The organism is Shewanella algae (genome assembly GCF_009183365.2).
In the GTDB taxonomy this organism is placed as follows: Bacteria; Pseudomonadota; Gammaproteobacteria; order Enterobacterales; family Shewanellaceae; genus Shewanella; species Shewanella algae.
In genome coordinates this window covers 3,334,040-3,564,725 of record NZ_CP068230.1, presented here as the reverse complement: position 1 = coordinate 3,564,725, position 230,686 = coordinate 3,334,040, and the positions used below count along the sequence as shown (strand labels likewise).

The 230,686-nt window shown below is 52.9% G+C and carries 196 protein-coding genes, 3 pseudogenes and 2 other annotated features (2 of these 201 cut by a window edge); of the genes and pseudogenes, 119 read left to right on the top strand and 80 right to left on the bottom strand.

Annotation, left to right across the window (positions count from 1 at the left end; genetic code table 11):
- The 4 genes from E1N14_RS15965 to gltB all read right to left on the bottom strand — a co-directional run.
- Positions 1 to 793, bottom strand: partial view of a cobalamin biosynthesis protein CobD/CbiB gene (locus E1N14_RS15965; protein ID WP_025010536.1) — the 5' portion only. The gene continues 197 nt to the left of window position 1, outside the view; the window shows 793 of its 990 coding nt (coding positions 1-793); it begins with the start codon at positions 791 to 793; its stop codon lies beyond the left edge, outside the window.
- Positions 794 to 812: 19 nt separating this feature from the next.
- Positions 813 to 1,505: a 5'-methylthioadenosine/adenosylhomocysteine nucleosidase gene (locus E1N14_RS15960; RefSeq protein WP_025010537.1), complete on the bottom strand. Its 693-nt coding sequence runs from the start codon at positions 1,503 to 1,505 to the stop codon at positions 813 to 815.
- Positions 1,506 to 1,723: 218 nt separating this feature from the next.
- A complete protein-coding gene (locus tag E1N14_RS15955) occupies positions 1,724 to 3,130 on the bottom strand; it encodes an FAD-dependent oxidoreductase (RefSeq protein ID WP_025010538.1) in 1,407 nt (468 codons plus the stop codon).
- A gap of 6 nt (positions 3,131 to 3,136) precedes the next feature.
- The gene (gene gltB, locus E1N14_RS15950; RefSeq protein ID WP_062793822.1) at positions 3,137 to 7,585 is read right to left on the bottom strand and encodes a glutamate synthase large subunit; all 4,449 of its coding nucleotides are present in this window, start codon (positions 7,583 to 7,585) and stop codon (positions 3,137 to 3,139) included.
- Positions 7,586 to 8,085: 500 nt separating this feature from the next.
- On the opposite strand from gltB, the gene mnmL reads away from it, so the two are divergent.
- From mnmL to oxyR, 3 genes are all read left to right on the top strand, one after another.
- Complete coding sequence (gene mnmL / locus E1N14_RS15945) at positions 8,086 to 9,006, top strand: tRNA modification radical SAM protein MnmL/YtqA (RefSeq protein ID WP_025887834.1); 921 nt, start codon at positions 8,086 to 8,088, stop codon at positions 9,004 to 9,006.
- A gap of 148 nt (positions 9,007 to 9,154) precedes the next feature.
- Positions 9,155 to 9,520 (top strand): Hpt domain-containing protein, encoded by a 366-nt coding sequence (locus E1N14_RS15940; protein ID WP_025010539.1) that lies wholly within the window; start codon positions 9,155 to 9,157, stop codon positions 9,518 to 9,520.
- A gap of 257 nt (positions 9,521 to 9,777) precedes the next feature.
- Positions 9,778 to 10,686: a hydrogen peroxide-inducible genes transcriptional activator OxyR gene (gene oxyR, locus E1N14_RS15935; RefSeq protein ID WP_028779775.1), complete on the top strand. Its 909-nt coding sequence runs from the start codon at positions 9,778 to 9,780 to the stop codon at positions 10,684 to 10,686.
- Positions 10,687 to 10,737: 51 nt separating this feature from the next.
- Here oxyR and E1N14_RS15930 read toward each other — a convergent pair whose 3' ends face one another.
- Entirely contained in the window at positions 10,738 to 11,820 is a 1,083-nt protein-coding gene (locus E1N14_RS15930) for an adenylate/guanylate cyclase domain-containing protein (protein WP_025010540.1), read from the bottom strand.
- A 123-nt stretch (positions 11,821 to 11,943) separates the two neighbouring features.
- Positions 11,944 to 12,618, bottom strand: coding sequence for a DNA mismatch repair endonuclease MutH (mutH, locus tag E1N14_RS15925; protein WP_025010541.1), 675 nt, complete (start codon positions 12,616 to 12,618; stop codon positions 11,944 to 11,946).
- Positions 12,619 to 13,315: 697 nt separating this feature from the next.
- On the opposite strand from mutH, the gene rppH reads away from it, so the two are divergent.
- From rppH to E1N14_RS15875, 10 genes are all read left to right on the top strand, one after another.
- Positions 13,316 to 13,840 (top strand): RNA pyrophosphohydrolase, encoded by a 525-nt coding sequence (gene rppH / locus E1N14_RS15920; RefSeq protein WP_025010542.1) that lies wholly within the window; start codon positions 13,316 to 13,318, stop codon positions 13,838 to 13,840.
- 25 nt (positions 13,841 to 13,865) lie between these two features.
- Positions 13,866 to 16,100, top strand: coding sequence for a phosphoenolpyruvate--protein phosphotransferase (gene ptsP, locus E1N14_RS15915; protein ID WP_025010543.1), 2,235 nt, complete (start codon positions 13,866 to 13,868; stop codon positions 16,098 to 16,100).
- A gap of 49 nt (positions 16,101 to 16,149) precedes the next feature.
- A complete protein-coding gene (locus tag E1N14_RS15910; protein ID WP_062793821.1) occupies positions 16,150 to 16,950 on the top strand; it encodes a sulfite exporter TauE/SafE family protein in 801 nt (266 codons plus the stop codon).
- Between the two features lie 37 nt (positions 16,951 to 16,987).
- Positions 16,988 to 17,815, top strand: coding sequence for a prolipoprotein diacylglyceryl transferase (lgt, locus tag E1N14_RS15905; RefSeq protein ID WP_025010545.1), 828 nt, complete (start codon positions 16,988 to 16,990; stop codon positions 17,813 to 17,815).
- A complete protein-coding gene (gene thyA / locus E1N14_RS15900; protein WP_025010546.1) occupies positions 17,815 to 18,609 on the top strand; it encodes a thymidylate synthase in 795 nt (264 codons plus the stop codon). Before lgt ends, thyA begins: the two co-directional genes overlap by 1 nt.
- Before the next feature lie 116 nt (positions 18,610 to 18,725).
- Positions 18,726 to 19,901: a Na+/H+ antiporter NhaA gene (gene nhaA / locus E1N14_RS15895; protein ID WP_025010547.1), complete on the top strand. Its 1,176-nt coding sequence runs from the start codon at positions 18,726 to 18,728 to the stop codon at positions 19,899 to 19,901.
- Positions 19,898 to 20,281, top strand: coding sequence for a hypothetical protein (locus E1N14_RS15890; protein WP_062793820.1), 384 nt, complete (start codon positions 19,898 to 19,900; stop codon positions 20,279 to 20,281). The genes nhaA and E1N14_RS15890 overlap by 4 nt, the downstream gene beginning before the upstream one ends.
- A gap of 16 nt (positions 20,282 to 20,297) precedes the next feature.
- Entirely contained in the window at positions 20,298 to 21,206 is a 909-nt protein-coding gene (gene nhaR / locus E1N14_RS15885) for a transcriptional activator NhaR (protein WP_025010548.1), read from the top strand.
- A gap of 98 nt (positions 21,207 to 21,304) precedes the next feature.
- Positions 21,305 to 21,544 (top strand): FAD assembly factor SdhE, encoded by a 240-nt coding sequence (locus E1N14_RS15880; RefSeq protein ID WP_062793819.1) that lies wholly within the window; start codon positions 21,305 to 21,307, stop codon positions 21,542 to 21,544.
- On the top strand, positions 21,525 to 21,947 hold the full coding sequence (locus E1N14_RS15875) for a protein YgfX (RefSeq protein WP_025010549.1): 423 nt from the start codon (positions 21,525 to 21,527) through the stop codon (positions 21,945 to 21,947). Before E1N14_RS15880 ends, E1N14_RS15875 begins: the two co-directional genes overlap by 20 nt.
- 17 nt (positions 21,948 to 21,964) lie before the next feature.
- Here E1N14_RS15875 and nadB read toward each other — a convergent pair whose 3' ends face one another.
- Positions 21,965 to 23,575 (bottom strand): L-aspartate oxidase, encoded by a 1,611-nt coding sequence (nadB, locus tag E1N14_RS15870; protein ID WP_025010550.1) that lies wholly within the window; start codon positions 23,573 to 23,575, stop codon positions 21,965 to 21,967.
- 198 nt (positions 23,576 to 23,773) lie between these two features.
- On the opposite strand from nadB, the gene rpoE reads away from it, so the two are divergent.
- The 12 genes from rpoE (at position 23,774) to E1N14_RS15810 (ending at position 34,137) form a co-directional block, all read left to right on the top strand.
- A complete protein-coding gene (gene rpoE, locus E1N14_RS15865) occupies positions 23,774 to 24,352 on the top strand; it encodes an RNA polymerase sigma factor RpoE (RefSeq protein WP_025010551.1) in 579 nt (192 codons plus the stop codon).
- Positions 24,353 to 24,376: 24 nt separating this feature from the next.
- Positions 24,377 to 24,997, top strand: a complete 621-nt coding sequence (locus E1N14_RS15860; RefSeq protein ID WP_025010552.1) for a sigma-E factor negative regulatory protein — start codon at positions 24,377 to 24,379, stop codon at positions 24,995 to 24,997.
- A 9-nt stretch (positions 24,998 to 25,006) separates the two neighbouring features.
- Entirely contained in the window at positions 25,007 to 25,939 is a 933-nt protein-coding gene (locus tag E1N14_RS15855; RefSeq protein WP_025010553.1) for a MucB/RseB C-terminal domain-containing protein, read from the top strand.
- Between the two features lie 10 nt (positions 25,940 to 25,949).
- Positions 25,950 to 26,429: a SoxR reducing system RseC family protein gene (locus E1N14_RS15850; protein ID WP_025010554.1), complete on the top strand. Its 480-nt coding sequence runs from the start codon at positions 25,950 to 25,952 to the stop codon at positions 26,427 to 26,429.
- A 117-nt stretch (positions 26,430 to 26,546) separates the two neighbouring features.
- The gene (gene lepA / locus E1N14_RS15845; RefSeq protein WP_025010555.1) at positions 26,547 to 28,337 is read left to right on the top strand and encodes a translation elongation factor 4; all 1,791 of its coding nucleotides are present in this window, start codon (positions 26,547 to 26,549) and stop codon (positions 28,335 to 28,337) included.
- A 436-nt stretch (positions 28,338 to 28,773) separates the two neighbouring features.
- The gene (lepB, locus tag E1N14_RS15840; RefSeq protein WP_025887849.1) at positions 28,774 to 29,688 is read left to right on the top strand and encodes a signal peptidase I; all 915 of its coding nucleotides are present in this window, start codon (positions 28,774 to 28,776) and stop codon (positions 29,686 to 29,688) included.
- Positions 29,685 to 30,368, top strand: a complete 684-nt coding sequence (gene rnc, locus E1N14_RS15835; RefSeq protein WP_025010556.1) for a ribonuclease III — start codon at positions 29,685 to 29,687, stop codon at positions 30,366 to 30,368. The genes lepB and rnc overlap by 4 nt, the downstream gene beginning before the upstream one ends.
- On the top strand, positions 30,365 to 31,354 hold the full coding sequence (gene era, locus E1N14_RS15830; protein ID WP_025010557.1) for a GTPase Era: 990 nt from the start codon (positions 30,365 to 30,367) through the stop codon (positions 31,352 to 31,354). The genes rnc and era overlap by 4 nt, the downstream gene beginning before the upstream one ends.
- An 8-nt stretch (positions 31,355 to 31,362) precedes the next feature.
- Positions 31,363 to 32,088 (top strand): DNA repair protein RecO, encoded by a 726-nt coding sequence (gene recO, locus E1N14_RS15825; protein ID WP_025010558.1) that lies wholly within the window; start codon positions 31,363 to 31,365, stop codon positions 32,086 to 32,088.
- A 112-nt stretch (positions 32,089 to 32,200) separates the two neighbouring features.
- The gene (gene pdxJ / locus E1N14_RS15820) at positions 32,201 to 32,938 is read left to right on the top strand and encodes a pyridoxine 5'-phosphate synthase (RefSeq protein WP_025010559.1); all 738 of its coding nucleotides are present in this window, start codon (positions 32,201 to 32,203) and stop codon (positions 32,936 to 32,938) included.
- The gene (gene acpS, locus E1N14_RS15815; protein WP_025010560.1) at positions 32,938 to 33,318 is read left to right on the top strand and encodes a holo-ACP synthase; all 381 of its coding nucleotides are present in this window, start codon (positions 32,938 to 32,940) and stop codon (positions 33,316 to 33,318) included. The genes pdxJ and acpS overlap by 1 nt, the downstream gene beginning before the upstream one ends.
- 279 nt (positions 33,319 to 33,597) lie before the next feature.
- Positions 33,598 to 34,137: an Mpo1 family 2-hydroxy fatty acid dioxygenase gene (locus E1N14_RS15810; protein WP_025010561.1), complete on the top strand. Its 540-nt coding sequence runs from the start codon at positions 33,598 to 33,600 to the stop codon at positions 34,135 to 34,137.
- A gap of 23 nt (positions 34,138 to 34,160) precedes the next feature.
- Here E1N14_RS15810 and E1N14_RS15805 read toward each other — a convergent pair whose 3' ends face one another.
- Complete coding sequence (locus E1N14_RS15805) at positions 34,161 to 35,429, bottom strand: HlyC/CorC family transporter (protein WP_025010562.1); 1,269 nt, start codon at positions 35,427 to 35,429, stop codon at positions 34,161 to 34,163.
- Positions 35,430 to 35,529: 100 nt separating this feature from the next.
- Positions 35,530 to 36,318, bottom strand: a complete 789-nt coding sequence (locus tag E1N14_RS15800) for a cytochrome C assembly family protein (protein ID WP_025010563.1) — start codon at positions 36,316 to 36,318, stop codon at positions 35,530 to 35,532.
- A gap of 305 nt (positions 36,319 to 36,623) precedes the next feature.
- Between E1N14_RS15800 and ffh the strand changes: the two genes are divergently transcribed.
- The 11 genes from ffh to E1N14_RS15745 all read left to right on the top strand — a co-directional run bounded on the left by ffh (position 36,624) and on the right by E1N14_RS15745 (position 47,536).
- Entirely contained in the window at positions 36,624 to 37,997 is a 1,374-nt protein-coding gene (gene ffh / locus E1N14_RS15795; protein WP_025887855.1) for a signal recognition particle protein, read from the top strand.
- Between the two features lie 215 nt (positions 37,998 to 38,212).
- Complete coding sequence (gene rpsP, locus E1N14_RS15790) at positions 38,213 to 38,464, top strand: 30S ribosomal protein S16 (RefSeq protein ID WP_025010564.1); 252 nt, start codon at positions 38,213 to 38,215, stop codon at positions 38,462 to 38,464.
- Between the two features lie 21 nt (positions 38,465 to 38,485).
- Positions 38,486 to 39,016: a ribosome maturation factor RimM gene (gene rimM, locus E1N14_RS15785; protein ID WP_025010565.1), complete on the top strand. Its 531-nt coding sequence runs from the start codon at positions 38,486 to 38,488 to the stop codon at positions 39,014 to 39,016.
- Positions 39,017 to 39,032: 16 nt separating this feature from the next.
- Positions 39,033 to 39,776, top strand: coding sequence for a tRNA (guanosine(37)-N1)-methyltransferase TrmD (gene trmD / locus E1N14_RS15780; protein WP_025010566.1), 744 nt, complete (start codon positions 39,033 to 39,035; stop codon positions 39,774 to 39,776).
- Between the two features lie 34 nt (positions 39,777 to 39,810).
- Complete coding sequence (gene rplS, locus E1N14_RS15775; RefSeq protein WP_025010567.1) at positions 39,811 to 40,164, top strand: 50S ribosomal protein L19; 354 nt, start codon at positions 39,811 to 39,813, stop codon at positions 40,162 to 40,164.
- Between the two features lie 287 nt (positions 40,165 to 40,451).
- A complete protein-coding gene (locus E1N14_RS15770; protein WP_025010568.1) occupies positions 40,452 to 41,543 on the top strand; it encodes a 3-deoxy-7-phosphoheptulonate synthase in 1,092 nt (363 codons plus the stop codon).
- A gap of 13 nt (positions 41,544 to 41,556) precedes the next feature.
- Positions 41,557 to 42,696 (top strand): bifunctional chorismate mutase/prephenate dehydrogenase, encoded by a 1,140-nt coding sequence (gene tyrA / locus E1N14_RS15765; RefSeq protein WP_025010569.1) that lies wholly within the window; start codon positions 41,557 to 41,559, stop codon positions 42,694 to 42,696.
- Between the two features lie 229 nt (positions 42,697 to 42,925).
- The gene (gene hcp, locus E1N14_RS15760) at positions 42,926 to 44,587 is read left to right on the top strand and encodes a hydroxylamine reductase (RefSeq protein WP_062793809.1); all 1,662 of its coding nucleotides are present in this window, start codon (positions 42,926 to 42,928) and stop codon (positions 44,585 to 44,587) included.
- 68 nt (positions 44,588 to 44,655) lie between these two features.
- Positions 44,656 to 45,753, top strand: a complete 1,098-nt coding sequence (locus E1N14_RS15755) for an FAD-binding oxidoreductase (protein ID WP_062793810.1) — start codon at positions 44,656 to 44,658, stop codon at positions 45,751 to 45,753.
- A gap of 99 nt (positions 45,754 to 45,852) precedes the next feature.
- The gene (locus E1N14_RS15750; protein WP_025010570.1) at positions 45,853 to 46,188 is read left to right on the top strand and encodes a hypothetical protein; all 336 of its coding nucleotides are present in this window, start codon (positions 45,853 to 45,855) and stop codon (positions 46,186 to 46,188) included.
- Between the two features lie 46 nt (positions 46,189 to 46,234).
- Entirely contained in the window at positions 46,235 to 47,536 is a 1,302-nt protein-coding gene (locus E1N14_RS15745; RefSeq protein WP_025010571.1) for a cation:proton antiporter, read from the top strand.
- On the opposite strand, the gene E1N14_RS15740 is transcribed toward E1N14_RS15745, so the two are convergent.
- Together E1N14_RS15740 and hpf are read right to left on the bottom strand one after the other, a co-directional pair.
- On the bottom strand, positions 47,524 to 49,479 hold the full coding sequence (locus tag E1N14_RS15740) for a chorismate mutase (protein ID WP_062793811.1): 1,956 nt from the start codon (positions 49,477 to 49,479) through the stop codon (positions 47,524 to 47,526). The genes E1N14_RS15745 and E1N14_RS15740 overlap by 13 nt on opposite strands.
- A 38-nt stretch (positions 49,480 to 49,517) precedes the next feature.
- Positions 49,518 to 49,637, bottom strand: a sequence feature (Phe leader region).
- Between the two features lie 108 nt (positions 49,638 to 49,745).
- The gene (gene hpf, locus E1N14_RS15735; protein WP_025010573.1) at positions 49,746 to 50,099 is read right to left on the bottom strand and encodes a ribosome hibernation-promoting factor, HPF/YfiA family; all 354 of its coding nucleotides are present in this window, start codon (positions 50,097 to 50,099) and stop codon (positions 49,746 to 49,748) included.
- Between the two features lie 312 nt (positions 50,100 to 50,411).
- On the opposite strand from hpf, the gene E1N14_RS15730 reads away from it, so the two are divergent.
- Positions 50,412 to 51,089: a cytochrome b/b6 domain-containing protein gene (locus E1N14_RS15730; protein ID WP_025010574.1), complete on the top strand. Its 678-nt coding sequence runs from the start codon at positions 50,412 to 50,414 to the stop codon at positions 51,087 to 51,089.
- 62 nt (positions 51,090 to 51,151) lie between these two features.
- Here the strand turns inward: E1N14_RS15730 and E1N14_RS15725 are convergent, their stop codons facing one another.
- On the bottom strand, positions 51,152 to 51,604 hold the full coding sequence (locus tag E1N14_RS15725; RefSeq protein WP_025010575.1) for a c-type cytochrome: 453 nt from the start codon (positions 51,602 to 51,604) through the stop codon (positions 51,152 to 51,154).
- Positions 51,605 to 51,801: 197 nt separating this feature from the next.
- On the opposite strand from E1N14_RS15725, the gene trpR reads away from it, so the two are divergent.
- Positions 51,802 to 52,077 carry a trp operon repressor gene (gene trpR / locus E1N14_RS15720; protein ID WP_025010576.1) on the top strand — a complete coding sequence of 92 codons (276 nt, stop codon included), beginning with the start codon at positions 51,802 to 51,804 and terminating at the stop codon, positions 52,075 to 52,077.
- Position 52,078: 1 nt separating this feature from the next.
- On the opposite strand, the gene E1N14_RS15715 is transcribed toward trpR, so the two are convergent.
- Both E1N14_RS15715 and slyD read right to left on the bottom strand, forming a co-directional pair.
- Entirely contained in the window at positions 52,079 to 52,459 is a 381-nt protein-coding gene (locus E1N14_RS15715) for a hypothetical protein (RefSeq protein ID WP_025010577.1), read from the bottom strand.
- A 147-nt stretch (positions 52,460 to 52,606) separates the two neighbouring features.
- Positions 52,607 to 53,218 (bottom strand): peptidylprolyl isomerase, encoded by a 612-nt coding sequence (gene slyD, locus E1N14_RS15710; protein WP_025010578.1) that lies wholly within the window; start codon positions 53,216 to 53,218, stop codon positions 52,607 to 52,609.
- A 505-nt stretch (positions 53,219 to 53,723) separates the two neighbouring features.
- Positions 53,724 to 53,844, top strand: a sequence feature (Thr leader region).
- Between the two features lie 34 nt (positions 53,845 to 53,878).
- Here slyD and thrA point away from each other — a divergent pair.
- Genes thrA through thrC form a run of 3 tightly spaced genes read left to right on the top strand, consistent with a single transcriptional unit; the run spans position 53,879 to position 58,622 of the window.
- Positions 53,879 to 56,344 (top strand): bifunctional aspartate kinase/homoserine dehydrogenase I, encoded by a 2,466-nt coding sequence (thrA, locus tag E1N14_RS15705; RefSeq protein WP_025010579.1) that lies wholly within the window; start codon positions 53,879 to 53,881, stop codon positions 56,342 to 56,344.
- On the top strand, positions 56,341 to 57,300 hold the full coding sequence (gene thrB / locus E1N14_RS15700) for a homoserine kinase (RefSeq protein WP_037437046.1): 960 nt from the start codon (positions 56,341 to 56,343) through the stop codon (positions 57,298 to 57,300). The genes thrA and thrB overlap by 4 nt, the downstream gene beginning before the upstream one ends.
- Before the next feature lie 38 nt (positions 57,301 to 57,338).
- Positions 57,339 to 58,622 carry a threonine synthase gene (gene thrC, locus E1N14_RS15695; protein ID WP_025010581.1) on the top strand — a complete coding sequence of 428 codons (1,284 nt, stop codon included), beginning with the start codon at positions 57,339 to 57,341 and terminating at the stop codon, positions 58,620 to 58,622.
- Positions 58,623 to 58,773: 151 nt separating this feature from the next.
- On the opposite strand, the gene nfo is transcribed toward thrC, so the two are convergent.
- Positions 58,774 to 59,628 carry a deoxyribonuclease IV gene (gene nfo / locus E1N14_RS15690; RefSeq protein ID WP_025010582.1) on the bottom strand — a complete coding sequence of 285 codons (855 nt, stop codon included), beginning with the start codon at positions 59,626 to 59,628 and terminating at the stop codon, positions 58,774 to 58,776.
- 99 nt (positions 59,629 to 59,727) lie between these two features.
- Here nfo and E1N14_RS15685 point away from each other — a divergent pair, with 99 nt between their 5' ends.
- The 3 genes from E1N14_RS15685 to E1N14_RS15675 all read left to right on the top strand — a co-directional run bounded on the left by E1N14_RS15685 (position 59,728) and on the right by E1N14_RS15675 (position 63,566).
- A complete protein-coding gene (locus tag E1N14_RS15685) occupies positions 59,728 to 61,737 on the top strand; it encodes an ATP-binding protein (RefSeq protein ID WP_062793812.1) in 2,010 nt (669 codons plus the stop codon).
- Positions 61,725 to 62,822, top strand: coding sequence for a response regulator transcription factor (locus tag E1N14_RS15680; protein ID WP_025010583.1), 1,098 nt, complete (start codon positions 61,725 to 61,727; stop codon positions 62,820 to 62,822). Before E1N14_RS15685 ends, E1N14_RS15680 begins: the two co-directional genes overlap by 13 nt.
- A gap of 201 nt (positions 62,823 to 63,023) precedes the next feature.
- The gene (locus E1N14_RS15675) at positions 63,024 to 63,566 is read left to right on the top strand and encodes a hemerythrin domain-containing protein (protein ID WP_025010584.1); all 543 of its coding nucleotides are present in this window, start codon (positions 63,024 to 63,026) and stop codon (positions 63,564 to 63,566) included.
- Between the two features lie 61 nt (positions 63,567 to 63,627).
- Here E1N14_RS15675 and E1N14_RS15670 read toward each other — a convergent pair whose 3' ends face one another.
- From E1N14_RS15670 to E1N14_RS15650, 5 genes are all read right to left on the bottom strand, one after another.
- Positions 63,628 to 63,810: a DUF3545 family protein gene (locus tag E1N14_RS15670; RefSeq protein WP_025010585.1), complete on the bottom strand. Its 183-nt coding sequence runs from the start codon at positions 63,808 to 63,810 to the stop codon at positions 63,628 to 63,630.
- A gap of 190 nt (positions 63,811 to 64,000) precedes the next feature.
- Entirely contained in the window at positions 64,001 to 65,638 is a 1,638-nt protein-coding gene (gene pgi / locus E1N14_RS15665) for a glucose-6-phosphate isomerase (RefSeq protein ID WP_025010586.1), read from the bottom strand.
- Positions 65,639 to 65,676: 38 nt separating this feature from the next.
- Positions 65,677 to 66,630: a transaldolase gene (gene tal, locus E1N14_RS15660; protein ID WP_025010587.1), complete on the bottom strand. Its 954-nt coding sequence runs from the start codon at positions 66,628 to 66,630 to the stop codon at positions 65,677 to 65,679.
- 242 nt (positions 66,631 to 66,872) lie between these two features.
- Positions 66,873 to 67,973, bottom strand: a complete 1,101-nt coding sequence (locus E1N14_RS15655; RefSeq protein WP_025010588.1) for an OmpA family protein — start codon at positions 67,971 to 67,973, stop codon at positions 66,873 to 66,875.
- Between the two features lie 288 nt (positions 67,974 to 68,261).
- Positions 68,262 to 70,628 carry a phosphoketolase family protein gene (locus E1N14_RS15650; protein ID WP_045283541.1) on the bottom strand — a complete coding sequence of 789 codons (2,367 nt, stop codon included), beginning with the start codon at positions 70,626 to 70,628 and terminating at the stop codon, positions 68,262 to 68,264.
- Between the two features lie 425 nt (positions 70,629 to 71,053).
- On the opposite strand from E1N14_RS15650, the gene E1N14_RS15645 reads away from it, so the two are divergent.
- From E1N14_RS15645 to yaaA, 3 genes are all read left to right on the top strand, one after another.
- Positions 71,054 to 72,553 (top strand): alanine/glycine:cation symporter family protein, encoded by a 1,500-nt coding sequence (locus E1N14_RS15645; protein WP_044734931.1) that lies wholly within the window; start codon positions 71,054 to 71,056, stop codon positions 72,551 to 72,553.
- A 181-nt stretch (positions 72,554 to 72,734) separates the two neighbouring features.
- A complete protein-coding gene (tnpA, locus tag E1N14_RS15640; RefSeq protein WP_025012174.1) occupies positions 72,735 to 73,181 on the top strand; it encodes an IS200/IS605 family transposase in 447 nt (148 codons plus the stop codon).
- A 110-nt stretch (positions 73,182 to 73,291) separates the two neighbouring features.
- Entirely contained in the window at positions 73,292 to 74,068 is a 777-nt protein-coding gene (gene yaaA / locus E1N14_RS15635; protein ID WP_062793897.1) for a peroxide stress protein YaaA, read from the top strand.
- Between the two features lie 75 nt (positions 74,069 to 74,143).
- Here the strand turns inward: yaaA and E1N14_RS15630 are convergent, their stop codons facing one another.
- Positions 74,144 to 75,547 (bottom strand): M28 family metallopeptidase, encoded by a 1,404-nt coding sequence (locus tag E1N14_RS15630; RefSeq protein ID WP_025011906.1) that lies wholly within the window; start codon positions 75,545 to 75,547, stop codon positions 74,144 to 74,146.
- A 135-nt stretch (positions 75,548 to 75,682) separates the two neighbouring features.
- Here E1N14_RS15630 and E1N14_RS15625 point away from each other — a divergent pair, with 135 nt between their 5' ends.
- Positions 75,683 to 75,979, top strand: coding sequence for an ArsR/SmtB family transcription factor (locus tag E1N14_RS15625; RefSeq protein WP_025011907.1), 297 nt, complete (start codon positions 75,683 to 75,685; stop codon positions 75,977 to 75,979).
- A gap of 63 nt (positions 75,980 to 76,042) precedes the next feature.
- Here the strand turns inward: E1N14_RS15625 and rpsT are convergent, their stop codons facing one another.
- Positions 76,043 to 76,309 (bottom strand): 30S ribosomal protein S20, encoded by a 267-nt coding sequence (gene rpsT / locus E1N14_RS15620; RefSeq protein ID WP_025011908.1) that lies wholly within the window; start codon positions 76,307 to 76,309, stop codon positions 76,043 to 76,045.
- 255 nt (positions 76,310 to 76,564) lie between these two features.
- Between rpsT and murJ the strand changes: the two genes are divergently transcribed.
- The 12 genes from murJ to E1N14_RS15560 all read left to right on the top strand — a co-directional run bounded on the left by murJ (position 76,565) and on the right by E1N14_RS15560 (position 90,423).
- Positions 76,565 to 78,124: a murein biosynthesis integral membrane protein MurJ gene (gene murJ, locus E1N14_RS15615; RefSeq protein ID WP_025011909.1), complete on the top strand. Its 1,560-nt coding sequence runs from the start codon at positions 76,565 to 76,567 to the stop codon at positions 78,122 to 78,124.
- A gap of 65 nt (positions 78,125 to 78,189) precedes the next feature.
- Positions 78,190 to 79,125, top strand: a complete 936-nt coding sequence (ribF, locus tag E1N14_RS15610; protein ID WP_025011910.1) for a bifunctional riboflavin kinase/FAD synthetase — start codon at positions 78,190 to 78,192, stop codon at positions 79,123 to 79,125.
- 32 nt (positions 79,126 to 79,157) lie between these two features.
- Positions 79,158 to 81,983: an isoleucine--tRNA ligase gene (ileS, locus tag E1N14_RS15605; RefSeq protein ID WP_062793896.1), complete on the top strand. Its 2,826-nt coding sequence runs from the start codon at positions 79,158 to 79,160 to the stop codon at positions 81,981 to 81,983.
- 11 nt (positions 81,984 to 81,994) lie between these two features.
- Positions 81,995 to 82,510: a signal peptidase II gene (gene lspA, locus E1N14_RS15600; protein ID WP_025011911.1), complete on the top strand. Its 516-nt coding sequence runs from the start codon at positions 81,995 to 81,997 to the stop codon at positions 82,508 to 82,510.
- A 5-nt stretch (positions 82,511 to 82,515) separates the two neighbouring features.
- Positions 82,516 to 82,938: an FKBP-type peptidyl-prolyl cis-trans isomerase gene (fkpB, locus tag E1N14_RS15595; RefSeq protein WP_025011912.1), complete on the top strand. Its 423-nt coding sequence runs from the start codon at positions 82,516 to 82,518 to the stop codon at positions 82,936 to 82,938.
- Position 82,939: 1 nt separating this feature from the next.
- On the top strand, positions 82,940 to 83,893 hold the full coding sequence (gene ispH, locus E1N14_RS15590; RefSeq protein ID WP_025011913.1) for a 4-hydroxy-3-methylbut-2-enyl diphosphate reductase: 954 nt from the start codon (positions 82,940 to 82,942) through the stop codon (positions 83,891 to 83,893).
- Positions 83,894 to 84,148: 255 nt separating this feature from the next.
- Positions 84,149 to 84,700 carry a type IV pilus modification protein PilV gene (gene pilV, locus E1N14_RS15585; protein WP_025011914.1) on the top strand — a complete coding sequence of 184 codons (552 nt, stop codon included), beginning with the start codon at positions 84,149 to 84,151 and terminating at the stop codon, positions 84,698 to 84,700.
- Between the two features lie 4 nt (positions 84,701 to 84,704).
- Entirely contained in the window at positions 84,705 to 85,664 is a 960-nt protein-coding gene (locus E1N14_RS15580; protein WP_025011915.1) for a PilW family protein, read from the top strand.
- Positions 85,665 to 85,674: 10 nt separating this feature from the next.
- Complete coding sequence (locus E1N14_RS15575; protein WP_025011916.1) at positions 85,675 to 86,133, top strand: PilX N-terminal domain-containing pilus assembly protein; 459 nt, start codon at positions 85,675 to 85,677, stop codon at positions 86,131 to 86,133.
- On the top strand, positions 86,130 to 89,723 hold the full coding sequence (locus E1N14_RS15570; RefSeq protein ID WP_062793895.1) for a pilus assembly protein: 3,594 nt from the start codon (positions 86,130 to 86,132) through the stop codon (positions 89,721 to 89,723). Before E1N14_RS15575 ends, E1N14_RS15570 begins: the two co-directional genes overlap by 4 nt.
- Before the next feature lie 8 nt (positions 89,724 to 89,731).
- Positions 89,732 to 90,127 (top strand): type IV pilin protein, encoded by a 396-nt coding sequence (locus E1N14_RS15565; RefSeq protein WP_028779812.1) that lies wholly within the window; start codon positions 89,732 to 89,734, stop codon positions 90,125 to 90,127.
- A complete protein-coding gene (locus E1N14_RS15560; RefSeq protein WP_044734924.1) occupies positions 90,124 to 90,423 on the top strand; it encodes a TapY2 family type IVa secretion system protein in 300 nt (99 codons plus the stop codon). The genes E1N14_RS15565 and E1N14_RS15560 overlap by 4 nt, the downstream gene beginning before the upstream one ends.
- Positions 90,424 to 90,460: 37 nt before the next feature.
- On the opposite strand, the gene E1N14_RS15555 is transcribed toward E1N14_RS15560, so the two are convergent.
- From E1N14_RS15555 to E1N14_RS15530, 6 genes are all read right to left on the bottom strand, one after another.
- Positions 90,461 to 90,868 carry a CBS domain-containing protein gene (locus tag E1N14_RS15555; protein WP_025011917.1) on the bottom strand — a complete coding sequence of 136 codons (408 nt, stop codon included), beginning with the start codon at positions 90,866 to 90,868 and terminating at the stop codon, positions 90,461 to 90,463.
- A gap of 51 nt (positions 90,869 to 90,919) precedes the next feature.
- Positions 90,920 to 92,668, bottom strand: coding sequence for a bifunctional ornithine lipid synthase OlsF (olsF, locus tag E1N14_RS15550; RefSeq protein WP_082813139.1), 1,749 nt, complete (start codon positions 92,666 to 92,668; stop codon positions 90,920 to 90,922).
- A gap of 15 nt (positions 92,669 to 92,683) precedes the next feature.
- A complete protein-coding gene (locus E1N14_RS15545) occupies positions 92,684 to 93,550 on the bottom strand; it encodes a UDP-2,3-diacylglucosamine diphosphatase (RefSeq protein ID WP_025011918.1) in 867 nt (288 codons plus the stop codon).
- A gap of 89 nt (positions 93,551 to 93,639) precedes the next feature.
- Complete coding sequence (locus E1N14_RS15540) at positions 93,640 to 97,290, bottom strand: two-component regulator propeller domain-containing protein (RefSeq protein WP_037437542.1); 3,651 nt, start codon at positions 97,288 to 97,290, stop codon at positions 93,640 to 93,642.
- 139 nt (positions 97,291 to 97,429) lie between these two features.
- Positions 97,430 to 98,707, bottom strand: coding sequence for a YjiH family protein (locus E1N14_RS15535; RefSeq protein ID WP_081782994.1), 1,278 nt, complete (start codon positions 98,705 to 98,707; stop codon positions 97,430 to 97,432).
- A 373-nt stretch (positions 98,708 to 99,080) separates the two neighbouring features.
- Positions 99,081 to 100,625, bottom strand: a complete 1,545-nt coding sequence (locus E1N14_RS15530; protein ID WP_062793894.1) for a methyl-accepting chemotaxis protein — start codon at positions 100,623 to 100,625, stop codon at positions 99,081 to 99,083.
- A gap of 516 nt (positions 100,626 to 101,141) precedes the next feature.
- Here E1N14_RS15530 and E1N14_RS15525 point away from each other — a divergent pair.
- On the top strand, positions 101,142 to 101,849 hold the full coding sequence (locus E1N14_RS15525; protein WP_045283546.1) for a DUF998 domain-containing protein: 708 nt from the start codon (positions 101,142 to 101,144) through the stop codon (positions 101,847 to 101,849).
- Positions 101,850 to 101,893: 44 nt separating this feature from the next.
- Here the strand turns inward: E1N14_RS15525 and E1N14_RS15520 are convergent, their stop codons facing one another.
- Positions 101,894 to 102,754, bottom strand: coding sequence for a U32 family peptidase (locus tag E1N14_RS15520; protein ID WP_028779817.1), 861 nt, complete (start codon positions 102,752 to 102,754; stop codon positions 101,894 to 101,896).
- Between the two features lie 10 nt (positions 102,755 to 102,764).
- A complete protein-coding gene (gene ubiU, locus E1N14_RS15515; RefSeq protein WP_044734919.1) occupies positions 102,765 to 103,766 on the bottom strand; it encodes a ubiquinone anaerobic biosynthesis protein UbiU in 1,002 nt (333 codons plus the stop codon).
- 140 nt (positions 103,767 to 103,906) lie between these two features.
- Here ubiU and ubiT point away from each other — a divergent pair, with 140 nt between their 5' ends.
- Together ubiT and E1N14_RS15505 are read left to right on the top strand one after the other, a co-directional pair.
- The gene (gene ubiT / locus E1N14_RS15510; RefSeq protein ID WP_025011922.1) at positions 103,907 to 104,425 is read left to right on the top strand and encodes a ubiquinone anaerobic biosynthesis accessory factor UbiT; all 519 of its coding nucleotides are present in this window, start codon (positions 103,907 to 103,909) and stop codon (positions 104,423 to 104,425) included.
- 917 nt (positions 104,426 to 105,342) lie between these two features.
- Positions 105,343 to 105,540, top strand: a complete 198-nt coding sequence (locus E1N14_RS15505; protein WP_025010954.1) for a hypothetical protein — start codon at positions 105,343 to 105,345, stop codon at positions 105,538 to 105,540.
- 322 nt (positions 105,541 to 105,862) lie between these two features.
- Here the strand turns inward: E1N14_RS15505 and E1N14_RS15500 are convergent, their stop codons facing one another.
- Positions 105,863 to 106,354 carry a glutathione peroxidase gene (locus E1N14_RS15500; protein WP_025010955.1) on the bottom strand — a complete coding sequence of 164 codons (492 nt, stop codon included), beginning with the start codon at positions 106,352 to 106,354 and terminating at the stop codon, positions 105,863 to 105,865.
- Positions 106,355 to 106,474: 120 nt separating this feature from the next.
- On the opposite strand from E1N14_RS15500, the gene E1N14_RS15495 reads away from it, so the two are divergent.
- The gene (locus tag E1N14_RS15495) at positions 106,475 to 107,845 is read left to right on the top strand and encodes a magnesium transporter (RefSeq protein ID WP_028779822.1); all 1,371 of its coding nucleotides are present in this window, start codon (positions 106,475 to 106,477) and stop codon (positions 107,843 to 107,845) included.
- A gap of 109 nt (positions 107,846 to 107,954) precedes the next feature.
- Here E1N14_RS15495 and E1N14_RS15490 read toward each other — a convergent pair whose 3' ends face one another.
- Positions 107,955 to 108,938 carry a DUF4382 domain-containing protein gene (locus E1N14_RS15490; protein WP_062794023.1) on the bottom strand — a complete coding sequence of 328 codons (984 nt, stop codon included), beginning with the start codon at positions 108,936 to 108,938 and terminating at the stop codon, positions 107,955 to 107,957.
- A gap of 499 nt (positions 108,939 to 109,437) precedes the next feature.
- Between E1N14_RS15490 and E1N14_RS15485 the strand changes: the two genes are divergently transcribed.
- Positions 109,438 to 109,953, top strand: a complete 516-nt coding sequence (locus E1N14_RS15485; RefSeq protein WP_025010956.1) for a GNAT family N-acetyltransferase — start codon at positions 109,438 to 109,440, stop codon at positions 109,951 to 109,953.
- Between the two features lie 228 nt (positions 109,954 to 110,181).
- Complete coding sequence (locus E1N14_RS15480; RefSeq protein WP_062794013.1) at positions 110,182 to 111,849, top strand: GGDEF domain-containing protein; 1,668 nt, start codon at positions 110,182 to 110,184, stop codon at positions 111,847 to 111,849.
- 105 nt (positions 111,850 to 111,954) lie between these two features.
- Here the strand turns inward: E1N14_RS15480 and E1N14_RS15475 are convergent, their stop codons facing one another.
- Positions 111,955 to 115,074 carry an NAD(P)-binding protein gene (locus E1N14_RS15475; RefSeq protein ID WP_025010957.1) on the bottom strand — a complete coding sequence of 1,040 codons (3,120 nt, stop codon included), beginning with the start codon at positions 115,072 to 115,074 and terminating at the stop codon, positions 111,955 to 111,957.
- 228 nt (positions 115,075 to 115,302) lie between these two features.
- On the opposite strand from E1N14_RS15475, the pseudogene E1N14_RS22230 reads away from it, so the two are divergent.
- Positions 115,303 to 115,560, top strand: a pseudogene (locus tag E1N14_RS22230) (AraC family ligand binding domain-containing protein); the annotation flags it as partial.
- Between the two features lie 18 nt (positions 115,561 to 115,578).
- A complete protein-coding gene (locus E1N14_RS22060) occupies positions 115,579 to 116,025 on the top strand; it encodes a helix-turn-helix domain-containing protein (RefSeq protein ID WP_051547062.1) in 447 nt (148 codons plus the stop codon).
- On the opposite strand, the gene E1N14_RS15465 is transcribed toward E1N14_RS22060, so the two are convergent.
- Positions 116,019 to 116,426, bottom strand: a complete 408-nt coding sequence (locus E1N14_RS15465; protein ID WP_025010959.1) for a hypothetical protein — start codon at positions 116,424 to 116,426, stop codon at positions 116,019 to 116,021. The two genes, E1N14_RS22060 and E1N14_RS15465, sit on opposite strands and share 7 nt — an antisense overlap.
- Positions 116,427 to 116,729: 303 nt before the next feature.
- On the opposite strand from E1N14_RS15465, the gene E1N14_RS15460 reads away from it, so the two are divergent.
- Complete coding sequence (locus E1N14_RS15460; RefSeq protein WP_037437176.1) at positions 116,730 to 117,176, top strand: GNAT family N-acetyltransferase; 447 nt, start codon at positions 116,730 to 116,732, stop codon at positions 117,174 to 117,176.
- A 418-nt stretch (positions 117,177 to 117,594) separates the two neighbouring features.
- On the opposite strand, the gene E1N14_RS15455 is transcribed toward E1N14_RS15460, so the two are convergent.
- From E1N14_RS15455 to E1N14_RS15430, 6 genes and pseudogenes are all read right to left on the bottom strand, one after another.
- Entirely contained in the window at positions 117,595 to 118,059 is a 465-nt protein-coding gene (locus E1N14_RS15455; RefSeq protein WP_025010961.1) for a GNAT family N-acetyltransferase, read from the bottom strand.
- A gap of 299 nt (positions 118,060 to 118,358) precedes the next feature.
- A pseudogene (locus tag E1N14_RS15450) lies at positions 118,359 to 119,789 on the bottom strand (PfaD family polyunsaturated fatty acid/polyketide biosynthesis protein); the annotation flags it as partial.
- Between the two features lie 226 nt (positions 119,790 to 120,015).
- Positions 120,016 to 125,928 carry a hotdog fold thioesterase gene (locus E1N14_RS15445; protein ID WP_255265332.1) on the bottom strand — a complete coding sequence of 1,971 codons (5,913 nt, stop codon included), beginning with the start codon at positions 125,926 to 125,928 and terminating at the stop codon, positions 120,016 to 120,018.
- 15 nt (positions 125,929 to 125,943) lie between these two features.
- Entirely contained in the window at positions 125,944 to 128,190 is a 2,247-nt protein-coding gene (locus tag E1N14_RS15440; RefSeq protein WP_062793905.1) for a PfaB family protein, read from the bottom strand.
- Positions 128,187 to 135,743, bottom strand: a complete 7,557-nt coding sequence (locus tag E1N14_RS15435; protein WP_062793904.1) for a type I polyketide synthase — start codon at positions 135,741 to 135,743, stop codon at positions 128,187 to 128,189. Before E1N14_RS15435 ends, E1N14_RS15440 begins: the two co-directional genes overlap by 4 nt.
- Positions 135,740 to 136,525, bottom strand: coding sequence for a helix-turn-helix domain-containing protein (locus tag E1N14_RS15430; protein WP_051472692.1), 786 nt, complete (start codon positions 136,523 to 136,525; stop codon positions 135,740 to 135,742). Before E1N14_RS15430 ends, E1N14_RS15435 begins: the two co-directional genes overlap by 4 nt.
- 392 nt (positions 136,526 to 136,917) lie before the next feature.
- Between E1N14_RS15430 and E1N14_RS15425 the strand changes: the two genes are divergently transcribed.
- Complete coding sequence (locus tag E1N14_RS15425) at positions 136,918 to 137,202, top strand: hypothetical protein (RefSeq protein WP_129978400.1); 285 nt, start codon at positions 136,918 to 136,920, stop codon at positions 137,200 to 137,202.
- Between the two features lie 75 nt (positions 137,203 to 137,277).
- Positions 137,278 to 138,018, top strand: a complete 741-nt coding sequence (locus tag E1N14_RS15420; RefSeq protein WP_152134818.1) for a 4'-phosphopantetheinyl transferase family protein — start codon at positions 137,278 to 137,280, stop codon at positions 138,016 to 138,018.
- 61 nt (positions 138,019 to 138,079) lie between these two features.
- Here the strand turns inward: E1N14_RS15420 and queF are convergent, their stop codons facing one another.
- The gene (gene queF, locus E1N14_RS15415) at positions 138,080 to 138,937 is read right to left on the bottom strand and encodes an NADPH-dependent 7-cyano-7-deazaguanine reductase QueF (RefSeq protein WP_062793906.1); all 858 of its coding nucleotides are present in this window, start codon (positions 138,935 to 138,937) and stop codon (positions 138,080 to 138,082) included.
- Between the two features lie 59 nt (positions 138,938 to 138,996).
- On the opposite strand from queF, the gene syd reads away from it, so the two are divergent.
- On the top strand, positions 138,997 to 139,638 hold the full coding sequence (syd, locus tag E1N14_RS15410) for a SecY-interacting protein (protein WP_025010966.1): 642 nt from the start codon (positions 138,997 to 138,999) through the stop codon (positions 139,636 to 139,638).
- 41 nt (positions 139,639 to 139,679) lie between these two features.
- Here syd and E1N14_RS15405 read toward each other — a convergent pair whose 3' ends face one another.
- Both E1N14_RS15405 and E1N14_RS15400 read right to left on the bottom strand, forming a co-directional pair.
- Positions 139,680 to 140,453, bottom strand: a complete 774-nt coding sequence (locus E1N14_RS15405; protein ID WP_025010967.1) for a Zn-ribbon-containing protein — start codon at positions 140,451 to 140,453, stop codon at positions 139,680 to 139,682.
- Complete coding sequence (locus tag E1N14_RS15400; RefSeq protein WP_025010968.1) at positions 140,453 to 140,791, bottom strand: hypothetical protein; 339 nt, start codon at positions 140,789 to 140,791, stop codon at positions 140,453 to 140,455. The genes E1N14_RS15405 and E1N14_RS15400 overlap by 1 nt, the downstream gene beginning before the upstream one ends.
- 166 nt (positions 140,792 to 140,957) lie before the next feature.
- Between E1N14_RS15400 and E1N14_RS15395 the strand changes: the two genes are divergently transcribed.
- Positions 140,958 to 141,323 carry a DUF3192 domain-containing protein gene (locus E1N14_RS15395; RefSeq protein ID WP_037466957.1) on the top strand — a complete coding sequence of 122 codons (366 nt, stop codon included), beginning with the start codon at positions 140,958 to 140,960 and terminating at the stop codon, positions 141,321 to 141,323.
- Positions 141,324 to 141,345: 22 nt separating this feature from the next.
- Here the strand turns inward: E1N14_RS15395 and E1N14_RS15390 are convergent, their stop codons facing one another.
- Positions 141,346 to 141,576: a DUF2789 domain-containing protein gene (locus tag E1N14_RS15390; RefSeq protein ID WP_025010969.1), complete on the bottom strand. Its 231-nt coding sequence runs from the start codon at positions 141,574 to 141,576 to the stop codon at positions 141,346 to 141,348.
- Between the two features lie 222 nt (positions 141,577 to 141,798).
- Between E1N14_RS15390 and E1N14_RS15385 the strand changes: the two genes are divergently transcribed.
- The 3 genes from E1N14_RS15385 (at position 141,799) to E1N14_RS15375 (ending at position 143,501) form a co-directional block, all read left to right on the top strand.
- A complete protein-coding gene (locus E1N14_RS15385; RefSeq protein ID WP_044734907.1) occupies positions 141,799 to 142,449 on the top strand; it encodes a GNAT family N-acetyltransferase in 651 nt (216 codons plus the stop codon).
- A gap of 12 nt (positions 142,450 to 142,461) precedes the next feature.
- Complete coding sequence (locus E1N14_RS15380) at positions 142,462 to 142,767, top strand: Mpo1-like protein (protein WP_025887243.1); 306 nt, start codon at positions 142,462 to 142,464, stop codon at positions 142,765 to 142,767.
- A 197-nt stretch (positions 142,768 to 142,964) separates the two neighbouring features.
- Positions 142,965 to 143,501, top strand: a complete 537-nt coding sequence (locus E1N14_RS15375) for a hypothetical protein (RefSeq protein ID WP_025010971.1) — start codon at positions 142,965 to 142,967, stop codon at positions 143,499 to 143,501.
- A 1,003-nt stretch (positions 143,502 to 144,504) separates the two neighbouring features.
- Here E1N14_RS15375 and E1N14_RS15370 read toward each other — a convergent pair.
- On the bottom strand, positions 144,505 to 144,894 hold the full coding sequence (locus E1N14_RS15370) for a DUF3301 domain-containing protein (RefSeq protein WP_025010973.1): 390 nt from the start codon (positions 144,892 to 144,894) through the stop codon (positions 144,505 to 144,507).
- Complete coding sequence (locus tag E1N14_RS15365; protein WP_062793902.1) at positions 144,891 to 145,904, bottom strand: DUF3549 family protein; 1,014 nt, start codon at positions 145,902 to 145,904, stop codon at positions 144,891 to 144,893. The genes E1N14_RS15370 and E1N14_RS15365 overlap by 4 nt, the downstream gene beginning before the upstream one ends.
- A 104-nt stretch (positions 145,905 to 146,008) precedes the next feature.
- On the opposite strand from E1N14_RS15365, the gene E1N14_RS15360 reads away from it, so the two are divergent.
- Positions 146,009 to 146,332, top strand: coding sequence for a YqcC family protein (locus E1N14_RS15360; protein WP_025010974.1), 324 nt, complete (start codon positions 146,009 to 146,011; stop codon positions 146,330 to 146,332).
- Positions 146,304 to 147,146 carry a tRNA pseudouridine(65) synthase TruC gene (truC, locus tag E1N14_RS15355; RefSeq protein WP_025010975.1) on the top strand — a complete coding sequence of 281 codons (843 nt, stop codon included), beginning with the start codon at positions 146,304 to 146,306 and terminating at the stop codon, positions 147,144 to 147,146. Before E1N14_RS15360 ends, truC begins: the two co-directional genes overlap by 29 nt.
- Before the next feature lie 264 nt (positions 147,147 to 147,410).
- Here the strand turns inward: truC and E1N14_RS15350 are convergent, their stop codons facing one another.
- The gene (locus E1N14_RS15350) at positions 147,411 to 147,587 is read right to left on the bottom strand and encodes a hypothetical protein (protein ID WP_099049524.1); all 177 of its coding nucleotides are present in this window, start codon (positions 147,585 to 147,587) and stop codon (positions 147,411 to 147,413) included.
- Positions 147,588 to 147,714: 127 nt separating this feature from the next.
- Between E1N14_RS15350 and E1N14_RS15345 the strand changes: the two genes are divergently transcribed.
- From E1N14_RS15345 to purU, 3 genes are all read left to right on the top strand, one after another.
- Positions 147,715 to 148,179, top strand: a complete 465-nt coding sequence (locus tag E1N14_RS15345) for a flavodoxin (protein ID WP_037437188.1) — start codon at positions 147,715 to 147,717, stop codon at positions 148,177 to 148,179.
- Positions 148,131 to 149,612 (top strand): PTS transporter subunit EIIC, encoded by a 1,482-nt coding sequence (locus E1N14_RS15340; RefSeq protein WP_025010976.1) that lies wholly within the window; start codon positions 148,131 to 148,133, stop codon positions 149,610 to 149,612. The genes E1N14_RS15345 and E1N14_RS15340 overlap by 49 nt, the downstream gene beginning before the upstream one ends.
- Before the next feature lie 86 nt (positions 149,613 to 149,698).
- On the top strand, positions 149,699 to 150,532 hold the full coding sequence (purU, locus tag E1N14_RS15335; RefSeq protein WP_044734902.1) for a formyltetrahydrofolate deformylase: 834 nt from the start codon (positions 149,699 to 149,701) through the stop codon (positions 150,530 to 150,532).
- A gap of 25 nt (positions 150,533 to 150,557) precedes the next feature.
- Here the strand turns inward: purU and E1N14_RS15330 are convergent, their stop codons facing one another.
- From E1N14_RS15330 to map, 4 genes are all read right to left on the bottom strand, one after another.
- Positions 150,558 to 150,923, bottom strand: coding sequence for a DUF3718 domain-containing protein (locus tag E1N14_RS15330; protein ID WP_025010977.1), 366 nt, complete (start codon positions 150,921 to 150,923; stop codon positions 150,558 to 150,560).
- Between the two features lie 257 nt (positions 150,924 to 151,180).
- Positions 151,181 to 152,005, bottom strand: a complete 825-nt coding sequence (gene dapD / locus E1N14_RS15325; RefSeq protein WP_062793846.1) for a 2,3,4,5-tetrahydropyridine-2,6-dicarboxylate N-succinyltransferase — start codon at positions 152,003 to 152,005, stop codon at positions 151,181 to 151,183.
- Between the two features lie 17 nt (positions 152,006 to 152,022).
- Positions 152,023 to 154,602: a bifunctional uridylyltransferase/uridylyl-removing protein GlnD gene (gene glnD / locus E1N14_RS15320; RefSeq protein WP_025010978.1), complete on the bottom strand. Its 2,580-nt coding sequence runs from the start codon at positions 154,600 to 154,602 to the stop codon at positions 152,023 to 152,025.
- Between the two features lie 20 nt (positions 154,603 to 154,622).
- Entirely contained in the window at positions 154,623 to 155,426 is an 804-nt protein-coding gene (gene map, locus E1N14_RS15315; RefSeq protein WP_028779850.1) for a type I methionyl aminopeptidase, read from the bottom strand.
- A gap of 417 nt (positions 155,427 to 155,843) precedes the next feature.
- Between map and rpsB the strand changes: the two genes are divergently transcribed.
- The 24 genes from rpsB to tilS all read left to right on the top strand — a co-directional run bounded on the left by rpsB (position 155,844) and on the right by tilS (position 185,843).
- Positions 155,844 to 156,572 carry a 30S ribosomal protein S2 gene (rpsB, locus tag E1N14_RS15310; protein WP_025010979.1) on the top strand — a complete coding sequence of 243 codons (729 nt, stop codon included), beginning with the start codon at positions 155,844 to 155,846 and terminating at the stop codon, positions 156,570 to 156,572.
- Between the two features lie 132 nt (positions 156,573 to 156,704).
- Positions 156,705 to 157,556, top strand: a complete 852-nt coding sequence (tsf, locus tag E1N14_RS15305; protein WP_044734899.1) for a translation elongation factor Ts — start codon at positions 156,705 to 156,707, stop codon at positions 157,554 to 157,556.
- A 69-nt stretch (positions 157,557 to 157,625) separates the two neighbouring features.
- Positions 157,626 to 158,357: a UMP kinase gene (gene pyrH / locus E1N14_RS15300; RefSeq protein WP_025010980.1), complete on the top strand. Its 732-nt coding sequence runs from the start codon at positions 157,626 to 157,628 to the stop codon at positions 158,355 to 158,357.
- Between the two features lie 28 nt (positions 158,358 to 158,385).
- Positions 158,386 to 158,943 carry a ribosome recycling factor gene (gene frr / locus E1N14_RS15295; protein WP_025010981.1) on the top strand — a complete coding sequence of 186 codons (558 nt, stop codon included), beginning with the start codon at positions 158,386 to 158,388 and terminating at the stop codon, positions 158,941 to 158,943.
- Between the two features lie 84 nt (positions 158,944 to 159,027).
- The gene (gene uppS, locus E1N14_RS15290; protein ID WP_028779852.1) at positions 159,028 to 159,855 is read left to right on the top strand and encodes a polyprenyl diphosphate synthase; all 828 of its coding nucleotides are present in this window, start codon (positions 159,028 to 159,030) and stop codon (positions 159,853 to 159,855) included.
- A 20-nt stretch (positions 159,856 to 159,875) separates the two neighbouring features.
- Positions 159,876 to 160,733 carry a phosphatidate cytidylyltransferase gene (locus E1N14_RS15285; RefSeq protein WP_025010982.1) on the top strand — a complete coding sequence of 286 codons (858 nt, stop codon included), beginning with the start codon at positions 159,876 to 159,878 and terminating at the stop codon, positions 160,731 to 160,733.
- A 4-nt stretch (positions 160,734 to 160,737) separates the two neighbouring features.
- Complete coding sequence (gene ispC, locus E1N14_RS15280) at positions 160,738 to 161,928, top strand: 1-deoxy-D-xylulose-5-phosphate reductoisomerase (RefSeq protein WP_025010983.1); 1,191 nt, start codon at positions 160,738 to 160,740, stop codon at positions 161,926 to 161,928.
- A gap of 15 nt (positions 161,929 to 161,943) precedes the next feature.
- Positions 161,944 to 163,326, top strand: coding sequence for a sigma E protease regulator RseP (gene rseP, locus E1N14_RS15275; protein WP_025010984.1), 1,383 nt, complete (start codon positions 161,944 to 161,946; stop codon positions 163,324 to 163,326).
- Positions 163,327 to 163,357: 31 nt separating this feature from the next.
- Positions 163,358 to 165,841: an outer membrane protein assembly factor BamA gene (gene bamA / locus E1N14_RS15270; RefSeq protein ID WP_025887252.1), complete on the top strand. Its 2,484-nt coding sequence runs from the start codon at positions 163,358 to 163,360 to the stop codon at positions 165,839 to 165,841.
- 58 nt (positions 165,842 to 165,899) lie between these two features.
- Entirely contained in the window at positions 165,900 to 166,397 is a 498-nt protein-coding gene (locus tag E1N14_RS15265; protein WP_037437190.1) for an OmpH/Skp family outer membrane protein, read from the top strand.
- 4 nt (positions 166,398 to 166,401) lie between these two features.
- Positions 166,402 to 167,427, top strand: a complete 1,026-nt coding sequence (gene lpxD, locus E1N14_RS15260; protein WP_025010986.1) for a UDP-3-O-(3-hydroxymyristoyl)glucosamine N-acyltransferase — start codon at positions 166,402 to 166,404, stop codon at positions 167,425 to 167,427.
- A gap of 37 nt (positions 167,428 to 167,464) precedes the next feature.
- The gene (gene fabZ, locus E1N14_RS15255) at positions 167,465 to 167,926 is read left to right on the top strand and encodes a 3-hydroxyacyl-ACP dehydratase FabZ (RefSeq protein ID WP_025010987.1); all 462 of its coding nucleotides are present in this window, start codon (positions 167,465 to 167,467) and stop codon (positions 167,924 to 167,926) included.
- The gene (gene lpxA / locus E1N14_RS15250) at positions 167,923 to 168,693 is read left to right on the top strand and encodes an acyl-ACP--UDP-N-acetylglucosamine O-acyltransferase (RefSeq protein ID WP_025010988.1); all 771 of its coding nucleotides are present in this window, start codon (positions 167,923 to 167,925) and stop codon (positions 168,691 to 168,693) included. The genes fabZ and lpxA overlap by 4 nt, the downstream gene beginning before the upstream one ends.
- A 14-nt stretch (positions 168,694 to 168,707) precedes the next feature.
- A complete protein-coding gene (gene lpxB, locus E1N14_RS15245; protein WP_025010989.1) occupies positions 168,708 to 169,868 on the top strand; it encodes a lipid-A-disaccharide synthase in 1,161 nt (386 codons plus the stop codon).
- The gene (gene rnhB / locus E1N14_RS15240) at positions 169,865 to 170,485 is read left to right on the top strand and encodes a ribonuclease HII (RefSeq protein WP_025010990.1); all 621 of its coding nucleotides are present in this window, start codon (positions 169,865 to 169,867) and stop codon (positions 170,483 to 170,485) included. The genes lpxB and rnhB overlap by 4 nt, the downstream gene beginning before the upstream one ends.
- A gap of 338 nt (positions 170,486 to 170,823) precedes the next feature.
- Positions 170,824 to 172,536 carry a GSCFA domain-containing protein gene (locus E1N14_RS15235; protein WP_025010991.1) on the top strand — a complete coding sequence of 571 codons (1,713 nt, stop codon included), beginning with the start codon at positions 170,824 to 170,826 and terminating at the stop codon, positions 172,534 to 172,536.
- 288 nt (positions 172,537 to 172,824) lie between these two features.
- Positions 172,825 to 172,914, top strand: coding sequence for a K(+)-transporting ATPase subunit F (gene kdpF, locus E1N14_RS15230; RefSeq protein WP_071238225.1), 90 nt, complete (start codon positions 172,825 to 172,827; stop codon positions 172,912 to 172,914).
- 2 nt (positions 172,915 to 172,916) lie between these two features.
- A complete protein-coding gene (kdpA, locus tag E1N14_RS15225) occupies positions 172,917 to 174,602 on the top strand; it encodes a potassium-transporting ATPase subunit KdpA (protein WP_152134817.1) in 1,686 nt (561 codons plus the stop codon).
- A gap of 19 nt (positions 174,603 to 174,621) precedes the next feature.
- Positions 174,622 to 176,727, top strand: coding sequence for a potassium-transporting ATPase subunit KdpB (gene kdpB, locus E1N14_RS15220; protein WP_082813133.1), 2,106 nt, complete (start codon positions 174,622 to 174,624; stop codon positions 176,725 to 176,727).
- Positions 176,728 to 176,739: 12 nt separating this feature from the next.
- Positions 176,740 to 177,297, top strand: a complete 558-nt coding sequence (gene kdpC / locus E1N14_RS15215) for a potassium-transporting ATPase subunit KdpC (protein WP_025010993.1) — start codon at positions 176,740 to 176,742, stop codon at positions 177,295 to 177,297.
- Positions 177,298 to 177,301: 4 nt separating this feature from the next.
- Entirely contained in the window at positions 177,302 to 179,959 is a 2,658-nt protein-coding gene (locus tag E1N14_RS15210; RefSeq protein ID WP_025010994.1) for an ATP-binding protein, read from the top strand.
- Positions 179,943 to 180,662 carry a response regulator gene (locus E1N14_RS15205; protein WP_045283565.1) on the top strand — a complete coding sequence of 240 codons (720 nt, stop codon included), beginning with the start codon at positions 179,943 to 179,945 and terminating at the stop codon, positions 180,660 to 180,662. Before E1N14_RS15210 ends, E1N14_RS15205 begins: the two co-directional genes overlap by 17 nt.
- Positions 180,663 to 180,837: 175 nt before the next feature.
- Positions 180,838 to 184,311, top strand: a complete 3,474-nt coding sequence (dnaE, locus tag E1N14_RS15200; protein WP_062793845.1) for a DNA polymerase III subunit alpha — start codon at positions 180,838 to 180,840, stop codon at positions 184,309 to 184,311.
- On the top strand, positions 184,311 to 185,843 hold the full coding sequence (tilS, locus tag E1N14_RS15195) for a tRNA lysidine(34) synthetase TilS (RefSeq protein ID WP_025010996.1): 1,533 nt from the start codon (positions 184,311 to 184,313) through the stop codon (positions 185,841 to 185,843). The genes dnaE and tilS overlap by 1 nt, the downstream gene beginning before the upstream one ends.
- Positions 185,844 to 186,324: 481 nt before the next feature.
- Here tilS and E1N14_RS15190 read toward each other — a convergent pair whose 3' ends face one another.
- The 7 genes from E1N14_RS15190 to dgcS all read right to left on the bottom strand — a co-directional run bounded on the left by E1N14_RS15190 (position 186,325) and on the right by dgcS (position 195,370).
- The gene (locus tag E1N14_RS15190) at positions 186,325 to 186,555 is read right to left on the bottom strand and encodes a diguanylate cyclase (RefSeq protein ID WP_062793844.1); all 231 of its coding nucleotides are present in this window, start codon (positions 186,553 to 186,555) and stop codon (positions 186,325 to 186,327) included.
- 1,168 nt (positions 186,556 to 187,723) lie between these two features.
- Positions 187,724 to 188,713: a transposase gene (locus E1N14_RS15185; protein WP_152134815.1), complete on the bottom strand. Its 990-nt coding sequence runs from the start codon at positions 188,711 to 188,713 to the stop codon at positions 187,724 to 187,726.
- A 132-nt stretch (positions 188,714 to 188,845) separates the two neighbouring features.
- Complete coding sequence (locus tag E1N14_RS15180; RefSeq protein ID WP_062794018.1) at positions 188,846 to 190,141, bottom strand: hypothetical protein; 1,296 nt, start codon at positions 190,139 to 190,141, stop codon at positions 188,846 to 188,848.
- On the bottom strand, positions 190,126 to 190,737 hold the full coding sequence (locus E1N14_RS15175; RefSeq protein WP_025012129.1) for a hypothetical protein: 612 nt from the start codon (positions 190,735 to 190,737) through the stop codon (positions 190,126 to 190,128). Before E1N14_RS15175 ends, E1N14_RS15180 begins: the two co-directional genes overlap by 16 nt.
- A 108-nt stretch (positions 190,738 to 190,845) precedes the next feature.
- Entirely contained in the window at positions 190,846 to 191,844 is a 999-nt protein-coding gene (locus E1N14_RS15170; protein ID WP_025012130.1) for a hypothetical protein, read from the bottom strand.
- 133 nt (positions 191,845 to 191,977) lie between these two features.
- Positions 191,978 to 192,304, bottom strand: a complete 327-nt coding sequence (locus E1N14_RS15165; RefSeq protein WP_025012131.1) for a hypothetical protein — start codon at positions 192,302 to 192,304, stop codon at positions 191,978 to 191,980.
- 2,178 nt (positions 192,305 to 194,482) lie between these two features.
- Entirely contained in the window at positions 194,483 to 195,370 is an 888-nt protein-coding gene (gene dgcS, locus E1N14_RS15160) for a diguanylate cyclase DgcS (protein WP_306440256.1), read from the bottom strand.
- Between the two features lie 188 nt (positions 195,371 to 195,558).
- On the opposite strand from dgcS, the gene E1N14_RS15155 reads away from it, so the two are divergent.
- Positions 195,559 to 197,505, top strand: a complete 1,947-nt coding sequence (locus E1N14_RS15155; protein ID WP_025012021.1) for a monovalent cation:proton antiporter family protein — start codon at positions 195,559 to 195,561, stop codon at positions 197,503 to 197,505.
- Positions 197,506 to 197,661: 156 nt separating this feature from the next.
- Positions 197,662 to 198,594, top strand: coding sequence for a hypothetical protein (locus E1N14_RS15150; RefSeq protein ID WP_062793960.1), 933 nt, complete (start codon positions 197,662 to 197,664; stop codon positions 198,592 to 198,594).
- Between the two features lie 7 nt (positions 198,595 to 198,601).
- On the opposite strand, the gene E1N14_RS15145 is transcribed toward E1N14_RS15150, so the two are convergent.
- The 4 genes from E1N14_RS15145 to xseB all read right to left on the bottom strand — a co-directional run bounded on the left by E1N14_RS15145 (position 198,602) and on the right by xseB (position 202,898).
- Complete coding sequence (locus E1N14_RS15145; protein ID WP_025012018.1) at positions 198,602 to 199,726, bottom strand: patatin-like phospholipase family protein; 1,125 nt, start codon at positions 199,724 to 199,726, stop codon at positions 198,602 to 198,604.
- A gap of 163 nt (positions 199,727 to 199,889) precedes the next feature.
- A complete protein-coding gene (dxs, locus tag E1N14_RS15140) occupies positions 199,890 to 201,755 on the bottom strand; it encodes a 1-deoxy-D-xylulose-5-phosphate synthase (RefSeq protein WP_062793959.1) in 1,866 nt (621 codons plus the stop codon).
- 21 nt (positions 201,756 to 201,776) lie between these two features.
- Positions 201,777 to 202,658, bottom strand: a complete 882-nt coding sequence (ispA, locus tag E1N14_RS15135; protein WP_025012017.1) for a (2E,6E)-farnesyl diphosphate synthase — start codon at positions 202,656 to 202,658, stop codon at positions 201,777 to 201,779.
- The gene (xseB, locus tag E1N14_RS15130; protein WP_025012016.1) at positions 202,659 to 202,898 is read right to left on the bottom strand and encodes an exodeoxyribonuclease VII small subunit; all 240 of its coding nucleotides are present in this window, start codon (positions 202,896 to 202,898) and stop codon (positions 202,659 to 202,661) included.
- Between the two features lie 394 nt (positions 202,899 to 203,292).
- Here xseB and pomA point away from each other — a divergent pair, with 394 nt between their 5' ends.
- The 3 genes from pomA to thiI all read left to right on the top strand — a co-directional run bounded on the left by pomA (position 203,293) and on the right by thiI (position 206,616).
- Entirely contained in the window at positions 203,293 to 204,060 is a 768-nt protein-coding gene (gene pomA / locus E1N14_RS15125) for a flagellar motor protein PomA (protein ID WP_025012015.1), read from the top strand.
- A gap of 4 nt (positions 204,061 to 204,064) precedes the next feature.
- Positions 204,065 to 205,000 (top strand): flagellar motor protein MotB, encoded by a 936-nt coding sequence (locus E1N14_RS15120; RefSeq protein ID WP_025012014.1) that lies wholly within the window; start codon positions 204,065 to 204,067, stop codon positions 204,998 to 205,000.
- Positions 205,001 to 205,161: 161 nt separating this feature from the next.
- Positions 205,162 to 206,616 carry a tRNA uracil 4-sulfurtransferase ThiI gene (gene thiI / locus E1N14_RS15115; protein WP_025012013.1) on the top strand — a complete coding sequence of 485 codons (1,455 nt, stop codon included), beginning with the start codon at positions 205,162 to 205,164 and terminating at the stop codon, positions 206,614 to 206,616.
- Positions 206,617 to 206,683: 67 nt separating this feature from the next.
- Here the strand turns inward: thiI and E1N14_RS15110 are convergent, their stop codons facing one another.
- Positions 206,684 to 206,962, bottom strand: a complete 279-nt coding sequence (locus E1N14_RS15110) for a hypothetical protein (RefSeq protein WP_025012012.1) — start codon at positions 206,960 to 206,962, stop codon at positions 206,684 to 206,686.
- 185 nt (positions 206,963 to 207,147) lie between these two features.
- On the opposite strand from E1N14_RS15110, the gene E1N14_RS15105 reads away from it, so the two are divergent.
- The 6 genes from E1N14_RS15105 (at position 207,148) to rlmM (ending at position 211,882) form a co-directional block, all read left to right on the top strand.
- Positions 207,148 to 208,059, top strand: coding sequence for a transcriptional regulator GcvA (locus E1N14_RS15105; protein ID WP_025012011.1), 912 nt, complete (start codon positions 207,148 to 207,150; stop codon positions 208,057 to 208,059).
- Positions 208,060 to 208,135: 76 nt separating this feature from the next.
- Positions 208,136 to 208,771: an imm11 family protein gene (locus E1N14_RS15100; RefSeq protein WP_025012010.1), complete on the top strand. Its 636-nt coding sequence runs from the start codon at positions 208,136 to 208,138 to the stop codon at positions 208,769 to 208,771.
- 6 nt (positions 208,772 to 208,777) lie between these two features.
- Entirely contained in the window at positions 208,778 to 209,269 is a 492-nt protein-coding gene (locus E1N14_RS15095) for a hypothetical protein (RefSeq protein ID WP_025012009.1), read from the top strand.
- Between the two features lie 124 nt (positions 209,270 to 209,393).
- Positions 209,394 to 210,038, top strand: a complete 645-nt coding sequence (locus tag E1N14_RS15090; protein WP_144191631.1) for an alpha/beta fold hydrolase — start codon at positions 209,394 to 209,396, stop codon at positions 210,036 to 210,038.
- A 2-nt stretch (positions 210,039 to 210,040) separates the two neighbouring features.
- Positions 210,041 to 210,430, top strand: coding sequence for a DUF423 domain-containing protein (locus E1N14_RS15085; protein WP_025012007.1), 390 nt, complete (start codon positions 210,041 to 210,043; stop codon positions 210,428 to 210,430).
- A 369-nt stretch (positions 210,431 to 210,799) separates the two neighbouring features.
- Entirely contained in the window at positions 210,800 to 211,882 is a 1,083-nt protein-coding gene (gene rlmM, locus E1N14_RS15080; RefSeq protein WP_062793958.1) for a 23S rRNA (cytidine(2498)-2'-O)-methyltransferase RlmM, read from the top strand.
- 37 nt (positions 211,883 to 211,919) lie between these two features.
- Here rlmM and E1N14_RS15075 read toward each other — a convergent pair whose 3' ends face one another.
- Positions 211,920 to 212,228, bottom strand: coding sequence for a hypothetical protein (locus tag E1N14_RS15075; protein WP_025012006.1), 309 nt, complete (start codon positions 212,226 to 212,228; stop codon positions 211,920 to 211,922).
- Between the two features lie 265 nt (positions 212,229 to 212,493).
- Between E1N14_RS15075 and E1N14_RS15070 the strand changes: the two genes are divergently transcribed.
- Positions 212,494 to 213,747: a valine--pyruvate transaminase gene (locus E1N14_RS15070; RefSeq protein ID WP_025012005.1), complete on the top strand. Its 1,254-nt coding sequence runs from the start codon at positions 212,494 to 212,496 to the stop codon at positions 213,745 to 213,747.
- A gap of 195 nt (positions 213,748 to 213,942) precedes the next feature.
- Here E1N14_RS15070 and E1N14_RS15065 read toward each other — a convergent pair.
- Together E1N14_RS15065 and E1N14_RS15060 are read right to left on the bottom strand one after the other, a co-directional pair.
- A pseudogene (locus E1N14_RS15065) lies at positions 213,943 to 214,134 on the bottom strand (transposase); the annotation flags it as partial.
- Between the two features lie 113 nt (positions 214,135 to 214,247).
- Complete coding sequence (locus E1N14_RS15060) at positions 214,248 to 215,015, bottom strand: hypothetical protein (RefSeq protein WP_025012003.1); 768 nt, start codon at positions 215,013 to 215,015, stop codon at positions 214,248 to 214,250.
- Between the two features lie 145 nt (positions 215,016 to 215,160).
- On the opposite strand from E1N14_RS15060, the gene E1N14_RS15055 reads away from it, so the two are divergent.
- On the top strand, positions 215,161 to 215,673 hold the full coding sequence (locus E1N14_RS15055; protein ID WP_152134814.1) for an IS110 family transposase: 513 nt from the start codon (positions 215,161 to 215,163) through the stop codon (positions 215,671 to 215,673).
- Between the two features lie 431 nt (positions 215,674 to 216,104).
- Here E1N14_RS15055 and E1N14_RS15050 read toward each other — a convergent pair whose 3' ends face one another.
- The 5 genes from E1N14_RS15050 to E1N14_RS15030 form a co-directional block, all read right to left on the bottom strand.
- Complete coding sequence (locus E1N14_RS15050; RefSeq protein ID WP_152134813.1) at positions 216,105 to 217,082, bottom strand: transposase; 978 nt, start codon at positions 217,080 to 217,082, stop codon at positions 216,105 to 216,107.
- 47 nt (positions 217,083 to 217,129) lie between these two features.
- Positions 217,130 to 217,495, bottom strand: a complete 366-nt coding sequence (locus E1N14_RS15045; protein ID WP_152134812.1) for a hypothetical protein — start codon at positions 217,493 to 217,495, stop codon at positions 217,130 to 217,132.
- A gap of 49 nt (positions 217,496 to 217,544) precedes the next feature.
- Positions 217,545 to 217,748: a hypothetical protein gene (locus E1N14_RS15040; RefSeq protein ID WP_114763564.1), complete on the bottom strand. Its 204-nt coding sequence runs from the start codon at positions 217,746 to 217,748 to the stop codon at positions 217,545 to 217,547.
- Between the two features lie 164 nt (positions 217,749 to 217,912).
- On the bottom strand, positions 217,913 to 218,335 hold the full coding sequence (locus E1N14_RS15035) for a GNAT family N-acetyltransferase (protein WP_021448836.1): 423 nt from the start codon (positions 218,333 to 218,335) through the stop codon (positions 217,913 to 217,915).
- A gap of 1,302 nt (positions 218,336 to 219,637) precedes the next feature.
- Complete coding sequence (locus E1N14_RS15030; protein WP_025011991.1) at positions 219,638 to 220,645, bottom strand: isocitrate dehydrogenase; 1,008 nt, start codon at positions 220,643 to 220,645, stop codon at positions 219,638 to 219,640.
- A gap of 255 nt (positions 220,646 to 220,900) precedes the next feature.
- Here E1N14_RS15030 and E1N14_RS15025 point away from each other — a divergent pair, with 255 nt between their 5' ends.
- Positions 220,901 to 223,753, top strand: coding sequence for a prolyl oligopeptidase family serine peptidase (locus E1N14_RS15025; protein WP_062793951.1), 2,853 nt, complete (start codon positions 220,901 to 220,903; stop codon positions 223,751 to 223,753).
- A gap of 491 nt (positions 223,754 to 224,244) precedes the next feature.
- Here E1N14_RS15025 and E1N14_RS15020 read toward each other — a convergent pair whose 3' ends face one another.
- The 9 genes from E1N14_RS15020 to E1N14_RS14980 form a co-directional block, all read right to left on the bottom strand.
- Positions 224,245 to 224,817: an imm11 family protein gene (locus E1N14_RS15020; protein WP_208155345.1), complete on the bottom strand. Its 573-nt coding sequence runs from the start codon at positions 224,815 to 224,817 to the stop codon at positions 224,245 to 224,247.
- A gap of 690 nt (positions 224,818 to 225,507) precedes the next feature.
- On the bottom strand, positions 225,508 to 225,927 hold the full coding sequence (locus tag E1N14_RS15015; RefSeq protein ID WP_025011993.1) for a DUF3192 domain-containing protein: 420 nt from the start codon (positions 225,925 to 225,927) through the stop codon (positions 225,508 to 225,510).
- Positions 225,928 to 226,108: 181 nt separating this feature from the next.
- The gene (locus E1N14_RS15010) at positions 226,109 to 226,384 is read right to left on the bottom strand and encodes a hypothetical protein (protein ID WP_208155343.1); all 276 of its coding nucleotides are present in this window, start codon (positions 226,382 to 226,384) and stop codon (positions 226,109 to 226,111) included.
- Positions 226,385 to 226,390: 6 nt separating this feature from the next.
- Positions 226,391 to 226,651 carry a hypothetical protein gene (locus E1N14_RS15005; protein ID WP_208155341.1) on the bottom strand — a complete coding sequence of 87 codons (261 nt, stop codon included), beginning with the start codon at positions 226,649 to 226,651 and terminating at the stop codon, positions 226,391 to 226,393.
- Between the two features lie 72 nt (positions 226,652 to 226,723).
- Entirely contained in the window at positions 226,724 to 227,263 is a 540-nt protein-coding gene (locus E1N14_RS15000) for a hypothetical protein (RefSeq protein WP_025011994.1), read from the bottom strand.
- 113 nt (positions 227,264 to 227,376) lie between these two features.
- Complete coding sequence (locus E1N14_RS14995) at positions 227,377 to 227,793, bottom strand: DUF3192 domain-containing protein (RefSeq protein WP_025011995.1); 417 nt, start codon at positions 227,791 to 227,793, stop codon at positions 227,377 to 227,379.
- Positions 227,794 to 227,813: 20 nt separating this feature from the next.
- Positions 227,814 to 228,596, bottom strand: a complete 783-nt coding sequence (xni, locus tag E1N14_RS14990; protein ID WP_025011996.1) for a flap endonuclease Xni — start codon at positions 228,594 to 228,596, stop codon at positions 227,814 to 227,816.
- Positions 228,593 to 229,948 (bottom strand): nucleotide 5'-monophosphate nucleosidase PpnN, encoded by a 1,356-nt coding sequence (gene ppnN / locus E1N14_RS14985; protein ID WP_025011997.1) that lies wholly within the window; start codon positions 229,946 to 229,948, stop codon positions 228,593 to 228,595. The genes xni and ppnN overlap by 4 nt, the downstream gene beginning before the upstream one ends.
- Before the next feature lie 35 nt (positions 229,949 to 229,983).
- On the bottom strand, positions 229,984 to 230,686 hold the final stretch of the coding sequence (locus E1N14_RS14980; RefSeq protein WP_025889111.1) for a GGDEF domain-containing protein. It continues 854 nt past the right edge of the window; the window shows 703 of its 1,557 coding nt (coding positions 855-1,557); its start codon lies beyond the right edge, outside the window; it ends in the stop codon at positions 229,984 to 229,986.

The window sequence follows — 230,686 nt, the reverse complement described above, 5'->3', positions numbered from 1 at the left end:
TCAATACATACGCCGCCATGGTTGCCACCTGGAAGTTAAAGCCGATGGGAAAGCGGCTATGAGGTGTTTGCCAAATCAGTTTCAGTGCCTGGGGGCCGCCCTGAATCGCCAGGGTAAAACGCCACAGCTGCGCCGGGATATACAGCAGCACCTGATTGACCAGAAACACGGGCCGACCGAAGAAACGGTATTGTGGATCCAGACACCACCAGCTTTGCTCCAGCTGTTTTAACATTCTCACCAGCAGCACCATGGGCGCGCCGGCGAGGCAGAAGAAAAACACCACAGTAACAGTGCCATGAATGGGAGTGGTCACCAGCTTTTCTATGGTAGCCTTGGCGATGCCAGTCTCGGATAGTTCGGCAGTGTCGCGGGCGACCCAGGGGGAGAGCAACTCTCTGGCGGCCGGTTTGTCTCCCCGCCTGAGGGCCTGGTATATCTCTTCGGCTTCCTGAATGAAACAGGCATCGTTGAGACACAGATAGAGGATCAAAAACTCAAAGAACCAGGGGAATGCCGCCAGTTCCAGCAGGAAGGTGATGATTAACCAAAATGGCAGCACCAGCAGCAAAATGGCCAGAGAGCCGGCAATCAGCTGCTGCCTTTCGTCTCTGTCGCCCCGTTTGACCTTGGCGGCCAGTGACTTGGCCAGATGGCTCAACCAGGCCAGAGGTTGAAAAGCCTGGGGCAGCGGCGCCAATCGCGCCAGCAACAAGGCAAAAAACAGCACCAGAAACCCCTGAATAAGGGGCCCGTCTAAGGCCAGCAACTGCTCGTAGAAGGGCAGGCTCATGGGCTCCGGTGCTCCTTAATTAAAGGTGATGCAGCATGCCTATGACCATCAGGGCCGAGTGGTGCCCCGCCTTGACCAGATAGGCATCAAAGTCGACCGGAGAGTCGTTGTTGGCATTATCGGACAGAGAGCGGATCACCACAAAGGGAACGCCGAACTGATGACACACCTGAGCAATGGCCGCGCCTTCCATTTCACAGGCGGCCATGGTGGGGAAATGCTTCAGCATGACGGCGGTGCGCTCGGGATCGCAAATAAAGCTGTCACCTGTGCAGATAAGGCCTTCAATGGCTTTGACCTCTCCTAAACCTGCGATAGCCTGTTTGGCCGCGAGCATCAGCTTGTGATCAGGGATAAAGGCTACGGGTTGCTGCGCCATCTGGCCCATCTCATAGCCAAAGGCGGTGACATCGACATCGTGGTAGCGGACTTCATCGGAAATCACTATGTCACCTATCTGCAGCGCATCGACAAATCCACCGGCTGAGCCGGTATTGATGACCGCATCCGGGGCGAACTTTTCAATCAACAGACTGGTCGCTATGCTGGCGGCAACCTTGCCTATGCCGGAGCGGGTAACTATGACTTCTTTGCCAACCAGAGTGCCGCTGACAAATTCAATGCCGGCAACCTTGCTGTGCTGTGGGTTTTCCAAAGAGGCAATCAGGTGAGCAACTTCCGGCTCCATGGCGCCGATAATACCGATTTTCATGGCTTAACCTTCTTTAAATGTCTTGAGTGAGCCTGAGGGCGGCTTAATATAGCACAAGCCAAGGATGGTGCGAATAAGTCAGCCGGTGACAGCCTGGTCGCTGAAGTCAGGCCGCATGTAATAAACGGCTTTGGCTGCGCTATTCCCGGAGTGTAGAACAGATGAAAAAAAGCGCACCCGGGAGGTGGGTTCCCGGATGCGCTCAAAGTGTTGAGTTGTCAGCTGAGGAAGTTGAGTATCCCAAGCGCCGCATCACGTCCTTCGGCGATGGCGGTGACCACCAGATCTGAACCCCTGACCATGTCACCACCGGCAAACACTTTAGGATTGCTGGTTTGGAACGGATTGGCCGCTTCTTTCTCGGCTTTTACCCGGCCCCATTGATCCAGGGCGATATCAAACTCGGCAAACCAGGGCGCCGGGCTGGGTTGGAAACCGAAGGCTACAATCACGGCGTCGGCGTCCAGCAGCTGGTCGCTGCCCGGGATGGGCTCAGGACGCCGACGACCACTGGCATCGGCGTTGCCTAGCGCGGTTTCAACAAATTCGACTCCCTTGACCTTGCCATCGTCTGTGGCAATCGCCACCGGCTGGCGGTTGAACAGGAACTCGACCCCTTCTTCGCGGGCATTTTGCACCTCACGGCGCGAACCCGGCATATTCTCCTCGTCGCGGCGATAGGCACAGATAACCGACTCGGCGCCTTGGCGCACCGCCGTGCGCACACAGTCCATGGCGGTATCACCGCCGCCGAGTACTACTACCTTCTTGCCCTTGAGGTCGATATAGGGCTGCGCCGGATCGGCTTGCCCCATTAACTCTCGGGTGTTGGCAATCAGGTAGGGCAGGGCCTGAATAACCCCTTCGGCCTCTTCACCGGGCAGGCCCGCCTGCATGGCGTTATAGGTACCCATGCCGAGGAACACGGCATCGAAGTTGGCCAGCAACTCGGCAAAGGGAATATCCTGGCCGACTGTGACGCCGAGGCGGAACTCTATCCCCATGTCTTCCATCACGCTGCGGCGGGTAGCCATCACTGACTTGTCGAGCTTAAAGGCGGGAATACCATAGGTCAGCAGGCCGCCTATCTGAGGGTACTTGTCAAAGACCACCGCCTTGACTCCGTTGCGGGCCAGGATATCGGCGCAGCCAAGACCGGCCGGCCCCGCGCCTATGATGGCGACCCGCTCGCTTCTGGGCGTCACCTGGCTCATGTCCGGGCGCCAGCCTTGGGCGATGGCGGTATCCGTGATGTATTTTTCCACATTGCCTATGGTGACGGCGCCGAAATCATCATTCAGGGTACAGGCGCCTTCACAGAGCCTGTCCTGCGGGCAGACTCGGCCGCAGACCTCCGGCAGGGTATTGGTTTCATGCACCAGGTCTGCCGCTTCCAGGATACGTCCCTGTTTGGCCAGCTTGAGCCAGTTGGGAATATAGTTGTGCAGTGGGCACTTCCACTCGCAGTAAGGGTTACCACAGTCCAGGCAGCGGTCGGCCTGCTGGTCGACCTGCGCCTGGGCAAAGGGTTGGTAAATCTCAATAAACTCTGTCTTGCGGCGTGAGATAGCCTGCTTGCTCGGGTCGATACGACCCACTTCGATAAACTGAAAATCGTTACTCATGCTCGCTTACCCCGCTTTTACGGCCAGTTCCGGGCTCGGTTGTTCCAGTTTGAGCAGATCCGAAACCTGAATATTCTTGGGCTTGACCAGGACAAAACAATCGAGCCAGTTTTCAAACTCACTGAGAATGGCACTGGCGTGTTCACTGCCGGTCTCGGCCACATGCTGCTCTATCAGCCCTTTGAGGTGTTGCTGATGAATCGGCGACTCCAGCTTGAGGGTGTCGACCAGTTCGGTATTGACCCTACGGTTGAAGCGGCCGAATTGGTCGAACACATAGGCGAAACCGCCGGTCATACCGGCGCCAAAGTTGACGCCCGTGGTACCCAGCACCACCACTATGCCGCCTGTCATATATTCACAGCCGTTGTCACCGACCCCTTCAACTACCGCCAGCGCCCCTGAATTTCTGACCGCGAAACGCTCACCGGCTCGTCCCGCCGCAAACAGCTTGCCGCCGGTGGCGCCATAGAGACAGGTATTACCGACAATGGCGCTGCGCTCGGATTGGAAGGCGCTGCCGAGCGGCGGATAGATGGCGATTTTGCCGCCGGACATACCTTTACCCACATAGTCGTTGGCGTCGCCGCACAGTGACAGCTCGAGTCCAGGGCTGTTCCAGACCCCGAAACTCTGACCGGCGCTGCCGTTGAAGCTGAGCCTTATTGGCTTGGGACAGCCTTTTACGCCCCAGGTTGCCGCAATATGGCCCGAAAGCGCGGCGCCTACCGAGCGGTCGGTATTATTGATGGGGAAGCAGACATCGAAACCTTCGCCCTTGGTGGCGCGCTCGGCGCACTTGGCCAGCAGTTCCTGGTTCAGGCTGCCGGGATCTGCCGGCGTATTGGTCTCTTTCCAGGTCAGACTGGTGCTTGGCAATACTTCGGGTTTGAACAGGATAGGGGTCAGATCCAGTCCCTGCTGCTTGGCGGTCTGGCCTTCGATGGCCTGCAGCCAATCGCTGCGTCCTACCAATTGTTCAAACTCACTGACCCCCAGCTTGGCCATCCATTCACGCACCTCTTCGGCGACAAACTCAAAGTAAGTCATCACTCGCTCGGGCAAGCCATGATAGTGCTTGTCTCTCAAGGTCTTGTCCTGAGTGGCGACCCCGGTGGCACAGTTGTTGAGGTGGCAGATACGCAGGTATTTGCAGCCGAGCGCTATCATGGGCACAGTGCCAAAGCCGAAGCTCTCGGCACCCAGTAAGGCCGCCTTGATAACATCTGTGCCAGTCTTGAGACCACCATCCACCTGCAGGCGTATTTTGTGTCGCAGACCATTGGCCACCAGAGACTGGTGAACTTCGGCAAGGCCCAGCTCCCAAGGACTACCGGCATACTTGACCGATGTCAGCGGGCTGGCGCCTGTGCCGCCATCGTAGCCGGAAACAGTAATCATATCGGCATAGGCCTTGGCAACCCCTGTGGCTATGGTGCCAACGCCCGGCTCAGAGACCAGCTTGACCGAGATAAGCGCCTTGGGGTTTATCTGCTTGAGGTCGAATATCAGCTGCGCCAAATCCTCGATGGAGTAAATATCGTGGTGCGGCGGCGGTGATATCAGCGTCACGCCCGGGCGGGCGTGCCTGAGGCCGGCGATTTCAACACTGACCTTATGACCGGGCAGCTGACCGCCTTCACCGGGCTTGGCACCCTGGGCGACCTTGATCTGCAACACTTCGGCGTTAATCAGATAATGGGCGGTTACCCCAAAGCGGCCAGAGGCTATCTGCTTGATGGCCGAATTGCGTTCGCTGTTGAATCGGCGGGCATCTTCGCCGCCTTCGCCCGAGTTTGAGCGACCGCCGAGACGGTTCATGGCGATGGCCAGCGCTTCGTGGGCTTCCGGGCTCAGGGCGCCGATACTCATGGCGGCGCTGTCGAATCTGGGGAAGAGTGTCTTGGCCCCTTCCACATCCTTGAGCGCTATGCTCTCGCGCTGCTGTTTGATGCTCAGCAGATCCCTCAAGGTGGCGACAGGTCTTTGGTCTACCAACTCGGCAAACCGTTTATAGAGCGGGTAATCCACCTCTTTCAGAGCTTGTTGCAGGGTGTTGACCACATCCGGGTTAAAGCAGTGGTATTCGCCGCCCTCAACGTACTTGAGCAAACCGCCCTGCGGCAGCGGTACATGGGGGCGGAAGGCCGCCTGACTCAGCAGTTGCTGATCGGCTTCTATACCATCGAAACCCACACCCTGAATACGGCTGACCACGCCGTTGAAGCATTGTTTAATTACCTCGTCGGCCAGGCCTATGGCCTCAAACTGCTGGCTGCAGCGATAGGAGGCGACTGTGCTGATCCCCATCTTGGACATGATCTTGCGCAGCCCCTTCTCAATGCCGTAGCGGAAGTTGAGCATCAGATTGACGATATCCTCGGCCTGATGGCGCTTGGCGAGTTCGGCAATGGACTCGTACACCAGGTAGGGGTAAATGGCCGTAGCGCCAAAGCCCAGCAGTACCGCGAAATGGTGCGGATCCCGGGCCGAGGCCGTCTCCACTATGATGTTGGTGTCACAGCGCAGGCTCTTGTTCACCAGCATCTGTTGTACTGAACCTACCGCCATGGCGGCCGGAATGACCAGGGTATCTTTGCTGACGGCGCGATCCGAGAGCACGATCAGGGTGGTGCCGGTGCGTGCCAGGCGTTCGGCTTCATCTGTGATCCGTTTGATTGCCTGACTCAGGCCTTCGGAGGCCGGGTAGTTAAGGTCAACCTTGTTGGCACGGTAATAGGTGCTGTCCAGACTCAGCAGTTGGTTGAAGTCACTGAACAGCAAGATAGGCGAATTGAACATCACCCGATAGGCGTGTCCTGTGGTTTCGTTAAACAGGTTCTGCTCGCGGCCGATACAGGTGGCCAGCGACATCACATGTTTCTCCCGCAGCGGGTCGATTGGCGGGTTGGTGACCTGGGCAAACTTTTGCCGGAAATAGTCATACAGCGAGCGCTGTTTCTTCGACAGCACTGCCATCGGAGTGTCATCGCCCATGGAGCCGGTGGCTTCTTCGCCTTTGCTGGCCAGTACCCAGATCACTTGCTCAAGCTCTTCACGGCTGTAGCCGAACAGCTTCTGGTACTGCAGCAAAGTGCCCTGGTTGAATTCACTGACGCCCTGATCCTGCGGCGACAGTTGCTCAGCCGGCACCAGAGTCTGACTATTCTTTGCCATCCACTCCTTATAGGGGTGACGACGTTTGAGGTCGTTATCGATTTCGAATGACTGATAAAGACGGCCGCTGAGGGTGTCGAGCACCAAAAGTTCACCCGGGCCGACCCGGCCTTTTTCAATCACTTCATCCGGGCCATAGTCCCAGATACCCACTTCCGAGGCCAGAGTGAGAATTCTGTCTTTGGTGATCACATAGCGTGATGGCCGCAGCCCGTTGCGATCAACCGCACAGGCGGCGTGGCGACCGTTGGTCATGACTATCCCTGCCGGGCCATCCCAAGGCTCCATGTGCATGGAGTTAAAGTCATAGAAGGCCTTGAGCTCTTCATCCATCTCGGGGTTACTCTGCCATGCAGGCGGGATAAGCAAACGCATGGCGCGGTAAAGGTCCATGCCGCCGGCCAGCAGCATCTCCAGCATATTGTCCAGTGACGATGAATCTGAGCCGGTTTCATTGACAAACGGGGCGGCCTGCTGCAAGTCAGGCAGCAGCGGTGAGTTGAACTTGTAAGCCCGCGCCCGAGCCCATTGGCGGTTACCCGTGATGGTATTGATCTCGCCATTGTGGGCCAGAAAACGGAACGGCTGTGCCAGTGGCCACTTGGGTGAGGTGTTGGTCGAGAAGCGCTGGTGGAACAGGCAGATAGAGCTTTGCAGCCTAATATCGGCCAGATCCGGATAAAAGGCCGGCAGATCGGCCGGCATCATCAAGCCTTTGTAGACAATGACCTGGCCGGAAAGGCTGGCTACATAGAAGTCTTTATCCTGGGTCAATTGCTGCTCGAGGCGGCGGCGAGCCATATAGAGGCGCCGCTCCAGATCTTTTTCACGCCAGCCAATGGGAGCATTGATGAGCACTTGCCAAATTTGCGGCAAACTGGACTTGCCTATCTCGCCGAGCACTTCCGGGTTAACCGGAACCGGACGCCAGCCGGCAATACTCAGGGTCTCTTTCTCCAGTTCCCGCTCAAGCAATATTCTGGCTTCGGCTGCCAGGGTTTCGTCCTGGTTTAAAAACAGCATGCCAACGGCGAACTTACGGCTGAGATGCCAGCCCTGCTCGGCCGCAATGGCCTCAAAGAATCCTGTGGGCATTTGCATCAGCAAACCGCAACCGTCGCCAGTGCGTCCGTCAGCTGCAATACCACCACGATGTTTCATGCGGTCGAGGCCATGGATTGCCGTGCGAACAATGCGATGGCTGGCTTCGCCATCCATCTGGGCTATCAATCCAAAACCACAGTTATCCCGCTCGAAACTGGGATGATACAAGCTCATACAAAACCTCCCTTAACATCACTATTACTACTCGGGAGAGAGTACCAAACTCTATAGATATGCACCCGAACCATCCAAATTATCCTGAGACTTGCTAAAGGTCAAACCTAAATATTGCATATATTTGATGATATTTGGGGTGTTTCATACAGAATCTTTAATTGCATTACGTTAACGTAAACTGAAAATTGAGCTGTATAACACTATGAATGAAAAGAAAATCTACTTTGGGGTGATTTGATGTTCACTTAATTTTAACAAATAGCCTCGAATTATCCTTGCAGAAGAAAAACTGATTTCCAGCCTGATTGTCTCTTGCGTTAAAAAATTGCCTGGAGTGACTAAATATTCATAAAAGTGTGAGCTGGATCGGGTTGCATCCAATCGAATTGGTCTTCGATCACCAGCAAAAGCAGCAGTCATTTGTGACATAAATTGACCTGGAGCAGAGCGGCCCTGAACAGGAGTCGTTAGACTGGCGACTTTTTTGAGAGAAGCAAATGGGACTGGACGACTTTGTCACTACCTTTGGTCAATACTGCCGGCAACAATTTGGTCAACGGTTACAAAAGCTGACTCTGGATGCGCGTTTTACCTGTCCTAATCGCGACGGAACTCTGGGACGCGGTGGTTGCACTTTCTGTAATGTCGCATCCTTCAGTCATGAACATGGAACCGACTTGTCGATTGCGGCTCAGCTCGAGGCCGGCAAACAGAAGATGCAGGCAAAGGCTTCGCGGTTTTTGGCTTACTTCCAGGCTTATACCAGTACCTATGAAGAGTATGCAGAGCTCAAGCGTAAATACGATGAGGCGCTGCAGAGCGAGCAGGTGGTGGGTTTGTGTGTCGGTACCCGCCCGGATTGCGTACCGGATAGAGTGCTTGATCTGCTGGCGCAATATCAACAAAACGGCAGTGAAGTCTGGTTGGAGCTGGGTTTACAGAGTGCTCACGATGCCACGCTCAAGCGGATTAACCGTGGCCATGACTTTGCCGTCTATCAGGACGCCGTCTTACGAGCCCGTAGTCGCGGACTCAAGGTGTGTACTCATCTGATCCTCGGACTCCCGGGAGAAGGTATGACGGAGCATCTACAAACTCTGGATGCGGTTTTGGACTCTGGAGTGGATGGTCTTAAACTGCACCCCCTGCATATAGTGGCCGGCAGTACCATGGCCAAGGCCTGGGAAGCGGGCAGGTTGCAGCCGCCGACACTGGAGGAGTATGTTATCAGTGCGGCGCAGTTGATCCGTCATACGCCAAAAGAGATAGTGTTTCATCGGGTGACCGCCTATGCCAGTCGTCCCGTGTTGCTGGCGCCGGATTGGTGCGCTCAGCGCTGGATAGGTTTGGTAGCACTGGTGGATGAGTTGGCGGCCAAGGGCGGGCAGGGCTCTGGGTTAATCAATTTAAATCAATAGCCTATAAACTTTTGTATGAGTTGTTCTCGCTTTTTGTATCACTAATGTTAAATGCAAGAAAGTTTTGACCCGTTTGACGCCTATAAGTTGCACCTGCAATTTTAGCGGGTATGATGTGGTAAATCTGACACATTCGAGGAGCGCCTTCATGGCCACAACTGAACTGGATACTATCTTAGATCTCAATACCCTGGAGCAGTACTGTAGTGCTATAGGTGCCGGCACCTTACTCAAGAGTGTGGTGTTATTTGAACAGTTGCTGCCAGAGTATGTCGCGAACCTGCAAAAGGCCGAGGCGGCCGGAGACAAGGATACCCTGTGTGCCGAGGCTCACAAGTTCAAAGGTGCTGCCGGCTCTGTAGGATTGAAACGGATCCAACAGACAGCACAGCAACTGCAACACGGTGAAGAAGCAGAATGGGAAGCCGGGCACAAAGAGTGGCTGACAATCATTGTTGAACATGCCGGTGAAGATCTGCAGCAACTTAAGTCTTTCCTCGAAGCCAAAGCATAAATTCCGGCCTTGGGTGCCGGAGAGAAACTCCGGCGCTGCCAAGGTACTCAGAAACTCCCGCCACTACCCCTTTTCTAATACCTGAACCTTAGCCGTCAAGGCATGGTTTTCTGCTATTTCCGCTTCAGCAATGGATTTCTTACCTGGATGATTTATCGCCTCGGTCACACTCCTGATCTGATACTGCTGCTCGGCAGACTTTTTGTGTTAGATTAGATAGAACTTTCTAATGCATTACTTAATTGGTAATCGACAAAATGAAACACTTACCCAGTTTGAAAAACCTCTATTATCTGGTGAATCTGCATCAGGAGCAGAACTTCAACCGGGCGGCCAAGGTGTGCCATGTGAGCCAATCGACACTCTCCAGCGGGATCCAGAATCTGGAAGAGCAGTTGGGCTATCAGCTGATCGAGCGGGACCACAAGTCCTTTATGTTTACTGCTATTGGTGAAGAAGTGGTGCAGCGTTCGCTGAAGATTCTGACCGATGTCGACGATTTGGTGGAGCTGGTGAAGAACCAGGGCGCACCCATGACAGGGGAGATTCGGCTTGGCTGTATTCCCACCATTGCTCCGTTCCTGCTGAGCCGTGTAGTTAAGCAGTGCCAGAAGTCCTATCCGGATCTGAGTCTGCTGCTGAAAGAGGACACCACAGAGCGTTTGTTGACTGCCTTGGGTAAGGGCGAGCTGGATCTGTTGTTGTTGGCTCTGCCGGCCGATACTTCCGGCTATCACAGCATGAAGGTGGGTATAGACCCTTTCAAGATGGTGGTGCACAAGGACTTGTCTGCCGACATTCATGAACCGGTGGACTATCAGGCGCTACCGGATGAGAGTATTTTTCTGTTGCAGAGTGAGCACTGCATTACCGGTCATGCCATCAGTGCCTGCCAGTTGGGTGACAGCGCCAAGGTCAATCCTTTTGCCGCCACCAGTTTGCATACCTTGGTACAGATGGTGAACAGTAAACTGGGCACGACTTTCCTGCCACAGATGGCGATAGATGCAGGGATATTGAAAGACACGGATCTTGCGGTGATGAGCCCTCCAGGGGAGGCACCATTTCGTGAGATAGGCTTGGTGTGGCGTCAGACAACCAGCCGGATCCTGACCTTCAGAACTTTGGGGTTGGAGATCCAGCAGCTGCTGCAGCAGCAGGTTTAGGCTTGGATTCAATCCAGAACAATAAAAAACGGCCCTTTGATGGGCCGTTTTTTATGACTGATTACCTTGTTTGGGCTTAACCCCGAAAACTTCAATGGAGTGTTGTTTTCCCTTGAGCTTGACCGGTCCCAGATTGGTGAGCTGATACTCACTGTCGTCGTTTTCCAGCCTCGCTACCAGCGCGCCGGAGAGCAGCATCCTTTGTCCTAAGGGATTACACTGATCCTGCAGTCTCGCCAGGGTATTGAGCACGTCGCTGAAGAAACTGATCTCCTGCTTTTGCACCCCGACCACGGCTGCAACCACTTGGCCGCAGTGGGCCGCCGCCTTGAATTTGGGGACAAAGCCGTAATGCTCTTCAAAATAGCGTCGCTGCCAATTGAGCTGCTGGCTGAATTCAAAGTAGATGTTCATGCATCTGTCGTTGATGATGCCGTCTTCCAATGGCCAGTGAATGAGCACGGCATCACCCATGTAACGATAGATCTCGGCATCATTGTTGGTGACTGTGTCGGAAAGTAAGCTGAAGCTGTCCTGGATCAGTCGACTGAAGCGGTAATCCCCCAGAGATTCGGCATGGGTGGTGGAAGCCACCATATCGAGATAGAGGAACAGTCGCTGCTCGTATCTGGGCTTATGATACTTACCCAGACCTATATTCAACAGGATCCTGGGCCCCACCAGCAGGGCCATCTGTTCGATAAAGGCGAGCCCGACCCGTACGACCACCAGATAGATGATTAGCGCCTGGAATGAGGGGCTATAGAGGATATGCACAGTCAGCATCTGCCTCAAGGTCGCCATATGGTTCTCTATGGCCCACATATTGAGGTACTGGGTCATATAAGCCAAAGTGGTGGCGCCCAAGAGTAGAAACAGCCCTTTGAAGATGACGGAGAAGACGTAGGGCAGGCGATTGATGGCACTGAAATCGGCTATCAGGTTCGACATCCAATGCAGACTGCCGAAAATTACTCCCATGTAAGCGGCCAGGGTCGCGAGATCCGCCGAGCCGACAGCCCACTGAGGCAGCTCAGTGGTTTGGGCATAGCGAAAAAATACAAAAGCTGCCATGGCTCCCGTCCATGCCATAATGGCAAACAGAAGCTTTTTGGCCTGGCGACGCGCTCTCACGAGGTGAAATCTATCCTAAACTTAAGGGGCCTTCTCAGGATGCGCTAGTTTATAGAATATACCCCTCTGATTTCCAGTGGTAATTGTGATCTTAATCAAGGCAAGTGCGGATTAGAGTCGATATCAACCAAAAAAGCGCTCAAGTAGTCCTTTGGTGAACTGAGTCTTGAGATAAAAGCCTCTTGGGTTTGTCATCTGAATACTGCCGTCTTCGGCAATACTTTCGGTCAACACTTTGCTGTTGGCCGCCTTGGGTCTGAGCTGCAATACCTCACCGTGCCTGGCGGTGATCTTGCTGACTTTGCCCATGCTGATAAGCTCCATGATCTCTTCCCAGTCCTGGCGCAATAGCCTGTCTTCCTCAGTGCTGGGTTCCCACAGCAGCGGTGAGCCGATACGTCGAACACCCGGAGAAAGTTCTCTGTCTCCCTGAACCGGGATCCACAGTACCCGCTGCAACTTGTGATACACCAGACTCTGTTCCCAGCGCAGCCCTGAGATATTGGTCAGCGGCGCGACACAAACATAGGTGGTTTCCAGCGGCATGCCGCGCTCATCTATCGGGATACTCTTAAGCTCTACCCCAAGATGCAGGAAGTCTTGCTCAGGTTTGGAGCCCGCTGTCGCCCCCAATGCCAGTTCCAGCAGTTGTCCGGTCCAACCTTTGTCGCGGCGAAAGTCTCTGGGCACGGCTACCCCTAAGGATTTTGCGAGCTGTCCCAGCGTCAGCCCGGCGATATCGTCAGCGCGCTGCAGTAGTTGTGCCAATGAGCTTGGCGGCATGATATTGGTTTTCATGGCGCTGATTTTACCTGAGCGGCACTGGATAACAAGGTTGTACAAAAACCGACCGCCACTGTGCAAACCAAGCCAATCCCCTGTGTGCAAGTTTGTATCTTAATGTTTTTATTGGCTAAAGTGTTTTTGGTTGACCGCCGAGTAATGGTTTTCCTGAGTTACTCGCCGATTTCCCCTGTGTTGCCAACAAACTTATCCACAGCATTTTGGGATAACTGAGTATTTTTGGCTTCAATAAAGCAAATAATGGTGAGTGTCAACCGGGTTTTGGCACCATTTTGGACCTTTAAGCCGAGTTTTTGTCCATGGGGTGTGAATAAAGTTTTGTGATATTGCCCGCAAGTCGGTTCTGATTACTCGTTGGTTAAAAAGTGATCTGTTGATATGATTGCTGTCGATCGCTTTCTTTTTTATATGTCTATCTTTTTGTATTTAAAATGATTTTGTTTTGATTCTTACTTTTGGGCTTAGACTGTAAGGGTTGCAAAAAACAGCGTTTCCAGAAGTTCAGTCGAGTTTCGAACAGAGATATCCACAGTTTTTGTGGATATCCACTCAAACATGGCAGAGCAGTTGTTGATAAAGTGGAAAACTCCATTTGCTTATCCAGAGAAAAAGCCGTAAATAGAGAATTGCTGCCGACGTGGGATTGTGAAACAATCGAATCATTGAAATTTATCGCTTTTTCGGAGTCCATGTGATTGACAGCGACGGTTTTCGCGCAAATGTGGGCATCATTATCTGTAACAGATTTGGCCAAGTAATGTGGGCCAGGCGTTTCGGTCAGCACTCCTGGCAGTTTCCCCAAGGGGGATTGGATGACGGTGAATCCGCTGAAGATGCCATGTATCGAGAGCTGTATGAAGAAGTAGGGCTCAGGCCGGAACATGTGCAGATACTGACATCCACCCGCTCCTGGTTGCGATACAGATTGCCAAAGCGTTTGGTGCGCCAGGACAGCAAGCCTGTCTGTATCGGCCAAAAGCAGAAATGGTTTTTGCTCCAGCTCAAGAGTCAGGACAGTGCCGTCAACTTGAATTCGTCCGGCCATCCTGAGTTCGATGACTGGCGCTGGGTAAGTTATTGGTACCCTGTGCGTCAGGTCGTATCTTTTAAACGTGACGTCTACCGTAAGGTTATGAAAGAGTTCGCCACCACGGCTCTGGCATTGCAGACACGGGAGCCTTCTCGCCGACGGGGACGACAAAGAGCAGCAGGCTGAGGTTTGATATCGAAAGGGGGAACAGGTGTTAAACACGCTCAGGGATATTACTCAGGCAGTTGCAGCCGCAAGGGATCTTGAGGCTGCCCTTGAGCTATTGGTCGGTCAAATAAAGGCCGCCATGAGCACTCAGTGTTGTTCTATCTATATTCTGGATAAAAATGAGTTGGTCCTCTCCGCCACAGATGGCTTGGAACCCAGTGCCGTCGGCCGGGTTCGCATGCCGTTGACCGAAGGTCTGGTAGGCCTGGTTGCCGAGCGTGAAGAAGCCATCAACCTTGCCGATGCCAGAGCCCATCCCAGATTCAAACTGTTTCCCGAAGTGGCCGAAGAGGAATATCGCGCCTTTCTCGCCGCGCCCATTATCTATCAGAAACAGTTGCTTGGTGTCATAGTGGTGCAGCAGCCCAGTGCCCGTCAGTTCAGTGAAGGGGAAGAAGCCTTTCTAATGACGCTGGCGGCGCAGTTGGCCATGGCCATTCGCGGCCTCAAACAAAAAGCCAGTGTCAAGGAAGATCAGCTGCAAATCCTGTTTCAGGGCACGCCGGCCTCCAATGGTATCGCCATTGCCCATGCTTTGGTGCTGGGCGGGCAGATATCACTGGAGCAGCCGGATCAAACCGCAGCAGATATCCCCAATGAGCTTGAGCGCCTCAAGACAGCAATCGAGCGTTGCCGTAACACCCTGAGCACCCTGGCACAGCGTTTTGACCGTGAGCAGGATGAAGAGGTGGTGTCTATCTTCTCGGCGCTGCAACTCTTGCTGGAAGAGGCCAGCCTTGGGGGCGAATATCGCGATGAGGTGCTTGCGGGTTGGTGCGCCGAGTCGGCGGTCAGTCGCGTGTCTTTGCGTTACATCACCCAGTTTATGGCGATGGAAGACCCCTATCTCAAGGAGCGGGCCAGCGATATCCGTGACTTGGGGCAGAAGGTGCTGCGCCAGTTGATTGAGCCGGAACGGTTGGAGCTCAATGCCGATAAGCCGGTTATTCTGGTGACCCGTGAGGCGGATACCACCTTGCTGGCCGAGTTTCCGCGGCAAAAGTTGGCCGGGATAGTGACAGAGCTTGGCGGGGTCAACTCCCATGCCGCTATTCTGGCCCGGGCGCTGGGTGTACCGGCCATCACAGGGGTCGACCAGGTCTTGGCTGCCGACATCGACAAGAAGCTTTTGGTGCTCAATGCCACCCGCGGTCAGCTGATGGTGTCGCCGTCTCCGGCCGTGGTCGGTGAGTACCGCAGTTTATTGTCTGCCGAGAGAGCGTTGCAGCGGCAATACGCCAGAGAGCTGAACCTGCCGGCCGAGACGGTCGACGGCAAACGTATTCATCTGTATATGAACGCAGGGTTACTCAGCGGTTTGGCCTCTGAAATTGCCGAAGGCGCCGATGGTATTGGGTTGTATCGCACCGAAATCCCCTTCATGTTACAGCAGCGCTTTCCCAGCGAGTCTGAGCAGGTAAAGGTGTATCGCCAGGTGCTGGAGGCGGCGTCCGGTCGGCCCGTGGTGATGCGCACCCTGGATGTGGGCGGAGACAAACCCTTGCCTTATTTCCCCATCAAGGAGGAAAACCCATTTTTGGGCTGGCGTGGCATTCGCTTGTCGCTGGACCATCCCGAGCTGTTTCTGGTGCAAATTCGCGCCATGCTCCAGGCCAGCGGCAGCGGCGAGCAGCTGCATATTTTGCTGCCCATGGTCAGTAATCTCGATGAGATAGATCAATCGCTGGAATATATCGAACAGGCTTATTCCGAGCTTAAGTCGGATGTGAACCCTGAGCTGAAAAGACCCAAGATCGGCATTATGCTGGAGGTGCCGGCGCTGCTGTTTCAACTGGATGAAGTCGCCAAGCGTGTTGATTTTGTTTCCGTCGGCAGCAACGACCTGACCCAATATCTGTTGGCGGTAGATCGCAACAACCCCAGGGTCAGCGCCCTGTTTGACAGCTATCATCCTGGAATATTGCGTTCACTGAAACAGGCGCGGGAGACCTGCCGTCAATATGGCCTAGGTGCCAGTGTCTGTGGCGAATTGGCCGGTGAACCCGGCGGCGCTTTGCTGCTTGTCGCCATGGGCTATAACCGCCTGAGTATGAACCAGGGGAGTTTGGCCAGAATAAATTATCTGCTGCGGCGAGTGCGCAGCAGTGAACTCGAGCAGTTGTTGGCCGAGGCGCTGACACTCAGGAGCGGCAGTGAAGTGCGGCAACTGGTGCACGATTATTTGGGGCAAAGAGAGCTGGCGGCCATTCTCAATTGAACCTGCCGTGGCGGGTGTATGGAATAACAACAAGAATTAAGGAACCTCTGTGGACACATTTCTCTGGGTATTCGGTGTTTGTCTGGCGTTGGGGGCTTTTGTCGGCTTTATGGCCGGCTTGTTGGGGATAGGAGGTGGTCTTATTGTGGTGCCGGCGCTGTTGTATATTTTACCCAAGGTGGGAGTTCCCGCCGCGCAGTTGCCCCATGTTGCCATTGCCACTTCGTTGGCGGCCATCATTTTGACCTCTTTTTCATCGGCCCGCGCCCATCACAGCCACGGCAATATTCCTTGGCCACTGTTTAAATCCATGTTGCCTGGTCTGGCGCTGGGGGCCTTGTGTTCGGGGTTTATCGCCGAATTGATCCCGGCCGATGATCTGCGCCGCGCCTTTGCCGTGTTTGTAATATTAATGGCCGTCCAGATGGCATTTCCTTTTCGTCCATCGGCGAAAGAGGGCTTGCCGCCATTTCCCGTTTTACTCATAGTCTCGGCGATTATTGCCATTATTGCCGCCTTGATGGGCATTGGTGGTGGGGTGCTTTTGGTGCCTTTCCTCACCTGGTGTGGGCTGCAGATGCGTCAGGCGGTGGGTTTTTCATCGGCTACCGGCCTTATCATCGCCCTTTGGGGGAGTTTAGGGTATGTTATCGCAGGCTGGAACGCCCCGGATATGCCGAGCGGCACTCTGGGATACATTTACCTGCCGGCTTTGGTGGGCATTATTGCCTCCTCAATGTTGGTGGCGCCTGTGGGTGTAAAAGCGGCCAGCACTTTGCCGACGCCGGTACTGAAGAAAATATTTGCACTTTTATTGGTTGTTGTGGGTCTTAAACTTATTCTGGCCTGATCTGCGCCGTAGTTAATTTAGGAATCGTCTTTCTGTTATGGCTTTAGAATTTCCCAATATTGATCCTGTGATCGTATCTTTTGGCCCCTTTGAGCTGTTCGGCCAGACTTTTGAACCGGCTTTGCGTTGGTATGGTTTCATGTACCTGCTGGGCTTTTTGGCCGCTATGATACTGCTCAACCGTATGGCTGACAGATCCAAGGGGTTATGGAGCCGCGAACAGGTATCGGATCTGCTGTTTTACGCTTTTCTCGGGGTGATCCTGGGAGGACGCATAGGTTATGTGCTCTTCTACCATCTGGATTACTTTATTGCCGACCCCTTGTACCTATTCAAGATCAGCGAAGGCGGCATGTCTTTCCACGGCGGCTTGATGGGGGTTATTCTGGCCATGCTCTACATCGCCTGGAAACAGAAGCGCAGCTTCTTCGCGGTGGCGGATATGGTGGCCCCCGTGGTGCCCATTGGCCTGGGCGCCGGGCGCCTGGGTAACTTTATCAATGGCGAGCTTTGGGGCCGAGTCACAGATGTACCTTGGGCCATGGTGTTTCCTTCAGGTGGCCCCGAGCCTCGTCACCCTTCGCAGCTGTATCAATTTGCCCTCGAAGGGGTAGCGCTGTTTATTTTGCTGCAATGGTTCAGCAGACGCAGTCCCAAGACAGGAGCCGTGTCCGGGATGTTTTTGCTTGGCTATGGTATCTTCCGCTGCATAGTGGAAACGGTCAGACAGCCGGATGCCCAACTCGGGCTTTATTTGGGCTTTTTAACCATGGGACAGATACTGTCAGTGCCCATGATCCTCTTTGGACTCTATCTGTTAATGCGTAATGCGCCGCAGACCGGCGTGGTGAAGGACAAGCAGTAATGCAGCAATATCTTGATTTAATGCAACATATTTTAGATTCCGGTACCGACAAGAGTGACCGTACCGGCACGGGAACCCGCTCTGTGTTTGGCTACCAGATGCGTTTTGACCTCAGTAAGGGGTTCCCCTTGGTGACCACCAAAAAGTGCCATCTGCGCTCCATCATCCATGAGCTGCTCTGGTTCCTGAAAGGGGACACCAATGTTGCCTATCTGCATGAAAACAAAGTGACGATTTGGGATGAGTGGGCCGATGAGTCCGGTAATCTGGGGCCGGTTTACGGCGCTCAGTGGCGCAGTTGGCCAACGCCCGATGGTGGTCATATCGATCAGATCACTCAGGTGATAGAGCAGATCAAGGCGCAACCTGACTCCAGACGTTTGATTGTCTCGGCCTGGAATGTCTCCGAGCTCGACAAGATGGCGCTGGCACCTTGTCATGCCTTCTTCCAGTTTTATGTAGCCGATGGCAAGTTGTCCTGTCAGCTGTATCAGCGCAGCTGTGATGTGTTCCTGGGACTGCCGTTCAATATCGCCAGCTACGCCTTGTTGACCATGATGGTAGCGCAGCAGTGTGATCTTGAATTGGGCGATTTTGTTTGGACCGGCGGTGATACCCACCTTTACTCCAATCATATGGAGCAAACGGCGCTGCAACTCAGCCGTGAGCCCAAGCCTTTGCCGCAAATGAAAATAACCCGTAAACCTGAATCAATTTTTGACTACCGATTCGAAGATTTCGAGTTGTCCGGTTACGAACCTCATCCTCATATTAAGGCGCCTGTCGCTATCTAAACCGGGTTTTTCGTGGAATACTTCGTATATCTCGAGGTATTCCTCAGAAACTTTCGATTATACTTACTTAAATCCATCTACTACACTCAAATCAATTATGTTTTTGGGAGTTTAGTATGGAAAAGGCACTTCGGAATTTCCTGAGCCAGGAATCTGCCGGCGGTATTTTGTTATTGATTGCTGTAGCTTTGGCTATGGTCCTGGCTAATTCACCGCTTTCCGGCCTCTATCAAGGTTTTCTGGATACCCCGATGCAGTTGCGTCTCGGGGCCCTGGATATCAACAAGCCCTTGCTGCTGTGGATCAACGATGGTCTGATGGCGCTGTTCTTTCTGTTGATTGGTCTGGAAGTCAAACGTGAGCTGCTGGAGGGGGCGCTGTCCAGTGTTTCCAAGGCATCTCTGCCAACCTTTGCCGCTATAGGTGGCATGGTTGTTCCGGCCGCTATCTATCTGCTGTTCAATGCCAATGATCCTGTGACTCAGGGGGGCTGGGCGATTCCGGCCGCGACTGATATCGCCTTTGCGCTGGGGATCATGGCACTTTTGGGCAACCGGGTTCCCGTGGCGCTCAAGGTGTTTTTGCTGGCGCTGGCAATCATAGATGACCTGGGTGTAATCGTTATTATTGCGCTGTTCTATAGCAGTGATCTATCCATGATCAGCCTCTTGATTGCCGCCGCTGCCGTCATAGGTTTGGTTACCTTGAACCGCCGTGGTGTGACTGCGCTTGGAGCCTATGGCGTACTGGGGGCCATTCTCTGGGTCGCCGTACTCAAGTCCGGGGTACATGCCACTTTGGCCGGGGTGATCATCGCCTTCTGTATTCCGCTGCGCGACAAGCAAGGTGGTTCACCGTCCGAGCACCTGGAGCATGCACTGCACCCCTGGAGCACCTTCCTGATCCTGCCGGTATTCGCTTTTGCCAACGCCGGGGTAGCCTTGGGGGGCATGTCGCTGGAAAGCCTGGTATCGCCTGTACCTCTGGGTATTGCATTGGGTCTGTTGCTCGGTAAGCCGATTGGTGTGGTGTTGTTCAGTTTTATTGCGGTTAAGTTGCGTCTGGCTGAGTTGCCTGAGGGCATTGCCTGGCGCCATATCATGCCTGTGGCTGTGATGTGCGGTATAGGATTTACCATGTCGATGTTTATTGCCTCTCTGGCATTTGAGCATGGTGGCGTTGTCTATAGCGATTTGGCCAGGTTGGGGATCCTGATCGGATCTATGTTGGCGGCAGTCGTGGGCTATTTCTGGCTGTCAAAAGTGTTACCTGAAAAAGGAGAAAAGGAATGAAAACAAGCATAATGGCCGGACTCATTCTGGCGGGCTTAGCCCCTTTGGCTCAGGCGTCACAGATAGAAGCCTGTATTGCAGACAAGGAAGCAGCCCTGTGTCAGAGTTACCTCGAAGGCGTTGTTGATGGTGCCCTCATGTATAAGCCACAAGCGGTAGGCGCTCGCCTGGACAGCAACGGCTATGAAGCCCGCGCCCTTAAGTATCGGGGAGGAAAGCGCTTTCAGGAAGCCAATCGCAAGTATTGCCTGGACAGGATCCCGGATCGGGATCAACTGGTACAGGGTATCAGCGAAGCCTTTGAAAGCGGCGAGGTCAAGGATATAGAGACGCTACAACTTGCCGTAAATAATTTGCTGGACTGTCAGCGTTTGAAGTAAGGAATCGGGGCAGCCTATGTCTCATTTGAACTACAACCACCTGTATTACTTTTGGATGGTGCATAAGCAAGGCTCAGTGACCAAGGCTGCCGAGACACTCTGTTTAACTCCCCAGACCATTACCGGCCAGATAAGGACGCTGGAAGAAAGGCTCAAGGGGAGTCTGTTCAAGCGGGTGGGGCGCAACCTGGCCCCTACTGAATTGGGCGAGCTGGTGTTTCGTTACGCCGACAAAATGTTCAGCCTCTCTTATGAGATGCTCGATGTGCTCAACTATCGCAAGGATGAATCCATCCTGTTTGAGGTGGGTATTGCCGATGCTCTCTCCAAGGCGTTGGCCAGTCGGGTGCTGATGTCGGTGATCCCGGCCAACAGTTCCATGCACCTGGCCTGTTATGAGGCAACCCACGAAAGCCTGATGGCCAGGCTCAGGGAGCATAAACTGGATATGATACTGTCGGACTGCGCCGGTGAGTCTCTCAAGTATCCGGAAATTCTCTCCAAGAAGTTGGGGGAGTGCGGTATTGCCTTTTTCTCGGCGCAGGAGTTTAAAAGTGGCTTTCCCGAGTGTCTGGAAGAGGGGCCCTTGCTGATCCCCAGTCGGCGTACTTCTCTGGGCCAGCAACTCTATCGCTGGTTTGATGAGAAACGCCTTAATGTCAAGATTCTCGGTGAGTTCGACGATGCGGCTATGATGAAGGCCTTTGGCTATTTCCGTAAGGGGATATTTGTCGCCCCCTCCATCTATCAGCAAGATATTCTCGAGCACAACATACGTCTGCTCGGTGAAACCATGGAGATCAAAGAGGAATATCATGTGATGTTCGCCGAACGGATGATCCAGCATCCGGCGGTGCAGCGCTTGCTGGAAACCGATTTTGGTGACTTGTTTGCCGGTCGTGACCTTCAGGTGCAGCAGTTCTGATACGGGTGGATGATTAAGGCGGATATTCGACAGCGCAGACGCCAGAATGTAAACTTGCGACAAAATTCTTGATTGGAGCATGATAGGTGTCTGACTTGATGAGTACCCCCAGGGTTAAGTGGGCATGTCGCCGTGGTATGCTGGAGCTTGATGTACTGTTTCAACCCTTTGTGGAACAGCATTACGAGACTCTGAGCCCTGAGGATAAGGCCTTGTTTGTTCGTCTGCTTGAGTGTGAAGATCCTGAGCTCTTTGCCTGGTTTATGGGGCATGAGCAATGTTCGGATCCGCAACTGGCACAGATGGTAGTGCGCGTTCGTGGCCGGGCAGCGCCATAGGTTTCAACTCAGTTCTTCCTTCAGCCAGTATCTGAGTCTGACGGTGCTGGCTGCTATTTGCCTGAGCAGCTTTCTTGCCTGGCCGGCGCTGGATTATCCTTTCTATTTATTGTTCAAATACCTATGTTTACTGCTAATGCTGGCAGGCTTTGGCCTTGCGCTGTGGCGTTTGCGCTGCTGGCAACTCTGTTTCTGGCTTAATGAATTGGGTGAAGGACAGTTCGAACCCGGTTCGAGTTTCGAACTTAGTGGCAGACCTTGGGTCAGCCCCTTTGTGGTGACTTTTACCTATCAGGGGGAGGATAACTACGGGCGTTGCTGGCTGTTTGCCGATATGTTTGACGACACAGACTATCGTCACCTGTGTCGTCTATTGTTGCAGCGCTCAAAGTCCGCTAACTGAACTCATTCCTGCCCAAGTTATTCAGGTTGCAGAATGGTCGGCTGCGGATTCTCCAGTTTCTGCGGATGATCGATATTACAGTGCAGGCCGCGGCTTTCCTTGCGGGCCATAGCGCAGCGGATGATCAACTCGGCCACTTGCACCAGGTTCCGCAATTCCAGCAGGTTGTTGCTGACGTGGAAGTTGCTGTAATACTCCTGGATCTCCTGTTGCAGCATGGCGCAGCGGCGCAGGGCACGCTCCAAACGCTTGTCTGAGCGCACAATGCCGACATAATCCCACATAAAGAGTCTCAGCTCATGCCAGTTGTGGGCAATAACCACTTCTTCATCCGAGTTACATACTTGGCTTTCATCCCAGGCCGGGATATTGCCGGGCATGGCAATTTTACCCAGTTGGCTTTGAATATCGGTCGAAGCGGCGCGGGCGAATACCAGGCACTCCAGCAAGGAGTTACTCGCCAGGCGGTTGGCACCATGCAGTCCGGTATAAGCCACTTCACCTATGGCATAGAGGCCATTGAGATCTGTCTGACCGTGAAAATCTGTCATTACCCCGCCGCAGGTATAGTGAGCGGCAGGCACCACAGGGATAGGTTCCTTGGTGATATCTATCCCTAAGTCCAGGCAGCGCTGGTAAATGGTAGGGAAATGCTTGATGACAAATTCCGGGTCCTTGTGGCTGATATCCAGATAGACGCAATCGGCACCGAGGCGCTTCATTTCATAGTCTATGGCCCTGGCCACTATGTCCCTGGGCGCCAGTTCGGCGCGTTCATCAAAGTCAGGCATAAAGCGACTGCCATCGGGACGGCGCAGATAGGCGCCTTCACCGCGCAAAGCTTCGGTCAGCAGGAAATTGCGGGCATCTGAATGATATAGACAGGTCGGGTGGAACTGATTGAATTCCATGTTGGCCACCCGGCAACCGGCACGCCAGGCCATGGCAATACCATCGCCACTGGCGATATCCGGGTTTGAGGTGTACTGGTAAACCTTGGAACTGCCGCCGGTCGCCAGGGCGACAAACTTGGCCTTGATGGTTTCAACCTGCTCAAGGTTACGGTTCCAGACATAGGCACCCAATACCCGGTTGCCCGGACGGCCCAGTTTACGGGTGGTGATCAAATCTATGGCGTTATAACGCTCAAGCACCAGAATATTGGGGTGGGCCTGGGCCATCTCCTGCAGTGTGGTCTGTACCTCTTTGCCGGTGGCATCAGCGGCGTGCAGAATACGCCTGTGGCTGTGGCCGCCTTCGCGGGTTAGATGGTAGGCGCTGTCATTGATGCTGCCATCGGGATTTTCTTCCTTATCGAAGGCAACACCGCATTCAATCAGCCATTGCATGGCGGCTCGGGCATTTTCGGCCGTGTAGGTTACCACTGCTTCATCACAGAGTCCGGCGCCGGCGACCAAGGTGTCGGCCACGTGGGATTCTATGGTATCCTCCTCGTCGAAAACCGAGGCTATGCCCCCTTGGGCATAATAGGTTGAGCCTTCGTTGAGAGGACCTTTGGAGAGTAAAATGACTTTGGTTTTTTCAGCCAGGTGAAGGGCGAGAGTCAAGCCCGCTGCACCACTGCCTATGACCAGGACGTCAGATTGGTGTTCAACTACTTGTTTCATCGGGTATCATGAGATGTGACTGGGGTTCGGTTATGGTAAACCAACTCGCGAGGGATGGATACAACCCAGCTCAGGATATTCACAGTACATTTTTTGCAAAACATCAGAACTTTTTCGAAGCACGCTAGTCTACATAAGTGAATATGATTCGAGCGACTGAGAAATCAGCATTATAAGATTTGGGAGAAGTCGGCTCGGATGAGTGGACAAACAAGTGATCAACAACTGGTTGAGCGCGTACAACGTGGCGATAAAAACGCTTTTAACCTGCTGGTGCAAAAGTACCAGAGTAAGGTCATCAACCTGATATCCCGTTATGTACGGAATCAGGCCGATGTAGCAGACGTGGCGCAAGAGGCTTTTATCAAGGCTTATCGGGCGTTACCTAATTTCCGCGGTGAGAGTGCCTTTTATACCTGGTTGTACCGAATAGCAGTAAATACGGCCAAGAATCATCTGGTGTCACAGGGGCGCAGAACACCTGCGAACGATGTGGATGCCGATGAAGCCGAATTTTACGATGGCAGTGATGCCCTGAAAGAGTTCGCCTCTCCTGAGCGGTTGATGCTTTCAGACGAGATAAAGAAGACTGTCTTCGACACTCTCGAGTCGCTGCCGGAAGAGTTAAAGATGGCTATCTCCTTGCGTGAGCTTGATGGTATGAGCTACGAGGATATTGCCAATGTGATGGATTGCCCTGTAGGTACTGTGAGATCCCGTATCTTTCGTGCCCGGGAAGCCATAGACAAGAAGCTCCAGCCTTTGCTGGAAAGATGACCCTTTAATAGAGACAGGTGAGTAATGGATAAATTAGGTCAGGAGTGGGTTTCTGCGGCAGTGGACGGCGAAACCGACGCTCAGACGCTGGCAGAACTGGCTGGTGACACTGCTTCTCACGACAAGTGGCGTAACTATCATTTTATCGGTGATGCCATGCGTGGCGAGTTGCCCTCAGCTATCCCCTTGGATCTGTCCGCCAGTATTGCGGCCGCTATCGACAAGGAGCCGGCGATTGTCGCACCTGTCACCTCAACCCCGGTATCTGTGGCCGATGAGCCTCAGCGTCAGGTTGCCAGCGGTGCTAGAGTGATCCCCATGTTCAAGCAGTTTGGCCAGTATGCGATTGCCGCCACCGTTGCCATGGTTGCGATTGTTGGTGTTCAGAACTACAACCAGACTCCCGAAAGCCAGGATCCTGCATCCCCTGTGCTTATTACCCGTCCTTTGGTGGGCAGCGCCTCACCCGTTAGCCTGCAAACCGGGCCGGTTCAGCAGCCACAGGGCTATACCAATGAGCAGTTGATTGAGCAACGCCGCAGGATCAACAGCTATATTCAGGATCATATGTTGCAACAGAGATTGAATGCCGGTGTGGTTATGGATAACAATAATGAGGTCGTTCCTGTTCCTATGAATCGTTAAGGAAATCTCTTGCGCCTTTTCCTCCTGGCCATTCTGGCCTTTGCAGTACCTGCCTTAGCGCAGGATGATATGTCCGCCAAAGCCTGGCTTGAAAAAATGAGTCAGGCTCTGCGCGAAAAAGAATACAAGATTTCTCTCATCCAACTTCAGGCCGATAATATTCGGCCTTTGGTATACCTGCACGGTAAAGTCAACGGCGAGGAAGTTGCCTTTCTCGAACACCTCAATGGTCCGCCAAAGAATGCCGTTCGTGTCGGCAATACAGTGACCTTTATCGAACACGAACAGCCCGCCTACAGCATCAAAGCCAAGCGTATTCAAGGGGTGATGCCGGCAGCCTTCTTCGGTGACAGTGGCGACCTCGAAGCCGGGTACCAACTGGTGCTGGGTGGCCGCAGCCGTATTGCCGGACGTCCCGGACAGATGGTTCGCATTTTACCCAATGATGAATATCGCTATGGTTTCCAGGTGTGGATGGATATGGAAACCTTCCTGCCGCTGCGCTATGACATGCTGAATCAGGACAAGCAGTTGTTGGAGCAGTTGTTGGTCATTGAATTGATAGAACTGCAGGAAACAGCACCTCTGCTGGTGGAGGCCTACAAGCAGGAATGGCCGGCGGTGATGAATCCATCAGAGCGGGAAGATGGCCAGAACTGGCAATTTGATTGGCTGCCGCCCGGTTTTCAGGTGGTGGTTCGCGATCATCATCGCCTGATAGGCAGTCATGAGCCGGTGGAATACATTGCCCTCACCGATGGCCTCAGCAATATCTCTGTCTACGTTGCCCGCGCCGGTGATGCGCCCATGCCGGAAGAATTGATGACCCGCAATGGCCTTTCCATGGCGGCTGACAGAGTCGGTAACCTGGAAGTGGTTGCTGTCGGTAAGGTGCCGACACAAACGCTTATCCGTATCGCTTCGGGTCTAAGGCTGGAGTGAGGACAGGGTTATGATGGAACAGGTGGCTAAGGTCATAGGTACAGACAGTGATGGTTGGGTCAAGGTGCAGGTGGAGTTGAAGAGCGCCTGCAATCACTGTTCCAGCAGCGAATCCTGCGGCACTTCGGCAGTTGCCAAGGCGTTTGGCAGTCGGTTGCAGGAGTTTTCCCTGCCCAGCACTGAAACTTATCCCGAAGGCACCTTGCTGCGTTTGGGCTTGCCGGAAAGCGTAGTGCTCAAGGCGGCTCTGTTGGTTTACATGCTGCCTTTGGCCGGGTTGTTTATGGGCGGGTTATTGGGGCGCTTTGTTGCCTCACTCGCCGGGTTCAGTACAGATGGCGGCGCCATATCCATGGCGATCGCCTTTGCCTTGCTGGCTTGGCAACTGGGCAAGTCTCAGGCACGCAGGATTGAAAACCGGGCTCAACCCGTCATTCTCGCCAATCTTGGCCAAGCCATGGAGAGCGCTTCAGAAACTCACTGCCACTAATCCTGTCCTTCCCACAAAGGCTCAAAGTGTGAATCTAATTGGTATTGGCCCAGCAATCGGGTACAATTTCGCACCTTTGAGCACAGTCTCCCATTAGAATTTAGTCATTGCAGCATAATGAAACATATTAGAAACTTTTCGATTATTGCCCATATCGACCATGGCAAATCTACCCTCTCAGATCGCCTGATCCAGGTTTGTGGCGGCTTAACCGACCGTGAAATGGCTGCTCAGGTGCTGGATTCAATGGATCTGGAGCGCGAACGCGGTATCACCATCAAGGCCCAGAGCGTTACACTCGACTATAAGGCAAAAGACGGTGAAACCTATCAGCTGAACTTCATCGATACCCCAGGACACGTTGACTTCTCCTATGAAGTTTCCCGCTCGCTGGCGGCTTGTGAAGGAGCCTTGTTGGTGGTTGATGCCGGTCAAGGGGTTGAGGCCCAGACACTGGCGAACTGTTATACCGCGCTGGAAATGGATCTGGACGTCGTTCCTGTACTCAACAAGATTGACCTGCCTCAGGCTGAGCCCGAGCGGGTTGCGGCCGAGATTGAAGACATAGTCGGCATTGAAGCCAAAGACGCTGTACGCTGCTCTGCCAAGACTGGTGTTGGCATAGACGAAGTGCTGGAAACCATAGTGGCACAAATTCCGCCACCGGAAGGTGATCCGGAAGGGCCGCTGCAGGCTCTGATCGTCGACTCCTGGTTCGACAGCTACCAAGGGGTTGTGTCTCTGGTGCGGATCAAGAACGGCGTGCTCAAGAAGGGCGATAAGTTCAAGGTCATGAGCACAGGCCAGACTTACAACGCCGACAAGGTGGGGATCTTCACACCCAAGCAGACAGAAAAAACTGAACTGAGAACCGGTGAAGTCGGCTTTATCATCGCCGGTATCAAGGAGATCCACGGTGCCCCTGTGGGGGATACCCTGACCCATGCCAAACACGGCGCAGACAAGCCTCTGCCTGGCTTCAAGAAAGTGAAGCCTCAGGTGTACGCTGGTGTGTTCCCCATCTCTACCGACGACTATGAAAGCTTCCGTGATGCGCTGAATAAGTTGAGCCTGAACGATGCTTCACTGCAGTTTGAGCCGGAAAACTCCACCGCCTTGGGCTTTGGTTTCCGTATCGGTTATCTGGGACTCCTGCACATGGAGATCATCCAGGAGCGATTAGAGCGGGAATACGACCTGGATCTGATCACCACGGCACCGACTGTGGAATATGAAGTTGAACTGACCAATGGCGATGTTGTCTATGTGGATAACCCATCCGAGTTGCCGGCGCTCAACTATATCGAAGAGATGCGTGAGCCTATCGTCGAAGCCAATATTCTGGTGCCCAAAGATTACCTGGGCAACGTGATCACTCTGTGTGTTGAAAAGCGCGGTGTGCAGAAGAATATGGTTTACCACGGCAACCAGGTAGCACTGACCTATCATATTCCGGCGGCCGAAGTCGTGATGGACTTCTTTGACAGGCTTAAGTCCACCAGTCGTGGCTATGCTTCGCTCGAGTACAATTTTGTCTACTTCCAGGCGGCCGACATGGTGCGTTTGGATGTGTTGATCAACGGCGACAGAGTCGATGCACTGGCGATGATCATCCACAGGGGCAACATACGCCACCGTGGTATCGCCCTGGTGGAGAAGATGAAAGAGCTGATCCCGCGGCAGATGTTTGATATTGCAATCCAAGCCGCAGTGGGCAGTCAGATTGTGGCCCGTTCGACCGTGAAAGCACTGCGTAAAGACGTAACCGCCAAGTGTTACGGTGGTGACGTTTCCCGGAAGAAAAAACTGCTGCAGAAGCAGAAAGAAGGTAAGAAACGGATGAAGCAGCTCGGTAACGTGGAAGTTCCACAGGAAGCCTTCCTGGCGGTATTGAAACTGAACGAGTGATCCTGTGGCGCCTCGGCGCCCTGGATAGCAACATCTCATTTGCGCCGCATTTTGCGGCGCTTTAGTTAGTTTAAGGGGAGACCTGTCCCTGGAACGGCAAATATGGGTAAACTAACTAAGGAAGGTGCGAACAAGTCCCATGTGTGCTCTGCGTCGGCTTACAAGCCTGGATGCAAGGCGTGGTTCGCAGCAAATGGCCCTAGTCCTTTGCAAGAAGCACAACACAGCAGGCAGGCTTGTAAGCCACGCCCTTCGGGGCTTGCACAGCACCGGCTCTCTGCGTTATCCGCCTTTGGCAGGCCCCGGCATGCCTTCAGTCAGATGCCTTGAACGCCAATTGCTGTGTAAGCCAGAGTGCCACGAGGACTTGTTCGCACCTTCCCTAAAGCTGACAAGACTTATTCCAATTTAATACAAGGCAGGAGTTAAATAACCAATGGCAGCCTATTTTTCCATTATTCTGGTGCTGGTGACCTTGGTCAGTGGCCTTATCTGGGCGCTAGATGCCTTTGTGCTGGCCCCCAAGCGTCAGGCTAAACTGGCACTGGCTCAAGCGCAAAATGGCACCTTGACCGATGAAGTCACTGAAAAAATTATCCAGGAGCCAGGTTATGTGGAAACCTCCAAGTCCATTTTCCCTGTGATAGCCTTTGTGCTAATCCTGAGATCTTTTTTGTACGAGCCGTTTCAGATCCCTTCCGGCTCCATGATGCCAACCTTGCTGGTGGGTGACTTCATTCTGGTGGAAAAATTCAGCTATGGCCTGAAAGATCCTGTATGGCGCAGCAAGCTGGTGGAAACCGGCGAGCCGGAGCGCGGCGATATCATAGTATTCAAATACCCTAAAGATGAGCGGGTCGATTACATCAAGCGGGTTATCGGTTTGCCAGGCGATAAGATCATCTATCGCAACAAGGAACTCTATATTCAGGAAGCCTGTAAAGAGCAACAACCTTGTCCAGGTCCTAAACTGGTATTGAGAGCACCGGTCAATAAAGGCGAATTCCAGGATGACGGCGTGGATCTGCTGCGTTTTCGCGAACAACTGGGTGAGGTGACTCACGATATTCTGATCAACCCGGCTCGCCCTGAGCCATCGGCCTTCTATTACCGTGAGCCAGGCTTTGCTCAAGGGGAGTTTGTCGTACCTGAAGGCCACTATTTTGCCATGGGTGATAACCGCGACAACAGTACCGACAGCCGTTTCTGGGGCTTTGTGCCTGAAGCCAACCTGGTGGGTAAGGCTGTGGCAATCTGGATAAGCTTTGAGTTTGAGCGCCAGCCTCAGGATTGGTTACCTACCTGGGTGCCAAGCGGTGTGCGTTTTGAGCGTGTAGGTGGTTTGAAGTGAGAGAACCTGTGAAGAATTTTGCCCGTCTGTGTCGTACTCTGGGGTATGAATTCAATAACATGACGCTGCTGGAGCAGGCCATGACTCACAGAAGTGCGGCCAACAAGCATAACGAGCGGTTGGAATTCCTCGGTGACTCTATCCTGTCGATAGTGATTTCCGATGCCCTGTATCATCAGTTCCCCAAGGCGACGGAAGGCGATCTCAGCCGGATGCGTGCCACCTTGGTGCGCGGTGATACCCTGGCACAAATCGCCAAGGAGTTTAAGCTGGGTGACTATCTGACCCTGGGCCCGGGCGAACTCAAGAGCGGCGGGTTTCGCCGCGAATCCATACTCGCCGATGCGGTGGAGGCCATCATAGGTGCCATCTACCTGGACTCAGATCTGGAAACCTGTCGACCACTGCTCTTGGGCTGGTACCAGCAGCGACTGAAGGCGATTCAACCCGGGGTCAGCCAGAAAGATGCCAAGACCCAGTTGCAGGAGTACCTGCAGGGCTATAAGAAACCTCTGCCTGAGTATAAAGTGGTGGCGGTTTCCGGCGAGGCGCACGATCAGACCTTTACCGTAGAATGTCGTATCGAAGAGCTGGCTCAAGCCGTATCCGGCACCGGCAGTTCACGCAGAAAAGCCGAGCAGCAAGCCGCTGCTGGGATATTGGAGTTACTGAAAAAATGAGTAAGACCCCAGAGGTACCGGCCCAGGAGCCGAGCCTGGATGAACTGCTGGCCAAGATGAACCAGCCGTCGCCGACACCCGCCTATGATGTTACCTACTGCGGTATGGTGGCTATAGTCGGTCGCCCCAATGTCGGCAAGTCCACCTTGCTCAACCGTTTGCTTGGCCAAAAGGTGAGTATCACCTCCCGTAAGCCGCAAACCACCCGCCACAGGATCATGGGGATCCACACCGAAGGCCCATCGCAGATAGTCTTTATCGACACCCCTGGATTGCACATAGAGGAAAAGCGCGCCATCAACCGTTTGATGAACCGCGCCGCTGCCAGCTCGCTGGCCGATGTCTGCATGGTGATCTTTGTGGTCGATGGTCTCAACTGGACCGCCGATGACGAAATGGTGCTCAATAAGCTGCGTCATGGCGGCAGTGAGCGCAAGACAGTGCTGGCGGTGAACAAGGTCGACTATATCAAGGATAAGGAGACACTGTTTCCGCACCTGGAAGCCCTGGGGCAGAAGTATGCCTTCGATGAAATTGTGCCCATCTCAGCCAAGTCGGGTACCAATGTCGGCCGCTTGATGTCGCTGGCGAAAGAGTCACTGCCCGAGAGCGTGCACTATTTCCCGGAAGATTATATTACCGACCGTTCACAACGCTTTATGGCCTCTGAAATCGTCCGTGAAAAACTGATGCGTTTTCTCGGTGATGAATTGCCTTATGATGCCACGGTGGAAATCGAGCAGTTCAAGATGATGGAGAATGGCGTCTATCAGATCAATGCGCTTATTCTGGTTGAACGCGACGGCCAGAAACGCATGGTGATCGGCAAGAAGGGCGAGCGGATCCGCACTATCGCCACAGAGGCCCGCAAGGACATGGAGCAGTTATTTGATAACAAAGTGTTCCTGGAAGTCTGGGTCAAGGTGAAGTCGGGCTGGGCCGATGATGAGCGTGCCCTTCGCAGCCTGGGTTATGGCGAAGACTGAGGCCGACTATGCTGCGAGGCTATGTGCTGCACGCCCGGCCCTATCGGGAATCCAGCATGTTGTTGAACCTGCTGGTGGATGGTCTTGGTCGGGTCGACGCCGTTGCCAGAGTCGGCAGTGGCAAGCGCTCGATAAAGAGCATAGTGCAACCGTTTCAGCCGCTGCTGTTCCAACTGAGTGGCCGCAGCGATCTCAGAACCCTGACTCAAATTGAGAGTGCGTCCCCGGCAGTGCCCCTGTCCGGGGACGCTTTATATGCGGCCATGTACCTCAATGAACTCTTGGTGCGGGTACTGGGCAACCACCAGAGTGGCGAAGCGCTGTTTTTCAGTTATCATCAGAGCCTGCTGGCGCTGGCCAAGGGCTTTGAGCAGACAACACTGCGTTATTTCGAGCTAAGACTCTTATCCGAGCTTGGTTGCATGCCCTCATTGGTGAAGGATGCCGATGGCGCCGATATCCAAGCCGATGGCTGCTACAGACTTATTCCCGAACAGGGGTTTATTCCCTTTATTGGTGATGCCAAGCGGCAAGAGGCGCTACCGGGAAGCACTCTATTGGCATTGGCAGAAAACCGCCTTCAGCAAGAGGATTGGCAAGCTGCCAAAGTCTTGACCCGGCAATTGCTCCGGCCACTGCTCGGTGATAAGCCACTGCTCAGCAGGCAGTTGTTTGCCCGCCGGGGGGAAAATTCGTCAAGGGTCCCACAGCCGCCCAGCCGAGGAGAGAAATGAGCTCTTCAGCCCGCTTTTTTCAAATGCTGCCGTTACAATGGGCAGAGAATAGAAACTGCTTTTATACCGCCGAACAGGCTGGTGCATTCCAGGAATTATCAAGGAGTTAAAGATGAATAGAATCTTGTTAGGGGTGAATATAGATCATATCGCCACCTTGCGGCAGGTGCGTGGCACCCATTACCCGGATCCTGTGCATGCAGCGGCCGTGGCCGAACACGCCGGCGCCGAGGGGATCACTATCCATCTTCGTGAAGACAGACGCCACATAGTGGATCGCGATGTCTATCTGCTGGCCAAGACGCTCAAGACCCGGATGAATCTGGAAATGGCGGTCACCGAAGAGATGCTGGATATCGCCTGTGAGGTTAAGCCTGCCTATGTTTGTCTGGTGCCGGAGAAACGTGAAGAGCTTACTACAGAGGGCGGCTTGGACGTTGCCGGTCAGCAGCCAAAAATCGCCGCGGCGGTTAAACGTCTGGCCGAGCAGGGCACTAAAGTATCACTCTTTATCGATGCCAACCGCGAGCAGATAGATGCCGCCGTAGCCGTGGGTGCGCCCGTGATAGAAATTCATACCGGCCGCTACGCCGACGCCCACAGCGCCGAAGAGGAGAGCGAGGAGTTGGCCCGTATCACGGAAATGGCGGCCTATGCTCATGGCAAGGGCCTGGTGGTCAACGCAGGGCACGGGTTGCACTATCACAATGTGAAGCCGATAGCGGCCATCCCCGAGCTGCATGAGCTGAATATCGGCCACGCCATCATAGCCAGGGCGGCGATAGACGGCCTGGACAAGGCGGTCAGAGATATGAAGCAACTCATGCTGGAAGGTCGCAGAGGCGAGTAATGGCTGTGCTGGGACTGGGAACCGACATAGTGGAAATCGCCCGCATTGAGGCTCAGTTGGCGCGGGGTGGCGATAGGCTGGCCAAACGGGTGCTGACCGAGGCCGAATATGTCCGCTTTCAGACGCTGAGCGAACCGGCGCGATTTCTGGCTAAGCGCTTTGCGGCCAAGGAAGCGGCTGCCAAGGCGCTGGGAACTGGAATAGGCCGTGGAGTCTCGTTTCAGCATATTCATATCAGCAATAATGCCGATGGTGCGCCCCAGCTTGAATTCAGTGATGGCGCGCACCAGCGCCTGGAAACACTGGGCGCCAAGCGGGCACTGCTGTCCATTGCCGATGAACGTCACTATGCGGTGGCGACTGTTATCTTAAGCGACTAGCACAACTAAGCCTTGCCTGGTACTGAGGGCCTTGTCCAAGTCGTCAGACTGGCTGTTTGTCAGGTTTGTCAAAGCATGAGAGGAGCCGAGAGGCTCCTTTTTTATGGCGTTGTCACTGGTTAATTGTTGCGGTACTCTCAAACCATCAGGTGTATTAATCGCATCTGAGTACAGGCACTTATCTGAAGCTCAAGTATATGGGCCTGCACCGGAATCAAATAGACACTCGAGGTCCCTGCTTGGCGGGAGGAGAATAATAACAAAACCAAGGAGAGCGTCATGAAGTCGGCTGTTGAACAGTTGTCCACTTATAAGAGTGTGCATCTGAACCCTACCAATATCAAAACTCATTTTATCGGTATCCCATTGATTATCTGGTCAGTATTTTTAATGCTGTCGTTGTGGCGCCTGCCTTTTTCAAGTGGCACTCTCAGCGTCGCCATGTTGCTGGCTGTTGGGGTGATGCTTTATTACATCAAGCTGCATTGGCGTTTGGCGCTGGGACTGGCACTGTTTATCCTGCCGGTGATTCTGACAACCGAATGGCTCTATACCCTGGGTTATGCCAGTATTTGGTTGGGCATAACGGTTTTTGTCATAGGTTGGATATTCCAGTTTATTGGCCACAAGTATGAAAAGGCCAAACCGGCCTTTATCGATGATCTTAACCAACTGCTTATTGGCCCCTTTTTCCTGATGGCCGAAGTGTTTTTTATGCTGGGGCTGGAAGGTGAGTTGGATAACACCATCACCGCGATAGCCCGGGACAAACGCCGGGCACTGGAAGCCGCCAGAAGGGCAGACAATACTGCCCAATGACTCAGCTCAAAGCGGGTTGAGTTTCAGGATGGGCGATAAAACTGCGGCATGATCCGCACTGTCTTGATCATGTTGTCGGCCACTTCCACCACTTCCATCGGGTAACCCGCGAGCCTCAGGCTGGTATTGGCCTGAGGTATCTCTTCCAGATATTCCAGGATCAAACCATTGAGGGTCTTGGGGCCGTCGGTGGGGAAGTCCCATTCCATCTCTTTGTTGAGATCGCGGATATTGATGGTGGCATCGATCAGGAAGCTGCCATCCTGCTGCGGGGTAATATCTTCGCTGGGAGTAGTGACCATGGAAGTGGTAAAGTCACCGACGATTTCCTCAAGAATATCTTCCAGCGTCACCAATCCTTGAATATCACCGTATTCATCCACCACCAGGCCTATGCGTTCCTTATTGTGCTGGAAGTTGGCCAATTGCACGTTGAGCGGTGTGCCCTCGGGAATAAAGTACAGCTCTTTCACGGCTCTAAGTAGCGAGGATTTACTGAACTGCTCCTTGGACTGCAGTCTCAAGGCATCACGCAGATGCACAAAACCCACGGCATCATCTATGTTGTCACGATACAAGAGTACCCGGGTATGCGGGCTCTGAATAACCTGCTTGTTGATACTCTTGAAGTCATCATTGATATTGATGGCATAGAGCTCGGAGCGGGGCACCATGATGTCTTCCACTGTGACCTTTTCCAGATCCAGAATCGACAACAGCATCTCCTGGTGGCGTCTTGGGATCAGGGCCCCGGCTTCATGTACTACTGTGCGCAGCTCTTCCTGGCTCAGGGCATCATCAGCACGAATGGAGCGTATTCCCATCAGCCTGAGAATAAAGGAGGTGATAATATTGACGCTCTTGACCAGAGGCGAAAACAGCCACAGCAACCACTTGAGTACCAGGCTGGAGGGGAAGGCGATACGTTCGGGGTGCAGCGCAGCCACAGTTTTGGGCGTCACTTCGGCAAATACCAATACCACAAGTGTCAGTACCCCGGTGGCTATGGCCAATCCCAAGTCGCCCCAGAGTCGAATCCCTAAAATTGTGGCGATTGAGGAGGCCAGGATATTGACCAGGTTGTTGCCTATGAGGATCAGGCCTATGAGCCTATCGGGGCGGTCCAGCAACTTAATGGCGCGTCTGGCGCCCTTGTGACCATTATTGGCCAGATGACGTAACCTGTAGCGGTTTAGGGTCATCATGGCGGTTTCCGAACCGGAAAAATACGCCGAAATCAGAATTAACAGCAGTAGAATTATCAGGAGTATGCCGGTCGATATATCGTCCAAAAAGGGGCCCCGTCAGGAATAGCGAAAGTTAGTAAATACTGGCAATTGGATGGAGTGTCAAGTCAGGCAAAGGTCTAGGCCTTGCCCGACTCGACTCAGATTAGCTCAGGATGAGCTCTTTGACGATGCGGGCGCCAAAGTAAGCCAGGGAGAGCAGGCTGGCGCCTGTCAGACTGTAGATCACCGCCGTGCGGATACGGCAACCCACGGTATATTGCTGCCACAACATGGCGATATAGACGAACCAAGCCAGAATGGAAAGTACCGCCTTGTGACCCTTGCCATCGGCAAACATATCATCAAGGAAGATAAAGCCGGTGGCGAGCGACAGACTCAGCAAAATCACCCCTATGATGATCAGGTGGTACAGCTGCTTTTCGACCGTCATCAGCGGCGGAATAGCCGGGCTCAACATCAGCTGCTTTTTCTTCAGCTTGTTCTGGATAACGGCCAGCTGGATGGCATAGAGTGCCGCTATCATCAAGGCACTGTAGGCCATCAGTGACAACACCACATGGACCAACACTTCGGGGTGCAGCTCAAAATGGGTAATGTATTTGGGCGGCAGCAGCCATAGCAGGGCTACGGATATCACAGAGCAGGCATACACAACAGGCACCAAGACTATGACCTTGATACGGGAAAGCACCAGAGTGAATGCCAAAGCGATGATCCAGTTCACCATGGATATCACATTGGTCAGGCTGAAGTTCTGGCCATCGGCGGTAAAGATCGCCTGGTACAGGGCTGCGGCGTGCAGTATCACACCCAAGGCGGCAAAACCGGCTACGGCGCGGCGGTTGGGCCCCTCGGCATGAAATAAGCGGCTTGTCACTAATATCAGCGCTATGCTGTAGAAAAACATCGCGGCAGCAGAGAGAATGACCATCTGGGATTAACCTATCCTTATGTGTAATTGGCCTCTGTGGGCGGCATCGGAAAAACTTGTTTGCGTTAGAATAACATGAGCCGTCGGTAATTGGGCAGTGACCCAGACGACAAAATTATGCAGTTCCCGACAGTTAGTGCATAAAATACGGCAATTGGTTCCCACCCGCATTAAGGCAAAATGTTTATTTGCACCTTGATAAGCGTCTATTTAACCCCATCTTGAGAACAGGGCTGCATTAATACCCCGGCATAGTTATAATACGCCCCATCATTTTACATTCATAAACGGTATAGAACTGGACGATGTTTGAGAATCTCACCGACAGATTGTCCCGCACCCTGAAAAATATCAGTGGTCGGGGTCGCTTGACTGAAGAGAACGTGAAGGACACCCTGCGCGAAGTTCGTATGGCATTGCTGGAGGCCGATGTGGCCCTGCCTGTGGTGCGGGAATTTGTCAGCAGCGTCAAAGAACGTGCCGTTGGCCAGGAAGTGGCCAAGAGCCTGACCCCGGGCCAGGTGTTTGTCAAAATTGTCCAGAGTGAACTGGAAAAAGCCATGGGCGAGGCCAATGAGGCCCTCAACCTGGCCGCCCAGCCACCTGCCGTATTGATGATGGCGGGCCTGCAGGGCGCGGGTAAAACCACCAGTGTCGCCAAGCTGGGTAAGTTCCTGCGCACCAGACAGAAGAAGTCTGTGCTTGTGGTCAGTGCCGACGTATACCGTCCGGCGGCGATCAAGCAGCTGGAAACCCTGGCCAATGAAGTTGAAGTCGAATTTTTCCCATCGGACGTCAGCCAGAAACCGGTGGATATCGCCAATGATGCCATAGCTTACGCCAAGCGTAAGTTTATCGATGTAGTGATTCTGGATACCGCCGGTCGTCTGCATGTGGACGAGGCGATGATGGATGAGATCAAGGCACTGCACGCTGCGGTCAAGCCGGTTGAAACCTTGTTTGTGGTCGACGCCATGACAGGTCAGGATGCGGCCAATACCGCCAAGGCCTTTAATGAAGCGCTGCCGCTGACCGGGGTGATCCTCACCAAGGTGGATGGTGATGCCAGAGGCGGTGCCGCCCTGTCCATTCGCCATATTACAGGTAAACCCATTAAGTTCCTTGGGGTCGGTGAGAAGACTGATGCCCTTGAGCCTTTCCATCCAGACCGGGTCGCTTCCCGTATTCTGGGGATGGGAGACGTGTTGTCGCTCATCGAAGAAGTTGAGCGCGGTGTCGATAAGGAAAAAGCTCTTAAGCTGGCCTCAAAAGTGAAGTCCGGCGGCAGTTTTGACCTGGAAGACTTCCGTGAGCAGCTGCAACAGATGAAGAATATGGGCGGCATGATGGGGATGCTGGAAAAACTACCCGGTGTCGGTCAACTGCCTCCCGATGCTTTGGCGCAGGTGCAAAACGGTAAGCTCACAGGTCAGATGGAGGCTATTATTAACTCCATGACGCCAGATGAGCGTAAGCGCCCGGATATGATCAAGGGCTCGCGTAAACGCCGCATCGCCGCCGGTTCCGGCACTCAAATTCAGGATGTAAACCGCTTGCTGAAGCAGTTTACCCAGATGCAGAAAATGATGAAGAAAATGTCCGCCAAGGGCGGCATGCATAAGATGATGCGTGGCCTGGGAGGCATGTTGCCTCCGGGAATGAAATTCCCCGGCCGCTGATACCAAAAGACCTTACCGGGAAGGTGCAAACCTTCCTTAGCTATTGTCCCGCTTGGGATAAGCTGTGAATGGGCGTTGTAAAATTAGCCGGGATCGGTTGCATTCGCCCGAAAGTCAGGTAAAATCTTCCGGCTTTCTATCTGGGACTCTTCGCGAACACGGGGTTCCAGTTTTTATTTTTGCTGAAAAGCAAATCATTAGAGGATAAAGAACGCATGGTTACCATTCGTTTAGCTCGTGGTGGCGCGAAAAAGCGTCCATTTTACAACATCGTTGTTGCTGATAGCCGCAATGCCCGTGACGGTCGTTTCATCGAACGTGTAGGTTTCTTCAACCCTCTGGCCAAAGGCCAGGAAGAAACTCTGCGCCTGGATCTGGACCGTGTTGAGCACTGGGTTTCAAACGGTGCTGCAACTACAGAACGCGTAGCAAAACTGATCAAAGACGCTCGTAAAGCAGCTGCTTAATAGCGTTTAAGGTATAGATTGATGAGCAGTAACCCACAGCCAATCGTGTTGGGCAAACTTGGTTCCAGCTATGGCATTAAAGGTTGGCTGAAAATCACCGCCTATACCGATTCTGTTGAAGGTATTTTTGACTATTCACCTTGGCTCATTAAAGAACAGGGCGAATGGCGTGAAGTGAAGGTCACCCAGTGGCGCTATCAGGGCAAGGCGGTTGTTGCCGCACTTGAAGGGGTAGAGACGCGGGAGCGGGCGCAGATGCTCACTAACTGTGAGATCGGCATACTGCCTGAGCAGATGAAAGACCTGCCGGAAGATGAATTCTACTGGCGTGATCTTATCGGCTGCGAAGTGATCAACACCAAGGGCTACAACATGGGCAAGGTCGATCAGATCGTGGAAACAGGATCCAACGACGTCTTGCTGGTGAAGGCCAACGCCAAAGATAGCTTTGGCAAAGCGGAACGTATGATCCCCTTTGTCACCGAACAGTTCATCAAAGAGGTGAACGTTTCGGCAAAACAGATTTTAGTGGATTGGGATCCGGACTTCTGAGTCGAGGAAACAGCTTATGTGGTTAGGGGTAATCACCCTGTTCCCGGAGATGTTTCGAGCAGTAACAGACTTTGGCGTGACGGGTCGGGCCGTGAAGAATGGCCTGCTGGAAGTACAGACGTGGAATCCCAGGGATTTCACCCATGACAGACACAACACTGTGGACGACAGACCTTATGGTGGTGGTCCCGGAATGTTGATGATGGTTCAGCCCCTTCGCGATGCCATTCATGCAGCCAAGGCTGCGGCAGGTGAGGGAGCCAAGGTGATATATCTGTCACCTCAGGGACGCAAGCTGACTCAGCAAGGCGTATCTGAGCTGGCACAATCATCCAAGCTGATCCTGGTGTGTGGTCGCTACGAAGGTATCGATGAGCGCATCATTCAGACGGAAGTGGATGAGGAGTGGTCGGTTGGTGATTACGTGCTCTCGGGCGGTGAATTGCCGGCAATGACCCTGATAGATTCGGTTTCGAGACTGGTTCCCGGCGTGCTGGGCAAACAGGCATCGGCAGAGCAGGATTCCTTCTCTGACGGATTATTGGATTGTCCTCACTATACCCGGCCTGAATGTCTCGATGGACTGGATGTTCCGGCGGTGTTGCTCAGCGGCAACCACGAACAAATTAGACGCTGGCGTCTACAGCAGAGTTTGATAAGAACACTGCAGCGACGACCAGAATTATTTGAAAATCTAGCTCTGACTGACGAACAGACGACTCTATTAGCGCAGTTCGTTGACGCAATGGACTCAGCCTAGTCGCAGCTCAGTTAATTCTAGAACGGAGTAAGTTATGAACAACATCATTAAAATGCTCAACGATGAGCAAATGAAAAAAGACGTACCTGAGTTCGGTGCCGGTGATACCGTAGTCGTTCAGGTTCGTGTTAAAGAAGGTGACAAAGAGCGTCTGCAGGCCTTTGAAGGCGTGGTTATCGCTAAGCGTAACCGCGGTCTGCACTCTGCATTTACCGTACGTAAGATCTCTAATGGTGAAGGTGTTGAGCGTGCTTTCCAAACGCACAGCCCACTGATTTCCAGCATCGAAGTTAAGCGTCGTGGTCGCGTTCGTCGCGCCAAGCTGTACTATCTGCGTGAGCGTTCAGGTAAGTCTGCACGTATCCGTGAGAAGCTGGCTACTAAGTAAGCCGCTACATAAAGACGCAAGTGTTCGCACAGAGACCCGCCTATATGGCGGGTTTTTGTTTTCTCTTTCGCTGCTCCACGAACTGGCGACAGCCAAGCTCACAATCCTGCACGCCTGCACAGACTAAGTGCCCAGCCTATTGCTCCCACCTTTGCGACGACATGAAAATTTTTCTGGTTTCGCCCTTGATCTCTTGGCTCAGTCTCGGCATAGTGTAATGCTGTAATGGTGTACCGCTACGATGATGCGATTAAGCAAGTCGCGCAAATTAATTTCAGGTGATCAGAATGCAGTCCAGTAATATAGAGAATGTGCACATCAGTGCCGAACAAGTCCTCATAACTCCCGAAGAACTCAAGCAGCAGTTGCCACTTTCTGATCACGGTTATCGCTATATTCTCAGTGCCCGCAAGACGGTTTCCGACATAGTTCACAAGCGTGACAACCGGGTGCTGGTCGTCACCGGCCCTTGCTCTATTCACGATATTGAGTCGGCCAAGGAATATGCCCTCAAACTGAAAAAGCTCCATGACGAGCTCAAGGATCAGTTTTTTATCCTGATGCGGGTCTACTTTGAAAAGCCCCGAACTACAGTGGGCTGGAAAGGGATGATCAATGATCCCGATATGGATGAGTCCTTCAATATTGAAAAAGGGTTGCGGATGGCGCGGGAGTTGATGCTGTTTCTGGCCGAACTCGAGTTGCCGGTTGCCACCGAGGCGCTGGATCCCATCAGTCCGCAATATATTTCCGAGCTGGTGACTTGGTCAGCCATAGGCGCCAGAACCACAGAATCACAAACCCACCGGGAGATGGCCTCCGGGCTTTCCATGCCGGTAGGGTTCAAGAATGGCACGGATGGCAATCTGGGGGTGGCCATTAACGCCCTCAAGTCGGCGGCCAGCAGTCACAGATTTATGGGGATCAATCAACAAGGGCAGGTTGCTTTGCTGCAAACCGCCGGTAACCCGGACGGGCATGTGATCCTGCGAGGTGGGGCGGGCCCCAACTATGACGCCGATTCGGTGGCCGAATGTGAACGGCAGCTGCATGGTGCCGGGCTCAATGCCAGACTGATTATCGACTGTAGTCATGGCAACTCCAACAAAGATCATCGGCGGCAACTGCCTGTGTGCCGGGATGTATTTGACCAGATAGCGGCGGGCAATCGTTCCATAATAGGTTTGATGCTGGAAAGCCATCTGTTTGCCGGTAGTCAGGCCTGTGATCAGCCGCTTGCCGAGCTTGACTATGGGGTTTCGGTCACAGATGCCTGCATAGATTGGCAGGACACGGAGCAACTGCTCAGGCAAGGAGCGGCGCAACTGAGTTCTATTTTACCCACTCGCTTTGATATGCTCAGGGTGGCAAATGGCTGACGGAAGATTTGAGATGAGTGAGAAAACCACGACAGAGCTGGAAAAGTTACGCGGACTGATTGACGGCGTCGACCAAGAGTTACTCAAGTTGCTGCGTCAGCGGCTGGATTTGGTGGCCCAGGTCGGCGCGGTCAAACACAACGCCGGCCTGCCCATCTATGCACCGCAGCGGGAGGCCGCCATGTTGGCCAAGCGCCGTGCAGAAGCCGAAAGTCTGGGGGTATCGCCGCAGTTGATAGAAGATGTGCTCCGGCGCTTGATGCGGGAATCCTATCTCAACGAGAAGGATGTGGGTTTCAAGCAGGTGAACCCGGATATCAACAAGGTGGTGATCATTGGCGGTCGTGGCCAGTTGGGCACTCTGTTTGCCCAGATGCTGACGCTCTCAGGCTATCCAGTACATCTGCTCGATAAAGATGATTGGGATAATGCCGATGCTATCCTCGACGGGGCCGGTCTGGTATTGGTCACTGTGCCGATTGCCATTACCTGTGAGCTTATTCGCTCCCGTTTACAAGGCTTGCCCAAGGATTGCATTCTTGCGGATCTGACCTCGATAAAGTCGGAGCCGCTGCAAGCCATGCTCGAGGCCCACAGCGGACCTGTGGTGGGGCTTCATCCCATGTTTGGCCCGGATGTGGGCAGCCTCGCCAAGCAGGTTGTCGTAGTGTGCCATGGCCGGCAGAGTGAGGCCTATGCCTGGCTGCTGGAGCAGATAGCTATCTGGGGAGCACGGCTGGTGGAAGCGGATGCCGGTAAGCATGATAAGGCGATGCAACTGGTGCAGGCGATGCGCCACTTCTCCAGCTTTGTCTATGGCCTCAACTTGTGCCGGGAGCAGGCCGATCTCGATAGTCTGCTGCAGTTCAGCTCGCCGATTTACCGGCTGGAGTTGGCCATGGTCGGTCGCTTGTTTGCTCAAAGCCCAGAGCTTTACGCCGATATCATCTTCGCCCAGCAGGAGAGTCTGGGTGCTATCTCCGACTATCTGGACAACTATGCCGGCGCTTTGGCTATGCTCAAGGCCGGTGACAGAGATGGCTTTGTGCGCCAGTTCCGTGAGGTGGCCGAATGGTTCGGTGACTTTGCACCACAGTTTCGCAGCGAGAGCCGCAGCATGCTGCAGTCGGTCAATGATATGAAGAGTCACTGATCTCAAGGCCGTTAACTCAGCCGACGGTGCAACGCGATTTATCCAAGGGAGCCTTCTAGGCTCCTTTTTCATTTGTATCAGCCAGATAGAAGTCAAAAAGCCATTTGTTCAGCAATCGCTTAAGGTGATCCCCTTCAAGCTTTGTGACTCACGTTCTTTCGTCTGAGCGATGAAAGAGTACACTGATTTAAAACATGCAAAAACAAAGCATGATTAAAGGAGATATGCCGTGTTTTGTATTCAGTGTGAGCAAACCATTCGAACCCCGGCCGGTAATGGCTGCAGCTATGCCCAGGGGATGTGCGGTAAATTGGCCGCGACCTCGGATCTGCAGGATCTGTTGATTTACATGTTGCAGGGGCTGTCGGCCTATGCTGTCAAACTCCGGGAGTTTGAGGTTATCGATCCGCAAGTCGATACCTTTGTGCCCAAGGCATTTTTCGCCACTCTGACCAATGTCAACTTCGACGATGAGCGGATTAGCGAATATGCAAAAGAGGCCGCTCGCTTGCGAGATCAGTTAAAGCAGCGCTATCTGGAGCTTTGCGAACAAAGGGGCGTGACACCCGAGCCTATGTCCGCCGCGGCGACTCTGCTGCTGGGGGCGTCCAAGGCCGAGCTATTACAACAGGCCAAAGTGGCTGCGCCCAACCGAGGTGATGACCTCAATGAAGATATTCTCGGTCTGCGGCTCCTGTGCCTCTACGGCCTGAAAGGGGCGGCTGCCTATATGGAACACGCCCGGGTTCTGGATCAGACCAGCAGCGAAGTGGCCGGTCGTTTCCACGAAATCATGGCCTTTCTGGCGACCGACAGCACAGATGCGGACAAGCTGTTTGCCACCGCGATGGAGATAGGTCAGCTCAACTATTCTGTGATGGCTATGCTAGACGCCGGTGAAACCGCGGCCTTTGGTCATCCAGAGCCGACTCAGGTCAACACCAAACCGGTGAAGGGCAAGGCAATCTTGGTCTCTGGCCACGATATGAAAGATCTCGAGCTCATCCTGCAACAGACAGAAGGCAAGGGTATCAATGTCTATACCCATGGTGAGATGTTGCCGGCGCTGGCCTATCCCGAGCTGAAGAAATACCCGCATCTGGTGGGGAACTACGGCAGCGCCTGGCAAAATCAACAGAAGGAATTTGCCAACTTCCCCGGCGCCGTGGTGATGACCTCCAACTGCATTATCGACCCTAATGTCGGTCAGTATGCCGACCGCATCTTTACCCGCAGTATCGTTGGTTGGCCGGGCGTGACTCACCTGACCGGCGACGATTTCAGTGCCGTTATCGACAGGGCACTGGCGCTTGAAGGCTTTGCCTATGATGAGATCCCCCATATGATCACCATAGGTTTCGCCCGCAACGCTTTGATGAACGCGGCGCCTGCCGTGGTTGAAAACGTCAAGAACGGCAATATCCGCCACTTCTTCCTGATTGGCGGCTGTGATGGTGACAAGGCCGAGCGCAGTTACTTCACCGACCTTGCCAAGGCGGCCCCAAAAGACAGCCTGATCCTGACCCTGGGCTGTGGCAAGTACAAGTTCAACAAGCTCGAATTCGGTGATATCAACGGTATCCCCAGACTGCTGGATATCGGCCAGTGTAACGACGCCTACTCGGCGATTCAGCTGGCGCTGGCACTGTCCGAGGTATTTGAGTGTGATATCAACGAATTGCCGCTGAGTCTGGTGCTGTCCTGGTTTGAGCAGAAGGCGATAGTGGTCCTGTTGACCTTGCTGTCACTGGGAGTGAAGAACATACGTACCGGCCCAACTCCGCCGGCCTTCCTGACCGCCAATTTGCTGAAGGTATTGGAAGATAAGTTCGGCCTGCGCAATGTCGGCACGGTTGAGGAAGACCTGGAGGCGATTCTCGGCGCCGCTTGATGCGTATCTCTTGAGGCCGGAATGCCAGCGGCATTCCGGCCATTTCTTTCTCTGTAGAGGGAGTTTCGATGACACTCAATCCATTACAAGTTTCGCCGGCAATCAGTCAATTTCAGGCTGGTCAATGGGTTCCCGGAGAGCTGCGGCTCATTTGTGTCGCCCGCTGGCAGGAAACCCCGGATGTGGTGAGTTTTCGTTTTAAAGCGGCCCAGCCGCTGTCTTTTCATTTCAAGCCCGGGCAGTTTTTGGCATTGCAATTGGAGATGGCCGGTGAGGAGTATCGCCGCTGTTATACCATCTCATCTTCGCCATCTCGGCCTAATTCTTTGATGCTGACCATCAAGAGGGTTGAGGGCGGCAAAATTTCCAACTACCTTATCGATAATCTTAAGCCGGGCCACAGCCTGATGGCTTCCGGGCCCTACGGCCAGTTCAACCTTATCGATATACCAGCCGAGCGCTACCTGTTTTTAAGCGCCGGTTGTGGCATCACGCCGATGTTTTCCATGAGTCGTTTTCTGACCGACAGTTATCTTGACAGCGATATCGCCTTTATTCACTGTGCCAGAAGCGAGCAGGATCTCATCTTCCGAGGCAGTTTGCGGGCCATGAACAGCCGTCACGATAATTTTAAGCTGGGCTATCTGCTGGAGCAGGGAAGTGAGACTGCCTCAGTCTCCGGGGACCTTGCCGAGTGCCCTATGTTACCGGGACGCCTGAGCTTGGCGGCACTGGAACAACTTGTGCCGGATTATCGCCAGCGCACCGTGTATGTCTGTGGCCCTGAGGCTTATATGACGGCCACAGAGCAGATGCTGGCGCAAGCAGATTTCGATATGACGCGTTTTCACAAGGAAAGCTTTGCTGAAAATACCTCGGCGCCCGCGGGTGACGGTTCGGCCAATTATCGCTTGAGTGTTGCCGGCCTTGAGCTCAGCATCAATGGCGATCAGACCCTGCTCGAAGCGCTGGAGTCTGAAGGTTTGCCCATTATTGCCGCCTGTCGCAGCGGCGTTTGTGGCTCCTGTAAGTGCCGGGTTGTCTCCGGTGAGGTGGAAAGCAGCAGCCAACAGACGCTCAACCAGGATGAGATTGACTCAGGTATGGTGCTGGCGTGCTCCAGCCGGGTGAAGAGTGATATTCAACTGGAAACCGGCCCCTTCTAATTCTGTTTCCGGCATTGCAGAAGTGGCGATCTCACAGTATGGTTAAAGCAGGGCAAGAGCTTTGGGCCCTGCATTCCAGATGTTGGCCGGAGACAGACTATGACCAGCTTACCCTCAGAAGCATTTGCCAGTGAAGATCGCAGCATGGGCCATTTTTTATATGCGCTTATGTGTGCCTTTCCGTTGTTTTTCCTGCCTGTGCTCCTGAGCCTGTTGATTAACTTAAGCCAAAGGCAGGTTGCACCTCTGTCGCTGCTGGGCTCTCACTTGCGCTGGCAAAGGCGCAGTATTATGGGTTTGGCACTGTTACTGGCTATGGGCTACTGGGTCAATCCGCTGTGGCTCAGCCTCAGCTTGTGCGCCCTGGGGGTTATCTGGTTCAGTTACCGGATCTTCAAGGGCTGGCTCAGCCTAACAGATGGACAAGCCATGTAGCTCTTGTCTGCTACCAGGGAAGCGGTCAGCCTGATCGCAAGGAAATATGACGGACTATCAACTCTTCTGTGTGCTGGCGGCGCTGGCACTGATTATCTCGCTGTTATCCAGTCGTTTTCACTCACTGCAAGAAACCATTGCCATCACAGGCTTGGCCATGCTCCTTAGCCTGATTATCCTGGTGGTGGGTAAGTGGTTTGAGCTGGATATCCATATCAAAACCATTTCAGTATTGCAGCGGCTCGACTTTCAGGCGCTGCTGCTGAACGGTATGTTGGGTTTTCTGCTCTTCGCCGGTGCGCTGCAGATAAGGCTCAAGGTGCTGGCAAGCCAGAAATGGGAAATTCTCTGTCTGGCTCTGCTTGGTACTGTGATTTCCACTCTGACGGTGGCGGCGCTTTGTTTCTATTTGATGCCGCTGCTGGGGCTGGCGCTACCCTGGAGTTATTGTTTGTTGTTCGGGGCCTTGATATCACCAACCGATCCGATAGCGGTTTTGGCCATCTTGAAAAAACTCGGCGCGCCTGAGGATATTGCCATTCAGGTTGAGGGTGAGTCGCTGTTCAATGATGGCATTGGCCTGGTGCTGTTTGTTGCTGTCTCGCAGCTGGCTTTTTCCGCCGAGGTTCTGAGCCTGGCCGATGTCGGCGCGCTGTTTTTCCATGAGGCCGTTGGTGGCATTGCCTATGGCCTGGCGCTGGCCTTTGCGCTGCATCAACTGATGAAACTCATGGATGAAGAAACCCAGAGACTCTTGATTACCTTGGTGGTGCCGACCGCAGGTTATGTGATGGCAGAAAAGCTCTCGGTGTCCGGCCCTCTGGCCATGGTGGCCGCAGGAATCGTGCTGGGGAATTTCACCGTGCCAAAATGCTTTGGGGTCACGGGGAGAATATTGCTGCAAAGGTTCTGGGGCCTGCTTGAACACTTCTTCAATTCGCTCTTGTTCCTGCTATTGGGACTCCTGTTACTGTTGACCCATCTGGATATGCAACTCTGGTGGTTTGTGCTGCTGAGTATCCCTGTGGTGTTGTTGGGAAGATGTGTCAGCGTGTACTTACCTTATCTGGGGTTCCGGCGTATGCGGCAATACAGCCAAGGCGCGGAGGGGATCCTGATCTGGGGCGGGCTCAAGGGCGGCCTGGCGCTGGCTATGGCCATGAGTATTCCGGCTGGGATAGTGCTGACCCCCGAGCTGGAGCTCAGGGATCTCTTGCTGGTAATGACCTATGCCGTGGTGGTCTTTTCTATCATGGTGCAGGGCTCAACGGTTTCCCGTTTGATCCGCCGCAGCCGTGAGGCGGCAGAGGCCGGTAAAGCCGCTGCCGAATCGACTCAGGCTGTCTGATACAGCTTGGCGATTAAGCCTGCATGTTGCTGTGGATGACGGACATCGGCTGCGATGATTAAACCATCTACGCCCAACGCCTTGATAGCCAAGGCCTGAGCCGTCAGTGTTTGCTCACTGCTGCTTGGGCTGAGGCACAGGCTTGGATTTACCAATAGCGGCAGGTGGCTCTGGGTTTTTAGTTCCACCAGGGCGGCGAGATCCAACACAAGTTGTTCTGGTTGATTCAATCCACTGACCCCTGCATCACAGAGGATTAACTGCTGATTCCCGCCGGCGAGCAGGGTATCTGCGCTGGCCAGCCAATCCTGTTGACTGGCCATGGGATTACGCTCCAATATTACCGGCAGGTTCTGTCCGCCAAGCGCATTGAGCAGTTCTGTGTTGTACATCTGTTTACCGCTGAGCAGCAGCATGTCGGCCGCAGTCTGGGCCAGAGCCAGATCTTCTGCATGCTCCAAGGCAACAATGCTCTGCAGCCCGGCTTGGTTTAACAGGCTCTGCAACTTGGGCAGTTGCTGTTTGGCATTGGGTTGGCGCGTCAGTGTGCTGAGAACCACCCCTTGAAATCCCGCTTCCCTGAGGGCCTTGGCGCTTGGGGCAAAGCTGGCTGCATCTATGGGGAGGTTCAGTTGCGCCAAGGCGGCGAACTGGCCTTGCCCCAGTTTGAGCTGGCCGCAACTAATTTCTGTGCTGGCCGGTTTATAGTGGCGGGAATGTCTCTGGGGTGACGGTTTGGCGCTGTCCTGCCTGGAACTCTCAGGTTCAATCAACAGTTGGCTGTGACTCAGCTGGGTTGGCTCGACCGTCTCACAAGGGTAACAGCCAAGTACCTTGATAAAGCGGGTGAGCCGCTCAAGCTCGGCAAGTGCTTGCTGCATAGCTATGGATGCCAGATTGGCATCGACATCCAGATAAAACATCTCTTCCCAAGGCGTGCCCGGGATAGGGCGTGACTCCAGCTTACTCATATTGAGGTTGTGATCTTTAAGGATCAGCAAGGCTTCCACCAAGGCGCCTGGCTTCTGACCGGTGGCCATAATCAGAGTAGTCTTGGCCGGCAGTTGCTCCGGCACTTCTATCGCCTTGCGGGCCACTACGATAAAGCGGCTCTGGTTGATTTTTTGATTGGCCAGTTCCTGCTCCAGAGGTTCCAACTGGTAGAGGGCGCCGCCTTCACTGGAGCCGATAGCGGCCACAGTGTTATCGCCCTGGAGAACTTTTTCCATTGCCTCGGCGCTGCTGGCGCAATATTCCAGACGAAAGTCGGGATGGCGGCTCAGGTAGCGGCTACATTGGCTGATGGGTTGGGGGTGGGCGTAGACGGTTTTAATATCCGCAAGCTTGCTTCCCGCTTTGGCCAGCAGACAGTGACCCACTTCTATAGTGGTTTCACCCACAATAGCCAGGCTGGTGTGCTGCAACACATCGTAGACTTCGTTGATTGAGCCGGATGAGGTGTTTTCTATCGGCAGAAAACCATAGTCGGCATGGCCGGACTCGACGGCCTGCACTATATCATCGAAGTTCTGACAACCCAGATCCTGCATCTCTACCTGACGGCGTTGACAGTAGCGGCTGGCGGCCAGGTAGGAATATGAACCTCTGGCGCCCAAATAGGCGATGCAGTATTGCTGTTTCTGGGTTTCGGGATTGGCTCTGCCCTGTAGGTAGGCTTGCTGGTTCAGTACAGAATCTTCAATAATGGCCTGGTACAGACTGATGACATAGTGGGCATCCAGCCCCTGTTCCCGCCCTTGGCGAACCAGCCTGGCCAAGAGTTCTTTTTCTCTCTGGGTATCACGGATAGGGCGAATGTCCACCTCTTTGCTGCGGGCGACTTCCAGGCTGAGTTGCCGGCGTTTGGCCAACAGTGCCAACAGATCCCTGTCCAGGGTAGTGATGTCATCCCTTATTCGCTCCAGCGATGGTACTTTGTTCATTCTGACCTCTAAACCAGTAATACTCAGTGCATGATACAGACAAAAAAGCCTCCCGGGTGGGAGGCTTGGCAATTTTCACTTTCGTTTTTACACGTCAGGGCCGCCTCCGGAAATGAGGTGTAAAAAAGAAAATAAAAAATGAGCGATTGAGGTATTTCATGGCGTTTAAGCTAAAACTATCCCCTTGGGCTGTCAATCAAAAAATCCTTGGGTTCAGCAATGAAAAGCGCACCCGGAGGTGCGCTGGTTAGTGGGAGATTGAAATATCAAGCTGCGTAATCCTCCTTATAATCATATTCGAACTCAGGTTCGGTGGCTTCGGTTTCCAAGGCACCACGCTGAGCTGCGGGTTTGTGGGTCAGGCGATTGAGCTGTTTTTCCAGCTTTTGTCCCATTGCATTTATGGCTGCGTAGAGATTTTCATGTTTCGCCTGGGCAAAAAGTTGTCCGTTGGCCAGTTTAATTGATGCTTCTATTTTAAAGAGTGGCCCTTCTGTGAGGATGATGACATGGGGATTAATCAACTGGGTATCGTAACGGTTCAGTTTGGCAAGGCGGCTCTCAACACGTTCACGGATAGCAGCTGTGACTTCAAATTGCTTGCTGGTGATCTTTAGCATATTGTCAAACCCTCTGTTGTTTCCTTGACTTCAGACTAACAATACCTGAGGTTAAAAATGTGATCCAGATCAATATTTATGGCGAGTCAGAGAGCGTTTGTCACTTATTTGATCACTTAGACAAGTTTGGATAATTTTGCCCTAAAAAGCCTTGAACCCTTGTCAATAAAGGGTCATATTCGATGAGATCACTGAGTATCAGTCCTTTCCGATTGCCTCCTTCCCTCGCTTTAAATATCATCATGTTTGTCATCTACAACTCTTTACCCTTATGCCGTTTGGGCCAAAACGGGTGATAACAGGAAGTACTTTATGAATAACAACGAAGTTAAAGTGAAGGTCTGGGATATACCTGTGCGGGTGTTTCATTGGGGTATGCTGCTGCTCCTGGCCGGGCTATGGTGGAGCGCCGATCAGGGGGAGATGAGTTATCACCAGTTGTTTGCCTATAGTCTGATGATCTTGCTGGTGGTGCGGCTTATTTGGGGCTTTATCGGCAGCGACACAGCCCGTTTCAGCCACTTTGTCCGTCATCCCCGCCAGGCATTGGATTATCTTGCCAAGATGCGGGCCAAGCAGGCTCCTCATTCTTTAGGGCATAACCCTCTTGGGGGTTATATGGTGGTGCTATTGCTGGTCATCATCAGTCTGCAATTGGTGTCGGGTTTGTTTGCCACAGATGAGATATTCACCGAAGGGCCCTTGGTCTCCTATGTCAGCGGTGAAACCGCCAGTTGGTTTACCTGGTTACACAAGAAGAATTTCGATCTTTTATTGATCCTTGCCGGTATTCATGTGGCCGCCGTCTTGTTGCACCGCTTCAAAGGTGAAAAGCTGGTGGGGGCCATGTTCAGTGGCTATAAGCGCTTACCTGCTGCAGAAGCACAGCAGCCCAGATTTGCGTCTCTGATGTTGGCACTGGTGCTTTTGTTGGTGGTTGCCGTGCCTGTGGTGCACTTCTTGATGATGCCCGTGATCGGCATGTTGTAAGCTTCCGAGCATTAAAAAAGCCTGCTTGATGCAGGCTTTTTTAATGGAATCGACGAAAGAGCTTAGTCTTTCTTGTAGACGTCGTGGCAGCCTTTGCAGCTCTTGCCAACGGCACCGAAGGCTTTTTTCAGCTCATTCTTGTCGCCACCTTTGGCCGCTATGGCCAGGGCATCGGCATTGGTTTGCAGTTCTTTGAACTTGGCTTCAAAGTCAGCCTTGTCAGCCCAAATCTTGGCCAGGGCTTCAGTATTACCCTTGTCTGAACCGTCGATAAAGCCTTCCAGTGGCAGTTTCGCCAGGGCGGCCACATTGGCTGCACGCATAGCTGCAACATCGGCGTCAAAGTCTTTCTTGCCTTTGAGCATGGCACCGATATCACCGAAGTTATAGGCCATCAGGCTGAAACCAGACTGACGGTACTGGATGGCATCATCGCTGCTTTCAAAGTTGTGGGCCTGAACAGCTGTAGCGCTAAGCGCCGCGGTGGCGGCTAACATCAGTAAGTATTTTTTCATTATCATTCTCACAAGTTTGTGCGTTAATGTGACATTGCTTGGCTATTGTACACATTTTGTGTGACAGAGGGAGTAGGCTTTTTCAGTTTACATGTAAAGTTTTGTCAGTAACTGGCTGCTAAAACACGACTTTTTTTCGCAGGAAAACGAGGCTATACTGTGTTCACGTACCATTACGTGAACACGAATGAGTTTATATGCGCCCAGATTGGATATCAGTACTGGATAAAGTGCTAGCCCATAACAATCCAGAAGATCTTAATTGCCTGTTTGAGCTGCTGCTGACCGATGATGAAAGACATGCCATCGCCGGCCGTTTGAAGGTGTTTCAGGTATTGCTTGAAGGGGAGATGAGTCAAAGACAGATAGCTGCCGAATATGAGGTGAGCATTGCGACAATCACCCGTTGCTCCAACTATTTGAAGCATATGCCCGCAGCGCTGAAAGAAAAGATCCGCGCCTTGATCCTTTGAGTTACATCAGAGGCTGTCGCGGCAATTTGTGGCGGCGGTAGAGGTGACGCTGACTCAGAATATAGCTTCCCCAGGCACAAATGAGCAGCCCCAGCAGTTGGTACACTTCCTTATCTGCAAATCTCAACAGCAGCATGCCCGACAGTAACCAGAGGAAAGGCAATCCTGCATACAGGGGTTCGGGCCAAATTCCTCCCCGTCGCAGGCGTTTGGGATCGCTGCGTCTGTGACTCGAACGCAAGTTGTAAATCCAGGCCGCGACCAATATAAGCAAAACGGAACCCAGGATCCCAAGTAGGGGATCGAGTAGATAGAGTGCCAGACTACCGGTAAAAAAATACAGATAGGGCAGACTCTCATAGACCATTCTGGACAAGATCACGGGGCATTCCTTCGCATCCAGGTTATCTACTGATTCTAGTCCAAAGCATGAGCCCCAGCCTTGTTTTCTAAAGTGGCACAAACAAAGAGTCCGGCGTTGGCCGGACTCTCGATTGATATCAGTAGTAGGCGTCGGTGTGACTGGCTATCAACCGCGGCAGCCGCAACCACCGTTACCGTCACAACCTTCTTTCTTGGCGCCTTCTTCGGCATCTGAGCTACAGCAACTGCCATGCTCGTGATCATGACCGCCACAGCATCCGCCGTGATCATGGCCGTGACCACCGCAACCACCATGGGCGTGGATATGGCCGTGGGCGACCTCTTCAGCCGTCGCTTCACGCACGTCCATCACTTCCACATTAAAGGTCAGTGATTGGCCAGCCAGAGGGTGGTTGCCATCAACGATAACACTGTTGTCCAGTACTTCGGTCACTTGTACCGGGCGCTGGCCCATTTCAGTTTCGGCGATAAAGCGCATGCCTGGTACTATGTCCTGGATATCGCCAAAGGCTTCCAGAGGAACTTCCTGGCGCAGACCATCGTGGTACGGGCCATAGGCTTCCTCGGCTTCTATGGTCACTTCCAGCGTATCGCCTTTGCCTTTGCCTTCCAGTGCCTTTTCAAGTCCCGGGATCAGGTTTTCCATACCGTGAAGGTAGACCATAGGATCTGCCTCAAAAGAGCTTTCTATCAACTGACCCTTGGCGTCAGTCAGGCGGTAGTGAATGGTAACCGCGCTGTGTTGGGTGATTTGCATATCGCCTCCCGTTCAGAATGTGGCCGCATGATAACGTGCTTTTTCCGCGCTGGCGATATCCGAGCGTTGCTTATGCCAACTGTTGCACAGAGTTTTGCCACCATGACGACATTTTGGGTTGGAAAGGCACTAAAAAAGCCATTATTTTTCAAACGTCTTTCCAAAAATCTTGACTTGAGCGTTTTTGAACCCTGTAGGCTTTCACCTTGGTGTGCTCGACGGTTCCTGCTTGGCTGATACTCAGCTTTTATCCAATACACTTTACGTCAAGGTTAATTGCAATGAGGAGATTTCGTTGATGCTTATCCAGTTAAAAACAGACTTTGGTGAGGCTTATTCAATAAGATTGCCATTTCATTAAAATTTTCATGAAAACGCCCCTTGACAAGGGCTACAAAAAAAAGCAATCCTGTTTGCATTGCTGTCATTCTCGGGCTCAACTCCTGAATGAACCGGCCTGAACACAAGAGAACGAAACGAGTATAGAAACCCAATGTATCAGCTAAGCTCAGTTGTAATTACCACCATTACAACCACCACCATTACCAGTGTGGGGGCGGGCTGACTATACCCTGAAGAATTGCAAACAAGAAGCCCGCTCCCACCAAGGAGCGGGCTTTTTTGTTTTCTGGGCGGGCGCGGTATTTAAAGGAGAGATAGATGAAAGTAATGAAGTTCGGCGGTACCTCGCTGGCAAACTGGCAAAGGTTTGAAATGGCAGCAGAAATAGTTCTGACCAGTGCCAGAGAAGAGCAAGTGGCCACAGTGCTGTCGGCTCCGGCAACCGTAACCAACAATCTATTGGCCATGGTTGATATGGTATTGGCAAAGGGGGATGTCGACGAGGCGCTTGCCAAGGTGGCTGAGGTATTTGAAGCCTTGTATGCCGATGCATCTGTATCTCTCGCAGAGGAAGCCAGACAGCAGCTGAAGAAGGTGTTGGCACAGCAACTGGCGAGTTGGCGGGCAAAATTGGCTGGGGTTCAGCTTCTGGGGGAGTGTCCTGACAGTGTGCGGGCCGAGATCCTGGTAGCCGGGGAGCGACTCTCGGCAGCCTTGATGGTTGAAGTGCTCAAGGCCAAGGGAGTCAGTGCAGGTTTACTCGACCCGAGAGAATTATTCCTGGGCGTCGGCACACCTCTTGAGTCTGTGGTGGATATCGCCGTCAGTAAGCCCAGATTTGCGTTGCTTAAACTCGATGAGCAGAGAGTGTGGGTCATGCCCGGGTTTACCGCCGCCGGTGCCGATGGCAAGGTGGTGACTCTGGGACGCAATGGTTCGGATTATTCGGCCGCAGTTTTGGCCGCTTGTCTGGATGCTGACAGCTGCGAAATTTGGACAGATGTCGATGGGGTCTACAATACCGACCCCCGGGTGGTTGCCGATGCCAAGCTGCTCTCCCAGCTCAGTTACCAGGAGGCGATGGAGCTCTCCTACTTTGGCGCCAAGGTACTGCACCCCAAGACCATTTCACCCATAGCCCAGTTCCAAATCCCTTGCTACATCAAAAACAGTTTCAACCCCCAGGCGCCGGGTACTCTGGTATCCAATCTGCCGGATCAGACCGGGCTGCAGGTCAAGGCGATTTCCAATCTGGATAACCAAACCATGTTCAACGTCTCAGGCCCGGGAATGAAAGGCATGGTGGGCATGGCGTCGCGTATTCTGGAGTCCATCGCCAGAGCCAAGGTTTCGGTATCGCTGATCACTCAAAGCTCCAGTGAGTACAGCATCAGTTTCTGTGTGGCCACTTTGGATGCCCCCAGAGTTAAGTGGGCGCTGGAGCAGGAGTTTGAACTTGAGCTCAAGAGTGAACTGTTGGAGCCGCTGGAGATGCGGGATCAACTGGCGATAGTGTCCCTGATAGGTGACGGTATGCGTACCCATAAGGGCGTGGCTGCGCGATTTTTCCAGGCTCTGGCCCAGGCTAGTGTCAATATCATCGCCATTGCCCAGGGCTCGTCCGAGCGCTCCATTTCGGCCGTGGTCGAGCAGCGCAAGACGCGTCATGCGGTGGCGGCCTGTCACCAGGGCTTTTTCGATGTGCAGCAGTATCTCGATGTCTTCCTGGTTGGCGCTGGTAATATAGGCGCAGGCTTGCTGGAGCAGATAAAACAGCAGGAAGCCATGCTCAAGGAGCAACATATCAGTATTCGGGTTTGCGCCATCGCCAACTCAGGCAAGATGTTGCTCGATGCCGCCGGTATCTCCCTGGCCGATTGGCAGTCAAGGCTCAACGATTCGCCCGTCGCCTTTGATCTGACAAAGATGTTGGCCTGGGCCAAGGAGCAGCAGTTGCTCAATCCCGTATTGCTGGATTGCACCTCTTCGGATGTCATTGCCGGCCGTTATCTGGATGTGATGAATGCCGGTTTGCACGTGGTGACACCCAACAAGAAGGCCAATACCCGTGAGTTAGCTTTTTACCGCGCGCTGCGGCAAACCGCGCTGGCCCAGCGGCGCCAGTTCCTTTATGAAACCAATGTCGGCGCCGGTTTGCCGGTTATCGATAACCTGAAAAAGCTGCTGTTTGCCGGTGATAAGCTGCTGCGTTTCCAGGGGATACTCTCGGGTTCGCTGTCGTTTATCTTCGGTATGCTGGATGAGGGGATGAGTCTGTCACAGGCCACGGCCATAGCCCGGGAAAAGTGCTTCACCGAGCCGGACCCCAGGGACGATCTCAATGGTATGGATGTAGCGCGCAAGGTGTTGATTTTGGCCCGGGAAGTGGGCTTGCCGCTGGAGCTTGATGATATTCAGGTGGAGTCTGTCTTGCCGGATGACTTCGATGCATCAGGCGATGTGGCCCAGTTTATGGCGGCTCTGCCACAGCTGGATGCCGCCGTTGCCGAGCGAGTCGCTGCCGCCCATGCCAAGGGTAAACGCCTGCGTTATGTCGGCCAGATAGATGAGTCAGGTTGCAGGGTGCGTATCGCCGAAGTGGCGGCTGATGATCCCCTGTTCAGCGTCAAAGGCGGTGAGAATGCGCTGGCTTTCTACAGCCGCTACTATCAGCCGATCCCCTTTGTGCTCAGAGGCTATGGCGCCGGTACTGAAGTCACTGCCGCCGGGGTGTTTGCCGACTTGCTCAGAACCCTCAACTGGACTCGGGAGGTCAGCGCATGAGACAGTTTATTCCCGCCAATGCACCTGTGACTGTCTATGCGCCCGCCTCTATGGGAAATGTCGGTGTCGGCTTTGATTTGCTGGGCGCCGCACTGGCCCCCATTGATGGCAGTTTGCTGGGGGATACAGTTACAGTGGGCCCAGCGCCTTGCGGCGTTTCTCTCACTCAACTTGGCCCCTGGGCTCATAAGCTGCCACAGGAGCCGCAGCAGAATATTGTCTATCGCTGCGCCGAGTTTTTCTTAGGTGAGGCCGGGATCAATCAAGGCGTTTCCTTGACCCTGTCCAAGAACCTGCCGGTTGGCAGTGGTCTTGGCTCCAGTGCCAGTTCAGTGGTGGCGGCGCTCTATGGTCTCAATGAGTATTTCGGCCGTCCCTATGATGAGCAGGCCTTGCTGGGGTTAATGGGGCGTTTTGAAGGGGAGATCAGTGGCTCGGTGCATTATGACAACGTGGCGCCTTGCTACTTGGGGGGATTGCAACTGATGCTGGATTTGCCCGGGCGTATCTGCGAGCCCTTGCCGGCCTTTGATTCCTGGTACTGGCTGGTGGCTTATCCTGGGATTTCATTATCGACGGCGGCCATGCGCGCCTTGATGCCGAACCTATACGACAAGGGAACCTGCATAGAATTTGGCCGCAATCTCAGTGCCTTTGTTCATGCCTGTTATCGCCAGGATGAGGCGCTGGCGCTGACTGTGTTGAAAGATGTGTTGGCCGAACCCTATCGGGCCGAGGCTATTCCCGGGTATCAGGCGGCGCGGCGCGGATTGTCTGAGCTGGGTATGTTGGCCACCGGGATTTCCGGCAGTGGCCCAACCCTGTTTTCCATCAGCGCCGATCTGGCCCGCGCCGAGCAGGCCAAACGCTACCTGGAACAACACTATTTAACCGAAGCGGGCGGCTTTGCTCACATCTGCCGCCTGGATATGCAAGGCACCCGGGTATTGTCCTGAAACGCATTTTCATCCAAAAAAGAATTTAAGGCATCAATATGGAACTCTATAACCTCAAGCACCCGGCACAGCGGGTAAGTTTTACTGAAGCGCTCAAGCTGGGTCTTGGCATGGATCGAGGGCTCTTTTTCCCGACCCGGATCCCGAAACTGGCAGATGTCGATGCCCTGTTGGCTCTGCCTTTTGTCGAGCGCAGCAAGCAGATACTCGGTGCCTGGCTCGCCGATGAACTGGGACAGGACTGTGTCGACAAGCTGGTGGAGAAGGCGTTTAATTTCCCTCTGCCGCTGGTGCAGGTGGATGCGCAGCGCAGTTGTCTGGAGCTGTTTCATGGGCCAACCTTGGCTTTTAAAGACTTCGGTGCCCGCTTTATGGCTCAGTGTCTCAACCAGCTTGGCGGCTCAGAGCCGCTGACCATTTTGACCGCGACCTCAGGGGATACGGGCGCGGCGGTGGCCGATGCCTTCTTTGGCCTGGATAAGGTGCGGGTGATGGTGCTCTATCCCAAAGGCAAGATCAGTGAGTTGCAGGAGAAGATGTTTGCCACTCTGGGCGGCAATATTCACACCGTCGCGGTCGAAGCCGACTTCGATGCCTGTCAGCATTTGGTCAAGCAGGCCTTTGAAGACAGTGATATTCGTGACGGTTTGCACCTGAACTCGGCCAACTCCATCAACATCAGCCGTTTGCTGGCGCAGATCTGTTATTACTTTGAAGCGGTCGCCCAGCATAGAAAGCAGCAGCAATCGGCGCCGGTTGTCAGTGTCCCCAGTGGTAACTTCGGTAACCTGACCGCGGGTCTGCTGGCCAAAGCCATGGGATTGCCCATCAAGCGTTTTGTGGCGGCCACCAACAGCAATGATACTGTACCGCGCTATTTGAGTTTTGGTGATTGGGCGCCGCGGCAAACTGTTGCGACCATGTCCAACGCCATGGATGTGTCCGAGCCGAGCAACTGGCCCAGAGTGGAAGCGATTTTTGCCGAGATGAAATGGCCGCTGTCTGACTTGTCCGGCTTGGCGCTTTCCGAGGGGCAAACCCGTCAGGCCATGTTAGCGCTTGAGCAGACAGGTTATCTGGCAGAGCCCCATGCAGCGGTGGCCGCCGAGGCACTGCGTTTGTCACTGCAGGATGAAGAGCAGGGGATTTTTCTGGCGACGGCACATCCGGCCAAATTCAAGGATGTGGTCGACCGCGAGTTGAACACCTGTCTGCCACTGCCTCAGGCATTGCAAAGGGTGGCTGATAAGCCGCTGCTTTCGGCTGTTCTGCCGGCCGATTTTGATAGCCTTAAACAGCACATGTTTGCGTTATTGAACTAAGGCTTTGGCTCGGCTCTTGGTTCAGCCCTTGAAGGTCGATAGGGCTGCCAAGGATTGAATTTAATGCAGCAATTATCCCAAAAGCCGCATCATTTGCGGCTTTTTACTGGGGCAGTCAGGAGATTGAATCGACGGAGAGCGAATGGATGGTTTAGCGGCTAAGGCTGTTCAGCCAGGCAATTTCTTCGGGCCAGATCTCCGGGCGTATGGTTTCTAATATCAAGGGTATCCCCTTGGTGGCTGGGTGGCCGAGAATATACTCGAAAGCGGTTTTGCCTATTTCGCCCATACCCAAGGAGTCGTGGCGGTCGACCCGGCTGCCGAGTCCCGTCTTGCTGTCGTTGAGGTGCATGCCCTTGAGGTATTGAAAGCCCACGATACGGCCAAAGGCGTTAAAGCTTTCCCGGCAGCTTTCCTGAGTGCGCATGTCGTAACCCGCGGCAAACATATGGGCGGTATCCAGGCAAACACCGACTCTGGATTTATCCTCAACCCAGTCAATGATCTGCGCCAGTTGTTCAAATCTGTGTCCCAGGTTGGAGCCTTGTCCCGCGGTATTTTCGATGACGGCACAGACGCCATCACAAGCTGCCAATGCCAGGTTGATTGAATCGCTGATGTTACGCAGACAGTGGTTTTCACTTATCTGTCGCAAGTGGCTGCCGGGATGAAAGTTCAGCAAGGTTAATCCTAACTGTTTGCAACGAAGCATCTCATCGACAAAGGCATCGCGGGATTTTTCCAGCAGCAAGGGATCCGGGTGTCCCAAGTTAATCAGATAGCTGTCGTGGGGCAGAATCGCCTCGGGTCTGAACCCCAACTGTTGGCAGTTTTCCTGAAAGGCGGCGATGGACTGCTCGGTTAAAGGTGCCGCCTGCCAGCGACGTTGATTCTTGGTAAACAGTGCAAAGGCACTGGCCCCTATCTTGTGGGCATTGAGCGGAGCATTTTCCACACCACCCTGGGCGCTGACATGGGCACCAACCCACCTTTCCTGACTCGTCACCCAGACTCCTCTATAGCGTTTGGCAAGCTGGATAAGTCGCTAATATTGCAAACTTGTCTATGCTTGAATGACTGAAAAACAACGGAAAGGGACTTTAACGTGTTTTCCTCTGAGGCTCAAACCGAATTCCCTGGCGACTGGTCCCGACTGCTGATTGAACTGGCTAAATTGCAACTGGGTTTGACCCAGGGACAGGACGTATTGCCGGCCCTGTGCCAGACCCTGGTACATGCCTCAGGGGCAGAGGCTTTGCTGATGGTGGAACGCTCAGAGTTGGGCGCCAACGATATGCCGGAATCAGTCACCTGCTGGTGTCGGGATCCGGTTATCTATTTGACGCTTTGGAGCAGTGTTAATCAATGGGCCAAAGAAGCGAGCCAACAAGAGCTTCATCAATGGCTGAAATTTACCGTCTGGCCAATCAAAGATTCAGATCTATTGCTGTTTTTCCACTCATCTACTCCCGGTTGGTTTGAGTCTTTGGCCTCATGCCAGGCCAGTATCGGCCCCTTGGTGGGGGCTATCTATCAATGTCAGCTCAGCCGCAGTTCGTCACAGTCGGCAGAGGATGAACTCTGCTTCAAGGCCGTTATAGATGGTGCCGACAGTTTATTACTGCTGTTTAGTCTCGAACCTGAGCGAGAACCCATCCTTTACGCCAACCCGGCAGCCACAGCAGTGACCTTATATGCCAACCGGGAATTGGTGGGCGCCAATTTAACCGGCCTGCTGTTTGAAGGCGAAGAAAGTGACTCCTTTAGGGAGCAGTTGCGCCGCAAGGGCAGTTATACCGGGGAACTTTGGTGTCATAAGGGCGATGGCGGCAGGGAGTTATTGCATCTCAATTGTTACTGTATTTCCCAAAGTCGGCGCATATACGCCGTTATAGGTCGCGATTACAGCGAGCAGCATCAGTTGCAGCAGGCCGTGGCCAGAACCCAGAAGATGCAGGCCATTGGGGAGTTGGTCGGTGGCATAGCCCACGACTTCAACAATATTCTCGGGGTATTGAAGGGTAACCTGGAGTTAATGCAGCTTAAAACCTCTGATCCCAAAGCTGAAAAATACCTCAATACCGCCTTTAAGGCCTGCCAACGGGGCACAGATCTGACCCGCAGACTATTGTCGTTTTCGCGCCAGGAACAGTTCAATGCCGAGCCTTGCCAGGTCAATGAGGTGATTGAAGGTTTGCAGGAGTTGTTTGCTAAGTCCTTGACCAGTCAAATAACATTGAGTATTGAGCTGGCACCGGATAACAAACCTGTGATGCTCGACAAAGGGGACCTGGAAGACGCCTTATTGAATCTGCTGCTCAATGGTCGCGATGCCATGGAGGGCAAGGGAGAACTCAAGATCCGTACCGGCAGTTGCTATTTGAGTGGTTATCTGCCCGGGATCGCCATAGGCAAGACCCAGGTAGAGCCCGGGCATTATGTATGGATCAGTGTGATTGATGGCGGCGTTGGTATTCCTGAAGCCTTTCAGGACAAGGTATTCGACCCGTTCTTCACCACCAAGGACAAGAGCAAGGGCACAGGTCTTGGACTGGCCATGGTGTACGGTTTTGTTAAACGTTCCAAGGGTTATATCGCCATCCTGAACACGGGAGTTGCCGGCACTGAATTCAGATTATGGTTCCCGCAGAGTCGTAAGTTGGCGACTGAGCCACAACTCAGTGCCCATACGGGGGAATTGCCCAGAGTCAGGCGTCCGATAAAGGCGATAGTGGTGGATGATGAGCCTGAGATGCTGGAAGTGATGGCCGACTATTGCGACCTGCTGGGGATAGAGGCTGAGCTGTTCCACGACCCCCTCACAGTGCTGCAACGCTACGAGCAGCAGCGTTGTGATGCCGAGCTTCTTATCACAGATGTGTTGATGCCTGGCGGTATCAACGGCTACGAACTTGCACAAAAACTCAATGTTAAACACTCACTGCTTGTGTTGCTGATCTCCGGCTTTATTCAGGACATAGGTATTTCCAGCGCCGATGAGATGCCGTTTCCGGTACTGCATAAACCCTTTGATCTGACAGGATTGATTCTGGCACTCAAGCAGGTGGGAATTAGGTTTGCTGATGACAGTAAGGGAGAGTTATGGACAATTTAACTGTCTGGGTAGTGGATGATGATGTTGATTATCTGGCTTTGATAGAGGAAGTCTTACAGGATGATTACTCCGTCAAAGTGTTTGATTCGGCGGCAGCTTATTTGGCGGCGTTGGGGTCGGCGACACCGGAAATTATCCTGATGGATATCAATCTGCCGGATTCCAGCGGTGTGGAGTTATGTGCTCACTTGCAATCACAGGGGCGAGAGGCGTCAGTGGTATTTGTTTCCGGTATGAATACCCTCAATGAGCGCCTCAAGGCCTATGAGGCCGGGGCGGTAGACTTTATCGCTAAACCCTTTGAGCTGAAAGAGCTGTTGGCCAAGGTACGCAGTGTGGCGCAATATCAACAGCGCAAACAGTCTCTGATGCAGGCCGAGTCCATGTCGAGAAATATGGCGTTTCAGTCCATGAGTGAATCGTCCCAATATGGCTGCGTGCTGCAATTCTTCCGCCAATGTTTTCTTTGTAACAACTACCGTGCCCTTGCCGATGCCTTTTTTGAGCTGATGACTCAGCTCAACCTCAATACCTGTCTGGAAATACGCACAGACAGCGCCGAATATTTTGTGCCGGACAATGCCCAGATAAGCCCAATAGAAGCCAATATCTTCGAGCTTTTGGACAAACAAGGACGCCTGTATGACTTTGGTAACCGAACCATGTGCAATGACAAGCATGTGTCATTCTTGATCAAGAATATGCCGGTCAAGGATGAGGTGCTTTACGGCCGCCTCAGGGATGTGATTGCTGTTGTGGTCGAAGGATTGGAGGCCAGGGTGTTGGACATAGAGCGCCAGCAGATGCTGCGACGGGTGATGGATAGGTTACACTTGCTGATGAAGCAGTTGGGTGATTCCATGCAGCAACAGGATCAGCGCTTCTGCGATACCTTATCGGGGATCACTACTGAAATTCGCAGCAGCTTTCATGTGCTGGACATGACAGAAGAGCAGGAGAGTTATTTTACCTCCATGGTTGAGCGACATCTGCGCGAAGCCAGCTCTGCCGGTGAAGCCTTCAATCGTATCCGTGGCTCTCTCAAAGAGATGCTGGTGATGATGGAGGAAAGCCAGGGGGGCTGAGGCGCCTGGCCCGCTTTTCGGGCAAGCAGCGTAAGGCCATTGAAGATTATACAAGGTGCTAATTTATGAATTATTGATTTAGAAGGTTATTTTCCTTGATCTTTATCATGTCCCCGGAAAACATCTATGGTTAGTATTGAGTAATATTTGGCCTGTTTACTACTATTACCTAGAAAGGCCCGACTCAAAATGGAGTGCCCTATGCTGCAAAGATTGATGAATGACCACAAGCATATTGCCATATTGCTGAAGTTGCTGAAGGGGAAATACCTGAAGCTGGCCGAAGGTGAGCACGTCAATTTTAATCTGGTACGGGATGTTGTCGAATATATGCAGGGCTATGCCGAGCACAGCCATCATCCACTCGAAGACATCATTTACGACTATTTCCTTATCAAGGAGAGCCGTACCGAGCCGACCCGGCGTCTTGAGGAAGAGCACCAAAAATTGATTGAAGCTTCATCGGCCTTGATGGCGACACTCAACCTGATCCTGAACGATGTGGTGGTGGCCAAGGAAAAACTGGTTGCTGAATTGAAGGGATATGTGGATTTGCAGGAAAAGCACATGCTGTACGAAGAGCGGGAGATCTTTCCTTTGCTTGCCAAGAGCCTGAAGGATGAAGACTGGCAGAAGATCCAAAGCATGTGTGAGTTGAAGTTGATAGAGGATCCTTTGTTCAGCAGCGATGATAACCAGCTATTCGACGAGCTGAGAAGCTATATTCAAACCGCAGACAGATAACCTTGTGGGAAGCAGACATTAAAAAAGAGCGCTTGGCGCTCTTTTTTAATGTCTCTCATATTCAGAGGAGGCTGTCGATATCATAGTCAAAACTGCTGTCTATCTCCTGTAGTTCCTTCAACAGACGATGTTTATCTTTCAGCGCTTCGATTTCACGCCATTTGCGCTTCTTGTTGGAGCTTCGAGAGCGGCTTGGTCTTTCAACGACTTCGTCTAGCGCACTACCATAATCCAAACGATCCATGGCAACCTCCTGTTGTTGTATGTTTTATCAACATTTAAATATCATACTTGGCAAACAGGGTGCAAGAAGAATGTTTCTATTTTGTTAAACTTGAGTGATGCTTTGATGAAGGCGTATAGACAAGATGGCGGGCAAAAAAATACCAGCCAGTGGAGCTGGCTGGTATCTGTTGATTTACAAGGTTAACGGGCTAGATTTTTCCTTGTCTGAAGAGATTGATCAGGGCATTGCTGGAAGCATCCAGATCCTGGCTGTTTTGCTCTGCGCCGATACGCGACAGCACTTCATTCCCCAGCGTTTTACCCAGCTCAACTCCCCATTGATCGAATGAGTTGATATCCCAGATAGCGCCCTGAACCAGGGTTCTGTGTTCGTAAAGAGCAATCAAGGCGCCCAGGGTTATTGGGGTCAGCTTGTCCATCAACAGGGTATTGCTCGGCTTGTTGCCTTCCATGACCTTATGTTTGGCAATAAGCTGTTTCTCAGCCTCTGAGAGTGGGCTGTCGGCCAGTTCGGCCAAGGCTTCATCGAAGGTTCGTCCTTGCATCAGCGCCTGGGTCTGACCAAAACAGTTGGATGCCAGCTGAGCGTGATGCTCACCGATAGGATTATGGCTTTGCAGCGGCAGGATAAAGTCCGCCGGGATCAAAGCTGTACCTTGGTGCAACAGCTGGTGGTAGGCGTGTTGGCCATTAGTGCCTTCTCCGCCCCAAATAACCGGCCCTGTGCTGTAATCCACTGAATTGCCGTCCAGAGTGGCGGACTTGCCGTTACTCTCCATATCCAGCTGCTGGAAATAGGCCGGAAGCCCTCTGAGGTAGTGATCATAGGTCAACACCACGTGGGACTGGGCATTGAAGAAATTGTTGTACCAAACAGAGAGCAGGCCCATGATCACTGGCATATTCTGCTCAAGAGGTCTGGATGCGAAATGTACATCCATTGCTCTGGCGCCGGCCAACAGCGCCTTGAAGTTATCCATGCCTATCAGGGCGGCTATGGGCAAACCTATGGCCGACCAGAGAGAATAGCGCCCGCCAACCCAATCCCACATGGGGAAGATGTTGTCTTCATCTATGCCAAACGCCGTTGCCTTGGCGACATTGGAGGTAATTGCCGCAAAGTGCTTGCCGATATCCTGCTGTGAACCGCCTTTGGCTAGGAACCACTCTTTGGCGCTGAGGGTGTTGGTCAGGGTTTCCTGAGTACCAAAGGACTTTGACGACATCAGGAACAGGGTGGTTTCAGGATCCAGCTTCTTCAGTTTTTCACTGATGGCCGTGCCGTCGACATTGGCGACGAAGTGACACTGTAGCTTACCGTTCCAATAGGGACGCAGGGCCTCGGAGATAATCTTGGGGCCGAGGAAGGAACCGCCAATTCCGATGGAGACAAGATCTGTGATCTTCTTGCCGGTATAGCCGCGCCATTGACCTGAATAGAGCGCCTCGACAAAAGCCTCCATTTGCGCCAGGGTTTGCTGAACTTCATGGACTACATTGACGCCATCTACGCGAATATCCGCATCGGCCGGTGCTCTCAGAGCTGTGTGCAACACGGCACGCTGCTCCGTGGTATTGATTGCTTCGCCGGCAAACATAGCCGCTATTTTTTGCTCAAGTCCGGCTTCACGGGCGAGTTTGAGCAGCTCCTGCAGCACGGCATCAGTAAGGCGGTTCTTGGAGTAATCCAACAGCAGTCCACAGTCTTTGAGCGACAGCTGTTCAAAGCGCTGCGCGTTTTCGGCAAAGAGTTCACGCATGTGAGGCAGGTCTGCACTCATCGCCTTGAGAGCCTGCCAGCTAGCGGATTGAGTCAAATGTGTCATGAGTTGTCCCTGATCTTCAATTTCAGCACAGACCTTGTTTAGCTCAGTTTAGCCTTGAGCATGGTCTCGAGTTTGCCCTGATCTATGGCGAAGTTACGGATACCTTCAGCCAGTTTTTCCACTGCCATGGGATCTTCGTTGAACTCCCAGCGGAACTCAGCCTCGGTCAACGGCTTGGGTGGTTCTTGGGTTTCAGTGGCAGGTTGCAGCTTGGTCACTATTTGGGTGTCTGAGTTGGCCAGTTCTTCCAGCAAAGATGGGCCTATAGTCAGGCGATCACAGCCGGCGAGCTCAATGATTTCACCTGTGTTACGGAAGCTGGCACCCATAACCACTGTCTGATAACCATGCTGTTTATAGTAGTTGTAGATCTGGGTTACTGAGACCACGCCTGGATCTTCACTGGCGCTATAGTCCTTGCCGGTGTTCTTCTTGTACCAGTCGAGAATACGGCCGACGAAGGGCGAGATCAGGTAAACTCCGGCTTCGGCGCAGGCTCTGGCCTGGGCGAAACTGAACAAGAGTGTCAGGTTGCAGTTGATACCGTTTTGCTCCAGCTCTTTGGCGGCACAGATGCCTTCCCAGGTGGAAGCCAGTTTGATCAGAATGCGTGACTTATCGATACCGGCTGCTTCATAGAGCTTAACCAGCTTATAGGCCTTGGCGATGGAGCCGGCTTTATCGAATGACAGGCGGGCATCTACTTCGGTTGAAATACGCCCTGGTACCAGCTTGAGAATTTCTACCCCTATGTTGACCGCCAGCTTGTCTGCGGCGTCTTCCAGTTGTTGCTGCGGATCCTGGCTCTGAGATTTGGCCCAGGAAATAGCATCATCGATCAGTGGGGCATACTCAGGGATCTGAGAGGCTTTAAGGATCAGTGATGGGTTGGTGGTGGCATCTTGCGGATGATAGAGCTTGATCGCCTCGATGTCGCCGGTATCAGCAACTATGGTTGTAACGGATTTGAGTTGCGTGAGTGTGTTTGCCATGAAAAACATCCTTCTCAGATTGCGGCCGTTTACGCGGGGATTGCATGACGCTATTAAAAGCGATTTTGCCCTCGTTTCCAACCAGGATTGAAAAAAAATTACAAAAATGGTGAGAAATTGTCAATGAGGGCCGTTTTCGGTTAAAGGAAGTGTACTCCCATAACCGGGGGAATTCTAATGACACAAAGGCTGAAAACAAAAAAGTCGCTGCAGGGCAGCGACTTTTCCAGAAGAAGTTCAGCTTACTTCAGCAGAGCTTCTTTTTCTTTAAAGCTCATGTGAGCTTCAATACGGCGGTTAACCTTGTTGGCTTCAGCAGAAGAACCCTGCATCAGCGGCTGGCTTTCACCGTAGCCCTTGGCGTTGATACGGCTGGCATCGATGCCATACTGGTCAACCAGTACTTTGGCAACTGCGTCGGCACGTTTCTGAGACAGCCACTGGTTGTAATCGGCTTTACCAGGCAGTGATGCGTGGCCGGCGATTTCCAGATCGGCTTTAGGGTACTTGTTCATGAAGTCAGCGACTTTCTGGATTTCAGCCATAGAGTCGGCTTTCAGTACAGATGAGTTGTTATCGAACTCAGCCTTAACTTCCAGCTTCTCCAGCTTCTCAACATAGATAGAGCAACCGTTGGCGTCTACCTTGTGGTTAGCTGGTGTGTTTGGACATTGGTCCATATCGTCGTTGACACCGTCGTTGTCGCTGTCAACTGGCTCTATGACCACTGGCGCTACTGGAGCAGGCTTTGAAGTGCTGCCGAAACGGTAGCTCAGTTCAAGACCCCAGTAGTTGCTTTCCATTGCCAGAGTGTTCCACTTTTCTTCGTCGAGGTTTTCATAACGACGATACTTGGCGGCCAGTTTCAGGTTCTCTGTGATGTTGTAACCGATACCAGCACCGAAGTAAGGTGCAACACCGCTGTCACTGTAGTACTCGCTACCCCATTGTCTGTTGTTGGAAATGTGGTAGTTCATGGCACCGGCTTCAGCTGACAGGCTCCACTTGTCAGCGAAAGGCCAGAAAGCCACCAGGCCCAGAGTGGCGCCCTTGGCACCTACGTCATTGAGCTTGTTGGCATAGTCGGTCCATTCGGCACGACCCAGGTCACGATAACCCAGTTCTACACCAAAGTAATCGTTGAACAGGTAACCTGCAAACACGTCCCATGCATATGGATCGTCTTCACCACAGGTTTTCATGGTTTTCTGATCGCAGTTAGGTTCGTAGTTATTTACACCGAGGCCCGCACCCACATACCATGGGCTGAGCTCGTCTGCTGCAGATGCTGCAAAAGGCATCATAGATGCGAGCAACAATACTTTAAATGTCTTATTCATCATGTTCTCCAAGTCCATTGCTATTCAATTACCCAGATGTCCCGTATAGGAAACATGACTAGCACTTAATGTGGGATTTCCTTTAGTGTTTTAGCTAGCTGGGTCAATTATCCATTGAAAAAAAGCAATTTTCCACTTATCGACCAATAAATTTATTGTTCAAGATTTGCTCTTGGGCTTTGCTTAACAATTTAAAATAAAGAAAAAGCGCCTGTTTGAAGGCGCTTTTTTTATTTTTGGCAAACAATTTTATAACTAAATTATTTGTCTATTGTTTAGCTAAGGTTCAGCTTAACGGGTCCAAATCCAGTTCTCGATATACTCAGGATCCACACCATTGGCCTTGATATAATTTCTATGATCAACCAAGCGTTGTAACATATCTGTGGTAATCGCAACGTGGCGGGTTTCATCGATAACACCTTGCTGGAATAGTTTGTAAGCCATGTCTATTACCAGGTGATAACGGGAAGTACCGTTACGAACACCCATATCAAATGGTGTGGTGGTTGAACCTTCCTCTTCATAACCTTTAATTCTGAATCTGTGACTACCTTTGTAATCGAAGATCAGTTTTTTGATGGTGTTTGGATAACCGTGATAGTTAAATACCACACCTTTATTTTCGGTGAATATCTCATCCATCAACCAAGGTTTTTCCTGGAACTTGAGGCTACCCAGACCACTGCTGTGTAATTCAGTGACGCTGACAAAGCGGATACGCACTCTTGGCAGGAGTTCACGAATTAATACCAATGCCGCCATACACTCCTGAGTGACATAGTCACCACAGCCAGCCAGGACGACATCAGGGTTTTCATCTGAGGCAAAGTCCCAGACCATTACACCGTCTTTGGCTTGTTTACGAGCTTCATCAAGGCTCAGCCATTGAGGCAGCTCTTTCTTACCGGCGACCAGAATGTTCAGTTTGTCGCGGTCGGCGAAAGCGCGTTCTGTGTAAACCAGAGTGGTGTTGGCATCAGCAGGCAGATAAGCCGAGATAATCTTCGGATGTTTCTCAAGCATGGCGCCCAGGAAAGAAGGGTTCTGGTGAGAGTAACCGTTGTGATCCTGACGTTCCAGCAGAGAGGAAAGAACCACGTTGCAAGCCGGCAGCGGCTTACGGAAGTGAACCCCTTGGCTGGCATAGACATACTTACAGTATTGGTCGGCCATGGAAGACACTACCTGAGAGAAAGACTCATAGGTAGGGAACATGGCGTGACGGCCGGTAACTGTGTAGCCGTGCATCATGCCGAACAGCAGGTTTTCAGACAACAGCTCCATGACCCGACCATCGCGGCTCATATCTTCATCCCAGCTTTCAATCGGCCATTGCCAGGCGCGATCTGTCGCTTCGAATACGGCTTGCAGCTGGTTGGAGTAAGTTTCGTCAGGGCTGAAGATCCGCAGGTTGCGCTGATCTTTATTGAGGCGGAAGGCTTCGCGCATCCACTGACCCATTTTCAGCATGGAATAACCACGATGACCTCTTGGGACTTCGGGGCCATAGGCCAGTTTTTCCAGATCAGGATTGCTGAGGGCGCGCACCACTTCACCACCATAGCTCATCTTTTGACGGCCACAGCAGAGTTCTGCAGGGGGCAGCAGTGACTGGATGTCTTTGTCGAAGACAATCTGGTTCTGCTCATTGATAGAGTAAAGTTCAGAGAACTTGTAGCTGTCGAGCCAGCCATCCAATGCGGCCAGATGACCTTTGTCAGTGGCACACTTATTGACAATTACCTGGTGAGACTCGCAGTTGCCTTCGAGTTTCTTACCATCGTATTCTGGAACGCCGGTCCAGCCTTTGGCGGTGCGCATCAGGATCACCGGCCAACGTGGCTTGACCACATCTTCGCCGTTGCGGGCACGTTTCTGGATGTCGTTGATCATCTCATAAGCCGTATCCATCGCTTTGGTCATCTGCAGGTAGACATCTTCTTCCTGCTCGCTGTCCACTATGATGGGGTGATAACCCAGGCCTCTGAATTCAAGTTCCAGCTCTTCGTGGCTCATGCGTCCCATACGGGTTGGGCCGGAAATCTTGTAACCATTAATATGCACTATTGGCAGTATGGCACCGTTGGTGGCAGGAGAAACCAGACGGTTGGCATACCAGGAGGCAGCCAGTGGACCGGTTTCAGATTCACCGTCACCAACGAGTACAGCGGCAATCAAGTCAGGATTATCCAGAACAGCGCCCCAAGCGACAGACAAGGAGTAGCCCAGCTCACCCCCTTCAAGGATTTGTCCGGGAGCTTCGGGGTTGGCATGCGAAGGATAGCCGTAAGCCGCGGAGAACTTGCGACAGATATCTTCAATACCGGTTTCGTTGTACGGAATGGTTTCTGGATAGAAATGGCTGAGAGAGCCTTCGAGGAAGAGGTTAGCCTGTACAGCTGGGAAACCGTGACCTGGGCCGACCAGGTAGAGGAATGGGCGCTTGTGCTTGGTAATCAATCTGTTCACGTTGGCGTATACAAAGTTGATCCCCGGACAGGTTCCCCAGTGACCCAAGAGCCTTGGCTTAATATCACTGTGTTGCAACGGGCGTTTGTACAATACATTGTGCTTGAGGTAAATCTGTGAGGTTGCCAGGAAGTTAGTGGCCCGGACAAATTTCTTCAGTGCACCTATCTCTTGCTTTTGGGTCATATCGTGCCTCGCTTGAGCTAGCTAAAAGTGAATCAGATTATCTTGTAGGTACTATATTTGTAGTTTTATTACAAAAATGTGTCCCGCATCCAAGTTTTGAAAGTTTGTTTAGCCGGTGGCTTTTTTCGAAAGTCTCTGTGATGCCCTTGTTATTTAGGTTATAACACTAGCTTGTTCTGGTGTTTTTATGGTGAATTTACTGTCACATGAGTGATTAAGTGTGATCTTGATCACGCGAGAATTTTAGCATCCTATGCTATTTTCTCCGCCCTCAAGCGCGGCCGGCATACCTTAGTGTATGTAGGATAATTCGAAAAGAAACTGGCCGATGCTTATCCTTTTTCATTCAGGAAGGAATCTTAACCACAAATTTGGCGTCATCCAGTCAGTGATGGGCCAGGTTTGCCACGGGAAAGCTTACAATTATGATAATAGAAACTATCGAAACCATAGTCGGTTTTTTGAACTCTCTTCTTTGGGGAAAACTATTGGTTTATGCCCTGGTGGGGGCCGGCCTGTACTTTACCCTGAGGTTGTTGTTCATTCAGCTTACTCACCTGGGGCATTCTGCCAAGGTGATGGCAACCAGTAGACAGGGCTGTGAAAGTGGTTTGTCTTCATTTCAGGTGTTTTGCACCAGCATGGCCGCCAGGGTCGGGGCCGGTAATATGGCCGGTGTGGCGGTTGCCATAGGGGCTGGTGGCCCTGGAGCCGTATTCTGGATGTGGCTCATCGCCCTTCTGGGTATGGCCACGGCGATGATTGAGTCGACTCTGGCTCAGATCTATAAAGTAAAAGATAAAGATGGCCAGTTTCGTGGTGGTCCCTCCTATTATATGGAACGGGGACTGGGACAACGCTGGATGGGGATTCTCTTCTCCGTGTTTCTGATCATCGCCTTCGGCTTGGTATTTAATGCGGTGCAGTCCAATACCATAGCCGGTGCTCTGGAGATCGTGTTTGATGTAAAAGAGGCCTACTGGTTTGATGTAAAAGCCAGTTATTGGATAGGTATTTTCCTGGTGCTGGCCAGCAGTGTGGTGATCATGGGGGGGCTGCGTAAGGTTGCGCGGGTCTCCGAGGTGGTTGTGCCTATTATGGCTTTTGCCTATATCCTGATCGCCATGGTCGTTGTCGGCATGAATATTGAGCAACTGCCGACCATTATTGAATTGATAGTCAACAGTGCCTTCGGCTGGCAGGAAGCGGCCGCAGGGGGAGTCGCTTATACTGTGGCTCAGGCGATGCAGTCCGGGGTTGCCCGCGGTCTGTTCTCCAACGAGGCTGGTATGGGTAGTGCCGCCAATGTGGCTGCCAGCGCGTCGCCAACGCCTAACCATCCAGCATCTCAAGGTTTTGTGCAGATGATAGGTGTGTTTATGGACACTATCGTTATCTGTAGTGCTACTGCTGCCATCATATTGCTGGCCGGTGATCTCAGTGGTGTCAACGTCAGCGAGGGAGACAAGGGGATCCAACTGACCATAGCTGCTTTGACCAACCATGTTGGTGATTGGGGCGGCCTGTTTGTGGCCTTTGCCATCTTGCTATTCTGTTTCACTTCCATTATTGCCAACTACTCTTACGCTGAAACCAATGTGCTGTTCCTTTCCAATAACAGCCGCAAGGTACTGCCCCTGTTCCGCTTGTGTGTACTCGGCATGGTGATGTTTGGCGCTGTTGCCAAGATCCAGCTGGTGTGGGATATGGCAGACTTGTCCATGGGGTTGATGGCCACAGTCAATATCATCGCCTTGGTATTGCTTTCCGGTGTTGCCATGCGGGTGATTAATGACTACCGTGATCAGTTGAGCGAAGGCAAAGAGCCTGTGTTTGACAAGAGCCAATTCCCAGAGCTTGAAGGCCATATCGAAGAGGGGATCTGGACCGGTGAACCTGTGGTTCGCAGTGACAAAGGCTTGTAACTGAATCCGGCCCCAGATTGGGGCCATCGAAAAAACCACGCCATCAGTGCGTGGTTTTTTTATTGTCACCCTAAAACCACCTCCTATGGAGGTGGTGATCGTCAAGTCGGGGCTCAGCCCGAAGAGTGCCCATACTGCATACTGACTCGGTTTGTTACCAGCAAATCAAGGAGTAAGCAGTATGAGCCGATATGAAAGTGCATCGCACGTCTTCTATCGCTGTCAGTATCACATTGTATGGACGCCAAAGTATAGACACAGGATCTTGAAGGGCCGAGTTGGACAGGAGGTTTGTCGCAGTATTTATATCTATAGCGGCATGAAGAAGTGCCGGATAGTAGAGCTAAATGTCCAGATAGACCATGTTCACTTACTGGTGAGACTTCCGCCAAGCTTGAGTGTCTCGGAGTACGTAGGTTTTTTAAAGGGAAGAACTGCGATAAGACTGTTTAACAAATTCCCTTACTTACGAAAGCATAAATTATGGGGTAACCACTTTTGGCAAAGAGGCTACTTTGTAGATTCAGTGGGAGCAAACGAAGAGATCATTCGTAGATATGTAAGGTATCAACAGAAAGTAGAGGCAGAGGAATCAAACGGCCAGATCAAGCTTGGTTTGGATGGGTAATTCTTTTAGCCCCCTTCTAGGGGGCTGTTCAAAGCCACCTGCTATGCAGGTGGATTTTTTACTTCCTGCCAGTATCATAGGTAAATCTATATTAATAAGACGGAGTGAATATGCTGATTTTGGTTTCACCGGCCAAGACCCTGGATTATGACAACCCTGCGGCGGTATCTGAATACAGCCTGCCACAGTTTCTTGAGCACAGCAGCGAGCTTATTCAGGTTTGCCGGGATCTGACTCCAGCCAATATTGCTTCTTTGATGAAAGTCAGTGACAAAATTGCCGGCTTGAATGCTGCCAGATTCGCCGAGTGGCAACCTGATTTCACCCCGGAGAATGCCAAGCAGGCACTCTATGCCTTCCGTGGTGACGTATACACAGGTCTGGATGCTGACAGCCTTGCCCCGGAAACAGTTGCTCGGGCTCAGCAGCATCTGCGTATTTTGTCAGGTCTCTATGGCCTCTTGAGGCCTCTGGACTTGATGCAAGCCTATCGGCTGGAAATGGGCACCTCCTTGGCCAATCCCAGGGGCAATAACCTGTACGCCTTCTGGGGGGATATCATCACAGATGCCATTAATCAGGCATTGGATCAGCAAGGGGATGATATTGTAGTGAATTTGGCGTCCAACGAGTACTTCAAGGCGGTTAAAACCAAGCAGGTTGACGGGCGTATCATTACGCCTGTGTTCAAGGACTGCAAAAAAGGTCAGTACAAGGTGATAAGCTTCTATGCCAAGAAGGCCAGAGGCATGATGGCTCGTTACCTATTGGAGCAAGAGGAACAGAGTCTGGAGCGGTTAAGGGCATTCAACAGCGCCGGCTATTATTACAGTGAAGCCGAGTCCAGCACTGATACTCCAGTGTTCCTGCGGGAAGAACAGAGCTGATAGTGTTTTCCTGTATATAAAGATAAGAAAGCCGTTCATTATTGAACGGCTTTCTATATAGAAGGCGGCAGTGATTTATTGTTTGGCAGGCAGTGGCCGCAGTTCCAGTTCAGACTGTGCCATCAAATAGGCGAACTGGGCATAGGCCGCAATGTTTTGTGCAAGCGCCTTGGGATCTATCTTGTCCAGGGTATCGTTGGGGGTATGGTGGTAGTCGAAGTAATCGGTACCATCCTGGCGCAGGGAGGCGACAGGCACGCCACTGGCCGGCAGCATGGAAACATCCGGGCCACCATAGGCGCTGTTGTCACCGGCGGCAACGCCGTTTCGCTGCATCACCTGGGTCAGTTGCTGTAGTTTGGGCAGCACTTGGTCATTGACCTGAAAGTCAATGCGGTAGATAGGGCCAGCCCCGAAATCGGATTCGGCGGCGATATAGTGTTTATCCAGCTCTGCAGCGTGGGCTTTGGCATAAGCCTTACCACCAACCAAGCCTATCTCTTCGGCCGCATAAAGCACGACACGTACTGTGCGTGCAGGTTTTACCGGTAAATCCTGGATAAGCTTCCCGGCTGCGGTGACAATCGCGACCCCGGCACCGTCATCTATGGCCCCTGTACCTTCATCCCAGGAGTCCAGATGAGCCCCTATCAGCACGATTTCATCTGGCTTGCTGCTGCCGGTGACTTCGGCGATGACGTTATAGGAAATGGCGCTGCCCTTGTTCTCGGGTGACATCTTTAACGTGAGAGTGATATCTGCAGAGCGCTTGAGTATGGCATTGACAAGATCGGCATCCGGCGCCGACATGGCCGCAGCCGGGATCCGCTTCAAGCCTTCTTCATAGCGCATGGTACCTGTGTGAGCCATACGGTCATGATCTGTACCTATCGAACGGATAACTATTGCCAAGGCTCCTTTACGCGCCGCCTCTATGGCGCCTCTTGAGCGGCCACCTACGCTCTTGCCGTAACCTTTACCTGTCTTGTGGCGCTCGGTTTTCTGATCGATAAAGACAATTTTCCCAGCAACATCATCAGGATTGGCTTCTTTAAGTGCAGCCAGGCTGTCAAAGCGGACTATCTTGGCCGTAATGCCCTCTGCCGGGGTGGCAACGCTGCCGCCTAAGGCCGTGATGACCAGAGGCTGTTGGAAGGGGGCCACTATGCTGGCGCTGGCTTCACCGCGCTCCCACACTGGGACTTCCACCGCTTCCTTATAGACACGGTCAAAACCCAGTGACTGTAGCTTTTTCTCCGCCCAGGCAACCGCCATGGCGTCTTTTGGGCTACCGGCCAGGCGAGGGCCGACTTCCACTGTTAAAGATTCCACAATTTGAAAGCCGAGGTCAGAATCTAGGGCTTTTTGCTGCAATGATTCAGCAAGCAGTTGATTTGTATTGGAAGGAGAGGGGGATTGACAACCAATAAGTGAAGAAATCAACAGTGGGAGTAACAGGGCGGTTCGATAGTTTTTCATGTGTTTCCTTTGTTTTTATTAGGTATGTCCCATTTTTGAAAACAATCTAACAAAAAGTGTGCTTTATGTCCCGACTATCTCCGTAAGGCAAGGCTATATTAGGGACGGAGTTTGTATTAGGAGAATAGGCTCGTCATGAATATTGAGTTGATGCAGCAGCGAGCGGACCATGCCGTCGTATTATTGAAGGCGCTGGCCAATGAGAGGCGTTTATTTATTCTGTGCTATCTCCTGAGTGAGGGAGAGATGTGCGTTGGGGAAATGAACAAGAAACTGGGATTGAGTCAGTCGGCTTTGTCTCAGCATCTGGCTTGGTTGCGGAAAGACAATCTGGTGGCAACCCGCAAAGAAGCCCAGACAGTGTACTATTCGCTCAAGAGTGAAGAAGTGCGCGAAATCATCAAGCTGTTGAATAACATCTATTGTCATTGATGTTATTGAATTTCAGATATAAAAAAACCGGCAAATGCCGGTTTTTTTTATGCTGGTATCGAATTAAGCAGCCAGTGCTTTGATACGAGCGTTCAGACGAGCCTTATGACGGGCAGCCTTGTTCTTGTGGATCAGGCCTTTGGTTGCCATACGGTCAAGAATGGGTTGTGCAACAGCGAAAGCTTCAGTAGCCGCTTTGTGATCGCCAGCTTTGATAGCAGCGATAACTTTTTTCACGTAGGTACGCAACATAGAGCGACGGCTAGCGTTGTGTTGACGACGCTTTTCTGATTGAAGCGCGCGCTTCTTTGCAGTCTTGCTATTAGCCAAGGTGCAACTCCTAAAAACTGGATTTGATACTTTTAAAGGCCGAGGAGAATGCCCGGTTTTCGCCACTTTGTCAATGACAATGATTGAATATCCATCATAAAGATAAATTAATCCAACCTGATTTGGCTATCCTCAACCCAACTCGTGTAAGATGTGGCGCAATTCTACCAGCAATTGCTGGCATGTGACAGAGCTTAAGTGGAATTTTTGAGACTTGTCGCCGTTTATGGCGGCTTGAGTCTTCTGGGGGAATATTTGAGCAAAAAATTGGTACGGTCCGGCGCCATTGTCAGCGTCATGACCTTGATTTCTCGTGTGCTGGGATTGGTACGGGATGTGGTAGTCGCCAACTTGATGGGCGCGGGCAGCAGTGCCGATGTGTTCTTTTTTGCCAACAAGATCCCTAACTTTTTGCGGCGCTTGTTTGCTGAAGGTGCCTTTGCTCAGGCTTTTGTACCTGTATTGACTCAGTATCAGGAGAAAGAGTCCAGCGAAGAGGTCAAACTCTTATTATCAAAGGTTGCCGGTACCTTGGGGTTATTGGTAACAGTCGTGACCCTGATAGGGGTTCTGGCTTCGCCAATATTGACCGCTTTGTTCGGAGCCGGCTGGTTTATGGCCTGGGTCAATGACGAGCCTGACGGTGCCAAGTTTGAACTGGCCTCGTTAATGCTGAAGATCACCTTTCCCTATCTATGGTTTATCACTTTCACCGCCTTGGCCGGCTCGATTCTCAATACCCGGGGCCGCTTTGCCGTTTCAGCCTTTACCCCGGTATTTCTCAATGTTGCCATTATCGCCGCTGCCCTATGGTTGAGCCCCACCCTGGATAAGCCTGAAATAGGTTTGGCCTGGGGGGTGTTCTTTGGTGGTGTGATTCAGTTTTTGTTTCAAATTCCTTTTCTGCTGCAGGAAAAAGCCCTGGTCCGGCCCTCATGGGGCTGGAATCATCCGGGAGTGGTCAAAATCCGTACTCTGATGATCCCGGCACTGTTTGGGGTATCTGTGTCGCAAATTAACCTGATGCTGGATACCTTTATTGCCAGTTTCCTGGTCACAGGTTCTATCAGTTGGCTCTATTATTCAGACCGTTTGTTGGAGTTTCCGCTGGGATTATTTGGTATTGCCATCGCCACTGTTATTTTACCTGCTCTATCCAAAAACCATGTCAATGCCGAGGGTGAGGGCTTTGGTCGCACCATGGATTGGGGGATTCGTGCCATTATGCTGCTGGGTTTACCGGCCATGATGGGGCTGGTTGTATTGGCTCAGCCGATGTTGATGGTGCTTTTTATGCGTGGCGCCTTTAGCATCAGTGACGTGGAAATGGCTTCCTATTCTCTGGTGGCCTACGGCACAGGTTTGTTGAGTTTTATGCTGATCAAGGTACTGGCGCCCGGATATTATGCCCGTCAGGACACCAAGACACCTGTGCGTTATGGCATCATTGCTATGGTTAGCAACATGGGTTTCAATATTATTTTTGCCGTGCCATTTGGATATGTGGGGCTGGCGATCGCCACTTCTCTGTCTGCTTTACTCAACGCTTCCCTGTTATATCGCGGTTTGCATCTGGCCGGTGTTTATCGAGTCAGCAAACAAACAATCATCTTTTTTATCAAGGCATTACTTGCTACTGTCGTGATGGTGGCCCTATTGCTCTACTTTTCTCCAGAGCAGGCGCAATGGCTTGGCTGGTCGTTTGTTGAGCGAATCAGCCATTTGTTTGCCCTGATCTTAGGTGGCGCTCTGGGGTATTTTATTGCACTGGTGCTGCTTGGGATCCGTCCATGGCGGCTCAAAGCCCGGAACTGAGGGCTGATTCTGCTGCCGAGCTGTTATATAATCCGCCAATTTACGTTTGAGCGGTCGTTGATTTCATGGAACTGATTCGCGGAATACACAATATATTGCCGGCCCATCGCGGTTGTGTGCTGACCATAGGTAACTTCGATGGCGTGCACAGGGGCCATGCCGAAGTGATAGCCAATCTGGTCAAGAAGGCACGTCACTTTGGTTTACCGGCCACCCTGATGACATTTGAGCCGCAACCGCAGGAACTGTTTCGCGGCCAGGATGCCCCTGCGCGCTTGAGCCTGCTTCGCGACAAGGTCAAGCTGCTTGCTGAACTTGGAATAGACAGGCTTGTGTGTGTCAATTTCAATCAAAAGTTTGCCCAAATGCCGGCCAAGGAGTTTGTCGAAGAGCTGCTGGTGCGTAAACTTGGGGTCAAGTATCTGGTGGTCGGTGACGATTTCTGTTTCGGACGGGCTCGTCAGGGCAATTTTGAGCTGCTTCGCTCTGCCGGTGAACAGCACGGTTTTGCGGTAGTCAGTACCCAAAGCTTTTTGGTTGGCGATCACAGGGTCAGTTCCACCATGGTCAGAGATGCGCTGGCCAAGGGCAATCTTGAGCAGGCCAGACGTTTATTGGGACATCTCTATACTCTCAGTGGTAAGGTGGCCCATGGGAAAAAGCTGGGCCGGACGCTGGGGTTCCCCACTGCCAATATCGCCATGAAGCGCAAGGTGGTTCCTGTGAGGGGCGTATTTGCGGTCAGGCTCTGGTGGGATGGCAGTGAGCAATACGATGGTGTTGCCAATGTGGGGTTTCGACCCACGGTTCAGGGACAAAACTGCCAGTTGGAAGTGCACCTGTTTGACTTTGAAGGTGACCTCTACGGGCGTAAAGTAGAAGTGGAATTAGTGGCCAAGATCCGTGACGAGAAACCGTTCGAGTCCCTTGAGGCACTTAAGAAACAAATAATGAATGACGCTGATGAGGCTCGCGCCTTACTCAGCAATGAAGCAGGCTGAGCTCTCTTAGCTAAATTAATGGTATAGGATCAATGAGCGACTATAAATCAACTTTGAATTTGCCGGAAACCGAGTTTCCGATGCGTGGTAATTTGGCAAATCGCGAGCCAGAGATGTTGAAACGCTGGACCGAGGAGAATCTGTACCAACAGATCCGTGATAGCCGTATTGGCCGCAAGCTGTTCATTCTGCACGATGGCCCTCCATATGCGAATGGCGATATTCATATTGGTCACTCAGTTAACAAGATCCTCAAAGATATTATTATCAAATCCAAGACCTTGTCGGGGTTTGATGCGCCTTACGTGCCAGGTTGGGACTGCCATGGTCTGCCGATTGAACTTAAGGTAGAACAGAAAGTTGGTAAGCCAGGGCAGAAAATCTCTGCTGCCGAGTTTCGTGACGAGTGCCGTAAGTATGCCGCCAAACAGGTCGATGGTCAGCGCAATGACTTTATCCGTCTCGGTGTGCTCGGTGACTGGTTCAAACCTTACCTGACCATGGATTTCAGCACTGAGGCCAACATCATTCGTTCACTTGCCAAAGTGATCGACAACGGCCACCTGCACAAAGGGGTTAAGCCGGTGCATTGGTGTACCGACTGTGGTTCTGCCCTGGCCGAAGCCGAAGTGGAATATGAAGACAAGACTTCACCGGCTGTAGACGTGGCCTTTGCCGCTGTGGACAAGACTAAAGTTCTGGCCGCTTTCGGTGTTGACGCCTACCAGGCGCCAGTCTCCATGGTTATCTGGACTACCACTCCCTGGACCTTACCTGCCAACCGCGCGCTGTCTCTGAGCCCGGATTTGGACTATGTGCTGGTGGAGATTGAGTCTGAAGAAGGCGCCAAGCAAGCTGTTATTCTGGCGGAAGCCCTGGTGGAAAGCTGTATCACTCGTTATGGCGTCAAGAGCCATCAGATCCTTGGTCGTGCCAAAGGTGCCGAGCTTGAGTTGATGCAGTTCCAGCACCCTTTCTATGATTTCAGTGTGCCGGCGATTCTTGGCGATCATGTGACCACCGAATCCGGTACCGGTGTAGTACACACAGCACCTGGACACGGTCAGGACGACTTTGTGGTTGGTCAGAAGTACGGCCTGGAAGTGGCTAATCCTGTGGGTGATAACGGCGTTTACAAGGCGGATACCCCGCTGTTTGCCGGCAAACACGTGTTCAAGGCCAATGATGAAATTGTGGCGCTGCTGCAGGAAAAAGATGTCTTGCTGCACCGTGAAGCCTATCGTCACAGCTATCCACACTGCTGGCGCCACAAGACTCCTATTATTTTCCGCGCCACACCGCAGTGGTTTATCTCCATGGATAACAAAGGACTGCGTGCTCAAGCCATGGGTGAAATCGAGCAAACCCAGTGGATCCCTGATTGGGGACAGAGCCGGATTGAGAAGATGGTCGAGAATCGTCCTGACTGGTGTATCTCGCGCCAGCGTACCTGGGGCGTGCCTATCACTCTGTTTGTTCACAAGGAAACCGAAGAGCTGCATCCAGATAGCGTGGCCTTGATGGAGCGTGTTGCTCATCGCATTGAGCAGCAGGGCATTCAAGCCTGGTGGGATCTGGATGAGTCTGAGCTCCTGGGTGAAGATGCAGCACAGTACCGCAAGGTGACCGACACTCTGGATGTTTGGTATGACTCAGGTTCTACCTTCTCCTCAGTGGTTGCCGCCCGCCCTGAATTCCAGGGGCAGGGAATTGACCTCTATCTGGAAGGCTCGGATCAGCACCGTGGTTGGTTCATGTCATCACTGATGATTTCAACCGCCATGAACGGCAAGGCTCCTTACAAGCAGGTACTGACTCACGGCTTTACCGTGGATGGCAAGGGCCGCAAGATGTCCAAGTCCATCGGCAACGTGATTGCACCACAGCAGGTAACCAACAAACTGGGCGCCGATATTCTGCGTCTGTGGGTGGCTTCTACCGACTACAGCGGTGAAATGACGGTCTCCGATGAGATCCTCAACCGTAGCGCCGATGCTTATCGCCGTATCCGTAACACTGCACGCTTCCTGTTGGCCAACCTGAGCGGTTTTGAGCCAGAGACAGACATGATCGCCATCGAAGACATGGTGGCGCTGGATCGCTGGGTGGTGCGCCGCGCCGCCAAGCTGCAGGAAGAGTTGTTGGAAGCCTATGATGCCTACAACTTCCACATAGTGACCCAGAAGCTGATGCAGTTCTGCTCGGTTGAATTGGGCAGCTTCTATCTGGATATCATCAAGGACAGACAGTATACCGCCAAGCGTGATGGTCACGCCCGTCGCAGTTGTCAGTCGGCTCTGTATCTGATTGCCGAAGCCATGGTGCGTTGGGTTGCCCCTATCCTCAGCTTCACTGCCGATGAAATCTGGCAGTTGCTGCCCGGTAAACGTGACGCCTATGTGTTTACTCAGGAATGGTACCAGGGCCTCAAGGCCGTACAGCTGGACTCAGATCTGAGTGATGAATACTGGGCACAGTTGCTGCAGGTTCGTGATGAAGTCAACAAGGCACTGGAGCAGGGCCGCCGCGATAAACTAATCGGCGGCGCGCTGGAAGCCGAGGTAACTCTGTTTGCCGATGCGGCGCTGACCGAAGCTCTGGCCAAACTGGGTGACGAGCTGCGCTTTGTGCTGCTGACCTCCAAAGCCGTGGTTAAGCCGCTTGGCGATGCGCCTGCCGATGCCCGTGAAACTGAGCTGGCATCACTTAAGCTCAGCGTCGCCAAGTCCGAAGCGGCCAAGTGTGACCGCTGCTGGCACCACAGAGAAGACGTTGGCCAGATCGCCGAGCATCCACTGCTGTGTGGCCGCTGTGTGACCAATATCGAAGGAGAAGGTGAACAGCGCCTGTTCGCCTGAGGATAATAAACATGCCCGCAGACTGGAAACAAAGTGGCCTGCGCTGGTATTGGGTGGCTGTGTTGGCTTTTTTGGCTGACCAGCTGTCCAAACAGTGGGTATTGGGTAACTTCAAGCTGTATGAATCGGTGCAGCTGTTGCCTTTCTTTAATCTGACCTATGTGCGCAACTACGGCGCCGCCTTCAGCTTCCTCAGCGATGCCGGCGGTTGGCAGCGTTGGTTATTCACTGCCGTCGCTGTCGGTTTCAGTGTGTTGCTGACCGTTTGGCTCAGACGGCAATCGGCCGGATTGTGGCGCCTCAACCTGGCTTACACCCTGGTGATTGGCGGTGCACTGGGAAATCTTGTCGATCGCCTGATGCACGGTTTTGTGGTGGACTTCCTCGATTTCTACTGGAAAACCAGTCACTACCCGGCATTCAATATCGCTGACTCGGCTATCTGTGTTGGCGCAGTCCTGATCATCTGGGATTCATTTTTCGGCGGTGACAAGGCCGCAGCCAAGCAGAATGAAGCCAAGGAGTAACACAGATGTCTGATGTGAAATCCCTCTTGTGTCACCTGAATATACTGCTGGAAGACGGCTCGACCGCCGACAGCACCAAAGCATCCGGTAAACCCGCCCGGCTCAATATCGGTGACGGCAGTCTGAGCCCGGCGTTTGAGGCTGAGCTTCTTAAGCTGAAAACCGGCGACAATCACAGCTTTACCTTGGCCCCTGCCGATGCTTTCGGCGAGTTCAATCCCGATGCCATTCATCACTTGGATCGCAGCCGATTCCCGGCAGATATGACGCTGGAACCCGGCGTTATCGTCAGTTTCGCCGGCCCAGGCGGCAGTGAAATACCCGGAATTGTCAGGGAGATAGCCGGTGATTCTGTCACAGTGGATCTGAACCATCCGCTGGCGGGCCATCAGGTGACATTTGAACTGGAAGTATTGCAGGAGCTTTGATATGTCAGTAGCAAAATCTACCGGTCTTAACATATTGCTGGCCAATCCCAGAGGCTTCTGTGCCGGTGTCGACCGGGCCATCAGCATAGTGGAACGGGCGCTGGAACTCTTTTCCCCGCCTATCTATGTGCGCCATGAAGTGGTGCATAACCGTTATGTGGTTGAAGATCTCAAGCAGCGCGGGGCGATTTTTGTCGACGAACTGGATCAGGTACCCGACAACAGCATAGTGATTTTCAGTGCCCATGGGGTGTCACAGGCGGTGCGCAATGAGGCCAAGCGTCGCGGTCTTAAGGTGTTTGATGCCACTTGTCCTTTGGTGACCAAGGTGCATCTGCAGGTGACCCGCGCCAGTCGTAAGGGAATTGAATGCATTCTTATCGGTCATGCCGGTCATCCCGAAGTGGAAGGCACCATGGGGCAGTACGATAACCCTGAAGGGGGAGTTTATCTCATTGAGTCTCCGGCCGACGTGGATGCATTGCAGGTGAAAGAGCCGGACAATCTCTGCTTTGTCACCCAAACCACGCTGTCGGTGGATGATACCCTGGATATTATTGCTGCGCTGCAGAAGCGGTTCCCTTCGATTGAAGGTCCTCGTAAAGACGATATTTGCTACGCAACCCAAAATCGCCAGGATGCGGTACGTAAGATGGCCCAGGATGTAGACTTGTTGATAGTGGTTGGCTCCAAAAACAGCTCCAACTCCAACAGACTGCGCGAACTGGCGCTCAAGTCTGGCACTCAGGCCTATTTGGTGGATAACGCCGATGATGTTGAGCGGGATTGGTTTGATGGCGTCAGCAAGGTTGCGGTTACTGCAGGGGCTTCTGCTCCTGAGGTGTTGGTGCAGCAGGTGGTTGAGGCCATAGCCAAACTGGCGCCAAGCGTGGTGACCGAAGTGGAAGGGCGCAAGGAAGATACCGTGTTTGCCGTTCCTGTGGAGCTAAGGTAAGAAGCCGCGGATTTATTGCGCTTATATAAGCAAAAAGCATTTTAAGAAGAGGCTATCTAAGCCTCTTTTTTTTATGGAAAAAATACCTCTTATAAGGCTTGAATTTATTAGCGTTCTTTGTTACTGGAGATTTACATTCGACTCAACTATCATTAACAGGTATTATTGTGGTCTTGAGCTAACTATAAGATATTAAAGAACTAATAGGCTGAATTTATTGTCAAAAACATGGCATTGTCTGGAGATTTGACACAGATGAAAAAACGGAGAGAGGGATTCTCTCTGATTGAGGTTATGGTAGCGCTCGTCATTTTGGTGATAGGGCTTATCGGGATATTTAATTTACATATAGTGGCAAAGCGCGCCAGCTTTGAATCATTTCAACAGACTCAGGCGGCGTACTTTGCCAACGATATCCTCAATCGGATGAAGCTTAATAACACGGTACTGAATAATTACGACGACGGCTCTCCCTATTCCGGGGGCGGAAGTGCTCCTGCAAAATCCTGCGATGTGGCCCTTGGCGCCACGGTGACCTGCACTGCTGCCGAGACCCTGGCCTGGGATCTTTACCAATGGCAAGAACTCTTTACCGGCGCCGCTGAAGCCGTGGGCAGCCAGAATGTCGGCGGCCTCGACAGTGCTACCGCTTGTCTGAATGTCAATGGCAGCAATGTCACTATTGTGATGGCATGGCGAGGCATTCAGGAAACCGCCGGCACCGCCTATGAAACGACTGACTGCGGCAGTAGCTTGGGTAAGCGCCGGCGGGTCTTTATCCTCAAGACAGTGATCAATCAAGGTTAAGGCGGTGAGTGTGAAAAATTCAAAGCAGTCGGGTTTTTCTCTGGTAGAACTCATGGTGGCCATGGTCATCAGTCTGTTTCTGGCGCTCGGATTGTTCGCCATGTTCAGTATGTCTGCCACTAATGTCACTACCACAGGGCAGTTCAATCAGTTACAGGAAAATGGCCGTATTGCGTTGGCCATCATGGTGCCGGATCTGAGTCAGGTAGGCTTCTTTGGCGATATGACAGGGACAGATTTCGTGCTGGGTACCAACGCTCGGGTCGATGATGCTGTCGGGACAGATTGTATCGGCCAAGGGCTCAACAATGCCACTCTGCCCAATGGCCAACCGGCCCACTTCAGACGTCTTTGGGGATATGAGGCCGGGGTGAGTGCCGGCTCACTGAGCTGTGTCAATTCAGCGATGACAGGGACAGATGTAATTCAGATTAAACGACTGGTAGGCCCTCCCGGAGCCACCAGCGGTTTTCGGGTGGCAGCAACGGCCAGCCAGGCGGTGTTTTTTAAAGATACAGATCCCGGCCTTGAAAACCAGAGGGTATGGGAATACCAACACCATGTCTACTTTATTAAAGATAACAACGGCGTGCCGGTTCTGACCCGTAAATCACTCTCTGCCAGCGGAATGAACGTAGACGAGCCCTTGGTCGAGGGTATCGAAAACATGCGTATTCTCTATGGTTTCGACGAGAACGGTGATGACACGGCCGATAGCTTTATGCCGGTACAGAATGTGACGGATCTGATGTGGGACAACCAGTTGTTCCAGCGAATAGTGGCATTGAGAATATTTTTATTGGTGCGTTCGCCCAATGCTGACAATAGTTACACCAATAATGCGACTTACTCACTGGGCGACAAAACCGGCGACAGAGCCATCAGTGGTGGTGGCGATAACTTCCGCCGGAAAGTGGTTTCGACCACAGTGGTACTTGAAAACCCTGTGTTGATTAGGAACTAAGCAGATGAAAATAAGACAACAGCGGGGAGTCGTACTGTTCTTCGCACTTATCCTCTTGATTATTCTGACCCTGATTGGGGTGGCTCTGGCAGTTAACTCCAGTCAGTCGCTGCGTATGGCCGGCGCCGGTGCCGAGCGGGTGGAAGCCAAGGCCTTGGCCGACGGTGGTTTGCAGGCGGTATTGAATGCCAAGAGCCAAGCAGAATTGGCGACAATGACAGCGATAGATTCAGGCAACAACTATTCGGGTGGCACTCAGGTTTTGACGCCTTTGCCATTGAAGAGTGATGGCACTGTGGATGCCAGGAATGTTTCCTGTCAGCGTAGCAGGGATGCCAGCGGTACAGATCTTATCAAGTGCCGAAGAGTGGAGGTTTCCAGCCAGGTTAGGTACGGCCGGGACAACCTCGGGCAACTGACAGTTATCGAAGGAGTTGAGCAGGAAGTGCTTAACGGGAGCGGATCATGAAACTCAAAAAGTGTTTATGCGGTTTGTTGTTTGTGCTGGTTGGCTCTTCCGGGCAAGTCTCGGCCGATGATACAGACCTTTACTTGATCCCGCCGCCAAATCAGGGACGGGCCAAGGTGCTGATTATTTTTGATAATTCGGCATCCATGGGGACAATTGAGCAGGATGTCCCCGGTGGTTATGATCCAGCTAAGGACTATCCCCCAGTAGGTTCTTCTCATTCATATCAAGGAAGGATGATCTACTTTACCGTCGGCTCCGGGATGGATGATAGTTCATTACCTGTGCCGGACAGTCCTTCGGAGTCGCGACGTTTTAATGGGGTGCTTAATGGTTGTGCCGTCGCTAAAGCCGCTTTGGATAAGTATGGCCGTTTTACCGGTTACATCCGTGAATATCGATTTACCGGTCAAGGTAAAGGGACTTGGCAACCTATTAAGGAAAACAGCGGTGCCGAAAAAAACAACCCGGTGGACTGCTGGGAGGATATTGAAGCAGTCAATCCGGGTAATAATGGAGTTACTGTTGATGGTGTTACCTATAGTAGTGGATATCCTCAGAACAATGTTGAATCTGGAGCCGGTAAAAATAAAGTCTATCTTCCATATGGTGGCACAGATGCCAATGCACTGAATAATGCTAAACAGCTAGGTTTTAACCAAGGAGAGCTAGTTACTCTTTATACAGATAATTATCTGCGTTGGTATACCTTACATAAAAACGGCGAGTTGGATGATACTCAGGATCTCAGCCGACTGGATATTGCCAAGACGGCTATCTCCGGGGTAATAAGTTCGATGCCGACGGTCGATTTTGGCCTGGCAGTGTTTAACATGAATTATTCCCGTGAAGGTGATAGGGATGGTGGTCGGATAGTTGCGGGAATAAAGAAGCGAACTTCACCTGAAAAAGACACCCTTATCAGTACGGTTGAAAACCTGCCAGCTGAAACCAACACACCACTATGTGAAACTTTGTTTGAAGCCTACCGGTACTTTAGCGGCGGCCCTATTACTTTTGGACACGATGATCGCGACTACAGTAGCCGCAGTATTAAGTACAAGGCCAACCGGCCTATGTATGATACAACTATCGAGATTAATGGCCGCTATGAATCTCCAATGAGTGTCTGTAGTGATGTAGCCTATATAGTTTATGTAACAGACGGTGTGCCTACCCTGGACGACTCTGCTAACAACAGAATTGTTTCAATAACCAGTGCCTCTGGTGTTTCTTCCGATGGTAACTACAACCCTTTTACCTACGATTATGATCGTTACGGGGCAAAGAAAAGCTATTTACCGGCATTAACTAGTTATATGAACCGCAATGATATTCTGCCCTCGACACAAAAATTTCAAAGAGTGGTAACTCACACCATAGGTTTTGCGCTGGAGGAGGGCTCTGCTGCTGAGCCTTTATTGGTGGAGGCGGCCAGGAGAGGTGGTGGAGAATACCATGCCGCCAATAGCGTGGCTGAATTACAGCAAGCTTTCAGTAGTGTGCTTGACAGTATCACGGACGAAGGACAAAGGTTTTCGGCGCCTGGGGTAGCCTTCAGTAATGCTGACCCAACCCGTACTCTGGACTCTGCCTATTATGCCTTGTTCAGCCCATCTCAAGGGCCCAAGTGGGCCGGTAACCTAAAGAAGTTGAAGGTGAACCCTTCTGGCGTACTGATAGATGCCAACGACAGACCGGCTATCTCAAGTTCGGGTGGTATTGCGGACACGGCTTGTAGTCTATGGAGTAACTGCTCTCCGGACCCTGATGGCAACGATGTACAGGAAGGCGGTGCAGCCAGAACCATAGTACCTGACAGCCGTACTCTCTACAGTAACATCAAGGTAGGTGGCGGCCTGGCGACTCTGAGCAAGAATCAGGCTTCCAGCTATGCCGGTGGTGACCTTGCCTTGTTGACTCATATGAACATGAGTGTAGCCGCCGGTACAGAAAGCTCTGAGCTGGAAAAAGCCTTTGAGTGGATCAGGGGTAAAAATGTCGATAAAGATGAAAACGGCAAATTTACCTCTGACGATTACAACGGGGTTCGCGGCGATATCATGGGTGACCCCATGCACTCGCAACCGCTTGCCATTGACTTTGGTGGCGATGGCAATAGCAATGTGCGCATTTTCGTTGGCACCAACCATGGTATGTTACATGCCTTCAAAGACACGGGTAGCAGTGTTGAAGAGAGTTGGGCCTTTATGCCCTATGAGCTACTCAGTAATGTGCAGGAACTCAGAGATAACAGCTATGCCAATGGTCACAGTGTTTATGGCATAGATGGCTCGCCGGTTTCCTATTTGGAGCGCAACGACTCGGGTGCCATTACCAAGGCTTGGATCTTTTTCGGCATGCGCCGGGGCGGGAGTTCTTACTATGGCTTCGATGTTACCGCCCCGGATTCACCTCGAATGATGTGGCGGATTGACAACAATAGCGCCGGGTTTGCCAATATGGGGCAGACTTGGTCGACACCGGTTGTGACTAAGGTGCCGGGTTCAGATAAACCTGTAGTGATCTTCGGCGGTGGTTACAATCTGGGATATGACGCCAACACAGGCAGCAACTCAGATGGCCGCAATGTGTACTTGGTCGACGCCGAAACCGGAGTACTCAAGCATAGCTTTGGTGTCGGTGGTGGCACAGCGTTGACCGGCATAGAACACAGTATTGCCGGTTCAATAGCCACTCTCGACAGCAACAGCGATGGTGCTACAGACAGGTTATATGCCGCAGACCTTGGTGGTAATGTCTGGCGCATGGATATGCCTTCAGAAAACACCTCCAGTTGGAGTGGCTTCAAGTTTGCCTCTGTGGGCGGCGCGCTGGCATCTTCCGATCGCCGCTTCTTCTATGAGCCTGTGGTAGCCCAGACGGTATTTACCAATGTCACCCGGGTGACGACGACAGATGCCGACGGTAACACCAGTACTACTACGGCATATCAAAACGTACCTTATGATGCCGTCACGCTCGGCAGTGGTAACAGGGCATCACCACTTGATTCTGATACTGAAGATATGTTCTTTGTACTGCAGGATCGCAACGTGGTGACCAAGACTTTTGGCGGCTCAGGTGCGACTGTGCCCAGCCCGATCACTTTGGCCAACCTTTACAATGTGACATCTGCGGCGCCAAGCAGCGACAGTGAGAATATCGACTTTGGTACCAAGCTGGGCTGGTACTATAACTTCTCTGTCATTGGTGAGAAGAGCCTTTCACCTTCGGCCATCATCAAAGGGCGTGTCTACTTCACCTCCTTTGTTCCTGCTCAGGATACAGCTGAAACCGAGAGTAGTTGCTTAATATCATCAACAGGCCGTTTATATAGCTTCGACCTGCATAAAGGCGGGCGTTACAATTATGAGTTTTTGGAAGTGTGTGAGGATTGTATTCCTCAGCCACCCAAGATCATTACCCCGCCCAAAGATCCAGATGACCCCGATAATCCGGACAATCCAGATGCTGCCTTGATTATTGGTCGCGGTGAGTGTGATGAAACCGGTGAAAACTGTTCCGGTACAGTGGCGCTGGATACAGGCCTGAGTACCAACAAGATTTATTATCATGTGAATGAGTAGGATAAGAGATGAAAAAAGCAGCGGGTTTTACCCTGATAGAAGTCATGATCACTGTGGTCATTATCGGCATACTGGCGGCGATCGCTTATCCCTCTTATGTGCAGTACATTGCCAAGAGTACCAGGGCTGAGGCTCATGCAGCCTTGATGCGACTGGCCAATCTGCAGGAGCAGTACTATTTGGACAATCGCACTTACGCCACGGATATGACCAAACTGGGGCTCAATGCCAGCCCCTTTATTACTGAAAATGGTCACTACAGCATAGCGTCAACCGGCACCGGCAGTTTTACCCTGACAGCAACGGCGCAAGGGGTACAAGCCAGTCGTGACAGCAAGTGCAAGACGCTGACCTTGACTGACGCCGGGGTTAAAGGCGGCGCCTCTGCGGAGTGTTGGAAATGATGAAATCAATCAAATATGGCTTGTTGCTCATCTTGCCCGGTATCGTTTTGACAACCCAAGCCGCCGAGCGGCAAGAGGTGAAGTGTCACTTGATCACCAGCAAGGGAGAGCAAATTGCCTTCTATCGTTGGGATCTGGAAAAGCAGCCGCTATTGATGGCGCGTTTGAGTAGCAAGCCGCTCAAGGATACTCAGGGGAAACGTTACTATATCAAGCAGGCCAGTGAGTGTGTGTTGCTCAATGAGGAGTTCAGCTCTGAAAAGGCCCGCAAGTTGGATGAGGTAACTCTGAGATAGCTTTCACCCAGGCCTATGAAGTCTGAGCCTATTGTGGTTAACAGCAATAGGCTCGCAATAGATCCTTCCAGGTCACTATGCCGACAATCTCACCGTTTTCCAGTACCGGCAGTGAACCTATATCTTTCTCCAGCAGTAGTCTGGATGCCTGAGCCAAGCCTAGATGCGGCGCAACGGTCACAGGATTACGGCTCATCACTTGATGCACCCGCTTATTGAGGGTCTCCAGATCTCTGCTGGTGGCCGTTTCGCTGCCAAGATTGGGGCTTAAGGCCCGCAGCAGATCCCGCTCGGACAAGACGCCTTCCAGCTTGCCTTCATCATCCACCACCAGCAGATGATGAAAGCCTGCATGATGAAATATCTCTTTGGCCACACTCAGGCGGTCGTCCATTTCCACTGTAACGACCCGGGTGATCATGATATCGGCGATGCAGAGCTGCATAGGGATCCTCCATAACCTTTTCTTTGTTATATCAGAGCCCTGTCAATAATGCTAACTCGGAGCGTTGTCATCTTGCTGATTGAGTTCTTGCAGATGACAATCGATATAGCGGCTGCGTTTCTTGAACTTGAGCTTGTCCAAGTCCACCAGCACCAAACCATCGATACAGTCGGCAAAGTCGGCATCCACTCCAAAGGCGAGAAAGCGCACCCCATCAGGCTGGCAAAGTTCGCCGTATTGCTTGTAGAGAGTTGGCACAGCGGCGCCCATACTGGCAAGGGTCTGCTTGAGCAATTTGAATGCGCCTTGGTAATCTGAATCAACATAGAGCTTATCCAGTTCAGCCTGGCGCTCAGGAGGCAGACCAAAAGGCGTGAAAGACTGTGCCAGCTGTGTCTTACAGGGAAACTGCTGCAGGTAGAAGTGCACCAACATCTCCTTGGCCTGTGCCGGCAACTGATTGCTTATGGTCACAGGACCGAAAAGGTAGCGGTAGCCGGGATGACGAGCCAGAAAGGCACCTATGCCGTACCAGAGATAATCGAGACTGCGCTTTCCCCAATATTTAGGTTGCACAAAGCTGCGGCCGAGTTCCAGGCCCTTGGCGAAATAGGGAGCAAATTCTGTTTGATAGTGAAACAGTGACTCACTGTAGAGGTTTTCACCTGCACTGTGCAAGCGGGCGACTTCGGCAAAACGGTAGGCGCCGACTATCTCCAGCTCCTTGGGATCCCAGAGTACCAGGTGCAGATAACTGGAGTCGTATTTGTCTATGTCTCTGCGTTTTCCCGTGCCTTCACCCACGGCGCGAAAAGCCAGCTCCCGCAGCCGACCTATTTCCCGCATCACTGGGCTGCTGCCCTGATGGCGATAGAGGAAGATCTGCTTGTCATCCTGAGTTTGACCAAGTTGTTCGCACTGCAGTAAAGCCTGTTGCAACTCACGACGTTTTTCCGGATGGGCGATGGCGCTCTGGGTGTTGAACAGTGGGCTGCGGTTCTTGCCTATGCGATAGAGGTGGTTCTTCAGCAGACTGACCCGGGTTTTGAGTGGGAAGTCACTGCCGCTGACCGCTTCGGCCGGGATAAGCTCGCCGATACGCACCGGCAGAGTATTACTGGCTTGTTTAAACATCTCCTTGACCAACAGCAGGGTAGCCAAAGGTTTATACAAGATGGAAGCACCATAAAAGGTCGCCGAGTTCTTGGCATCGACATACATGGGCAGCAGCGGCGCATTGCAGCTGATAGCCATCTTCAGGAAGCCGGTTTGCCACTGGGTATCGCGAATGCCGTTTGGTCTGAGCCTGGATACCTCACCCGATGGAAAGATGAGCACAGCGCCTTCACTGCGCAGATGTTGATGGATCTTCTCCAGGTGTTGTCTGGGGGTTCCGCCTGTCATATTACGAACAGGCAGTAGGATGTTGTGCAGTGGCGTCAGTGTCATCAGCAGCTCGTTGGCAACTACTTTAATGTCAGGCCTGACTTCGCTGATTAGTTTTATCAGCACCAGAGCATCCAGCGAACCTATCGGATGATTGGCGAAGATAACGACCCGGCCCTGATGGGGAATGTTTTCCACCTCACTGTCCGGCACTGTATAGCTGACGGCAAAGCTTTCCAGCACTTGTTCAACAAAATCCACGCCCTTGAGAAAACTGAATTGGCCGGCGATATCATTGCACTCCCGCTCATTGAGCAGATAACGCAGTAAGGCCTTGGTTGGCTTGGCGAGCCAAGGCTTGCTGTTGATATTGGGCAGATTGGATTCCACGACTTTATCGACGGTAAACATCATAATGGGGTACCTGATTTAAGCAGCTTGTTGTTCTTGTCCCTGCCAGGCGAAGCGTTTCAGTACTTCGGTCCGGCCCAGTTGTTCATTCCAGCGCTCGAGTTGCAGCTCGCCCTCGAGGGTTTCAGTCAATAGGGTGCAGTTCTCTACCCAGTCACCATCATTGGCATAGATAAAGCCGCTCATTTCCGTGAGCTCCGGCTGGTGAATATGGCCACAGATGATGCCGTCCACCTTCTGCTTGCGGCCATAACGCACCACGGCTTCGCGAAAACTGTTGATGGCTTGTTGAGCCTTGCCGACTCTTTGCTTGATAAAGCCGGCCAAAGACCAATAGGGGTAACCGAGACGGCGGCGAACCTTGTGCAACTGGCGGTTGAGAAACATCAATACATCGTAGAGGTGATCGCCGAGGCGGGCGGTGATGCGGCCGATACAGACTTCGGAGTCAAACTGATCGCCATGCAGCATCAGCAGGGTCTTGCCACTCAGGGTTTGATGTCGGTACTCTTTGCTGATAATGACATCGGCGAGTTGCAGCTGGTGGTAATCCTTAAACAGCTCGTCATGGTTGCCGGGCAGATACACCAGCTTGATGCCGCTCTGTGCCATTTGCAGCAGTTTTTGCAGCAGTTGGTTGTGACTCTCGGGCCAGAATACCCGGCGTTTGAGGGCCCAGATATCGACTATGTCCCCCACCAGATACAGCACCTTGGGCTGAACGCTGTTTAGGAAATGCAGCAGATATTCGGCCTTGCAGTCAATGCTGCCAAGGTGAATATCCGAGAGCCAGAGGGCGTTGAGCTTGATGACAGACTCGGCTGCGCGGCGGGAGGATGGGTGAAATGTCGATGGTTTGTTGACCAATGACTTGCTGTCTTTCATCGCGGCTCCTGGATAAAACCAGTGAAACGGGTTTGACTGTGAAAGACTCTAAGTCGGTTATTTGACTTTGAAGTGACGTCTTGATGACCTTATTGTGACGCCCCTGAACTTACCTCTATATCATTTGGCAGTATGATGCGGAACTCGCTGCCATGACCCGGTGCACTGATCAGACGGATCTCGCCGCCAAGTACTTGAGTCACCAGGTTATAGACTATGTTCATCCCCAGGCCACTGCCGCCTTTACCGCGTTTGGTGGTAAAAAAGGGAACAAAAATATTCTGCTGTACTTCGGTGTTCATGCCGCAACCATCATCACGGTAGACAAGCTCTATGCCGTTATCTGTGCGGCTGACATTGAGCGACATCCGTCCCTCGCTTCCTTCTGGAAAGGCGTGTACCAGCGAATTGGTAAACAGGTTACTGATAATTTGGTAAAAGACGCCCGGAGTGGAGTTGAGGGTGATGTCGGCTGGGCATTGATAGCTGTACTTGTGAGGCGAGCGGTGCAACATGGGGTTGAGCGACAGGAAAATCTCATCCAGATAGTGCCCCAGGTTAAATTCCCGCAGTTCTTCATGGGACTGATCGACGGAGAGCTGTTTGAAGCTGCGGATCAGCTTGGCGGCGCGTTCCAGGTTGGTCAGCATCAGTCGGCTGCAGTCGGCCACTTCACTCTGGTACTGTTCGAAATCCTGCTGATCGACATCCTCGGCGTAAAAGCGCTTGTTGAAGGCTTTAACATTCTCCGCCAGATGCGAAGCCGCGGTGACACAGATACCTATGGGAGTGTTGACTTCATGGGTGATGCTGGCAACCAGACCACCAAGTGTGGCCATTTTCTCCTTATCCAGCAGCTCAGACTGCGCCAGTCGTAACTCTTCCAGTGTGTGGTTCAGTTCATCATTGCTCTGTTGCAGCGCTTCAGTGCGCTGTTTAACCCTCTGCTCCAACTCCTGATTGAAACGACGCAGTGCCGATTCGGTTTCTTTCAGTTTCTGAATATCCTTGATGGTTCCTGTAATCCTTAAAGGGCGCCCCTCTTGATCCCTGGCCATGACCCGGCCACGGTTGAGTACCCAAAGCCAGCTGTCGTCCTGGGTCTTGCCGCGATAGCTGAGTTCAAATTCTTGCCGGCCTTTATGGAGGCAGGCATCAATCTCGGGCCAGATGAGCGGCAAGTCTTCGGGATGGACACAGCGCTCCAGTGTATCTTTCAGGTGGGTTTCGGGCTCGGGATACCAGAGAAATGCGTTATTGCGATTGGCCTCCTGAGCCTGCAAATCCCAATCCCAAAACTCATCACCACTGCCGATAAGTGCCAGTTGCAGCTTTTGCTCGCTGCTCGCCACCTGTTGCAGCAGTTTTCGTTGCTCAATAAACTTCTGCCACCTGTTATAGGCAAAGCCAAATATCAAGCTCAGCAACAATAAGCTGTAAATAGTATAAGCCCAGGGGCTTTGCCAGGGCCTGGGGGTTATGCTCAGCTGCAGGCTCTGCGCCGGGCTGGTATTGCCGTCAATATCCACGGCTCTGACCATAAAGCGATAGTCACCGGGTTTGAGCGCCGGGAAGAAGGCGGTTCTGGCCCCCCGTGTATTGAGCCACTCCTGCTGCATGCCTTCGAGTTTGTATTGATACTCAAGATGCCTGGCGTGATGCAGGTTCGGGCTGTGGAATTTGAGACTCAGCGGCAAGGCATCAACCCCCAGAACCAGTTTCTGTCGGCTCCAGGGTTTTGGTGCGTGCTCTTGTGTTTGCCCCAGGGCCTGCAGTTCATCTATGATCGGCTGCTCCGGAGGTTTCCTCGCGGGTAAAGCGGGGGGCTGAATATGGTTGAGGCCTTTTACACCGCCGAGAAACAGGCTACCGTCCCGATCGAGAAATCCGGCGCCAAAGTTGAACTCGTTGGCTTGCAAGCCATCTTCATAAGCAAAATTCCGGCTTGTGCCTGTTGCGGGATCCAGCCACGACAGGCCGCTGGCGCTGCCAACCCAGAGTTTGTTGTCGGCATCATGTTGCATCAGGTAGGCGACATCGCCTATCAGGCCGTGTTGGCGGTCAAACATTTGATACTGCCCGCTATCCGGGGCGAATGAGAATACGCCGTCGCTGGATGCTACCCATAACTGTCCATCCGGATGTTGGTAGATGGAAAACAGGTGCTTGCTGGGTAGAGGGACTTCAGTATCCGTGGACCAATGAGATACACTGCCATCCGGCTTGAGCCTGAATAGGCCTTCACCGTAACTGGTGATCCAGATATTGCCGCCGTTATCCTCCAGTATCGAAGTGGTTTCTGTTTTGGGCAGCGGCGTGGCGTCCGGCGCGGCAAAGCCTTTTTCGATACCAAGATAACGGCTGACTCCGGCTTCTTTGGTTGCTATCCAGGCAATGCCACTTTGATCAAAGGTTAAACTGTAGAGGGTGTTGGCCGGCAGTGAGCCCGGTTCATTGGCCTGATGGCGATAGTGCAGATAGCTGTCGCGCTCGGCATTGAAGATCAGTAAGCCTTCGCCCCGGGTGCCAATCCACAGCCGGCCCTGACTGTCTTCTTTGATAAAACCGATAAAGGCCTTATCCAGCAGTTGGCTTGCCAGCGGCGAGGGTTTGAAGCCTTGAATTTTGCCCGAGTCAGACTCCAGTGCCTGATAAAGGCCGCTGGCGGTGCCGACCCAGAGTTGCCCCAGATGATCGCGAAAAATCGCTCTGACATCGCCATTACCCAGGTTGTGGTTCTCGAAACTGTTGGGGAGCAGTTTTCCCATGGCTTCCTGATTGAGATCCAGCTTACCGAGACCGGCTCCCTTGGTCGCTATCCAAAGTTGGTTGCTGTCATCCAGATGCAGCGTCTGGATGGTCTTGCCATCGCTGTTTTGTTGCCAAAGAAGCTCCCGGGTTTGAGGTGTAAACCGCACTAGACCGAGTTTATCCACCGCCAACCAGAGACGTTGCTGTGGATCCAAAACCATATGCCGAATGCCGGCATCGCCAAGTTGGTTGATGGAGTAAGGCACGGCCTCGGTTCCCAAAGACCAGTGCCAGAGCGTTCCTTTGCTTGCGAGCCATAAACTGCCGTCTTTGGCCTGTATCAGAGACTCTACCTGAGCAGACTGCGGCAATATTGTCATCTGTTGCCAGGACTTGCTGTCATCCAGCTGCCAGAGCGAGTCTCCTGCAAGATACAAGTCGCCGGAAGGCGTTGCATAAAACCTCAGTTGTGAAACGGTATTTGTCTGAAGCTGCTGGCTATCCAGGCGTTGGCGGCGTTTTGGGTCGTAGCGCCAAACCTTGGCATCATCCATCAGCAGCCAGAGCATGCCTTGCTTGTCTTCTGCCAGCTCGCGGATCCCGGTCAGCGGCAGATCGGCTTCGGCACCCAATATTTCAAAGCGGCCACTGTCCGGATGATAAAGATTCAGGCCATCGCTCAAGGTCAGCAGCCACAACTCCTTCTGGCTTGAAAACAGTAGCCTTTCAATGTGATTGCCACTAGGACCGTAGGGAGCGTCCTGCTTACTGTAGATTCTGAAATGTTCGCCATCGAAGCGGTTGAGTCCGGCTTGTGTGGCTATCCACAGGTGACCACGATCGTCTGTGGCGAGGTCATTGACAGTGTTCATCGACAAGCCGTCTTCGGCCTGAAATTGCTCAAGGACAGGGCGATAGCCCAATGACGGCGTCAGGCTATCGAGGCACCAAAGTGCCGTAAAAAGGAGCAGCAACGCAAAGATTTTCACCGAAAAGCCTCAAAAACGAACTTTTTTCAGTGTAGATGCTGGTGGCCGAAATGCGAATTTTGTGAGCACATTCTAGTGCTTAGAAATAAAAAACGGCCGCATGTAGCGGCCGTTGTGGGGAAGTCCGGCTAAATTGCCCTTAGAACAGTAGATGTGCCATCCCGGCAATCACAGGCAGAGTAACCAGGGTTCGCAGCAGGAAGATGGCAAACAACTCCCAAATTTTCACCGGTATCTTGCTGCCGATAAGCAAGGCACCTACTTCACTCATGTAGATCAATTGGGTGACAGACAGCGCCGCAATCACAAAGCGTGTCATGTCGGATTCTATGCTGGTGGCCAGAATCGAGGGGATAAACATATCGGCAAACCCGACGACGATAGTCTTGGAGGCTTGGGTAGCTTCGGGGATCTGCATCAGTTCCAACAATGGAATAAAAGGCTTACCAAGATAGTTAAATACCGGGGTGTATTCGGCGATGACCAGAGCTATGGTACCTAATGCCATTACGACGGGGAGCACACCGAAGATCATATCGATGACATTTTTCACCCCTTCGGAGAGCACCTTGAATACGCCACCTGTGTGGGACGCCTTGGTGAGCGCCAGATCCAGTCCCCAGGACAGAGAGTTATGACCTTCTGGCAGCGACTCATCATCTTTCTGTCTGGGGCTGCCATCAACATAAACATCCTTCTTGCGCGACAGCGGCGGCAACTTGGGCACTATTATGGCGGCAACAATGCCGGCCAGACAGACTGTCAGGTAGAAGGGTACAAACATTGCCTGCAGTTTCACTTGGGTGAGTACCACAAGGGTAAAAGTGATGGAGACTGCCGAGAAGGTGGTGCCGATAACCGCCGCTTCACGCTGGGTATAGAAGCGGTTCTCATACTGTTTACTGGTCAGCAAAATACCAACGCTACCATCCCCGAGCCAGGAGGCCATACAGTCGATGGCGCTGCGTCCCGGTAGGTTGAACACCGGCCGCATCAACTTGGTCAGTAAGGTTCCGAAGAGTTCCAGCAGGCCAAAGTTGAGCAACAAAGGCAGGAACATACCGGCAAAAAAGAATACACAGAACAACAGTGGCAACAGGCCATTCATCACCAAGGCGCCGGTGGAATCGGCTATGAGCATCTCAGGGCCAACCTGGAAGAAGGTCAGACAGATAAATATGGCGCCCAAAACCCTGACCAAGAGCCAGGCAGGGCTGATATTCAACAGGGAATTGAGAAACTTGCTGCGGCGGATAAAACCGGGGCGCAGGAGTTTCACCAATACACTGGCCGTGGCGGTAAATACCACTATGGCGCAAATTATGCTGGTCAAATAATCATTGAGCAAATTCTTGAGTTCACCGGCCAACACCGCCACAGGAATGGTCAGTTCGTTGTTATAGCTGATAGGCGTCATAAAGAGTAAGACGCCGAGCAGAGATGGCACCAGGAAGGTGAGTATGGTTGTTATGTTGCGGGGTTGTTTTTCGTCTGCCACGGTTATTACACCCTGAATCTACACTAATTGGATGAGTAACAAAGCTACTCGCCAGGGGCAATATTGGCTCTGAATGCATTTTCATTCAACCGGCCCCCGAATTTAAGGGGGCAAGATTACCCCCTTAGCGCGGCTATGTAAATTCATTCGCTGTCAGTTCTGTCTCTTTGATCACAACAGCATAGTTATTTCCTGTCCTTGCTTAATTATTATTTGAGCAATTCCTTATGAAAAATCCTTCAAAAAGAAATGGTTAAATATTTGTTATTCAGGCTGAACCTGGGCTTTGGTATCAGCCGAAAGTCTGTCTCAGGTTCAGCGACCTGTCGGCACTGGCCTTTAACTGCAATACGGCTTGCTCAACCTGACACAGGGCGCTGACATTGTCATTGGTGGCGCCGTGAATCGTCTGTATGCCGCCTGCTATCTCTTGCACTACTTGCCCTTGCTGGGTTGCCGCCACGGCGTTTTGTCTGGCGAGATCGTGTATTTCAGCCATCCCTTGGTTAACTGTGTTGATGGACTCCACAGCCGACAATGCTTCGGTGGCGCACTTCTGTGCCTGTTGTCTACTGGCTTCCATCTCATTGGCCCACTGGGTCAGCATGCTGAACATGGCCTCTATGCTGGCAGATATACTCTTGGTGGACTGCTGGGTGCGGCCGGATAAGGCTCTGACCTCATCGGCGACCACCGCAAAGCCGCGTCCCTGTTCGCCGGCTCTGGCTGCTTCTATGGCTGCATTGAGAGCCAGCAGGTTGGTTTGGTCGGCAATGGCGTCGATTTCCGACATGGCGTTGGCAACTTGCTGTGCTTCATCGTTCAGGCGTTTGGCATTGGAAGCCGCCCTGGCAACATCATCGGCCAGGTGGAGAATGTGTTCACTGTTCTGATGCATCACATCCCGGCTTTGACGACATAGGCCATAAGCCTCATCTATACGGCCTGAGGTTGCCTGGGTGTTGTCAGCCACCTCACTGATAGTGGCATGCAGCTCTTCGATGGCACTGGCTATCTGCTGCATCTGTTGTTGTTCCAGATCCATGCCGACTCTGGCCTGCTCTGTGGCCACCACCAACTGAGCGGCAATATCATTGGTTTTAAGCGCTTGATCCTGAGTCCGGCCCAAAACGCCCTGAAGCATGGCGGTCTTACGCTGCAACTGAAATTCGAGCACGGATGACGTATCGTGCCCGGCATAGATGAAGCGACTGACAGAATCGTACTCTTGCTTGAGTGCCATCAATCGTGCCGGAATACGAAAGGCTTCGTCATAGAAGATAGCCAGATTGAGCGCCATCAACATGGCTCCGGCCAACACCACGCCCCAGCCCCAGATATAGCCGCTAAGCAGTAAGCCAGAGCCGGCCACCAGTGCCGAAAGCAAGCGTTTTTGCGTCAGCGTCAGCGGATCTTTGACTCTTTTGCCCTGATTCAGGCGACTGTATACCTTGATGGCCCGTTTGATGGTGCCTTGACTGGGTTTAACCCTGACAGATTGATAACCAATGATTTTTCCCTGTTCAAAGATGGGGGACACGAAAGCATCGACCCAGTAAAAACCACCGTCCTTACAACGGTTTTTGACCAATCCCCGCCAGGAACTGCCGGCCTTGAGGCATTGCCACATTTCGGCAAAGGCCGCCTTGGGCATGTCGGGATGGCGAACCATGTTGTGGCTGTGGCCCAACAGCTCGGCTTCAGAAAAACCCGATATCTCAGCAAAGGCCGGGTTGACGTAAGTGATAACGCCGCGAAGATCTGTGGTGGAAATGAGTTCGTCGGTGGATTGCAGACAGACTTCCCTGTCTGTGGTGGTGGAATTCCTTCTGGACATCTTTAATTCCGGCTCAGAGTTAGTGGCCCGATATTGATTCAGGCCTTATTATCGTTTTAAGTGTGATAAGCATAACATTTTTGTGGTTATTTGAGTGAGCGCTTTTTGCAACTTTTTTAGAGGTAAAGCGTTTGCAGGTTATTGATATGTATACTAATTGAAAACTTCGATGGCCAGTGTTTTAGTCGGGATAAAACTCTGCAAACAAGCAATCCAACGGCTGGACACAGTGAAATCTGCTAGCGCTGTATTTTTGCTCTTGGGCGGAACTGCAGTTTCCAGACCCGGCATGATCTTGCTAACCAAGGTTACTGTCATCTCCTGCGGGAGGGTATGCCAGAACAGCAAAGAATGGCCGAGGCATCAAAGTGCAATAATTCGACCGGAAGCGAATTTTGTTGTTTAAACTCGGGTAAATAAGCGATCGGTAACGCAAAAAGACCTTGCCCGGGCTTTAAAAAAAATCTGGAGCATGTAAGTTAGACAGCAGAAAATGAATCCGGGGCATACACTGGCATGTTAAGAAGACAGAGACTGGCAAGAATGGCGTTGAGCTTTGGTTTGCTGGGACTCTTTGGACTGCTGCTTGGCCTGGGTTTGGTTATCTGGGGCTATCAGAGCGGCGATGGGCGGGAGTTCAGCCTGCTCAATCACAGCCTGAGTGAGCTGGGCAGTTATGGCCATTCTAAGTTGGCGGTACTGCTCAATGGTGGTTTGTTCTTCGGCAGTTTGAGCCTGGTGCTCTGTTGGTTATTCACCCTGCAGTTGTCTCGCTTATTGAGCGGCCATCTCCTGTATCTCAGCCTGACCCTGACTTGTATGGCCCTGGCCGGTGTTGGCCTGTTTCCCGTCAATGTCTATCACCTTCATATCCTGATGCTGAAGTGGTTTTTTATCTTTGGCTGTATCAGTGTCGGCTGCTACCTGGTTTATCTGCTGCAGCGCCCCTTTGGTGCCGCCACTCTGTGGACTCTGATCCCGGCGCTTATCAGCGGCGTCAGTCTGGGCGCGTTTCTGTTTCTACCGCATCTTGAACTTGGTATTACCGAGGGGGATAACCCCTTTTACCATGAGTTGGTGCTGCAATTACCTCGGCCTGACTTTTGGTGGCCGGCAGTCCTCGAATGGCTGGGGCTCGGCAGCTTTATGCTCTGGGTCTTGTGTTTGTTGCTGTGCACAAAAAAGGCCCCCGATGAACAGGAGCCTGTTGAAAGTCCTTATTAAAGGCCGGAAAAGCCCACAGCACGGGTTTGCTTAAGACCTTGACGCTAACGTCTATAGACCATGCCAGGTGCGCCGTGCCAGTATCCATTACAGGCTTCTTTGCCTGTTTCAGCATCGACTTCACTCCCTGCATTTTGCAGTAAAGACTCCGCCAAAGCGATGGAGTCATGGCCATCCGGTGAAACCCTGAACCAGTCAACACCCATACGTTTCATTTCTGGTATTTCCCGTCTGAGATCGCAGCGGGCTGCCGACTGAGTCTGTATGCCGTTGAGTCGCAATAGTGGTTGTTGCTCCTGGGTCTGGGCGACCAGGCCTTTTGGATGCTTGATGCATACCGTCTGACAGTCATCCTTTGCCAACCCTTGATGACGGGCGGTGAAGCAACGGGCCGAGTGCGCCAATGGCAAATAACCATGACCCAGTACTTCAATTTCAAAGTTTGGCGTCGGGGCGGTGACTTTTTGCAGCCACATTTTTGACAGCTCAATGGGCATCACAAAGCGCTGCATGCCCCATTGATGCAGCTTTTCCAGGCTGGCTCTGTTGTAGTTATTGATACTGGCACCACAGACAAAAGGCAGTCCCTGCTCCCGCGCCATACCAACGGCGGCCATATCATTGGCCTCAACTATGAACTCGCCATTATCGAGTTGCTTTTTAAGCTCTTTAAGCTCGGATTGTGCCTCTATCAAGGCAAGAGTCGACAATACAACCTGTTTGCCGGCGGCTTTGAGCTCAAGGGCTAGGGCCAGATAATCGGCAAACTTCATCTGCCTGCGGCGGCTGCAAACGGCTTCACCCAGATAAACCAGTGGAATAGTGCTGTCTGCAACTTCACGGTAGAAGGCCTGCACTTGTGCTTTGGGCCAGCAATAGAGCAGCGGGCCAAGAGAAATATTCATAGAAAACTTCCTATTGCCAGCTGCGCTCGTAGGCACCCAGCGTGGTGGTTTGTCCCTCGGATACTTTGGCCAGCGCGGCATGCCATTCGGGTTTGGATTGGAACCGCTCCGGCGCATTCTGATAGGTGTCCAGCGCCTGGCGCCAAACCCGGGTAACCTGTTCCACATAGGCGGGGCTGCGTTGGCGACCTTCAATTTTAAGTGACACTATGCCGGCCTGGGCCAGTTCCGGCAGCAAGTCCAGGGTATTGAGGCTGGTGGGGGACTCCAGCAAAAAGCCCGGCTGGCTGTCTTCTTCGGTCAGATAACGTCCCTTGCACACAACCGGGTAGCCCATCTGCTCGTTCAACCCCGAGCTGTCAATCAAGACTTCGTTGAGGCGGGTCTGGCGACAGCCCTGATTTTCCTGCCAGCGCACATGTTTTGCCGGTGAGCAGGAGCCACCTGAATTGGGCGATTCCCCGGTCACATAGGAAGACAACTGACAGCGCCCTTCGGCCATGATACACAGGCTGCCGAAGGCAAACACTTCTAGATCAACCGGACTGGCCTTGGCAAGATCTTTGACCTGCTTGATGGATAGCACTCTGGGGAGTACGGCGCGCTCAATGTTGAATTCACGCTTATAAAGTGCCAAGGCGCCGAGATTGGTGGCACTGGCCTGTACCGAAAGATGCAGCGGCAGGTGAGGGTAGTGGCTATGGGCATAATCCAGTAGCGACAGATCGGCCATGATCAGTCCATCTATATCCGTGTTGGCGGCCAGATCGACGGCCTGGTACCAACGTTTCTCTTCACCCGGTTGCGGAAAGGTATTAATAGTCAGATACAGCTTGCGTCCTTGAGACTTTACCTCTTTGGCTGCCTGTTGCAGTTTGGTCGGTGTGAAGTTCAGTCCGGCAAATGAGCGGGCATTGGTGTCGTCTTTCAGCCCCAGATAGAGGGCATCGGCGCCGGCGTTGAGAGCAGCCTTGAGTGATGCCAAGTTCCCGGCCGGACACAGGAGTTCCATGTTAACTTTCTCCCTAATTACAAACAAAGCCGCAGTTTATCGACCTTTGGATCTCACAGAATTGATATAAAACAGGTTTATGATCATAAAACTTGGTTAGACTGCCGGAGTTTTGGCATTTTAATCAGGAGTAACTCAAGATGCGCACGGCTTTAGCCGCCAAGGCGGCGCGCGATATTCTCACTCTGGCTCCCAAGTTGGTTGGAAAACCGCTGACCTTGGTTCCCTTCGCCATCAAGGCGAACGTACTGCAGCAGCTATTGGCGGTATTGCTCAGCGAACAGGTTAAGGATGGTGAATTGGACTTTCTTGAAGGGCAATGGGTGGGCGTTCGGGTCGAGGACATGGAGTTGGCATTTGAAGTCAGTTTCGAACAAGGTTTCAAGGTGCGGCCTTTTACGGCCCCGGAAGTCACCTTCAGTGCCAATAGCGCCGAACTCTTGCTGGTCGCCGCTGCCAAAGAGGATCCTGACACCCTGTTTTTCCAGCGCCGACTCAGTATTGAAGGCGATACCGAATTGGGCCTCGAGGTTAAAAACTTGCTGCTCGGCATAGATGTTCAAAGTATGCCAAAGGGGTTGAAGCTGATGTTGGATAAGCTGGCCAATATGCTGACCACGCTCCTGCAAAGTTCACAAACCGCACCTCAATGGGCCTGACAAACAGTAAAATCCTGGCATAAAAAAAGCGACCCATTTGGGTCGCTGTCAGAGTTCAATCTAAACTCTGGATGGTGCGCTAGAAACCATCTTGAAGGGAGGATAATGATGAAACACTCGGTTCACTAATTCTGACTGCCGATTTTTCCGCGAGTTCCCGCACCAAGCAAAATAATTCAGTTTTATTTGCTTCACGCCTATCAGTAGAACCCCAAAAAGTCTGTCACATTATGCTCTTACAGTGATTTTGACTCAGTCTTTTCATTTTCTTGAATGGCAATATTGGCATTAACTATTTATCTATCCGAATGAGTCGAGCTGTAGGATAAAAAAATAGCAACCCAAGGGGCTGCCATACAAATTCGTACAAAACTGGGTCGTACAAAACTAAGTCATGCAAAGAATGAAAACCCGCTGCGCTAGCGTCGGGCCCCCATCCAAGGGAGGTGATGATGAAACACTTGAAAAAGGTTCAGTTATTCAGAGTCGGCTTTGACGAAAAAGTTTCCCTGGAAGAGAAATTTTTTGCAGGCCTTGGTATGCAATGAAAGACCGGGGATAAAAAAATGGCAACCCAAGGGGCTGCCATACAAATTCGTACAAAACTGGGTCGTACAAAACTAAGTCATGCAAAGAATGAAAACCCGCTGCGCTAGCGTTGGGCTCCCATCCAAGGGAGGTGATGATGAAACACTTGAAAAAGGTTCAGTTATTCAGAGTCGGCTTTGACGAAAAAGTTTCCCTGGAAGAGAAATTTTTTTTGCAGGCCTTGGTATGCAATGAAAGACCGGGGATAAAAAAATGGCAACCCAAGGGGCTGCCATACAAATTCGTACAAAACTAGGTTGTACAAAACTAAGTCATGCAAAGAATGAAAACCCGCTGCGCTAGCGTTGGGCTCCCATCCAAGGGAGGTGATGATGAAACACTTGAAAAAGGTTCAGTTATTCAGAGTCGGCTTTGACGAAAAAGTTTCCCTGGTGGATAAGTTTTTTATCTGCGACATGCCAAGCATGATTAAAGGCAAGTCTCCAAACAGCATGAAAATAGAGAATAAAAATGGCAGTCCAAAGGACTGCCTAAAAAATGCAGGGGACAAAGATCTTGTGCGCTAGCTCCAGTATCTCAGTCCAAAGGGAGATGATGATGAAACCGTTAAAATCGCTTCACTTATTCAGAGCCATTCGGAGAGAAAAAGTTCAGCCATAAAGAGATTTTTCTTGGGGAGCCGGCAGGCATAAAAAAAGGCAGCCATTAAGGACTGCCTTATGATCTATCGAAGATCAATGGGGCCGCGCTAGAAGCCCCTTAGGGAGAATGATGAACATGAAAAAGTAAATTCACTGCTCACTATGTTGGAGTCTTTAGTGATGTTTTGGTTCCCCCAGAATGGCAAAAAATAGTCATGTTTTTTTAATTGGTTTATTTTTCAATTGATTATTTATCCTGTAACAGTTGGTGAATCTGTTCACGCAGAGCCTCGGGTTTGGTTGTGGGAGCATAGCGCTTGATGACTTTGCCATGGCGATCGACCAGAAACTTGGTGAAATTCCATTTAATCCCTTTTGAACCCAACACGCCAGGGGCCTGCTGCTTGAGCAGTTTAAACAAGGGATGAGCATTGGGGCCATTGACTTCCAGCTTGGCAAATAGTGGGAAGCTGACACCAAAATTCAATTCGCAGAAGGACTGGATCTCCTGCTCATTGCCCTTTTCCTGAGCACCAAACTGGTTACATGGAAAGCCGAGTACAACCAGGCCTTGGTCTTTGAATTCCTGATACAGGCTTTCCAATCCGGCATACTGAGGAGTAAAGCCACAGGCACTGGCGGTATTGACCAGTAACATGACCCGGCCTTGAAATTCGCTGAGATCCGTTTGTTGTCCTTGGATATTCTCCAGTGGGATAGCGTATATTGAGTTAGACATAGTGGCTCCTTGGTTGAGGCTTTACTATATATCACAAGTTTTATTGTCAGCAATTTATTTGTGTGCAATTTAAATGTTGACCCAAGCGCATACCAACAAGAAGAAAGGGAGGAGAGTTGAGTGACACAAACAGCAGCCGAGCCGGAGCTTCAACCTCAAGCAGAAGTGGGGCAGGTGGTACAGCAGTTAACGCTATTGGAGGGCGAAGCTCAGGCCGAGGTCTTTGGTGAGATCCTTGAAGAGGCCGAACCTGGCACTATAGCCTTATTGCTGGAGTCCTTGCCGCTGGATGAACGCTATGAGCGCTGGAATCAGATAGCCTTTGCTGAGCGCTCGGCTGTGCTCAGCTTGATGCGCGCCGAACCCAGGATGAGCCTTCTTAGGCAGATGTCTGTGGAAGAGGTGGATCTGTTGCTGGCGCAGCTGTCAGCTGAAGAGATGATCGAGTGGAGCGATTATCTGCCCGACAGCTTTATCGACCGCGCTTTGGCGCAAATGGGTGAGCGGCAACGCAAGCGCTACGAGCTTTATGATCAATACTCGGAAAATGAAATAGGCCGTTACACAGAACATCAGGCCTTGGTGCTCAGTAACAAAAGCCGGGTGGAACAGGCGCAGCGTTTTTTCCGCCGCATTGACTTGGATTGCTGCGAAAATCTCTATCTGGTGGATGAGGATAATCATTACCAGGGGACAGTCAGTCGCTATGAGATTTTTCGCCAGGATCCACAAACCCAGCTTATTTCGCTTATTGAACCGGACAGCCGGGTATTGTCGGCCGATTCATCCTTGATAGAGGCGGCCGAAGCGATAGAGCATAGCTCAGACATTGAGCTGCCGGTGGTCGATGAAGAAGGCACCTTAATCGGCCGCTTGACGCTGCGAACGGCAACCGCCTTGGTGCGAGAACACTATGAAGCGCGTTTGATGGCTTCGGCCGGTATGGATGAATCCGATGACCTGTTTGCGCCTATCGTCAAGGGCGCGCGTCGCCGCGCCATTTGGCTGGGGATCAATCTGCTGACGGCATTTTTGGCCTCTGCCACCATAGGTTTGTTCGAGGATGTATTGGCAAAAGTAGTGGCGCTGGCGGTATTGATGCCGATAGTGGCTTCTATGGGTGGTATTGCCGGATCGCAATCATTGACCCTGATGATCCGCGGCATGGCGATGGGACAGATTTCCATAGGCAACCTGTTTTCCTTGATGAAGAACGAACTCGGGATAGGGGCACTCAACGGCATTCTCTGGGCCATACTCATAGGTTTGGTGGCCGGGCTCTGGTTTGACGATAACCTGATTGGTATGACGATAGCCGTGGCAATTTTGGTCAATATGCTGGTTGCGGCCTTGGCCGGGGTGGCAGTACCCATGATATTGCAGAAATTCAATCAGGATGCTGCGCTTTCCGGCTCGGTGATCCTGACCACGGTCACGGATGTTGTCGGCTTCTTTACCTTCCTTGGATTGGCAACCTTGCTGTATCTATAGTCGTTAGCTTTTTACGTGACAGCATTGACCACTTCTGCAAAGTGGGCTCAATAGAAGACAGTCAAAAGAAAAGGGAGCACAGGCTCCCTTTCACAAAAGGCTTTGAAATTTACTGGGCAACAACGGCATTGAAATCTTGCACAGTGTCGGTTTGGTTGCTCAGGGTGACCTGATGCAACTGAGGGGCAGGGTTGGGAATGATAAGACCATCATATTGCTCTGGATCGTCATTTTCCGCGCTGCAGCTGAAGGCTACTGTATAATCCCCGGCGGGAATAAAGCCAAAGGCGTATTTGCCGAAGTTACCCACTTCATACTCTACTTCGACCGAGTTGTAAGGCACTACGGCACCTTCTGGTACGGCATTCTGATTGACATCCGGATCCAGGTTGTCGGTCAGCAGTGTTGGGTCCAGATCGTGGCCGGGATAGAGGTAGACAAAGTTACCGCTATCGGCAGCACATTCACCTGCGTTGAACAGGTTGATATCCACTTGGCCGGACAATGAAGCCACAGTCGCGTTGTCGACTATAGTCACGCCATGAGGCTTGAGGTTGTAACGCTGGCCATTTTGGTTCTCCACCAGACTACGGCGCAGGTCAAACTCTATGGTAAAACGCTGAACGCCGGCGCTGCCAACCTCAAAGCTGCCCAAACGCAGTTTATTACTGGGTTGTTTGAGTGGCACTTGACCGGTTTCGTCGATCACATAGCTGAGATCTGAACCGACCGATTCATCCAATACATGCAGGATGAGTTCTGAATAAGTGCCTACTTCCAACTCGGCATCGCTGAGGATGAGGGCGCTGTCGCTGCCTTGATATTCCAGCAGATCCAGTTGGCGGTAGTCCTCGCCGTTAGGTCCGGAGACCTCGAGGATGATGTTATCCTGTCCCGCCCTTACCAGCTCAATTTTGTCAAATGCCACTACCACTTTTTCGGCGCTGTCGACCGGGGCATCAGACACGGCAAAGCTGACTTTGGCGGTATCAGGCGTCGGTGTCGGCGGGGTGTCATTGTCACTACCACCACAGGCCGTCAGAAATAGGCCTGAGCCGCAAAGCAGTGCAATAGTCGAGATACGATTTTTCATCTTGGTTCCTCTTGTTGTTTCCCGGAGCGTGACAGCTACCCGATTACCGGGGGTTACTCAGAGAATTATGTTTGTTGTCTGCCACAAACTCCCTCAATGGGGCTAACATAAGGAAGGTGCGAACAGGTCCCATGTGTGCTCTGCGTCGGCTTACAGGCCAGGATGCAAGGCGTGGTTCGCAGTAAATGGCTCAGTCCTTTGCAAGAAGCACAACACAGCAGACTGGCCTATAAGCCACGCCCTTCGGGGCTTACACAGCAACCGGCTTTCGGCGTTATCCGACTTCGACAGGCCCCGGCATGCCTTCAGTCAGATGCCTTGAACGCCAATTGCTGTGTAAGCCAGAGTGCCACGAGGACTTATTCGCACCTTCCCGAACTAATTGCGGCTTTTACCTGTGGCCATACGTTAATCTGGTTAATCCGAGGTTAAGTTTTATGGGGGATGTCCCCTTCAATAGCTCACATATCCGCCAAGTATAGTCACCAAAGGAGTATCTATGCCTAATCCTACCCAGGAAATCACGGTTTCCCTGGCCCAAAGCCCTGACTTGATTGCTGCCGCTTGCGCTTTGGTGGACAGCCGCGATGATAATGCTCACCCCTTGAATCACCAGGCCTTTATGGCCTCCCGTGCCGTGATAGTGGCGCAAAACGGGGCCGGGGAGCTGGTGGGCTGCGCTGTGATTAAGGCCGGGCGAGGAGATATCGCCGAGCTTGGGTATTTAATGGTGCATCCTGAGTACAGGCGGCGGGGGATTGCGGCGGCCTTGACGCGAAAGCGGATCCAAATCGCCCGGGAAATGGGGATTCGGCTATTGTTTGCTACAGTTAGAGAAGAGAATCGTGCCAGTCGTGACAACTTGCTCAAGTCCGGGATGCAGTTTTGGGGTAATTATCTGAGTATCAGGGGCACAGGCAATACCGTGGGGTGGTACTTTTTAGTATTGGCCGCTCAAGTGGATGTCGCTACAGAAATGCTCAAGTTGGTGGGGGATAGGGTCAGAATCGACTGAATTTACACTTTTTTGTCATCAGCTCGTGGCAAACTTGCGTTTCCTGACAGAATTTTGTCACGAATGCCGTGAGCCAGATTGCAAAATGCCATTAGCCGAAATAGAGTTAAATCACCAACAATAAAAATAGATTCAGTGCCTTGGGCGTTTTTGTGCTCAGGGATAAGGATACGGCCATGGTCTTGGACGGAAATCGATTTGCCGACAGACAAACGTTCGCCCTTCAATATGGATAAACACCCAGGTTACCTTTTCAGGCTACTGCTTGCGTTTGTTCTGTTCCAATTCAGTGTTGGTGCCTGGGCCGCTCAGGTGCTCGACAACAGCTACATTCTTAAGGCTGAGCCACAACAGCTGGCTCCGACCTCATTCGAGGGGGTACCTGCCTGGATCCGAGCGCAACAGGAAACCAGCCTGAGTTTGAGTGGTGGCAGTTACTGGATGGTGAACCCTTTGCGGGTGGCCAGTCGTGAACAGACTTGGGTCATAGACGTACGCAATTCCATCATAGAATCCATCGACCTTCTGCTGCTTGGGCAGGATGGCAGCATGCAACAAGCCCACTCTGGCTATGATGCCGACTATCAGTATCTGTTTGATTACGGCAGGCGGTTCACCATCAAGCCAGGGATAGACTATTGGTTGGTGGTCAAGGTCGAGAGCCGTTACTACTCATCGGCACCCGAGATCCGTCTGGCACCGGAAAGGGAACACAGGCTCAGTGCCGACAGGCATGCCACCGCCGTGGTGCTATGCCTCGGGGGCTTGATTTTTATCGCCTGCTATAACCTGTTCATCTTCTTTACCACCCGTGACAAGGCGTTTTTTTGGTACGGTCTTTATGTGCTGGCCTACTTCTGCGGCTGGGCCTTGACCTTCCACTTGCCTGTGCACCTGTTTCAGTTTCGGCAACTCGAGTTGCACCACCTGTTCTTTATCAGCCTGCCAATATTGAACATATTGTTCTATAACAATTTTTTGCAGCTTTCTCTCTATTCGCCCAAGCTTTGGCGTCTCAGCCGCATCTTACTGTGGGCCTGTGTGCTGGCTCTGCCTACCAGTATCTGGCTTTTGTCCTACACGGCGATTATTGCTTCCGTGCTTATCATGCTCTGGATTGGACTGGCGATAGTTTGCGGTAATGTCTGTCTGATGAAAGGCTTCTCGCCGGCACGCTATTTCATCATGGCTTTCAGCTGTTTGCTATTGCCGGCAATCATCATATTGCCCGGTAACATGGGTATCACCCCGGACTTCTTTGAGTATGCCGAGCTGGCGACTCTGCTGGGCGGCACTGCCGATGCTCTGCTGCTGTCCTTGGCGTTGGCAAGCAAGCTCAAACTCTTGTCGGAAGAGCGCCAGGAGTATATCCGCAAGTTGGGCATCGCTTGGGAGCGAGCCCGCAGTGATAGCCTCACAGGTCTTGCCAACCGCTTGGCCTATGATGAGAGTCTGGCGGATACTTGCCTGAGTAGTGGCATGCCCAAGCCGGGATATATGTTGGTATTGCTGGATATTGAGGGGCTGAAACGGGTCAATGACACCCTGGGGCATGGGGAAGGGGACAGATTGCTGCTGGCGATAGCCGAAGAGCTAAAGAGCTGGTCTGTGGCCAAGTTAAAGCCTTTTCGTATCGGTGGCGATGACTTTGCTTTGCTGTTGCCGGAAGCCGAGGCGCAGCAACTGCAGAACTTACTGCCGAGGCTGGAGCAGCGTATTGCCAGTGAAGGTTTTGCCGAGCTCTGTGTCAATCATGGCTCTGCCACCAGTACAGATAAAGAAAAGATCCAGGATTGGGTCCGCGCCGTCGACAAAGACTTGTATCAGTGCAAGAGTCTGCGTCGCCGTGAGCTGCACGCCAGACAACTTGCAGCAGCCGAAGGCCTGCCCCGCTAAACTCACGGGGCTAATTTCGGGACTAATTCCTGGGCTAAGTCAGGAGCTTAGTCCAGAGCAAGTCCAAAGCTGAGTCGAACAGGCTAAATCTCGCCTGGATGCCTATCAGAAGTCTTCCTCACCCTTGATATGGCGCGGATAGCCACTGATGGCCTTGGAGGTGTGCATACCCGCCATGGTTGCGGCTTCGACGCAGCCCACATTCAGCCCTGTTTTTATCCAATCGCCGGTGACATAGAGGTTATCCAGCCCAGTACCGTCTGTGGTGATGCGAAAACGCGAGCTATCTTTCACCGACAACACATACCGCTCGGACGGGTCGACATTGGCACGCCAGTATTGGCTGTCAAAGCGCTGTTGTCCTTGACGTTCCTCCGGGTCGTGCAGCCAATCCCAGACAAAGCCATTTTTGGCTTCCGGCCAGAGATTGCCTATTTGATGCTCGAGTTGCCCCAGAGCCCCGGACTTGGCCACGGCATTCATTTGCTGGTTAAAGTCACTCTGCTCTCTGGGTGGATATTCGGCAACCGGCAGCGCCGAGCAGAAGTAACTGGCATTTTTGACGCTGCCTATCGGCCAGCTTTCTTTGTCAATCAATTGATCCATACTGGCCCAGGTGTCATAGGGCTCGCTGAAGGCCGACAGCACAGGCTCTTCGCCGGAAGTCGGAAAAAGTTGCCAGCCAAGGCCGTTGAGATCTGTGTTGAGCCACAACTGATAGGCCTGGGTCGCCACGGTTTGCACCTTGGCCACAGCTTGAGATAGCGCCGGACTTTGGGTCATCACCTCTTTAGCCACATGAGGAACGGCTCCTATGGATAGACCGAAGATCACCTTGTCAAAATCAATCCCCTTACGCAGCTGTTTCACCGGCAGAACGTGGCCGGTTTCTTGCTGGTACAGCTGCGGCCAATCACTCCAGAAGTGTTCCAGATTGACCCGGTTTTCGGCAATTAATCTGGCTTGAGTTTCATCCAGTTGTGATAGCAGAGGCTCGCTTGGCCAGCAGCCGAGTCCTTTGACATCCACCAGCGGTTGATACTCGCTGAGTCCGGGTTTGAGGCTGGCCTGCTCCACTATCTCTATGCTGCTGACGGATTGCCCCTGACAATGCAGCTGTTGTACCTGATGGAAGAAGTGAAAATTCACTCCGCGGCGTTTCAACACTTCATAGTAGGGGGTGAATACTGTGTCGCCCATGCCGGCCTGCATTTTCCACATCACGCCCCCTTGGTAGCAGAGGGCTATTCGCAACATGGAGCGGATTATGGTGCCGGCTTCCACATTGGGGCGGGAGAAATCGCCCTGCTCGTAGGCAAACACCAGATCGTAGAAGCCCCTGACCGGTGCTGAATCGACAGTGTAGCGCTCGCTGGCGCCATGGCGACGCAGCCATTCGCGGTAGTCATAGCCGTTGATAACATCGAATCCGCCCTTGAATACCCCATCGACAAACATCCCCTTGAGTATGGTCAGACCGAGGTCGGCACCTATGTAGAGGCGCCTGAGCTCGTCATTGCCACTCAAGTGATCGCCAAAGCGGCGGTTGAGACGCCGATGCAGTATATCGACGGCACTCTCGATTAGGCCATCGTCCTCGACAGTGTCGTGGTGGTGATCGTCACACTCCTGGCATATCAGCTGGTTGAAGCGGCACTCCAGCTTGTCCCCCAGGGTTTCCAGGCTATCTTTGGCGTCATCCAGCGCCTCTTCGATGCGATCGTTCAGACGTTCAAACCAGTCGCGGGAGAACCAGTCTCTGGGGCTATCCTTGGCCACGGCCTCATCGACTTCATCCATCTGTTTTAACCATTGACGGATCCAGTAGAAGGCCGCCTTGACCAATTTCCACAGCGTCAGGGTTTCTGTACTGTCGCCCGGGATCCCCGGCATAGGCGGGAACTCTATGGGCCAGCTCAGGCTGCGGCCATCTATCTGCTCCTGCAGCACAATAAAGTTATGGGGCTTGAACGCTTCGACAAAGCTGGCCAGCGGCGCGTCATCCGCTCGCCCCAGTTCTTCATAGGCTTTGCGCATCAGGGCGGCGGCATTTTGGTAGAAACCAAACCAAATATGCAGCCCATGCTCTTCGATACGATCCCCCATGGCGGCATTGCGCCCGGAGGCTCCCTTGCCACCAATGCGCCAGCCCTGTTGATAGATATCTATCTGGTACCGGTTTTGCCAGCCGGGTTGTTCGGTCAGGCACATAGCCGCGGTAATGGCGGCAACGCCTCCACCGAGAATGGCAATTTTCTCTTTTTTGACCACAGAGTTGTCCACCAACACTTCGCCCGGCGGCACCTCAAAGTCAAAATTCACATGGTAGGGCAGCAACACCTGCTGCTCGCCGAGTTGTACCCCCAGGGTGTCGGCCAGCGGGAAGCTGTCGTTGGCAAAGACGGTGGCCACCAGGGAGTTATCCAGCAGCGACAGATGATGCACCTTGTTGACTCTGGCCGGCGCCTGCAGCAGCGCCTGATATACCGCCTTGGTACCGGAAGCGTCGGGGAACTGCTTCAGGAAAACTTGCTCCACCGCCGGTTTGAACAGCAGTTCGAATACCTGCTCGGCTCCAAGAGCATCCAGATCGGGAATAAAGTCGCTTTGGGCCTGAATAAAGTCCCAGGTTTGGCCTATGGCTTCGAGTGGAGAGAGGGCATTCTCCTGCTGCGGTCTACACTTAACCTGGAGCAGTGGTGCCATTGCCAGTTCGGCATCCGGGGAAAATTTTTGAAAACTCTTGGCCGACAACGACAGTTCGGTCAGCGGCTCATCTACGCCAGGCATCCGGTATTCGCAGGCGTATTTGGGATAACCAAACAGCTCGCGGCCATTGATCAATGCCATCGCATCATTGACCCAGATATGCAGCGGCTGAAACAGAATTTCGCTGATTTCGCCGGAATCCGCACCGGCCTGTTTGCCCACCATCACCCAGGTGATGATATCGGTTTCCTGAATCCAACCCTTGTTGCGATCCACCTCGACACTGGAATAAGCCTTGGCGATTTGAGTGAAAGTTGTCAGTACATAAGGAGACAACACCTTGAAATGCATCTTGTTGTTGGCGACCCGGTTCAGGGTTTGATCGACACTCTGTTGTAAATTGGCAAGCTTGCCCTTGAGGAAAAAGCCGTACATATCGGCCTGGGTTAACACCAGAGGAGAGTGCATAAGCACTGAGCCGGGAGGGTAGATAAAGTCGGGGCGTTGTTCGTTCATGGCGACCATCCTTGTGTACTGACGTTTGCCAGATTTATCTGGCTGAATTAACTGAATAAACCTAGCGTATATTCAGGCATCTTACAATTGCAGTCCTGTTGCCTGTGGTTTGCTCTTTGTGGGAACCTTGAACCAAGCTCGCTTGAGCGAAAGGGGACGTCGCCGCTATGCTTGCGTTCCGGGCATGAGCCGGAAGATTGTGTCAAGGCAAGGAGATAAGGGAAAGCGATGCGGCATTTATTGAGACACTACAGTGAAAGCGACGCCACAGGGTGCCATAGCCACGATATCGGTCAGCTTATCTATCTGCATCATGGCGCGGTTTTGCTGGAGAGTGGCCAAGCCGAGTCCTTGCTGCTCAGCGGTCAACTCCTGCACCTGCCGCCCGGGTGCGAGCATGCTCATAGATTGCTGAAACATACACGCTGCAGTTTATTCTATTTGCGGCCCGAGGTATTGCCGCAGCATTGGCAGTCTCATGGATTGCATCAAGGACCTGCGCCCATGAGCGTCAGTCCACTGTGGTCGGCGCTGCTGCAAAGACTGGAAACTGTCACTGAAGACAAGGAGGCCGCCTATCTTGAAGTGCTGCAGGATAATCTGTGTCAGCTTCAGCCTCAAGGCCGGCTCGAGCCGCTTTACCAGAGTCTGGACCCCAGGCTATTGCCAGTTATCGAAACCATGCAGCGTTCACCCAATCTTAAGCTGCGTCTAGAGGATTTTGCCAAGCACTGCGGCGCTTCCGAGCGGACGCTGAATCGCTTGTTCCGTGTGTGCCTGGGGGTGAGCTTTAAGGACTGGCGCCGTCGTAGCCTTATGCTCGAAGCCCAGCGCCGACTGCGGCAAGGGCAGCCGATGACACAGGTGGCTTTGGAGCTTGGCTATCAGAATCTCAGTGCGTTTTCGGCGGCTTATCACAATTTCTTCCGGCGCCAGTCATATCCTCAGTAGCTCTGCGCCAGTCGCTTGGCGCTATCATCGCCGATTAACACACAACTCATCTCGTCGGTGCGGATAATACGTTCGGCCTCGAATTGAAATAGGGCGAATACTCTGATGCTGAATCGGCTGCCATCGGCTTTCTCTCCCGCCACTCTATGACAGGAAAACACCTTTTGCTGCTGACAAATAAGCTGCTCAAAGCCGATCTCGCTAATTTTTACCTGGCTTCTGAGCCAGTGAATGTGAGCACAAAAGGCCCGGTAATCCAGCTCCTTACCATCCACCCACTGACGATACTCCGGATGAAAGTCCTGCGTTAATGCCAGTTGCCAATCGGCGCGGGTCAGCACTCGGCCCAATATCTGTTGCACTCTGCCGGCTAACAATTTCTCTTTGGGATCCAGCTTCATTTTCGGCTCCTTATTGGTCTATCCCGGGGGATGTCCCGGTTAAGCTTTTCTGTTAAGCAACGGCATGGTGCCGCATCAGGCTGGGTGTTGCTTTGGTATTGGCGCCAACTTGTGTGGTTTTCACGCCATAATGTGCTGGCGATGTCCAAGGAATATGGTGCTTGGTGAAGATGACAATGCCGGTGCCAGTGCCAGTGCCTTAATCGTTTCAAGGCAACCGGACTCTCGGCAACTGGACAGTCACCTTAAGTTGGCGCTAATTTGAGCACTATGAAGAGAGTCTTTTTAGCCGCAAACGCGAGCATGAGCATAAACATACGCATCGCCAGGTTAAGCGATATCCCCGCCATGATGTCACTGAGGTTGAATGTGAGCGAAAATCGCCTGCAGGATCCCGGGCGGATCACTCATGCCTGTTATCTCGGTTACCTGAGCGGCCGGCGGCGAAGCTGGGTTGCCGAGACTGACACCCAACTGCTCGGCTTTACCTGCGCCGACCGTGATGATGCCAGAATTTGGGCGCTTTTTATCGCTCAAGAGGCGGAAGGAAAGGGCATAGGTAAGGCTCTGTTACAGCAAGCTGTTGACTGGCTCCACGCCGGTGGCTGCAGCAAGCTGCAACTCAGTACCGAGCCGGGTACCCGCGCCGAAGGCTTCTATCGCCATCTCGGCTGGCAATCCTTGGGGCTTACTGAAGATGGCGAGCTGCATCTGCAGCTTATCCCCCAGAGTCATCAGCCTTGCGGCTAACTACTGTGGACTTTCGTCTGTGCTAAGGAAGGTGCGAACAAGTCCCATGTGTGCTCTGCGTCGGCTTACAGGCCTGGATGCAAGGCGTGGTTCGCCGCAAATGGCCTTAGTCCTTTGTAAGAAGCACAACACAGCAGATAGGCCTGTAAGCCACGCCCTTTGGGGCTTTCACAGCAACCGGCTCTCTGCGTTATCCGACTTCGACAGGCCCCGGCATGCCTTCAGTCAGATACCTTGAACGCCAATTGCTGTGCAAGCCAGAGTGCCACGAGGACTTATTTGCACCTTCCCAAAAGGCAGCTCAGCTATTCACAAAGCAGGTGATGGATTGCCGTTTCGACGGAAACCCGGGCCAAGTAGGATAGCGATTTAAGGCCTAGAGTTGGATAGCCGCTATACAAATGCATCCATGCATGACCTACAGCGCTGCCAGCTTTAAGCTCATAAAGCAGCTATTCGGGTCTTGTTGATAGTCGGCGAAGGGGGCACAGAAGCTAAAGCCTTCACTCGCGTACAAGGCTCGGGCCGGGGCGAAATAGGCCATAGTGCCAGTTTCCAGGTAAAGCCTTTGGACACCCAGGCCTGCGGCATGATGCAGCAGGTGTCTGAGCATGGCTCTGGCGTACCCTCGGTGGCGGAAACTTGCAGCTGTGCGCATGGATTTAAGCTCGGCCTCGGCGTTGCCAAGAAGTTTGATGGCACCACAGGCGGCGGGTATTTCTGTTACCCAAAGGGTGAAGAAGTGGATATCCGTTTGTTTCAGGCCGCTGAGGTCGAGGGCATGCACGCTCTCGGGCGGCGATGTGGCCTGCATCTCTTGCAGGTGCTCTGCAAGCAGTTGCAAAACCGCCGGATGGCTTAAATCACCGGCTCTGATCTGCATTGAATCTTCTTTGGGCATGATATTCATGGTGTTGCTCGTTGCTATGGCTCGCTATATTAGTGGCTTGGCGCTATTGACCAAGCAGCGAACGTGGCAATGCTTATGCCATCTTTGTAAAGATGGCCATTTTAGACGTGGAATTGAGGTTGGACGCGGTGCGGGTGGGCCTATATGACAAACTGGCTACAGGCCCAAAATTGAGTGGTGTTATTTGAATCGCACCGCAAACAGGCAGAGTGCCCGTTTGCGGTGCATGGTAAAAGGCCTATAAGACCTTTTTTGATGAGCCGTAATCCTGCTCAGTCCAGCGATTTCAGCGGCCGATAATGGCCCAAGCTGGATGGCAGGACTATGCCCTGGCTTCGCAACTGGTTGACCCGGTTTTGATAGGCGGCGCCTACGAGCAGTTGCAGTGCCAAGTCCACGGCACGGCGCTGACGGTAATCATCCAGATAGCTATCCTTGGCCCAGGCGTTGAAGGCGCCCAGTGCCGGCCCGGCCCAGATCTGGTAATCCATCTCCCGACCGCTTTCCCCTGTGTTGGACCAGCGGCTCGATAGCCCCAGATACCAGCGGAAAATGAGCGCCATCTTGCGCTTTGGATTGCCTTCGGCGCGGCGAATTTGTTCGGGATCCCGCGCCATAAAGTGGGCAACCGTGCCTTGCCAGATTTCATCCAGATTGGCGCGAAACACCTGAGTTTCCAGCTTTTGGCGCTCATCGGCCGGAATGGCCTCTATCGAGTCGTAGCGGCTGTAAATTTCGTACAGTTTATTGGCCCGCATGGGGAATAGGGTGCCGCGTTTTACCACTTGCAGCTTGACGCCCATCTCAAACATATCTGCGGCCGGTGCCATGGTGACATCGGCCATTTCCACTGTCGCCAATAGCTTCCGGCTGTGCTCGCTGGCACCGGCTTCGATACAGGCCTGATTGATAGAGCCGGTAACAATAAAGGCGGCGCCCATATTGAAGGCCGCCAAAGCCGCATCCGGCGTGCCTATGCCGCCACCCGCTCCAACCCGGATAGGTTCTTGGTAGGCGTATTTTGCCTGCATTTTATCCCGCAAGGCGATAATGGTGGGCAGCAGGGTAACCAGAGGACGATTGTCGGTATGACCGCCGGAGTCTGCCTCGGCGGTAATGTCGTCGGCCATGGGCACCTGCCGGGCAAGTTCGGCCTGCAGTTCGGTGATCCATCCCTGGCTCAGCAGCTGCTGGAGGATTTTCTCCGGCGGCGGCGCCATAAAGTGGGCGGCGACTTCGGTGCGGCTCACCTTGGCTATCACCTTGTTGGCGATTAGGGTGTTGCCGTCACTGTCCCGGCTCAGTCCGGCCACCCGATATCTCACTATGTGAGGGGTCAGCGCCAGAAAGGCCGAGGCTTCGACCGTACGTACCCGGTGTTTGAGATAGAGCTCGACCGCACCTTGCTCGAGTGCCGGTTCGCTGGGGCTGTGGATCAGGTTAAAGGCGTAGGGACCGCTTGGCAGCGCCGCCTGAATTCGGCTGATGGCGGCTTCCACTCGGGCGGGTACCAGACCGGCGGCGCCGAATGAGCAGAGTATGCCGGCCTTGCCGAGGGCAATCACCAGCTCTTCGGAGGCGATACCGTTGGCCATGGCGCCGGCATAATAGGCGTACTTGACTTTGTGGCAGGCGGCAAAGGCCGGATCGCCGAGCGCTGCTGCGCTGAGCGGCGGCACCATGGCGCAAACCGGCAGTGTATTGCCGCTTGCACTCGCCTCGGCAAGCTGCGCCTGATTGGCAAACAGGATTTCATCCTTGGTTTGTCTGGCGACAAACAGCGGCTTATCCAGCGCCTTGATTACGTTGCCGGCACAGTTATCCGTGGCCGCAAAGACATCATCACTGTTCGGGTTCAGGGCCCAGGGCCAATTGAAGCTTGTCATCTTGTTGCTCTCATTATCTGTTCGGTTGTCTTTGCCTGAGGGCTCAGGCTTCTTCAATGGCCAGAGCCAGATCTTTTATTTCATAAATTCGCAGGCCATCTTTGGCGAGCCAGGCATCGGCTGTCAGTGTGACTCTGTCCGGCGTATCCTCTATGGCTGTGATATGCAGCTCCAGCGACATCTGCCGGTTCAGGGGATTGATCTGACCGCGGTATTTCCACTGTACCTGACTCAGACAATGGGCGAATCTTGGGTTACTGAATTGGCTTCCAAGCCCGGCGTCCAGGGCAAAGGCACTCAGGAGTTCCAGCATGGCTTCCACCCCGAGCGAGCCCGGCATTACAGGGTCCTGATGGAAATGGAAGCGGAAGAACCAGTCAGCGGCATCGATTTTGCGCTCGCCATAGATGTAGCCCAAGCCGGAATGGCCGCCTTGGCGGCAGATGCGGATAGAATCGACAAAGTTGAGTCGACCGCCCGGCAGGCGCAGGTGTTTTTGATCCCAAGAGCCATGATATAGAGCGCAAGCGGCGGCGCGAAGATCATAGCTCACATCGGCCTCAAGCCCTTGCTGTTTATCCCAGGGCTCGGTCACCTTGCCGTTATCCAGTCCCAACTGGTTTTTCAGCGCCTCGGCCTTGAAGTAACCAAATACTGCCTCGCCTTCATAGAAGGGTTCACCATCGGCGCTGAGCACAAAGCTGAAACTCTGGATGATGTTGGTGCCCGCCTTGACAGTGCTCAGCAGACGCGAGTCGTTGCTGATGGTCTTGCCACGCAGGTCAAGCCGGCGCAGCAGTGTGCCTTTACCGTCGAGGTTACGGAAGAAAAGCTCTGTGTCGCCATAGCCCAGGGTGGTGCCCATATAGCCGGAAATAAAACCATTGGGCTGCAGCGCTATCTCCATCAAAATCGAGTAGGGCATATGCGCCGGGTGGCTGTTTTCACTAAAGTACCAAGCCTTGGGTGGCACTTCATATTCGCCGATACAGGAGGCCGGAGACTTGAAGTCGCCGCGCTTGCCAATCACCTGCGTCACCCTGGTGGTGAGCTGCAGATCGCCGCAAGGGGTGCGCGGTGGGATAAGCCCGCGGTAGGCGGCAAAGTCGGGGCCGAAGCAGTTCTCAATATCGCCGGTGGCAAATTCAAACATATGCCATGGGGTAAAGGGCGTAGTATCGGGCCTGCGATTCGGGTAGTCCGGCGTTACTGGTGCCGGAACATGCCTGACCGGGAGCACGCCGTGAATGGGCTGGGAATCCGGGCAGCTTTCATGGCTCATCAAGGGAGCATTGATGGATGCCTGGCGCCCGGCGTTCAGCGCCTCGTTAGCATCACTTGCCGAGGCGGCAACCTGTTGCGGCTTTCCGCTGTGCTCCTGGTTGCTGTCATCGGCGTACCTGTGACTGTCTTCATCTTCTTTGAGCATGACGCCAAGATTCTGGAAGTCCACCACGACCTTGCCGTCGAGCAAGATCTCAATATTGGCCTTGGCCCAGGGGCTGGGTGTCAGTCCTATTTCGGTGACTTCCATCCGATAGGTGAGACGATTGGATTGCGGCTGTACCTGTCCGCGGCAACGTACCTTCTGCGGCGCACTTTCCAGTGGTTGGAAACGGCCATTGCGGGTGTGTTTGTGCAGGCCAAGATAGAGCATATAGAACTGCAGCAACTGACCGCAGCCCTCGGCCATCAAGGAACCGGCCATCACCTGATCGTCCTTGAAATGACAGGGGAAATACCAGTGATCCGGCTCCAGTTGCTTGTGCCCTTCAACCAGACCCAGGCCCCAGGCGCCGCCGCTTGGTTCGACTCTGCGGACCTCTTCGATCATCAGGAACTTTTCCGAGGCAAAACACAGCGAGGCTTGGCGGTAACCCAAGTCATGAGATGGGCCAAAGCAGGCGCCGATATCGCCGCTCAGCAGTTGCCTCATTCGCTGGTAATCAAATATCTGTTGTTTACAGTGGATCAAGGGCTGGAATTGGCGCTTGTTCGCCATCGCCAGGTTGCGGGCCTTGATCTCCTCTTCGGTGCGGATGACTCCCTTGCCATCGGCCAGCTCGGCATCGGTGAAGAAACCGGCGCAGCCGTTGTCCATCTTGAGGATCAGACGCTCGCCGACAAAACACTCGTAAGAGAAGAAAAACAGCAGGGTATCGCCGTTGCGGGCGAAGTGATTGATGGAGATGTCGTATCTCAGGGTATCACCGCCACGGGGCAGATCGCCGAGGAAGGTGAGGGTACAGTCGAGCAAACGGTAGACCCGCTCGCCCTTGTTCTCCAGATCTATGCCGAGATAGCTTATCAGCATCAAGTCACACTGGCCCGATTCCACGGCCACCGCCCAAGGGATCTGGCCATCGACCAGATAGGGGGCGTCCACGGGAATATCATACTCTGTGGTCATGGTGCTTGGCTTGTATTCGCCGAGACGGGCATTGAGTTTAGTCACCCTGGAGACCAGCAGATAATCTGTGGTGGGCAGTCGCACCCGGCGGCGGTAGCTGTCGATCACGGCATACTCAGGGCCGAATACCGGCGCTATGTCGCCCTCGGCGTATTGCACCAGATCCTGATAATTCCAGATGCAGGGTTTGTCCTTGGGCACTTGGGATGTCGCTTTGGAGGTAATGGTTTTGGCAACAGTTTCAGCAGCCGTTTGAACCGATTCCTTGGGCGTGCGCGCTGGTAAAGGCGCTACTGAGGCGGAGCTCAGGTCTGCCGAGCGCTTGTCTTCTGAACCGATATTCTCAGCGCTTAAGCGGTTTTCGGCCGCAGTCCCGGCGCCCAAGAGGGCGCTGGCCAGTGCCAGTCCGGTTTCGCGGCTCTTGAGGAAGGCCAGGTGCGCTTCACGTGCCAGCCGTTGATTATCTGCCAGTGCCTGCAGGTGCGCTTTGGTACCGGCTTTATGGGGGGCGGCTGCAATTTTATCGCCGGGCACGGATTGTCTGAGAGCTGATGGGGCGTGCTGATTGTTCACCGGGCTGAGCTCCTGAGTGAGTTCCTGAGAGTGTTCTTGAATGAGTTCCTGAGTCAGTTCACTGTTAACTTGTTGGCTGCTGGTGTGCATTTCCGGCGCTGCCTGGGCTTGAGTGTTATTTGCCTGGGCAAGCTTTTGGCGAATGCCGGTCTCGTGTTTAAGCTCGGCGGTGGCGATATGCTGCTCTATGGCGTCACCGCCAAGGGTGATGGTCTGCCACAGCTGGCGGACATTTGCGCCGGCTATCTTTTGACTGGGCTTTTCACTGGCCCCTTGACTGCTCTCTTGACAGCTCTTTTTATTCTGCGTGCTCAGCGCCTGTTGCAGGTGCGCTTTTTGCTCCGCCGACTGTTGCAAAGTAACCGCGGCGCAGCGGCGCTCGCCATCTATCAGCAGGGTGTGGGATTCTTTATCCCTATCCTGGGTCAGGCGCAGCAGCGAGTGCAGCAAACTGGCCATCCCTGCGGCGACAAAGCTGTGCCCCATACGCGAGACGGCGCTGTGGCTGGTGGCCGCGATACGACGAAAAGCCTTGAAGCTGGGGCTGTGTTCATCTACCTCAGGCTGTGCGTCCCGGCAAAGTGCTTGCTCTCTTGAGTCTGCCGTAGAGAGAGGCTCTGTAGTTGTTAATTCCACTGATGAAAACGGCTTGAAACTCAGCTCTGTCAAGGCGCCGTAGCGGCCGCTTTGATGCGCAACTGACGGCGTCAGCACCAAGGCGCCGGCGCCTTCACCCGGTAACAGTCCAAGCTGTTGCAGACGCTTGCCCGAGTGCAATACCCGCTCGGCACTGCCGGCGAGATCCACCGCGGCCACTACTACGGCGTCCAACGCCTCGGTGCGGCAGAGATTGGCGGCCACTTCCAACGCCCGGGGAACCGACAGCTCGGCGGCCGAAATACTGAAAGCCGGGCCGTTGAAATCCCATTGGGAGGCGACCCGGGAGGCCATGATGTTGCCTATGTAGCTGGTGTATTGATTGAGGCTGGCGCTGGGCAGTACGCTGTCCATCGCCAAACGCTCGAGTTCGAGATACTCATCTTGGCTTAAGGTGATGCCGGCATCTTTAAGGCTCTGGCTAATCTGGCTATGCAGATTGACCCGGCCGCGGAACTGATGCAGTTCAAGCTCGGTTTCCATGGCGACCAACACAGCCACCCGGCCACCCATGGGCAGATTGGCATCGCGAATCGCATCATCGGCCACCTTGAGCAGCAGTAATTGCTGCGCCACCAGTCTATCTCCCGGATGGGGCGGCAGGCGGAATTTGAGGAAATCCAGTTCAAACTTGTCTATGTAGCCGCCATTGGGCGCCTGTTCAAGCCCCATGCTGGAGAGCAAAGAGCGGTTTCGCTCCAGGCCTTTCCAGCGTTTGGGGGGCAGGGCTCTGGTGGCCGTTTGCCCTTTGGCTATCAGTTTGGCAAGCGTCTCGAGCGAGTCGGCGGCGCCGAAATGCGCGGAGGCGCCCTCAATCGCCAGGCCGTCAGCGCCTTGGTTTGCAGCCGCTCCCGGCGAAGGTTTGGCCGGAATAAGCTCTTGGGCAGCATCTGGCCCTGTAAGCAGCAAGTGGGCGTTACAGCCTCCGAATCCGAACACAGACACCCCGGCAACCGGGCCGGGATTGCCCGCTTTGGTCGGCCAGGGGATGGCACTGCGCACTATATTGTGCTCGCCAAACACGCCGTTGGGCGAGCTCAGCGGCGCCGATATTCTCACCGAGGCCGGTAACAGCTTGTGTTTCATCGACAGCAGCAACTTGATGATGCCGGCCATACCGGCAGCGGTCAGCAAGTGGCTGAGGTTGGACTTGACCGAGCCGATTTTAGGCGCGGCGCTGCCTTCCAGACATGGGCCGAAAAACTGCTCCATGGAACTGAGTTCCACCTTGTCACCCAGAGGCGTGCCCGTGGCGTGGCACTCAATCACCTCCACCTGGGATGGCGCGATATTTGCCGCCTCGGCGGCCCGTTCAAACGCCAGTACCTGGCCCTTGCTGGCGGGGCTTAAGACGAACTGGCCACGACCATCGTTGGAAAGCCCTGTGCCTCTGACTATGCCATGAATGGTATCGCCATCCCTTTGGGCATCGCTCAGGCGCTTGAGCACCAATACGCCGCAGCCTTCACCGGCAAACAGGCCGCCGGAACTGTTATCCAGCGGGGCGCTTTGGCCCGACTCGGGGAAGGCCTGGAAAATGGAAAAGCCCATATGGATAAAGAAGGGATCGGCACCGCTGACGGCACCGGCCAACATCACATCGGCGCTGTGGTTACTGAGATAGTCGCAGGCCAGGCGCAATGCATAGACTGAGCTGGCGCAGGCGGCATCCAGGCTCAGGCTGGGGCCGCCAAGGCCCAGGCAATCGCACAGCAGTTCAGAGCCCTGGGCGGCGATATCCGTATCCCAATGGCGAATGCTTGCATCTGTGCCTGGGCCGGTATTTGCGTCTGTTCCCGCATCTATGGCTGACGCCAATGGCGGCATGCCGGGGAAACGGCGCCGCAGCGCCGAATTGACACTGTGATGATACAGCGGTAAAAAGGCCTTGTTGGAAGCTTGGGTAGGGAACGAAAGCGTGCCCATCACGGCGCCGCAGCGCGCCAAGTCGGGAGCGTTTTGCGCTGGGGTGATCCCGGCGCTTTGCAGGGCCTTGCGGGCGCAATCGAGTGCCCACAACAGGTGCTGATCCCAGGTTTCGGCACCCGTTGCCATTTCATCCGCTGATCTGGCATAGCCCTCGGGTGAGAAGTTTAGCTGGCGAATATAACCGCCCTGATCACAATAGAAACGGTCGCTTTGGCCTTTTGCGCCTTGATAATCGCTGACACTGGCGCCCAATTGGCTGTCATTCAGGGAGCTGATGGCATCCCGGCCTTCGCTGAGCAGTTGCCAGAAGGCGTCCAGATCCTCACAGCCCGGGAAGCGGGCGGCCATGCCAACAATGGCAATGGGCTCGGCTTGTTTACTTGTCACTCTGTTCTCACTTTCTCACGTCACTAAGTTATCGGGCCGGGCAAGCTGTGGATACAGTGCCGCTGTGGCCAGTGGGACCCTGTGGCTGATGAGTCGAGCCAGGGCCTTGAGTAATGCTTTGTTATCGGCGGCGCCGCTATGCTTGCGATCGCAGCCAAAGGCCTTGATATCGCTGGAGAGCTGTTTTCCGGCCATCGCCTGAATAATGCTGCTGGTTTGGCTGTCGGCGCCGACCTCCAGAAACAGTTGCGCGCCATGTTTTCGGGCTCTTTGCAGCAGCGACTCCACATTGAGTGGCTGACTGAAACAAGTCGCTATGGTCTCGGCTATCGGCTTGCGCTCAAGCCTGGCAGGTTTGAGCGGCTGCTCGCTGCCGGCGCTGATATAGACGGGCTGCGGCTGTTCAAGCTCCCCCGAGAGTGGCCTGTCATAAAAGGTGGTCAATTCTGGCTTTACACGCAGGGCCGCCGGTGTGTGCATGGCGGTGACCCGGTTGGCGGCAACGCCGCGTTTGCCGAGGGCCTTTATCAGTGCCCGGCACTGAGCCTCATCCCCGGCCAGCACGCAGCTAGGCCCCTGACGTATGGCGAGGTAGACCCGCGAGTAAGCCGGGTTTTGCAATAATGGCGTGATGCTGTCGGCATCAATGCGCAGCAGAAAACTGTTCCAGCCGATGGCATCTCTGGCATCGAGTTGCCACTCCTGGCGCACGGCTGTGAGCGCGCCCGAGATCTGCTCTGAGAAAATCCGGCTTTCCAGCGTAGGTTTAACCAAAGCAAAAGGCTTGTCCCAGACGCCATTGGCGGCAAACATGGCCGCTTCGCCCATAGAGTAGCCGATGGCAAAGGCCGGGCGGAGCTTGAACTCACGCCGCAGTATCTGCGTCAGCAGCACACTGGCGCCGACCCCGGCAACGGCCTGCTCGGCGAGTGTCATTGTTGGCGCCGGACTGGGTGTGGCCTCTTCTTTATCGCTCAAGGTTGTTTCATTAGAAGCATCGCTCAAGGCTGATGTATAAGAAATATCGCTCAAGGCTGCTGGCAGCAGGGTGGATAGGGCGACATTTTCGGCTGTTGCTGCGGCCTCAAAATCGGCATAACTGTGTGGAAAGGCCTGTTTTAAGGCGCCGAGCATGCCATGGTAAGCCGTACCGACACCCGGATAGACAAAGCAGAGGCGAGCAGGGCCCAGTGGCTTGGCGCAAAAAACGCTGCCATTTGGCGTAATAAGCTCAAGCTCTGGCAGTTCAGCCAAAGACGTTATTTTTTGAAGCTGACCCAGGAGCAATTCGCTCTCGGCAATAAGCTCGGTGGCATCTCGGCCAATAAGCACCAGCGAATAGTATTCGCCGCCCTCGGGCGCTGTGCCTGAAAAGCTCTGCTCCAGGGTTTTCAATTCATCCGTCAGCCAGCGCGCCAGAGCATGAGTGCTCATCGATTGGCTCAGGCGACTTTGGGCTTGCTGCAGCGCAGTTTGCGCCTCACTGAGCAGAGTCTTTGGGTTGGCAATCAAGGTCAGTGGCAAAAGCCAGGGCGCTCCTTGGGGGCAAAGGCTTGAGGTTAATTTTTTTCCAGAAGCCAAGCCGCTCACACCAGAGCTGTTCAGGCAAGAGTCGCTCAAGGCTGCTTCATCACAAGAACCGCTCAAGGCTGTTTTATCATAAGAACCGCTCAGGGCTGTTTTATCATAAGAGCCGCTCAAGGCTGTGCCTTGGCTGAGGATCAGCGCCATAGCCGGGGAGTTACTGGCCAGCGCCAGAGACTTGCCTTGAAAAGGCAACCCCGCCATTTTCTGCGCCAGGCGCCGCCTGGCAAATGCCTCCAGTTGCAGGCATAACGGCTCAAGCGTCAGCGGTTGCTCCAGAAACAGAGTGTCCCTTTCCTCCGTTTCCGGGCGTTTTGCCTGCTGCCAGGCCTGCTTAAGAAGCTGCTGCGGCTTGTGAGCGCCATGGCTTAAGGCCTGCAGCAAGGCTTGCGGATGCAGTCTTGCTTGCGCCGCATCGACTGCGCTTAGCAGCAATAGCCGCTGCTTTGATGGCAGCACCAGGCTCAGGCTTGCCCCGGCCTTGACCTCGGCCACCAGCCAAGGCCAGTCGAGAACCTGATTGCTATCAAACGCGATAGTGCGCAAGGCTGCCCGAAGCTCGGGCGCCAGGCTTTGCTCCTCTTCGACCAGGCACAGTGCCAGCCGCAGCGGCTTTTCGGCCGCGGACTCAGCTGGCTTTACTCCAATGTGAGGCATAGGGCCTATCGCTTTGCTCAAGGCCTTTCTCTATTACCTGTGGCGGCCTTGGCCGGTTCAAAGGCGGCATTGAGCCCCTTGCTAATGGTGACCTTGGCATTTTCCAGCCCGGTTTGCAGCTGGCCCTCGGCGTTGAACAGGGCCAGATCGGCGCTGAGCTGACGGCTGGAGTGCTTGGTCACCTGCAGGCGAATAAGGCCGGTGTCATTTTCAGGCAGCAGGGCGTTTTGCCAGAGCGCCGCCAGTGAGGAGGGCAGGCTGGCGGCATCGTATTTGAGCCGGGCCCAGATCAACATGGCCTGCAGCAGTGCGTCTTGCTGGATCAGGGCGCGATCTTCGCTCGATGCGGCATCCGGTAGCCGGTATCGGCAGCTAAGCCCTTGATCGTCAAACTGCAGCACCTCAGTAATGGCCTGCAGCTGCGGGCCATGGAACAGGGCGCCGCTGTGATAAAACTCACTGCCTTGACGCACTTGGGGCTCACCTTCGCCTATCTCAGTCATAGAAACATGCGCTAGTGGCTGACTGGCTTGCTGCGGCATTAACGGCAGTAGGGTCGCCTGGTACTGAGGCCGCTCATCACAGCTGATGCTCGCCTGCAGCTCGCCGTCGGCTCCCAGAGTCAGGCTGAGCTGCAATCGCTTTTCATCACTGTCAAATACCACGCCTTTGAGCAGCTTATAGTCCACGGCGCGCCAATCGCCGCCAAAGAGGCTCTGGGCACTTTGCAGCATCCACTGGAGCGCGCAGACAGTCGGCCATACCGGATTGCCACCTATGCAGTGATCTTCCAGCAGCGCCAGCTCCTGGTGCTTGATGCTGCGACTCAGGGTTTGAGGGCTAGCTTGGGCCTCCAGCGTATCTGTGTGGTTCAGGCCTTGTTTGCCCCCCGGGCCTTGCATGCTGGAGCCAATCAATAGCTGCGGCTCTGAGCGGGCCAGGATCGCCTCGGCAAACAGCTTGGCACCGGCTTCTCTTGGGATCACATAGACGCCGCGGGACTCAAACATCTGCTTCAGCGCCGCGTTGACCATGCCGCCATCCCAGGGGCCCCAGTTGAAACTGACCACTCGGGTGGTCGGCAACTCATGATGCAGCCGATGAGCGGTTTTATTGAGAATTTCATTGGCCATGGCGTAGTCGCTCTGGCCTGTGTTGCCGTAGAAACCGGCGGCGGAGGAAAACAGCGCCAACAGTTTTAAGTGCTCGGCGGCCTTTTGGTTTGGCGCCAAGGCTCTTAGCAAGGCGGAGAGGCCGCCAACCTTGGTGCCTGTAACCAATTCGAGTTCGGCGAGGGTCTTGTCGGCGATGTGTTTATCGGCCAACACCCCGGCGCCGTGAATCAGCCCGCTGATAGGCGCCAATGCCTGAATGGGCGCCAGTGTGGACGCGACCGCATCCGGGTTACTGACATCCAGACTCAGGTATTCGGCGCTGGCACCTATAGCCTCAAAGCGCTTGAGCGCTGCGTGAATCTCAAGCGCGTTGACAAGAGGTTTTATCAGGGCTTCCACTTCCTTGGGCGAGGGCTTTTGCCCCTTGGCCAATAGCGCGGTGATTGCGGCTGCTTTTAGCTGACCGCTCTCAAGCCCTTGGGCCCAATCGGGAAAGGCTTCCAATGCCAAGGCCTTGCTGCGACCGGCGAGAATAAAGTGACTGCCACTTTGGCGGGCCAGCGCCAGGGCACAGTCCAGGGTGACGCCTTTTGCGCCCCCGGTCACCAGTATTTTATCTGAACTATCGAGCCTGCATGGCGCCAGGCTTGTATCGGCAGCATTCTGGTCATCGGCCGAAGTCGCTACCAGGGTCACTCTACCGGCGGCGCTTTTGCCCCACTCCAACGGATCCTGACTCGGGCTGTAGAGCGCATCCATGACTTGCGAGGCCAGCGCCGAGGCATCTAGTTCAGGAGCAAGATCTAACGCGCGGCAATGCACCTGAGGCCATTCCTGCGCCAGGGTCTTGGTTAAGCCAAACAGGGCGCTCTGATTCAATTCACAGGGCTGACCGCTGAAACCCAGCTGACCATCCATGCGCGCCACAGTGATAAAGGCGCGGCGGCCTTTTGTCGGCGTTTGCCAGGCTGGGCTCAAATGCTTGGCGAACAGGAAGCTCAGTTGTACCTGAGTCTTGGCCGTGATGTTGAGCGGCATCAATTCTTCGAGTTGTTCCCGCGGCAGTTGTGGCTGCAGATGGATATAGATGGCCACTTGCTGTTTGAGCCCGGCGATGAGCGCCTTGACTCCGGCATCATCATTGCTGGCCAGAGTCAGGATTGGCAGTTTGCTATCCAGTGCCGATTGCGAATCGGTTGCCGCCGGGCGCACCAGAGTGACACTGATGCCACTGTCGGTCAGTTTCTTGGCCAGGACACCGGCGTTGTGGCCGTCATCGAGCAGCAGCGCACAGCTGTTCGCGGCAAACAGAGCCTCGGCGCTTGCGCCTGAGAATCTATCTGCCGCCGGCAGCTTTTTTAGGCTGACTCCCGAATGGGGCGGCAAGGCCACACTCGGCTGAGTGTTTGGCGTCTCATCGGTTTGGGTTAGCGGCTCGGCTGCATGCTCAGCGTTTGAACCGGCAAAACAATCTATGATCTGCCCCAGGGTGCGGCATTCGCTTAAGCTTGCGGCGTCCAGCTGTGGCAGCTCTGGCAATTGGTCTTGCACTGTGCCGAGAATTTCCACCCGCTTGATGGAATCGATACCGAGATCGGCCTCCATATCCATCCCCAGTTCGAGCATTTCGGCCGGGTAGCCGGTCTTCTCTGCCACTACCTGCAGCATGATTGCCGTGATATCACTCTTATTTGATACGGGCTCAGGCTGCACACTGGCGTTCACACTGGCGCTTTGCTGCAGATAATCGACTATCTGCCCCAGGGTGCGGCATTCGCTTAGGGTGGCGGCGTCCAATTGTGGCAGCTCAGGCAAGGCATCCTGCACTGTGCCGAGAATTTCCACTCGCTTGATGGAATCGATACCGAGGTCGGCCTCCATATCCATCCCCAGCTCGAGCATTTCGGCTGGATAGCCGGTCTTGTCCGCCACTACCTGCAGCATCAGTGCCGTGACATCATTCTGATTTGCATGAGCAGTGTTTGATTGAGCTGTGTTTGATTGAGCCAGGGTTGGCTGAACACTGGCGTTCACACCGGCGCTTTGCTGCAGATAGTCGACAATCTGCCCCAGGGTGCGGCATTCGCTTAGGGTGGCGGCGTCCAATTGTGGCAGCTCATGCAAGGCATCCTGCACTGTGCCGAGAATTTCCACCCGCTTGATGGAATCAATACCGAGATCGGCCTCCATATCCATCCCCAGCTCGAGTATTTCGGCCGGATAGCCGGTCTTGTCCGCCACTACCTGCAGCATCAGTGTAGTGACATCATTCTGATTTGCATGAGCAGTGTTTGATTGAGCTGCGTTTGATTGAGCCAGGAGTGGCTGAACACTGGCGTTCACACTGGCGCTTTGCTGCAGATAGTCGACAATCTGCCCCAGGGTGCGGCATTCACTTAGAGTTGCGGCGTCCAGCGGCGGCAGCTCAGGCAGTTTGTCTTGCACTGTGCCGAGAATTTCCACCCGCTTGATGGAATCGATACCGAGATCGGCCTCCATATCCATCCCCAGCTCCAGCATCTCTGTGGGGTAGCCGGTCTTGTCGGCTACTACCTGCAGCATCAGTGCCGTGACATCATTCTGATTTGAAACTGGCTCAGGCTGCACACTGGAATCCACTCCGGCGCTTTGCTGCAGATAATCGACAATCTGCCCCAAGGTACGGCATTCACTTAGAGTGGCGGCATCCAATTGTGGCAAGTTGGGCAATTGATCTTGCACTGTGCCGAGAATTTCCACACGCTTGATGGAGTCGATACCGAGATCGGCCTCCATATCCATCCCCAGCTCCAGCATTTCTGTGGGGTAGCCTGTCTTATCGGCCACCACTTGCAACATCAACTCTTCGACACCTGTGCTTGGCTTGGCTGTGGTTACGGCTACTGCTGGGACAGGGGCTGGAGCTTGAGGCCGGCTTTGTAGCACTTGGCTTGGTTGCTGTGGCGTGCTTGCTGCTTTGACTGGCGCTGCGGCGTGAGTTAAAGGCGCTGCAGCTTGAGCGGGCATAGACACTGACACTGGTACTGCTTCGGTTTGCTCTATCTTGGTCAACACAGCATTGGTCAACACAGAATTTGGTAACACAGCACCGCCCTGAAGTTGTTGCAACAACTGCTGGGCGCCGAGATTTTGCGACTGAATAAAGTCGTTGTGGATCTTCAACGTCTCGGCCTGGTGCTGGTGGAACATGGCCAGGGTCTGATTGAGGCTGTCAGGAATCGCTTTGCCGGCCGTCGCCAGTTTTACTTGCTCTGCGAGCAGTTGCTGCACACTGTTGCCATATTGCAGTGGGATATTCAGAAACTGCTGATGCAGCTCGGCCAACTGTTGCTGGGCGCTGAAAAACTGCTGTAATCCGCTGCCGCTGTTTGCTGGGAGGCCGTTTGCAGCTTGTGGCGCTGTAGCTTGGCTCGGTTGACTCGGGTTCTGGCTTGCGGCCGCTACTGGGATCTCGACGATTTTTTCCACGACTTTCTCGACTATTTTTGTCTGTTGACTGACCCGGCCCTCTTTGAGTGAGGCCGCCATCTTCTGGGCGGTCGCCGGGCTGATATAGTTACTGGCACCGAGCTTGATAGTCATCGGTGAGGCCTTGTGTTTGGCCTGGGTTTGTACGGCGCGATAGGCATCGGGATCTGTCAGAGGCAGGCCCGCCAATGCCAGGCTGAGCAGGGCTTGCTTCAGCTCAGTGTCGGCGGCCAGTGAATCGATACAGCTTGGGTTGTCCAGCGACAGGAACAGGCATTCGGCGGCGCGATCGCCCAAGGTGGCTTGTGCCAACCTGGCCAGGGTGTTTTTCGGGCCAAACTCGACAAATATTCTGGCGCCGTCCCGGTACATGCTCTCTATCTGCTCACTGAAGCGCACCTGCTTGAGCATATGTTGCTCCAGGTTGGCTCTGAGGCTTTCGGCATCCTGTGCCAGCTTGTCACCTGTGGCATTGACATACAGAGGCGTTTTCGCATCGCTCAAGCCCTGGTGGGCAATCGCCTCGGCAAAGGGTTGCTGCGCATGGGCCACCAGCGGAGTGTGGAAGGCACCGGATACCGGCAGCGCTATGGCGCGCAAACCTGTCTCGTTCAGCTTGAGGTTGAGCCGGGCCACCGCTTCACTCGCGCCGGCAATCACAAGCTGAACCGGGCTGTTGATATTGGCTATCTGCACCTCGGGTTCAGTCTGCAGCAGCTGCTCGAGAGTATTGCGTTCAGTGGCCGAGGGCAGGATAACGGCGCTCATGGCGCCCGGATCTTTATCTTCGGGGACACTGGCCATGGCATCGCCTCGGGCGAAGGCCAGCGCGTAATAGCTCTCACGGCTCAAGGCACCAGCGGCGCGCAGTGCCGACAGCTCACCAAAGCTGTGACCGGCCAGCATATCCGCCTGGAATCCGGCCTGGCAAAGCAGAGTAAACTGTCCCATGCCAAGGGCGCCGATGGCGCTTTGGGCAAAGCGGGTATTGGCCAGTGCCAGTTCATCCTCTTTGCTGGCCTGGGGCGTGAATTTGGCTATCGGGAACACCCGCGCCGACAAGGGGCCCATGCCGTACTTGTCGGCTACGCCCTGGCGGGAAAACTCACGGTCGGCGGCGGCAAATTCGGCGCGAAGCTCGGGATAGAGCTGGGTTAGCCCAGAGCCCATCTGTAGATACTGACTGCCTTGACCGGCAAACAGGGCGGCGGTCTTGGCCTCAGTCAAAGGCCCACTGCGGTACTCGACTCCCTGCAGTTGCCAACGGGTTTGCGGCTGTTCTTCAGCCGTGCTTTGCAGTTTGCTCAAGGCCAGTTGCAACTTATGCTGCAGCTCTATGGTGTTGCAGGCAAGCAGTCCCAGCCTGGGGCCTTGTACCTGTGTCTGGCTGCCGAGGCGATAGGGCGCGCACAGGGTTTCAAGGTCGCCATGGGCATCTGAGTTCAGCGTCTTGAGCAGAGCGGTTATCTCTTGCTCCAGCGCCGGTTTGTCCGGCGCGCAAAACAGCAGCGGCAAAGGCGTGCGCCTCAGGCGAGCCGGTTGCTTGGGTAATTCGGGGCTGTGCTCTTCCAATACCAGGTGGAAGTTGGTGCCACCAAAGCCAAAGGAACTGACGGCGGCGCGCCTCGGTGTACCGTCGGTTCTTGGCATCCAGGGGCGGGTTTGGGTGTTGAGATAGAAGGGCGATTGCTCCACTGCCATCTTGGGGTTGGGCTGCTTCACATTGATGGTGGGTGGCAACACCTTGTGATGCAGCGCCAAAGCCGCCTTGATCACACCGGCGGTGCCGGCGGTCGACTTGGTATGGCCCACCTGGGACTTGATTGAACCCAGCGCAATATGCTGCAGCTCAGGATTATCCTGCCTCATTACGGCGTTGAGGCCGCTGAATTCGGCCACATCACCGGCGGCAGTACCTGTGCCGTGGGCTTCCATCAGGCCCAGAGTATGGGGCGGGAACCCGGCATCATCGTAGGCCCGCTGCAGTGCCTTGGCCTGGCCCTCGGGGCGCGGCGCGTAAATGCTCTTGAACTTGCCGTCGCTGGAGGCGCCAACCCCTTTGATCACCGCATAGATGCGGTCACCGTCGCGCTCGGCATCATCCAGGCGTTTCAGCGCCACCATGCCTATGCCTTCGCCTATCATCATGCCGCGGGAGTCGGCGTCGAACGGCTTTATCTGCTCATCGCTGGTAAAGGCCGGGGTCTTGGAGAAGCTCATGTACATATAGGCGGAGTTGTCGGTGCAGACGCCTCCGGTGAGCATCATATCGCTGCGGCCTTCAGTCAGCTCGGTGAGCGCCATACGCATTGCCGCCAGAGAGCCGGCACAGGCGGCGTCGACCACACAGTTCATGCCGCCGAGATCGAAACGGTTGGCAATCCGACCGGCGATAACATTGCCGAGCGACCCAGGGAAGGAGTTTTCCTCCCAATGTATGTATTGGTCCTGGAACTTGCGGATCAGCATTTCGCTGTCCTGCTCGCTGACGCCACTCTCGCGGAACACCTTTTTCAGCACAGGGTATTGCAGCCTGGCATTGAGGCTTTGGCTGATCTTCTGGCCACCGCCAATCCCCAAAGTGATGCCGATGCGGTCGCGATCATAGTCCGAGCCTTCATGAATACCGGCATCTTCCAACACCTCTTTGGCTACCACCAGCGACAGCAGCTGCGAGGTGTCGGTCAGTTCGAGGATATTGGGCGGCAGACCAAACTCCATGGGGTTGAAATCCACTTCCGGGATAAAGCCGCCGCGCTTGCAGTAACTCTTGTCGGCGGCTTTCTTGTCGGGGTCAAAATAGTCTGCCACTTGCCAGCGGTCGGCGGGCACTTGGGTGATGGCATCTATCTTGTCGCAGATCAGATCCCAAAACTGGTTCAGATAACGACTGCCGGCAAACAGACTCGCCATGCCGACTATGGCAATCGGCGTGTCTTTCAGCCTTTTGTTGAGGCGTTTGTCTATCTGAGAGGCTTGTTCTTGGCTCATTGAGCATCTCCATTGGTGGCTGCAAGTTGCGGCCTGGGTTTGCGCCCTGCCTTGGCGGCAGCGGGAAACCTGGACTGGAAAATATGATAGTTGCGTACCAGCAAGCGGCGCAGGGCAAACGGGGCTCGCTTGAGGACGTAGGCTATGTAGCGGTCGGCGGCGTGGGTGTCGTCATCCTGATAGATGTCGACATAGACCCAACCGCTGACGGGATCCATCCCTATGAGTACCGAATGGGTCTGTTGGCCAATGGGAATACTCATGGCTTCGACCTGAACCACAGTGTGTTCATCGGTACTGGGCAGCATCAACGCATCGGCGAGCGTTTGGCTGTTGAGGGTGTAGGTTTGCATCTTGCTGCCGCTGTAGACCGGCAGCTTATTGAAGTGTTTCGGCGGCAGCGAGTGCGCGGCATCGATATTGTCGAGCCGGGATGCGCCGTGGCGTTTCAGACAGCGGGCCAGCCCGGAGCGCGAAACATGGGGATTGATAAACTCCTGGGTGACTTGCAACAGCCTGTCCAGCGGCATCTTGAGCTGCCAGCGCAGCCCGACAACCACATACTCCTGAATATCGCTCAGAGTGGTATTCAGATGATGCGGGGTGTGGGATTGATCCTGGGTCGACTCGCGTTTACGCCACTTGCGAACGGTTGCTTCACTGATATTCAGTAACCGTGCCAGTTGGCTGACATTGAGCTCCGACTCCTGGATAAAGCGGCGCATTTCCGGGGTGGTGGTGGCATTACGATGACGCCGTTTTCCGGTTTGAGTTTGCTTCATAATCAGCTGGGACTGGGCCCTTGGGCTTCCTTTCTCGCCTGTCTGCCATGGTTGCAAACTTCCACAATACTGAGCGTCAGGCTGTTATTTCAGTAACAGGTGAAGCAGATTACCAGTGCCTGCCGCTCGATACAATCATCTGGGACTGAAAATCCTGCTTTTGTTTTAAAGACTTTTGTTCGCTAACTTCGCTTGTTGTTAACTTGTTTTTAAATTGATATAAATTGGTTGTTTTGGTTTTTTGTGCTGTAAAAATGGATATCTGATACCTATTTATCCCTAATCCCCTGTGGTCTGTTGCAGCTTATGTTGCAGCTTATGTTACAACCTGGGTATCTGCCTTTAGGGCAACTGGATGAATAGGAATCAGCAACAGAAATGGAGAGTGTCAGGTGTATTTAACAAAAAATAATCTACTGGGAATGGCGAGTGCTGCCTTGTTTACTGTACTCGGCGCCGGTTGCAGTGGTACCAGTGCAACGACCGCCGAGTTGTCGCCTGAGGACGCGGCCCGCCAACAAAGACTCGATGAACAGGGATACCGCTGCGACCGGGTTAGGGTTACCGGCAGCAATATTCCCAACCGCCGCTGTACAACCGCCCAGCAGCGGGAAAGAGAGCGGGAAGAGGCGAGAGCCTATGTCGATAAAATGAATCAGCAAAACATGAATGATTAGCACTTGAGACCGAGGGGGAGGCCAAGGCAAAATAGCCTACTCCCCCTTGGTTTTTTGGAGCCTCCCATCAACGCCGTGCAACTCTTTTTGTATCCCTTACGCCAGAGTGAGCCTTTAAAAATCAAAGATCTGGCGCTGTGCCTGACTCCGGCCGAGCGGGAAAAGTTTGCCCGAATAAGCCATAAAGAGGTACAACAACGGGCAATAACAAGCCGCGCCTTGCTGAGAAAGACCCTGAGTACTCAAGCGCCGCTTGCAGCCCGGGAGTGGTGTTTCGATTATGGTCCCCAGGGTAAGCCGTGCCTTTGTGATGAGCAGTTTCAACAGACTCAGCTGCATTTTAACCTCAGTCACAGCGGTGATTGGCTGCTGTTGGCATTGCTGAAACATCCTTCTCCTGAATTGCAACTCGGAGTCGATATAGAGCGTTTACGGATGCGCACGGCTATCGATACTGTGATGCGCCACTATTTTGCGCCTTTTGAGCTGCAGCAGTTACGAGATCTGGATGATGCCGCGCGGCGAGAGGCGTTTTTCGATCTCTGGGCCTTGAAAGAGTCTTATATCAAGGCGACAGGCAAAGGGTTGGCGCAGCCGCTCGATGGGTTTGCGTTCGACTTGAGTTCAGGGGAAGCCTACTCGGCCGAGCGGCCAGCCGAGATTGTTTCGATGCGCCGTGGGCTTTTGTTAAAGCCTAAGGAAAACACCCAATGGCAGAGTTGGCTTGGCCATATAGAGCCGGGTTATCGATTGGCCCTGACGCTGGGGGCGCCTGCAGCCATCAACTGGCAACTGCACTGGCACCTTGGTCAGTAGCACTCTGAAATAGGTTACCGGCAAGAATGAAAAAGCGGCTTTAAAGCCGCTTTATGTTCGATTACTGTCTTGCCAGGCGTTGGCTTTCCGGCACGTGCTCAAAGTCACTGCGGAAAGGGTTGATGTCCAATCCGCCTCTGCGGGTGTAGCGGGCGTAGACGGTCAATTTACTGCAATGGCAGAAACGCTTCAGATCGGTAAATATCCGCTCCACACACTGCTCGTGGAACTCGTTATGCTGGCGGAAAGAGATCAGATAACGCAGCAGTTTTTCCCTGTCTATCTTGGGTCCCTGGTAGCGGATCATCACGCTGCCCCAATCAGGTTGTGAGGTGATCAAACAGTTGGACTTAAGCAGGTTGGAGTTCAAGGTCTCGGCGACTATCTGCTTGTCGTCTGTGCTGTCTTCGAGCCATTTGGGGTTGAACTCATAGTCGCTGACTTCAATATCCAGATCGTCAATGCAGTGCCCCGGCAGCTCAACAACTCTCTGGCTGTTGAAGTGCTTGGGCTCAATCACTCTGACTTTTACCTCGCCATTGGCACAGCGGCTCAGATCTTGGGTCAGGGTCTGCTCAACGGCTTCAGTACAGTCAAAGCGGGTTTGATTGAAACTGTTCAGATAGAGCTTGAAGGATTTGGACTCGATTAAATGCTCACTGTTGAGATCCAGCTGGAACTCGGCGATGGCCACCATGGGCTTGCCCTTGGCATTGAGCCAGGAGAGTTCATAGCCGGTCCAGATATCGGCCCCCTGAAACGGCAGAGGCGCACTCAGGTTGATTGCATCACGGTTGAGTTTGCGGGGCACACCCTGCAACAGTTCAGGGGCGTAATGCTCTTGATAATCTGTCTGCTGACCCAGTGTCAGGCCAGATAAGGCTTCGGCGTTCCGGTAAGGGTCGTGATTCTGTGTCATCAAGCGGGTTTCCGTGTCAAAATAGGCCACCATTATACCTGAATTTGGAAGTGCGATAAGTGTCTTGTGCCCAGGCGTTGGAGCAATTTCTCAGCCGTTATCATCAAAGTTACCAGTCGAGTCTGGGGGAAGGCCCCAGATATTATGCCAGGGGAGAAGCCTCACCCTGTTTGCTGCAGGAGAATGGCGAAGATCCGCTACTGTGGCAGACTATTCGCCGTGAACAACCAGGCAGTTTTGCCAATGTCAGTCATGCGCTGGAGTTGCCGCTGCATGCCGATATCGACGAGTTTTATGGACAGTTTTTTGCCGCGCATCTGTTGTTTGAAGCCGATTTCGGCGAAGGGGAACTACTGCAGCCCTGGAGTCAGGATGATTTTGAGTTCCTGCAGCAGAATCTGATTGGGCACCTGATGATGAAACGCAAGCTCAAGCAGCCACCGACCTGGTTTATCGGCCTATTGGGGCAAGGTGATGAGATGATCTGCGTGGATAATGAAACCGGTGCTGTCTGGCGTGAGACCCCGGGTGAGCTCCCCTCAAAGAAGCTGGCAGACAGTCTGGAAGAGTTTTTCGCTTTGCTGCGCCCCAGAGTGGCGCCGGCAGTTGAGCCTGTGGAGCTGGCCATGGCGGATGTCGACCATCCCGGTCTCTGGGCGCGGATGAAGCTCATGTGGCAACACCTGTTTTCCCGCCGCTGACAGTCGGGGTTACCACAATCACTATTGATTGATGATCACTGCTATTGATGATCCCAGGAGAGGTTGGAGACTATCCGGCAGTTGTCACAGCGGAAATGAAACAGATCCAGCAACGGGCTGGGCTGGCGCCAGTCCGGGTTGCCGCAGCGGGGACAGGGACGGGCCAATTCGGCTTGCTTACTCTCTCCCCCGACCCGGTAAAGGTAGTAATAGGTAGGAATTTTGGTCAGATATTCGATACGGCCGCGCAGATCCCAGCCGCGGCGGAACAGATCGCTGTCCGGGCTGGAAAGCTCCTCGAGGGCGGCAAATTCGGCCTTGGTTGCTGCGGCCATCTGCAGTTCATCACAGGCTTGCCACTCGGTTTGCCAACGGATCACCCGCTTGTGATCGCCGTTGAAGGTCGCGGGAATTCGGTAAAGGGGAATGGGTAGCAAGTTATCGCCGCTGCGCAATGGTGAGCACATATGCACATAGCTGGTATAAAGTAGCTGCCAGCTTGGGGGCTCCAGGGTGCTGACCTCGGAATTGATATCCTGACCTATGAGCTTTTCCTTGGGGGCCAGCAGTTTGGCCTCGGTTAACTGCTGCAACGCCTGTTTGGCCCAGGGACTGTTGTGCCTGTTGGCCAGACTGGTTTCTTCCGGTAGCAGCAGCCTGACTCTGAACTCCCCGTCCCTAAAGGCCACCGCAAATTCCCGTCCCAATACCTGACCGTTGGCCCGCCAGGCCTCAAGCAGGGTATTGATGGCTTTTTCTGCGGCGCTGATAGTGGTGTTGGCAAAGCATTCAAACCTGAGTTCGCAGACAAACATTATTGCTGTTCCTCAAGCTTGGCGAGTCTTTGTTGCAAGGCCGCGAATTCTTGTTTCAGTTGCTGCTGTTCCTGGCGTAGCTGGCTGATTTCCTGCTGGAGAACTTCTACTGTGGTGACAGCTTGTTGTGGCACGGTTTCTTGCAGTTGAGGTGCGTCTTCAAGCAGTTTTTCCCGTTCACTCTCTGGCAGGGATTTGAAACGCTGCAGACCTTCAACCAGCAGTGGCATTGGTAACTTGTTGCCGAGTCTTGCCTTAATCAGTGCCAGAGAGGGAGTATGGCCGCTTTGGGCTACTGCCGCTGCGGCGGCCATGACCTGTTCCAGTGGAGTGGACATCTTGGTAAAAAACCTCACATTTTCGCGAATAGCTACATAGTGCAGCAGTTGTTTGCTTTTATCATTTTGATATTTATCAGTTTATTTGTTGGCCTGCATGTTGCATAGCGTTTGCTGCATTTGCTTAACAAAAGTCAACATTTGATAAATATAACAAGGAGTGACAATGAACAAGTTATTACTGCCACTGATGGGGATTGCAAGCTTAGGGCTTAGTGCCTGTGTGGTCAATGTCGGCGATCACGAAGCCAACTGGGATGAAAAGGAGTCCTGGCAGCTGCAGCAACAGCAAAATCAGCAACAACTGGCCAAGTTGACTCTGGGGATGGATCAGCAACAGGTGCAGCAGCTCATGGGGCAGGCCGACTTTAATGAAGCCTTTCTCTCCAATGATCAGCAAGTACAGGTACTATTTTACCGTACCCGCCACAGACACAGTGATGGCAAGACCACCAAGGATGAGTGCACCCCCTTGGTGTTTCGCGATCAACAACTGATTGGCTGGGGCGATAAGGCCTACGCGCAGCTGTAATTCAAACTCATCCCAATCCCAATCAACTCCTGAGCTGGGCGTCCAAATGGTCTATGGTGTCTGACCATTGGGCGTCCTCGGCCAGAGCCTCTGTTAAAAAAGTGCGCTGCGCTTCATTCCAGAATGGTGCATCCACCAGTTTGACTCCCTCGGGGATAGAATGTGTGCCGATAAAACCTTCTATCGCCTTGCTGCTGCTGGGGAGTCCCAATTGCTCAAATAAATGGGCCAAGTCTGTGTGGGTGGTATCCATATTCTGACCTCCTGAAATCCCGACATATATTGCCAAGGTGATGAGTGATGGGGGAACAAGCCTTAATAAAACAGATAGTAAGCCTTATTCCTTCCCCTTAGCTTATACCAATCTGCCTAAAGATGAAGTGACAATGCCAGGCAAGCAAGATCAAGATATTGCACTTTGATCCAATATTGTTAAATTGGAAATTGCCCTTTTGGCTGACAAGGACAACAACAAATGGAAACCCAGACTCCCGATTCCCTGCGTGCCGTCTACCTGACAGCGGAAGATTTGCGCCTGGCCGCATCAATTCTCTATAACGCCTATCACGATGATGCGTTTTTTCAGCAGACCTTGCCGGCCGCCAATGCCGCCGAATATGAACAAAAGCTCAGAGCTGCGATCCGTGAAGAGCTCAATGAGCTTTGGCAACAGGAGCAGCCTCTTATTGGGTTGTTCGACGATGAGCGCTTGATTGGGGTTGCCTGCGTGGTGACCTCATCACTTCCCCAGGGGGAGGGGCGCTATTGGCATTGGCGTTTGAAAATGCTGCTCGGGACAGGCTGGCAATCAACGCAGAAGTTGATGCAGAAGGAGAATTCAATTCTGGAGCACCTGCCGGCTACTGAATACGGCATTATACAGTTCATTGCAGTAGCTTTAACCGAGCAGCGCAAGGGTTATGGCAAGTTGCTCGTCCAGGCGGTATTGGGTTGGTGTGATGAGCAGCCGGAGCTGGAAGGGGTTGGAGTCTTTGTGACTGAGGATGGCCATTCTCATCTGTTCCGAGAGCAAGGCTTTGTACCCGTGGTTGAGCTCAATATAGGGCAGTTAACCGGAGAGTTGCTCTTTTACCACAGTCATACCGATGATGACGTCTACCAATAACAGGAGTTAAGAGTGGAGCAAAAGTACAAGAGTTTTGCTGAGTTTTATCCTTTCTATCTATCTCAGCATTCCGATCCCGTATGCCGAGGTTTGCATTATCTAGGTTCGACCCTGGTATTACTTATTCTGTTATTCAGCCTGCTTAGTGGACAATTTGTATGGCTCTTGGCTCTGCCTGTGGTGGGTTATGGCTTTGCCTGGATTGGTCACTTTGGTTTTGAACACAATAAGCCGGCGACCTTTCAATACCCAGTCTACAGCTTGATGGCTGACTGGGTCATGTTGGCCCAATTTGTCAGTGGCAAACGTCGTTTCTGAGTGTTTTTGGTTATTTACCAGTACCAATGTGAGATATGTCTCACAAAGCTGTGCGACAAACATAAGACTTATTGGCTGTTCTTACTGGCGAATAATTAAATATTGTTAATAAACAAGTGATTAGCATTTCATTAGCGACTGCTGAATATTTGTCATTCCCAGCCTGTTCTAAAATTGACCATCTCAAAGAGGGGTCCTTGGGTACACTTAAGTTGTGGTCAGGGCAGGATGCTTTGACAGAGCTTCCAAGGAAAGGAGCTGAAATTACGAGCCTCAAGGAAGAGGGAGCTGCAAGGAAAGCAACGCCAAGGAGTTTAAGGCGGCAGCCAAGGAAGGGCAAGTGTCAGGATGACACGTTTTGGAAAGGCCTATGCAAGGACGAGCTGCAAGGAAGCCTGCTAAATGGATTTCAGTCATGGATGACAATCAAGACAGGGAAGTTCAAGCCAAGGAAATGGCTCGCAGGGAAAGCAGTATCCATGATGGATACACAGGAGATTTTTCCGGTAATAAGGAAATTGCCGCGCCAGGAAAGGCAATTTGAGACAGGAAGGTCTGCTAAGGAAAGCGTTCAGGACGAAGTAGAGGACAGGCTCAGGGATGCCAGCCTTTGGGTTAAGGGAATACCCAACTCATGGACGACAGCTGCTAGTGGATGGGCAAACATGGAAGATGAGTGCCAGGAGGCCACAAGGAGGCTCAAGGGAATTGAGCAGACACCAGGATGGTTGTAAGCAGGGATGAAAAGATAGCTTGGAAGCTGTCGTAACTGAGACAAGGTGTCCACAGGAAGAAATTCATACGCATGGAAGGTGCAGGGAGCACAACTCAGCGGGATGGCTGACAGCAGTAAATAGGGCGCGTCTTAGGACGCGCCTTTTCTTTTGCTGTTTTTTCTTATAGGGCGTCATTAAAGCTAGGGTCATTCCGGTACTGATTTATAGGCGATGTGTCTTTAACTACACATCGTTTTCCATTAAAGCCGGGCATCGTGTGCGAGATGTCTCACAAGACTGTGAGACAAACAAGAGTTAAACAGCAGGTTTTGTCGTTAAAAAACAATTAAGCTTTTTAAAATTAATTGGTTATGCACTCCATTTCAATTGCTACAAAAAAGTTGCACGAGTTATTGAACGGTTTCTGTACAACCCTGGAGCCGGGATTGGATTAGTATTTAAATCATCCAAGGACAAGGATGATTCAGGGAACAAGGTCAGGAAGACCTAAACCGTGAGGAACACGGTCCAGGGATGACTCAAGGAAGATGCCTATCAGGATGATGGCAAACAGGGAAAGGTACTGACCCAAGGAATGTGGTCAGCGTCAGGAAGACGAAACAGGATGTATTGAACGGATGCGCAAGGACGATACTGGACACGCTTAAGGATAGAGCAAGGCCCGATCAAGGGATAATCGGGACTAAGGGAACAGGTACGCAAGTACAGGGACTCACCAGGATGGTACAGGGAGCGCAGGACGCACGGCAGACGCATGGATGGTGCAGGGAAGCAACTTAATAGCTGGAAGGCTTAACAGAGAAACAGATGGGCGCGGCTTAATTGTCGCGCCCTTTCTTATTTAAGGGATTTTTTATTTGGGGACTTAAATGGTTCTCAAACTTTGATGGCGCAAGAGTCTGCTGCCATTTTTCTGATTTTTTATCTGTGTAACCTGGCAAACTTTACTGATTCTTCAACGACGGGGTCGGCTCAGTTTTCTGTCAGATGCAGCAAAATATCAGCGGCACTTACCCGAACTGCAACCTCCGCGGGAGCCACAACCGCCACCGACGCTGCCTCTGGCAGTTGGCGCTTCATGCCACTCGGGTTCGGGAAATATTGGCCATTCAATTTTCTGGATCTGTTTACCGTGCATCAGGATATGGCCGCGATACTGGTTGATGCCATCGGTACTGAACTCAAACATAAAGCGTGCATTCCAGCACAGGCCGTTCTTGCCGCCTATGCTGGGTCGGGCTGACTCCATGGCGATGGCCAGCATCTGCACCTTTTGCCGTTGGCATTCCCGCTCGGCAAATATCCGACTGAGTTCGGCCATTTGTCGCAACTGCCAGAAAAACGCAGCAATCATTACCAGCGCTGCGATCAGGAGAAAATCTGTCATCATTCTGTGGTCGCCCTGAACAGACCGCCGATGGCGCCGGATAGGCGGTCACTGCGGTGAGGATTGCGAAGTTCGCTCAATACCTGGGTACGTATCCCGGGTATGGCCACAATATCAGCAAAGATTTGATTAAAGAAGCTTTGCTCCTGCAAAGCCAGAGCCTCGAGATAAATTTTGCGGCACTCATCCTGTTTCAGGCTATACCAGCAACGGGCGGCGATGGCGATCAAGGCGTCAATATTCAGCGCCTGCTGACTATCCAGCTCTGTTATCGCCTGTTGGCAGAGTTCAGGGTGAGATGCCAAGGCGCGAAGGAAGTAAACCTTATGCTCGGGGGCAGCGTCTTTGAATGCCTGGAAGAGCGTTTCGGCAATCGGCTCTGGCAATAGTATATGTTCCAGTTGCTGGCAAAGGGCAATTTGCACCTCGATGGCGCCTTTGCTCAACCCTTGTTGCAACAGGGCTGAGTGATCCAGTTCATTGACCCGGGCACAGATATCCGCCAGCCCTTGCAGTCCCAAATGTTGCCAGTTTTCGGCAGCCACCTTGCCGCTCAGGTATTGGCAGGCATATTCATACTGCACAGAAGCGGCTTGTCCCAGTTGTTTGCGCACCAAGGCGTTGAACAGGGCCAGTTTTTCCTGCGGCGGCTTGAAACTGAAGGGATGATTGGCCATCTGTTGCTGTTGGGCTTCGGTCAGTTCACGGGTCAGGTTTTCCCCCATGGCTTCAAGCAACATCTGAATAAACTGGCTGCGTGCAGCAGGGACCAGGAGTCCGCGCTCATCCAAAGGTAATTTCAGGAACCAGATATATTGCTGATTACTGCCATCCCAGAACACCAGGGCAAACTGGGCATGCCCTTGTATGGGGAAGGGATAGGGGCTTTGAAGGCCCTCTATCTGATGAAAAGCCATGGGATCTATGTGTTGCACCCGGCGGCCGAGATCATAGACCTGATATTGGGTGTTGGCGGCGCTGAGAAGTTCGCTGAGGGTAGTGATACTGTCCATGCTCGTTTGACTCTTGTACAACAAATGCGGTGCATTATAGGGATAAGCTTGGCCCGATGGTATGATTGGTGCCAATTTATTGTTTTGGATCTGCGAGGTGACAGATGCCTTTTCTGGCGACTGAAAAACTCCTGTTGGCCATAGAGGTCGAGTTGAAAGCCCTGGGAATGTGGAGCGCAACCGAACCTGGCGCGGCAGCCATGGCCAGTCAGGCGCCCTTTGCCTGCGACAGCATGGCATTTGAAGCCTGGTTGCAGTTTATTTTGCTGCCAAAAATGCGCACGCTGATAGACGCCGAAATGCTGCTGCCATCAGCCATAGCAACTGCACCTATGGCCGAGCATGTCTGGGGCGAAGCGCCCACATACCGTAATTTGATCACTTTGTTGAGAACCTTGGATGAACTCCTTACCAAACAAGCAAGATGAGACCCAGCTTCAAGCCGAGCTTTCGGAGCAAGCTTTGACACCTGTGGATGAAGAGTGCCCCGAGATCCGTATCCTCTATGAAGATGAACTCTTGGTTGCCATCCATAAACCGGCGGGATTACTGGTGCATAGAACCTATCTGGCACGAAAAGAGCGTTTTTTCGCCATGCAGCTGACCCGTGATCTGGTGGGTTGCCATGTGTTTCCGGTGCACAGGTTGGATAGGCCGACCTCGGGTGTCTTGTTGTTCGCCAAGAGCAGTGAAATTGCCGCTATTTTATGTCAGCAGTTTGCCGGGCGCGAGACACGCAAAGAGTATCTGGCTCTGGTGCGCGGCAATATGCACCAAGCCGGTACGCTGGACTATCCACTCAAAGAAGAGCTCGATGCCGTGGCCGATAAACATGCCGACCGCAACAAGGAAGCCCAGGACGCCATTACTCAATATGCGCCGCTACTCAATGCCGAGATCCCTTTCCCGTCAGGGCGTTACCCCAGCAGTCGTTTTGCCTTGATACGTCTCTCGCCGCAGACTGGGCGCAAGCATCAGCTCAGAAGGCATATGGCTCATCTGCGTCACCCCATTATAGGTGACACCACCCACGGCGATGGCAAGCAAAACCGTTTCTTTCGCGAACACTTCGGCCTCAACCGTTTATGGTTGTTGGCTCAGAGCTTGAGTTTCACTCACCCAACGACAGGCGAACCCGTCACCATAGTGACAGAGCCGGAGGCCGAATGGCTGCAAGTGTTCGATGGCCTAGGCTGGGACGAGACCCAGCTTGAGTCCGACAGCGGTTTGCTGCTGGCTTAGGGAAGGTGCGAATAAGTCCTCGTGGCACTCTGGCTTGCACAGCAATTGGCGTTCAAGGCATCTGACTGAAGGCATGCCGGGGCCTGTCGAAGTCGGATAACGCAGAGAGCCGGTTGCTGTGAAAGCCCGGAAGGGCGTGGCTTACAGACCTGCCTGCTATGTTGTGCTTCTTGCAAAGGACTAGGGCCATTTGCGGCGAACCACGCCTTGCATCCAGGCCCGTAAGCCGACGCAGAGCACACATGGGACTTGTTCGCACCTTCCTTAGGTTTCGTCTTTATTGGTGCGCTGGTGCATCATGTCAAGTAAGGGACGATAGGCGTCGAGTGGATAGTGGGCGTGGTGTTGGTCTTGTTGAGCGGCTCTGAAGTAACACATACGGCGGACATGAGTTGCCCTTTGGTGTTGCTTCTGAAGTTTCTGCCTGCTGCTCTGTCGCATCGCTGCGTTTCCTTATCGCCAGTGGCGTGTCGGCTTGGTGTCTGTTGATGCTTGTGCTTGCAGCACAAGCAGACGATACAGTATGGTGGAGAACAATGAATATTGGCTCCGAGGTGCAGAGTATAACATGAAAAAAGTGAACCTGGTGTTTGGAACTGTCTATGGTAACGCCCAGTTTGTTGCCGAGACACTCCTGAAGCAGCTCCAGACTCATGGTGTGGATGCCAAACTTTGGCAAAGTCATGAGCTTAAAGGATATGTACCGACTGCCGATGAGTATCTGTTGCTGGTCTCTTCCACTACCGGCCAAGGGGATCTTCCGGATGATATTTTGCCCTGGTTTTTGGAACTGAAAGACACGGCCCCTTACTTACCAGACCTTAGATACGGGGTTATTGCCCTGGGAGACTCGAGTTATGAGACTTTCTGCGGCGCAGGTAAACAATTGGATGAACTGTTTGCGGAGCTTGGTGCCAAACGTGTCGGTGAGCGTTTGGAGATTGATGCCTGCGAATCCATGGAACCCGAGGTCGAGGCTCAAGCATGGCTCAACAACTGGCTACCCCTGCTGAAAACAGAACCGGGCGCCTGAAAGGCTTTTCACAACATTGGTTTAAGTTTGCCCAGCGCCTGAGTCAGGCGCTGCTTGTCCCCATAGCTATCCTGCCTGCTGCCGGGGTGATGAAAGGCCTGGCCAGTACGCCGACAGGTATTTTGTCTCCTTCTCTCAATGAGCTGTTTGCCACCACAGGCAATCTCATCTTCACTATGATGCCGCTGCTGTTTGCCATCGCCATTGCCATAGGCTTTTGTCGCGATCAGGGGATTGCTGCCTTCAGTGCGGCGTTCGGCTTTGGGGTATTCAGTTCCACCTTATCGCTGCTGGCTTCGCAAAACCCCGTGCACACCTCAGTCTGGCTCGGAGTGGAAACCATAGATACAGGTATTGCCGGTGGTATGTTGCTTGGGGTGATGACCTGCCTGGCGATGGCCATGAGTCGTCACTTGCGTTTGCCGGCTATCTTTTCCTTCTTTGAGGGACGCCGCAGCGCGCCGTTGCTGATGTTGCCGTTGGCTGTGTTGCTGGCCTATTTGCTGGCGCTTATCTGGCCACCTTTGGCTCACTATATTGAGGTGTTCTCCAACTGGGCTGTGTATCAAAAGCCGCAGCTGGCCTTTGCCATCTATGGCACAGTGGAGCGCCTCTTGTTGCCACTTGGGCTGCACCATATCTGGAATGCGCCTTTCTACCTGGAGCTTGGGCAGTATTATCAGGATGGTGAATGGCTCAGAGGCGAAGTGGCACGCTACCTCGCCGGCGATCCACAGGCCGGCAATCTGGCCGGTGGCTATCTCATCAAGATGTGGGGCCTGCCGGCGGCGGCCCTGGCGATTTGGCGCTGTGCCGACAAGAGTGAACGCAATCGGGTGGCCGGCATCATGCTGTCGGCGGCGGCAACCAGTTGGCTTACCGGGGTGACTGAGCCGATTGAGTTTGCCTTCCTGTTTGTGGCGCCTTTGCTGTATCTGGTGCACGCACTGCTGACCGGGCTGGCTTATGCTGTCTGTATCTGGCTCGACATTCACTATGGATTGGTGTTTTCCAACGGTTTGCTGGATTTTGCCCTTCTGTGGCATCAATCTGCCAACGCCGGTTGGTTTCTGATCCTGGGCCCCTTGACCGCAGTCATCTATTATCTGATTTTCCGCGCTTCCATCATGGCATTCAATCTCAAGACGCCGGGGCGGCTGGAGCCGGAAACCGCCTCGGGCGGCAATCTGCTGGCCATGGTAGGCGCGCTCGGCGGCGCTGCCAATATCCGCAATCTCAGCGCCTGTATGACCCGCTTGCGCCTGAGTGTCGAACGCCCAGAGCTGGTGGACAAGTCCCGCCTGTTGGGATTGGGAGCCAAGGGCGTGATAGTGGTAGGGCAGGGCGTCCAGGTGGTGTTTGGCACCAAGGCCGAGACCTTGAGAGGGCTTTTGCAAAAGTATCTGGACAGTCGCCAGGCAAGCCGGAGATAACGGGCTGCTTTTGATGAATAAATTTTAAGCGCGCCAGCGGCGAGACTGTGGCATATTCAAACTTTGATGCAGCGACAGGAGCCGATATGCCACGCAAAATACTGATGATTGATTGTGCCGATGAATATGGGCTTATCGCCAGAGTCACCGGGGTATGCTTTCAGCACAGACTGAACATCATCAAGAACAACGAGTTTGTCGATAATCAGCAGGGGCGCTTTTTCATGCGTACCGAACTTGAAGGTGAGTTCGATGAAACTAAGCTGCTAAAGGAGTTGGCCGAGGTCCTGCCTAAACAAAACCATATGAAGCTGGTGGATGCCGGACGCAAGCGCATAGTGGTGCTGGCGACCAAGGAGGCCCATTGCCTCGGGGATCTCTTGATGAAAACCTACTATGGTGCTCTCGATGTGGAGATAGCCGCCATAGTGGCCAACTACGATACCCTGGCACCGCTGGCGGCCAAGTTTGAGGTGCCTTTTCATCACGTCTGTCATCAGGGGTTGGATCGCAGCGCCCACGAGCGCGCCATGTTGGAGATTATCGCCGGCTACCAGCCTGAGTACCTGGTACTGGCCAAATATATGCGAGTACTCACCCCTGAGTTTGTCGAGCAGTATCCCAATAAGATCATCAATATTCATCACTCCTTCCTGCCGGCCTTTATCGGCGCCAATCCCTATCGTCAGGCGTGGGAGCGCGGGGTGAAGATTATTGGTGCCACGGCGCACTTTGTGAATAACTGCTTGGATGAGGGACCTATCATCAAGCAGGATGTGATCCCTGTGGATCACAGTTACAGCGCGGCAGATATGGCCAAAGCCGGCCGAGATGTGGAAAAAAGTGTTCTCAGCCGGGCTCTGGCGCTGGTACTCAATGAACAGGTCGTGGTGTACGGCAACAAGACCTTGGTGTTTTAACCCGAGTGTTTTGGGCTCAGTAGGTTCAGCGGAAACTCACGTAGAGTTTTTCCTCCTCTGGGATCATGGCCATATCGGAAATGGTCACTTTGCCGGGCAGGAAGCGGCCAATCTTTTTGGCGGTGCGATCGGCGCCGTGACTCATGGCAAACTGATGCAGTGACTCACCATTGCACACCAGACGGGGGAACACTCGCTGTTCATTGATCCGGTACTCACGCAGGGTATTGGAAAACGCTATCATGCTGTTGCTAGCACTGGACTTACAGACCTGGATCAACGCCTGCTCAATATAAGGATCCATTGCGGCCTGGGCACTGAGAGAGCCGAAGCTCAGGCCGGCGACAGCCAGTAATACGGCGCCGGTGCGGGTACGTTGGCAAAGGTTCATGGCTTGCTCCTTTTGGGGATGCTTCAAGTACCATTTAAGTACAGTCGCAGCAGGGGCATTTGCCAGCGATTGAATAGAGGCTTTCTGTCAGCAGTTGTTGCTGCTTGGGCAAGGCGTGTCCCAAGGTGTGGAAGTTTGTCTCTTGGTAAGTAAATGTGTCTGCCCGCGCCCTTATGGGCAGAGCAGACAGACACATAGATGGGGTTGCTGACCTGCTAAAGCGCTTATTGCTCGAGGTCAGCTCCCGAGGGCAAGGGTCAGTCGACCATCCGCAGCAGTTCGTTGATACCCACTTTACCGCGGGTTTTCTCGTCTACCTTTTTGACTATGATGGCGGCGTAAAGATTGTACTTGCCGCAGTTGGAGGGCAGGGTGCCTGACACCACTACAGAACCTGCTGGAACCCGGCCATAGTGAATTTCACCGGTTTCGCGGTCATAGATGCGGGTGCTCTGGCCGATATAGACACCCATGGAAATCACTGAGCCTTCCTCGACCACTACCCCTTCAACGATTTCAGAGCGGGCACCGATAAAGCAGTTGTCTTCAATAATGGTCGGGCCGGCCTGCAGTGGCTCGAGCACGCCTCCGATACCGACACCGCCGGAGAGATGCACGTTTTTACCAATTTGCGCACAGGAGCCAACCGTGGCCCAGGTGTCGACCATGGTGCCTTCATCTACATAGGCGCCCAGGTTAACGTAAGAGGGCATAAGCACAGTGTTTTTACCGATGAAAGAGCCTTTGCGCACCGCAGCGGGTGGCACAACACGTATGGCTTCGGCGCGAAAACGCGCTTCATCATAGTCGGCAAACTTCTGTGGTACCTTGTCGAAATACTTGGTTTCGGCCCCATCGATTACGCCATTGTCGAAGATACGGAAAGACAGCAAAACGGCTTTCTTGAGCCATTGGTGCACATGCCATTGACCGTCCAGTTTCTCGGCCACTCTGGCCTCGCCTCTGTCCAGCATGTCAATCACTCGTTCCACATCGGCGCGCAGCTCGGCGTCAACTGTGGTTGGGCTTATCTGTGCGCGAGCTTCAAAAGCCGCCTCAATACGTTGGCGTAAAGCCTCCATTGGTTTCTCCCGTTTACTTAGGTTGTTGGGGTCCCGAATTGGGACAGGGCACTGATCAGTGACTCTTTCAGCCTTTGTTGCTGGGCTTCATCCAGTGCCAGTCCCTGATTGGTTTGTAGAATAAAAAAGTCCTCGGCGCGCTCGCCTATCGTGGTGATCTTGGCCGCCAGCAGGGTGACATCACAGCGATAGAAGGTTTCACCTATCTTGGCCAGCAGGCCCGGGCTATCCAAGGCTATCAGTTCCATCATACTTGTACCATGGCGGCGGGTCGGCAGGAAACTGACCTGAGTCGGAACTTTAAAAGGTTTCATCTTGCGCGACAATTTGCGAAAACGCGGGATCTTGGGTTGCTCGCCGCTGAGCGCTTTGCCAAGGGTCTTGCGTATGCTTTGTATCCGCGACAGCTGACTAACCGCCTTGCCGTCCTGTTCAAGGATCACAAAGGTATCCAGGGCGTAGTTGTCCTTGGATGTCATGATGTTGGCATCATGAACATTGATATTCTTGTTGTCCAGCACCGCCATCACAGTGGCAAACAGCTTGGGTTTGTCCTGGCAATAGACAAACAGCTCGGTACCGCCACGGGTGGTGTGTTTGGATACCATCACCAGCGGCTCATCCTGCTTGTGCTTGAGAATCGCCTCGGCGTGCCAGGCGATTTGATTGGGTTGATGACGCAAAAAGTAATCGGCCTTGAATCTCTGCCACAGCTGATCCAGCGCCTTTTCCTTGAAGCCGCGCCGCAGCAACTCTTTCTTGGCCTTGGCCTGATGCTCCCGCACCCGGGCGCGAATATCCACCGGCTTTTCTTTGCCGCGGGCGAGCACCCTCTGGGTGGCAAAATAGAGATCCCTGAGCAGGGAGCCCTTCCAGTTGTTCCAGGTTTTTTCATTGGTGGCACAGATATCGGCCACTGTCAGGCAGTAGAGGTAACTCAGGTGCACCGCATCACGAACCTTGTCGGCGAAATCGGCGACTACTTCGGGATCGGAAATATCCCGGCGCTGGGCAATAATCGACATCAACAGATGATTCTCCACCAACCAGCTGACCAAGCGGCCGTCGTGGTCGTTGAGGCCATGCAGTTTGCAAAACTCCTGCGCATCCACGGCGCCGAGTTTACTGTGATCGCCGCCGCGACCCTTGGCGATGTCGTGGAAAATGGCCGCCAAGACCAGAAGCCCTTTTTTCGGCAACTGATTGATCAGTACAGAGCCGAGTGGGAACTCCTCTTTCTGCTCTGCCTGGGCAAATTTGTCGATATTGAGCAGCAGCCTGTGGGTGTGTTCATCTACAGTGTAGGCATGGAAGAGGTCAAACTGCATCTGGCCCTCAATGGCGCGCCAGGCAGGCAAATAAGCCGACATCACCCCATGTTTGTGCATCAGCGACAGAGCCGCAATGCCACGAGGATGGCGGAGGATTTCCATAAATACCCCGCGGCAGCCTTCCCAGGCCATCAGCGGCTGCGGCTGGGCGCGTCTGGCCCTTCTCAGCGCCCTCAGAGTCGGGGCATAAATCCCCTGAATATTGGAATTGCGGGCCACATGCAAAAACAGTCTGACGATCTCTTCCGGATCGTCAAACAGTGCCAAGTCCAGCGCCTCGATAAAGCGGCCGCGGCGCTGATAGTGTTCATCTATAGGCTGGATTTCCAGCGCCTGGGTGTGCCCCAGGGTGGCACGCTTGAACAGTTGCAGCAGCATCTCGTTGAGCTCCATCACCCGCCGCACTGTGCGGTAATAGCGCTTCATCATCTGCTCGACCGCCAGTTGGGTGGCATCTTCGTAGCCCATCAAGCCGGCGACCTGACGCTGCAAGTCAAACAGCAAACGGTTTTCGTCACGGCCCGATGCCAGGTGCAGGGCAAATCTCAGCTCCCAGAGGAAGTGCTGACACTCCAGCAGCTCTTCGAGTTCGGCCTGCTCCAGAAAACCGTGCCCGACCAACTCTTCGAGTTTGGCGGCATCGAAGTGGCGCATGGCGACCCAGGCTATGGTTTGAATATCCCTGAGGCCGCCGGGGCAGGTCTTGATATTGGGTTCAAGATCGAAGGCATTGGCCCTGGCGTGGCGGGCGCGCTGTTCATCGCGCTTGGCGCTGAAAAACTCGTTCGATGGCCAGAATTGGTGCTCGCGAATCGCGTCGTAGAGAGTATCAAACAGGATTTCCGGGCCGGTAAGCAGCCTGGCTTCCAATAGATTGGTGGCTATGGTGATGTCCTGGCGACCCTGCTGCAGGGTTTCGCCCAGGGTTCTGACACTGTGGCCGATTTCAAGACCTGCGTCCCAGAGAAAGGCGATATAGGCGCTGAGCCTGCTCTCGGCTGCCGGGTCCAGGTTGTCATCCACCAGAAACAGCAGATCTATGTCTGAATAGGGGTGCAGCTCGCCGCGGCCATAGCCGCCAACGGCGATAAGGGCGATGGGATAATCATTCAGCCCCTGTGCTTGCCATTGTTCAATCAGCTGCTTATCGACAAAGCGACAGCGGCTGGTAACCAGTTCGACTATCTTTTCTCGCGAGGTAAACCTGTCAAACAGGGCTTGATTCTGCTCACAAAGTGCCGTTTTGGCTGCCAGCGCTGTGCTCATTCTATTCCTTGGGTGACGCCTTATTTGGCGTGATTGATGATCCTCGGGAAATCTTCCTCGGCACGCAGCGTCAGAACCTCTACACCGGTCTGGGTGATCAACAGAGTATGTTCCCACTGAGCTGAATTTTTACCATCTGAGGTGGTGACAGTCCAGCCGTCATCCTTGTTCAGTACAGAAGTGTGGCGACCGGCGTTGATCATCGGCTCAATGGTAAAGCACATGCCTGGACGCAGTATGGTCTTGTCGTTGTTTTTGTAGTGCACTACCTGTGGCTCTTCGTGGAAACCGGCGCCGATACCGTGACCGCAGTAATCCTGCACTATCGAATATTTGTCCAGGCCTGACTTGCTGGCCTTGATAAACTTCTCGACCGTGGTGCCAATTTCACCCAGCTGCATGCCGGGGCGAACTTTACGAATGGCGGCGTAGAGGCTTTCCTGAGCGATACGGCACAGGCGGCGATCTTTTGGGCTGACATCGCCAATCAGGAACATTTTGGAAGTGTCGCCGTGATAGCCATCCTTGATGACAGTGATGTCGATATTGAGAATATCGCCGTCCTTGAGCACGCGATCGCTGGGAATACCGTGGCAGATCACCTCATTGATAGAGGTACAGATGGACTTGGGAAAACCATGGTAGTTGAGCGGCGCAGAGATGGCGCCTTGTTCTTCCGTGTACTTGGCGCAGATATCGTTGAGCTCGTTGGTGCTGACCCCGGCCTTGACGTGCGGGGCTATCATTTCCAGTACACTGGCGGCCAGCTTGCCGGCGGCACGCATTTTCTCAATTTCGTCTGCTGTCTTGATGACTATACTCATGGGGGTTTTCTCTTAATAACCTGTGTCTTGGCCAAGGCCAATCCAACTTGTTTGTGAAACGGTAAAATAACGCTCCTGGCGCGGCTTTGAACTGAGTTTAAGGCCGACATATGAGCGGTAAAAAATTTGTGTTTGCCGGCGATTTATGGTATAAAGCGCGCCGTTATGTTTGACTCTAAGTGACTTTGAGCTGACGACTCTACGAGTTCGAATTGACTTCAAGTCGGGCTGCCTTCGGTGGGGGATCCCATTTCGTTGGCAGGTCAGAGTAAAGATGGCGGCCATTATACATGGCATTTAACTCAAATACTAAATCACACACGTATCGACACATTCTTCGGGGTGCCCGCGGCTTGGCCAAAGGGTCGAAGACATGGGATGCGTGGAGGTCTAACCCCTTAAATTAAGGTATAGAAAATGACTACAGTTTCAATGCGCGATATGCTCCAGGCCGGTGTACACTTCGGTCACCAAACCCGTTACTGGAACCCTAAGATGAAGCCTTTCATCTTCGGCGCCCGCAACGGTGTACACATCATCAACCTCGAGCACACTGTGCCAATGTTCAATGAAGCTCTGGCTTTCATCAGCAACATTGCTTCCAAGAAAGGTAAAATCCTGTTCGTAGGCACCAAGCGCGCTGCCAGTGAAGCCATCAAAGAAGCTGCCGTATCTTGCGAGCAGTTCTACGTGGACAAGCGCTGGCTCGGCGGTATGCTGACCAACTGGAAAACCGTTCGTCAGTCAATCAAGCGCCTGAAAGATCTGGAAACCCAGTCTGTTGACGGTACTTTCGACAAGCTGACCAAGAAAGAAGCGCTGATGCGTACCCGTGAGCTGGAAAAGCTTGAGAAGTCTCTGGGTGGTATCAAGAACATGGGCGGTCTGCCAGACGCCATTTTCGTTATCGGTGCCGACCATGAACACATCGCTATCAAAGAAGCCAACAACCTGGGTATCCCAGTTGTTGCCGTAGTAGATACCAACTCTGCTCCAGATGGCGTTGACTACATCATTCCTGGTAACGACGACGCTATGCGTGCAATCCGTTTGTATGCTGAGTCTGTAGCTGCTGCTGCCAAAGCTGGCCGTGGTCAGGACCTGGCTGTTCAAGCTGAAGAAGACGGTTTCATCGAAGCTGAATAATAAGGTGCGATGCTAGTACATCACCCTTATTAACCAAGAGATATGATTGGTTAACAGGGGCCATATGGCCCCTGTTTTATACCTGATTATCAACAGGTTAAATTTGTCGAATTATCAATTGAGGATTTAACAATGGCAATTACTGCTGCCCTGGTTAAAGAACTGCGCGACCGTACTGGCGCAGGCATGATGGATTGTAAAAAAGCCCTGACCGAAACTAACGGTGATATCGAAGCTGCAATCGATAACATGCGTAAGAGCGGCGCGGCTAAAGCGGCCAAGAAAGCCGGTAACATCGCTGCCGAAGGTACTATCCTGATCAAAAACGGTGCTGGTTACACTGCTCTGGTTGAAGTTAACTGCCAGACTGACTTCGTAGCAAAAGACTCCAACTTCCTGGCTTTCGCCAACGAAGTTCTGGAAGCTGCCGCTGCTGCCAAAGTGACTGTTGAAGATCTGAAAGCTCAGTTCGAAGAAGCGCGTGTTGCCCTGGTTGCCAAAATCGGTGAAAACATCAATGTTCGTCGCGTTGAGTACATCGACGGTGACAAGATGGCTTTCTACCGTCACGGCGATCGCATCGGTGTAGTTGTTACCGGTGAAGCCGATGAAGAAACGCTGAAGCACATTGCAATGCACGTTGCTGCCTCTAAGCCTGAGTACGTTAACCCAGAAGACGTTCCAGCTGAAGTGGTTGAGAAAGAGCGTTCCGTTCAAGTTGAAATCGCTATGAACGAAGGCAAGCCTCAGGAAATCGCTGAGAAGATGGTTGCCGGCCGCATGAAGAAGTTCACCGGTGAGGTTTCTCTGACTGGTCAGCCATTCATCATGGAGCCAAAGAAAACTGTTGGCGAAGTTCTGAAAGAGAAAGGCGCCACTGTGACTAACTTCATCCGCCTGGAAGTGGGTGAAGGTATCGAGAAGAAAGAAGAAGATTTCGCTTCTGAAGTAGCTGCCCAAATCGCTGCTTCCAAGAAGGCTTAATCGCCAATTCTTAACCCTCCCAAGACCGCAGCAGCCGCTGCGGTCTTGTTATGACCAGGACAGAAAAAGATGAGCACCAACCCAAAACCTGCATTTCGACGTATTCTGCTGAAACTGAGTGGCGAAGCCCTGATGGGCGAAGAAGGCTTCGGTATCGATCCCAAGGTACTGGATCGTATGGCCCAGGAGATTAAAGAACTGGTTGAGCTCGGCATTCAGGTTGGCGTGGTCATCGGTGGCGGAAACCTGTTCCGTGGTGAAGGACTGGCCAAGGCTGGTATGAACCGCGTGGTGGGCGATCACATGGGTATGCTGGCGACAGTGATGAATGGTCTGGCGATGCGTGATGCGCTGCACCGTGCCTATGTTAATGCCCGTCTGATGTCTGCTATTCCGCTCAATGGTGTGTGCGATAGATACAACTGGGCCGAGGCTATCAGCCTGCTCAAGTCCGGACGTGTGGTGATTTTTGCTGCCGGTACCGGTAACCCATTCTGTACTACAGACTCTGCTGCTTGCCTGAGAGGGATTGAAATTGAAGCAGAAGTCGTGCTAAAAGGCACTAAAGTTGACGGCGTATATTCGGATGACCCGATGAAGAACCCCGAAGCCGTCAAATACGATGAACTGAGTTACACTGAAGTTCTGGATAAAGAATTGAAAGTCATGGATCTGGCCGCCTTCACCATGGCCCGTGACCACGACATGCCTATATTGGTCTTCAATATGAATAAGCCAGGCGCACTGCGCCGGGTGATCATGGGTGAAGAAGCCGAAGGCACGCTGATCAAAACGAAATAACCGACTGATTGCAAAAAGGACATTTAACGTGATTGATGCGATTAAAGAAGATGCACAGGTTCGTATGGACAAGTGTGTAGATGCCACCAAGGCGCAAATGGCCAAAGTGCGTACCGGCCGTGCTCACCCTGCATTGCTGGACTCTATCCAGGTGTCTTACTACGGCACCATGACCCCGCTCAAGCAGGTGGGTAATATCTCTGTTGAAGACAGCCGCACTCTGGCGGTTAACGTATTCGACCGTAGCATGATCCAGGCCGTAGAGAAGGCGATCATGAGCTCAGATCTGGGCCTGAACCCTATGTCTGCCGGTGCCACTATCCGTATCCCTCTGCCGGCTCTGACCGAAGAGCGTCGTCGTGATCTGGTTAAAGTGGTTCGCGCCGAAGCCGAAAACGGCCGCGTGGCTGTGCGTAACGTTCGTCGTGATGCCAACTCTGCGGTGAAGAACCTGGAGAAGGAAAAAGAGTGTACCGAGGACGATGTACGCCGTAGCGAAGAGGAAGTGCAGAAGATAACTGACGCACATATCAAGAAGATAGACGAGCTGTTGGCCGCAAAAGAAGCGGAATTGATGGAAGTCTGATATTGACTCGCTAAACTAGAGTTGATGCGCCGTGTAGGGGTATACTACGCGGCGTTTGTCTATTTATAAGGGTTGTTTATTCAGATGTCATCCAATATGGAAGCCGATCCTACGACTCCAACCAGCACCGGCGACTGCCTGACCTCTGAGTGCTTACCGGAGCAGCTTTCAGAGCTGGTAAAGCAGTCTATCCCGCAGCATGTGGCTATCATTATGGATGGTAACGGCCGTTGGGCTCAGGCCCAGGGTAAACCCAGAGTCATAGGCCATAAGGCCGGTGTCAAGGCTGTGCGCCGCGCCGTGAGTACCGCCAGGCAACTCGGGGTACGTTCACTGACCCTGTTTGCGTTTTCCAGTGAAAACTGGCGTCGTCCGGATCAGGAAGTCAGCCTGCTGATGGAACTGTTTTTTACCGTGCTGCGCCGGGAAATCAAACTGCTGCACCAAAACGGTGTCCGGCTGAACATCATAGGTGATACCAGCCGCTTCTCCGAGAGGCTGCAAAAGCAGATCCGCGCAGCCGAAGAGAAAACCGCCGCCAATTCAGAGCTTATCCTCAATGTTGCCGCCAACTACGGTGGCCGCTGGGACATAATGCAAGCTGCTCGTAAACTGGCCGAAAAAGTAGAATCCGGTGAAATGACCAGCAGTCAGTTCAGCGAAGAGGCCTTGGCAGAACATTTGTGCATGCAAAATCAACATGAAGTTGATTTAATGATCCGTACGGGCGGGGATTACCGCATCAGTAATTTTATTCTCTGGCAGGCGGCTTATGCCGAGTTGGTCTTTACCGACACCCTTTGGCCGGATTTTGATGAGCAGGCGTTTCGCCAGGCAGTGGCGACTTTTGCCAGCCGCCAGCGTCGTTTTGGTCTGACCGGAAGTCAGATAGAAGAAATACGCAGCGTATAACATCTTACGAGGGACATTTTTTGCTAAAACAACGAATAATAACAGCAATTTGGTTAATCCCACTGGTTATGGGGGCTATCTTTTTGCTCCCGGCAAGTTATTTTTCATGGGCCTTGGTGGCGGTATTTCTGATTGCGGCAAAAGAATGGGGCCGCATTATCGACAGCCGCTGTGAGGTTACTCAATGGAGTTTTACCGCTACCCTGGCGATAGTGCTGGTGGCGATTAATCTTCTGGTTCCGGCCGATGCCGTCTGGTCCAGGGGCCAGTTACACCCCATTATGCTGGCCATCATTCTTATCGGTGCCTGTTGGTGGTTGTTCTCTCTGGTGCTGGTGATCTCCTATCCCTGCAGCGCCAAACTTTGGCAGGGCAGCCCTATGCTCAAGTCCATGTTCGGCCAGTTGACCTTGCTACCTTGTTTCGCTTCCCTGATAGCCCTCAAAGCGCTCAGCAGTCCTGCTGACCCTTATTTTGGCGGTATCCTGGTGTTTTTGGTGATGCTGACGGTATGGGCCGCTGATTCAGGGGCCTACTTTGCCGGTAAGGCGCTGGGACGGATTAAACTCATGCCCAATGTCAGCCCGGCCAAGACCCTGGAAGGTTTGCTGGGTGGCCTGCTGACCACCATGGTGGTAGTGGCCGGTGTTTGCTATTTCTCTCCCGAACAGGAGCTTGGACTGCTGGTTGCCGTGACCCTGTTTACCGCACTTGCCTCGGCGCTTGGCGATCTGTCCGAGAGCATGTTCAAGCGCGCCGCTAAAATTAAAGACTCGGGCACCATATTGCCCGGCCACGGTGGTGTGCTGGATCGCATCGACAGCCTGACCGCAGCCTTGCCCGTCTTTACCCTTATCTATATTGCATTCTGGATGTAGTGCTATGCAAAACATGGTGATTTTAGGAGCGACTGGCTCAATTGGTGCCAGTACCCTCAGTGTGATCCAACATAATCCGGCGGCATATCATGTTTATGCGCTGGTGGCCAATACCAATGTGGACAAGATGGCCGAGTTGTGTGCGATCCACCGACCTGAAATTGCCCATATGGTTTGCCCTCAAGCGGCCAAGGCATTGGCCGAGCGTTTGGGTACGGGCTCGGATACCCGGGTCAGTACCGGCGAGTCCGAACTACTTGAGCTGGTGACTCACAGCCGGGTCGATACCGTGATGGCGGCCATAGTTGGCGCCGCCGGTATGATACCAACACTGGCATCAGTCAAGGCAGGTAAGCGAGTGCTGCTGGCCAACAAAGAGGCGCTGGTAATGTCCGGGCGCTTATTTATGGAAGCCACCCGCCAATCGGGCGCGACTCTGCTGCCGGTAGACAGCGAGCACAACGCTATTTTCCAATGCCTGCCGGAAGCCGTGCAGCAACAGCTGGGTTATTGCAACCTTCAAGGTGCAGGGATTTCATCGATTCTGCTCACCGGCTCAGGCGGGCCATTTTTGAGCGCCGATCTTGCCAGTCTGGCGAGTGTGACGCCGGCCCAGGCTATCAAGCATCCCAACTGGTCCATGGGGCCTAAAATTTCTGTCGATTCGGCGACCATGATGAATAAAGGGCTTGAGTATGTAGAGGCGCGCTGGCTCTTCAATGCCAGTGCCGAGCAGCTCAAGGTGGTTATCCACCCCCAGAGTGTGATTCACTCCATGGTGCAGTATCAGGATGGCAGCGTGCTGGCGCAGTTGGGTAATCCGGATATGCGCACCCCGATAGCCCATTGTATGGCCTATCCAGAGAGAATTGTCTCCGGGGTTGAACCTTTGGACTTTTTCAAAGTCGGACAATTGAGCTTCTGTGAGCCGGATTTTGCCCGCTATCCCTGTCTGGAGCTGGCAATGACTGCCTGCGCTTCGGGCCAGGAAGCCACTACAGTGCTTAATGCAGCCAATGAAATGGCCGTCGCCAGCTTCCTTAAAGGGGAAATCGGCTTTACCGATATCGCCCGGGTCAATGAAGCTTGTTTGGCGCGTGTGCCGCAATCGCCTTTAAATTCCATAGCGGATATTCTGGCATTGGACGGCCAAAGCCGTCAGTATGCCGAGGAAGCTATCGCCGGATGCAAGTGAGGAAAATAAGGTCTGATGTTTGATTTTTTATGGAACCTGGGCGCTTTTATCGTCGCCTTGGGGATACTGATCACTGCCCATGAATATGGCCACTTTTGGGTAGCCAGGCGCTGTGGTGTCAAGGTAGAGCGTTTCTCCATTGGCTTTGGCAAGGCGATTTGGCGTCGCCTCGGTAAAGATGGCACCGAATACGTGATAGCCATGATCCCGCTTGGGGGCTATGTCAAAATGCTCGACGAGCGGGTCGAGGATGTGCCCGAAGAGCTTAAAGATCAGGCCTTTAATCGCAAGAGTGTCTGGGCGCGTATCGCGATAGTCGCAGCCGGGCCGATAGCCAACTTTATCTTTGCCATTTTCGCGCTCTATATTATGTATCTCATCGGCGTGCCTTCACTCAAGCCGGTGATCAGCGATGTCAGACTCGGCTCGCCTGCGGCCGTGATGCAGATAGATGGCCCACAGCAGATAGTGGCGGTTTCCGGGCAAAAGGTACGCAACTGGGAAGAGGTGAATCTGGCGCTGGTCGGTCATATCGGCGATGACAGCATGAGCTTGACCCTGAGGCCTCTCAGCCAGGCATCTCAGCCAGATGATGGGCTTGAGCCTTCCGGACGCACCTATCAGTTGGATATTCGCAACTGGCGTTTCGATCCGGAAAAAGAATCCCCCTTCAGCACCCTGGGGCTGGATATCTTCCGTCCGGATGTGATCCCTGAAGTGGAGACGGTTACCGAGGGCGGTGCGGCCGCTAAGGCCGGGGTCAAGGCCGGGGATATTCTGGTGGCCGTCAATGGTGAGGCATACAGCGACTGGCAAACCTTTGTCGGACAAATTAAAGTATCTGCCGGAAAGCCGCTGCAACTGACGGTTAAACGCGGCGGTGAGCAACAGACCTTCACTCTTATCCCGGACAGCCGCAAGGGTGCCAATGGGGAAATGGAAGGTGTCATCGGCCTGGCGCCCAAAGCCCCCAAGTGGCCGGACAACATGCTGCTGGATCTGCAGTATGGCCCGCTTGAGTCTATCTCGGTGGCGGCAGATAAAACATGGCAACTTGTGGTAGTCAGCTTTAAGATGATCGCCAAGTTGTTTACCGGTGATGTTTCGGTTAAAAATTTAAGCGGCCCCATCTCCATCGCGCAGGGGGCCGGTAACAGCGCCAACATAGGGTTGGTTTATTTTCTCGGGTTCCTCGCCCTGATAAGCGTAAACCTCGGCATTATTAACCTTTTGCCGTTGCCAGTGCTGGACGGGGGACACTTGATGTATTACTTGGTGGAAGTAATAACAGGTAAGCCTGTATCCGAACGGGTACAGGAAATTGGATTCAGATTTGGGGCGGCGTTGCTGCTGATGTTGATGAGCATTGCCCTTTTCAATGATTTTGCCCGACTCTGAGCAAGGACAGACAAATAATTAGAAGTGCGCTATGCGATTGAATAAACTTTTTGCCTCGATGTTATTAGTCGGCGCGTCGTTTTCAGGGAATGGTTGGGCAGAGTCTTTCCAGCCTTTTGAAGTGACCGACATCCAAGTTGAAGGTTTGCAACGAGTGGCACTCGGTGCGGCCTTGCTGAGTTTGCCTGTAAAAGTGGGCGACACAGTCGATCAACTCAAGTTGCAACAGGCGATAAAGAGCCTGTATGCCTCCAGTAACTTTGAAAATGTTCAGGTGTCCCGCGATGGCGGGGTGCTGATAGTGTCGGTACGTGAAAGACCGACCATCAGCGCTGTTACCTTCGAAGGTAACAAGGACATCAAAGATGAACAGCTGCAGGAAAGCCTGGACGGCAGTGGTGTGAAGGTGGGCGAAGCCCTCGACCGCACTATGCTCTCGGGTATTGAGAAGGGCCTGCAGGACTTCTACTACGGCGTGGGTAAATACGGCGCCAAGGTCGAGGCTCAGGTAATTAACCTGCCTCGTAACCGGGTAGAACTCAAGTTCAAGTTTACCGAAGGTCTGGCGGCAGAAATCCGTCAGATCAACATAGTGGGTAACGAGCGTTTCAGTGATGCCGACCTTATCGGTATGCTGGAGCTCAAAGACTATGTGGCCTGGTGGGATCTGTTCGGCGAGCGCCGTTATCAGAAGCAAAAGCTGCAGGCCGACCTCGAAACCATCAAGACCCACTACCACAACAATGGTTATATCCGTTTCAAGGTGACCTCGACTCAGGTGGCGATGACGCCGGACCGTAAGGGTCTCTACATCACCATTAACGTCGATGAAGGCGACCAGTACAAGGTTAAGGAAGTCAACCTGACCGGTGAACTCATGGGCCGTGAAGAGCTGCTCAAGGGTATCTTGCCTATCAAGGCCGGTGAGCAATACAACGGCGCCGATGTTACCTTTACCGAAGAGATGTACAGCAAGTATCTGGGCCGTTTCGGTTATGCCTATCCAGAGGTGAAGACTTTCCCTGAGATCGATGATGAAACCAAGGAAGTCACCCTGAATGTTAACGTCAAGCCCGGCAAGCGTGTTTATGTACGCTCCATCAACTTCACCGGTAATACAGTGACCAAAGATGAAGTGATGCGCCGTGAGCTGAGACAGATGGAAGGGGCCTGGTTAAACTCGGCCTTGGTCGAGCAATCCAAGGCACGCCTCAACCGTTTGGGCTACTTTGAAACTGTCGACACCGAAACCGTGCAGGTGCCGGGCACAGACGACCTGGTGGATGTGGCCTTCAAGGTGAAAGAGCAGCCATCAGGCTCCTTTAACGCTGGTGTAGGTTATGGTACCGAGTCAGGACTGAGTCTGCAGTTCGGGGTTCAGCAGTCCAACTTCCTCGGTACGGGTAACCAGGCCGGGATTAACCTGAACACCAACAAGTACTCCAAGAACGTCAACCTGTCTTATACCGATCCTTATTTCACCAAGGATGGGGTCAGCCTGGGTGGCAGCATCTACTGGAACGAGTTCGACGCCAACGAGGCCAACCTCGAGCGTTATAAGAACAGCTCCTATGGGATTGCACTCAACAGCGGTTTCCCCATTAACGAGTACAACAGGATCAACGGCGGCATAGGCTATCGTCATAACACCATTTCTGAGATTTCCAGTTATGAGCAGGCGATCCGTTTCTATAACATTTACCGTGACAGTGATGACCCCAACTCTGACTTGAGCTTCGACAACTTCGAGCTCAGCCTCGGCTGGTATCGCAGTACCCTTAACCGCGGAACCTTCCCAACCGATGGTTCATCCCAGCGTTTGAGCGGTAAGATCACGGTTCCCGGTTCTGATCTGCAGTACTTCAAGACCGACTTTGACACCAGCTTCTACTGGCCGCTGACCCGCAGCCACAAGTTTGTGCTCTTGACCCGTGCCCGCTTGGGGTATGGCAACGGTTACGGTGGTTTCAATGAAAACGACCAAATCCTGCCATTCTGGGAAAACTACTACTCAGGTGGTTCCAGTTCACTGCGTGGCTTCAAGTCCAACTCTGTGGGCCCAAGGGCTTTCTATCTGTATCGCGGCAGCGAGCCTTGTTCACCCAATCCGGATGGTGAAGGCTGTAGCCTGCCGGGCGATCCAAACCAAGTTTACATCAGCTCAGGCCGCTCTATCGGTGGTAACGCCATCGCCACGGCCAGTATGGAGCTGATTGTGCCGACTCCTTTCCTGGATGAGGCCTATAGCAACTCAGTACGTACCAGCTTCTTTATCGATGCGGGTAACGTCTGGGATACGGAGTTTGATTATGACTCCTATCGTTTCTTGCCGGCAGATGAGTTTTCCAAGTTGGCCGATTACAGTGATCCGAGCCGTATCCGTGCTTCCTGGGGTCTTAGCCTGCAATGGCTGTCACCCATGGGCCCCATGGTGTTCAGCCTGGCCTGGCCTGTTAAGGAATACGACGATGACGAGACCGAGATCTTCTCGTTCAATATTGGCAAAACTTTCTAAATTACATAAACTCGGCAAGCATTGCTGAAGAAAAACAAGGAGTCTGATTTTGAAAAAAATGGTAAACGGCGCACTGATGACGCTGATGTTGACGGGTGCTCCCCTGGCCGCACAAGCGGAGAAACTGGCGGTTGTCGATATGGGCGCTGTGTTTGAACAACTGCCACAACGCGAGCAGATCAGCAACGCACTCAAGACTGAATTCGGCGATCGTATGGCTGAAGTACAGAAGCTGCAGGAAGACCTCCGTGGTTTGCTGGAAAAGCAGCAGCGTGATGCCGCGCTGATGAGCGAAACGCAAAAGACCGAACTGGTTCGTAAAATGGAATCCCTGAAGGCTGACTATCAGCTCAAAGGTAAGGCGCTGGATGAAGATCTGCGTCGTCGTCAGGGTGAAGAGCAAAACAAACTGCTGGTAAAAGTGCAGAAGGCTATCAACACCATAGCTGAAAAAGAGAAGTACGACATGGTACTGCAACGTGGCGCCGTGGTTTATGTTAAGCCAGCTGCCGACATCAGCTCCAAAGTGGTTGAAGCCTTGAGCAAAGGCAAGTAAATCGATGAAGTCTTTTTCGTTGAAAGAGCTTGGCCAGCTGTTAGGGGCCGAAGTTCGTGGGGATGACAGTGTGACTGTCTCCTCTGTGGCGACACTTGAAAAGGCGCGGCCGGATCAGATCACCTTTCTGGCCAACACCAAATACCGTAGCCAGCTGGAGCAGACTCAGGCTGGTGCGGTATTGATCTCGCCTAAAGAGTTGGACGGTTTTGCCGGTAACGCCTTGGTGCTCAATGACCCTTATGTCGGCTTTGCCAGAGTTGCGCAATTGCTGGACAGCACGCCGGTTGCAGCAGAGGATATCCATCCCTCGGCGCAAATTCATCCCAGTGCCAAGCTGGGTGAGGGCGTTGCGGTGGGGGCCAATGCGGTCATCGGGGCCAACAGTATTTTGGGCGAAAATGTCCAGATAGGTGCCGGTACAGTGGTTGGTCAGGACGTTATCATAGGCTCGGGCAGCCGCCTGTGGGCCAATGTCACCGTCTATCACGATGTACATTTGGGGCAAAACTGTATCGTTCACTCTGGGGCCGTTATCGGCTCCGATGGTTTCGGTTATGCCAACGAACGCGGTCAGTGGATCAAAATCCCTCAGACCGGCGGCGTGCGCATAGGTGACAGAGTGGAGATTGGCGCCGGTACTACTATAGATCGCGGCGCCATCGATCATACTGAAATCCATGATGGCGTGATAATCGACAACCAGGTGCAGGTAGCTCACAACGATATCATAGGTGCCAACACTGCGATTGCCGGCTGCACAGTACTGGCAGGCAGCGTGACTATAGGTAAACATTGTATTATTGGTGGCAACTGCGCGATTTCCGGTCATCTGAGCATTACGGATGGGGTGCACGTCACTGGCAGCACCAACATTACTAACGATGTTCGTGAACCTGGGGTATACTCCTCGGCCACTGTGGCCATGCCCAACAGGCTGTGGCGTAAAAATACGGTTCGCTTCCGTCAGTTGGACGAGCTGTTCCAGCGGGTCAAAACCCTGGAAAAAACCGTTAAACCCCAAGATTAATACCGCTGTGCGTTAAGCGGCATGAGGAAACGAGTTCGTGTCTAATCAATTAAATACAATGGATATCAAAGAGATTTTGGCTTACCTGCCACATAGATATCCATTTTTGTTGATCGATAGAGTACTGGATTTTACTCCGGGTGAAACTCTGCATGCGATCAAGAACGTCACCATCAATGAGCCTTTCTTCCAGGGGCATTTCCCTGTTCAGCCAGTTATGCCTGGCGTGCTCATTCTGGAAGCCATGGCGCAGGCCACCGGCTTGTTGGCGTTCAAGACCATGAGCGACAAGCCGTCTCCGGACGTGCTGTATTATTTTGCCGGTATCGACAATGCTCGTTTCAAGCGGGTTGTTGAGCCAGGTGATCAGCTGCACTTTGAAGTGAAGATGATCAAGGAACGCCGCGGGATTGGCGTTTTCTACGGCGAGGCCAAAGTGGATGGTGAGCTGGTGTGTTCAGCCGAAATCATGTGTGCCCGCAGAGAGATTAGCAAGTGATAGATAAATTAGCTTTCGTTCACCCCGAAGCCAAGATAGGTAAAAATGTCACTATCGGCCCCTGGAGCTACATAGGGGCGGATGTGGAGATCGGCGATGACTGCTGGATCAGTTCCCACGTGGTTATCAAGGGACCCAGCATCATTGGCAAGGGCAACCGGATTTTCCAGTTTGCCTCCGTTGGTGAAGATTGCCAGGACAAGAAATATGCCGGTGAACCTACCCGGCTTATCATGGGTGATAACAATATCATCCGTGAATCTGTCACCATTCACCGCGGTACGGTTCAGGACAACAGCGAGACCCGTATCGGCTCCAATAACCTGTTTATGGCCTATGTACATATCGCCCACGACTGCGTGGTGGGCGACAATGTGATCATGGCCAACAACGCCTCTATTGCCGGTCATTGCCATGTGGGTGACTGGGCTATTCTCGGCGGTATGACAGGGGTGCACCAGTTTGTGCACATAGGTGCCCATGCCTTTACCGCAGGTTGCTCTTTGGTGCTGCAGGACGTGCCTCCTTTCGTGATGGCCTCTGGCCAGGCGGCCATTCCCCGTGGTCTGAATATGGAAGGCATGAAGCGCCGTGGTTTTGCCAAAGAGACCCAGCAAGCGCTGCGCCGGGCCTACAAGACCCTGTATCGCAGCAGCCTGACTCTGGAAGAGGCCGTTGCCGCCATGGCTGAAGACGCCGCAAAAGAGCCGCAGGTACAAGCATTTGTTGATTTTGTGACCTCCTCGAATCGAGGAATTATTCGCTGACACAGTGAGAACGAATGACACAAAATAGAAAGTTAGTCTTTGCAATGGTCGCCGGAGAAATCTCCGGCGATATTTTAGGTGCCGGCCTGATGAAAGCATTGCAACAGCGCTATCCGGACGCCCGTTTTATCGGTATCGGTGGCCCCCGCATGGAAGCTCTCGGATTCGAGTCGCTGTTTGCCATGGAAGAGTTGGCTGTGATGGGAATTGCCGAGGTGCTCTCCCGCCTGCCCAGATTGCTGAAGATACGCTCGAGTCTGGTCAAACAGATAACCGCGCTGCAGCCGGATTGCTTTATCGGTATAGATGCCCCGGACTTCAATATCGGCCTGGAGCTCAAGCTCAAGGCGCGCGGGATCAAGACGGTGCATTATGTCAGTCCGTCGGTCTGGGCCTGGCGCCCTAAGCGGATCTTCAAAATCGCCCGCGCTACCAACATGGTGCTGTCACTGCTGCCGTTTGAAAAAGCCTTCTACGACAAGCATCAGGTGCCTTGCACCTTCGTCGGTCACACTCTGGCCGATGAGATCCCGATGGAGAATGACAAGCGTCTTGCCAGAGAAGCACTCGGCTTGAAAGTCGAAGCCGAATATCTGGCTATCCTGCCGGGTTCCCGTGGTGGTGAGCTGAAGATGTTGGCCCAACCCTTTGTGGAGGCGGCCAGGCTGCTGAAACAGCGCTATCCGGATCTCAAGTTTATTACCCCCTTGGTGAATGAAAAACGCCGCGAGCAGTTTCTTGCCGCACTGGAAACCTATGCGCCGGATCTGGAAATTCATATGACGGAAGGGCGCTCTCGGGAAGTGATGGCTGCCAGCGATACCATCTTGTTGGCATCGGGCACCGCCACGCTGGAAGCCATGTTGGTCAAGCGCCCCATGGTGGTTGGCTATCGGGTCAGCCCTATCACTTACCGTATTGCCAAGCGGATGATGCAGATAAACCACTTCTCTTTGCCCAATTTGTTGGCCGGAAGGGAGTTGGTGCCGGAGCTTATCCAAGACGATTGCACTGCCGAGCGGATAGCCGAAGAGGTGGGTAAATTGCTGGATAAAGATAACCGGCCGTTGCTGGCCGAGTTTACTAAGCTGCACAGCCTGCTGGCCTGCAACGCCAGTGAAAAGGCGGCCCAGGCGGTTGTGGCCTTGCTCGATAAAAAAGCCGAGGAAAGATGACAGTCTATAAGCAACTCTCGGAAGCCGAAGCGCAGCTTTTGTGCCAGGGGCTGGTCGCTGGGGTAGATGAAGTGGGGCGTGGCCCCTTGGTCGGCGATGTGGTCACCGCGGCGGTGATCCTGGATCCCGCCAATCCAATTAGCGGCCTTAATGATTCCAAGAAGCTCAGCGAAAAGAAACGCGATGCCCTCTATGAAGAGATCCTGGCCAAGGCGCTGGCGGTCTCAGTCGGTCGAGCCAGCCCGGCGGAAATCGATGAGCTAAACATACTGCATGCCACCATGTTGGCGATGCAGCGCGCCGTGGCGGGCTTGAACGTGCGTCCCGAGAAAGTCTTGGTAGATGGTAATCGGACCCCGGATTTTGGTCTGCCTTCGGCCGCAGTGGTTAAGGGCGATGGCTTGATCCCTGTCATCAGCGCCGCCTCTATCATAGCCAAGGTCACCCGCGACCGGGAGATGGCCGAGCTTGACAGTCGCCACCCTGAGTATGGTTTTGCTGCCCATAAGGGCTACCCCACCAAGGCGCATTTCGAAGCCTTGAGTCAACACGGTGTCTTGCCTGAGCACAGACGCAGCTTCCGGCCGGTACGCGAATGGTTGGAGCAGCATTCATAAGCCGTTCTGAAACCTAAAGATGCAACCAAAAGGGCAGCAGCGACTGCCCTTTTTTGTGGCTCTGACATGGCGTAATCACAACGGCTATACCTGCGTTGTTGCCAAAACGTCTGCTTTGTTTCCCAAAACCGTGCTTGGCTTGCTCCTTTTAATTGGTAAATTTCTGCCCCACATCTGCAATATGTGATCTGCTGATGTAGACGTCAAGTTTATGAAAGTGTTAAATAATGTCTCTTTTTGGTTGCCTGTCGCAATTAATCTACACCGCGCACTGGATCGGGTAACCACAGCTGTACCGTGGTGGCGGTAGAGGAATATTTTGCATTGGAGGCAGTGGCATGGAGCATTCTTTACCTTATGATCCCGTTCATAAGGAGCGTTTTTGGCGTTCAGCGGTGGCGGATATTCGGCCCGAGACTGAGCTTTTTCGTGAGCTCATCCCCAGGCTCCCCATTGATACCAAACAACAACTCTCTTCGGCAGGTTCCTGTTTTGCCCAGCACATAGGGAATTGGCTGGAACAGCATAACTACTCTTATCTGCGCAGTGAGCTAAATCCAGATGTGACATCCAGTTTTGCCTTCGGTAACCTGTATAACGCCCGTGCCTTGTTGCAATGGTTTATCAAGGGGGAACAGGAACTGGCTCAGTACAGCATCTATTTTGAAGAAGAAAATCAACGCTATTACGACTTACTGCTGCCGACAAGCAAGGAAGGCTACTCCTCCCGGGAGGCATTGCTCGAATATCGTCGCAAGGTCGTGGCCGAAACCAAACGCCATATTGCCGCAAGTAGCAGCTTTATTTTCACTCTGGGGCTGATTGAAACCTGGATCGATCCCAATGGGGTTTGTTATCCCTCCTGTCCTGGAGTCAAACTGGGCGAGTTTGACCCTGATTGTTACCGGCTCAAGGTCTTTGATTACGAAGAGGTCTATATCGATCTCGACCGGCTGTTGCAGCAACTCAAGTGCATCAATCCAAAGCTGAAATTGATATTAACTGTGTCTCCTGTGCCCCTCACAGCCACGGCCACTGAAGAACATGTGTTGGTGGCCAATGGTCATTCCAAGTCTGTTTTACGGGCCGTTGCCGGCAGCTTCTGCAAGGATGTCGCTGATGCCAGTTACTTTCCCTCCTATGAGTTGATCACTACCTCCTTGCCTGCGGATTTCCGGTTTCTGGACAACAGGCGCACTGTTTCCAAAGAGGGAGTCGGCTATGTGATGCGTCACTGGTCCAAGGCGTTGGCCTGCGAGGAAAACCTGGTTGCCAATCACCTTGAAGCCGATTGTGACGAAGAGTTGCTGGATGCTTTGCAAAGAACCGCCACAGGTGCCAAGGTCACGACCGATACCCTGACACTGATTGGCGACAGCCATATGGGGAAATTGGCCAAGGCGTTTGAACATCTGGGGCAAGCTTTCTGCGGTGGCATGGTGATGAATGGTTCGGGATTTGCCCAGCATAAATTTGTACTGAGTCCGGAGAGTGACATCATGGTACCGCTGGAGAGTGCCGATTCGAGAAAGCTCTGGCAGCCGATCCTGGCCAACCTGGATGCTTTGGTAAAATCGGAGAAACTCGCAGACTCTGTTGTCTTGACAAATATAGGGCTACAGACGCACCAGACAGTTTCCATGTTTATTGAATGGATGCGGAATTCCAGAGCCGAAAAACTCAAGGATATTGAACTCAGCGACTATGTCGACTTCTTCAATGAACAGATGCAGGAGCAGATGACCATAGTGTTCAGGCTCAAAGAGCAGGGGCACAGAGTTGTGGTGATCTCAGATACCCCGTTCGTTGAGTATTTTGAAGAGTCCAAGTCAATGGCACCATTTGTGCTGGCTTATATGGATGCCATGGAATATGTCTGGGATCAGATGGGGGTTGAGTTCCTGCACGCCGCCCGTCATTTCAACGAAACCATAACCGATCCTTTGGCCTATGCTTCAGAGCTGGTTTATGCCGGTGGCCAACATGATTGGTTCCATGGTGGAGCGCCTTACTACGATTGGCTGGCGCGACAAATTAACGCCCTTCTGTAACTTCTTAACCCGGGCGCTGTCATTGATGGCGCCCGCAATCCATGGTTTGTCTCGCTGCTGATTTAACCGCGGCTTCGCAATACATTGTCCCTGTAGCTTGACCAGCCATGTCATGGCTTGCTGCCTTTATGCAGTGTATACGCCGTTTATCTTGGCAGTAGTGCAATGCCAATCCCGCCCATTTATACAGCTTTTATACAAACCCTACGGATATTTACACCCCGTTTTTATACCGGTTTTCATAAGCTTTGACCCTGAAATTAAAGTCTTTTTCAGGAGATATTCATTATGGCTGTTATGGAGTGGGCCGCTTTACTGCTGGCCTTGGGACTATTTGGCTATCTGTTTTTTGCCCTGATGCATCCAGAGGATTTCTGACTATGTTGACTATGGAATCCTTAGGCTTGCCGGCGATTTTTCTGGGGCTCTTGTTGGCGGCATCCCTATTGTTGGCAAAGCCGTTGGCGCTATTAATCCGGCATCAAAAGCCTTTCAAACGCGAGGCGGCGCTATGGTCCGGTATGACCGCGGTATTTGAGGAGATGAACTGGCGCCAATATGCGGCGGCGCTCTTGTGTTTCAACGCCCTTGGCGCCTTGTGCCTGATGCTTATCCTGCTGTTGCAGCAACACCTGCCGCTTAACCCGCAAAACCTGCCGGGGATGGATTGGCAACTGGCGTTCAACACCTCAATCAGCTTTGTGACCAACACCAATTGGCAGGCCTATTCGGGCGAAACCAGTCTCAGTTATTTCAGCCAGACGGCGGGGTTGACGGTGCAGAACTTTTGCTCGGCCGCCACGGGTATGGTGGTGGCCTTTGCCATTATCAGAGCCTTGACAACCAAGGGGCAGACTATACTCGGCAACGCCTGGTTGGATTTGCTGAGGGTGAACCTCTATCTGCTGTTGCCTCTGGCTTTGTTGATCGCCCTGTTGTTGGTGCAGCAGGGCGCCATTCAGAATCTTGCCGCTTATCTGCCGGTGACCGGGTTGGAAGGGCAACAACAGCTGTTGCCCATGGGGCCGGTAGCATCCCAGGAAGCGATTAAGATGCTGGGTACCAATGGCGGCGGTTTCTTTGGCGCCAATTCGGCGCACCCCTTTGAAAATCCCACGGCGCTGAGCAATCTGCTGCAGATGCTGAGTATTTTCCTGTTGCCCTGCAGCCTGGTTATCGCCTTTGGTCTCTGCGCCGGGGATTGGCGCCAGGGGGCGAGTATTTTGGGGTGTATGGCATTGGTGTTTGTGGCGGCCTTTCTATGGATAAATCACTCTGAGCTGCAACTGCAGCAGATGGCCGACATTCACTTCCCTGGCAATATGGAAGGCAAGGAGACCCGCTTTGGCATCGGAGCAAGCAGCCTGTTTGCCACTGTCACCACGGCAGCTTCCTGCGGCGCGGTGAATGCCATGCACGACTCCTTTACCGCGCTTGGCGGCATGATGCCCATGTGGTTGATGCAACTTGGTGAGGTGATCTTCGGCGGCGTTGGCAGCGGTTTTTACGGCATCTTGTTGTTTGTATTCCTGACAGTGTTTATTGCCGGACTGATGATAGGCCGCAGCCCCGAGTATCTGGGCAAGAAGATTGAAACCCGGGAGATGAAACTCGTCTGTCTGGCACTGCTCTGTTCGCCTGTGATAGTGCTGTCCGGCGCGGCGCTTGGCTTGGTGCTCTCTCCCGAGTCGCTGCAGGAAACCGGCCCTCATGGCTTCAGCGAGCTGCTATACGCCCTGTCATCGGCGGCCAACAACAACGGCAGCGCCTTTGGCGGCTTCAACGCCAATACGCCTTTTTACAACCTTCTGCTGGCGGCGGCCATGCTACTTGGGCGCTTTGGCGTGATCCTACCTGTGCTGATGATAGCCGGCAGTATGGCTGCCAAACCCGCCCAAGAGGCAGGCCCAGGCACCTTGCCCACCCATGGCTGGCTGTTTGCCAGCATGTTGCTGGGAACCCTTTTGCTCTTTGGCGCCTTGACCTTTATTCCGGCATTGACTCTCGGGCCTGTGGCCGAGCAGCTGACATTCCCGTTGCCGCAAGCACTGCCGACAGCTCAATGAATTCAGGGAGAAACAGACAATGAAAACCTTCAGTTTTGATATAACGCCTGATCATCCAAGAGAGACAGGCTGCAACAAGCGTCATCCTGTGCTGCAGATAGATGCCGCCATGCTGAGGCAAACGCTGCTAAGCGCGCTGACCAAGCTGGACCCCAGAGTGCAGCTGAAGAACCCCATCATGTTTGTGGTCTATGTCGCCAGTATTCTTCTGTCGCTGGAGGCGGTGGCCATAGGCTTGGGTTGGCGCGCCGGAAATCCCTGGTTCAGCGGTATTATCGCCATCTGGCTGTGGCTGACCTTGCTGTTTGCCAACTTTGCCGAGGCGCTGGCCGAGGGACGCAGCAAGGCGCAGGCCGACAGTCTGCGGGGGCTTCGACGCAGCAGCTGGGCCAACAAGCAGACAGACAAGGGGCTTGAAAAAGTGCTCGCCGATACTTTGAAGTGCGGTGATATCGTGCGGGTGGAAGCCGGTGAGATCATTCCCTGCGATGGGGAGATTATTCAAGGGGTTGCCTCTGTGGATGAGAGCGCCATTACCGGTGAGTCGGCCCCCGTTATCCGCGAGTCCGGCGGCGACTTCAGCTCTGTGGTGGGTGGAACCCGGCTGTTGTCAGACTGGCTGGTGGTGCGCTGCGCCCAGGAGAGCGGCAATACCTTTCTCGATCGCATGATTGCCATGGTGGACGGCGCCAAGCGGCGCAAGACCCCCAATGAGGTGGCGCTGAATATTTTGCTGATCACCCTGACGCTGATTTTCCTGTTGGTCACTGTGACTCTGGCGCCGTTTTCCGCTTATGGGGCCGCGGGCAGCGGCGGCGAGTCTATCTCGATGACAGTGCTGCTGGCGCTGCTCATCTGCCTCATCCCCACCACCATAGGCGGGCTGCTGTCTACCGTGGGTATTGCCGGCATGAGCCGCATGATAGGCGTCAATGTGATAGCCACTTCGGGAAGGGCGGTGGAAGCCGCAGGTGATGTGGATGTGCTCTTGCTGGACAAGACAGGCACCATCACCCTGGGCAATCGCCAGGCGAGTGATTTTCTGCCTGTGGCCGGTATAGCTGAAGAGGCGTTGGCCAATGCGGCGCAGCTGGCCTCTCTTGCCGATGAAACCCCGGAGGGGCGCAGCATAGTGGTGCTGGCGAAACAGAAGTTTGCCATCCGGGAGCGCAGTCTTGCCGAACTCGACGCCAGTTTTATTCCCTTTACTGCCCAAACCCGCATGAGCGGTATCAATCTGGGGACGAGGCAGATACGCAAAGGCTCTTTCGATGCCATCAGTCAATATGTGAAGGCCAACGGCGGCGAGGTTCCCAAAGAACTGGGAGCCTTGGTGGACAAGGTGGCCAAGCAGGGCTCCACTCCTCTGGTGGTGGCCGAAGGCAACAAACTTCTCGGGGTGATAGCGCTCAAGGACATAGTCAAAGGCGGTATCAAGGAGCGCTTTATCCAGCTGCGCAAGATGGGCATCAAAACCGTGATGATCACCGGCGATAACCCGCTCACCGCCGCGGCCATTGCCGCCGAGGCCGGGGTGGATGAGTATCTGGCCGAGGCCACGCCCGAAGCCAAACTGGCGCTGATTCGGCAATACCAGAATGAGGGGCGCCTGGTGGCCATGACAGGCGATGGCACCAATGACGCACCTGCGCTGGCACAGTCGGATGTGGCATTGGCAATGAACTCGGGCACCCAGGCGGCCAAGGAGGCCGGCAATATGGTGGATCTCGACTCCAACCCCACCAAGCTTATCGAAGTGGTGCATATCGGCAAACAGATGTTGATGACCCGTGGCTCGCTCACCAGCTTCAGCATAGCCAACGATCTGGCCAAGTATTTTGCCATCATTCCCGCGGCCTTCAGCACCACCTTTCCGGCGCTCGAGAGCCTCAATCTGATGCGACTGCACTCGCCCGAGTCGGCGGTCATTTCGGCGGTGATCTTCAATGCGCTGATCCTGGTGGCACTGTTGCCGCTGGCGCTCACGGGCGTGCGTTATCGCGCCATGGCGGCCGCTGCAGTGCTCAAACGCAACCTGTTGTTTTATGGGGTTGGCGGCCTACTGTTGCCCTTTGTTGCCATTAAAGTCATAGACGCATTGCTTGCCGCCACTGGCTGGATCTGATTGGAGTATGTTATGAAAACCTTGAAAATGGGCTTGTGGGTATTCGGCGTTATCTTTGTCGTGACCGGGTTGGTCTATCCGCTGCTGGTAACTGTTGGCGCCACGGCACTGTTCCCGCACCAGGCGGGAGGCAGCATAATAGAGCGAGATGGTGTCTTACTGGGCTCAGAGCTTATCGGGCAGGAGTACAAGACGGACGGTTTTTTCCATGGCCGCGCTTCGGCCTCGGCTTATGACGCCCTGGCTTCCGGCGGCAGTAACCTGTCGCCCCACAGCCGTGAGTTGCAATCCTTGTGGCAGCAGCGAGCCGCGGCCTTGAATGCCCACAACCCTGGAAATTCGTCTGTGCCTGGGCTGCTGGTCACTGCCTCCGGCAGTGGTCTGGACCCCCATATCTCACCCGAGGCCGCCTACTGGCAGCTGGGGCGAGTCGCCGAGGCGAGAGGGGTATCAGAGGCGCGGTTAAAGGCACTGATTGACAGCCATATTCGGCAGCCGTCCTTGCCCTTTATCGGCCAGCCCACGGTCAATGTATCATTGCTGAACCTGGCATTGAGCAAAATGGAGTAATCACTTGTCAGAAATCAGGCCCAATGCCGATTTGCTGCTACAGCAACAGCCGTCCTCCCGGGGGCGGCTCAAAATCTTCTTCGGCGCCTTTGCCGGGGTGGGCAAAACCTATGCCATGCTCAGCGAGGCTCGCAGGCTAAGACTGCAGGGGCTGGATGTACTGGCCGGATTGGTGGAAACCCACGGCAGAGATGAGACGGCGGCCCTGCTCGAAGGCCTGGAGCTGCTGCCGCCCAAAGCGCTGAGCATAATGCACAGGCGTTATCAGGAGTTTGATATCGATGCCGTGCTTGCCCGGCATCCGGCGCTGGTATTGGTCGATGAGCTGGCCCACAGCAATGCCCCGGGATGCCGTCACCGCAAACGTTGGCAGGATGTCAAAGAGTTGCTGGATGCCGGTATAGATGTGTTTACCACAGTCAATGTGCAGCATCTGGAAAGCCTCAACGATCTGGTGGGTGGCATTACCGGTATCAAGGTGTCGGAAACCCTGCCGGACTCAGTGTTTTATGAGGCCGACGAAGTGGTGCTGGTGGACCTGCCACCCGATGATCTGATGCAGCGAATGCGTGAGGGTAAAATCTATCTCTCATCCCAGGTGGAAAGGGCGATAGAAAACTTCTTCAACCGTCAGAATCTCACAGCGCTCAGGGAGTTGGCCCTCAACGCCACCGCCGAGCGGCTGGAGCAGCGCAGGCGTCAGGACAATGAGCCCGGCCTCCGGGGCGGCCTGCTGCTTGGGCTGACCCATGGTGAGCAGCAGGAGAAGCTTATTCGCCACGCCATGCGTCTGGCCAAGCGTCTCAATTGCCGCTGGTATGCCCTGCATGTGGAAACGCCCGAGGCACAGCAGTGGGATGATAGCAAGCGGCAACAGCTGCAGGATAACCTCAAGCTGGCCGAGAGCCTGGGGGCCGAGACCGCGACTCTGGTGGATCATGATATCTGCCACGGCTTGCTGGAATTTGCCGGCGAACACAGGTTGGAGCGGGTCCTTATCGGCCACCACAGCGGCAAGCGGCACCTGCCATGGCGCCGGGAGCTGGGCCAGCGTTTGAGGAAGCGCGCCGCAGACGAGGAGATTATCAGCCTCAACCTTGATCAAGCCACTAAGCAGCCCAAGGCCGCCAATCCCAGAGCCTGGCCCAGGCTGCGCCCGGCGAATATAGCCCTGGCCCTTGGTATGTCGGCCTTTTGTACCTTGCTTGGCTATTGGCTGGCGACCTGGTTTCATGCCACCAACATAGTGATGATCTACCTCTTGGGCACTGTATTGTTGTCGCTCAGGCTCGACAGAATGAGTGCCTTGTTGGCAACTTTGGTCAATGTGGCCTGCTTTGACCTCTTCTTTGTCGAGCCCAGGTTCTCCTTCTCGGTTGCCGATGCCCAATATCTGATGACCTTCTTCGCCATGGCCATAGTCAGTATCGCCATCACCCAACTCATGCATACCACGCGTATTCAGGCGCAAATGGCCCGGCAGCGGGAGCTGCGCACCTATCAGCTGTTTGAGATGTCGCAGCAACTGGGCTCGGCGCAAACCGAGCGGGAGATGGCTGCCATCGCCCAGCAGCATATCGGCAAGAGCTTCGCCGCGGCGGTGGCGGTATTGAAGGCCGAAGAGCAGGGGACCTTGCTGTTGACCAAGGGTTTTACCCGTTATGATTCGGCCATTGCCAAGTGGAGCATAGCCAACAACTGCGCAGCCGGCGCCGGAACAGATACCCTGCCCAATGCCGGTTGCTACTATCAGCCGGTAGCGATAGAGCAGCGGGTGCTGGCCATGGTGGTGCTCGAGCCTGTGAGTCTCAGCGGTTGGCTGGCACCTGAGCAGCAAAGGCTGCTCAATGCCTTTGTTTGCCTGTTGGCGCAGGCGCTTGAGCGGCTCGAGCTGGCCAAGGCCTCCAAGCAGGCGCAGTTGAATGTGGAAACCGAAAAGATGCGCAGCACTATGCTATCTTCCCTGTCCCATGACTTGCGCACTCCGCTGACGCTTATCCGCAACCAGAGCGACAGCCTGGTGACCAGTCTGGCGCCTTTCCCCGAACAGTGTCAGCAGGCGCGCCAACTGGCGCAGCGGATAGGTGAAACCATTCGGTTGACCAACAATGTAATGGAGATGATCCGCCTCGAGTCGTGCCATTTTATTTTGCAGCTTGACTGGCAGGATCTGGAGGAGATCCTCGGGGTGACGCTAAGGCAACTGGAACCCAGAACCCAGATTCGGTTGAATATCCCTGCCGAGCTGCCGCTTATCTATTGCGATGGCAATCTCATTCAGCGGGTGCTGTTGAATCTTTTGGAAAATGCATTTAAATATGGTCCGCCGGAGGTACAGATAAACATCAGTGCCCAGTTGGATGCCGAGCAGTTTTATATCGAAGTGGCCGACAACGGGCCCGGGCTTCCCACAGAGGATGCCAGTTGGCTGTTTACCAAGTTTGAGCGCGGCAACAAGGAGTGTGGCATTCCCGGGCTGGGGCTCGGCTTGGCCATCTGTCAGGCGATAGTCTCGGCCCATGGCGGCCGTATCTGGGCCCATAACCGCGAGCAGGGCGGCGCCGTGTTCACCTTCAGCTTGCCCTATGTTTCACCGCCCGAGATTTGTGGTGAAGAAGAGTATTTACCCGAGCAGGAATCCAGTTATGCCAGCATTGATTGATCCGCAGCCGTTTCATCATAGAAGGGTATTGGTGATAGATGATGCCCAGGAGATCTGTCAGTTTGTCAGTAAGGCCTTGCAGCAGTTGGGGCTTGAGGTGTTCACCGCTCACTCGCTCAATCAGGGCTTGATGGAGGCCTCGACCCGGCAGCCGGATACTGTGATCCTGGATCTCGGTTTGCCCGATGGCGATGGCCAGAGCTTTATTCCCCGTTTTCGCAGCTGGAGTGATGCCCCTGTGATAGTGCTGTCGGCCCGCAGCGATGAAGCCGACAAGGTGCAGGCGCTTAACAGCGGCGCCGACGATTACCTGTGCAAGCCCTTCGGCATAGAGGAGTTGCTGGCCCGGGTGCGGGTGGCGTTGAGGCGACACTTGCGCCACAGCCATGAGCCTGAAGCTCAGGTGCAGCTGGGAGAGGTCTTGTTCGACCGCCGCCGTCAGCAGCTGAGCCGTAACGGCGAGCCCGTGCATCTGACCAAGACGGAATTAAAGCTCCTGAACGCCTTGCTGGAGCAGCCGGGCAAGGTGTTGACTCAACAGAGCCTGCTGAAACAGGTCTGGGGGCCGACATTTGTCGAGCATGGCCACTATGTGCGCACCTATATGAAGCATCTGCGCAATAAGATAGAAGCTGAGCCCGCCAACCCCAAATACCTGCTCACGGAAATCGGCATAGGTTATCGCCTCGTCAGCGGTAAATAATGGAGAGGCCCGGCTCGGCTTCAGGCCTTAGTTTTTGATTTTGTCGCAAAAGCCGCCAGATAACGCCTTTGGCGTGATTTTGCCGGCAAGGCGGCCGGTTTTAACTTTGGTGAACCTCTTCCGGCGTGTTATCTTTCCCTATTGATTTTCAGCCAGTCAGAGCAATCGGATTTTCATGTCACAGCCCCGTTTCGTCCATCTACGTGTTCACTCAGACTTTTCCATGACCGATGGTCTGGCCAAGGTCAAGCCCATTCTGGCCAAGGTGGCCGATGAGGGCATGGCGGCAGTGGCGCTGACGGATCAGAACAACCTCTGTGGCCTGGTGAAATTCTACGGTGGCTGCCATGGCGCCGGGATAAAACCTATCATAGGGGCCGACTTCTGGATGTTGGTGCCCGGCTTTGAAGATGAGTTCTGCGCGCTTACTGTGCTGGCCATGGATAACGACGGCTACCAGAACCTGACTCAGCTGATCTCCAAGGCCTATCTGCGCGGTCAGGTGCGTGACCGGGTCGCTATCGATCAGGAGTGGCTGCTGGAGCACGGCGCCGGTATTTTGCTGCTCTCCGGCGCAAAGGAAGGGGACCTGGGCAAGGCACTACTCAAGGGCAACCTGAACCAGGCCCAGGAACTGACCGATTTCTACAAGCAGCACTTCAACGACCGTTACTTTATTGAACTGATCCGTACCGGGCGCCCGGATGAGGAGCGCTACCTGCATATGGCGGTGGAACATGCCGCCAACACAGGCCTGCCTGTGGTTGCCACCAACCAGGTGGTGTTCATGACCCCGGAAGAGTTCGAGGCCCATGAAATCCGGGTGGCTATCCACGATGGCTACACTCTGGCTGACCCCCGTAGACCCAAGAAATACAGCGAGCAGCAGTATCTCAAGACAGAAACTGAGATGTGCGAGCTGTTTGCCGACATTCCGGAAGCGCTGCAAAACACGGTGGAGATAGCCAAGCGCTGTAACGTTACCGTGCGGCTTGGCGAGTACTTCCTGCCCAACTTCCCCACGGGTGAGCTGTCCACCGCGGACTATCTGGTGATGCGCTCCAAAGAGGGGCTGGAAGAGCGTCTCGAGTTCCTGTTTCCGGACCCACAGGTGCGGGCGGAAAAGCGCGGCGAGTATGACGAGCGTCTGGATATTGAGCTCAAGGTAATCAACCAGATGGGCTTTCCCGGCTACTTCCTTATCGTGATGGAGTTTATCCAGTGGGGTAAGGACAACGGCATTCCCGTGGGCCCTGGGCGGGGGTCGGGTGCCGGCTCCCTGGTGGCCTATGCGCTTAAGATCACCGACTTGGACCCGCTGGAATTTGACCTGCTGTTCGAACGTTTTCTAAACCCCGAGCGGGTGTCGATGCCCGACTTTGACGTCGACTTCTGTATGGACAGGCGCGATGAGGTTATCGATCACGTGGCCGAACTCTATGGCCGGGATGCGGTATCGCAGATCATCACCTTCGGTACCATGGCCGCCAAGGCGGTAGTGCGTGACGTGGGCCGGGTGCTGGGTCACCCCTACGGTTTTGTCGACAGAATTTCCAAGATGATCCCGGCCGAGCCCGGGATGACGCTGGCCAAGGCGTTTGAGGCCGAGCCTGCGCTGCCTGAAGCCTATGAGGCCGATGAGGATGTCAAAGACCTTATCGACATGTGCCGCAAGCTTGAGGGTGTGACCCGTAACGCGGGTAAGCACGCCGGGGGCGTGGTGATTGCGCCGACCAAGATCACCGACTTCTCGCCGCTTTATTGCGACGCCGAAGGTAAAAACCCGGTGACCCAGTTCGACAAGAACGACGTGGAAACCGCCGGTCTGGTGAAGTTTGACTTCCTGGGTCTCAGGACGCTGACCATTATCGACTGGGCGCTGGGGATGATTAACCCAAGGCTCGCCAAGCTCGGCAAGCCGCCGGTCGATATTGCCGCCATTCCGCTGGACGATGCCAAGTCCTTCGGGGTACTGAAACGCTACGAAACCACGGCGGTATTCCAGCTGGAATCCCGCGGCATGAAAGATCTTATCAAGCGTCTGCAGCCCGACTGCTTTGAAGATATGATCGCTCTGGTGGCCCTGTTCCGCCCAGGCCCGTTGCAGTCGGGGATGGTAGATAACTTTATCGAGCGTAAGCATGGCCACGAGGCCATCTCCTACCCGGATGAGAAGTGGCAACACGAGAGCCTTAAACCGATTTTGGATCCTACCTACGGCATCATCCTCTATCAGGAACAGGTGATGCAGATTGCCCAGACGCTGGCGGGCTATACCCTGGGCGGCGCGGACATGCTGCGCCGGGCCATGGGTAAGAAAAAGCCGGAAGAGATGGCCAAGCAGCGTGCCGGTTTTGAAGCCGGGGCGATAAAAAACGGCGTCGACGGCGAACTGGCGATGAAGATTTTCGACCTGGTGGAGAAATTCGCCGGTTACGGCTTCAACAAATCGCACTCGGCCGCCTATGCACTGGTGTCCTATCAGACCCTCTGGCTCAAGACCCACTATCCGTCTGAATTTATGGCGGCGGTAATGTCCGCCGATATGGACAACACAGACAAGATAGTGACCCTGGTGGATGAGTGTGAGCGCATGGGGCTCAAGCTTATTCCGCCGGATGTCAACAAGGGCCTGTTCAAGTTTACCGTCGATGAAGAGCTCAATATCGTCTACGGCATAGGCGCCATCAAGGGGGTGGGCGAGGGGCCGGTCGAATCGATTCTGGAAGCCCGCAAGGGTGGGCCATTCAAAGACTTGTTCGACTTCTGCGCCCGGGTGGATTTGAAAAAACTCAACCGCCGGGTGATTGAAAAGCTGATCAATGCCGGCGCCATGGACAATCTGGGGCCGCACCGGGCCTCCATGATGGCTACCTTGCCGGAGGCGATACGCGCCGCCGATCAGCACGCCAAGGCCGAAGCCATAGGTCAGTGCGATATGTTCGGTCTGCTCAACGACGACCCAGAGGACAGCAAGCAACAGTTTGTTGACTGCCCGCGTTGGCCGGACAAGGTCTGGTTGGAAGGGGAGCGTGAGACTCTGGGGCTTTACCTCACAGGTCACCCTATCAACCAATATCTCAAAGAGCTCAGGCACTACACCTCCGGGCGGCTCAAGGATATTCACCCCACAGACAGGGGCAAGACGGTCAAGGCCGCAGGATTGGTGGTCGCCACCCGGGTGATGCTGACCAAGCGAGGCTCCAAGATGGGGCTGCTGACGCTGGACGATAAGAGTGCCCGTCTGGAAGTGATGCTGTTTACCGAGGCCTTCGAGAAATTCAATCACCTGCTGGAGAAAGACAGGATCCTCATCTGTGAAGGTGAAGTGAGCTTCGATGATTTCTCCGGCGGCAACCGGATGACGGCGCGCAACATCATAGATATGGGCGAAGCCCGCAGCCACTTTGCGGCGGCGGTGGAGCTGGATCTCGACGCGGCAATATTGAGCCCGGAATGGCTGACACAGTTTTATGAGACCCTCTCGCCCTGGCGCGGCGGCTCTGTGCCTGTGGCAATCAACTATCGTCAGGCCCTGGCCAAGGGACAGTTCCGTTTGAGTGACGACTGGCGGGTGAACCCCAGTGATGAACTCATGATGGCACTGGAAGCCATGCTCGGCACAGATAAGGTCAGGATCCTCTTTTAATGTCTCACACTCTGGTCGATACCCTGGTACTCAAGTTAACGGCGCTGCTGGATCAAATCGGCGCCACGGCTGACAACCACCTCTGGCTGGGTTACAGCGGCGGTATGGACTCAGAGCTGCTGGCCTATACCTTGGCGCGTTTTCGCGAGACTCATCCCAAGACGCCTTATCAAGTCTCCCTGGTGCACGTACACCATGGCCTCAGCCGCAATGCCGATGCCTGGGCGGCTCATTGTCGCCAAAGAGCCGAGCATTATGGCCTGAATTTTGTTCTTCGGAAGGTGCAACTTGAGCTCGGTTCGCGCGTCAGTATCGAGGCTGAGGCGCGGCGTGCCCGCTATCAGGCGATTGCCGAGCTGCTCAATCCCGGCGATATTCTGCTGACGGCCCATCATCAGGACGATCAGTTGGAGACGCTGCTGCTGGCACTCAAGCGTGGTCAGGGCCCCAAGGGGCTGGCGGCCATGGGGCAAGCCCAGCACTTAGCTCTGATATCCAGGGCAGAAAGTGCACCATGCTGGCAATTACGGCCCATGTTGGACAGCAGCCGGGCTCAGATAGAGCAGGCGGTGGCAAGCCTCGAGCTGCCCTATATCAATGATGAGAGTAATCAGGACACCCAGTATGACCGCAACTTCCTGCGCGCCGAGGTGATCCCTGTACTCAAGCAGCGCTGGCCTTCGATTGCCACAACGGCCTCGCGCAGCGCAGCGCTGTGCGCCGAGCAGCAGTTGCTGCTCGATGAAGTCAGCACCGAAAAGTTGCAGCCCTTGCTCGGCCGTTGTCGCTTCAGCGGCGTTCGGGTACTGGATAGCGCCGGGCTCAAAGTGCTGTCACCCCAGTGGCAGGCACAGTTGCTGCGGCAGTTTATTCAGATGCAGCGCTTGCCCCTACCGGCGCAGGTGCAGTTGCAACAAGCCTTGGCGCAGTTACTCGATGCCAGGGAGGATGCTCAGCTTGAGCTTAGCTTTAAAGGATTGCTCCTCAGGCGTTATGGGCAACAGATCTATGCCATGGCGCCTCTGCCGGGGTCAGCATTCCAATTGCTTGATGGCGCAGGTGCGACCGAAGATTTGGCAGCAAACCCCTCGAAACTGACCCTGAGCCCAAAGCTGCTGCAAGCACTGAGCCAAGGGCAGAGTCTGAGTGTTGGGCTCGTCGCCCCTTGGCAGCGCCTGGAGCTGACATTGGCAGACTCAGGGCCCAGGGCGGCGCTGGCTCAAGTAATGGCTCCACAACTGGCGTCACTAGGGGCAAAAGTTCAGCCATCAGATACCGCTGCTGCGCCTGAATTGGTCATGGGGCTCAAGGGCAGTTACCGCTGTCAGCCCCACAATAGAGACAAGGGCCGTGAGCTCAAGAAACTCTGGCATGAACTCGGAGTGCCACCCTGGCTCAGAGACAGAGTGCCGCTGCTGATGCAAAATGGCCGACTGCTGGCGCTGGCCGGTGGTTTTGTCGAGCGTAGCGCACTGGCATCTGGCTCTGAACCCGGAATCGTGTTGAAGCTGGTTGCTGAAGCAACCCCTTAGCGCAAATAGTTGTGGGCACAGCGGCTAATATGGCTTTTGGCTAAAATTTCCTAAGTGAGTATTGGCCGAGCTTCCGGCCACGATGTAGCTCATCACCTGCGGTGCGCTCTCGCACAGGCGATCCTGTGACTCGCTGCGAGTACGTCCCTGTAAGCTCTGCCTAGCCATCCTAGCTCGGAAGGTCACAGTTCCGCCTGTGCCTGGAAATTAGGTGTATGTCTGAAGACACTTCAGATGTTTCAAGCTACTCAGTGATAACAGAATTGCACCAATCCCCCTCGATGTCGCCGACAGCCGTTGGCGCAAATAACGTGGCTGAGGGCGAATACACCTATGAGCGCGATTCCCTGATGGATTTGAGTGCCAAATCCGCGCGGTCGAAATGAAAACCAAGAGAGTCCTCTTGGTCTAGGGGCAAATCGAGGGGCAAAGCGCCGCGACCTATAGTCTCGATCGCGGGCTAGTCAATCGCCGGCTAGTCTCAGTCGCGAGTCGCTATACAGTATCTGTTACGGCCGGCGGCCTTGGCGCGATAAAGTGCACGGTCGGCCTGTTCAAACAGTTGATCCTGATTTACTCCGGCGCTCCAGGCGGCTATGCCTATGCTGCAGGCGATGCCGTGGCGGTGAAACAGGGTTTCGTTGGCGAGCATTTCGAGCAGGCGCTCGCTCATGCGCACCGCCGACTCCAGATTGCCTTCCACCAATACCACAGAACATACAGGACATCCAAAACACTTTCTGAGCAGTAAGGAAGCACGCTGCAGGGGCCGTCTCTGATAAATAACGACGGATTTTTGGAAATGAGGCTCTCTGAGACGAGTAATCTGCGAGGTTCATGCAAAAACTCCAACCTCGACTGAGCTTTGATTGGTATTTCAAAGGCTAGTCAAGGCTGTGTGAAACATCAAAAAGATATGGCTGTCCTGTATTCTCCTGTATTTTCCGCGGTGAAACCGTCCGCTTGCTTGTCTTGTTAAGCCATGCGCGCTGCATGACCAATTAATTTTTCAATAGAGCGCAAAACTACGCCCCTATTCTTCGCGAGTTTTACCCATTTTGGTAGCCGGTTGACCATTGCCCATTTTGAATTAGCTGGAGATGGTCTGTCAGTGGCTGTTATGTACTCTGCGATATCTTGAGCGTGGACTGGGCTAAACACGCCAAAGCTTTGCCCCTTGATTGAAATTTGAAGTGACAATGTGTAGCCAAAATATGGTTCGATGCCGCTTGCTGGATCGTAATTTACAAAATCACTATTCCAGTTTGAACTTGGCCACCCCTCTCTGTGAGGGCAACCATGGCAAGTTAGCGAAACATCAAATGGCTGCCAAGGTAAAGAGTACTTTGATTCGGCAGTTATTACTGCATTTCCGCCACACTTTGGGCATATACAATGCACCTCTCTCAAATAGTCATTGAGAGTGGCGTTGTACTTTCCTGGGCTCGATAATCGCTTCATGGTTTTAGGGCTGAACGCTTTAATCTAGGGAACCCCCAGATAATTCCTTTTTATTCAATTCAGTAGACACGCATAGTGTTGATTGAACTAATTGATTTCGCCAAAAAACTACCAGATCCAACACCACGCGTGATGTCCATATCTTACACGATTTACTCAAAAAGCAATGCCCGCAAATACATCAAAAACGGCTTAATTCTCTGATGGTAGAACATACAAGAACATACAGGACATCCTAAACACTTTCTAAGCCGCAAGGAAGCACGCTGCAGGGGGCCGTCTCTGATAAATAGCGACGTATTTTTGGAAATGAGACTCTCAGGGAGGCTCACTTTCGGAGGTTCACGCAGAATTGTCGTTGCCAGGCATGCTTTCGGCAGGCTTAAGCCTGTTTCTGCAAAATCACCAAGGGTTTAAGGTTAATGGGGATGTATTGCTTGGCTTTGTTGCTTACCCCGGCACCATTTACCGCCATATTTGGCCTTCATGGCACACATCGCATCCCATCGGCCACTCATGCCACTGTACTGACGGCGAAACTCCTTGGCGGAAGTTATCCAGGCATCGTTGCTGATACCAAGCTCAAGCAGTAGTTTGGGCCTGGAACAGGCAATAAAGCCACGCTTGTCTTCCCGCACCGCCCGGCCTGTCCAATCAATCAGCTCCAGATAGTCAGCAAAGTGAAACGGAATGCCGCTTTGTTCGGCGGTCGTTGCTGCACCATCAAATTGCAGCAGTGGCTTAATTGAAGCGTTGGCAGTTGCAGGCTCAGCATGTTCTTCTATGCGCTCCTGAATGGATGTGTAATCAGAAGTTTGCAGCGAATCTGCAATACCGGCGCGAATGGGATTTAAATCCACATACATCATGCAGGCCAGCAGCGCCTGTTCATCGAGAAGCGCCTGCGACTTAAAGCGTCCTTCCCAGAATACGCCCTTGCAGCCATCTTCACGATTGGCCTTGCGGGCGATATCTTCGTTTAAACAGCGCATAAACCAACTGATACTGCCAAGGCGTTCCTGCCAATCGCTAATCAGCGTATCTAAAAGTATTCGCTCACCTTCTGAGAGACTATCGCCCTTGAGGAACTTTGCCGCCACGGGATTGCCACTAAAGAGCCCTGTCCAACGCTCAATAACTTCAAATGGCGACAACGATTGTTGCGCAGCAAGGTCGATTTTGAGCACCAAATGGTAGTGATTACTCATAACCGCATAAGCGCAAACGTCGATGCAGAATATTGACGACAACTGCCTGATTTTATCCACTATCCAGCCACGTCTATGCTCGTAACTGCGCCCCGACAGTGCATCTTCACCACACAAAAATGCCCTTCTGACGCAACGGTTAATCACGTGGTAAAAGGGCGTACTTTCAGCATCTATCAACTGGCGACGGGCAGTGGTCATAACCAACCTCGACTGAGCTTTGATGGGTATTTCAAAGCCTAGTCAAGACTGTGCGAAACATCAAAAAGATATGGCTGTCCTGTCTTTTCTGCCACACCGGGAAAGTTACAGCGCAGCGTAACTTTTTCCTTGTTATGCTCGCGCTCCAATAAGACGCGTTGCTAGCTTTATATGCGATGTATTGGCCAAAGCCCAGATTGACCGATACTTCACAAGTGGAATGAGACCAAAAACGACCGTTACGATAAGCCCAAGCACAGATAACTGGTCATTTCCGCCTGAGCTTAATTGCATTAGTAGCCTGTAGGCAGCGTAGCCACACCCAACAACGAACGCCAATAAAGCAAGGCCCACAACAAGGTGAACGGCCAATGATGCTGTTGTAGCCCACCTTACTCGGCGCTCCCTCTGAATAGCCCGGATGGAATTTAACTCCTCTATCGCTGCGCTACCTTCCGCTGCTTGCTTTTCCAAATGACTCCGTTCGCGAAGGTGGTGCTCATAGTCTCTGTGATCTAAAAACGCGAGTGCATGATCAATATTTTCATCCGTTATCGCCTCAGGAGTCGCAACGTGAGCACGCAACTCGTTGAATAGAATCTTTGTTTCTGCCTCAGTGATTTTCCCTGCACCAAAATCTTCCTTAATCTTGTCAAACTTTTCCGAAACCGAACCTTGAATCTGAGACGACAGAACTACTTGAGCCTTCGCTAGCACGCTAAGTGACTGTGGGTGGGCTCGCTCCTTAGCTAGATTCTTGTGAACCCTAAACCAAAGTCTATTCGTTATGAACTCCAGATCTGTAGCATATGGAACACTCGTCGCACTGCTCCTCACATCTGGATGGAATGCCAAATAATTAGATATGTAACTCCCAGAAACCAAAATAAATCCAATATCTTCAAGTGGCTTGGAGCTTTTTCCCGCTCTGAGAGAGTTAATCTTAGTAAACATGCGCAAAGTGCTAAAACATTTTTCCTTTGGAAAATCTCTTCGCCGCTCCTTGAACTCCCTTTCAATTTTTTCCAAAAGGCTAGAGCTTTCGATGTTAAGCTCTTCAACAACCACTTCTTCGCTTGCTTCTGCACGACGTATACCGAGAGTGTTGAGATCGGCAAAAAACTTGGCCTTTTTTGTTATCACATCTCCCTTTGAAGCGCAGCCGTTAACAATCGTCGCCATTGCTGGCTTCGATGGATCAAGCGCAGCTTTTCCTTCAACTATGTCTTCGGCCGCACGAAAAAACCTGTCTACCTCATCAATGCATTCTGAAAAATAGCGCAAGTGTATAAGTCGACTCCCTTTTTCCCTTACATCGCTTGCGAGACCAATAAGGTCCTGAACGAGCTGCTTATATAGCACCCCGTTCATGCCGACAGCGTTAAACAGATGTTCCGTATCCAGAAAGACAGTTAGCTTAGACTCCATACATTTATATGATTCATGTCAGGGGCATGGCGAACCCCGTCATATAGGATAAATCCTTCCCTAATGGCGTTAAGCTGGGCCGTTAAATTAGGATCTCCCTGCCCCCTGAGAACAAATGCACTGATTTCTTTCGAAAATCTAGTGTTTGATTCGTTATCGAATAAGTAGTCACAAAAACACCGAGCTAAAAGCTCCCGCTGCTCAGATGTCAGTGTTCCAACGGTAGATTCAACATGCGTAGTTAGACAGGCAAGCACGCCTTGCTGCTGATCTTGAAGTTTTCGGAGATCGTCGACTAAAGCTTGCGATCCAAGAAGCTGATTCCGAGAAACGGAGTAGATACCGCTATCGTAGGACAAGATATCATCGCGCTTTCGAAGTCGATTACGAAGTGTGGTGCTCACCACTGCATCAGGGATATCGAATTCAAACTCACTGCGAAGCATCTCAGCCGCTTCAGTCGTATTGAAAGACCATCTCTGGGAAAATAGCAGAGCGGCCTTTATAAATTCGGCAATAACGTCGTAGACATCTTTGTCGCTTTCGTAAAGCTCACGAAACAAGACGACGGATGCCAAAAGTGTTCGCTGAGTCATATTTCTCTCTTATGTGTCCGTCCGGCTGATAAGCGCATAACGCTTCAATAACCGGCGCAGCTTTGCTGCGTCCGGCCCCAAAGGGGCGTAGTTGATTGACTTGTTAGGTTATTTTGCACTAAATTTCCTATTGAATTTGTCTAAAAGATGTTTGTCATTAACTTCGGACAAAAGCCTTTGAATAGCCATATTGTCAGTTTTGTCGGCTCTTTTGAACTTTCTTCCATAAACTCCATGCTCACACGTTGCTTGCTTGTCTTCTAAATCACGAAGGATTAATCGAGTTTTTTCTACAGCAGTTAAGTAGTTGGAAGAAATTTTTAATAAATCACGAGTTTTTATGTTTGATATTATGTACCTGTGGATTACTCGGTTTCGTAATTGATAGAGAGAATCCAGCTCATCAAATAGCTCTTGATCTCCAACGCCAGCTTCTAAGGCATGATTAAATATTTTTCTTTCCATAATGCCTCTTTCATGATCAGCCTGAAAAAGGTATTTGGTTTCAATACTATCAGTTTGGTCGCTTAACTGTTTTGCAATAACGATGCTTAGCCGGAGGTAAGCATCAATTAGATTGGCACATATCGCAATAACTTCAATGTAAGATTCTGACTCAATAGCAGAATGTAAGAGGTCATGTGACGCAGCTAGAGCACCGGTGAAACGGTCAAACTTATCAAGATCGGAAGCCAATTTTCGATCTTTTGAGGGGACAACTACTATTGAGTTTAATATTTGGCTAACTTTAGCTAGCTCATTAGTTATTCTCTTGTCATTCTCAAGGCCAATATCGTAAATGAATTTACCAATCAATGCTTGATCACCAAGCGCACCATAGAAAATATGTGCACAAAACTCAGAATCATCCATTCTGGACTGTTTCCACTCTAATTCTTTGACCCCGTTGGGGCTGGCTTCGGCAACAGTGGGCGCAAGCTCTGCAAGTGGATAACAACTTAATTGAAAGCAACCTAGCGAATCTTCATAGGATTGAAAGCTGTATGGTGATGTTTCACTCTCGCCTTCAATTGCCTGATTGAGATACTGCCACTCGATAGGAATATGAATAAGAAATATTCCGTTTGGCTCAGTCCAATGCTTCATTTTTTCTTATCAGTCTCATTCGACATGATTATTAACCTAACGCCGCGCACAGCGGCCGGAGGCGATTGGCGACTTTTTGTGCTGCGAAGCGCACAAAAGGTGACAATTGCCGGAGGTCCGTTGCTGCGCCTTGTTAAGTGCCACCATCTTTACCCACCGAATACTTAGCACCTAGATCCAATATAAAATGCCCTACTATCGATTTTTTTGGCTTATCTACGATGACCACTAGGTAAGTGTTATCTTTTGGCACTGGGATTCCGATATGTTGGAACTCCCCTTTTGGGCTCTCATAAATATGATCCACACGCCAGTCCCAAGCTGAGCAATTGTGATAATCGCTTTCTATGATAAGATCTGCGTAACTCCAAAGATCAACGATCTCTTCCGCACTATCACTAACATTCACCATGTTTGGAAATAAAGTAGCTTCGTATTCATCTATTGTGAGTAGCTTCATTATTTTTCCTAGCACTTAACAGCTGTATAGTGCGCATGCGCGTTTTAGTCCTCGGAGGAGTGTAAACGCGCATCGCTATCTGTTTGTATTAGCTGGATATAATAGAGTTTAGTCCTAATATCCCTTGCAGCAAAACGCGCATGTGCGGTTTCCAAACCTATTATCTATCAGTTGTATTTTTTAACTTTATGAATTTAATGCTATTTTTTAAAGTGTTACAGAAATAACGCGCAAGCTTAGCTGCAAATTTCCGGCATTTTTCCTAGAACGTCAATAATACTGTATAGAAAATCAGTTCTTAGGCACTTACCATGAGCGCTTCAAGCCCTGCAACTAAGGGCCTTAAAACCAAGGGCCTTACAACCCAGGTCTTACAAAAAACGCTAAGTAAAGCCATGGCTACCGCACGGGTCCAAACTCTGTTTGTCCCTGCATTCCGTTGAAAACGGAAAAGCGCTGCTGCTTTCGGCCTTAAGCTTAAGGAAGTGCTAAAGCCAAGCTATTGAATTAGTTATACAATACCCAGTACTGGATGTGAAAACAATTAGCTAAAGGTCAAGTTTTGACAAAGGCAACAAAACCCTGATTTGGTTTGTTTTTGAAGCGGAATTGACTGAGTGTTTGCATTCTTCCCTGTTTTTGACGGTCACAGTCCCACCAGAACTAGAGCCAGAGCCTGAAAATTAGGTGTATGTCTGCAAGCACTTCAGGTGTTTCAGGTTACTCCGTACTAACAGAATTGCACGAATTCCCCCCTCGGTGTAGCTGACAACCGTTGGCGAAAATAACGTGGTTAAGCCGCGGCCAATCACCTGCGGTGCGCCTTTCGCACAGGCGATCCAGTGACACGGCGTGAATACGTCCATGTAGCCTCGACGAAAACGTCCCTGTTTTCGACGGTCACAGTTTCGCCTATGCCTGGAAATGAGAGTATGTCTGCAGACACTTCAGATGTTTCAAGCTACTCCATTCTCACAGAATTGCACCGATTCCCGCTCGAAGCGGCCGCAGGGCGTTGATGTCAATCGCGTAGCGAGGCATGGATGCCGAAGCAGCGCCAGTCGAATCAGGGATGAGCGTCTGGCGCGATAGCGAATTGGCATCATAAGCACAAGGGGTTTTCCGCTGCGTCGCGGGTCGCTGGGGGGTTGGAAAGGGGGCGAGTCGATACAGCCCCCTTTCCTCGGGTGTGGGGCGAAGCTCCACGACTTTAGGCCGCTGGCACAGCGGCTATCATAGCTTCCAGCTAAAAGTTCCTAAGTTAGTATTGGCCGAGCTTCCGGCCACGGTGTAGTCCATCACCTGCGGTGCGCTCTCGCACAGGCGATCCTGTGACTTGCTGTGACCCCCTCCCTGGGCGCTCGACGAAAACGTCCCTGTTTTCGACGGTCACAGTTCCGCCTATGCCTGAAAGTGGGGTGTATGTCTGTAGGCTTTGCACGATTTCAAATTCAGATAATCATCAGGAACCTCAAATGCTAAAGGTGTACACTTTTCCCGCTCGAAGCGGCCGCAGGGCGTTGATGTCAATCGCGTAGCGAGGCATGGATGCCGAAGCAGCGCCAGTCGAATCAGGGATGAGCGTCTGGCGCGATAGCGAATTGGCATCATAAGCACAAGGGGTTTTCCGCTGCGTCGCGGGTCGCTGGGGGTTTGGAAAGGGGGCGAGTCGATACAGCCCCCTTTCCTCGAGTGTGGGGCGAAGCTCCACGACTTTAGGCCGCTGGCACAGCGGCTAACATAGCTTTCAGTTCAAAATAACCAAATAACATTGATTGGGCTTCCAGCAACAGATGCCTCACATTGCCTGCCGCAGGCTTATGCACAGGCGATCCTGTGACACGCTGCGAGTACGTCCCTGTATGCTCTGCCTCGCCATCCCTAGCTCGGAAGGTCACAGTTCCGCCTGTGCCTGGAAATTAGGTGTATGTCTGAAGACACTTCAGATGTTTCAAGCTACTCAGTGCTAACAGAATTGCACCAATCCCCCTCGATGTCGCCGACAGCCGTTGGCGTAAATAACGTGGCTAAGGGCGAATACACCTATGAGCACGAGCCCCAGATGGATTTGAGTACCAAATCCGCGCGGTTGAAATGAAAACCAAGAGAGTCCTCTTGGTCGAGGGGCAAATCGAGGGGCAAAGCGCCGCGACTTATAGTTTCAATCGCGGGCGAGTTTCAGTCGCGGGTCGCGATACAATATCTGTTACGGCCGGCGGCCTTGGCGCGATAAAGTGCACGGTCGGCCTGTTCAAACAGTTGATCCTGATTTACTCCGGCGCTCCAGGCGGCTATGCCTATGCTGCAGGCGATGCCGTGGCGGTGAAACAGGGTTTCGTTGGCGAGCATTTCGAGCAGGCGCTCGCTCATGCGCACCGCCGACTCCAGATTGCCTTCTACCAATACCACAAACTCGTCGCCACCTATGCGAAAAGCCTGGTCGGCATTGCGGATGCCACACTTAAGCAGCTTGCCGAACTGAGTCAGCACTCTGTCACCAAACTTGTGGCCAAGACTGTCGTTGAGCTGCTTGAAATTATCCAGATCAAGCACCACCAGAGATATCGGGCTGTGAGCCCGTCCGGCTCTGGCGAGCGAGGTACGGATACACTGACCGAAATAGTGGCGGTTGCCAAGCTCGGTCAGGGAATCAAACATCGCCTGTTCCGACATCTGCGAATAGGCGATGGCGTTGAACAGCGGCTGTGACAGCAGGGCTTCTATCTGTTCAAGCTCTGCCTGCTCCACCGGGCTCAACACCCTTTGCAACCGGTAGCGCAGCTTGGCGGTGCCCAGTTTACTGACCAGTTCTCTGCTCACCGTACTTTGAGAAGTACGCCCCCAGTGAAATTGATGTCCTTTCAGTCGCAGCTGTACTCCCTGTACCGGCAAATATTGTTGCAGCAGTTTGCCATAGCAGGCAAATACTGTCCGGGGATCGAGACTCGCATGCAACCGCTGAACCGCCTGCAGCAGATCCATCTTGGGACGGATAGCCTGAGGTTGATCAGACAGATACTGATAGTCTTCAGGGTAAAACTCTGTTGCCAGACCAAAGTCCATCATAAATACTCCAATAAGGCAGAACCTTTCACGACTGTTACAATGCAAAATGCGTGCCCGATAGGCTTTTGTCTGATTTGTATATAGATCTCATTGAGTTAAGCTTTGGAGTGTTACAGGCAATGTTCATGTGACAAGTATTTGACGCCGACAAAATAATGAATTGAACCTTAGAGAGCAGGGGAGTGCGCATGGAACATGGATTCTTTATCCAGATCCTCTTGATGCTGGTTATTGCCATAGTAGCGATAGCCTTGCTCAGGCGTATAGGCTTGCCCGCTATTCTGGCCTACCTGCTGACGGGGGTTATCAGCGGTCCTTCCGGGTTCAATTGGTTTTCGCAGCACCAGATGCAGTCAGTGGCCGAACTTGGGGTGGTGCTACTCATGTTTACCCTGGGACTGGAGTTTTCTGTACCCAGGCTCTGGGCCATGCGCCGCACTGTATTTGGCCTCGGCAGTGCTCAGGTGGTATTGACCACCTTGCTGGCCATGGGGGCCGGATTACTCTTTATCAGCGACGTGACTCAGGCGCTGGTGATAGGTTCAGTGACAGCCTTGTCTTCCACCGCCATAGTGCTGAAACTGCTCAACGACAAGGGCTGGCTCAAGCGCCGCCATGGCGAACTATCGGTCAGTGTGTTGCTGTTCCAGGACCTGGCCGTGGTGCCCTTGCTTATTCTGCTGCCTTTGCTTGCCGATGGCAGCGAGCCTTTGACTGTTCTGCAGCTTGGGACTGCTCTGGGGAAGGGGATCCTGGCCTTTATTGTGTTGATGGCCTTTGGTAAGTGGGCTCTGCCCAAACTGTTTGATGAAGTTGCCCGTTCCCGCTCCAACGAGCTGTTTGTGTTATCGACTCTGGTGGTGGCGCTCTTGACCGGCGCCTTTACCCAGTGGCTGGGGTTGTCCATGGCATTGGGGGCCTTTATGGCCGGGATGCTTCTGGGTGAGAGCCAGTACCGGCGCCAGTTGGAGGCGGATATTCGCCCGTTTCGGGATCTCTTGATGGGACTGTTCTTTATCTCCATAGGTATGTTGCTCGACTTCAGTCTGGTGCTGGCCTATTGGTGGCAAATTTTACTGTTGCTGTTGGCGGTGATAGTCGGCAAGACGGCGATAGTATTTGCCCTGCTGAGGCTGGCCAAAGAGCCTTTCAGGGTGGCCATGTCCACCGGCCTCAGTTTGGCACAGGTGGGGGAGTTTTCATTCGTGGTGCTGGCCCTGGCGGTGAGTTATCAATTGTTGGCCCCCAGTGTCAGTAACACTTTGGTGATGGTTGCCGTACTGTCGATGGCACTGGCGCCGGCATTGGTGCGTCATAGCATAGACATAGCCAGGCTGCTGCAGGGCCTTAAACTCAGGCCGGAACCGGCGGAAAACCTGCCGCCTTTGGATCCCCAGCAAGATCTGGTTCTGCTGCTGGGTTATGGCCGGGTTGGGCAGACCATAGGGCGGTTTCTCAAGGCCGAAGCTATCCCTTTTATTGCCCTCGACCGGGATCCCTCCCGGGTTGCCGAGGCGCGCCGGGCCGGAGAGCCGGTGTATTTCGGCGATGCTTGTAAACGCAGTTTGCTCAAACAAGCCAATGTGCGCCACGCCAAGAGTATAGTGCTGACCTTTTGCGAGCAGCCGCAGTTGGAAGAGGCCTTGGTGCTGTGTCGGCAATTGGCACCCGAGGCGCGGATTATGGTGCGAACCCGGGATGACAGCGAGCTTGAACAACTGGAGCAGGCCGGTGCCAGTCAGGTTATTCCGGAAACTCTGGAAGGCAGCTTGATGCTGGTATCTCAGGTGTTGTATCAGTCAGGGGTACCCTTGTCGCGGATCCTCAAACGGCTGGAGTCGGAGCGGCGCAATCACTATCAGTATCTGCACGGTTTCTTTTCCGGTGAGGAAGCCGACTTCTCTCTCGAATTACTGCATGCAGTGGCTTTGCCAAGAGGCGCCAGCGCCGTGGGGAAATTCAGTGCCGAGATCCCCTGGCAACAGCTCAGGGTGGAACTGAGAGCAGTGCGCCGCGGCGGCAGGGAGTACGAGCCGCCGGATGACGATTGGCAGTTCCGTGCCGGTGATACCTTGCTTATTCGCGGCAAGCCCAGAAGGGTGGAGAAGGCCGAAGTTATTTTGCTTCAAGGCTGATTGCCCGGCCGCTGGCGTTGGTTTTATTTGCACGTTAAATGGGGTACTCTGCGACCTTTGTGGAGCTGAATGCCGGGAAGGACTGCTTGGCTGCATGTTGCAGCGACTTTTCCTGAATAAGCGCAAACCCGAGTGACCTACAAGGAGTTGGCAACCGTGACCCATGACAGTAATGATGGCCTCGATATCTCGTTCGAGGAACTGTTTGAGATTTTGACTTCTACCCAGCAGCTGCTGTTTTGCCGTGATGGCGATGTGCCGCTGATCCTGCCGGTAAATATCGATGGCAATGAAGAGGCCAGTCATTGTTATGCCTACCTTCCCATGATGGATGAGCAGGATGCGAGCCGGGTGCTTGCAGAGAATCTTAAACAACCGGCGGATTACTATCTCAAACCCATGCATTGGCAACGGCTTATTCTGACCGCTCATTTCAATGAGGTGCTGTTGCTGGAGCTGGCGGGCAAACTCGTGCTGCCGGTGGAAGATCAGCAAGCCTACCTGAGCTATATGGCGGGGCGCCTCAATGGTGAAGACTGCGTACTGCGGGTCAACAATGTGGAAATCAGCCCTTGGCTCACCGGAGAGGCCGACGCCTGGGAGCTGGTGGAAGCACTGTTTGCCCGTTACGCCTCACTCAAGGGGATCTGGCTGGCCGACTGTCTGTGGCAACAGCCCGAAGGCAAACCCGGTAAGCTGGTAGTTCTCGACGCCGAGCTGGCCAGCTACGAGATGTCGGCCGCCTTGCAGGATCAGGCCAAGGCGCTGGGCTACACGCTTGTCCAACTGAGAGATTTGACCCTGGATTATCAGCTGGATGCGCTGACCATACTGCCGCCGCTGGTGAGCCGAAGTGAAGCGGGGGAAGTGCGTCTCTATGTCGGTGACCCAAACCAGCCCTTTATTCCGTTTCAGCGCCACCACATAGTGCAAACCACAGTCGACAACCAAGAGAGCGATTCCCATGGTTTACAGGCTGAGAACATAGCCGCGACCGCCAATGAGCGGGAGCAAGGCTCCACACCAACCTTTGCCGTGACTCTGGTATCAGTGTTGCTGGTGGTGGCCCTACTCATCTTTTTCGCCTGATCCATGCTCAACTGATATCGAAAAAGGCTTTCAATTCATCAATCTGGCACATGGCATCCTGATAACCCAAATCTATCAGGGCGCCTGTGTAGGCGTTCTCAAACAGCAGATAAGACACAATACTGGTGTCCGACTGGCTGTCTATGCCAATCAAAGCCAGCAGCCGGCGAATGGCGAAGGGCATCTCCTGATAGTAACGCTTGGCCAGCTCACTGAGATCTTCACTGGGTTTAATCACCAAGGTATCAATTGGCCTCAAATCCAACTGTTGGCGGCTCTGTTCCGGTACCAGCGCCAGAGTGCTGTTGATGCGCCTGAGCCGCTCCAGATCTGAATTCAGGGTATCGGAAAAGATGGTATCCAGCAGATGACCTGCAATGGTGGCCGTCTTGGGATGATAATCCAGTTCAAGGGGGGTGTTCTTGTGTGGGCTGTCCAGGTTGATCACCATGATCCGCTTGGCGCCCAGATGTATCGGGCTGGACAGCGGCGCCAATTGATGCACTGAGCCATCGCCATAGTAAGACTGGGACAGCTTAATTGAGGGGAACACCAAAGGAATGGCGGAGCTGGCCATCAGGTGCTCTGTGTGCAGCCGGGTGCGCTCGCCGCTGCGTCTGGCCCTTTGCCAGTTCTCCAGCTCCTTGTGGGCCTGAAAGAAGGTCACGGAGCGCGAGCTGTTGTAGCAGGAGGTGTCAATGCTCAGTGCCATCAGGGAGCCGCCGCGGATGTTGCGATCGATTCGCTCGAAGTTAATCAGCTCATTGAGCAGTTGCCGCAAGGGTTCATTGTCCAGCAAACTGCCGGCGTCGGTATTGACCAGATCTCCCTGCATGCCACGAAGGGCCATCTTGGCCAGATGTGCCAGCACGCCGGTATTGGAGGCGCGGTAGACTTTCTCAGTGTGGATATTACGCCAGATCCATTCCAGCTTTCTCAGCCCAAGGTGAAAACAGGATGCATGGGTGGCGATGGCGGTACCATTGATGGCTCCGGCCGAAGTGCCGCAAACAATCTTGAATGGAATGGCGTGATTGCGGGGATAAAACTGCACCAGTGCCTTGAGCACCCCAACCTGATAGGCCGCCCTGGCACCACCGCCCCCCAACACCAAAGCCCTGCTTTCCGGCACAGCGCCTCCTTTGCTTAAAGCCCAGAACCATAAGAGAATGCCAAGATATAGTATTGTCGCCACTAGTTTGGCTAGCTCAGTTTAACTCTAGCTGGCTTTCCTGTGGTCGGAGAAGCAAAAAACCGCCCTGAGGCGGTTTTTTTAATGATAGCGGATGCTTATCTTATGCGAGCCGATTTTGGATCTGCTCGAGAATACCACTGGCATCCAGCTTAAGCTCGGTCAGTATCTCTTCCGGTGAGCCGTGCTTGATAAATTCATCCGGCAGGCCAATTTGTAGCACAGGCTTGCAGATCCCCTGGCTGGCCAGATACTCGAGCACGCCACTGCCGGCGCCGCCCATGATGGCGTTCTCTTCCACTGTTACCAGCAAGTCATGATTGGCGGCCAGTTCCTTGATCAAATCTTCATCCAAGGGTTTGACAAAGCGCATATCGGCGACTGTGGCATCCAGGCTTTCGGCGGCTTCCAGGCTGGCTGCCAGGGTAGTGCCGAAGTTGAGAATGGCAATCTGTTTGCCCTGACGTCTGACAAGGCCTTTGCCTATCGCCATGGCCGTCATCTCTTCAACCTGCTCGGCGCCGGTTGCACTGCCGCGAGGGTAGCGCACTGCGCTTGGGCCCTTATTGTAGCAGTAGCCGGTGTAAAGCATCTGCCGACATTCGTTTTCATCGGATGGCGCCATTATCACCATGTTGGGTACGCAGCGCAGATAGCTGAGATCGAAGGCGCCCTGATGGGTTGGGCCATCGGCGCCCACAATGCCGCCACGGTCAATGGCAAACAGTACTGGCAGGCGCTGCAGTGCCACATCGTGGATCAACTGATCATAGCCGCGCTGCAGGAAGGTGGAGTAAATGGCCACTACCGGCTTATAGCCTTCACAGGCAAAGCCCGCGCCCAGAGTCACAGCATGTTGCTCGGCGATGGCGGCATCGAAGTATTGCTCGGGGAATTTCTGGGAGAACTCCACCATGCCGGAGCCTTCACGCATGGCCGGGGTGATCCCCAGTACCTTGTCATCCTTGGCGGCTATGTCGCACAGCCATTTGCCGAACACCTGGGAAAAACTGGGTTTGCCCGGCTTGGTGGCCGGCTTGCAAAACAGTGAAGGGTCAAACTTGGGCACCGCATGCCAGCCGATGGGATCTTTCTCTGCCGGCTCATAACCTTTGCCTTTCTTGGTCATGATATGCAGTACCTGCGGCCCCTTGAGGCTGCGCATGTTACGCAGGGTTTCTACCAGGGCATCCACATCGTGGCCATCGATAGGGCCTATGTAGTTGAATCCCAGCTCTTCAAACAGGGTTCCCGGAACCACCATGCCTTTCAGGTGTTCCTCGGTGCGGCGCGCCATCTCTTTGATGACGGGCATACCCTTGAGTACCTTCTTGCCGCCTTCACGTATTGTGGTGTAGAAGCGGCCGGACATCAGCTGTGCCAGGTGGTTGTTGAGGGCGCCGACGTTTTCCGAGATGGACATCTCGTTGTCGTTGAGCACCATCAGCATGTCTTTGTGCAGATCGCCGGCGTGGTTCATGGCTTCAAACACCATGCCGCCTGTCATGGCGCCATCGCCTATGACGGCCACCACTTTACGACCGGCTTGCTCTTTATCGGCGGCGACAGCCATTGCCAGTGCGGCTGAAATCGAGGTGCCTGAGTGACCAACACTGAAGGTGTCGTACTCACTCTCTTCCCGCCAGGGGAAAGGGTGCAAGCCACCTTTTTGGCGTATGGTAGGCATGCGATCGCGACGACCGGTAAGAATCTTGTGCGGGTAAGCCTGATGACCCACATCCCAGACCAGGCGGTCAAACGGGGTGTTGTAGACATAATGCAGCGCCACGGTCAGCTCTACAGTGCCTAACCCTGAAGCAAAGTGACCGCTCGACATGCCCACAGATTTTAATAAAAACTCCCTGAGCTCGTCGGCCAGCTGAGGAAGCAGGCTTTGTGGAAGCTGACGCAGCTCTTCCGGGGTATTGGCCTGTGCCAGCACAGGAAACTGAGTGATATCCAGACTCATAACGAGATACTTTGTCTCTTTTTATACTCTTCGCTCAACGATATAGCGGGCGAATTCGGCAATTAACTGGCTATTGTATGGCAATTTGGCCAGCGCTGATAGTGCATCTTCCAGCAGTTTTTGGGCTGTGGCCTTGGCGCCCTCCAGTCCCAACAGTTTAGGATAAGTACTCTTGTTGGCGTCGAGATCCGACCCCTGGGGCTTACCCAGCTCTTCTGTACTGCCGGTGATATCGAGAATGTCATCCTGTACCTGGAATGCCAGACCTATGGCATCGGCGTATTCCAGCAGTGCCTGCCTTTCATTATCATCGACATCGGCGGCAATTACCGCAAACTCGACGGCGCAGCGGATAAGGGCACCTGTCTTCAATCTGTGCAGGGCGGTGAGCTGCGCAAGGGAGATCTCTTTGTCTGTGGCATTGAGATCCTGGGCCTGGCCGCCGCACATACCGCGGTAGCCGGAGGCTTTGGCCAGCGACTGCACCAGGCGCAGGTGTTGGCGGTCGCTGAGGCCCTCGATATCGCTGCTGATAAGTTCAAAGGCCAAGGTCTGCAAGGCATCACCGGCCAGAATGGCGGTGGCTTCGTCAAAGGCGATATGCACTGTCGGCTGACCGCGGCGCAGGGCATCGTCGTCCATGGCCGGCAGATCGTCATGGATCAGCGAGTAAGCGTGAATACATTCTATGGCGGCGGCGCAATCATCGAGGCGCTCAAGGGGAACGCCGAGCATCTCGCCCACAGAGTAAACCAGAAACGGCCGAATACGTTTACCGCCCAGCAGGGCACCATGTCGCATGGCAGCCTTGAGTTTGGGCTCGGTATCATCCAGGGTGTCCAGAATGGTGCCAATCCTTTGATTGACTCTCTGCTGGTATTGGTTAATAGCTTGGGTTAACACTCACTCACCCTCGACATCAAATGGGCTCAATGGCGCCTGGGGATCCTGGGCCAGCAGTATGGCAACTTTCTGTTGCGCCTGTTCCAGTTTAGCCTGGCTGCTGCGCACCAGACCTATGCCACGCTCGAACTGTTTGAGAGCATCGTCCAGCGATACTTCACCGCGTTCCAGCTCGGCGACTATGCGTTCCAGTTCGTTGAGAGATTCTTCAAAGCTCAGATTTTCGGGTTTTTTGGCCACATCGGTTTCCTTGGTGCACCTTGGTTGCCGGCCCATTCCTGCGACCTGATTGTCACGGTGCAAAGGTATAAGGGGAGGGGATTGGCTGCAGGTGTCTTGGCGTTATGTTCAGCGTGACACAAGGTATATCAGGGCGCGATAAGGGTCAAATTGAAGCGCCCGTTATTTGCTCAACAGCACGCTTTGTCGCTGATTTTTTTTGGAGAAAATTAAAATCTTCCTAAACTTGCCTAAGCCCTGTCCGATAACTCAAAATAGAAACTGTTGAAAATTATCATATTCATCTCCTGCGAATAGCCAAGATCCTATATCACCCTTTGAGGCGGATCGGCTTGTATGGGATAGAGATCCCGGCCACACTGTGTCGGGTCTGCTTTAGAGGTGAGGAGCCACTGTGGATTTAGCAACCCTGATAGGACTGGTAGGTGCTTTTGCTTTTATTATCATGGCAATGGTCAGCAGTGGCGGCATTGCAATCTTTATTGATGTGCCTTCGGTATTGATTGTGATGGTAGGTTCGCTGTTTGTGGTGATGATGAAATTCAACCTCAAGCAGTTTTTGGGGGCGGTCAAGATTGCCGCCAAGGCGTTTATGTTCAAACTGGACAAACCCGAAGAGTTGATTGAACAGTCGGTCACCATGGCCGACGCCGCCCGTAAAGGGGGCTTCCTGGCGCTGGAAGAGGCGCAAATTTCCAACAGTTTTATGCAAAAAGCGGTCGACATGCTGGTGGACGGCCACGACGGCGATGTGGTGCGTGAAGCACTGGAGAAAGACATTCAGCTGACCGAAGAGCGCCACAAGGCGGGGATCAGTATCTTCAAGGCGCTGGGTGATGTGGCGCCGGCTATGGGCATGATAGGTACCCTGATTGGTCTGGTGGCCATGTTGTCCAACATGGATGACCCTAAATCCATCGGCCCGGCAATGGCGGTGGCCTTGCTGACCACCTTGTACGGTGCGGTTATTGCCAACATGGTGGCGATTCCGATTGCCGATAAGCTGGCGCTGCGGATGAACGAAGAGATGCTCAACCGCAACCTGATTATGGACGCTGTACTGGCGATTCAGGATGGCCAGAACCCCAGGGTGATTGAGGGCTTCCTCAAAAATTACCTGTCTGAGAAGCAGCGCAAAATAGATACAACGGACGGAGAGTAACACTATGGCCAAGCCCAAGTGCGATTGTCCCCCACCCGGCGCACCCATGTGGCTGGCAACCTTTGCCGACCTGATGTCGCTGCTGATGTGTTTCTTCGTGCTGCTGCTGGCCTTCTCCGAAATGGATGTCATGAAGTTCAAACAGATAGCCGGCTCTATGAAATACGCCTTCGGGGTGCAGAACAAGGTTGAAGTGAAAGACATTCCCAAAGGTACCTCAGTGATTGCGCTGGAGTTCCGCCCCGGACGCCCGGATCCCACCCCGATTGAAATAATCAACCAGCAAACCAACGAGATGACCCAGCAGATCCTCGAGTATCAGGAAGGGGATGACGACAGTGCCGGTGGCGTGCAGCAGCAAAGGGGCGAGCAGCGTGGCGGCGAGGCTTCGGCCACGGCGCAGGAGCAGGCCGAAGACAAGAAGGCCCAGGAACAGCAGGCGGCTCAGGATCAGATTAACGAGCAGGTCAAGAAGATGGCCGAGGCGCTCAACAAAGAGATAGTGGACGGCGCTATTGAAATCGAGTCTCTGGGGCAGCAGATTATCATCCGTATTCGGGAGAAGGGCGCCTTTGCCTCAGGTTCGGGGTTCCTGCAACCCAGGTTCAAACCTGTGGTGCAGGCGGTTGGCGAGCTACTCAAGGATGTACCCGGGATAATCACAGTCTCCGGCCACACGGATGACATGCAGATAAGCAATGAGCTGTACAGCTCCAACTGGGACCTATCCAGCCAGCGGGCGGTGGCCGTGGCTCACGAATTGGTCAAGGTGCCCGGCTTTGATGCCAGCAGAATGAAAGTGGTGGGCATGGCTTCCACTGCGCCTTTGGTGCCCAACGACTCGCCGGAGAATCGCGCCCGTAACCGCAGGGTGGAAATCTCCATTGAGCAGGGCAAGGCCAAAGAGTCTGATGAGATTGAAGTCGATCCCAATCTTTGATGGCGCAGCATCATCAGAATCAGAGCAGCCTGAAAACGGCTGCTTTTTTTATGCTTCTGCAATCCGGGCACGGCTTTGGAGTGGCAAATCTCTGTGCCAGTTAGCGGGTCTTTGTTATAATCCCACGATTGCTGTTTGAAATTTTTTTCCTCGGGATCCCCATGAAGTTTATCGTAAAGCTGTATCCAGAAATCATGATGAAGAGCAAACCGGTAAGAATGCGTTTTACCAAGATGCTCGAGTCCAATATCCGCAATGTACTCAAAAAAGTGGATGAAGACGCTGCCGTTACCCGCCAGTGGGATCGGATTATGGTGCAGGTTCCCAAAGACAAACCCCAGCTAAAACAAGTTTTTGCCGAGCGTCTGGCTTGTATCCCCGGGATTTCTACCATCAGCCAGGTCAATGAATACAGCTTTGAAACCGTTGATGATATCTACCAGCATGCGCTCAAGGTGTATGCCGACGAGCTGGCGGGTAAGACCTTCTGTGTCCGCGCCAAGCGCAGCGGCAAGCACGACTTCAGTTCGCAGGATGTGGAGCGTTACGTAGGTGGTGGCCTGAACCAGTTTACCGAAGCGGCCGGTGTGCGCCTCAAAGACCCGGATATGACCATTCATCTGGAGATCAACAACGACAAACTCTACCTGGTGGAGAGAAAGATCCCCGGGCTTGGTGGATTCCCGATCGCGACCCAGGAAGATGTGCTGTCCCTGATCTCCGGCGGTTTTGACTCTGGGGTGTCCAGTTTCCAATTTATCAAGAAGGGTTCCCGTACCCACTACTGCTTCTTCAACCTGGGCGGCGCCCAGCACGAAATCGGGGTCAAGCAGGTGGCGCACCATTTGTGGAAGACCTATGGCGAGTCGCATAAAGTCAAGTTTGTGACCGTTCCCTTTGAGCCCGTAGTGGCCGAAATCCTCGAGCGTATAGACAATGGCCTGATGGGCGTCATACTCAAGCGGATGATGATGCGCGCCGCCGCCAGGGTGGCGGAGCGTATGGGGGTTCAGGCACTGGTCACAGGTGAGAGCCTGGGACAGGTATCCAGCCAAACCTTGACCAACCTCAATGTGATTGACCGCTGTGTCGATACCCTGATCCTCAGACCTTTGATCACCATGGACAAGCAGGACATCATCAACGAGAGCCGCAAGATAGGTACGGAAGACTTTGCCAAGTCCATGCCTGAATACTGCGGCGTGATTTCACAAAAACCCACGGTCAAGGCGGTGTTGTCCAAGGTTGAAGCCGAGGAAACCAAGTTTTCCGAAGATTTGCTGGACCGGATTATCGCCGATGCCGTGGTCATGGATATTCGGGAGATAGCAACCGACATGGATACCAAAGTAACGGAAACCGAAACCGTCGCCAGTGTCGGTCAGGGTGAAGTGGTGCTGGATATCAGGGCGCCGGAAGAGGAAGAGAGCAAGCCGCTGCAACTGGAAGGTGTCGAGATAGTTCATATTCCTTTCTTCAAGCTGGCCAGCGCCTTTGCCGAGCTTGATGGCAGCAAGACCTATCTGCTCTATTGCGACCGCGGTGTTATGAGTAAACTGCAGGCGCTCTACCTTCAGGAGCAAGGGCACGGTAACGTCAAGGTTTACCGCCCCTGATAAACAAAAAGCCGCCTCTCTCGAAGCGGCTTTTTTGCTGCTGACGTTCAGCGAAATCCAATGGGGCTCAGTTAAGCTGAACTTTTGATGGACTGGCTGCAGCGTCTTCGGCCAACAGCAGTGTCGGCTCGTCCAGCGCATGGGTTCTGAGCTCTTCGCTGTTGGCGGCAATGTTACGGCTCAGCTCCTGCTCAAGGAGTTTGAAGTCTATCTGCACCGCAGGTGCTTCGACAGCGACTCTTGGCAGAGGACGAGCTTGCGCCGGTGCAGAAAGACTTTCCGCAGCCACGGCGCTGGTGCTCATGCCAAACAGCAGGAGCACAAAAGCGGATTTAAAGTTCAACATGGGATGCCTCCGGGTGAGAACGGGCACTGAGTGCCAGTGTCAGACCTTCCCTTCGACTGCTCAGAGATTGTCTGAATATTCAACTTTTCGGCGCAAAATTTAACCAAAAGCGCTGGCTTTAACAAACGATAAAATGTAACAATCTGGATTAGAAAAACTAATTAAAAAATGAGAAGTGGATCACTATGTCAAAACGACTCCCTCCGCTGAATGCGGTCAAGGCGTTCGAGGCAGCAGCAAGGCATTTGAGCTTTACCCGCGCCGCCGAAGAATTGTTCGTTACCCAGGCCGCAGTGAGTCATCAAATCAAGGCGCTGGAAGACTTTCTGGGATTAAAATTATTTCGCCGAAAGAACCGCTCGCTGTTACTGACCGAAGAAGGGCAAAGCTACTTCCTCGATATCAAGGATATTTTTACCCAACTGTCGGATGCCACTGACCGGCTGCTGGCTCGTAGCGCCGTGGGTTCCTTGACTGTCAGCATGTCGCCCAGCTTTGCCATTCAGTGGCTGGTGCCGCGTCTGGCAAAATTCAGTGAGAAGAATCCCGATATCGATGTGCGGATCAAGGCGGTGGATGCCGAGTTCAGCGCCCTGTCCGACGATGTGGATGTGGCGATTTACTATGGTCAGGGCAACTGGCCCGGGCTCAGGGCCGACAAACTGCGCAACGAAGTGTTGATCCCCGTATGCTCGCCAATGCTGCTCAACGGCCCCAAGCCATTGGAAAAGCCCGCCGATCTTAAATATCATACCCTGCTGCACGATATGAGCCGTCATGATTGGCAGGCCTGGTTCCGCCAATGCGGCGTAACGGATGTCAATGTGAACCAGGGGCCGATATTCAGCCACTCATCTCTGGTACTGCAGGCGGCGGCCCATGGCCAGGGGGTAGCTCTGGGCTACAGCGTGCTCGCCCGCCCCGACATCAAGGCCGGGCGTTTGGTCTGTCCGTTCCAGGAGGTTCTGGTCAGCAAAGATGCCTATTATCTGGTGTGCCAGCAAAAGCATGCCGAGTTAGGTAAAATTGTCGCGTTCCGCGAATGGATGCTGGATATGTTTGCTGAGGAGTCACGTAGTGAATTGTTGCCGGGATAAGTCGGTAACACGTTTCTCTGCATATACAGGAAGGCACTACAAAGAAGTGAAAGCTTGCAGTTTATAGGGAACTTTGATGGAACTGGCTTACATAAACGAAAACACGGAAGAGAGTGATGCCATGTTTAGTTGCTCTGATAACAGAGGGCACCTGTACGAAGACATGGACTACATTCCAGTGAGCGCATTGAGTGCGGTTATTTGGGAGGATGAAGACAGTTATTCAGAAGCTGTTTTCGATATCACAAATTCAGGGGATTTAAGCGTTACCAAACCTATAGCAGACGTTTTTATGAGCTTTGACCCATATGGCGTCGCTTTTTTGCCCAATAGATTACAGTGCATGGATGGTCTGTCGACTCAGCAGCGATATATTATCGCGATAAATAACGAGTTGGATGTATTGGATGAAGACAAGTCAGTTATAAAAAACGTTATCAGGAATTATGATCCCAAAAAGCACGGCTACGATGTGCCATTGGAAGAGCAGAAGCCTTTTCATTCAATCATAGTTAGTAAATTGTATCTTGACCGAGAAAAACTCGAGTCTTATCCCATGAACCGCAGACACATTTTCAGGGTTAAAGGTACCAATAGCTTTTTCTTTTCTTCAGAAGTATATGATGAACTCTATAATATCGCTCTACAGGGGTTAGCTTGCGGACTGACCGCTTTTAAGTTTGATGTCGATGATGAAGCGCCAAGGAGATAATAGTAAGTGAAAGATGAATACTCGATACTCACTAAACAAAATATGGATACTTTCCCATTCCAACAAACACCTGCACCAGTAGGTGCTGCAGCACCGGATCTGTTATTGGAAATGACCTTTTCTCCAAAGCTGTTCATTATTGGTGATATAGCATCCAAACTGGAGCCATTGGTGCAGCATGGTGTTGAATGGCTGGATGCTCGTGTTGACAATTCGCCAAGTCAACCTTCGGATGAACAACTCGAGGTATATGACAACTATCGAATGCCTTATATCCAGCAGACGTACAGATTGACTGATAAAGAAAAGCAATTTGGTAAGTTGAATTGGTTAGATACTGACTCGACAGAGTTCGATTTTTCTAAGCTGGAAAATATTCCTGTGGAACAAAGGTTAATATTTAAACTGGAAGAGGACTTTGGCTTGGTGTTTATTCATAAAAGTGTGATTGATTTGTTGAGAGAGCATGTAAAAACGGTATGGGTAAGAGATATATAATTACCGCTTGGTCGTTTTTTAACGCTATTTTTTAATAAATTGATTTGTCAGGGAAGTACGGTATTTAATATTGTGGTTTATTCGAATCCAAGCATGAAAATTATTGTATCTTCGGACAGGGCTGATGATGAATTTGAATACTAACTGGCTGCTGGATAAAGGTAAGGACAGTGACACTCTGGTGTTGTTCGCCCATGGCGCCGGTGCCGATATGCACAGCGACTTTATGGCAGATTATGCCACGCTGCTGTCCGCCAGCGGCCCGAGCGTGCTGAGGTTTAACTTTCCTTATATGGTCAAGCGCGGCGAGGATGGCAAGCGGCGCCCGCCGGACCGGGCACCTGTGCTGTTGCAGGCCTTCGAGCAGACCTTGGCGGCAGCGGTTGCCGAGTTTGCGCCCAAGCGACTATTTTTGATGGGCAAATCCATGGGCGGGCGGATGGCGGCCATGCTGGCGGCCAATGATAAACTGGCGATGACCCCCAGCGGCGTTATCTGTCTTGGTTATCCGTTTTTGCCGCCGAAGAAAACCGAGCCCAGACTTGAGCCCTTGTGGGAGTGTGCCTCGCCTCTGCTTATTTTGCAGGGCGAGCGCGACAGCTTCGGCAAGCGCGAGCAGTTGGCCTCCTGGGCGCTGCCCGAGCAGGCCAAAGTACGCTTTATTACCGACGGAGATCATAGTTTTGTGCCGCGCAAGTCGTCCGGAACGGATCTTAAGGCTAACCTGCAGGATGCCGTGAAAGAATCACTTTTATTTATCGGGAGTTAGTTATGCGTAAGGGGTTATTGTTACTGGCGGCCATCAGTGGTTTCTTTGCCGTTGCTATGGGAGCTTTTGGCGCCCATGGACTCAAGACCATTGCACCTGCCGAGTTGATCGCCATATTCAACCTGGGGGTGGAATATCAGTTCTATCACACCTTTGGTTTGATAACCCTGGCCTTTGCCGGTCACTGGTTCAAGTCGCGTCTGATTGACTGGGCGGCGGGGCTGTTTATCGCCGGGATCTTTATGTTCTCCGGCTCGCTGTATCTGTATGCTCTGACCGGCACCAAGTGGCTGGGCATGGTAACCCCTCTCGGCGGCAGCTGCTTCCTGGTGGGCTGGTTATTGTTGGCGGCAGCGGTATGGCGCCACCGCATGGATGAAACCGGGCTCTAAGTTTGGTTGGCTAAAGCCATTATTTACTAAAGCCATTGTTTGCTTAAAACTGTCACCTGAAGAGATAGCCCTCTAGAGAGATAGCTATTTAAAGAGATGGCTATTTAAGTAGATAGTCCGCAGGCCTGCCCAGGTAAACACCCGCCCAAGTGGCGGGTGTTTTGTTCCCAATTGCCGAAGGGCAGGGGGAATAGGCCGATATGTGCTGCAGGCCAAGCTCAATTTAGCCCGAGCTTTCTTACAAGCCTGGCATGCTCGGCTTTTCATTCTCACCGAGTCAGGCAACTCCTATTCAAAATGCTATGGTATACTCGCGCCTTCGCCAGTTGCCGGAGGCTTTCCGGTAAGATTCACTGTTTGGAAATACCAATGAACAACCTGTTTCTGTTTTGTCGTGCCGGCTATGAAAAAGAGTGTGCGGCCGAGATCCAAAATCGGGCGGCACTGCTCAATGTCGGTGGTTTCGTCAAGGCCAATAACAACGATGCCTATGTGATCTTTCAATGTTTTGCCGAAGGGGAAGCCGACACCCTGGCACAGGAACTGGCGCTGGACTCATTGATCTTCGCCCGGCAGATGTTTGTCTGCGGCGATCTGCTCAGTGACCTGCCCCCCGAAGACAGGGTAGGGCCAATTACCGCCGCACTTGAAGATGTCAGCAGGGGCGGTGAGCTCAGGGTCGAAACCCCGGATACCAACGAAGCCAAAGAGCTGCTGACCTTCTGCCGCAAGTTTACTGTGCCGCTGCGTCAGTCTTTGAAACAGAGCGGTACTCTGCTGGCCAAGGAAAACCCCAAGCGACCGATAATCCATGTGTGCTTTGTGGCACCGGGCAAGGCGTTTGCCGGTTATTCCTACAGCCATAACTCGTCACCGTTTTTTATGGGGATCCCCAGGCTCAAGTTTCCCGCCGATGCGCCCAGCCGCTCGACTTTGAAACTGGATGAGGCCTTCAATCACTTTATTCCCGAGCCGCAGCGGGAAGAGCGTTTGCGCAGCGGCCTCAACGCCGTGGATCTCGGCGCCTGTCCCGGCGGCTGGACCTATCAGTTGGTGCGCCGCGGCATGTTTGTATCGGCCGTCGACAATGGCCCCATGGATGCAGGATTGATGGAAACCGGCCAGGTAACTCACTTCCAGGCCGACGGTTTCCGTTTCGAGCCCAAGCGCAAGAACATCTATTGGCTGGTGTGTGACATGGTGGAAAAACCGGCCAGGGTGGCCGAGCTGATGGAAGCCTGGGCCATCAATGGCTGGTTCAAAGAGGCTATCTTTAACCTGAAACTGCCGATGAAGAGCCGTTACAAAGAGGTGAGCACCATATTGGAAAATATGCAGGCCATTCTCAAAGAAAACGGCATCACAGAGTTTAAGCTGGCCTGTAAACACCTCTATCACGACAGGGATGAAGTGACTGTGCACCTATGGCTGCGGCCCAACTCTCCTTGGTGAGTTGGTACTCGAGGCCCCAAGCGGGCCTTGATGCTTTTCAGCTCAAGGCCAACTGCTGTAGCACGGCATCCGGGATGTCATACTGGCCGCAAACCCACTCAAGATTGCCGTCAACAAAGCCGAGTAGCTCCCGGGTCAACATCAGGTTATAGACGGCATCGGCCACTAGGCTAACGTACTCGGCTTTCTTTCTCGGTGACAAGTGATGGTGGCGCCGGTAATCCTGCAGTGCTTGTTCCAGCTTCTTGCCGGCAACGCCCAGGGAACCGGCTTGTTCCCGCATCAATTCCTGTTCCAGCAGACTCTGCTGTTGCTGCTTTAGTTCACTCAGTTTTGAGGCTGACACCCGCTACTCCTCTGGCTGCTTGTCCTGTTTTTAAGTGTGTGCCCCTGATAATGGATCAACAAGTCGATGTCGGCGAAATGTTCGCTGGCGCACAAAAATCTGCTCTCAAATGACCATGCAACTCTTACTTGGGCGCTTGCAGCCATTTAAGCTTGGTAAATATTGAGTTGTATTACGCAACTAAAAAACTTTTAAGGTGTAATCTGCCGCGGTTCCTGCTACTAAATAAGTTCTGTTTCTTGATATGAGTCTGCGGATAGAAGTAATGCAGTTTTCCAAGTTTGGTGACAAGTTTAACCGTTATACAGGTATCACCCAGTTGATGGATGATCTCAACGAAGGGCTACGCACTCCGGGGGCGATTATGCTGGGTGGCGGTAACCCGGCGGCCATCCCCTCCATGCTGGACTATTTTACCGAGCTTAGTGCCGATATGTTGGCCAAGGGCGAGTTGCTCGCGGCCATGACCAACTATGATGGCCCGCAGGGAAAAGATGTCTTTCTCAATGCCTTGGCCAAGCTGCTGAACGATACCTACGGTTGGTCGCTAACCAAAAACAATATCAGCCTCACCAACGGCAGCCAGAGCTCCTTTTTCGCGCTGTTTAACCTGTTTGCCGGTACCACAGCCGAGGGGCAAAAACGCAAGATTTTACTGCCGCTGGCTCCGGAGTATATCGGCTACAGTGATGCTGGTCTGGAAGATGAACTATTTCGTACCTTCAAGCCGGAAATCACCAAGCTGGATGGCGGCTTGTTCAAATATCACATCGACTTTGAAAGGCTTAAAGTCGATGCCGATATCGGCGCCATTTGTGTTTCGCGGCCGACTAACCCCACAGGCAATGTGCTGACAGATGAAGAGGTTGATAAGCTGGATAAGCTGGCAAGAGCGCACGGGATCCCGCTGATCCTCGACTGCGCCTATGGCTCACCTTTCCCCAATATTCTGTTTGAAGATGTGACTCCTTTCTGGAACGACAACACTGTGTTGTGTATGAGTCTCTCCAAGCTGGGGCTGCCGGGGCTGCGCTGCGGCATAGTGATAGCGAACGAAGCCATCACCCAGGCGCTGACCAATATCAACGGTATTATCTCACTGGCTCCGGGCAGTATGGGCCCGGCGATGGCGACAGAGATGATAGCCTGTGGTGATATGCTACGGCTCGGCAATGAAGTAGTGCGGCCTTTCTATCTGCAGCGGGCGCAGCAAACCGTGGCCATGTTGCAACAGGCTCTGCCGGACCCCAGGTTCAGAATTCATAAACCCGAGGGCGCGATTTTCCTCTGGCTCTGGTTTGAGGGCCTGCCCATCAGCGCCATGGAACTCTATCGACGCCTGAAAGCCAGGGGCGTATTGGTGGTGCCCGGGGAGTATTTCTTCTTCGGACTGGCCGAAGAGTGGCCACACGCCGGTGAGTGTATTCGGATGAACTATGTGCAACAACCTGAATTGATGCGCCGCGGCATTGAAATCATCGCCGAAGAAGTTAATAAGGCTTGGGCACAGCTTGGTTGAAACCAAGGCTATTATCGCAGAGTTGCTTGCTGTGAGTTTCAGGCAACTCTGCTGTAGCGTTATGAATCGCCACTGATTTCCTAGACACCTTTTAGTTAGATAAACTCGCTAATTGTTTAGCTGAATCCCAGCGGCTCCCAAGTATTTCTCCCCAATCGAACTTTGCGTCTGAAGTTATTTTTCGGGGGAAAGGTCAGCCGCCACATCAATGGCAAAAACAGCTTCCAGTTTAAACAATAACGATTCCACCCAACCACGGCGGTGGTCATAATTTTTACCCGAGTAGGCATCATCACCACACAAGAAAGCTCGCCGTACCACGCGGCTGCAACAATGGTAGTAAGGTGTATCTTCAAGGCTGATTTGAGTTCGGCGAGGGCGCGGCATAATAACCTCCTTGTTAAATGCTTAAAAAAAGGATAGTCGGAGGCTAACTACCGCGCCATTAACGTTGGGTGTCCATATTTTCTGAATTCGGGCAGTCCGACAACATGCGCTTGTTAGTTTCTTTTGTATATTGATGGATTACGCCAGTTCCAATGAACTTGTTTATATGCTTCATTGTCGCTAGCAACAAAAGCATTCACGTAGTCTTGTTCAATTGAGTTCTTGTTTTTCTCTAACTCTTCAATGTCCATCGGCGTCAATGTGAATTCATATTCATTGTCAACGAGGTTAAATGGTTCTGGTGACTCAAGTTCGAAAACAACTTTATACCTGCCGGATTTCCACGTAAAAGCATGCTTAATGTAGTTGTAAACATCAATAGCCTCTTGACACTTTAAAAACTTAAGCGGGTCATAGCCCTCTTGCTCTCTATCGTAGGATAGTCTTTTTAATGCTTTATCTTCGATGTCTCTTTTGCCTGCGACGAAAGAAATCTCTTGGCATTGAATTATTCTTTCTTCAACTTCTCGCTGGCTAAGTTTAATAGCCAGAACAGAGTTTTCCTTTTCATATGGTATTGCACCATCGTTGGTGTGCATTTTCATTACTTGTTGCCTTAAGCCTTGCCACTCATAGGTTTTTTCTTCTCCGCTTTCGTGAGTAACTTTTATTCTAAAATTTGAGATCACGACGTCACGATTTTTTACTGAAAAGGCTATGCGCATATTAAAAATAGGTCCATATGTGGTGAATCCTATTTCAGCAATCTTTTGTGTAATGATCCTAACTTCTGGCTTAGTAAAGTAAGACTTGATCAAAGAGATAAGATGGGGCATCCAAGCCAACGCCCCTAAAATTGCTACCCAATCAATGATTTTCAATTTAACCCCCTGTTCTTGTTACTGGGTGAAACTAGACATAATGATTCCCTGTGCAGGTGTCGGCCTCCGTGTTTTCTCGTGGATTAGTTAAACCAGAGCCACACTGTTTGTTGATCCAATAGGCAAACAATCACAGGAGGCCGACATGTCTAAAGCTAACACACTTTTTATCGGGTTGGACGTACACAAGGAGACCACTGACGTGGCCTGGGTTTCTGATAAGTCTGCTGAGACTGTGCATTACCATGGCACAATCCCAACCAACCTGCGTTCATTCGATAAACTTATTAAAAATCAAACAGCCAAAACCAGTAAAATCTGTGTTATCTATGAGGCCGGTCCCTGCGGCTTCTGGCTCTATCGCCATCTGTTGCGCCGTGGCATTGAATGCTGGGTGGTAGCACCGGCACTCATCCCCAAAGCCCCGGGCGACCGGGTCAAAACCGATAAACGCGATGCCATGACATTGGCCAGGTTAGCGCGTAGCGGCGATTTGCACTCTATTTATGTTCCGGATGAGCGGGATGAAGCTATCCGCGACCTTATCCGCTGCCGGGAAGATGCCATGCTCGATTTGCGCCAGGCACGGCAATGGCTGAAATCCTTTCTGCTGCGTCATAAACAAAATCAAGCCACCCACTGTAAAACAATAACTTAATCTTCTTTCTGTCTACGTTCAAGCACCGCTAGGGGATTTGAGCACACTGAGGTCGAACGTTACTTTGTCGTTTGATGAAATCGAACCGATTTCACGCAAAAATGCGAGATTTGAGCCGTGCTAGACCCACCCATGGTTCAGGGGATTTCAACAGAAAAAATCAAGCCACCCATTGTAAAACAATAACTTAATCTTCTTTCAGTAGAAAAATCAAGCCACCCATTGTAAAACAATAACTTAATCTTCTTTCAGTCTGCGTTCAAGCACCAGTAGGGGATTTGAGCACCCGGAGGTAGAAAGATATCCGTGAGTTGCAGAGGTTTGATGAAATCGAACCGATTTCACGCAAAAATGCGAGATTTGAGCCGTGCTAGCCCTACCCATGGTTCAGGGGATTTCAATGACTGCGGTTGAGTTAAATAGCGTGGGGTTCAGGCCGTTTGAAAGTACTGACAGCTGGTTGCAAAATGTCGTCGTCGCTTCTCCAAGTGTTCGCAGTAACAGCTGAGCTCTTGCAAGGTACCCACCGGGCCACGAAATAGTTTTCCAAATTCAGTGGTAAGCTTGAGCCAGTTCTCATGAGGGATATTCAACCGCGTCAGTAGCTTGGTACTCTTTTCACTTATCACGCCACGTTTATCATCGCGAATACAACGCCCGGTATCATCCACCAATTCAAGATAATCCTTGAGCCCAAACGCAATACCACTGGGCTGATTACTGCATTCATTGCCAATAAAGGGCAGTAGCTTGGCGGGTTGTTCGCATTTCAAGGCTGCCTGAATACGTAGCTGAATGCTGGTATGTTCCGACTGCTCAGGCGTATCGGCCATCTTTGCTCTGATGGGATCGAGGTCAACGTAGGCCATGCAGGTTAACACGGCGGCTTCATCCAGTAAGGCTTGCGACTTAAATCTTCCCTCCCAGAATCGGCCTGTACAGTTATCCTCTTGATTGGCTTGACGCGCTATCGGTTCATTGAGACAACGCATAAACCAGCTGATGTCACATAACCTGCTGCGATAAATCGCGATAGTATTCTTCAGCCTGGGGACTTCATACGCTTCAATCAGCTCACCCTGGGTGAATTTGCGGGTTAACTCGTCACCTTTGAATAACTTATGCCATTGCTCAAGCACTTCTCTATCTGTCCATCGGTTTGCTATCTCTATATCGATATGCAACACCAGATGCAGATGATTACTCATGATGGCGAATGCCGCCACATCAATGGCAAAAACAGCTTCCAGTTCAAACAATAACGATTCCACCCAACCACGGCGGTGGTCATAATTTTTACCCGAGTAGGCATCATCACCACACAAGAAAGCTCGCCGTACCACGCGGCTGCAACAGTGGTAGTAAGGTGTATCTTCAAGGCTGATTTGAGTTCGGCGAGGGCGCGGCATAATAACCTCCTTGTTAAATGCTTAAACAAAGCATAGTCGGTGGCTAACTACCGCGCCATTAACGCAGGGTGTCCATATTCTCTTATATGTTCTGAGCTATAAGACCAAGCTTTAGGGTTAAGGCGCATAATAATTAAAGCTTTCAAGCTACTCAATTCCGAGAGTTTGCCCGTATTCTCGATAAATTTGAATGAGCACTCTATGTATTTACCAATACCCTCACGCAGCTCGCTACGCCAAATGGCTCGTTCATTAGTCACCGAAGAGGTAAAAATAGTTTTGTCTGTATCTTTTGTAGTCTCTGAAAATTTTCTTACTGCTGATTTATAACCGTACACAGCGCCAACAGCACCTACTGCAAGTTGAGCGACGATTTTAAGACCTTCCAAATACCAATTTACTTCTGAGCTCAAACTTATACCTCTACCTAATGGTGCTGCAGAACGCCTCGTTAAGCATTAACTACCAAGAAGAACACACTTTGAATACAGTCCAAGTTTGACTAATTGTATTGAATTCTACCCAGCCAGCTTTGATGTGGCGAAGTCGAACACCTTGACTATACCCTTGGCGTAAAATTGCTCCCTCAGGTGTTGCTGAAGTATATTTCTTTGAATTACGAATGAAATCGGTAACGATCTCATCTGATATAGATATCTTATCCATGCTATTTTCCTATTTGTATTATTAAATTTGCATCACTACTGATGCATAACGCCGCATTAAGGGGTGAACAACGCCACCACCTAACCTAAACCATTGTGCAGTTAACACTTAAGCTAATTCAAACCAAAACTGCCAAGCGTTGTGAATCCCTCTTAAATGCTTTGTTATGCAAATTTTTCACGGCGCATTGTAGTTATCAAGTAACCCATTTCACGATACTTTTCACAACGTTTTTGTAGAAATTCGGGATACTGACTTTCTTCAACTTCTTTAAAACCAATATGCTTGTAGAAATTTGTTACGTGAGCAAGAGGCATACAATAGGCTGTGCGTAAGTTTAAAACAGGTTCGATGTACTTAAGAAATTTCAGCCCTAAACCTTGACCTTGAAAATCACTGGCAATGTACATACCTCTGAGTATTGTAACGTTATTAATAAGTTCAACTTTCACGGAGCCGATAATTTCACCATCGTTAAGGCATATAAATGCTCTTTCGGTATTAGACCAAGCACTATGATAACCCTGCTCTTTATAGAATTGACCTACAGCTTGTTTCATCGAGTTATCGGCTTCAAATATTCTCATTTTGACTCCATTTGCATAACAGCTGTATAGTGCGCATGCGCGTTTTAGTCCTCGGAGGAGTGTAAACGCGCATCGCTATCTGTTTGTATTTGCTGGATATAATACCATTTAGTCCTAATATTCCTTGCAGCTAAACGCGCATGCGCGGTTTCTAAACCTATTATCTACCAGCTGTATTTTTTAACATTATGAATTTAACAGTATTTCCTGCAATATTACGGAAATAACGCGCAAGCTTAGCTGCAAATTCCCGGCATTTTGTCCAGAACGTCAATAATACTGTATAAAAAATCAGTTCTGAGGTGCTTTTCATGAGCGCCGCAAACGCTACAACCCAAGCCCTACAAAAACGTTAAGTAAGGCCATGGCTACCGCACAGGTCCAAACTCCGTTTGTCCCTGCATTCCGCTGAAATCGGAAAAGTGTTGCTGCTTCTGGCCTTAAGCTTAAGAAAGTGCTAAAGCTAAGCGTTTGAATTGGTTATACAATACCCAGTACTGAATTTGAAAACAATTAGCCAAAGGTCAAGTTTTTGACAAAGGCAACAAAACCCTAATTTGGTTTGTTTTTGAAGCAGAATTGACTGAGTGTTTGCATTCTTCCCTGTTTTTGACGGTCACAGTCCCACCAGAACTAGAGCCAGAGCCTGAAAATTAGGTGTATGTCTGCAAGCACTTCAGATATTTCAAGCTACTCCATTCTCACAGAATTGCACGAACTCCCGCTCGAAGCGGCCGCAGGGCGTTGATGGCAATCGCGTAGCGAGGCATGGATGCCGAAGCAGCGCCAGTCGAATCAGGGATGAGCGTCTGGCGCGATAGCGAATTGGCATCATAAGCACAAGGGGTTTTCCGCTGCGTCGCGGGTCGCTGGGGGTTTGGAAAGGGGGCGAGTCGATACAGCCCCCTTTCCTCGGGTGTGGGGCGAAGCTCCACGACTTTGGGCCGCTGGCACAGCGGCTAATATAGCTTCCAGCTAAAAGTTCCTAAGTTAGTATTGGCGAGCTTCCGGCCACGATGTAGTCCATCACCTGCGGTGCGCCTTTCGCACAGGCGATCCTGTGACACGGCGTGAATACGTCCCTGTTTTCGACGGTCACAGTTCCGCCTGTGCTTGAAAGTGGGGCGAAGCTCCACGACTTTACGCCGCTGGCACAGCGGCTAACATAGCTTTCAGCTCAAAATAGCCAAAAACATTGGTTGGGCCTCCGGCGGCGGATGTTTCCCATTGCCTGCCAACACAGGCATAAAAAAGGATGACCTTGGGTCATCCTTTTTAGCAACTTACTGAGTTGATATTAGATCAGAGTCTATCCAGCACCGCTTGGGTGAAATCTGTGGTGCCATGGGTACCACCGAGATCGCGGGTAGTGCGGTCGCCTTCTTCGATAACCGCAGAAACGGCGGCGCGAATGGCGGCGGCTTTATCTGACATACCCAAGTATTCCAGCATTTGGATAGATGCCAGGATCACTGAAGTTGGGTTCGCCAGGTTTTTGCCGGCAATATCCGGGGCACTGCCGTGAACCGCTTCAAAGATAGCGGCGTTGCTGCCGATGTTGGCGCCCGGGGCCATGCCCAGACCACCCACCAGACCGGCGCAGAGATCAGACAGAATGTCACCGAACAGGTTGGTGGTGACTATCACGTCGAAGTTTTCCGGGTTCATTACCAGCTTCATGCAAGTGGCGTCAACAATCATCTCTTCGGTAGTGATATCCGGATAACGCTGGCTGACTTCACGGGCCACTTTCAGGAACAGGCCTGAAGTCGACTTCATGATGTTGGCCTTGTGGACTATGGTCACCTTCTTGCGACCTTCCTTGCGAGCCAGTTCATAGGCGAAGGTAGCAATCTGCTCGGCACCCTGACGGGTAATGATACTGGTGGCTTCGGCAATGGCGCCGTCTTCAGACAACTTTTGTCCCAGGCCTGAGTACATACCTTCAGTGTTTTCACGCACTGTGATGATGTCTATGTTCTCATATCTGGCTTGGGTGCCCTTGAAAGAAAGCACAGGACGCACGTTGGCGTACAGGCTGAACTTCTTACGCAGGGTTACGTTGATGGAGGTGAAGCCTTCGCCAACAGGCGTTGTCAATGGGCCTTTGAGGGTGATACGGTTCTTCTCGATGAGATCCAGCGTGCGCTGAGGCAGGAGCTCACCGTGTTTTTCCAGAGCAGTCAGACCGGCATCGGCAAATTCATATTCAAAGTCGCACCCCGCCTTATCGAGAATTTTCAGAGCTGAGTCGATAATGCTGGGGCCGATCCCGTCACCAGGGATCACGGTAATAGTTCTTTTTGACATGGAGAGGTCCTTCCACGGTTGGTCGTTACTGCTATTTATCAGACCATGTCAGTGACACGGTTTTCGACTGAGAATTTTGTGATTTAGATCGCCGCTATTCTATACACATTCAACGCATTTTCACAGGAAATAGTGAGCAATCTCACGCTTTTTTCTGTAGGCTGACTTGCTAAAAAGTCGGCGTCTGACCATGATGGAACGCCAACAAAATAAAAAGTCTACTTTAGTCTAACAACAATGAAAAAGAGGACGATCTTGAAGTTAACGCCCTTAGCATCGCTGCTGTTGCTGTCAGCCGGTTTCGCTACCGCAGTCAGTGCCCAGAGCAGCCCCTCACTGACCCTTAAGGATATAATGCAGTTTGAGTCGATTACCGATCAGGTTCTCGACCCTCAAGGCAAGGTGCTGGCCTATAGTGTTGCGCCGGATCGCGGCGACAGCCGTGGTGTGGTCAAGTCACTGGCCAATACCAAGGTTTATGATGTTGCTGGTGGCTCTAAGCCGCAGCTGTCAGCCGATGGCCTTTATACCGCCTTTACTCTGGCGCCTTCGCTGCTCGAATCGGAAAAGCTTGCTCCCAAGGCGCGCAAGAAGCTGAAAAAAGACCTGTTGCTGCTGGATAACACTACAGGTGAGCAGCGCCGCTTTGAGCGGGTCAAGTCTTATGCCTTCAGCGAAGATGGTACTTTGCTGGCTATCTGGTATGAGGCCGATGAAGAAAGCAAAGAGAGCGCAGAGGCAAACGGCATTGATGCCAAAGAGGCCCCAGCCAAAGCAGCCACTCAAGCATCCGCCTCTGAGGCTCCAGCAGCCAAAACGCCGAAACTGGATGCCGGCAGCAGTTTCGAGCTGTTGTCGCTGGCAAGCGGCAAGTCACAGCGTTTCGAGCATGTGACCGCCTGGCAACTGGCTTATAACGGCAGCGTGCTGGCACTGGCGCAAAATGACAGTGCAAGTAATAGCCACAGCATCTCTGTGCTCGATACCCGCAGCTTTGAACTCAAATCGGTCAGCAGCCAAGCCGACAAGCAGTTTGGCGCCTTGGCGCTGAGCCGTGACGGCCGCTATCTTGCCTATACCCGAGGAGATGCGGCGCTGGATGCGAATGAGCGCCCCTATGCCTTGTCTCTCTACGACAGAGAGTCGGGTAAACTGAGCCAGATTCTGCCGAGCAAGGGCGACAGCAAGGGCTGGCTCATTAATCGTCATGCCAAGCTGAGCTTTTCGGCCGACGGTGAGCGGCTGTTCTTCGGTCGGGTGCCCGAGATAAGCAAGCAGCTGCAAATTCCCAAGGTGGAGCAGAGCAGCGACCTGTACGACACCGCGCTGGTCAGTGCCCAGCGGGATTTGCGCCTGTGGCACGGGGATGATCCGCTGATTAAGCCCAATGAAGTTAAACAGTATGAAAAAGAGCAGAGCCGCACTTATCTGGCTGTGCTGCATCTTGGCTCGCGCAACCTGGTGCAATTGGCCGACCGCAAGGTGCCGGACATTGAGCTGAGCGAACACAAGCGGGTGCTGCTGGGGAGCTCGGATATTCCCTATCGCAAGATGATCACCTGGGCTGGTTTCTACCGGGATTTTTACCTGGTGGATATCAATACCGGTCACAAGACCCGGATATTGACCCAACAACCCAGCGGCAGTGCGCCAACCCTGTCACCGGCCGGTAAATACCTGGCCTTTTATCAGCAGGGCGGCATCTATCTCTATGATGTGGCCAGCGGTCGCAAACATAACCTCAGCAGCAAGTTCAAGATCAGCTTCGCCGACGAAGATCATGATTATCCATCTGCGGCGCCCGGCTATGGCTTCGGCCCCTGGCTCGAGGGTGATTCAGGCCTGCTGGTTTACGACAAATACGATATCTGGCAGTTTGATACCCGCTCCCACGATGGCTTTATGCTGACAAGTGGCGAGGGCCGCAAGCAGCAGTTAAGTCTGCGTATTGAAGCACTGGCCCAGCCAGACAAGGCTTATCCTGCCACTGTGGCGCGCAACCAGGCTGTGTTGCTTCAGGGCTATAGCCACAAGACCAAGACCGACGGTTTTTACCGTGCGGTTATCGGCCGGGCTCAACTGACGCCGCTGCTTGCCAACGACAACAAGTTGTCTGTGCTGGCCAGAGCCGACAAGGGTGATACCTTGCTGTTCAGTCAGGAGCGTTACGACAGCTATCCGGATCTCTACAGCTCGGCTTTGCTTGAGCCGGCCAAGGCGGTCAAACAAACTGACTTTGATGCCCAGCGCCGCAAACTGCTTTGGGGTAAGTCAGAGTTGGTACACTGGCGCGACGGTGATGGCCGTGAAATGGACGGCGTATTAATCAAGCCTGCCAACTATCAAAGTGGCAAGCGTTATCCTGTGTTGGTGTATTTCTACCGCTTTATGAGCGATCGCCTGCACGCCTTCCCGGACATGAAAATCAATCACAGGCCCAACTTTGCCTGGTATGCCGCCGATGATTACGCCATCTTCCTGCCGGATATCCGCTTTGAAGTCGGCTATCCCGGTATCAGTTCGGTCAAGGCATTGACCGCCGGAGTGCAGAAGCTTATCGACATGGGGATTGCCGATCCGGATGCCGTGGGTATTCAGGGCCACTCCTGGGGCGGTTACCAGACAGCCTTTGCCGTGACCCAGACCAATATCTTCAAGGCCGCAGTCAGTGGTGCCCCGGTAAGCAATATGACCAGTGCCTACAGCGGCATACGTCACGGCACCGGCCTTGCCCGTCAGTTCCAGTATGAAACCGGCCAGAGCCGTATCGGTGAAAGCCTGATGCGCGCGCCGCAGAAATACATAGAAAACTCCCCCGTGTTCTATGTCGATCGTATTCAAACGCCGATGATGATCATGTTCGGTGACAAAGACGATGCCGTGCCTTGGGAGCAAGGGGTTGAACTGTACTTGGCAATGCGCCGCGCCGGAAAAGATGTGGTCTTGCTGCAGTATCAGGATGAGCCGCACCATTTGAAGAAGTATCCCAACAAGCTGGATTACAGTGTGCGGATGAAAGACTGGTTCGATCATTACCTCAAGGGTGCCAAGGCCCCCGAGTGGCTTGAAAAGGGCGAAGCCTATCGCGAGCCCAAGGCGGAAGACTGAACTCCCTTTCTGCCCAAATAACTCACAGAGGTGGCCCAATTGGTCGCCTCTTTTTTCTGTTTATAGGGTAGGGCGATGCGTACTCAAGCAGACTTGGGATATTAAGTGTTGTCTTTGGCAGTCGTTGTTGGGCAAAAGCGAGCCCGCCTTGTGTACCGACTGATGCTTCCTCATTATTGTCTGCAGTAATTAAGGTTTTTATTGTTTGTAGAACGGCGTTTTACTTGCTCGGAAATTACATTGTCAAATTTTATCGATAGCAACTCCCAAAAGACCAAACATGTTGCCTGAAACTTCATCGCCAGAAAGGTAAATCTGGCTATTATTTGACTAATGAATCTCCATTTTATTCAACTGCACAGATATCCTTTCTCTTGCTTTATATCTATTTAGCCAAGATTTACCAGAATTTAGCACTGCGCCCGACATTCTTATCCTGCTCAATTTCCTCAAAACAGATACGGCTAAAGAAAAAAAGATACCCAATGTTGTTAAATATTTGGGCACTCTTCAGATGTGTCAAATGTGTAAGCAATTAAACTGGTCTTGATTTTACCTTCTTCATATATGTTGTGAAGTGCATCAAATATTTCTTTTGAAAAGAAAATTTTACTCATTCCTTTGGGCTTGAATACGTGTTGTCTACATGGTGGAAGCGATTTTATTTTATCTTCGGAAAGATAATGCTGAGTCATTGCTTTGGAAATGTTTTTGCTTTTGTTTTTGTCAACTACATCAACAATATTGTTTACAGCTATTAAGTAACGCCCGCTAGATGTATCCTGGCCGGCACAAGCGAGTTTGGCGGGGTAAAAAGCTATGCCATACGGGTCAAAGCTCATTATAACATGAGCAATTTCCTTGGTAACATTAAAGCAACCTAGCTTTATTAAGTCTAAAGCATCAATATGATCCAGGTCGTTATCTTTCCAAACTATAGGCTCTGAAATAGACGTAGGGTTAAAGTCATTATCCTTGTTATAAAAGAAAGATCTTTTATCATCGTACTCAAAGAAAGAGTCTCCTTCATTAAAATCTTCGGTAATATATGCAACTTCCATCATTTTGTCCTCAAAATTTCATCAATCATAAACATTTGCTTCTTACAAAAGTCTCTTTTGCCTGACCAGCATCTTGAACAATGCTCTTATCGGGGCCACAGTCTTGGCTTAAACAGCCCTTTCTTTGGTGAATGTTCACCGACAGAGAATTGACACGCATAATTCTGCTGTAATTGGGTAATTCGTCTTTTTATGCAGGCCCGAAAGAAACAAGAAGCAAAAGACACCCAATATTAACTAAAACAAGAAACAAAGACATCCAATATTAACTTTAGTTCGCTGAAAACTGAGATATTCAATATCAGAAAGTGTTTCACAGCGGAGAAAATGCCGGGATAGCAGGGGAGTGCTGTAAAGTCGGCGTACAGCGCTGTACAACCTGCTCCAGCGCCCATTCAGTGGTTAACCTTGAGCACTAAATGCAGTGAGTGGACATGACCGCAAAGGGGCACAGAACAATGGCGAATGCTACTGCCAGTTTCAATCGATGCGATTCAACCCAGTCTTGACTGTGTTCGTAGCTATTGCCTGAATAATCATCAATCCCGGATAAAAAGGTGCGGCGTACGCAAGGTGGCAAACTCTTCGGGAATGAATTATGAATTTGAACATTTTTTGCTGGGCAGAAGGGGAGCTAGAACAGGTTGATTCTACCCTTGGTTTTCCGTTCCTTAAACTGCGGTTTTTCTGCCTTTATTCGGGTTGAGCGGGGGCCTTGGATAGCACTTGCTGCGGCGAATGTTGCTTCAGATATTGCTGGTAAGTGTCTTCGCCCCAGGCCAGCAGTTGGCCATCTTCGAATAGCAGTGGGGTGCATTCATCTTTGGTGGTCTTGCCGTCTGATTTACTGTGATGGGTGCGGTAGAAGAGGACCTGCAGCGAATGACCATGGGTTTGCTTGGCTTCGCTGAAGTCGGCTTTGCCCAGGGTTTGGGTGACTTCTGCCAGTGTTTGCCCCAGTTGCAGCTCAGAAACCATAGACTGGTTATAGGCTTGCCTGTCTTCCCAGCTCATGTCTTCCGGTTTGGGCTCGTAGAAGAGAATAACCACGGCAACAAAGGCCAGATAGGCGATAAAGATGCTGCCGATAACTACGGGTGCCTTACTTTTCATGCTGTTATTCCGTTTTATTGCTCAACCTGGGTTCATTCCAGAGCAAGATGGCTCACTCTGTATTGAGTGATATAAGATACTCGCGACAGCTCCAATGTAAACAGTATGTTTGTAATATGTTTTGTCTGTGCGTGATTATTGCCCGGCTGCCAGGCCGTGCAAAGGTCACTGAATAGCTGGTTTAGATGGTGAAGCCAAAGCCCATGTCCCATTCCAGCAGCGGCACCAGATGTAACCCGTTGGCATTGAGTGCTATGAGTCTCTCAGCCACGGACTCATGTACTATGTAGGTAGATCTCATGCCTTTGACGTCGAACATCCGTCGTTTGGCAAAAGGAATGGCCAGCAGTTTGTCGGCGTCCAGGCGGATATTGATGGCGGAAACCGAGTCGTCTGCTTGCCGGCGGATAGATTGGCTGTTGTCAAAGTCATAGCCTGCGAGGCTGTTGTCGAGCATTACGGCTCAATAGAGGTGTTCGCTCTCATCGGCAGGGCAGTAGCAGACAGGCAACAGCTGCAGCCGGTAGATGTCCAGATAGTCGAGCTCTCGCTTTATGGCATTCGTTACCATAGGCATACCGTCGAGATCCATGGCGTCAATCAGGGGAATATTTCCCTCCTCATCGGTCGGCGATTCGGCATAGATGGGCTCGCGCAGCGACGTTGGACCCCGGTAAATAAGATAATGCTCTCTACTACAGGCGGTATAAGGGGGATGGCACATCGCCGCTACCACAATACAGGACAAAATACTCGTTGTTGATATGAATCATGTCCCCTGGTTTCTTCCTTGGCGTTATTCGCTCCAGCGCACCCAGACATCTTTCAAATTGGCCGCGGTCAGCTTGTCCATTACGCTGTTGTGTACCAGCAAGAAGGAGGGGTCTTGGTCAAGTTTGAACAATAATCGCTGCTCAAGCGGAATGGCTGCCAATTTGGCCGGATCCAGCACCGGGGTTCGTATTGCGTCGATGGCGGGTGATTCAGAGTTCCAGATGGTGTGGTCGATATCGAGCACATCATAGCGATTGAAGACATGAAAATAGGCATAGAGCACTTCATCAATGAAATCCAGTTCGTCTACTGTGCCTATGTCTATCTCGGCATACATATCTTCATCCGGCTTGTAGGGGTTTTTAATACGCTCAACCCCGAAAGGCTCCATTGACGAGAGCATGTCGGCGAAAGGTTCAGCAAAGAACAGACGAGGGCACTGGGCAAAATCCACCACCAGATCCGGCCCATATTCCACCGGGCGTTGGGGCGTGTTGGCTTTTATCAGCCAGTTCCGCTCCAGATAGAATTGGCGGCGGTGAAAAATCAGGTAGTCATTCATACTTGTTTACTCCTTTAAACTGCTTTACCGGGAATGAGCGGGTCAGTTGGAAAAGATTTTAAAAATAACGAGCAGCCGATAAGGCTACCAAGCCTATGTGTGAGCCCGTTTCGCTATTCCTGTGTCTGTTTGGGTGTTGTCTGCTGGGGCTGCATATGTTGCTGCAGATACTGCTGATAAGTGTCTTCCCCCCAGGCCTGGAGCCGGCCATTTGCAAACAGCAGAGGGGTACATTCGTCTTTGGTGGTCTTGCCGTCGGATTTTACATGCTGGGTGCGGTAGAAGAGCACCTGCAGCGACTGGCCATGGGTTTGCATGGCTTCGCTGAAATCGGCTCTACCCAGGGTTTCAATGGTTTGTTCCAGCGTTTGTCCCAGCAGTAACTCAGTGACTTTAGACTGGTTATAGGCTTGCCTGTCTTCCCAGCTCATATCTTCCGGTTTAGGTTCATAGAAGAGGATGACCACGGCAACAAAGACCAGATAGGCGATAAAGATGCTGCCGATAACTACGGGGGCCTTACCTTTCATACAGTTTTCCATTTTATTGCTTAAGTTGAGCTCTTGGAGCCTTGGTTTTCTTTGACTCTATACTGGTTCAAACGAAGATTGAGTTCGAGATCCGTGCGCAATTTTGCCAACCGATAGCTGAGGCGGGCCATCTCCTTGCCTTCGGTTAACTTTTTGGCTTGCTTGGCTCCCAAAGTATCGAGCGCATTGTAGACATTGGCCAGGGTGCGAAAGCTTCTGAGCAGTTCGCCGGCCGTCTTGGGACCTATTCCCTGGATGCCGGGGATCTTGTTGCCGCTGTCGCCGCTGAGGGCCATAAAGTCCAGCAGCTGGCTCTGCTCTATGCCGAGTTTTTGCTCCAGCGCGGCAATATCCATGGCGGCGCCATTGAAGTGATCCCACAGCAGCAAACGCGGTAATCTCAGCTGGCAAAAGCCCTTGTCTGTGGAGACGATAATCGCCTCACCACCGCGCAGGCACAACTTGCTTGCCAGGGTGGCGATAACATCATCGGCTTCCGATAGCGCATTGATGGAGCCAATCCCCGCTTCTGCCAGCGCCTGTTTCAGCGCCGGTAGGCCATCGGCCAATGCCTGGGGCATGGGCTTGCGGCCTTTCTTGTAATCCGGATACAGGCGTTTGCGCCAGGACTCTTCATCGCCGTCCCAGACAATGGCCACATGGGTGGGGCTGTGCTGGCGAATAAGCTTCTGGCAGGCATTGCGGCTGCGCTCGGTCAGCCCTTGTATGTCGGCTTCATCCGGCTGCGCCGCATGCAGGCGGCGCACCAGATTCATACCATCAATAATCAGCAGTCGGTTCATTTCATTATTTGATAACAGGGCACATAGGCGGTGCCCGGTAACTTCATTCTTTGTTGGCTGACAAAGGCGCCCAACAGTTTATCCATCAAGGCCATCAGCTCGGGATCGCCCTTGAGCTTGAATGGACCATGACGCTCGATGTTTTTCATGGTTTCCGCCTTGACGTTGCCCGCCACTATGCCGGAAAACGCCTTGCGCAAGTTGGCCGCCAGCTCAGCCTTATTGCTCTGGAAGTGCAGGTTAAGGTTTTCCATCACTTCATGGGTGGGCACAAAGGGCAGCTGGAATTCAGGCTCTATCTTGAGGCTCCATTGGTATTGGTAGGCATCACCGGTTTGCTTACGGTGACGTTTAACCTCTTCCATACCGGCACGCATGATGCGCGCCACCTGGGGGGCGTCGTCTATGATGATTTGGTATTTCTGCTGCGCCTGCTCGCCCAATGTCGCGCCGATAAAGGCATCGATTTCGCGGAAGTAGGCTTCGCTTTCCTTGGGGCCGGAGAGCACCAGCGGGAAAGGAATATCGGCATTTTCGCGGTTGAGCAAAATGCCAAGCAGGTAGAGCAGCTCTTCGGCGGTGCCGGCGCCGCCGGGGAAGATGACGATACCGTGCCCCAGGCGGACAAAGGCCTCCAGGCGTTTTTCGATGTCCGGCAGAATCACCAGTTCATTGACTATCTGGTTGGGCGGCTCGGCGGCGATAATGCTCGGCTCGGTCAGGCCTATGTAACGGGCGTTATGAATACGCTGCTTGGCGTGGCCGATTGCGGCGCCCTTCATTGGCCCTTTCATGGCTCCCGGACCGCAGCCGGTACAGATATCCAGCATTCTCAGCCCCAACTGGTAGCCCACCTCTTTGGTGTATTTGTACTCGGTGTCGTTTATCGAGTGGCCGCCCCAGCAGACTACCACATTGGGATCCTGCATCGGGGTAATGGCTCTGGCGTTTCTCAGAATGTCGAACACCACGTTGGTGATATGGCTGGCGTTGGTGAGGTTGATGTGTTTCAGGCCATCGTACTTGTTGCTGACATAGATGATGTCCCTGAGCACGGCAAACAGGTGCTCCTGAATGCCGACTATGATCTGCTCATCGACAAAGGCGCTGGCCGGCGGGTTAACCAGCTCCAGCTTGATGCCACGCTCACGGCGCAGCACGTTGATTTCAAAGTCATGGAATTGGTCGAACAGTTCCTTGGCGTTGTCAGTTTGCTGCCCCGAGGCCAATACGGCTAACGAGCAGTTACGGTAGAGTTGGTAAAGGTCACTCTTGGCACTCTGTTTGAGGCGGTCTGCCTCCAGTTGCGACAGTTGATCCATACTGCCGCGGGGACTGATCCTGACTATCATGACGACTCCTTGAGCTGAAACAGGAGTCATTGCTGTCAATCTATAATGACTCTGTCACGGCTTTCATGTTTGGCTTTGTAGAGGGCCGCATCGGCGCGTTCGAAAGTTTCCTGGATGTGTTCGCCATCCAATATCTGCGCGGCCCCTATGGATACTGTAACTGTAATACGCTGATTTTTAAATTTAAAAGGAATATTTTTAATTTTTTCGCGCACTCTGTTCAATAGTTGTTCTATATCCTTGGGTGAAACATCCGGAATGATGAGAACAAACTCCTCACCGCCGTAACGGGCAACAAACTCAGTGTCACGCAGGGAGTTTTTCAACGCCATGGCGATAACCTGCAGTGTCTTGTCACCTGTGGTATGGCCAAAGCTGTCGTTGATGGACTTGAAGTGATCTATGTCGGCTACCGCCAGCCACAGTGGCTGTTTGTTGCGCTGGAAGTGGCGGTATTCCTGCTCCATCCGCTCCTCCATGGCCGCGCGGTTGGGCAGCTGGGTGAGGGTATCGAGCATATTGAGCTTCTGCTGCTCGAACAGCCTTTCCTTATAGGTGGTGGCTTCGCTGGAGAGGTCGCTCAGCTCTTTACGCATGGTTTCCATCGACTTGCGCAGCAGGGCTTGCTCTCTTTGCTCCAGCGCTTCCTTGCGGGCCAGGCTGGCGCGAATGGCGGCCAGTTGCTCGCTGATCTGCTGCTTGAGCTCGGTAATATCCTCAATATCCACCAATGACTCG

What these genes read in the sequence shown, in the direction of transcription:
- E1N14_RS15960 (WP_025010537.1), bottom strand. Translation starts at nt 1,505, where the DNA reads ATGAAAATCGGTATTATCGGCGCCATGGAGCCGGAAGTTGCTCACCTG.
- E1N14_RS15955 (WP_025010538.1), bottom strand. Translation starts at nt 3,130, where the DNA reads ATGAGTAACGATTTTCAGTTTATCGAAGTGGGTCGTATCGACCCGAGC.
- gltB (WP_062793822.1), bottom strand. Translation starts at nt 7,585, where the DNA reads ATGAGCTTGTATCATCCCAGTTTCGAGCGGGATAACTGTGGTTTTGGA.
- mnmL (WP_025887834.1), top strand. Translation starts at nt 8,086, where the DNA reads ATGGGACTGGACGACTTTGTCACTACCTTTGGTCAATACTGCCGGCAA.
- E1N14_RS15940 (WP_025010539.1), top strand. Translation starts at nt 9,155, where the DNA reads ATGGCCACAACTGAACTGGATACTATCTTAGATCTCAATACCCTGGAG.
- oxyR (WP_028779775.1), top strand. Translation starts at nt 9,778, where the DNA reads ATGAAACACTTACCCAGTTTGAAAAACCTCTATTATCTGGTGAATCTG.
- mutH (WP_025010541.1), bottom strand. Translation starts at nt 12,618, where the DNA reads ATGAAAACCAATATCATGCCGCCAAGCTCATTGGCACAACTACTGCAG.
- lgt (WP_025010545.1), top strand. Translation starts at nt 16,988, where the DNA reads ATGGCTTTAGAATTTCCCAATATTGATCCTGTGATCGTATCTTTTGGC.
- thyA (WP_025010546.1), top strand. Translation starts at nt 17,815, where the DNA reads ATGCAGCAATATCTTGATTTAATGCAACATATTTTAGATTCCGGTACC.
- nhaA (WP_025010547.1), top strand. Translation starts at nt 18,726, where the DNA reads ATGGAAAAGGCACTTCGGAATTTCCTGAGCCAGGAATCTGCCGGCGGT.
- E1N14_RS15890 (WP_062793820.1), top strand. Translation starts at nt 19,898, where the DNA reads ATGAAAACAAGCATAATGGCCGGACTCATTCTGGCGGGCTTAGCCCCT.
- nhaR (WP_025010548.1), top strand. Translation starts at nt 20,298, where the DNA reads ATGTCTCATTTGAACTACAACCACCTGTATTACTTTTGGATGGTGCAT.
- E1N14_RS15880 (WP_062793819.1), top strand. Translation starts at nt 21,305, where the DNA reads ATGAGTACCCCCAGGGTTAAGTGGGCATGTCGCCGTGGTATGCTGGAG.
- nadB (WP_025010550.1), bottom strand. Translation starts at nt 23,575, where the DNA reads ATGAAACAAGTAGTTGAACACCAATCTGACGTCCTGGTCATAGGCAGT.
- rpoE (WP_025010551.1), top strand. Translation starts at nt 23,774, where the DNA reads ATGAGTGGACAAACAAGTGATCAACAACTGGTTGAGCGCGTACAACGT.
- E1N14_RS15860 (WP_025010552.1), top strand. Translation starts at nt 24,377, where the DNA reads ATGGATAAATTAGGTCAGGAGTGGGTTTCTGCGGCAGTGGACGGCGAA.
- E1N14_RS15850 (WP_025010554.1), top strand. Translation starts at nt 25,950, where the DNA reads ATGATGGAACAGGTGGCTAAGGTCATAGGTACAGACAGTGATGGTTGG.
- lepA (WP_025010555.1), top strand. Translation starts at nt 26,547, where the DNA reads ATGAAACATATTAGAAACTTTTCGATTATTGCCCATATCGACCATGGC.
- lepB (WP_025887849.1), top strand. Translation starts at nt 28,774, where the DNA reads ATGGCAGCCTATTTTTCCATTATTCTGGTGCTGGTGACCTTGGTCAGT.
- era (WP_025010557.1), top strand. Translation starts at nt 30,365, where the DNA reads ATGAGTAAGACCCCAGAGGTACCGGCCCAGGAGCCGAGCCTGGATGAA.
- recO (WP_025010558.1), top strand. Translation starts at nt 31,363, where the DNA reads ATGCTGCGAGGCTATGTGCTGCACGCCCGGCCCTATCGGGAATCCAGC.
- pdxJ (WP_025010559.1), top strand. Translation starts at nt 32,201, where the DNA reads ATGAATAGAATCTTGTTAGGGGTGAATATAGATCATATCGCCACCTTG.
- acpS (WP_025010560.1), top strand. Translation starts at nt 32,938, where the DNA reads ATGGCTGTGCTGGGACTGGGAACCGACATAGTGGAAATCGCCCGCATT.
- E1N14_RS15810 (WP_025010561.1), top strand. Translation starts at nt 33,598, where the DNA reads ATGAAGTCGGCTGTTGAACAGTTGTCCACTTATAAGAGTGTGCATCTG.
- E1N14_RS15800 (WP_025010563.1), bottom strand. Translation starts at nt 36,318, where the DNA reads ATGGTCATTCTCTCTGCTGCCGCGATGTTTTTCTACAGCATAGCGCTG.
- ffh (WP_025887855.1), top strand. Translation starts at nt 36,624, where the DNA reads ATGTTTGAGAATCTCACCGACAGATTGTCCCGCACCCTGAAAAATATC.
- rpsP (WP_025010564.1), top strand. Translation starts at nt 38,213, where the DNA reads ATGGTTACCATTCGTTTAGCTCGTGGTGGCGCGAAAAAGCGTCCATTT.
- rimM (WP_025010565.1), top strand. Translation starts at nt 38,486, where the DNA reads ATGAGCAGTAACCCACAGCCAATCGTGTTGGGCAAACTTGGTTCCAGC.
- trmD (WP_025010566.1), top strand. Translation starts at nt 39,033, where the DNA reads ATGTGGTTAGGGGTAATCACCCTGTTCCCGGAGATGTTTCGAGCAGTA.
- rplS (WP_025010567.1), top strand. Translation starts at nt 39,811, where the DNA reads ATGAACAACATCATTAAAATGCTCAACGATGAGCAAATGAAAAAAGAC.
- E1N14_RS15770 (WP_025010568.1), top strand. Translation starts at nt 40,452, where the DNA reads ATGCAGTCCAGTAATATAGAGAATGTGCACATCAGTGCCGAACAAGTC.
- tyrA (WP_025010569.1), top strand. Translation starts at nt 41,557, where the DNA reads ATGAGTGAGAAAACCACGACAGAGCTGGAAAAGTTACGCGGACTGATT.
- E1N14_RS15755 (WP_062793810.1), top strand. Translation starts at nt 44,656, where the DNA reads ATGACACTCAATCCATTACAAGTTTCGCCGGCAATCAGTCAATTTCAG.
- E1N14_RS15750 (WP_025010570.1), top strand. Translation starts at nt 45,853, where the DNA reads ATGACCAGCTTACCCTCAGAAGCATTTGCCAGTGAAGATCGCAGCATG.
- E1N14_RS15745 (WP_025010571.1), top strand. Translation starts at nt 46,235, where the DNA reads ATGACGGACTATCAACTCTTCTGTGTGCTGGCGGCGCTGGCACTGATT.
- E1N14_RS15740 (WP_062793811.1), bottom strand. Translation starts at nt 49,479, where the DNA reads ATGAACAAAGTACCATCGCTGGAGCGAATAAGGGATGACATCACTACC.
- hpf (WP_025010573.1), bottom strand. Translation starts at nt 50,099, where the DNA reads ATGCTAAAGATCACCAGCAAGCAATTTGAAGTCACAGCTGCTATCCGT.
- E1N14_RS15730 (WP_025010574.1), top strand. Translation starts at nt 50,412, where the DNA reads ATGAATAACAACGAAGTTAAAGTGAAGGTCTGGGATATACCTGTGCGG.
- E1N14_RS15725 (WP_025010575.1), bottom strand. Translation starts at nt 51,604, where the DNA reads ATGAAAAAATACTTACTGATGTTAGCCGCCACCGCGGCGCTTAGCGCT.
- trpR (WP_025010576.1), top strand. Translation starts at nt 51,802, where the DNA reads ATGCGCCCAGATTGGATATCAGTACTGGATAAAGTGCTAGCCCATAAC.
- slyD (WP_025010578.1), bottom strand. Translation starts at nt 53,218, where the DNA reads ATGCAAATCACCCAACACAGCGCGGTTACCATTCACTACCGCCTGACT.
- thrA (WP_025010579.1), top strand. Translation starts at nt 53,879, where the DNA reads ATGAAAGTAATGAAGTTCGGCGGTACCTCGCTGGCAAACTGGCAAAGG.
- thrB (WP_037437046.1), top strand. Translation starts at nt 56,341, where the DNA reads ATGAGACAGTTTATTCCCGCCAATGCACCTGTGACTGTCTATGCGCCC.
- thrC (WP_025010581.1), top strand. Translation starts at nt 57,339, where the DNA reads ATGGAACTCTATAACCTCAAGCACCCGGCACAGCGGGTAAGTTTTACT.
- E1N14_RS15680 (WP_025010583.1), top strand. Translation starts at nt 61,725, where the DNA reads ATGGACAATTTAACTGTCTGGGTAGTGGATGATGATGTTGATTATCTG.
- E1N14_RS15675 (WP_025010584.1), top strand. Translation starts at nt 63,024, where the DNA reads ATGCTGCAAAGATTGATGAATGACCACAAGCATATTGCCATATTGCTG.
- E1N14_RS15670 (WP_025010585.1), bottom strand. Translation starts at nt 63,810, where the DNA reads ATGGATCGTTTGGATTATGGTAGTGCGCTAGACGAAGTCGTTGAAAGA.
- pgi (WP_025010586.1), bottom strand. Translation starts at nt 65,638, where the DNA reads ATGACACATTTGACTCAATCCGCTAGCTGGCAGGCTCTCAAGGCGATG.
- tal (WP_025010587.1), bottom strand. Translation starts at nt 66,630, where the DNA reads ATGGCAAACACACTCACGCAACTCAAATCCGTTACAACCATAGTTGCT.
- E1N14_RS15655 (WP_025010588.1), bottom strand. Translation starts at nt 67,973, where the DNA reads ATGATGAATAAGACATTTAAAGTATTGTTGCTCGCATCTATGATGCCT.
- E1N14_RS15650 (WP_045283541.1), bottom strand. Translation starts at nt 70,628, where the DNA reads ATGACCCAAAAGCAAGAGATAGGTGCACTGAAGAAATTTGTCCGGGCC.
- E1N14_RS15645 (WP_044734931.1), top strand. Translation starts at nt 71,054, where the DNA reads ATGATAATAGAAACTATCGAAACCATAGTCGGTTTTTTGAACTCTCTT.
- tnpA (WP_025012174.1), top strand. Translation starts at nt 72,735, where the DNA reads ATGAGCCGATATGAAAGTGCATCGCACGTCTTCTATCGCTGTCAGTAT.
- yaaA (WP_062793897.1), top strand. Translation starts at nt 73,292, where the DNA reads ATGCTGATTTTGGTTTCACCGGCCAAGACCCTGGATTATGACAACCCT.
- E1N14_RS15630 (WP_025011906.1), bottom strand. Translation starts at nt 75,547, where the DNA reads ATGAAAAACTATCGAACCGCCCTGTTACTCCCACTGTTGATTTCTTCA.
- E1N14_RS15625 (WP_025011907.1), top strand. Translation starts at nt 75,683, where the DNA reads ATGAATATTGAGTTGATGCAGCAGCGAGCGGACCATGCCGTCGTATTA.
- ribF (WP_025011910.1), top strand. Translation starts at nt 78,190, where the DNA reads ATGGAACTGATTCGCGGAATACACAATATATTGCCGGCCCATCGCGGT.
- ileS (WP_062793896.1), top strand. Translation starts at nt 79,158, where the DNA reads ATGAGCGACTATAAATCAACTTTGAATTTGCCGGAAACCGAGTTTCCG.
- lspA (WP_025011911.1), top strand. Translation starts at nt 81,995, where the DNA reads ATGCCCGCAGACTGGAAACAAAGTGGCCTGCGCTGGTATTGGGTGGCT.
- fkpB (WP_025011912.1), top strand. Translation starts at nt 82,516, where the DNA reads ATGTCTGATGTGAAATCCCTCTTGTGTCACCTGAATATACTGCTGGAA.
- ispH (WP_025011913.1), top strand. Translation starts at nt 82,940, where the DNA reads ATGTCAGTAGCAAAATCTACCGGTCTTAACATATTGCTGGCCAATCCC.
- pilV (WP_025011914.1), top strand. Translation starts at nt 84,149, where the DNA reads ATGAAAAAACGGAGAGAGGGATTCTCTCTGATTGAGGTTATGGTAGCG.
- E1N14_RS15570 (WP_062793895.1), top strand. Translation starts at nt 86,130, where the DNA reads ATGAAACTCAAAAAGTGTTTATGCGGTTTGTTGTTTGTGCTGGTTGGC.
- E1N14_RS15565 (WP_028779812.1), top strand. Translation starts at nt 89,732, where the DNA reads ATGAAAAAAGCAGCGGGTTTTACCCTGATAGAAGTCATGATCACTGTG.
- E1N14_RS15560 (WP_044734924.1), top strand. Translation starts at nt 90,124, where the DNA reads ATGATGAAATCAATCAAATATGGCTTGTTGCTCATCTTGCCCGGTATC.
- E1N14_RS15555 (WP_025011917.1), bottom strand. Translation starts at nt 90,868, where the DNA reads ATGCAGCTCTGCATCGCCGATATCATGATCACCCGGGTCGTTACAGTG.
- olsF (WP_082813139.1), bottom strand. Translation starts at nt 92,668, where the DNA reads ATGATGTTTACCGTCGATAAAGTCGTGGAATCCAATCTGCCCAATATC.
- E1N14_RS15545 (WP_025011918.1), bottom strand. Translation starts at nt 93,550, where the DNA reads ATGAAAGACAGCAAGTCATTGGTCAACAAACCATCGACATTTCACCCA.
- E1N14_RS15535 (WP_081782994.1), bottom strand. Translation starts at nt 98,707, where the DNA reads ATGACGCCTATCAGCTATAACAACGAACTGACCATTCCTGTGGCGGTG.
- E1N14_RS15530 (WP_062793894.1), bottom strand. Translation starts at nt 100,625, where the DNA reads ATGTCCAGAAGGAATTCCACCACCACAGACAGGGAAGTCTGTCTGCAA.
- E1N14_RS15525 (WP_045283546.1), top strand. Translation starts at nt 101,142, where the DNA reads ATGTTAAGAAGACAGAGACTGGCAAGAATGGCGTTGAGCTTTGGTTTG.
- E1N14_RS15520 (WP_028779817.1), bottom strand. Translation starts at nt 102,754, where the DNA reads ATGAATATTTCTCTTGGCCCGCTGCTCTATTGCTGGCCCAAAGCACAA.
- ubiU (WP_044734919.1), bottom strand. Translation starts at nt 103,766, where the DNA reads ATGGAACTCCTGTGTCCGGCCGGGAACTTGGCATCACTCAAGGCTGCT.
- ubiT (WP_025011922.1), top strand. Translation starts at nt 103,907, where the DNA reads ATGCGCACGGCTTTAGCCGCCAAGGCGGCGCGCGATATTCTCACTCTG.
- E1N14_RS15505 (WP_025010954.1), top strand. Translation starts at nt 105,343, where the DNA reads ATGATGAAACACTTGAAAAAGGTTCAGTTATTCAGAGTCGGCTTTGAC.
- E1N14_RS15500 (WP_025010955.1), bottom strand. Translation starts at nt 106,354, where the DNA reads ATGTCTAACTCAATATACGCTATCCCACTGGAGAATATCCAAGGACAA.
- E1N14_RS15490 (WP_062794023.1), bottom strand. Translation starts at nt 108,938, where the DNA reads ATGAAAAATCGTATCTCGACTATTGCACTGCTTTGCGGCTCAGGCCTA.
- E1N14_RS15485 (WP_025010956.1), top strand. Translation starts at nt 109,438, where the DNA reads ATGCCTAATCCTACCCAGGAAATCACGGTTTCCCTGGCCCAAAGCCCT.
- E1N14_RS15480 (WP_062794013.1), top strand. Translation starts at nt 110,182, where the DNA reads ATGGATAAACACCCAGGTTACCTTTTCAGGCTACTGCTTGCGTTTGTT.
- E1N14_RS15475 (WP_025010957.1), bottom strand. Translation starts at nt 115,074, where the DNA reads ATGAACGAACAACGCCCCGACTTTATCTACCCTCCCGGCTCAGTGCTT.
- E1N14_RS22060 (WP_051547062.1), top strand. Translation starts at nt 115,579, where the DNA reads ATGAGCGTCAGTCCACTGTGGTCGGCGCTGCTGCAAAGACTGGAAACT.
- E1N14_RS15465 (WP_025010959.1), bottom strand. Translation starts at nt 116,426, where the DNA reads ATGAAGCTGGATCCCAAAGAGAAATTGTTAGCCGGCAGAGTGCAACAG.
- E1N14_RS15460 (WP_037437176.1), top strand. Translation starts at nt 116,730, where the DNA reads ATGAGCATAAACATACGCATCGCCAGGTTAAGCGATATCCCCGCCATG.
- E1N14_RS15455 (WP_025010961.1), bottom strand. Translation starts at nt 118,059, where the DNA reads ATGCAGATCAGAGCCGGTGATTTAAGCCATCCGGCGGTTTTGCAACTG.
- E1N14_RS15435 (WP_062793904.1), bottom strand. Translation starts at nt 135,743, where the DNA reads ATGAGCCAAGAACAAGCCTCTCAGATAGACAAACGCCTCAACAAAAGG.
- E1N14_RS15430 (WP_051472692.1), bottom strand. Translation starts at nt 136,525, where the DNA reads ATGAAGCAAACTCAAACCGGAAAACGGCGTCATCGTAATGCCACCACC.
- queF (WP_062793906.1), bottom strand. Translation starts at nt 138,937, where the DNA reads ATGACACAGAATCACGACCCTTACCGGAACGCCGAAGCCTTATCTGGC.
- E1N14_RS15405 (WP_025010967.1), bottom strand. Translation starts at nt 140,453, where the DNA reads ATGTTTGTCTGCGAACTCAGGTTTGAATGCTTTGCCAACACCACTATC.
- E1N14_RS15400 (WP_025010968.1), bottom strand. Translation starts at nt 140,791, where the DNA reads ATGTCCACTCCACTGGAACAGGTCATGGCCGCCGCAGCGGCAGTAGCC.
- E1N14_RS15395 (WP_037466957.1), top strand. Translation starts at nt 140,958, where the DNA reads ATGAACAAGTTATTACTGCCACTGATGGGGATTGCAAGCTTAGGGCTT.
- E1N14_RS15390 (WP_025010969.1), bottom strand. Translation starts at nt 141,576, where the DNA reads ATGGATACCACCCACACAGACTTGGCCCATTTATTTGAGCAATTGGGA.
- E1N14_RS15385 (WP_044734907.1), top strand. Translation starts at nt 141,799, where the DNA reads ATGGAAACCCAGACTCCCGATTCCCTGCGTGCCGTCTACCTGACAGCG.
- E1N14_RS15370 (WP_025010973.1), bottom strand. Translation starts at nt 144,894, where the DNA reads ATGATGACAGATTTTCTCCTGATCGCAGCGCTGGTAATGATTGCTGCG.
- E1N14_RS15365 (WP_062793902.1), bottom strand. Translation starts at nt 145,904, where the DNA reads ATGGACAGTATCACTACCCTCAGCGAACTTCTCAGCGCCGCCAACACC.
- E1N14_RS15360 (WP_025010974.1), top strand. Translation starts at nt 146,009, where the DNA reads ATGCCTTTTCTGGCGACTGAAAAACTCCTGTTGGCCATAGAGGTCGAG.
- truC (WP_025010975.1), top strand. Translation starts at nt 146,304, where the DNA reads ATGAACTCCTTACCAAACAAGCAAGATGAGACCCAGCTTCAAGCCGAG.
- E1N14_RS15350 (WP_099049524.1), bottom strand. Translation starts at nt 147,587, where the DNA reads ATGCGACAGAGCAGCAGGCAGAAACTTCAGAAGCAACACCAAAGGGCA.
- E1N14_RS15345 (WP_037437188.1), top strand. Translation starts at nt 147,715, where the DNA reads ATGAAAAAAGTGAACCTGGTGTTTGGAACTGTCTATGGTAACGCCCAG.
- E1N14_RS15340 (WP_025010976.1), top strand. Translation starts at nt 148,131, where the DNA reads ATGGCTCAACAACTGGCTACCCCTGCTGAAAACAGAACCGGGCGCCTG.
- purU (WP_044734902.1), top strand. Translation starts at nt 149,699, where the DNA reads ATGCCACGCAAAATACTGATGATTGATTGTGCCGATGAATATGGGCTT.
- E1N14_RS15330 (WP_025010977.1), bottom strand. Translation starts at nt 150,923, where the DNA reads ATGAACCTTTGCCAACGTACCCGCACCGGCGCCGTATTACTGGCTGTC.
- dapD (WP_062793846.1), bottom strand. Translation starts at nt 152,005, where the DNA reads ATGGAGGCTTTACGCCAACGTATTGAGGCGGCTTTTGAAGCTCGCGCA.
- glnD (WP_025010978.1), bottom strand. Translation starts at nt 154,602, where the DNA reads ATGAGCACAGCGCTGGCAGCCAAAACGGCACTTTGTGAGCAGAATCAA.
- map (WP_028779850.1), bottom strand. Translation starts at nt 155,426, where the DNA reads ATGAGTATAGTCATCAAGACAGCAGACGAAATTGAGAAAATGCGTGCC.
- rpsB (WP_025010979.1), top strand. Translation starts at nt 155,844, where the DNA reads ATGACTACAGTTTCAATGCGCGATATGCTCCAGGCCGGTGTACACTTC.
- tsf (WP_044734899.1), top strand. Translation starts at nt 156,705, where the DNA reads ATGGCAATTACTGCTGCCCTGGTTAAAGAACTGCGCGACCGTACTGGC.
- pyrH (WP_025010980.1), top strand. Translation starts at nt 157,626, where the DNA reads ATGAGCACCAACCCAAAACCTGCATTTCGACGTATTCTGCTGAAACTG.
- uppS (WP_028779852.1), top strand. Translation starts at nt 159,028, where the DNA reads ATGTCATCCAATATGGAAGCCGATCCTACGACTCCAACCAGCACCGGC.
- ispC (WP_025010983.1), top strand. Translation starts at nt 160,738, where the DNA reads ATGCAAAACATGGTGATTTTAGGAGCGACTGGCTCAATTGGTGCCAGT.
- rseP (WP_025010984.1), top strand. Translation starts at nt 161,944, where the DNA reads ATGTTTGATTTTTTATGGAACCTGGGCGCTTTTATCGTCGCCTTGGGG.
- bamA (WP_025887252.1), top strand. Translation starts at nt 163,358, where the DNA reads ATGCGATTGAATAAACTTTTTGCCTCGATGTTATTAGTCGGCGCGTCG.
- E1N14_RS15265 (WP_037437190.1), top strand. Translation starts at nt 165,900, where the DNA reads ATGGTAAACGGCGCACTGATGACGCTGATGTTGACGGGTGCTCCCCTG.
- lpxD (WP_025010986.1), top strand. Translation starts at nt 166,402, where the DNA reads ATGAAGTCTTTTTCGTTGAAAGAGCTTGGCCAGCTGTTAGGGGCCGAA.
- lpxB (WP_025010989.1), top strand. Translation starts at nt 168,708, where the DNA reads ATGACACAAAATAGAAAGTTAGTCTTTGCAATGGTCGCCGGAGAAATC.
- rnhB (WP_025010990.1), top strand. Translation starts at nt 169,865, where the DNA reads ATGACAGTCTATAAGCAACTCTCGGAAGCCGAAGCGCAGCTTTTGTGC.
- E1N14_RS15235 (WP_025010991.1), top strand. Translation starts at nt 170,824, where the DNA reads ATGGAGCATTCTTTACCTTATGATCCCGTTCATAAGGAGCGTTTTTGG.
- kdpF (WP_071238225.1), top strand. Translation starts at nt 172,825, where the DNA reads ATGGCTGTTATGGAGTGGGCCGCTTTACTGCTGGCCTTGGGACTATTT.
- kdpA (WP_152134817.1), top strand. Translation starts at nt 172,917, where the DNA reads ATGTTGACTATGGAATCCTTAGGCTTGCCGGCGATTTTTCTGGGGCTC.
- kdpB (WP_082813133.1), top strand. Translation starts at nt 174,622, where the DNA reads ATGAAAACCTTCAGTTTTGATATAACGCCTGATCATCCAAGAGAGACA.
- kdpC (WP_025010993.1), top strand. Translation starts at nt 176,740, where the DNA reads ATGAAAACCTTGAAAATGGGCTTGTGGGTATTCGGCGTTATCTTTGTC.
- E1N14_RS15205 (WP_045283565.1), top strand. Translation starts at nt 179,943, where the DNA reads ATGCCAGCATTGATTGATCCGCAGCCGTTTCATCATAGAAGGGTATTG.
- dnaE (WP_062793845.1), top strand. Translation starts at nt 180,838, where the DNA reads ATGTCACAGCCCCGTTTCGTCCATCTACGTGTTCACTCAGACTTTTCC.
- tilS (WP_025010996.1), top strand. Translation starts at nt 184,311, where the DNA reads ATGTCTCACACTCTGGTCGATACCCTGGTACTCAAGTTAACGGCGCTG.
- E1N14_RS15185 (WP_152134815.1), bottom strand. Translation starts at nt 188,713, where the DNA reads ATGACCACTGCCCGTCGCCAGTTGATAGATGCTGAAAGTACGCCCTTT.
- E1N14_RS15180 (WP_062794018.1), bottom strand. Translation starts at nt 190,141, where the DNA reads ATGGAGTCTAAGCTAACTGTCTTTCTGGATACGGAACATCTGTTTAAC.
- E1N14_RS15175 (WP_025012129.1), bottom strand. Translation starts at nt 190,737, where the DNA reads ATGACTCAGCGAACACTTTTGGCATCCGTCGTCTTGTTTCGTGAGCTT.
- E1N14_RS15170 (WP_025012130.1), bottom strand. Translation starts at nt 191,844, where the DNA reads ATGAAGCATTGGACTGAGCCAAACGGAATATTTCTTATTCATATTCCT.
- E1N14_RS15165 (WP_025012131.1), bottom strand. Translation starts at nt 192,304, where the DNA reads ATGAAGCTACTCACAATAGATGAATACGAAGCTACTTTATTTCCAAAC.
- dgcS (WP_306440256.1), bottom strand. Translation starts at nt 195,370, where the DNA reads ATGATGGACTTTGGTCTGGCAACAGAGTTTTACCCTGAAGACTATCAG.
- E1N14_RS15155 (WP_025012021.1), top strand. Translation starts at nt 195,559, where the DNA reads ATGGAACATGGATTCTTTATCCAGATCCTCTTGATGCTGGTTATTGCC.
- dxs (WP_062793959.1), bottom strand. Translation starts at nt 201,755, where the DNA reads ATGAGTCTGGATATCACTCAGTTTCCTGTGCTGGCACAGGCCAATACC.
- E1N14_RS15120 (WP_025012014.1), top strand. Translation starts at nt 204,065, where the DNA reads ATGGCCAAGCCCAAGTGCGATTGTCCCCCACCCGGCGCACCCATGTGG.
- thiI (WP_025012013.1), top strand. Translation starts at nt 205,162, where the DNA reads ATGAAGTTTATCGTAAAGCTGTATCCAGAAATCATGATGAAGAGCAAA.
- E1N14_RS15110 (WP_025012012.1), bottom strand. Translation starts at nt 206,962, where the DNA reads ATGTTGAACTTTAAATCCGCTTTTGTGCTCCTGCTGTTTGGCATGAGC.
- E1N14_RS15105 (WP_025012011.1), top strand. Translation starts at nt 207,148, where the DNA reads ATGTCAAAACGACTCCCTCCGCTGAATGCGGTCAAGGCGTTCGAGGCA.
- E1N14_RS15100 (WP_025012010.1), top strand. Translation starts at nt 208,136, where the DNA reads ATGGAACTGGCTTACATAAACGAAAACACGGAAGAGAGTGATGCCATG.
- E1N14_RS15090 (WP_144191631.1), top strand. Translation starts at nt 209,394, where the DNA reads ATGATGAATTTGAATACTAACTGGCTGCTGGATAAAGGTAAGGACAGT.
- E1N14_RS15085 (WP_025012007.1), top strand. Translation starts at nt 210,041, where the DNA reads ATGCGTAAGGGGTTATTGTTACTGGCGGCCATCAGTGGTTTCTTTGCC.
- rlmM (WP_062793958.1), top strand. Translation starts at nt 210,800, where the DNA reads ATGAACAACCTGTTTCTGTTTTGTCGTGCCGGCTATGAAAAAGAGTGT.
- E1N14_RS15070 (WP_025012005.1), top strand. Translation starts at nt 212,494, where the DNA reads ATGCAGTTTTCCAAGTTTGGTGACAAGTTTAACCGTTATACAGGTATC.
- E1N14_RS15055 (WP_152134814.1), top strand. Translation starts at nt 215,161, where the DNA reads ATGTCTAAAGCTAACACACTTTTTATCGGGTTGGACGTACACAAGGAG.
- E1N14_RS15050 (WP_152134813.1), bottom strand. Translation starts at nt 217,082, where the DNA reads ATGCCGCGCCCTCGCCGAACTCAAATCAGCCTTGAAGATACACCTTAC.
- E1N14_RS15040 (WP_114763564.1), bottom strand. Translation starts at nt 217,748, where the DNA reads ATGGATAAGATATCTATATCAGATGAGATCGTTACCGATTTCATTCGT.
- E1N14_RS15035 (WP_021448836.1), bottom strand. Translation starts at nt 218,335, where the DNA reads ATGAGAATATTTGAAGCCGATAACTCGATGAAACAAGCTGTAGGTCAA.
- E1N14_RS15030 (WP_025011991.1), bottom strand. Translation starts at nt 220,645, where the DNA reads ATGTCAAAAAGAACTATTACCGTGATCCCTGGTGACGGGATCGGCCCC.
- E1N14_RS15020 (WP_208155345.1), bottom strand. Translation starts at nt 224,817, where the DNA reads ATGATGGAAGTTGCATATATTACCGAAGATTTTAATGAAGGAGACTCT.
- E1N14_RS15015 (WP_025011993.1), bottom strand. Translation starts at nt 225,927, where the DNA reads ATGAAAAGTAAGGCACCCGTAGTTATCGGCAGCATCTTTATCGCCTAT.
- E1N14_RS15010 (WP_208155343.1), bottom strand. Translation starts at nt 226,384, where the DNA reads ATGCTCGACAACAGCCTCGCAGGCTATGACTTTGACAACAGCCAATCT.
- E1N14_RS15005 (WP_208155341.1), bottom strand. Translation starts at nt 226,651, where the DNA reads ATGTGCCATCCCCCTTATACCGCCTGTAGTAGAGAGCATTATCTTATT.
- E1N14_RS15000 (WP_025011994.1), bottom strand. Translation starts at nt 227,263, where the DNA reads ATGAATGACTACCTGATTTTTCACCGCCGCCAATTCTATCTGGAGCGG.
- E1N14_RS14995 (WP_025011995.1), bottom strand. Translation starts at nt 227,793, where the DNA reads ATGAAAGGTAAGGCCCCCGTAGTTATCGGCAGCATCTTTATCGCCTAT.
- xni (WP_025011996.1), bottom strand. Translation starts at nt 228,596, where the DNA reads ATGAACCGACTGCTGATTATTGATGGTATGAATCTGGTGCGCCGCCTG.
- ppnN (WP_025011997.1), bottom strand. Translation starts at nt 229,948, where the DNA reads ATGATAGTCAGGATCAGTCCCCGCGGCAGTATGGATCAACTGTCGCAA.